Source organism: [Clostridium] aerotolerans DSM 5434 (assembly GCF_000687555.1).
Lineage (GTDB): Bacteria > Bacillota > Clostridia > Lachnospirales > Lachnospiraceae > Lacrimispora > Lacrimispora aerotolerans.
Genome location: NZ_JHWJ01000013.1, coordinates 1 through 162,494, shown reverse-complemented (window position 1 = coordinate 162,494; position 162,494 = coordinate 1). Strand labels below are relative to the sequence as shown.

Genomic DNA, 162,494 nt, shown 5'->3' with positions numbered 1-162,494 from the left:
TAAATTCCATCCGAAAACTTCCTTTAAAATGCTTCGCTCGACTTGCATGTGTTAAGCACGCCGCCAGCGTTCATCCTGAGCCAGGATCGAACTCTCAAATTAAATGTTCAATCCACGGTCAAAATCAACTACTAGCTAATTTATTTCCCGTTTTACTTGTTGTTTGGTTCGTATACAATTTCTTGTATTCGTTCTGAATTTCTCATTCAAAGCTGCTCAAACGCAGCTTATTATTAGAATTTTCAGGGTTTTACATACTGTTCAATCTTCTGTTTTCAAAGTGCTTTTTGTTGTTATCTCTCGATTAGCAACTCATGTAGTATATCATGTGGCGTCTCGTTTGTCAACAACTTTTTTCATTTCTTTCAACCGGCTTTTTCGGTTGCCAATGTGGTTTGTTCCGCATCGGAACTATAATATATCATGTCCCAATCTTATTGTCAAGGGAATTTGTTCCATTTGTTCGAACAATTTTTCAGAACTTGCTTTTCCTCCTATAATACAGGGATGAATCCCTGTATTTTCCTGGGATGCGGGAAAAGAAAAAATCTACAAACCAGGCTATTGGCGCCTGTGCTTGTAGATTTGTTTTAATTGAATATTGGATAAATACAATTACTTTCCTATTTAAACCCCTGGAGGACCCCTAGAACCATGAGATTTAAGAAGTTATGATTGTATAGGTAGGAAAGCCATTTGCTGGCTTCTATTTGTCTGGAAAGCATGAGTCCCCATTCGGTTCCTGAGAACGCCGTGATGAGGATACAGGCAAGCCAGAGAAATACAAGACCCTGGATTCCGCCTAATAAAGCTCCTGCGATCTTGTTGATTCCGGATATGATGGGGAGCCTTGCAATGATATTGAGCCAGCTGGCAATCATCTTCATCGCCACATAGACGACGGCAAACAAAATGACGAATCCGACGGAATTTAATATCTTATTTGCAAGATAGTTTCCGACGTAATCGGTAAATGCCTGCACTCCGAGGAGCTGATACATCTCACTGTTGTTATTTTCAATCAGTGCATTCTTCATGTTCTGAGGCAGATCAAGCTTTTCGATGATCGTCCGCTGGACAGAAGGTGCGTCTGAGGAGATATCACCTGGGGCTTCTTCTCCCTGAATGCCAACTGACTTTTTCATGCTCTCGGAAATCGTCTGCTGGATTTTTGTATTCTCTTTTAGAAATTCCGTAACCGTTGGCAGTGCCACCCGGACAATGGTCAGTGAAAGGATCACTGCCAGCATGGATACGACCAGCCGGATAAATCCTTTGTAGTGGCCGTATAGAACCATTCCGAGCAGATAGATTCCTGCGATTACAGATAACCAGTTTTCCATATATAGCCTCGTCATAATTGTTTCCCAAATACCAGGCGGTAAATAGCTGCTGCTACTCCGTCATCATCATTGGTTTCTGTAACATAGTTTGCTTCTGCCTGGAGTTCCTTGCTTGCATTTTTCATTGCAACCCCCACTCCTGCCATGCGAATCATGGTGAAGTCATTTTCACCGTCACCGATTGCCATGGTCTGAGCCCTGTCGATTCCTAAAAGGTCTGCAAGGCGGTGAATGGCTTCCCCTTTTGATGCGCCAAGGGCATTGATCTCCAGATTGTTTGAAATGGAGGAAGTGACCAAAATATCAGCCTGCTTATTTAATTCAGCTCTTAATCTGGCCCGGCCTTCCATGTCGGGGAAGAACAGATTGATTTTTTCCACTGGCTTACGAGTGTTTCTTACATAGTCTATGATACTTGGATGGAGGTCCCTGGTTTTTTTAACCAGATCCTGCAATGCATCTGTCAGGCAATAGTCAGATAGATTCTCAAAGAATTTAGGTTCCGTGATACCTCTTCCTTCTATATAAGGATCATACATGACGGGATAGTTGTCTACGAACTCTAAAAGCTCCATCGCTTTTTCCCATGTCAGCATTCTGGTATCCAGCACAGCTTTTTCCTTTAAGTCATGTATGACTGCACCATTGGTTGCTATGGCATACCGGATACCGTCTATATCTTTTATCTCAGATGGTATGCCGTCTGCAGTCCGCCCGGTGCAGGGGACTATTAATATTCCATTTTGAATACATTCAGTAAGTGCCTTACGATTTGCTTCTGAAAGCTGTTTTTTACTGTCCAGTAATGTTCCGTCCAAATCTAGTGCAATAAGCTTAATGTCCAATTTTATACTCCATTAATATATGAAATGTTCTTCTTTTAAAACCAGAAGTCCGTCTTTATCGTACTTGGAAGAAAATAGGTTTTTGATCCGTTTTCCAAAGGTTGGTTTTTCTGCCCGGTCTGCGGCTTCTTCTATGAGACTCTCTGCAGATGTTTTACTTAATGAGATACCGTCTTCTTCCATGATTTCTATTCGCTCATATAGGGCAAGCATGCTCTTGCCTGTAATGCTGCAATCGATCTCATTGGCATAACGACAGGCATATTGGGCAAATTCATCAATGTCCATTTCCTCATTCGAAACGTAGGAAGCTGCTTCCTCCCGCACGGTCTGGGTTACTTCCTGGCTGTACGACTCATTGTGAGAGTCCTTTTTATTTCTGGAGAAAAGTTTTTTACGGGGAGCTGGCTCTTCTTCTACGGGCTCCTGGGGTTCATACGCTTCGTCGGGAAGATAATTGCTTTCTTCTTCATAGCTGTAATCTTCCTGATATTCTTCCTCATAATCTCCCTGAGGCTGGTAGGAAGCCTGGTCCTGGTAATCGGACTCCTGATAATCGGTCTCCTGATAATGAGTTTCCTTATTAGAGGTATTGCCGAAGGGATTCTTTTCTTCATAAGGCATCTCCGTCTCAGGATATGGGGCAGCCTGGTAGTCTGTATGCGGTTCCCTTAAAATCTCCGGCTGGGAGGCAGGGCGTTTTGACGGGGATGGTGGAGCCATCTCTCCGCTTCCAATGCATTCGAACTTACTGGCAAGAGCGGGATGTTCCCTATGTAAGGTTTCCATCTGCTTTGGATTGTCAATAAGAACTACGATCATTCCGCTCGTATCCTGGCTCATGATATGGTTCAGCTCATTTAAAGCTTCCGGAGTAAGGTCTCCGGCTTCCTCAATGACAAGGTCTTTTCCAGCAAGCTTTTCTGCGCAGGCCAATACTCCACGCTTGGATAATTTGGAACCGGTGATTTTTGCTACCGGATTGTTGACACCATTTTCCTTATGAATCTGCTTTAAGGCTTCCACTGCCATGGAAAGTCCCTTTTCAGGGGTTCTTGCTTCTATCATAAGATGATTCCGTACTGGAGTATCATCTGATTCATTATCTTCTTCCTCTTCATAGAGGTCCTCAAACTGAAGGTGGTCCGCGGAAGCGGAGCGGAGCTCCTCCTGAACTGGTTCATAGAAGCTTTGTTGTAAGTTTTCTATTTCTGAAGAGTATGAATCATAGGCTGGCTCAGTCTGAGGGAAATATTCTTCCTCTTCTGCGGTTACGGCAGACTGCTCACCTTCGAACTCCCCATTTTCGTAAACGTCAATATTTTCCTGATAATTGTCGTCCTCTTGATTATAGTCGGTTTCTTCCATGGCGTATTGGGACATGTCAGGCTCTTCCATCTCATACTGAAGATTGTTATATTCCTCTGCAGCGTACTGGGAGTTCCCGGGGTCTTCTTCGCCATACTGGTAGATGCCAGGTTCCTCGGAGAGGTATTGAGCATTCTCTGATTCCTCTGGATTATACTGGGACATCTGAGAATCTTCCTCAGCATCGTAGCGGGAAATCGTTGGTTCTTCCATACTGTACGGGTAAATCTCGGACACATTGAGGGTTGAGTCTGTAAAATCTTCTTCGATGACAGGTTCCGAATGGGTTTCCATGCCTTTCGGTCTTTTTACAGAGGTCATGGGGCGGCCGACTCTTCGGATGTCTTCTAAGACTCTTGTATGCTCCAATTTTGTCTCGGGCTGAAGTACCGGCTCATCATAGGAGATCTTTGATAATTCTCTTGCAAGACTCTCCTGAACAGCGGCTTCCTCTATGGACGCTTCCAGATTAGAGACCATTGGGGTTTCCTGGTAGAGAAATTCAGGCTCCTCTATCTGAGCTGGTTCTTCGTCGTAATATTCTTCCTCTGGCTCTGCCTCTTCTGTGGGCATGCCATTTCCATATCTTTGTTCTACGGCACGAAGTCTTGCTTCATACTTGTCCCTGTTTTCTACAAGGTCCATCTGATAATGGGTGAGAGGGGCATATTTTATCTTAAGGTCCATGGCCTTATCTACATATTTGCCAAGGCCGAACATGAGCATGATACGGTCACAGGTTTCCACGCAGCGATCGGGCATGCCAGCCAGGCTGTATAATTCTGCAAGCTCATAAAGCCATTTCTCGTCAAGCTCCACACTTGTGTAGGACTCCAGGGAATGGATGAGCTGCTGAGCCGGTGCACCTTTTGATTTTAAGATCATATAGCGCAAAAGCTGCTGTCTTGGGTCCTCGGAGGCAAGATCGCCGAACTCTTTGTAATAAGCTTCGGCTTCTTCGATGTTGCCTTCCTTGATGGCCAGTTCAGCCAGTTTATATAACAGGCGCTTTCCAATGGGAGCGCGTTCGTAAGCCTGCAGAAGAATGTCCTTGGCTTCCTGATATTCTTTATTTTTCTCATAGACCATGGCTACCATGGACAGTAGATTGGTGTTGCGCACTCTTCTCCAGTCGATCGTATCAGCTATCTTCATAGCCGTCTCATAGTCGTTTTTGCCGACCAGTTTTTTAATCTGTTCAACCTTTATATTAAACTCGTACTTATCCATTCTTTGCATCTCCTAACAAGGCAAATGAGTTACAGTTCGACCCTGCCTTCCAGGGCCCGTAACAATGTTACCTCATCTATGTACTCTAAGTCTCCTCCAACGGGTACTCCGCTGGCTATACGGGTAACTCTGATTCCTGTCGGTTTGATCAGCTTGCTGATATACATGGCTGTTGTCTCGCCTTCAAGACTGGAATTGGTGGCAATGATCACCTCTTCCACGTCTCCCTGCAGTCTCTGCATCAATTCCTTCAGCTTTATGTCTCCAGGTCCGATTCCAAGCATTGGGGAAATGGCACCGTGAAGGACATGGTAAACGCCTTCAAACTTTCCGGTTTTTTCATAGGCAGCTAAATCTCTTGTATCTTCCACCACCATGATCACCTTATGACTGCGTTTTTCGCTCATACAGATGGGACATCGTTCCTTGTCCGTCAGGGTAAAGCATTCCTTGCAGTAATGTACATTGCGTTTTGCTTCTGTAATGGATGAAGCAAGGCCTGCCACTTGTTCCTCCGGCATATTGATGATGTGAAATGCCAGACGCTGTGCGGATTTACTGCCAATGCCCGGAAGCTTTGACAGCTCTTCGATTAACTTCGTTATCTGACTGCTATAGTAATCCATAATTAGAACGGAAAGCCTCCGCCTAAACCGCCAAGCCCTCCGGTAAGCTTAGCCATGGCAGAACTATTCTCTTCCTCCATCTCACGGAAGGCTTCGTTGGTAGCTGCCATAATCAGGTCCTCTAACATCTCTATATCATCAGGATCAACAACTTCCTGAGACAGCTTTACAGATGTTACTTCTTTTTTTCCGGAAACAGTAACGCTTACGGCTCCGCCGCCTGCTTTCGCGGTGTATTCCTTTTCCTCAAGGGCCTTTGTCGTCTCTTCCATCTGACGCTGCATCTTCTGTGCCTGCTTCATTAAATTGTTCATATTGCCAGGCATTGCGCCTGAAAAACCGCCACGTTTTGCCATGGGATCTGTCCTCCTGATTTTCCTGTTCTATTATTCTTCTATTGTAATATCCATTAAAATGTTTGTCTTTAGTTCTTCGTCGCTGACGTAAATGGTATCCAGGCGTTCGCCTCCGCCACGAATTCTTGTCTTAAAGTCGATGGACTTTTTGTAATGATCTTCTACATACCCTTTTAACTCTGAGATTACAGCTTCTCTGCTTCCGATCATGTAACTGTTCTGATCATCGAAAACGATGCAAAGACAGCTTTCTCCGGCTGGTTCCACCACCGTTTCCCGGAAGCTGGCCCTGTTGGGGCCTCCTAATTCACGGGTGATCTTTCCCCATTCGCTTCGGATCAGATTTAAGTCTTCCAGCTGTCCTTTCGGTAGTGAGATACGCTCTGCTGGAGTCATCTCCTCTTTCGGAGGTGCTTCTTTTTGCACAGCGGCTACCGTTACGCCTTGCTCCAGCTGCTTTTCTATGGACTTGATTCTCTCAATGAGGGAGTCTAAGTTTTCTTCCATCTGGGGACGGGTCAGCTTTATTAAGGCGACCTCGATGAGCACCCGTTTCTGGGAGGCATAGCGAAGCTGGTTGGATAGATCTGAAAATACACGGATATACCGAAGCAAGGTTTCCTGATCGATCCTGTTACTGTCCTCTTTCAGGAGGTTCTGGTTCTCTGTTGACATATCAAGCAGGTTATCTGCATCGTCAACAGATTTTAAAATGAGAAGATTTCTCAGGTACCAGATAAAGTCTACCACAAACTGACTAAGCTCTCTACCTTGTATTACCATTTCCTCTAAAGTGGAGATGCAGTCCTTTGTCCGGTTCTCTGTGATGGCACGGAACAAGGTTCCGAAAACAGTGATATCCACCGCACCGAGGACATCCAGGACATTGTCGTAGGTAAGTACCTCTCCATAGTGAAAGGCAATGCACTGGTCTAACAGGCTTAAGGCATCTCTTAAGGCACCGTCCGCCGCTTTTGCGATATAAGTAATGGCTTTGTCTTCCACCTGTATTTGTTCGGCGGCAGTAAGGGCCTTTAAATGGTCTGAAATCGTCTCCACCGTAATGCGCTTAAAATCATATCTTTGACAGCGGGACATTACGGTTACGGGAATCTTATGCACCTCAGTGGTAGCTAAGATGAATATCACGTAGGAGGGCGGCTCTTCCAGAGTCTTTAACAGTGCGTTAAAGGCTCCTGTAGAAAGCATATGAACCTCATCGATGATATAAACCCGGTATTTGCCTTCTGTGGGAGGATATTGGACCTGGTCCCTGATCTCCCTGATGTTCTCGACGCCATTGTTGGAAGCGGCATCGATCTCTACTACGTTAAGGGAAGCACCGGCTGCAATGTTTTTGCAGGTTGGGCATTCTCCGCAGGGACTTCCATCCTCCGGGTGCTCACAATTGACTGCTTTTGCAAAAATCTTTGCAATACTTGTTTTACCGGTTCCTCTGGTTCCGCAAAACAGATATGCATGCCCGATACGCCCGGAAACTATCTGGTTTTTTAATGTTTGTACGATATGGTCCTGTCCTTTTACATCTGTAAAGGACGGCGGGCGCCATTTCCGATACAATGCCGTATATGACATGCTGATTGACTCCTTATTCGTCCCCAAAGCTAATGCCTATCATCTTGGCTTCCTTGACGATAGAGCATTGAGGGTCGACTGTTTTTAATTTTCCGGCAACTTCAGAAAGGGGCATCTTAACAATATCATTGTTCTGTACCGCTACCATATTGCCGTATTCCTTGTTCTTAATAAGCAGGGCCGCTTCTGCTCCAAGCCGGGTGGAAAGCACACGGTCAAAGGGACATGGATCTCCTCCTCTTTGCATGTGGCCTGGCACAGTGACCCGTACCTCCTGGCCTGTCCGCTCCGTGATCATGGCTCCGATCTCGTAAGCAACAGATGGATAAACGACTCCGCTCTTCTTTTTCTCTTTCAGCTCTTTTTTACTGAGAGCTGCATTCTCTTTTGAAATGGCACCCTCGGCTACGGCAATGATGGAAAACTTTTTGCCGTTCTTGGTGCGGGTCTTTAAGGCTTCAATTACGATATCAAGATCATAAGGTATCTCCGGAAGAAGTATAATATCAGCTCCTCCTGCGATGCCGGCATAAAGAGTCAGCCAGCCTACCTTATGGCCCATGACCTCCACAATAAAGACTCTTCCGTGGGATGCGGCTGTAGTATGAATGCAGTCAATGGCATTGGTTGCCACGTTCATCGCACTCTCGAAGCCAAAGGTCATATCCGTTCCCCATAAATCATTATCAATGGTTTTTGGGAGGGAAACTACGTTAAGCCCCTCTTCCCTGAGAAGATTGGCTGTCTTTTGGCTTCCGTTGCCTCCTAATACCACGAGGCATTCTAATTTCAGTTTTTTATAGGTGTGCTTCATGGCCTCCACCTTATCAAGGCCATTGGCATCAGGGGTACGCATCAGTTTAAATGGCTGTCTTGAAGTGCCTAGAATGGTTCCGCCTTTTGTTAATATCCCGGAAAATTCCTCAGGTCTCATAATACGGTAATCTGTATAAATAAGGCCTTTGTAGCCATCTTCAAAGCCTATGATCTCTATATTGTCGAACATCCGGTAAAGTGCTTTTGCCACGCCGCGCATGGTTGCGTTTAAGCTCTGGCAGTCTCCTCCGCTCGTCAGCATTCCAATTCTCATCATGAAAGCACACCCCTTCTTTGATTAGATTTGTTTAGGGAAATAGGTACTATTATACCCATTTTATTCTCAATTATAATACAAAGGGGAATGGCGGGCAAGGGAAAACTTCATTATATAAGAAAAATAAGAAATTTGTAAAAATGAACTCCGGGAATTGTAAAAGACACCGCAAAACATAATATGTTTCCGGCGTCTGATGAATTTTATATTTAAATCCGTGCGTCTCACTTTGAACCGCTATCACAGGCGTTACCCTGATAGTTAACTCAGTCCAGGCACCCTCACGGCACACAATAACATTCATTTAGTGCTGCTGCATTCCTGCCCTGACACGGTTCACGAAGTACTGTTGCGTAAGACCCAAACGTCATCGCCACTTTTCAGGGGCAGCCCTGCAACAGGACGGCCCGGGGTGAGACATCACCCCTGCTAGAGCGGATTGCAGGTACAGGGCACCGCTATCTCCCCGGCTGCACGGAAGCTTTATGACATTTTAGTATATAACCGGAGTTAAGTATACATGGAAACATGGGGATTGTCAAGGTTTTACAGGGGATTTGCCTCTTCCAGTTTCTGTTTTTTCTTTTCCCTGAGTTCCCGGAAAAAGTTTTTCATCATTTGGGAGCAATCCTCTAAAAGAACTCCGATTTCTGTCTCCACCTGATGGTTGAACCGTTCCTCATGAAGCATGTCCAAAACGGAGCCTGCGCAGCCTGCCTTGGGGTTCATACATCCGATGACGACTCTTGGAATTCTGGCCTGGACAATGGCTCCGGCACACATGGGGCATGGCTCTAAGGTCACGTACATGGTGCAGCCTTCTAATCTCCAGTCTCCCATGTATTTACATGCTTTTTTGATGGCATTGATCTCCGCATGAGACAGAACATTCTGATCTATGGTACGACGGTTATAACCACGGGCTATGATTTTATCTTCATAGACAATGACACAGCCAATGGGTACCTCGCCGATGTCACGTGCTTTTTTCGCCTGTAAGAGAGCAGCTCTCATATATTTTTCATCACTGGTCATGGTAATTCCTCTTTGCATTTTATTATGGTATAATGAAAGTATAACATGAAACAAAGGAATGGTGAAGCTATGAAACTTTGCGGACTTCAAAAAACTACGCTTCTTGACTATCCTGGCCATGTAGCTGCTACCATATTCCTTGGCGGCTGCAATTTCTTATGTCCTTTCTGCCATAACAGCCAGTTAATTGGAGGGGATGTGACGCCATCATTTTCAGAGGATGAGATTATGGATTTTCTTGAAAAACGGAAGGGGATATTGGAAGGTATCTGCATTACAGGCGGTGAGCCTACCTTGAATGGAGATTTAGAAGCTTTTATTGAAAAAATAAAGAATTTAGGTTATCTTGTGAAGCTGGATACCAACGGGTATCGGCCTGAGGTGTTAAAAAGGCTGGTCTCTCTGGGGCTGCTTGATTACGTTGCCATGGATATTAAGGCGGGGAAGGATAATTATCCAAAGGCCTCCGGGATTGCCGGAATCCATATGGAACAGGTGGAAGAAAGTGCTGCTTTTTTAATGGAGAAGCATGTCCCTTTTGAATTTCGTACTACGGTGGTGAAAGGTATCCACTCTCAAAAGGACTTTGATGATATTGGAACGTGGCTTATGGGGCCCTCTCTTTATTATCTTCAGAATTATGTGGAGTCTGAGGAGGTTTTATGCCCCGGATATGAGTCATTTACCAGAGAGGAATTGGAAGCTTTTCTCGGGAGCTTAAAACCATTTCTGCCAAATTCATCACTTCGGGGCGTTGAACTATAAGAACTGCAAACAAGGGGGCTGATCAGCCCCCTATTTTTACATCTGTGTACCAGAAACCAAACCTTCCGTCTTCCACCGGCTGTTCTTTTGACAGAACAAAGTTAGGGAAGCCAAACATAGAAGCCATATACCGTTCATTGCTGTAATAATGGCCCGGAACGCCTAAAAGGTAACGGGGCATTCCATTTTCATTGAAAAGCTTTGCCAGAATTAAGTAACGGTAATTGTAATAGCCGTGGAGCAGGAAGCTGTTGTTTCCATACACCCAGGCGTCTCTTGGCAACAGGCCGATGTCCTGGGGCTTGATGGTTAAGATCTCACAGCCTTCTTCATAGTCAAAGGCGAGAATTCTGGTATGTTCCCGTCTCATTTTATCCCATACAATATCATGAGGACTTTCTTCCTGGCCTTCATTCCTTAGAAGCCGTTCTAAATCAGCCGGATTGCCAAGCTTTGGAGTATCCGGATGCTGTACTGGTTCCTCCTTTAGCGGCGCATCGACCCGGTAAAGCAGGGTTCTGCCAGGGGAAGGGGAATCTTCGTAGGATATGGCCTCAGCAGGTACTGCTTCTGCTTCCATCTGACCAGCTTTATTTTCATAAGCCAAGGTATCTAATGTATCCTGGCTTTCCTCACCTTGGTCGCTCCATTCCTGGGAAACGGGGCCGGTAGCTCCGGTACGGTTTGCCCGAGGCACACCAGCGGTGGGACCTGTGGAAGATGGCGGCTGCTGCCACCAGCCTGGAACCGGTCCTGTTGTTACGGGACGGGAGCCCGGAACCGGACCTGTACTAAAGGGAGAGGAATCTCCATCCCAGCCAACGGTGGGACCTGTTATTGTGGGGCCTGGAGGTGTAGGACCTGTTGTCCGCGGTCCGATCCCTGGAATCGGGCCTATGAATACCGGGTTCGTAACCGGTGTTGGTCCTGTAGGGATGGGACGGGTTATGGACATTGGACCTGTTAAAGTTGGAATTGGCTCATTTACAGGCATTGGAGAAGGTCCTGTCGCACCTGCGGTTGGGCCAGTCATTCCTCGATTCGGGCCAGTCATTCCCTGGGTGGGGCCGGTCATTCCTCGATTCGGGCCAGTCATTCCCTGAGCGGGGCCGGTCATTCCACCCTGCTGTTGGGCATCCAACAGGGACTCTGATTCCTCAACTATGTAGCCTACGTTATTTTGCATTTCCACAGAGTCAGCTCCGGTGTCATTCTCCAGAGCATCCTTTATTGCATCACTTTCCAGAGAGGCAACCAGGTTCTCCTCCCCTACTGCGTCCTCAGCCTGCTGCTGGGATGTGTCTTTATTTTCTGATGTTTCACTGGACTGCAGCGGAAACTCTTCTTCTATTTCCCGGACAGCCTTTTTTATCTGCTCTTCTGAAATTGCGGGCCGGTCGTCACTTTGATTGGCCGGAGATGCTTTTTTTAATTCCACTTCTGCCGCATGGGATACTGCATCCTCCCATATGGTCGTATAGGAACGCCATGTATTTTTTACGTCGTGGATGGTCAGTCCGAAGCACTGATCCACGGCAATACCGGAATGCTCAATATCACTTGCTGATACTGCGGCTCTGAATTCACCAGAACCACCTCGAATGAAAATATTACCGAGGTAGATTTCCTGCTCTCCGGCTAATAAGTACACCCCTATATCATTGCCACCCACATATACCCGTTTCACACTTACCGTAATCTTGCATTGGATTCCTCTCGTCTCTATCTTGGCAAATCCGATGTTTTTTCCTTTGACTCCGCCTTCATAGGCGTAAATATATGAGATTAGTCTTCGATAGTTAGACATGCCACCACTCCTTTATAATTATTTTATGCAAAATGCCATTGCATGTATGACATAAAAATGTTATCCTGTTGAAAGAATAAAATAAAAATTTTTTCCAATCTTACGGAGGAATAAAAAAATGAAGCTTTATCGCGCCAAAGATTATTACGATATGAGCCGCAAAGCTGCCAATATTATCTCAGCTCAGGTAATCATGAAACCAAACTGTGTGCTGGGGTTGGCAACGGGTTCCACACCGGTTGGTATCTACAAACAGCTGATTGAATGGTACAATAAGGGGGTTCTGGACTTTTCCAGAGTCAAGACCGCTAATCTTGATGAATACAAAGGACTTACCAAAGACAATGACCAGAGTTATTATTACTTTATGCGTGAAAACCTTTTTCGCCACGTAAATATTAACGAAGCGAATACGAATATTCCGGATGGCACAGAAACAGACGCAATCAAGGAAGCAGCCCGTTACGAGGAAGCCATCAAAGAGCTGGGCGGCATTGACTTGCAGCTCTTAGGACTGGGACACAATGGTCATATCGGTTTTAATGAGCCATCTGATATATTCCCAAAGGAAACTCATATTGTTGATCTTCAGGAGAGCACCATCGAGGCCAACAAACGCTTTTTCGCCTCGATTGACCAGGTTCCAAGACAGGCTTATACCATGGGAATCGGCACCATCATGAGTGCTAAAAAGATACTTCTTGTGGTGAGTGGGGAGGATAAAGCACAGATCCTTCACGATGTTATTAAAGGGCCGGTAAGCCCAAGTGTTCCTGCTTCCATTCTGCAGCTTCATCCAGATGTGATCATTGTAGCCGATGAGGAAGCGTTATCTGAATTTTAATCCTGTCTTTCTTGACTTATAGACAGCCGAATGATATGATATTTTAAATTCTATTAAAAGGAGGTGAGACAAAATGAACCATATTTCCATTAAATTCACTACATTATGGCAAAATATTTATTTCATTACTGTGATTTTCTGTAATTTCGCACTGTCCGTGTATAAGTGCGCCCATTTTCACGAAAATCCCAGCGTCTCACCTCAGATTTTGTCTAACATCCGGTAATTAATTTTGCTGATGAATGACTGATTTTCTGCCCGGACGCCATAGGTGCCGGGTTTTTTTGTGGATTTTTCGGGAAATAAGAGTACATAACGGACTTCAACTTGTTTAAATACTGCTTATTTAACTGCAAAATGGAGGAATCTCATTCATGAATCAGAAAAAAAATATTCTTTCCGGCTATGGCTCCCTTCTAAAGGCCATACGCTCTACCATGTTCATTTGTACCAAACAAATTTTTGACGGCGGTTTTCTGTTCGTGGCAGGAGGCTATATGATTCAGGCCGTCCAGTTCGTCATGCTGATTTTTATCTGGAAGTCCTTAAATCAGGGTCAGGAGCTACTTACCTATACCTTGATGGCTACCATACTGCACCAGGAGCTAAATATCATTTCCCCCGCCACCTCCTCCCTTTGGGAGGGCTCGGTCATCGGACGTTTTTTAAGACCCATGCCGGTGGAAGCAAGCTTTATAGCGGAGACGATCGGAAAATGGTGGATTCCCAATTTTCTGTTTTTCGGACTGCCTCTATGGCTTTTGGCGCCATTCATTGGCATCAGTCCTTGGCCTGCTTCCCTACAGCATGGGATACTGGCTTTTATAAGCCTCATACTGGCTGCTTCTCTCGGCTTTGCCATTGACCTTATTTTTGCTTCTTTTGCCATGCATTTGAAAAACGGCTGTTTTGCCGCTTTGGCTATAAGAGAAGCTATATTTGCTCTGCTCTCCGGGGAGATGATTCCCTTTACCCTGTTTCCTAAGGCAGTGGGGACCGTCTTTTCCCTCATGCCTCTTGGTTCCATCGGCCACGGGCCGCTTACCATATATACAGGACTTGCAGATAATCCAGGTTTCGTTTTGGGGCTTCAGGTCTTTTGGAACTTAACTATCTGGACTGTGGCAATTTTATTTTTCAGAAAAAGCAAAGAAAGGATGATTTCTTTTGGTGGATAATTTAAAAACTGTTTTACGGCTGTATCGACGATACGCTGTCATGGATCTTCTATGGCTCCTTCGGGATACCAGATATTTTATCATACAGATTTTATCGGATGGGATCAGCGCTGGCTGCACCGTTGCCGGCGTTTATCTCCTGTCCCTGAATTTTGACCATTTCGCAGGAATGGGGCGAAATGAGATTTTATTTATGATGGGGTACGCCCTGTTTGTGGAAGGTATCTTTAACTTCTTTTTTATCGGCAATAATGCCGGATTTATCAGTCGGGTGGTAGGCAGAGGACAGCTTGACCACATTATGATTCAACCAGTGCCTCTTTGGGCTGAGCTTTTGACCCAGGGCTTTTGCCCATTTTCCGGCTCTCCCCTCTTACTGATGGGGGCAGGGCTTGCCTTATACGGCGCTTTTAAGGTTGGAATCGTGATGCATGGAACGTGGCTTTTATTATGCATGTTTTATGGTATCTGTTCCTGCCTGCTTATTATGGCATTTCTCTATATCATCTCTTCCATGGCCTTTTACGCCCCCGCCGCTGCGGAGGAAATTTCCATGGTGGGAAAGGATATGTTTTCTTCTCTTAAAACGTATCCACTGGGAAATATGAACCCGGTGGTAAAGAGGGTGTTTATCACCATTCTACCCATCGGACTCTCGGCCTGGTTTCCTTCTCTCCGACTTTTAGAGGCTGGAGTAAACAGCATGGCTTCCCTTAAACTTTTGCCGGCACTCTATCTTCCGGCGGCAACGGCAGTTTTTTCACTGCTTGCTTTATTTTTATTCAGGAAAGGAATGAAACATTATGAACGATATGGTTCTCCAAGGTACTCCGGCTTTGGTTTTAGATAACGTAACAAAAACATATTCCCAATGGCAAAGAAACGGGAAAGCAAAGGATATTATTAAAAATCTGTTAAAGCCTGAAAAAAGGGTGGTTACTGCCTTAGATAAAGTCTCCCTGACCATCGGACAAGGGGAATTTGTGGCTTATGCCGGGGCAAACGGGGCTGGTAAAAGTACCACGATAAAAATATTATCCGGCATACTTACACCTACAAGCGGTCAGGTGACTGTGCTGGGCTTAAGCCCTTTAAAGGACCGGATTGCCCTTATGGGCCGGGTAGGAGTTCTTTTTGGACAGCGGACAGAATTATGGTGGGACCACCCGGTCATCACAAGCTTCCAGTGGAAAAAGGATGTCTGGAATATCCCCGAGGAGGTTTACGAGAGAAATCTTCAAATGGCCACAGAGCTTTTGGATCTGTCTGATATCCTGAAAACGTTTGCAAGGGAGCTGAGTCTGGGCCAGCGGATGAGGGCTGACATTGCCATGCTTCTTTTACACGGGCCTGACCTGATTTTTCTCGATGAACCTACGTTGGGGCTTGATGTTCTAGCCAAGCAGCAGATGATTGGCTTCTTAAAGAGGCTGAACAAGGAGCAGGGGACTACGGTAGTCGTTACCAGCCACGACATGGATGACTTAGAGGAAATGGCCCAGCGGGTGGTTCTGTTAAACAAGGGTAACATTGCCTTTGATGGGGATTTTAACGCACTCAGGGATGTCATGGGCGGCTTCTACCGGATCTTAATTACCACTCAGCCAGAAATGCCTCCCCTCTCTCTTTTGGATATGAAGCTGTTAAAGTCTGAAAACGATGTTCATGAGTATGAATTCGACCGGACGAAGCTTCCTATTCATGAGGTCTTGGGAAATCTGTCTAAATTCAGTCAGATTCGTGATGTGGAGATTAAAAAGGCTCCCATTGAAGATGTGGTAGCCAATCTCTATTTAAGCTGGAAGGAAAAATAGTAGTTGGATTTTCCTGGGAAATAGTGTAGAATATCAATAAAAAATGGGAAACGGAGACGAATTATGGCATATACATTTACAAAAGATTTAGAGACTGGAAACCAGTTAATCGACAACGAGCACCGTCAGCTGATCGATGCAATCAATAACCTTTTAACCGCATGTTCCACCGGAAAGGGACGTACGGAGCTCGCTAACACTACAAAATTCTTACAGGACTATACAGCCAAGCATTTCAGCGATGAGGAAAAGCTGCAGCTTCAGAGCCAATATCCTGACTATGCAAACCACAAGCGCTATCACGAGGATTTTAAGAAAGTGGTTGCTGGCATCTGCCAGAAGCTTGATAAGGATGGTCCTACCATCTCACTGGTTGGAGAAGTTAACAGCGCCATCGCTGGCTGGCTGATCAATCACATTAAAAAAGAAGATGTTAAGGTTGCTAACCACTTAAAGAGCAAAGCTTAATACATACTTTTTGAAAAACAGCAGATTCCATTTGGGCTACCCGTTGGAATCTGCTGTTTTTTTGTAATTTAAATAATTTTTTTCCTCTTCTCTTTTAATCCTCATTGCTTTTTGATAGAATAGAATTTATGCATAAACTATTACACACTCTCAGAAAGAAGGTACATGATTATGAAGGATCCAAACTGCGCATACTGCATGAAGGGCGATCTGGTTGCGAAATTCGGTTACCCCATTTGTGAAATGGAAACAGGTTTTTTATATTTATTTAAGGAGCAGAGCAAAAAGGGCAGAGTCATTCTGGCCTATAAGGATCATGTCAGTGAAATGATCGATATCAGCGACGATGAAAGAAATGCATTCTTTGGAGAGGTCTCCAAGGTCGCAAAAGCCATTCATAAGGTATTTCACCCGGATAAAGTCAACTACGGGGCTTATGGAGACACCGGCTGCCACCTTCATATGCACATCGTTCCCAAATATAACGGGGGAGATGAATGGGGCGGTACCTTTACCATGAACCCGGACAAGGTTTACCTTACCGATAAGGAATATGAGGAAATGGCTGCGGCTATCCGGGAAGCATTATAGGCGGAGGTCATACCATGTTAGAAGAAATCAGAAACCAGGCTCTAAAGGCTGCAAAGGAGCTTTTGGAAGTCTCACATTTAAAAAAGGGTGACTTAGTAGTGATCGGATGCTCATCCAGTGAAATCGCCAATCATCAGATCGGCTCTCATTCCAGTGAAGAGATTGGAAAAGAAGTCTTTACAGCAATCCATCAGGTGTTCTATGAACAGGGGATTTATGTGGCTGCCCAGTGCTGCGAACATTTGAACCGGGCCTTAATTCTGGAGGAAGAGGCAGCTGAACGTTATGGCTACGAACCGGTAAATGTACTTCCTCAGCTCAAAGCGGGAGGTTCTCTTGCAACTGCAGCCTATCATACGTTTTCTCACCCTGTTGCCGTTGAATTGATCAGGGCTCATGCAGGCCTTGACATTGGAGATACTCTGATTGGCATGCATCTGCGTGCCGTTGCAGTTCCAGTACGGATCGACACCAAATATATCGGCTCTGCACGTGTGATTGCCGCACGTACCAGAGCAAAGTATATCGGTGGTGTGCGTGCCTGTTATGATGATACCATTGGATAAGGTTACGATTTAAAAACATTTGGATTAATAGAAAAAATACGCCTTGATACGGAAGCTTTTTAAGTTCCGATCAAAGCGTATTTTTTTCTGCTCTTTAGTTAAGAATCATTGATTGGTTTTATTATTTGGTCGCGTACATAAAGAACCAATATCCATATGGAGAATGCCAGGTTCCCTTAATGTCTGTATTCTGCATATAAAAATCATTTGCATATACAAGTGGGGAAACAGCTGCATCTTCCATAATTATCTTCTCTGCCAAATGAAGTTTCTCATAATGCTCTGTCTTATCCGCAGTATCTCTGGCCTGATTTAAAGCAGCATCATATTCCGGGTTGCTATACTTACCATCATTGTTTCCGCTTTCAGAAGAAAGAACGTTCAGCATATTAGATGGGTCATCGTAATCGTATACCCAGCCGCCACGACAGATCTGGAAGTCACCGGCACGACGGGTTGGGGTGAAGGTGGACCATTCTACGATCTTAATATCCATCTTTACGCCAAGCTCGCTCCAAGCGTTCTGTAAATACTCTGCTACTGCCTTGTTGTAACCTGCATCGTTTGTCATGTATTCAATCACTGGGAAGCCATCACCGTTCGGATATCCTGCTTCTGCTAAAAGCGCTTTTGCTTTCTTTACATCTTCCTCATGATTTTCGATATCAAAGAAATCTCCGCCGTTGATGTTACGGGTCTCTTCTTCAAATGAGGATCCTTCTTCCTTGTCAGAAACTCCAGGTCCTACGAAGTTAGCTGCCGGAGAAGCTGTTTCCATCATCAGAGTATTTGCAATGTAAGCACGGTCTACGGCAAGGCTTAATGCACGGCGTACTTTCACATTGTCAAAAGGTGCCTTCTGAGTGTTGAAAATAGTATAAGAAGTAGCCATACGAGGCTCAATGTGGAACTCAGGGTTGCCCTTCAGACTTGGAATCTCTTCTGTAGGTACATCGCGGATCATCTGGATTTCTCCGGTACGATATGCGCTGTAAGCTGCGTTAGAGTCTTCCATCAGTACAAATTTGATGGTGTTAACGGTAATTTTATCTGCATTCCAGTAGTTTTCATTTTTTGCAAATGTAATGTGTGAACCTGGAACCCATTCGATCATCTTTAAAGGTCCGTTGGAAATATAGGAATCAGGGCTTAAAGACCACTGGTCGCCCTTAGATTCTACTACATCTTTTTTTACTGGTACCATACTTGCATGGGTAATAATTTTATCAAAATAAACGCAGGGAGCGGAAAGCTCTACGACAAAGGTCTTAGGATCTGGTGCGGATACACCAAGGGAATCAAGATTTCCTTTCGCGGCATCTTCGTATCCTTTTACCATGGAAAGCATGTCTGCTGCATATGGTGCTGCAGTCATAGGATCTGCTAAGTGCTTAAAGGAATATACAAAATCGTCAGCCGTAAGGTCAGAACCGTCGCTCCACTTTAAACCTTCTCTTAAATGAAAGGTATAAGTGAGACCATCATCACTTACGTCAAATTTTTCTGCCTGTCCAGGAATAATGTTATTCTTCTCATCAACCGTTAACAGGGTCTCGAATGCGTGCAGAATCATGTTTGCACCATCCATGGATGAGTTTAATGCCGGATCAATTGTTTCCGGATCTGGTCCGATCTGTACTGCCAGATCGAGGCCGCCAGCTGTGGTTCCTGCTGCTTCTGTGCCTTGGGTATTGTTGTTCTGAGCGCCGGATTTACCGGAACCGCCACATGCTGTTAAAACAACACTGGAAGCAAGAACAGCCGCTAATACGAGTGCCGTTTTCTTCATATTTCTTTCCTCCAAATTCTTTATCTTACGTCCGTCAATCGCAGACAACGCAGTTATTAGCATATCATAGAAAATGGCTCTTTGCAACGAGGTAATTATGCCATTTCCCCTTTGTGCAGTAGAGTATTACCGTGATAACGCGCAAAAGGACCAGCCATCTTCCGAAGAAAAATGTCTGGCCCACAAGGACACATTGACTGATAATTAACGATATGATGTCTTTAACGCTTTTAAAAGGACCTTAGGGTCATTGAAATAAGGCGTAACAGGACATACTTTTTTCTTTACACCCATAAGGGTATAGACTGCCATTCTGGCGGCTCGAACCGAGTATTCTTCGGTAAATACCATATCATCAGGAATCTCTACGAACTGACTAACCATGGCAAAGTTTGTGGAGCCTTTAGGGACTACTTCAGGACGGTCCGCCATCTTTCTTGGCTGGAACTGAGCATCCACATAAGGCATCATACATGGAATTACATTAACTACGTCATGAAGCAGCTCGTCTTTTTTATCTTCCATATGAAGGTGATGAAGCAGCTCGATCAACATCTCTTCTCCGGTACAGTCCTTCATTGGTTTTTTCACGAAATTGCCTTCCTCACTGGTATAAAGACCGTAACCCCAGAAAATAGTCTGATCCATGGGCTGATTTGTAAAATGGGGCTGAGCTGCCACTACAATGCTTAAGAGCCAGTTGGAATCCTTAAAGGTCATTAAAGCTCCGCTTCCCGGAACATTGCCGGAATACCGCTCTATCATTTTAAGAAGCTTATTTCCTTTGCTTGTCACGGTAAAGCTTTCCCAGTTCGTCTCATGTACATCTCCAAAGAAGGGATATGGATTTCCAAGTCCCTGCTTCTTAACCGCTACCTTGCTCCAAAGCTCTCCTGAAATCGGGCGAAGCACGGGGTCAGGGGCTGGTGTGTGAAGGTCTCCCAGAGTGGCACTGTCGGTCATGCAGGCATTTGTCATAATGCAGATATCCTCATCGGATAGCTCGACGGTTCGTTCTATGCCATAATCCTTTAGGTGAAGGGCTTTTACCGTAATTCCTTCTCCTTCTGCGAACTCAATATCCTTAACAACACAATTTTCTGCAAATGCCACGCCCTGCTTTCTTAAATATAATTCTAAGGGGCGGATTACGCTGTCATATTGGTTGTATGGAGTCCTTGTTACGCCTTCTAAGGTATCAATTCTTGAAAATTCCAGGATCATACGTCTCATATAGCGGCGGAACTCAAAAAGGCTGCTCCATTTCTGGAATGCAAAGGTAGTCTGCCACATATACCAGAAATTCGTAGTGAAGAAATGAGGCATATCGGCAAACCATTCTTCTATGGTCATGTCATCAAGCTTTTCTTCTGGCGTGTTCATGAGGCGAAACAATGCCAATCGTTCTTTTTGGGTAAAGCCCATGGATTTCACATCCAGGATGTTACCTTCTTTATCAATGAGTCTGGCTTTTGCACTGGTGGGATGAGCGTGGTCGAAATTTAAGATATCATCTGTCACGCTGCGACCGGGGTTTTCAAGGGAGGGAATCGTACGAAACAGCTCCCAGAAGTTTTCATAGGTTTCTTCATTGAGCATACGGCCGCCCCGGCAGACAAAGCCCTTTTCCGGCGTTCCGATTCCGTCATTGCTTCCACCCAATATGTGCATGCCTTCAAAGATGGTAATCTGGTTTCCCGGCATGCTGCAGTCCCTGATGAGATAGGCAGCACCAGCAAGGCTCCCCAGGCCACCTCCTATAAAATAGGCTTTTTTATTTTCCGCCTGGGGGGCTTCTTTCTGTTCTTTTAATGGCTTTTTATTCTGGCCATTTTTGCTTTTGTAATAATCGTATGTCTTTTTGGCGGCTATGCCGGTGGCGGCTGCGGCTGCACCTAAGACAAGCATTTTCCCGATTTTCTTTTTTTGTTTCATATGCATCACTCCATTCTATAGCTTATTCACTTCATTGCGTTTCTATTATCATACTTCATTTTCACTCCATCATACATAGGTTTTTTTCATTTCCTGTTCCATGAAAAACGGCACCATAGGAACGGTGCCGAAGGTCAGGCTTTTTACGCCTTTTTATATCTGTTTCATTTGAGTAAAGCAGTTACTTAAACCTGCAAATTCTTTTAATGTTAAGGTTTCTCCACGAACGGATGGGGAAAGTCCCATTTGTTCTATGGCCTCTATGATCTGTTCCTTGGTAAAGGAGACTTCAGGGGAATTATTTAACCCATTTTGAAGGGTCTTTCTTCTCTGGTTAAAGGAAGCGCGGATGAGACGGAACATGAGGTCCGGTTCCATTACCTCTACAGGAGAAGTTTTATGTCTTGTAAGACGAATCACCGCAGAACCCACTCCCGGCCGGGGCATAAAGCAGTTTGGCGGAACATTGGCAACGATATATGGCTCTGCATAATACTGGACTGCAAGGGATAGGGCGCCGTAATCCTTAGAGCCTGGGCCTACCTGCATCCGGTCTGCTACTTCCTTTTGAACCATTACGGTTATATTGTCAATGGGGACGCCACCTTCAAAAAGTCCCATAATAATGGGGGTGGTAATATAGTAAGGAAGATTTGCCACTACCTTAATGGGGCGTCCTCCGTTAAAGTCCTGAGCAATTTTATTTATGTCAACCTTAAGGATGTCATCGTGTATGACTGTCACATTATCATAATCTGCAAGAGTCTCTTTGAGAATGGGAATTAAATTGGAATCGATTTCTACGGCTACCACATGGCCCGCATTCTCTGCCAGATACTGTGTCATGGTTCCGATCCCAGGACCGATTTCTAACACGCAGTCTTCCTTTGTTACTCCCGCCGCAAGTATGATCTTATCCAGTACATGGGTGTCAATTAAAAAATTCTGTCCAAACTTTTTCTGGAACATGAATTCATATTTTTGAATGATCTCGATCGTTTTTTGGGGATTTCCCAGTGTTGCCATTCTTGTCCTCCGCTTTCTTTTCTGTTATCTGATTCGGTACATGGTTTTTGCATTTTGATTGGTAATCTTTATGACTTCTTCTTCGGATATGCCTTTGATCTCGCTGATTTCCTTTACCACGTAGGTAAGATTTAAGGAAGAGTTTCGCTTTCCTCTGTTTGGAACAGGTGCCAGGTACGGGCAGTCTGTTTCCAGAACCAGCTGTTCCATCGGCATATACTCTACCACTTCTTTCAGCTTCTTTGCATTCTTAAAGGTAAGAACGCCTCCGATTCCCAGATAAAATCCCATGTTAAGGTATTCTCTCGCCATCTCTTTTCCATAGGAAAAGCAGTGGATGACGCCTCCCAGCTCCTGGGATTTTTCTGCCTTCATGATGTCCAGAGTATCTTTGGCAGCATCTCTGCTGTGAATGATGATGGGAAGGTTCACTTCTCTTGCCAGGTCAAGCTGGCGGATGAACCATTTTTTCTGTGTATCACGGTCTGGTTCGTCCCAGTAATAGTCAAGACCGATTTCTCCGATGGCTACAATCTTTGGGTGGGAGGATTGTTCCTTTAACCATGTCATTCCCTCTTCGTCAAGTTCTCCGGTCTCGTTTGGGTGCACGCCGATGGCACCGTAAACATTGGGATACTTGTCTACCATATTCATGGTATTCTGTGAAGTTTTTATGCTGGCTCCCACATTGGTCACCGCTTCTATGCCGTGGAGGGCAAGGCTGTTTAACAGCTCTTCCCGATCCTCCTCAAATGCCTCATCGTCGTAATGGGCGTGTGTATCAAAAATCATGGTATCTCCTTATTTATAATTTAACTATTAAAAGGTAAATAAGATAGAGTAAAAGAAGGTGGACTGGATAGAACCAGTAGAAAAACTTATCCAAACTCCTTTTCCCTCTTTCTCCGTTGTAATTACGGATCGGGAACAGGGCCAACGCCCCGGCGCCTAAGCAGTAAAGGCTTTGCAGTGCCGCCACAAAACCAGATAAAAGACTTTGTAATTTGGGCTTATCCCGATATACGTAAAAGATCAGTATTAAAACAATACCAATAATATTATAGTCACATTTTATTAATACAGACGCGCCGCAGCCAACGACTATGGCCAGGGTCTGCTTTAATGGATCTCCGAATGCCTTCTGGTACGCGGTCAGGACCCAAAGTCCGATGAGCAGAGTAAATAACACATTCTGATATTCCGGGTGGAACCATTCTCCTGAAATTGCCAGGTCAAAGGGTACTTCAGAAACCAGAGCAAATATTAGGAGCCGGAAGCTATAGCGTTTTACATTTCTGGTATGAATAAAGCCTTGTACCAGAAGAAAACAAAAGATGGGAAATGAAATTCTTCCTATGACACGAAGGGCAAAGTCAAGATATCCCCATAGCTTTACCTGGGTAATTCCCATAAAGGTCTGAGTTAAGTCCATATTGGGGTTCTTAAATATTCCATTTTCAATTAATACTGCACCGATGTGGTCAATGAACATGGTGACCACAGCAATAAGCTTAAGGGTATATCCGGTGAATCCTTCTCTTGTGGGGCTTGTTGTCTCCTGCATGGAATTCTCCTTTTTAATACAACAGACCGGATTTTAGAAACCCGGCCTGCCTTGTTTACTATTTTCTATCGTCTGATGTTCCCTTATATCAGCAGATTTCTGCTCCTGCCGGCATGGTCTTCTCCGGAACCATAAGGGATAGATTGCCTTCTGCATCTTCGGCACATAAAAGCATGCCTTCGGATACAACACCAGCCAATTTGGCCGGCTTTAAGTTTACCACAACCATTACCTTTTTGCCAACCATTTCTTCTGGAGAATAGTGGGCTTTAATGCCGCTTACGATCTGCTTTACCTGGCTTCCGATACGTACCTGGGAGCAGAGAAGCTTTTTGGATTTCGGCACTGCTTCACAGGCAATGATCTCTCCTACCTGGAACTGAAGCTTTGCAAAATCATCGTATTCAATTTCTGCCTTAGGCTCAATGTCTATCACATCTCCGGACTCTTCGGCTGACTCTTTGGCCTCTTCTACTGGAGCGAACAGGGCATCTACCTTATCCATTACTTCCTTGATGTCCATACGGGCAAAAAGGATCTCAGGCTGTTCTGTTACCTTTCCTCCTGACGGATAAAGTCCGAACTCGTTCATCTGGGACAGCTCTCTCTTTTCTGTGTTGAGCTGGGTTAAAATCTTCTTTGAGGTTTCCGGCATAAAGGAATCAAGAAGAGAAGCACCAATGGTAATTGCTTCTGTTAAATGGTATAACACAGTTTCCAGACGGGCTTTCTTTTCCTCATCCTTTGCAAGTGTCCAGGGTGCGGTCTCGTCAATATATTTGTTGCTTCTTCTGAAAATGTTAAAGATATGAGTGATGGCATCCGCCACACGAAGCTTCTCCATCTTCTCCTGAACCTTTTTCACCTCATCAAGTACCACTGCCTTTAAGTCTTCATCAAAGGCATCGGTATCATTTCCGTTTGTTACCACGCCGCCAAAGTATTTATTGGACATGGAAATGGTACGGTTTACAAGGTTTCCAAGAATATTGGCAAGGTCGGAATTCATGCGCTCTACCATAAGCTCCCAGGAGATCACGCCATCATTTTCAAAGGGCATCTCATGAAGCACAAAGTAGCGGACGGCATCCACACCAAAGAAATCCACTAAGGTATCGGGGTAAAGAACATTTCCCTTTGACTTGCTCATCTTTCCGTCGCCCTGTAACAGCCATGGATGGCCGAATACCTGCTTTGGAAGAGGAACATTGAGTGCCATAAGGAAAATAGGCCAGTAAATGGTGTGGAAGCGGATGATGTCCTTACCAATAAGGTGTAAGTCTGCCGGCCAAAGCTTCTGATACTGCTCGGTGCTGTTTCCATCACAGTCATAGCCAATTCCTGTAATATAGTTTGTCAAAGCATCCAGCCATACATACGTTACATGCTTTGGATCAAAGCTGACTGGAATTCCCCAGGTAAATGTAGTTCTGGATACGCAAAGGTCCTGAAGTCCTGGAAGCAGGAAGTTGTTCATCATCTCATTTTTTCTTGAAACCGGCTGGATAAATTCCGGGTTTTCATTAATATGAGCGATGAGACGGTCTGCATATTTGCTCATACGGAAAAAGTATGCCTCTTCCTTGGCAGGCTTTACTTCGCCGCCGCAGTCCGGGCATTTTCCATCCACCAGCTGAGACTCGGTAAAGAAGGATTCACAGGGAGTACAGTAAAGGCCTTCATAATGTCCTTTATAAATATCGCCCTGATCATAAAGCTTTTTAAAGATCTTCTGAACCTGCTTTTCATGGTATTCATCGGTGGTACGGATGAATTTATCATAGGAAGTATTCATTAAATCCCAGATGCTTCTGATTCCATCGGCTGCCTGATCCACGAATTCCTTTGGAGTCACTCCGGCTGCTTTTGCCTTTTCTTCGATCTTTTGTCCATGCTCGTCGGTTCCTGTCTGGAAAAATACATCGTAGCCCTCGGCTCTTTTATAGCGGGCAATGGCATCTGCCAGTACGGCTTCATAGGTATTTCCAATATGAGGCTTACCGGATGCATAGGCAATGGCAGTTGTAATATAATAAGGTTTTTTGTTTGATTCTTTACACATGTTCTTCCCTCCTGGTTCTATCATGAGTTGCTACGGAAATTAGGCTGCTTTCTCCAAAGAAAAACCCGTCTAAAAATATCCTCTCGGAAATTTAAAGACGGGCGATTATCCCGTGATACCACTTTAATTTATCCATGCCTTACAGCATGGACCTTACCGGCTGCATCCGCCCTCAGAATTTTTTAGTTCCTAAGCTGCTTATACAGTCTGACACGATAACGGGTGTAACCGTCGGAATCTAAAAGCATGTAATATGCCAGTTCGGTTCCGCTGCTCCAAGGCCATATTGGGAAATAAGTCCAAGCTTCCTTTTCAGCGTACGGAAGTCTCTGCACATGAACCTTATCTCTTACTCTTCTTTTCTCAGCATTCTCATATAGATCAATTGTTAGTAATCCTAGTGTAATGGCTTCGAAGAGGTTTGTCAAGCGGGGAACCTTCTTAATTCCCTGTTTAGTCATGACTTTTTCATTTCCCACATATAAATATTAATAGTGAATTACGGAGGAATCATATATGACAAACAAATTTTTTAAAAGAGGCCGATGGCTGATTTCCATGTTCCTGGTGGTCTCCCTGCTTTGTTCGTGCACGCCGCCGCCAAAGTCAGCCGCTAATCCCTCTGGTACGGGATATGAGCATTACAATGCTGCTGATGTATCCATGCAGAAAAATTTTGATCTGTTTACGGACGATTTATTCCGAAATGAAATAAGCAACTCCGGGATCAGCTTTCATTTTACCATGGCGGATCCAGCTTCCCGGGGGCTTAAAACGGTTCCTCTGACGCTGGGGGACTTTTCCCTGGATAAGATGAAGCAAAACTCAAAGGATCTGGCTGAGCTCAAGAAAAAACTGAATCAGTTCAATCCCAGAAAACTGACAAAGGATCAGCGCCTGACTTATCAGATTCTTTATTCCTACATAGATACAGAGATGACTTCGGATGGCCTGGAGCTTTATACTCAGCCGCTTACTACAACCATTGGCATTCAGGCACAGCTTCCTGTCCTGTTTGCAGAATACGCCTTCTACAGTAAGGACGATGTGGACCATTATCTGTCTCTGCTTTCTACCATTGATGATTATTATTCACAGATTCTGGAGTTTGAAAAGAAAAAATCAGAGGCCGGTCTCTTTATGTCCGATTCTGCTGCGGATCATGTTTTAAAATCATGTGAAGCTTATTTGATTCAGCCGGACCACAGCTTTCTCTCAGAGACCTTTAACACCAGGATCGATGCTTTAAATGATCTGACAGCAGAAGAAAAAGCTGCTTACAAAGAAAAGAATTTAAAGGTCCTTGAGGATCATTTTGTTCCGGCCTATAAAAACCTGATTAATGGCATTACTGCCCTTATGGGTACCGGAGCCAATGACAAGGGTCTTTCCTGGTATCCGGAAGGGAAGAAATATTTTGAATACCTGGTCAATTCAAATACCGGAACCTCTTATGATTCCGTAGACAGCTTAAAAAAGGCCATTGAGAAACAGATCACCACTGACATTAAGGCTCTCGGACAGATTACGAAGGATAATCCAAAGGTCCTTGATCAGCTTGATACTTATTCCTTTAATGTGACGAAACCGGAAGATATTTTAGAGTCCTTAAAATCTCAGATCACCAAGGACTTTCCTGAGCTGCCGAAGAACCAGTACACGGTCAAATATGTACCGAAAGCCCTGGAATCTTCCTTAAGCCCTGCCTTTTATCTGGTACCGCCTATCGACCGGTACGAAGATAATATTATCTATATTAATGGGAATCCAAGATTTCAAAATGATGACCTTTATACCACCCTGGCCCATGAAGGATATCCGGGCCACTTGTATCAGAATGTTTACTTCTTAAGCAAAAGCCCCAGCGACCTAAGAAGTATTTTATCCTTCTCAAGCTACTCCGAAGGGTGGGCCACCTATGTAGAGAATTACTCTTATACCCTTGACAACGGACTGGACCCGGATCTTGGAAAGCTCCTGGCACACAACTCTGCGGTTACTTTGGGAATATATGCGTATCTTGATATCTGCATTAATTATGAAGGTTGGGATAAGGAGCAGACAGCAAAGTACCTTGGTACCTTTTACAATGTGGAGAAAACGGATATCGTGGATTCCATTTATAACAGCCTGGTAGAGAATCCGACCAACTACATGGAGTACTATGTGGGATATTTAGAAATTATGGAAATGAGAAATGCCGCTGAGAAAATCTTAAAAGACAAATTCAATTTAAAAGAGTTTCATACCTTTTTACTGGATATTGGTCCAGCACCATTTTCCGTCATACTGCCGGAGTTTCGTAACTGGCTTGGAAAAGAACTTAGATCCAGCTAATCGCATGAGGCAGGAGCAATTACCCCTTGCTCCTGCCTCATTTATGTTCTCCGGTCTGATTAACCGATCTTTTTATAGTCTTTTACATATTCCAGTAAATCATTATCTCCCTGCTTCACCTTTTCACCGGAATAATTCTTTCCATTTACCAGAACTTTTAATTTATCCAATGAAAAATTCTCGATAAAGGTATTGCCCACTGCGGTAAGGGTAACTAAATCATTCCCTCCTTTTGCAGGCATCTTGGATAAATCCAGAGTACCTTTGCCATCTTTTGATTCGTATTTAACAACGGTTGTTCCTTCTTCCAGAACGCCGTATTCAATCAGCTTATCAACCAAAGCCTCCGCCGTGAGCTTGTCCACTGCATCCATAGCCTGGTTAAGGCCAGTACCATCGTTATTCTTGCTATATACAGAGATGATTTCCATTGGTTCCACGTTAGGATCCGGAACCTTGTCACTTGCGCCACCGGTAGAAGCCTCTGCCTGGGGAATTGGTGCCGTTGTCTCCATCTTAGGCTGTGTTGGTGTACACGCTGACAGGGACATCATCATTATAACGCTCATTAACATCACGATGAATTTTCTCATAATTGCGTATTGCCTCCTTAAACTCTCTTAAAGGCTCCGAAACCAGTGGTTAAGATTGGTCAGAGCTTTGATCAAAACTTCTATCTCATCGTCGCCTAATGAATCAATGATGCCTTGAATCATCTCCTGATGAAATTTGGCATGTTGCTCATAGGCTTGTTTCCCTTTTTCTGAAAGTGAAATGTAAACCACTCGCCGGTCCTCTTTCCCTCTTTGGCGGGTCACATACCCTTTCTTTACAAGGCTGTTCATGGCTATGGTAAGCGTCCCAACCGTAACAGACAACTCTCTGGCAATGGTCGACATATTTTTAGGTTCTCCGACGCCGATCGCTTCTATTACATGCATATCATTATTCGTAATATTATTAAATTCCTGGGTAATGATAGCCTGTTGTTCAATATCCATAATATCCCGAAACAGTCTTACCAATACTTCGTTAAGAGTTCCGTAAGTATCCACGTTAATCCCTTTCATATTGTTATGACAATAAAAGCTTCCTCGTAATTATACATGATTATGTATTTATAGACAACCACTTGAATTCTTATGAAATTCTTAAAATGGAGATGAAATAATCCCTTTTATACCAAAATACGGCTTAAAATGACACTGGCTGCAATTCCTGCTATGGTTGCTGTCAAAGCACCGGTAAGAGCATACCTGGTTTTACGTATTTTTACGGTTCCGAAATAAACGCTTAAGCAGTAAAATAAGGTCTCTGTACAGCTCATAATAATGGAGGTAACTATCCCGATATAGGAGTCTGTGCCATATTTTTTAAAGATATCTAACACCAGGCCAATGGCTGCTGAGTTGGATACCATACGGATTAAAATTACAGGGACAACTGGTGCCGGTAAGAACAAAAGGGACGCCGGCTTTGTCAGCAGCCCGGATAGAAAATCCAAAAATCCAGAAGCTCGAAGGATTCCAACCGCTGTCATAAGACCAATTAAGGTGGGAAGGATACCTGCTACCGTCTTCATTCCATCTTTTGCACCATTTATGAAATCATCAAAAACAGGACGTTTTGATAAAATACCAAATCCAACAATATAAAAGATGATAAGAGGCACCATTGCCTCCGACAAAAACATTAAAAATCTCATTATTTCTCCCGGTTTTACTTGATTATTACATTGTATTCCAAATCTTTCCTTTTCATTCAATGGGTTTCAAGGTAAAATATATATGGAAGCAAAAGAAAATGGAAAGGAGCCAACCTATGAGTTTACTATTTTTACAGTATCCGCCCTGCAGCACCTGCAAAAATGCAAAAAAGTGGCTGGATGCTCACAATATATCTTATGAAGCAAGGAATATAAAAGAAGAAAACCCAAAGGAACATGAGCTTTTAGAATGGATCAAAAAAAGCGGTCTTCCCATAAAGAAGTTCTTTAACACCAGTGGCAACATTTATAAGGAACAGAATCTAAAAGAAGCCCTTCCGGGAATGAGTGATGAAGAACAGATCAGGCTTCTTGCAACCAATGGAATGCTGGTGAAGCGGCCGCTGATCATTGGGGAAGATTTTGTTTTAACAGGTTTTAAAGAGGAAGAGTGGTCAAAAACCTTGATTTCCTGAGATTAAAATAAAAATTCCTGATAAAACGGGAGTTATGATACAGCTTCTGTTTTGTCAGGAATTTTTTCTTATTCATCGGGCTTTTCATGTGTTTCCTATTATAAATTCCACCCTGATTTAGAATACCTTCTGTCATTTGATCAGCATGTTATTGGAAGAATGAAGCGTGATTTTCCGGTTGATTTCCGGAATATCATTGATTTCATGATCCTTTTGATTCCTTTTTATCTTTCTTTCATCCTGATGCAAATCAGTGGCTCCTACCGTTGGAGGCATAAATGGAAGAAAGCAAAGAACATCATCTTCATGCCAGATTTTTGTCTCTGTTATCTTAGCTTTACTTATACGGTATTTTCCAGCCTTACCGGCACAAACTCCAATGGATGTCACGGAAAAAATGACACAAATCACCATGGATACCATAAATGGCTTATGCAGATAATATACTAATCTTCGATACTTGCTACGAAGTTTAAGTTGTCTGTTTAAAACAGTGGTCGCTCCCCGGCGTTTCATCTCTTCCATGATCGTCTGGAATTCACCAGGCGGAGGAGGAGGGGGATCCGGTGTTATTTCCGGGTGCTGCTGCATATAATCAAGCAGATATGCTTCCATTTTCTCCTGGGAAGCCTTGCTCTTTTTGTTACATTTTAAGATGGAACATTTATTATGATCGTCTCTTCCCTGCTCCATGTCTGCACCTCTTAAATACAAGTTATCCTTAAGTCTTCATACTCTTTGGGGTTGACTTTTTACCGTCAGCGTTTACTATTAATAGTATATCGAATCTGGGAGGCAACGCTTTATGAAAAAAATCGTGTTAACCGGCGGAGGCACTGCTGGTCATGTTACCCCGAACCTGGCTCTGATTCCCTCTTTAAAAGAGAGAAATTATGACATTCACTATATAGGTTCCTATCAGGGAATCGAACGGAAACTCATAGAAGGAGCTAGTATTGCCTACATCGGCATCTCCTCCGGTAAATTCCGACGGTACTTTGACCCCAAAAATTTTACTGACCCATTCCGTGTCATAAAAGGATATGGGGAAGCATTAAAATTTCTTAAAAATTACAGACCGGATGTCGTATTCTCTAAAGGTGGTTTTGTAGCAGTTCCTGTTGTACTAGCTGCCAAACTTTTAAAGATACCCGTTATCATTCACGAATCCGATATGACACCAGGTCTTGCAAATAAGCTGTGTATTCCTGCTGCGACAAATGTTTGCTGCAATTTCCCGGAAACACTGGCCTATCTTCCTAAAGAAAAAGCCGTTTTAACAGGCTCCCCCATTCGCAAAGAATTATTACAGGGGGATCGTCTTAAGGGGCTAAGTTTTGCCAAGCTCTCTGAAACCCGTCCTGTGATATTAATCATAGGAGGCAGTCTTGGCTCCGTAACAGTCAACAATGCAGTAAGAGAAATACTTCCCAAGCTTTTAAAGGATTTCCAGATCATACATATCTGTGGAAAAGGCAATCTGGATGAGAGCCTTATAAGTACCCCTGGATATGTACAATACGAGTATGTAGATGCTCCTTTAAAGCATTTATTTGCTGCTGCTGATCTGATGATATCAAGAGCCGGTGCAAACGCTATTTGTGAAATACTCGCCCTTAGAAAGCCGAACATTCTGATTCCTCTTTCTGCCGCTGCCAGCAGAGGAGATCAGATTTTAAACGCAAGATCCTTTCATAAGCAGGGATTCAGCTTTCTCCTGGAAGAGGAAAACCTATCAGGAGACTCCCTTCTTAAGGCCGTATCCGAAACGTATCAGAACAGGAAATCTTACATTTCAAATATGGAACAGAGTGAACAGCATAACGCCATTGATGCCATAATAGAAATGGTTGAAACCCTGACCGGAAAATAATTTATGTATCAAAGCTGGGTCCAAGAATCCTTTTTAGACAGACTCTTGTCCGGTATATCCGGGAGCGGCATACCGTTCCCGGAATCCCTAACAATTCACAAATCTCTGGAATCGTAAGCTGTTTTAAGAAATAAAGGACAGCCATCTCTTTCCACTCTTCCCTCATATTAGATATTTCACTTGTGATCATTAAAACAGCTTCCTCCTCAAGAATCATATCAAGGGGATCTGTAATCACATAGCTTGCAAGCAACGCCACCTCATTGGCTGCATCCTCTTGGTTCAAGCTTACTTTTTCATAGTGTCCATTCTTTCGGAGGCAGTCGATTGATTTACTCTTTAGTATCTTAATCAGCATACTTTTCTTTCGCGTTTCAGTCCAGGTCAGCGAATAGTTTTCAAAGTATGCAATAAATGTTTCCTGTACGACATCATCCAGTTCCATATCCGGAACGTGGAGTGTCTTTGCAATCCGTCGAAGCAAGCCCTGGTACTCCCCATAAATGGATTGCAATAACATATTTTCATCTTTATGTATGCTCATTGATAATGCCCCTCTGATTACAGGGCGCTCCTAATAGCGGCTCCTGTCTGTGCTAAGTCTTCCGGACTTGCTTTGCCCGATACCCATGAAACCATAACAGGGCCTTCCTCATAACGAGGAATTAAATGTACGTGAAAATGAAAAACAGTCTGTCCTGCTTCTTTTCCGTTATTCTGCACAACATTGAATCCGGCACAGCCTAATGTGGTTTTCATGGCGTTCCCAATTTTTGCTGCCAAAGGAAGGACCTTGGCTGCTGTCGCTCCGTCAAGCTCACAAAGATCTTTACTATGATGTTTTGGAAGAATCAGGGCATGCCCTTTTGTAGCCGGTCCTAAATCCATAATAACGCGAAATGTATCATCCTCATACAGTGTTTCTGAAGGTATGTCCCCATTTGCAATTTTGCAGAAAATGCAATCATCTTCTCTCACACTCTCACCTCCTTCCCAATAGTATTATTCCCAATTTTCCATGCGTCCAGGCCTTTTCGGCTTACGATACAGAACGATCCCCATAAAAATACCCACGAAAAGTCCTGCAATGTGAGCTGCATTATCTACACCTGTGCTGGAAAAGCCAAAATACAGGGAACACACAATGACCACAACAAGCTGCCGGGTGCTTAGATCTTCAAGCCTTCCCCGGTTTACCAATACTGCATACAAAAGACCACCGATGACACCAAAAATCGCTCCGGAAGCTCCCGCAGAAACGATCAGCCGATAATCTCCAAGATTAACAATCATGGAGATTATATTCGCGCCTACTCCGCAGATCAGATAAAAAAAGAAATACTTCACATGTCCCAGGGCTCTTTCCAGGTTATCACCCAAAATAAACAAAATGAGCATATTGTTCATAATATGATTGATTCCAAAATGCATAAAAATAGAAGTAAGGAGACGGTAATACTCACCGCCCTCTACGACTAGAGGCGCATACATGGCTCCATGGGAAACCATGAACTGCGTATTCTCTGTGGAGCCTGTCATTTCCAGATACAGAAAATAAATGACATTTAAAATGATAAATCCCATATTGACAAATGCCTTTTTTCGCCTGTATAAGTCTTCCATCACAGTTCTCCTCCTAAAATAATATAATTATTTTAGCACAAATTAACATATTATGTAAATATAAACGCGAAATTTGCGATAAAAATTTCATCTCCCTTATTTAAAGTTACGCTTTCATTGGTTTCCAGCATCCTGCCGTTTACTGATGTTCCGTTGGTGGAGTTTAAATCACATAACTGATATTCTTCCCCTTCCCGGTCAATTTTAGCATGAATTCTGCTTATGGTTTCGCTTTCCAGGACATAGTCCACCAGTCCCTCCTGTTTGCCAATAAGGTATGGAACATAGGATATGGTGATATCCGGGACTTCAGATCCCACCGCTCTTAGATACCGGGTATTATTATCTGCTGTAGTGTCTGTGAGCAGAACCGTTTGTAAAATTATCTCCTCATCCTTTTCTTCCGGCTGGTTAACTGGCTCTCTATCTTCCTCTATAAATGCCATCTGCCAATCGTATTCCTCTCCCTGAGCGTAATCCATCTTATCTTTTATATAGCTGTCACTTTTTTTATTGTCCTTTTTATAATAGTCCCTATGGCTGTTATTCTTTTTGTAATTGTCCTTATTGTTATTATCCTTATTGTTACCATCTTTTTTATTACCATCTTTTTTGTTACTACCTTTTTTGTTACTATCCTTTTTGTTATTATCCTTTATGCTATTGACCTGCTTAATATTGTCCTTTTTACTATTATCTCTTTTTAAGCTGTCTTTTTTTATACCATTCGTCTTATCACTGTAAAGATTTTTATTATCCCATTTAATTATATCTGACTTTGCTCCCTCATTATTTATATCTTGTTTTTTCTTTATCTCTATTTCACCAGATTCCCACTCTTGCTCCCTCTCTTTAACCGGATCATTCTTTCCGCCGAAAAAAAGAAGTACTGCCAAAGAAAGGCAGCCTGCGCCAAAAGGAACGTACCAAAACTGGAACACTCCTTGAATTCCTGATACCAGCCACAAGATAAGAACAGGAACTGCTATGGCAACAGCAATCAGTAAAAGAACTTTTGCCAGGCTATATCCTGAATTTATATCAGACTGATTCTCAGGAATTATTGTTTCGTACGCCTCTTCGTCCTGGACTGCGAGCTGTGATGATATTACACCATGGTATTCTTCTTCATCTGATATATGGGTTTTATCCATTGAAGCACCATATTTTAAGTCATTTGATTTATTTTCCGTGATTTCAAGGAGGTCATCTATTCCATAATTATCTTTCAGACTTTCCTGATAAAGTCCATAAGCCATGACCACACATTCCTTGTCCTGATGATTGACCTTTCCAAGAAGATACCTAAGAAGTTCGGTCATCTCCTGAGAAAAGGTTCCCTTCCTTCCAGGTATGAGGCAAAGAAATACCTTAAAACGCTCCGGGTCCACGTAAATATATTCCGGGTCCAGTAAAATCTGATCTTCCTTTAAGAGATATGCTTCCAATCTTGAAAGGGTGCGGGCAATTCCGCCAATTAACGTTCTAAGCTCTTCTTCGCCCAAGCTCTTGTACTCCAAAATACGGCTTAAGGACTGCTTCGAGGTAATCTCGTAATAACATGATCGTTGTCCGTCCAGGCTTTTTATATTAAATTCTAAAAGTCCCTCAATGGAGTTTTTTTCAAGCATCTGCGTTTCGAATCCTTTATATTCTGGTACGTCGGGGTTTATAATCAAATAATTATGCTTCATTTCCCGCCTGTATGTAGTTTTCATCTTATTCCTCCTGCTCCAAAAGAGTGGCCATTCTTATAAAATTTTCAGGGTCATATACGTTTTTCTCCAGGGAAAACTTCCATGTTCCTCCTGCCCCAGAAGCCTTTACCTTTTTTCCGGTTATGGGATTTCCAGAAAGCTTTAAGTCAAACTCATATCTGTCCCAGTAAAACGGTTTTCCCGCCCTTTTTTCTGCCCATGAAATTGCCTCAGCTTCAGGCTCGGACTCATTATGCCTAAGCCTTTGGACTGCCTCTGATATGGCCATGGCCCCAACGGTCCTGTCTCTGACATAGTATGCGGTCTGAATAGAAGCCAGCAAAGCCCACAAAACAACCGCCATGACAATGGCAGCTTCCACGGTGAAACTTCCTGATACCTGACGTTTCATAACATCACCAATCCTATCCAGGCCGGAAGAAGAAACGGAAGAAAGGGAATGGTGACCTTCTTCACATCGTTTCCCTTTAAGCGAAAAAAGATGTAAATTCCCATGCAGACAAATCCACTTAAGAATACACCGTAAACCAACAGCTTTAGATTTATTAATAAATTTAGAAACAGACCGCTGACCGTAAAAAACCATCCATCTCCCTCACCAATGGCTCCATCTGAAAGCCGGCTGATTCCCACCATGAGAAGCCCTATAAGGCAGCTTAGAGGTCTGTCACCTATCCCTTGTCCAGAAATTATGATAAATAGAATGCCTGCTGTTCCAGCGGCGAACAAAAGCCAGACACTTATGGTTTTACTTCTTCCATCCTGAAATGCAGAATAGACTAAAAATATGGTAAATACAATTTTACTTATGCCTTCAGGCATGTTTAGACCTCCTATTGCGAACAATATGAGCACGCTCCCAAATGGCGCACAGATTCAATGGGAACGGCAGAAACATAGGATATAATAGAAGAACAGTTCTTATCCCCATGATACTTTTCTCCTGACGGCATGACATAGACAGGGCTGTTCCCCTCCTTAGAGGGCTGGCATCGGCTACAGGGTTTGTAGGTACTGCCGGATAAGTTTCTCATTTGCCCCAGCTCACTTCGTGCTACCTGTTCTAAGTTGTTATATAAGTAGTGGCATGTTCTTGACTTGTGGTACCTTGTACTTCCCTTTCCCGTATAGACAATTTCTTCAGATTCCAATGCCTCAGCCTCCTCCATACCCTTTTTTCCGATCCAGGCCCTGCGCGTGGACCTGGCTGTCATAGGCACGCTTTTTAGACCAAACACCGAAAAAGGAAGCTTGACCCGATAATCCATAATAAGGTCAATGGTTTCCTCGTCCCTAAGAACTGAGGATCTGGAAAATGATATTGCTTCCAGGCGACTTACATCTGCTTTGTCTTCTACCCTCTTCCTCACATAGAAAAGCACGCCTTCTCCTGCAAGACTCTCAAGAATCTCTTTTTGAATCCCTTTTGTATTTGAGGTGGTCTCCTGCTCGTTCTGTTTTCCACTTTCAAGGAGATAAGCATACTGGCTTAAGTCTTCCCCAGCCTCTTCAAGGGCTGTTTGGACCTGCCGGTTTATATTCATAATGACCATAGGCATCATCATAATAATCATGAAAAAAACAAATAAAGGAAGTGCCATCGCGGCCTCAATCGTCAGACTGCCGTCCCGCTTAGAGCGAAAGGCAGATGATAATACCCTTTTTGCAGAAGGCCGTCCTTTACAGACGGGGATTTGTACCTGGAGAGTAACAATTTTTTTATTCTTTTTTCCTGCTGACCGCCTGAAAAAGGGCATGATCATCTGCCTCCTTCCTTTAATATGCTTTCTCTGTTCTGACATCCACTGGATAAAAGGGGCTGCTGCCTCCAAAAAACAGGTGTTTTGCTTTTACATTTCCTTTTATCTCTGCCTGATAGACGCAGTTCTCCATACGGAAGTCTCCTTGCTTTTTACATAGGTTCCACTGTATCATGTCCATAAGACGATAATTTTGCACCTTCTGATCGGAAAGAAACATCAAAAGCTTTAAGTATCCTGTGTAGTCGATTCCCTTATCTCCTGCCTTACCACCAGAAGATTTTCCCGTTTTACCTAACTCCAATAAATTGGATAACGTTAAATTCCAGGTTTCCCTTGATTTTATAAAAGCGGTCTTTTTTCCTTCCAGCAGCATCTGAACATCTACGATTGCCTCACCCAATGCCCATACTGTCATGATAAAAAATGCGATTACTCCAGTAAGAGGAGCGAGGCCAGTGACGCCGGTGATCACACTGGCTAATGCATTGGCTTCCTGCCTTTTCTCGCTGTCTGAAAGGATATGGATTAAGTTCATGCCTTCCCGAATAGCTACCAGTTCTGTGACTACCCTTTTTAAGTTATCTTCATCATGTGTTTTTCCGGATATGAGATATTCCATCTCATACTTAAACTCTTTTTCTTCTTCCGAACAGAAATTTGTCAGAAACCTGCTGCAATACTCTTCAAAAACAAGACGTTCCAGAAGATTTATGGAAGCGCCATCCCCGTCACTCATAGAAGCAGAAGGAAAGGAGCTATTGTTTACCATCCCCTTGGATACCTGACTGCCTTCTGGAAGCACAAGGTTTAATAATCCCTGTTCCGCAAATCCTTCTATTTGCTCTAATATTTTCTGTTTTTCCGGGTCCTTTACGCCAGTGGAGTAGGATAGCACCGATATTTGAATCCGATTCCAGATATCCTCTACAGATCCCCACAGTTCACTTAAATCCGGTCCGGAATCTTCCTCATCGTCATACACCCAATTATCAATAATATCTTCTACTTCTTCGGCTCTTTCCATAGCCTGCTGGATTATGGTCTTTTGAATATCTATATGTTCCGGAAGTGCTTCCACCTGTTTTCTTCTAGGTCCGTCCTGGTTTACATAAGTATCATAGCTATTTGCTTCCTCTGCCATGGCTTTTTGCATCTCTGGACTGATATTCTTTGATAGGGATTCATTTTTGCGTTTTGTTTCATCCAGATTCTTTTTTAATTGGTCTGCCCGCTTTCCATAAGTGGTGACCAGGGCTGGAATCCGATCCATCTCCCTTTTTAGTTTCCGGGCAGTCTCTTGAAAACCACTGCCATTATAATTTCCTAACTGCCTTTGGGCTGTCTCCCAGTAATCCTTCTGTGCCCTTAAACAGTCATTGATGTCTTCTAACGCCCGTTCCAGACGCACAGCCTCCTTTGTGTGCCCGGCATAAGACTGAGACAGGTTTTCAACGGAAGATGCCTCTTTTAAACTTTTCAGCAAATCCGCTGCACCGTCTCCATCAGGCATATCCTTTATGATTCCATACTTCATGTAATCAAGTATCTCCTGGTCCAGATGGGAGCCGCCATCGTCCGTAATCAACACTCGGTCAGAGACCTCCGCTGATTCCATGGCCATACCATACCAGCCAGAGCTTTCCATGTACGGTTCCATAAATTGATTCCAGGAATCTTTTATCTCCTTTTCATCCTTTGCTTCAAGTAGAAACAGACGGTATTGATCCCATGCCTCCCTGTGATATTCACTGAATACGGAATCCATGGCAGAATCTGCTGCAAGCTTTAAATAGCATCTTGCCCCAGCCATACGTGCGGACTCGATTAGTCCGCACATAAGGCTGAAGATGCACAATAGAGCCAGGCTTAAGAACACTGTGATTTGTCCTCTTTTCTTCATTAGTATACATTTCCTGACTGAGCCTTGATTTGATTTAATGTATCTTCAAGAACCTCATTAATAGCGTCTTTAAAAATAATTACAAGACCAATTAATACTACAAGAATCAGTACGATTTCAATAACGCCAACACCGTCTTCTTCTTTCATAAACTCCATGACCTGGGATTTCATAAATGCTATCATCTTCTCACCTCCTTTCAAAAGAATGACAGAAACGCCGGAACAACAATGACAGCCATTACTACCGCCAGCATGAGAAATAGGGGAATTAAAAGCTTCGTTCCAGCTTCCTCTCCCAACCGTTTCGCCAGATTTTTTCTTTGCTCGAATGCAGAAATCATCTCCAGCTCCAGTGACTGGCGCAGCTGTTTACTGCCGTTTTTTTGACTTTGTTCCAAGAGTGCAGAAAGCTTTAAGTATGACTGAAGTCCGCAGCGCCTGCCAAATTCTCCAAACGCTTTGCTCTCCGAAACTCCGCTGCCAAGCTGGGAAGCTGTTTTCATCATCTCCTCATAAACAGGTCTGACGCTTCTTTTCCCTTCCCTGACACCAGCATCATAGCCTGCTACAATGCGTTCCCAGGAACCTCTAACTGTAATACCAGCACCAATGTATACCACCAGCTTTGAAACTACCTCTGAATAGTCAAGAAGCAGCTGTTGCTCCCTCTTTTTTGCCAGTTGCTGCTTATCTGTATTCACCTTCAAATAAAGGAGCAGGGCCATAAATAATCCCAGAAACGGAAAGAGACGATGGCTGTTGTCCTTTTGAAAGGTATAAGTAAGAAGCTGGCCCTCATACTCATCGGGCAGTTGAAGGTAATCCTTGGTCTGCTGCTTTTGGTCTTCCTCTAAAGCCCAGGTTAAGAATTCATCCCCGGTCTTCTCCTTTAAGGAGCTGGCAGGGGGATATACCATTATAGGAAAGGAATATGTATGTTCATGGCTTCCATCGGTCAAGCGTGCCTTCAGAATGACAGCTTCACCTGACGCAGCCGCCTTTTGGTTATCTACTTTTCCAAGAGAACTTACTAAATCCGGATTGTCTGTTTCCCAGCGAATCTTAAAACCAAAATCATCTAAGCTGCTTTTCAAATTCAGATTCTTTCTTATTTCTAAAAGAGATTCATTCTCTCCTAAGATTTGCTTTTCCAATTGGGGCTTTAAGGTTTCAAACAGTTTATTCGCCTCATCATCAGAATAGAGTCTCTCCCCAACCGGAATTTTAACTGGTATTTTCTTATCCGTATTTTCCTTATAAAGACCTGACACTTCTATTTCGTATGTAGTTTCTCCCCGTCCTGGTCCCGCTCGTTTTAACCCTTTGCCATCTGACCCGCCTCCCATAACTGACGTAATCTCTACGAGGGCATAAAGGAAAACACCTGCTGCCACACATGCTATTTGCGGCTTCGTAAGGGAAAGATTCCATTTCCTGAAATAATTCTTAAACATGGCTTCTCCTTATATTTCAATGCTCATGATCTTCTTTGAAATAAAAAATGCAACCACATACAGCACCATGCAAACAGTCATTACAGCTCTCCCCATAAAGGTGGTATACATCACATGAAAGAATCCAGGTGACGTGATATCAATATAGATCACAATAAAGAAAGGAATCATGTTCATGACCTTCTGCTCAAACTGTTTCGACGCTGACATGGTAAGTATCTCCTGACGGACAGATACCTTGTCCCGGATAACGTTAGCGGTATGGCTGATAATGGAAACCAGCTCTCCTCCACTTCGCTTTGCCGCTCCAAAGACTTCAGCAAAATTCTTCACATCATCAAGACCACTGCGGGCTGCAAACTCTGCCAGTGCCTGTTCCACGGAGCGGTTGATCTTTATCTGATTCTCAATATGCTTAAACTCCCTGGTAATCAGACCGTTCTCACCAAAAAGCAGAGTCAGCTCTCTCACAGAAGAGGCAAAGGCATTCTCCACAGAGTAGCCTGCACTTAAAAAGGAGGCTAATAGTAAAATCCCTTCCTTAAATTCAACATTAAGCTGCTGCAGTCTTTTTTCTTTTTCTTCCTTACGTTTTAAGAGAGGATAAAGAATTCCAAATGGAATCAGAATGAGAAAGACCAGTACATTTCGGTAAAAGACATATGCAAAAACACCAGCTAGAGCCAGCCCCTGTGAGCCATACATGCACCACTGGGCAAATGTTAAGACGTAATGGTCATAGTTCAACGCCTGCTGCTTTAAGTTTTTCGGTGTTTTGAAGGTCACCCACTTTGTTAAGCCTTCCCTGGACCCTTTTTTTGTTGTCCTCTTTTTTACCGTCCATGTTTTCATAATCCTCTTCAAACCGGTACAGTGGGTTAAGCCTGATTTCTCCATTTTCATAACCTGCTACCTCCATAATGGACAGGACCCGCCTGCTTTTATCTCGTAATCTCCCCAAATGTATTAATATATCGATGGCTGCTGCTATCTGGCTTCTCACTGCGGGAAGAGGGATATCCGCGCCCATTAGCACCATGGTTTCCAGCCTTGATAACATATCTTTGGGACTGTTTCCATGTCCCGTACTTAAGCTGCCGTCATGCCCGGTATTCATAGCTGATATCATATCCAGGGCCTCTTTTCCCCTGACCTCCCCAATAATAATCCGGTCGGGATTCATACGAAGGGAAGCTTTAATTAAATCTCCTATGGTAATTTCCCCTTCTCCCTCTCCGTTTGCCCCTCTCGTCTCAAGCCTGACCAGATTCTTGATCTGGGTAATCTTAAGCTCAGCCGAATCCTCAATGGTCACAATTCTTTCATCCCTTGGAATATAAGACGAGAGGGCATTTAGAAATGTACTTTTCCCTGAGTTGGTCCCACCGCAGACAAAGATGTTATACCCGGCTTCCACGATTGCCTTTAAAAATTCTGCCGCCTCTTTCGTAAGTGAACCATAAGATAGGAGCTTTTCCATGGTGATCGGCTCAGGGAATTTTCGAATGGTGACCGCAGGTCCGTCAAGGGCTACGGGCGGAAGCACAACATGAACCCTGGAGCCGTCAGAAAGTCTGGCATCGGCTATGGGCCTTGATACATTCACCGTACGGTTTACCCGGCTCACAATCTGCTGAATGGTATCCTCAAGCTGTTCCTGACTGTCAAAGGTCCTTCCCCACAGCTCCATGGAGCCATTCCTCTCTACAAAGACCCGGTCGGCTCCATTGACCATAATCTCTGTGATATGATGGTCATCAACAAGCTCCTGAAGAGCTCCTAAGCGGCGGAAGGAATCAAAAAGCCTGCACCGAAGCTCCACCTTCTCCTTTAATGGCAGAAAATGCTCCTGTCCATATTCAAGAATCTTTCGGTCTATGATGGCATACAGCTCTTCATCCATAATCTGCTGCTGTTCATTCAGCTCTCTTACAATCTCCTCCCGCATCCTCTTTCGCATCTCTTCTTCCATGTTTCCCTCCCTTACGGCTGCTTCCTTAACAGCTGCCTTGTATAATCTCCCAGCTCACTCCAAAGAAGCTGTTCTAAGTAAGAATCCCTTCGTCCAAAGCTGCAGTGATAGGGAAGCTTGATTTTCTCAATTCTTTTTGTAACGGCATCGTGGCCGGAGACAGAAAGATAATCCTCAAACTCTTCTATCTTAGCGGCTGAAACGCAGTCATCCTTAACCGGCATATAAATGACATCGCAGGCCTCCAGTATCTCAGCCGCTTTTTTACCAAACTGGCCCAGATCCAGGATTATGGTCTCATAGGGACTTTCTCTTGCAATTCTCCTGACCAGGTCCGCTGCTTCCCCTGCCCCTATCTGGTTTAAATCCTCCGGATACCGGACAGGTGCCACATAATCCAGTTCTCCCCAGGTATAAACAAGAGAGCCCAGTCTGACCCAGCTGTATTTTTCCTGGCTGTAATAGTAAAATAAATCGGATAAGCCTCCCTTAAACTCCTCACCAATCAGCGTTCCAAGGCCGGAGCAGTCCTCAAAGTTTAAATAAAGGACCTTTAAATCTCTGGATAAAAGCTGGCCCATGGTCAGGGAAAAGGAAGTTTTTAAGCACCGGTTAATGGGAGAATAGATTCCTATTACCCTTCCGGTCCTTGATATGACTCTGCCTCCGGCCTCTTCATCACTGGTTAAATAGGCTTCCATCACATCCCGCATAATGCTGTCTGCCGCCTGATATTTATAAATCCCCTTTGATGATTCATCAATAGGCCCATTCTCTCCGCCACACAGGTAAAATACCTGCCCTGCCGAAAGGCCTTTAATTTCCTCCTTGGGAATGTCTGACTGTATTAACAACAGATCAATCTCATGGTCCTTTCCATAGCTCATAAGCCTTTCTAACGCGGTAAAGGCAAGGGCTTTAAAGGGAGCCTGTTTCCTCTCGTTGATAAAATCTGCAAGCCGCTCCGCATAAAAAAAATCCTCATCATATACTGCTAAAATACGCTCTGCCAAATAAACTCCTCCTTTGTGACTGCTACCACACCAGGGTGAGAAGGGTCCCCAGAAAAAGACACAGGCCAAAAGGAATGACCATATCATACCCATCCCGTTCCGGGTGGTAGTAAGCAGTTATTTTACCTGTTTGGATTACATACCTGATATAGGTTAGAAGATAGGAAAAACGGGATATAAAGCCGCCGCTTCCCATTAATTTGATCAGGGACCAGAATGCCCCAATAAGAAAACCATAAAAAATTGCCGATGCACCAGCCGAAAGGCCAAGATATCCGCAGATGAGAGCTGCCATCTTAATATCTCCTGCACCAATCATACGGAAAAGAAATAATACAAAGAACACCGCTGTTACTAAAAGCATCCGGAAAAGAAAAAATGCAGGCTCCTTTAAAAAGCTGCCGGGACTGGATAACTGCCCAGCTTCAAGCCCGGTAAGAATCAGCCCGTTTCCTATACCGAGTATCACCCACCAATTAGGAATCCTGTGTTCCCGGACATCAAAATAAGCCCCTGCCCCTAAATGAAGCAGCAATATAAAATGCCCAATAATACACTACCCCCTTACCTGCTTAAAATCTTAACGTTGGAAAATATGCTGGATAATCAGCTTTTGATGATGAAATAAACTACACCATTCATTAAAATTGAAATGAAGTATACAGAACGTATACTGGAATATAATTCCATTATGCACAAGGTGAGATTAAATGTCAACTCTTTTTTTCAGAAAACCATAAGACACTCCTTATGGCTCAGTGTCCGAGGTATTTTAAGTGTATTATTATATATTTATCAATTTTATCAATCTTTTCCCGTATTTCAAGGCAAATTAACCAATTTTTCAGCCTCAAAGCATTGACGTTTCACTCCCTGAATGGTAAGATATTATTAGTTTATTTTTTTAAACCAAAGGAGGAAACCCTCATGGAAGGGCAGGACTTTCATTTGCTTTTTAAGGACTGTATGCCCATTTTCATCGCCCTTGGAGATGAAGTAAGACTGACCATTGTAGAGGCACTTGCCCGTAATGGTCTTTATGACAGCATGGGAAATGATGTCTCAGCTTCCGATGGCCCCCTCCCCGGAACGGTGGGCATGAATGTAAAGGATATCACAGAGAAAACAAACCTTTCCCGTCCGGCAGTCTCCCATCATTTAAAAATCTTAAAAGAGGCCGGTCTTATCGATATCAGACAGGAAGGAACTGCAAACTTTTATTACTTGACCATTGGAGACACCACGAAAAAACTTTGTTCCCTGGGACAGCATATGCAGATGATGTTAGACAGAATCCCTTAATTTTACGGGCAATACAGGTAAAATATGAATAAAAACCCATTTTCCAGTTATAATGAAACTAACAGATATTATGTAAATTTCAAGAAATGGAGATGGTTAAATGAAGCATGCGACTTTAAAAAAACGCCTGACTGAATCAGAAGAGGAACGTAGATTAAGATACGAAATCGAATGTTCCAAAACAGCAATTGAAGCTGCCAGGAACCACTTTGAGCACGTAGTGGATCCGACCCTTATTGATTGCTATATCTATGAGCTGAATGCAGCACAGCTGCGTTATCAGTTTCTCCTGCGCCGTTTTAAAAGCTGGGAGGTTTAGTGTGCTATTTTAAAGATCACGGAGGAGTGAGCAAATGGCTGAAGAAAAAAAGGAAATCGGGACAGGTTTTATAACGGAGGTAGACCGCTATCTCTTCAACAACGGGAAACATTATGAAATCTACGAGAAGCTGGGTGCTCACCCAAGGACTTACAACAAAGAGGAAGGGATGCATTTTGCAGTATGGGCGCCCCACGCAAAGCAAATCGGAGTGGTTGGTGATTTCAACGGCTGGAATCCGGATGAAAATCCAATGACCTGTCTGGCTGACTCAGGTATCTGGGAGGCCTTTGTTCCGGGGCTTTCTACAGGGGCGCTTTATAAGTATGCAATTACCACGGAAAGCGGCAAGCTTCTTTTTAAAGCAGACCCTTATGCCTTTGAGGCAGAGTACCGTCCTCAGACAGCTTCTGTGACTGCCGATTTATCCGGCTATGAGTGGAACGATACCTCGTGGATGGCGAAACGAAAGAAGGCCGATCCCATGGATGGTCCGGTCAGCATCTATGAGGTTCACCTAGGCTCTTGGCGTAAGAAGAACCGGGATGAAAAGGATGGCTATTATACATATGTGGAGGCTGCCCACGAGCTTTCAGACTACGTGGAACAGATGGGCTATACTCATGTGGAGCTTCTTGGAATTGCAGAACATCCTTATGACGGCTCCTGGGGTTATCAGGTGACCGGGTATTTTGCTCCCACCTCACGGTATGGCACGGCAAAGGAATTCATGTACTTCGTTGATTACATGCATCAAAAAGGAATCGGCGTGATCTTAGACTGGGTTCCGGCTCATTTTCCAAAGGATGCCCACGGACTTTCCGAGTTTGACGGAAAGCCATGCTACGAATATTCTGACCCTAGAAAGGGAGAGCATCCGGATTGGGGAACAAAGGTCTTTGATTACAGCAAGTATGAGGTGGATAATTTCCTCATTGCCAATGCCCTTTACTGGGTGGAAAAATTCCATGTTGACGGACTTCGGGTGGATGCGGTGGCTTCTATGCTCTATCTTGACTATGGCCGGTCTGACGGAGAATGGGTCCCCAATAAACACGGCGGCAATGAAAATCTGGAAGCCATTGAATTTTTCAAGCATTTAAACAGCATTATCAAAGACAGAGGCAACGGCGCCATGGTGATCGCGGAGGAATCCACCGCCTGGCCTAAGGTCACAGATGACCCCAAAAACGACGGCCTTGGCTTTACCTTCAAATGGAATATGGGCTGGATGCATGATTTTTTAGAATACATGAAGCTGGACCCTTATTTCAGAAAATACAATCACCATAAGATGACCTTTGGTCTTACATATTTTACCAGTGAAAAATATATACTTGTATTATCCCATGATGAAGTGGTGCATTTAAAATGCTCTATGATCGAGAAAATGCCAGGACTTCTAGAGGATAAATTTTCCAACTTAAAGGTAGGCTATACCTTTATGCTTGGCCATCCAGGCAAGAAGCTTTTGTTTATGGGACAGGATTTCGGACAGTTCCATGAATGGGACGAAAAGGCAGCTTTGGACTGGTATCTGGCAGATGAGCCTCTTGGAAAAGACTTAAAGGACTATGTCAGGGATCTTCTGCATCTGTATAAGGAATATCCTGCACTGTATGAAAGGGATTATGACTGGGACGGCTTCTCCTGGATCAATGCCAATGACAGCGAGCAGAGTATCTTTAGCTTTGTCCGCTATAGTAAAGACAAGAAAGACAGCCTTTTGTTTGTTCTTAACTTTACACCTGTAGAGCGAAAGGACTACCGGGCAGGCGTTCCAAGAAAGGGAAGCTATCGCCTGGTCCTTAATGAAAGCCACGGTCTTTACCAGCCGGGAGAAAAAGCACCTGCCGTTCTTTCCGAGGAAAAGGAGTGGGATGGAAGAAAATATTCCATCGCCTGTCCGCTGATGCCTTACGGCGTGGCTGTTTACCGTTTCAAAGGATAAATTTTAGATATTTTATATAATATACCACTGTTTTTTTCTATACTTTTTATCTATATTGTAGTAAAATAATACTATATAGTTCCGACATATTTGGGGTTGCAAAGATGGAAGGAGAGGTATTTTATGGGAGCAGAACTAATTGCTACGACCGCAACAAAGAAGGTCTACCGGGATGGGGATAAGGCGATCAAGGTCTTTAATGCAGATTTCCCTAAGGCAGAGGTACTAAGTGAAGCATTGATTACCGCCAGAGTTGAGGAAACCGGTGGAATCCATGTTCCTAAAGTGCTGGAAGTCAGTGTTTTTGAAGGCAAGTGGTCCATTACGTATGAATTTATTGAAGGGAAGACATTAAAGCAGCTCATGGATGAGAATCCGGAAAAGCTGCCGGAATATATGGATCTGATGGTGGATCTCCACCTGAATATCATGTCAAAGCAGTGTCCTCTTCTCAATAAATTAAAGGATAAGATGGCAAGACAGATCGGAGATATTGATGAACTGACTGATTCTATCCGATATGATATGCATACACGGCTTGATGGAATGCCAAAGCATACCAAGCTGTGCCACGGTGATTTCAATCCAAGCAATATCATCGTGAAAGACGACCGGACCATGTATGTACTGGACTGGGTACACGCCACCCAAGGAAACGCCAGTGCAGATGTGGCAAGGACTTATCTCCTCTTCTGTCTCCAGGATCAGAAAAGAGCTGATATGTACATAGATGCCTTTTGCAGAAAAACAGGAACTGCTAAAAAGTACGTCCAGTCCTGGCTCCCAATTGTAGCAACCGCCCAGCTTTCAAAGAAACGTCCGGAAGAAGCAGAGCTTTTGCAACGGTGGGCCAACGTATTTGAATATCAATAAAATAAAGAATCAAAAAACCGGGCCATCCTATGAAAGGATGGTCCGGCCTTTTATTATGATTGAGGATCCTTAGACATTGCTTCGTTTTCCTGCTTCAGTTCCTCATACAGATCGTAAAATCTCCATTTGCAATTGGTATCTGTAATCACCGCTTTTAGCTGGATTTTAGGTACGCCTGCCCGTCTTAAATTCATCAAGAACTCGTCCACCCTGCGGTTTGAGAAGTTTTTCATTACTAAAATCTCATCATTTACCGGAGGACACGCATCAAAAGCAGTCTCTTCAAACCCTTCGATTCCAGCAAGATACCCTACCGTCTGGTTCATCTGCTCACTGGAAATATTGCGGATTCGAATGCCCATGCGTATGAGCACTCCTTTCAGCTTCGCTGCTTTCGTATCATTTCCACCCTGCTTTTCCTGTTCCGGCTGATAGTACAGGACCATTTCCTTTGACACTGCCATAATTATCCCTCCTGCTGCTTTCTTATAACAGGTGTTTTCTTAATTCTTCCCCGCTGAAAGAACTTAAATACGCAGGTGCAATATCAAATACTGTTTTGCAGCCCTTCTGTCCTTCCTGGTTTAAGTGGTAAGCGGCACGTGCATAGGTGGCCAGTACAGAAGAAGTAAATTCTGGGTTGGAATCCAGCTTTAAGCTATATTCAATGACATGGCTGTTCTCATCTTCCCAGCCAGTGGTTCCGGTTCTGATTACAAATCCGCCATGAGGAATTCCCTTATGATCCTTTAAAAGCTCTTCTTCGCTGATAAAATGAACGGTGGTGTCGTAGTCAGAAAAATAGTTTGGCATGGTCACGATTTCTTCCCGGATCCGGTCTAAATCAGCTCCGTCCTCTGCCACTACAAAGCATTCTCTTGTATGCTTTTCTCTTACCGTCAGCTCCGGATTTTTCCCTTCCCGAACATTTTGTAACGCTTCCTCCACTGGAATGGTATACTGTCTGGCATCCTTTACACCATCGATTCTGCGAATGGCATCGGAATGGCCCTGGCTCACGCCTCTTCCCCAGAACGTATAATCATGTCCTCCCGGAAGTACGGCTCCTGCATACAAACGGTTCAGGGAAAACATACCCGGATCCCAGCCAACAGAGATAATTCCTACCTTACCACCCTCTAAAGCAGCTTCATCCACTGCCTTAAAGTGGTCCGGAATCTTGGCGTGTGTGTCAAAGCTGTCAACCACATTAAAATACTTTGCAAGCTCTGGAGTCTGCACCGGAAGATCGGTTGCACTTCCGCCGCATAAAATTAAAACATCGATGGAATCCTTTTTTGACATGATCTCATCATAAGAAAATACCTTAACACCTTCGGTCAGAAGCTTTAATGATTCCGGTGCTCTTCTGGTAAATACAGCTTTTAGCTCCATATCAGGATTATGCTTAATGGCACATTCCACTCCCTTACCAAGATTTCCATATCCTACGATTCCTATTTTTATTGTCATACGTTCCACAGCCTTTCTAAAAATTTGATTCCTATTATAACCTTAAAACACTAAAGTGTAAATAATCGTTTGATTTCCGGGCAAAAAAAACGCAGACAGTACGAAAAGCCTGCCTGCGGATCCTTTTATTTGATTAAGCAAATACTGCCTCAGGTACATCCATAGCAGTGGTCTCATATTTATCCAAAATCACCTTTTGAATGGTGTCTCTGGTGCCGGAATTAATCGGATGAGCGATATCCCGATATTCACCATCTGCCGCCTTACGGCTGGGCATTGCTATAAATAGTCCTTTTTCTCCTTCAATAACTTTGATGTCATGAATAACAAATTCGTTATCCAATGTGATTGATACTATGGCCTTCATCTTTCCCTCTTTTTCAATACGTCGTACTCTTACATCTGTAATCTGCATGTTCTTCCCCTTCCCGTCACATTTACTATAATGTGTATCGTTCGTTTTTCTCCAAGACAATCTTTACATTGTCCGTTGTTCCTATATAGGTGGTATTGGCACGGATGGTATCCCGGCTTTCTACGATACAGTTTTCAATCACCGTATTGTCGCCTATATAGACGTCATTTAAAATAATGGAGTTTTTAATGACGCAGTTGTTGCCGACATAGGCCTTTTTATAAAGGACTGAATTCTCGACAACGCCGTTGACAATGCTACCGCTGGACACCAGGCTGTTTTTTACAGATGCACCTGGGTTGTATTTTGCAGGCGGCAGATCATCGATCTTTGAGTAAACATCCGGATACTGACGGAAGAAATAATTTCTTACTTCCGGTTTTAAGAAATCCATATTGGTCTTGTAGTAGGATTCCACGGATGCGATATTTCTCCAGTAATCGTTCATCTTATAAGCATATATTCTTTTCAAATTCCGATATCGTACCAGAATGTCACTCACAAAATCATAGCGGTCCTCCATGGCGCACTGCTCAATCAGTTCAATAAGCTGACGCCTGCGGATGACATAAATGCCGCAGGAAACCGTATTAGAGGAAGCCACCATAGGCTTCTCTTCAAAATCTGTAATCCTGCCATCCTGATTGGTCTTTACCAGGCCGAAACGTGTGATATCTTCTCCCGCAGGCAGCTCTGTGCATACTACGGTAATATCTGATTTCTTCTCTATATGATATTCAAGTACCTTGCCGTAATCCAGTTTGTAGATGCCGTCTCCTGCGGCTATGACTACGTAAGGTTCATGACTGTTCTTTAAAAATGTAAGGTTTTGAAACAGCGCATCCGCAGTACCCCTGTACCAGTCACTGCTATCTGCGGTAATGGTTGGAGTAAATACGAATAATCCGCCCTGCTTTCTTCCGAAATCCCACCATTTGGATGAACTCAAATGAAGATGCAGGGATCTGGAATTATACTGAGTTAATACTGCTACATTCTGAATGTGGGAATTGGTCATATTGCTGAGAGCAAAATCAATGCTCCTGTAATTCCCTGCAATAGGCATGGCTGCAATGGCCCTTCTGTTGGACAGTTCCCGCATCCGTTTACTGTTCCCGCCTGCTAATACAATTCCGATTGCTCTCATCGCATGCCACCTGCCTTTATGATATAATCTCCGCTGGCCAGTTCTCCGTCTTTATAATCTTCAGGGACGGTGATACCCACGATTGCTGTATTCTTGCCTATGGTCACCTGATCCGGGATGATAGAATTCTCTCCTATCGTTACCAGATCGAACTGATAGACCTTTGGATCATACTTGCTCTTTTCATAGTCTCCGGTACCAATTTTTACACCGGTTCCCACTGTCACATTCTCAGCAATAATAGCCTTTGTGATCTTAGCGTCTTCCCCGATCACGCACTCTCTCATAATGATAGAATCCTTTATGACCGCGCCCTTTTTAATGATGACGCCGGCACCGATGACGGAATTTCTTACCTCTCCGTAAATTTCGGTTCCTTCTCCCACAATGCTTCTGTCTATAACAGCTTCCTCGGAGACGTACTGAGGCGGAATAATGTCGCTTTTTGTATAAATCTTCCAGTACTCTTCATAAAGATTAAATTCAGGAATGATATCAATCAACTCCATATTGGCCTCCCAATAAGAGCCCAAGGTACCTACATCCTTCCAATATCCGTTGTATTCGTAGGCAAAGACCCGCTTTCCCTCTTCAAAACAATGGGGTATGATATGTTTTCCAAAATCACACCCAGGTACGTCAGACATACGAATCAGTGCTTCCTTTAATGCTTTCCAGCTAAATATGTATATTCCCATGGAAGCCAGATTACTTCTTGGACTCGCAGGCTTTTCCTCAAATTCCGTAATCCGGTTACTTTCATCTGTAATCAGTATCCCAAACCGGCTTGCCTCTTCAATAGGCACCGGCATCGCAGCAATGGTGATATCTGCATTATTCGCTTTGTGATATTCCAGCATGACCTCATAATCCATCTTATAGATGTGGTCTCCAGATAAAATGAGGACGTAATCGGGATTGTAGGTCTCCATATATTCCAGGTTCTGATATATGGCATTTGCTGTACCGGTATACCAGTCACTTCCCTTGCTCCGTTCATAAGGAGGTAAAATAGTGACTCCGCCCACATTCCTGTCGAGATCCCAGGGAATGCCGATGCCGATATGAGTATTCAGGCGCAATGGCTGATACTGGGTAAGAACTCCTACCGTATCAACTCCTGAATTGATGCAGTTGCTAAGCGGGAAATCAATGATTCGGTATTTACCGCCAAAGGACACTGCTGGTTTGGCCACTTTTTGCGTAAGCACACCTAAGCGGCTGCCTTGTCCGCCTGCCAAAAGCATGGCTATCATCTCTTTTTTAATCACGTTATCACCTCTTGCTGTAATTATTGTGACTACATTATACCATACTTCGCTTTAATAGTGAACAAATATTTCATTTTATCTTATAGTTTTTTGTGCATTTTCCGACATTTTTCGTGCTTTTTACAAATTTTTTACGTTTTTAGGCGTATCTGTTGTTTTTACCCCACGCCCCCCTTGAATAGAATCTTAAAATACAGTATAATCTTAATAAGTATGCGAACATGTAAAAGGAGAATCTATTATGGATTTAATCACGGTAAGAGAGATATATAAAAAGCAGGAAACATTTCTTAATTCCCAGGTTACGGTCGGAGGCTGGGTAAGAAGTCTGCGGGATTCCAAATCCTTTGGATTCATCGTATTAAACGACGGATCTTATTTTGAAACCCTTCAGGTGGTTTATCACGATACCATGGAGAATTTTTCAGAAATCAGCAAGTTAAACGTCGGCGCTGCCGTTATCGTAACCGGAACATTAGTTCCTACCCCCGATGCCAAGCAGCCCTTTGAGATACAGGCTACAGAGGTTACCGTAGAAGGCACCTCTTCCCCGGATTATCCTCTTCAGAAGAAACGCCACAGCTTTGAGTATTTAAGAACCATCTCCCATTTACGTCCAAGGACCAACACCTTCCAGGCCGTATTCCGGGTTCGTTCCTTAATTGCTTATGCCATTCACCAGTTTTTCCAGGAGAGAGATTTCGTTTACGTTCATACTCCCCTGATTACAGGAAGTGACTGCGAAGGCGCGGGCGAGATGTTCCAGGTTACCACTATGGATTTAAATAACATTCCTAAGACAGAGGAAGGGACCATTGATTTCACTCAGGATTTCTTTGGTAAGCCTACCAACTTAACCGTAAGCGGTCAGTTAAATGGTGAGACCTATGCCATGGCATTCCGTAACATCTATACCTTTGGCCCTACCTTCCGCGCGGAAAATTCCAACACCACCCGCCATGCCGCTGAATTCTGGATGATTGAGCCGGAGATGGCATTTGCAGATTTAAATGACAACATGGCTCTTGCTGAGTCCATGTTAAAATACGTGATTCGTTATGTACTTGAACACGCTCCGGAAGAGATGAACTTTTTTAACCAGTTCGTGGACAAGGACCTTTTAAACCGGTTGAACCACGTGTTAAATTCTGAATTCGCCCGTGTTACTTATACAGAAGCGGTAGAACTCCTTACCCAGCATAATGATGAGTTCGATTATAAAGTGTTCTGGGGCTGCGATCTACAGACCGAGCATGAGCGCTATTTAACAGAGCAGCTTTACAAAAAGCCAGTATTTGTTACGGATTATCCAAAGGAAATCAAGGCATTCTACATGAAGCTTAATGAGGATAATAAGACCGTGGCAGCCGTAGACTGCCTCGTTCCTGGCATCGGCGAGATCATCGGCGGCAGCCAGAGAGAGGATAACTACGACAAACTGGTGGCTCGTATGGACGAGCTGGAACTTAACAAGGAAGATTATGACTTCTACCTTGACTTAAGAAAATACGGCTCCACACGCCATGCAGGCTTTGGTTTAGGCTTTGAGCGCTGTGTGATGTATCTGACCGGAATGGCCAATATCCGTGACGTAGTTCCATTCCCAAGAACCGTTAACAACTGCGAACTTTAAGCCTGTACCACAAATTCCCTACCCGTCCGGCAGGGAATTTGTGGTATCTTTTCACATAGGACCAGCGAGGTAACGAGAATGAAATTTATACATATTGCAGATGTTCACTGGGGCATGAGTCCTGACAGCGACAAGCCCTGGAGCAAGGAACGGTGCCAGGATATTAAGGACACCTTTGCAAAGGCAGTCCATCAGGCAAAGGTCCTGGAAGCCGATTGCCTTTTCATTTCCGGAGACTTATTCCACCGGCAGCCACTTGCCAGGGATTTAAAGGAGGTCAACTACCTCTTTTCCACCATCCCCTCCGTGCATGTGGTCATTATCGCAGGAAATCATGACCGAATCCGCAAAAATTCAGCTATCTTAAGCTTTACCTGGGCACCTAATGTAACTTATTTCATGGGGGAAGAGCTGGAAAGCGTTTATTTCAAGGAGATCAATACAGAGGTCTACGGGTTCAGCTATTACTCGGCTGAGATTCCGGAAAACCGTCTGGATCATTTAAAAGTACCAAACAACGGCAGAATTCATGTGCTTTTAGGCCATGGCGGTGATGCCAACCACATCCCATTTGATAAGGGAGCCATGTCAAACCTGGACTTCTCCTACATTGCCATGGGCCACATTCACAGACCTGAGATCCTCATTGAGAACCGTATGGCATTTTCCGGTTCCCTAGAGCCTCTTGATAAGACTGAGTCCGGGCCTCACGGCATGATTATGGGGGAAATCAACGAAGTGACACGTATGGTTTCCTATTTAAAGTTCATCCCAATAGCCAAGCTTCAGTATGTTTCCCTGGCGGTCAATGTGACCACAGCCACCACCAATACAGAGCTTGCGATGAAGATCACCCAGGAGATTCAAAACCGGGGCACTGAGAATATCTTCCGTTTCCGCATACGTGGTATGAGGGATCCTGATATTTCCTTTGACTTAGATATGCTCTCCACCCGGTTTAAGATCATGGAGATCATAGACGAATCCGAACCCCAATATGACTTTTCCGCTCTCTTTGCCGAGCATTCCAGTGATATGATCGGATTTTATATTCAGGCCCTTCAAAAGCCTGAGATGAGCCCCATGGAAAAGAAAGCCCTCTATTACGGCATCAATGCACTGCTTCGCACCACGGACGAAAGGAGCTGATCCCATGAAAATACTGGACATATATATCAATGGCTTTGGAAAATTCCACGGCAGGAATCTGACCTTCCAGAATGGGCTTAACATCGTCTACGGAAAGAACGAAGCAGGAAAATCCACCATACATACCTTTATCCGGGGCATGCTTTTCGGCATTGAGCGACAGAGGGGAAGAGCATCTAAAAATGATCTCTACACCAAGTTCGAGCCATGGGAAAACAGCGGCACTTATGAAGGGCAGATCCGGTTAGAGCATAAGGAGCACATTTACCGGATTGAAAGGACCTTTCAGAAGAATAAAAAGGAATTTAAGATTGTAGATGAAACCGCAGGCCGGGAAATCGAGCCTACCAAAGCTTTCTTAGATGACCTTTTATGCGGACTGAGTGAAACTACCTATATTAATACCGTGAGCATCAGCCAGTTAAAGAGTGCGACGGATGAAGGAATGGTTTCTGAGCTTAAAAATTATATCGCCAATTTAAACAATACAGGAAGCCTTGCCTTAAACATTACAAAGGCTGCTTCATTTTTAAAGTCCCAGAAAAAAGAGCTGGAATCCCAGATGGTGCCTGAGGCTGCCCGGACCTATACCTCTTTACTCAGCGAGATTCGCAATACGGAACGGGAGATATCCTCTCCGGAGTTTGAAAACCAGATCAACCAATTTCAAAGGCTGAGGGAAGATGTTAAGACTTCCCTGGAAGAGCTCCAGAAGGAAAAGGAAGAGCTGATTAAAAAGGTAGCAAGAGGAAAACAGGTCTTAAGCAGCAACCAATTTACAGATCAGGACTCCATAAATGCATATTCTTTAAAAGCTCAGGAAAACTTCGATGAATATATGAGAGCCAAGGAAGCGTCAGGCAAAAAGCCCAGAAAGGTATTTTCTGTCCTTTCCCTTATCCTTGCAACGGCACTATTATGCGGAGTGGGAGGCCTTTATTACCTGGGTGAGTCCAATTACTTAACTGCTAATTACGGTCTTGATCTCCTGCTTCTTATGAGCGTGTTCATGGGTACTGCCATTATCTTTTACCTCGTCGGGCTGATTCTCTTTTTAAAGCTGAAGCAAAGTCAGAAGGACATGGAAATGAGCGCCAAGATTTTGCAGGAAATTCTATCCAGACATCTAGGGAGTACAGATATTTCAACGGAAGCTATGCGGGCATTCCAGTCCAGAATGGCGGAGTTTACCCGTTTGTCATCTGCTGTCATCAAATCTGAGGCCGCCATTACCCAGAAGCAGGCTGAGATAGAAGAGCTTCAAAAGAAGCAGGAAACCTGCGGGGAAACCATTGAGAAGCAGCAAAAAAGCCAATGGGAGCTGGAGAGGAAGCTTGAGCACTTATCAAGCTGTAAAACTCAGGCAGAGGGGCTGAAGCATATTATAGAGGAAAATGATCGGATACGGGAAGAGGTCTCTGCCATTGATTTAGCCCTTGAGACCATGACCGGCTTATCTTCCACCATCCGGGATTCCTTCGGGCTTTATTTGAACCGAGCTGCCTCTGATCTCATTAAGGGCATTACGGGTGGTATCTATACCAGCATGAGCGTGGATGAGAATCTAAATGTATTTCTTAATACCAAAACAAAGCTGGTGCCACTGGAGCAGGTCAGCAGCGGAACTATGGACCAGGTTTATTTAGCCCTTCGACTTGCTGCAGCCACTCTGATTCAGGAAGGTACGGAGCGTATGCCAATGATCTTTGACGACAGCTTTGTACTTTATGATGATGACAGACTTCGGACCGCCCTAAAGTGGCTGGTGACTGCGTATTCTGACCAGATTATTATATTTACCTGTCATCAAAGAGAGGCTCAGATGCTGACGGCTAACTTGATTCCTTATCATCTGATTGAGATATAAAAAGATACGATAGTATGAAGAGAAGTACTTTATAAGAAGATAGATACTATATTAATAAAACGGGAGTGTTGCAAGTTGATATGAGATATTTATGATTTCATATCAGGAGCAATGCTCCTGTTCTTTTTTACAAAAGGGGCTGGTACAAAATTAACTTACGCTAATTTTGTACCAGCCCCTAGTTTGATTTTTTATATTCCGGACTTATTTGACCAATATTTTTTTGATTCAGGCTTTACTGCTCTCTCTTTTATTAAGCACAGCTAAAACAACCCCAATCACCACACCAACAAGGGCAGGAACGATCCAGCCAAGCCCAGTGGAATAAAGAGGCAGCTTGGACATTATCTGATGCAGTACGGTCACTCCAGCCTGTTCTAATGACAACATTACGCTTATGACACCGGTCAAGCTGATGGCGCAAACGTAAACTGACCGCCACCGTTTTCCATCCCGGAATCCGAAGGAGAGTAAGATCAGCACAATGGCTACCGGATAGATCGCGCTTAATACGGGAACTGATATCTGCAAAATCTTAGTGAGACCTACATTGGAAATCACGAAGCTTGACAGTGCAAATATAACGGCCCAGGTCCGGTAGCCGATTCCCGGAACTATGGTACAGAAATATTTGCTGCAACAGCTGATTAGACCAATACAGGTATTTAAGCAGGCAATAAAAAATACCACTGCCAGCATCACAAGACCAGTTCTTCCATATAAGAAACTGACTGCCTGATTCAGGGTCTGGGCACCGTTTTCATCCGGACCAAAGGCACCGCCTGTCACAGCCCCTACATGAGCCAGGGCGCCGTAAACAAGAAGAAGAATTCCTCCTGCCACGAAGCCTGCGTTGATGGTCTCTCCCACCACAACAGAATCCTTTTTCACTCCCATTCCCTTAATATTAAGAGAAATGACGATTCCGAAATTAAGAGCTGCAATGGTATCCATGGTGAGATAGCCATCTAAAAAGCCCTTGACCAAGGGTCCTGACGCATATTCCTTTATAGGTGTTCCATAAAGCCCCGGCGGCTTTATGAGACTGCCTGCAAAAATCACTACGATGAGCACCAGAAGTACTGGAGTGAGAACCTTTCCAAGACGTTCCGTCAGCTTATCGGGATTAAGAGCTACCACAAAGGCAATTACAAAGAATGCGGCAGAATAAAAGATCTGTGCGACCTGCAGATTGCCGCTTCCTAAAAACGGAACCACAGCCATCTCAAAAGAAGTACTGGCTGTTCTTGGAATGGCAAGGCAGGGTCCGATGGATAAGTAATTTAACAAGGTGAAAACAAATGCAAACCTGGGGTGAACCCGTTCCGCCAGGTAAAAAAATCCCCCTGCTTTTGCTACGGCAACCACTCCCAGCACGGGAAAGCCGATGGCAGTGATTGCAAAGCCGATCATAGCCGTCCAGGTACTGGTTCCAGCCAGGGAACCTAAAAAGGGCGGAAATATAAGATTTCCCGCCCCGAAAAACATGGAGAAGAGTGTAAGACCAATTAAGATCCGCTTCTGAACCGATAATTTATCCATCTGTCCCCCATTTACCGATCGCCTGCGCGGTAGCGCTCCACCACACGGTTAATTCTGGTTGTTGGATTTAAAAGATCACTTAAGGATGCATCATGGTTTAAATTATCTATGATCAGGGCAATGTATTTGCTCATGTCTACATCAATGTAATACGGTCTGGAAAGAAGATCCGGTGTCTGGTATACCAGATTGGTGGTAAGAATCCGGTCAATAAAGCCATTTTCATGATATTCATCAAACTTCGCAAGTCCATTGGTGAAGAGGCCAAAGGTCGCACAAACGAATACCTTTCTTGCTTTTCTTCTTTTTAATTCTTTTGCTACGTCAAGCATGCTTTCACCAGAGGAAATCATATCATCAACAATGATTACATCCTTGCCCTCTACACTGCTTCCCAGGAATTCATGGGCAACAATGGGGTTACGTCCGTTGACGATCTGAGTATAATCACGGCGTTTGTAGAACATACCCATATCAAGACCTAATACGTTGGCAAAGTAAACAGCACGTCCCATACCGCCTTCATCCGGGCTGATGACCATCATGTGATCGCTGTCGATTTCCAGCTCCTTCTCGTTCTTAAGCAGATGCTTAATGAACTGATAAATAGGCTGAACCGTTTCAAAGCCCTTTAATGGAATGGCATTCTGGACTCTTGGGTCATGGGCATCAAAGGTTATGATATTCTCCACTCCCATATTTACAAGCTCCTGAAGAGCCAGGGCGCAGTCTAAGGATTCTCTGCTGGATCTTTTATGCTGTCTGCTTTCATATAAGAACGGCATAATTACATTAATTCTGCGGGCTTTTCCTGCGGATGCAGCAATGACACGCTTTAAGTCCTGGAAATGGTCATCCGGGGACATGTGATTGGTCATACCGCATAAGGAATAAGTAAGGCTGTAATTGCAGACGTCAACCATGAAATAAAGGTCATCTCCACGAACGGATTCCTGGAGTGTTCCTTTCGCTTCTCCTGTACCAAATCTGGGAGTACTGGCTCCGATCAGATAGGTATCTCTCTGATATCCAGAAAAAGCAATGGTAGATTTGTGCTCGCTCTCACGTTCCTTTCTCCAGCCCACCAGGTAATCATTTACCTTGTTGCCTAAATCCGTACAGCTCTTTAACGGAATCAGGCCAAGAGGACCAACCGGAATGGTCTCTATAATTTTCTCTTCGTAAAGCATTTTTTTCTCCTCCAACGTATCTAAATACAATGCAACGGTTCTTTTATAACATTATGTGCCGCTTTAGTCAAGACAATCAAAAGGATTCCATATATTTTCTCAAAGAACAAGCTTATTTTATTCTATTTATTTCCATAAAATTACTATTATGGAAATAAAACAGCTTCCGCCATTCAATGGAGAAGCTGTCAATATCTTAATTCACTTATGTTTTTTGTCTAGCCTTTTACCAGGCCTCCAAGGAAATCGTCACCAAATAGCCTCAGCTTACCCTTTTTAGGCAGAGCTTCAAATAATTCCGGATACTGCTCCCCGAGTTTGATGGCATTATCGTCAATATCAAGCAGATGCTGGCTTGCAATCTGAATCAGGGATTCCTTATCCCTCTTTATGATTGCCCCAAGTATCTGCCGATGTTCGGACAGCACGCTCTGCTCATGAGTGGTATCAACACAGATGAGTTGTCGAAGGCGTTGATAATTGCCCGCATCTCCCCATATAAGCTCCGCACAATACTGCTTATCCGTTGCAGCAAAAAAGTATTTATGAAATTCATCATCCAGTGACAAAAAAGCCCTGATGTCTTTTTCCTTAATCGCTTTTTCCTGCTGATCAATTATACTGTTTAAATCCGAGATATGTTTCCTCGTAAAATTCTCAACAAACTCTTTTAGAACATTTATCTCAACGCTGTACCTTATATATTGTTCTTTTTGTGCCTTTTCCAGATTGATTTTTGAAATCATAATGCCTTTTTGGGGAAGAGTTTTTATTAGCCCTTCTCTTTCCAAACGAATCAAGGCATCACGTACTGGCGATCGGCTTACATTCATTTCCTGTGCAAGATCATTGATTGTAAGAATGACTCCCGGCCGAATCCGCATTTCAATAATGCTATTGCCAAGTTCACTATATATATTATCTGCAGTGGTTTTTTTTTCGGGTTTATTCAGCAACAGTTGTCCCCCTTTTCTATCATTTTTTGTATTTATATTAATATATTAATATACCACATTTGCAGAGGAACGTCAAATTAATTAAGAACATCGGCACTTAAAGCCATATTAAACAATCGTTCGTATACACAAGGATGGCAGCCAGACTGGCTCATAAGCCTGGAAAATTCCACTGCCGCCACCTCACTGGCTGCACTGCAGCATGTATGATAGGAAAACGTCAAAAAAAACCGCTTTTTTATCATGTTAGAAGCGGTAAATATTCCAGGTGTTATGGTCTCAATATGATGAAATATTTCATGATATATAGCAATGCATCTTATCTCTTCCATAGAAAACATACTACATAGATCATTTTGCATTATAAATTCATGAACCTTATTAAGAGCTTTATGCTGAAGTACAATGGTTCTCTCAGAAGGGACATAAAGGGCAATATACTTTTGAATCTCATATTGCTCATAGAAATATCGGTGCTCCACCTGTAAGGAAAGCTGCGCCAGCCATTCCTCAAGGGAACAGCCAGCGTAATCTTTCACATATTTCTTATAAATATCTAAAGCAGTTTGAATGCTTTTTTCTATTAATTCCTCTTTGCTTTCCTGCGAAAGAGCGGAAGCTTTTGCATCTTTATAAAAGGTATATTCCCTCCAGAACTTATCCGGCCGATTTATATCTTCAAACAACTGCTCTTTTATGTCACTACAGGTCATTTTTAGCTACCACCAGAATGCATTCTTCATCGGGATCCCGGTCAGAAAGCTCTGCTTCTATGAGGCCTGCCACCTGAACAAGCTCAGGCACTCCGGAATAATCAAGCATTTTGCTTCCTGCCACCACATAAACATCTGGATTGATCCGTACCTCTCCTGCAAAGCTGCTTGTTTGATCCCAGATCCCTTTTAGGGCCTCTGGAGCTGATTTTACTGTTGTTTTCATTATATTTCCGTTTTTTCTCTGCACTTTAATGAAGCCTTTTTTATCAATCACCCGAAGTGCCTGATCATCATGATTTATAATGGTCATAATAAAGAAGCCGCTGGTAACTGCCTGCATGGTCACACTGCTCTTTTCTACTCCTACGGATTGAGCGCCTATTTCCACAGCCTCATCTTCTTTGCAGTTTTTCATCAGGTCCGTTGTTTTTACCTCAGTGGAGCCCATTGCAATTGCGGTGACCTTTTGAGCCTGTTCGTCAATCTCAAGATAGACTTCAATGGTGTCTTCCACTGCACCACTGCTCATAGCAAGCTCTTTTGCTTCCTTTTTTAATTCCGCAATGTCCCTGGCTGTGGGATTTGGTATGGTTCTTTCAACCATTTCCCGAACCATAGCAAGCGCAACTCCAATGGAGGAAATCACATCCGCGTGCTCTGGAATCTGGTATTTAAATCCCATACTTTGAGCCGTAAACGTAAGGAGTGTACCTGCACCGCCTCCAGCTCCTACCAGTACCACTTGATCCCGCTCCAGTTTATATTTTGCAATGAGCTCTTCAATAACGGGCTGAATCTTTTCACATGCCTTTGTTAGTATGGCCCTGGCGGCTTCCTCTACCGTCATGTTCACTTCCTCTGCCAAAAGCTTCATCGCTTTCAAACTGGATTCATAATTTCCCTGAGCATAGTCACCCTCCTTCAAGATGCCAAGAACATTTGCCGCGCATGTATTTGTAATAGTAACGCTTTCCCCGTTATTCAATCGAATGGCAACATAGTCCTTAGGATCGTTACTGCGAGGCTGCATATAATATAACTTTGCTCCATCAAACAGCTCCGGCGGAGTGAATGCTGCATATCCCATATTGGCAATATGAGCACTTCTCGGTCCCACATCAACAATCTTTCCTTTACTTGCACGGACCATGCTGCCTCCCGCTACGCCTAAGACCCGTACATCCAGAGAGTTTACATAAGTCCTATGTCCTCCAATAATGGAATAATCTACCGAAGGACGACCATTTTTAATGACACCAATATTCGTGGAGGTACCACCCACCTCAAAGTAAATGCCATTGGAAGCCCTTAAATACATAAGAGCACCAATCACGCTGGCAGCCGGCCCGGAAAGCATGGTTAAGATGGGACGCTTTTTCATTTCTTCAATTTCCATGACGCCCCCATCTCCTCTCATAATCATAAGAGGTACTGTCACACCAGTGCTTCTTACACTCGATTCCGTGCTGGTGGCTGTCTCAAGCATTTTGGGCAGGATGCTGGCATTTAAAGCAGCGGTTCTGGTTCGTGTTGTCAGACCGTACAGCTTTGTAATATCAGAAGCAAGTGTACAAGGCTTCCCCTGGCTCTCAGCTTCTTTTGCCACCTCCTTCTCTTCTGTCAGGTCATCTACACCAAAGGCCTTGCTGGCAACAATTACTCTGGCTCCATCCTTTATGAGAGATTCAATTTTATCTTTTATAGCTTCCTGGGTCATATCTTTACTTCGCATAAATTCATTGCTTATCTCTATATATTTCCCTGTCCCCAAATCAATATTTTCGATATGGGTCTGCTTTTTTGCCATCATGCTTTCTAAGAAGCCTTTTCCAATTCCAATGACGCCCACTTTAGCAACATCACCCTCTAAAAGTGCATTCGTCGCCTGTGTTGTACTATGTGCAATAAAAATCACTTCGTCCGGCTTTATATCATTTTCCATCAGACATTTTTCAAACGCTTCCACGACACCTTTTGCAACTCCGCTTTCATGGAAGTGAGTGGTCATAACGATACCTTTACCTACTATCTGGTTTGTATTATTATCAATGGCAACTGCCTTAGTATGAGTACCGCCCACATCGATTCCTATACGAATTGATCGTCTGCTCATTCGTCCTCCTAATCTAATTGCTATATTTCAAATATAAAATTATCTTGCTATAATCATATACCCCACCAACAGATTTGCTGCAAAGATCAACCAGGACCAAGGAAAGTTGGTACGAATATAGGTTTTCGGTTCCAGCTTGGCATAACTGATTCCCCACATACTCCAGGACTGTGTTGGGCAGGAATTTGCAACAATTGCAACGGGCGGCACCAAAAACAAGATAAATAAGAAGGGTTCCGGAAAAAATCCCGTAGCCTGCAAAATAGCGAGTGTAGCCGCACCAGAGCCAAACACCATAAGAGGCCCTCTAAAAAGTCCAAGAGGCGCACAAATTATAAATACGATTAAAATTATAATAGCGGACTGCGGAATGACACCACCTAAAAGCTCACTGAGAATGGGAGCTACCTGTTTTGCCGCGGTACTGAAAATATTAACTCCATACAACATACCAATCAAAAGACCCACATCAGCAATTCCATCGTATAGAGTCTTTTGTACCTTTTCAATGGCCTGCTTATAGTTGGTCATATTCCTTGTGAGAAGAAGCCCAAAGAAGATTCCAAGAAGAAAAGCAGGAACTGGTTTCCACTTAAATATTGCTACCATTAAAATAGGCAGAAACGGAACAATTACTGCAACAGCTGGAATTGGCTGGGCAGAAGCTGAAGTCGACACCGCCCAGGCACGAACCTTTCCCTGACCACCTTTTCTAAAATGAAACACAATAAATATGAGCATGGCAACTACATGAACAATCGTAGCAGTTACTGCAAATTTTAAATATGTATTGTCGTAAGACATATTGGGAAAAAGGGCAAGCAGCTGATTTACATACCCAAGATTTAAATACATTCCCCCTGCCACAGACATCATATAGGCTCCTACTGCCACCCGTTTCTCAACCCCAAGAGAAAACAGGATAGGGAGTACTATCATACCAATTGCCATAACCGAACCTACACCAAACGCACTGGTGAAAATAAGAGTACAAACAAGGGATACCAAAATGGTTGTTACAAGGGGCTTGTCACCAGCCATCTCCACTGTCTTTTTAATGATAAATCCAGCGATTCCAGTATCTACAATCACTCTGCCGAACCAGCTTCCAAAAACAATAATAGCTATGGTTGGACCGTAGCTTTCCACGGAAGACTGAAATACTGTATCTATTACAGTCTGATATGGCACCCGCCCGATCAGGCACCAGATTAGTGCCATAAAAACAAATCCAACCAGCAGGTTCCCCCCCTTCATACAGTAACCAATAAGCCCCGCAAACGATACCAGCAGCAAAATGCCCGCTACAACAACATAAAGACTCATACACTTCCTCCTTCTACAAGTTATAATTAGTAATTAGCCTGCACGGAAAAAAATTTATTCCCTCCATCTATGCGACTAATATATTACATATATTAGTATACTAGCATGTCAATACAAGTCTATTGATAGAATAACTAAAAACGAATAACTTTTTTGTCTATTTTTTCCTGTTAAGGAAGAAGCTAGTCTGCCAGATTCTATCTCTGAAATGGTGTCTCGTTAGCTTCATATCTACTAAGCGTATCATGTGGATCTCGTGCGGCAGGGTTTACTAATGTAATTACACGCAGTTCTTATAACATAAAAAATGTGCCTTGATCCAGCTCATTAAGCTTTTTCAAGACACATCCTTCTTATGTTATAAAAACTATACCTTTGATTTCTATGATTTACTTTAAATCTCAGCCATTGCCTCGATTCACCACTCCAGCCTTCTTTTTGATTCTAATATCATCCCCATATAAAGGAATGACCGTATAACGGCTGATCAGCCTTGATGTAACTCGTTCTGTATACCGGTCCCTTAATTCATTGATGGGGTGATTGGTGGATATAATGGTGGACTTAGAGGAATTGAGCCGTTCATTGATGCAGTAAAACAGCTCTGATGAAGTAAAGCTGTTGTTAAGCTCTGTCCCCAGGTCATCGATGATTAAAAGATCACAGTCTAAAATATACTGGTACATACCTCTCATGTCGTCTTCATCGTCATAGTCAAACCGGTTTTTGGAAAATACCTCAAACAGATCATTGGCAGACAAATAGATGACCGAATAATACTGATCGATCAGCTCCTTTGCGATACAGTTGGTAAGAAAGGTTTTTCCCACACCTGTTGGACCTGTAAATAATAGGTTTCCCCGTTCTTTGGAGAACGTATGGACAAAGCTTTTGCAGGTCTCTGCTACCTGGGCCATATACTGCCTTACCGTCCGGTTTAATTGGGGAATGACTCTGGTATCATCAAAATAATCCGTGGAAAAGGTTTGAAAGTTCTCGATTGCCACGATCTGTTCAATGTTTGACTGAGCATAAAGATACCTCATCTCAGACTGGCGGAAGCAGTGGCATTTTACGCCTTCGGCATATCCGGTATCCTTACAGTCTTTACAGCGGTACTGCATCTCCATATAATCAGCGGAAAACCCTGCTGATCGTAACAGCACGGTCTTTTGCTCTCTTAAATCTGCTATCTCGCTGCGAAGCTCCTTTAAGGCATCTTTATCCCCTTCCAGAAGTCTCCTGGCACAGGCCACCGCTCTCGTGCTGATGGACTGGTCAAGCTCCCTGATTACGGGTATTCTCTCATAAACGTTTGCAATCCGTTCTTCCTGCTCATGACGGTTCTTAAACTGCTGCTGCCCGTATGCCCTCATGATGGCGTCATACTGTGAATTGCTCAGCGCCATAATTACCTCCATTCTTTTGCTGCCCTATGTAAATAACTACTGCTGCTTTGTCAGCTGCTCCAGAATCAGTGCATCGTAATCAATCTCTCTTTGAGGAAAGTTCTGAAACTGATTCTGTCCGGTCCTTGGCTTTGTTGTTGTCCCTTGTGCTGTCTGCTTCTTTCCGTTCTTTATATCTCCGCTTTTCACCCGTTCTGCATACTGCTCGTCCAGCCGTTTGATTTCTTCCATGGTACGGACTCCAGCCTTTTTCCAGCCCTCTAAGATCTTATCGGCATAGGGGAAGCTGGGGGAATGGGTGGCGGATAAGGTTCGGTTGCAGGCTTCTATCACGATCTCTCTGGTAAAGCCATAGGCAGTAAACCAGCGGTCCATAAACTCCCGCTCCAAAGATCCCGGGTTTCTGTCATTTAATCCAAATGCCCTCATAACTGCATAGGAATCCTTGGAAAATGAGACCGCACTGTTCTTTGCCTCATCAACAGTTCTGATTCCCTTTTCATGCCAGCTGATGGCAACGGTCTCTATGTATCGAATGCTTGAGTGCCCTCCCTGGACGCAGTATTCCACCACGTATTCAAGAAGCTCAGATGGCATATGAAGACCATCATAAAGATAAGCAAATACCTCGCATTCTCTCTGGGTAAATACCTTGTTCATGTACTTTTGTGCAATGTAAAGAAGCTGGGAAAAATCCTCATCTCCTGCAAGCCCGCTTATCTTCTCAGGGGAATAGGGGGTTCTTTTTGCAGCTGCCTGGGGCTTTGTCTGAACTTCAGGAACAGCTCCAGAGCAGGCAGTCTCAGAGACAGCCTTAGATGGCTCTGTCTTTGGTGGTTCTGCCTTAACGGGAATCTCCTCCGCAAGTACTCCTGCCTTTTTCCAGTATGCCAGTGCCCGTGCCACGTCTGCTTCCGTGTGGTTCAATGCATCCGCGATCATGGATATGGTCACTTCTTCCCCCTGATGACGCATGAGAAACAAATATTCTTTGATGTATTCTCCATTGGCCATGGCCATATATTCATCTATGAAATCGTTGGATATCACCGTAGCGCTGATCCTTAAACTGCTCTTTACATTCACTGACATAACCTCACCTTTTTATCATGCTCTTATCATACCACAGGTCCTTAGAAAAGAAAATAGGGGCAGTTATCCACAAAATGAATTGTGGAAACTGTGGATAATGTGGAAATCTGGTATACATAATTTGGATTTTCATTTCCAATCCTGTCGATTTGCTGATAAAACCGAGATTTTGTAAATTGTAAGACTTTAAATTATGTAAATCAAAAAATCCACATAGTTTCTTAACATAAAATGTTGAAAACTATGTGGATAATGTGGATAACTATACTCCTAACAGGTTTTCTCCCACTTTTACAATGTCTCCGGCTCCCATAGTTATCAACAAATCACCGTGTATACAATTTTCTAAAATAAATGTTTCTATTTCTTCAAAAGACGGGATGTAGTGCACTTTTACTCCCATTTTCTCGATTCTATCCGCAATATCTTTGGAGCTGATGCCCAAATTGTCGGTTTCTCTGGCCGCATAAATGTCTGCCAGGATTACCTCATCCGCTAAGGATAAGGATTCTGCAAATTCGTCTAAAAACGCCCTGGTACGTGTATAAGTATGGGGCTGGAATACAACCCAGAGTTTCTTATGTGGATAATGCTTTGCTGTTTCCAGAGTCGCTCTTATTTCCTGGGGATGGTGGGCATAATCATCAATGATGGTCACACCGGATATCTCCCCCTTCTTTTCAAAACGGCGGTTCGTTCCTGTAAAACGCTTTAGTCCTTTTTTGATCATTTCCATGGAAATACCAAGTTCAGAGCAGACGGCGGCGGCGGAGAGAGAGTTATACACATTATGCTCTCCGGAAACTCCAAGCGTTACCGTATCAACCTCTTTCCCATCCACGTAAAGCTCATAGGTAGCTCTTGCCAGTTCATCAAACCGGATATTCTTGGCCTGATATCTGCTCTCTTCGTTCTTTCCAAAGGTGATTACCTTACAGGGAAGTCCCTCTATGATGTCCTCCATATGATCAATATCTTTGTTTATCACTAATAAGCCCTTCTCCGGCAGCTTCTCTGCAAAGAGGCGGAAGGAATGGCGTATATCTTTTAAATCCTTAAAAAAGTCAAGATGGTCTGCTTCTATATTTAATATGACTGCTGTGGTAGGGTAAAAGGATAAGAAGCTATTGGTATACTCACATGCTTCTGTTACAAATAAATCCGGGCCGCCTACACGGATATTTCCGCTGATGGAATTTAAAATTCCTCCAACTGAAATAGTGGGATCTGTATCCGCACACAGGAGAACCTCTGTAATCATGGAAGTTGTAGTGGTCTTACCATGGGTGCCGGAAACAGCGATGGCATTCTCATAATTTTTCATCATCTGTCCCAGAAGCTCTGCTCTGGTCAAAATGGGAATTCCTTTTTCACTTGCTCTCATAAACTCAGGGTTATCCGGGTGAACGGCTGCTGTATATACTACCACATCAATCTCATCTGTGATGTTTTCTGCTCTCTGACCGTAAGCGACTGTTGCTCCTTTTGCCTCTAAGTGACGGGTAAGATCTGACTCATGGGCATCGGAGCCGGAGACTGTAAAGCCTTCATCCATGAGTATCTCTGCAAGCCCGCTCATGCTGATGCCGCCGATACCAATAAAATGTATTGCTTCCGGTTTATTAAAATCAATCTGATACATGTTTTTTCCATCCTTAATTTTGTATTCGGTATATCGTACTATGTTCACTTACTTTTACTGCTTTTCTTCTGGAAAGTCAACTCTTTCTTCTCTATTATATAAGAAAGCACAGAGAAAATCTACATTAGAATCCAGGACGCCATTTCTATGATATGAAAAAATGCACCTTACAGATTCTATGACCTGTAAAGTGCTATTTATGACACATATTATCAGGACCTGCCTGCTGCCAGAGGCTCCCCGTCTTCCAGAGTCGTCTTAACCACAAACGATATCATATAAATCATTTCTTTAAAGCTTCGGAAGGTCTGCTGTGATTTTCCTTCCCGCCAGTAGATCATCCCCTGCCAGGTACAGTGCTCCCGAAACATGACCTTCACGGAAAATGAAGCCTTCTGCCCTGTTTTAATTAACTCCTCTGAGGCTTCTTTGGAAATCAGTCTTCCATAGTGGATGCCAGTCACCGGATCATGACCTTCTGTTATGCTGATGTCCATGTAATTTCCCCCAAGGGGCAGTGACCAGCGTTCAAAGGCAGCCTGGCTTAAAAGACTATTAATCTCTTCTTCCCCTACTCCATCGCCTTTTTTAAGCACAGCATCGGTAACCATAATAAATTGAAGCACGCTGTCAAAGGACGCAGTTCTGTTTCCATCGTCCCAGATCATGGTTCCCTGCCAACAGGCATGGTATCGGAATCGCAGATAAATGCGAATGGTTGTTAAGGCTCCCTTTCTGTCACTCCTTTTGATTCTCTCCATCTTAGAATCCCCAGGGTCGGAACCGGGGAGGCTTCGTATCTGAAAGGTCTGCTTTGGTGCTCCCACAGAATCAAATAAATGGTCCATATTTTTGATCATCTCTGAAAAACTGCGAAACAGGACTCCATGAGAGTCTTCTCTCTGAAAGATTGCTCCCTTAATTTCCCAGTCATCGTAGGAATCCACTGCTATTGTCAGATATCGGTCTGCCTCGCTAACCACGCTCATTCTACCAATTGCCATTTTAATCACCGTCGTCCTTATAGATTATATTTATTATATACAGCTGCGGTTACATACCAGTTACATTTTTAGTTGTTCAAAAATATTTTATTACAAAATGTAACTTTTTGCAATTATTTGTAGAATGAGAACGCAAAAAACTTCCGGCCATATCCATGGAGCGGAAGTTTTTATATGGATTTCACTTTATTCTGTTATAAAACGTCCAAAGATTATGTGCTTGTAGCGGGTCAATACGCCTAAAAAAAGATTCCCAAGAACTCCAATGGCAAGAATTTCTCCCATTCCAACCGTCAACATGGCATACCAGATAAAATCCTGGGACCCGTAGGCAAAGCGTAGAACCCAAGGAATGATGATAGTATTGGCTACGATTGGGGGAATACATACCAGCCACTGATTTTTACGGAGCATATAAGAGCCAATGGCTCCAATCAGTGTAGCAAGACTTCCAAAAATCACATCAAGCAAAGCCGCACCGCATAAAAAGTTTGACAGCAGACACCCGATGAATAAACCTGGAATCGCCGCCGGGGTAAAAAAGGGGAGGATGCAGAGAATCTCTGAAATCCGAAACTGAATGGGACCGAAGCTGATGGGTGCAAAAACCATGGTCAGCACGGTATAGATGGCTGCAATGGCTGCTGAAAAAACCAAGAAATAAGTTTTCCCTGAAGATTTGTAATTCATATTCTGTTCTCCTTTAGTTTTGTTTTAGGTGTGGAAGGTCTCGAACACACCGGTCTGTTTTTGTGAAATCTCTTATAAAGTCAAGAGCTTCACGGCCTTATTACGGGTCATACTATAGCATAATAGGAGGGAAAAATCAAGTGCACGTCCTGAATTACCCACAATGGTATTTTGTAAGCTCTATTTCTAACGTTCTTTTAATTGTAAAATATGTATGTTATTAAAGGGAGAACTTTAGTTTGTAGTTCGTCTACTATTGAATACTAACGCCAGATATGCTATATTAGAATTACAAAAGGAACAACCGCCCCTACAAGGGGTTGGCCATTTAGAAGATAGAAATCCACCCTCGAACCGACCAAAGTTTACAAGGGTGGTTTTTCTATGCCTGTTTCCAGGACTTTATAGAAAAACGCTACTTACAATTTACAAAAATAAAGGTAAGTAATGCGAGCATAAACATGCCAAAGGCCATAAGGTCTTTGAAATCATATCTCATGCGCATCACCTCCCATCTATGTAGGATGGAAGGCCAACGCCCTTGCTGTGACACGATTGTTCCATATCAATATGGTAACATATCCCATTCGAATGTGCAATTAATGATTCCTATTCTAACATATCTGTATTCGCCATTGTTGAACTCACTAGACCTAAGTACGAAATGTTATCTTCTGATTCGCTCTGCTTTTTATATAAATAAAAAGCACAATTAAGAATGAAACTGTTTGAGCAATTGAAATTCGGATCACCTGCATTTCGTCGGCACCAGAGCTGGTGGCTATATGTAAAAGATTAATTATGATGTTATTAAAAAAATGATCTGCCATGGCCATCCAAAGTGACCCAGTAATTTTAGTCAGCAAACAAAACTTTACACCTGTAATTCCTGTAGTTAATATAAGCATAATTGCTGACAGTATCATTCCGGTACCCCTTATTTCTCCATCCAACAGACTGCGCAAAGGAGCTGCAATATGCCAGAAACCAAAGAATATGGAGGAAATAAAGGCTGCTTTTAGAAACGTACCTCTCTTCTCTAACATTCGAATAAAGAGTCCCCTGAAGATACCTTCTTCCATAATGACATTAATTATATTTCCCACCACGCAAAAAGTCAAAAATAACAATCCAGTTTGGATTCTCGTATTGCCATGAATTCCATAGCTAGTCACGTAGATTTGTACCTCAGGATTATTACCGTTTAACTGCTGTATCAGAATTTCAGATCCATATGCAATAAAATAAACAGCAGCACCTAAAATCAAACCATAAAGTGAATATCTAATAACCAATTTACTTGTAAATCCTATACTTGACCAGCTGAGTGAAAAATAACGCAGTGTCAAAGCTAATATTATAATTCCTGTCAGCTTATGCAGGAATGCTTCTCCAAATATACTGTAATCTGTACGAACCACCATGTATTCCATTATTCTAAACAGAAAACATATTAAATAAATAACCAAGATGCATTTTACCGGATTTTTAGTTAGCCCATCTTTCATATATATTCTCCCATAACATAAATAGAGGTTTTAGTGCCGCTTAATTTCCTAACCAATATAAATATTACCTGGATATGTCTGTCCAGGTAATAGTGTGAATGTAATTCATTTATATCTTATTTCTTCTGCCACCACTCTTCAGGAATCGTATCCAATTCTATGAGACAGTTGATCTGATGGGACAGCACGTCCTTTGTCACCTCAAAAATCCCTTTCGTTTCGCACAAGATACAGGAGGCATCTCCGAATCTTGTTTTAACTGCTGCGTTTCTATCATAGAAAGCTTGTTCCAGCTTTGTGTAATTTTCTGAAATATGGTCAGTAACTGGATTGTCATGCCGGTATACGAAGGAAGGTTTCATGTGTCCGTCTGGCATCACAATCTTGAAATAAGTAGGTTCCTTTGTCAGGCGTTCTGGTACATTTAAGTGTTCTTCCACACAGTGGATAAAGGTATTTCTTTCATGTCCTACCCCTAGAAGCAGGATTTTACCGTTTCTTTCCATAAGACGGGTATAGCAGCTGCTGGTGGAACAGGGGGTGGGTTGGTTTTCTTCCCCTTCGATAAATGCTTCACTGTCCTTGCCATACACAGCTACGCTATGGGTCGGGTGAAGAGATCTTAATACACCTTCCCTCTTCCTGAAAAGATTGGGTAAAATACCGACGCAGGCTGGCTCGATTCTTGGATCATACTCATTGTGATACTCGGACATGGAATACCAGGTATGGGTTGGTAGTATAAGAAGACCATCTGATAAGTATTCCATGAAAGCATCAAGAACCGTATCCGCTCCTCCTTCCACTTCACCAATGGATTTCATAGAAGAATGTACGAGAAGTGTGTCATCAGGCATAATTCCCATATCCTTCAAATGCTGTATTAACTCATTTTTCGTAAACATAGTAACACCTTTCTTTCCCAATTGTTTTAATAGTTATGCTGTCTATAATCATAAGGGAGCCACCGGTATTTTGCAAGGGAGGTTAATCTTTCATTTGTTTTAATTCGGCCTTTGCACCTTGACTTACCTGGATAATCTATGTATAATAACTAACATACTTAGATTATCTATGTATGTGAATCAATCAAAAATTTTAAAGAAAGGAGTCAATTCTATGGATAAACGTTATATGGCCCTTGGGACCTCCATGCTGGTTCTAAAGCTTCTAAAACAGCAAAGTATGTATGGTTACCAGATCATTCGTGAGTTGGAACAACAGAGCCAGAATGTTTTTAGACTTCAGGAGGGCACTCTCTATCCTGTCCTTCACACATTAGAACAGCAAGGAGCCGTTACCAGCTTTCAACAAACTTCGGAAAATGGCCGTCTACGTAAATATTACGCTCTCACCACAGATGGTGAAAAAATGCTGGATGAAAAGTTGAAGGAGTGGGAGATTTATCAGACTGCTATTAACCAGGTAATAGGAGGTGTTTTGTTTGAATAAAACTAGTCCTGATTCCCAGGTGACGCATTTTCTTAATGAGGTGACTGACCAGATTTCATATAAACCGTTGCACCCCTCGATCCGTCAGGAATTGGAATCTCATATTCAGGATCGTATGGAAGATTATGAATCCCAGGGGCTCACGAGAGAAGACGCGGAACGCCGATCACTTAAGGATATGGGAGATGCCCTTACAATCGGCATTGAGCTAAATGAAGCACACAAGATTCAAAAATCACCGTTGCTTCTATTTATCACAGCATTCCTGCTCCTCACGGGTTTTGTTTTCTCAAGCCTTGTAATATGGACACCAGTACAGACAGTATATGCCCTTCTTTACTATATACCAGGAGTATTTCTTCTCGTATTTATAGTATTAAAGGGATATCCTCTTTTCATTCGCTATAGAAAAAAGTTGGCAATCTTTATAGGCGTTTTATACCTCATACAAATCAGTCTATTTATGTTTTCTCTCTATGGAGGAAGACGGTTTGGTATTGTTAATACTTCTTATTTTGCCACATTACTGCTGGTCCCTGTAATTACAACCTTGCTATATTTTTTCCGGCATAGCAAAAAGAAACTTCTGGCAATCTTTGTTGGTTGTACTTATGCTTGGCTGCCTTTTATGTATACCGATTCTTGGTTTATATGGGAAATTGCTATTATCATTTTTCTTCTAAGTATATTTGGAACCGTTTGTTTTATGATTCACCGGGAAATTATGAAAGGCAGAAAAAAATACCTCTATTCTGCTGCACTGGGCCTCCTGCTATTTCTTGGCAGCCCTCTTTTATTATCAGATTCTGGCAAGCGGACGGTGGAGAACTTTCTGTTTCCCCAGAATTCAGTGAACAGAACCTTAGATGATACATACAATGCAATATTGATTCAGGAGCTGCTTTCAAGAACCCCCTTTAATCAGGGCCTGACACTTGCCCCTGAAGAAATGATGGATTATGGTACTGGTGCATGGTATTTTACCCGCATTACCTCAAAGAAACGAGGATATGATCCTAAATCAGTTAATTACAAAGTAGAGGATGTAACACTTTGGGATATCCTGCCTCAGCATTATTATAATAATTACATCATTTCTGTTTTCATTCTGATGTATGGCTGGATTGCCGGGATGCTGCTCATAGGGGTAATAGTTGCCTTTTTCTTTCTACTCTTTACAATTATTGGAAGGATTCATGGACATCTGGCCTCATCTTTGGCCTTTGCCTGCGGTCAGTGCCTGCTTTGGCAGACAGTGTTTTATCTGCTTGGGAATTTCGGCTATCAGTATTCCCAATTTCCCAATCTACCTCTGATTTCAGAAGGAAAGCTTAGTATTATTTTTAATATGCTGCTTCTTGGATTGATTTTTTCTGCCTATCGGTTTGACCATGTAATCGAAGAGCCGGTTAGTTACAAACCGATTATTTCTTGATAAATAATTCTAATTGAGCCGACAAGATTTTACTATCTTGTCGGCTCAATTATTTAATCTTAAAATAAAATCAGTTTCAAACTGCATCCGGTACTACGTCCTTCGAATTCTTCAATCATCCGTTTCATGCCCTGCCTGAAAATATCTGAATACGATTGATCGGCATAGAATTTGAGCTTTAATCCAGGTGGCCTTGATGGTATGCCATTGTCATGATCTTCAAAATCCATAAGGGAGGTTTCAGGATATTAAAAGGGTGGGTGCTGATTCATGGCTCCAGAAGCTGTAATAATTTTTTAGTAGTATTGGCATTTCTTATTGTTACACTTTGATAAGCAGATTTGCCTACAATCTTTGACCATCTTGTCCTCGAAAACGTTTGAATGGGTGCTGACCAGAAAATCACCTGCCCGTAATAACCCACTTGCTCATACTCCGGTTTCGAAAGTCCCACCAGATCTATGACCTCCTCTGCTGTGGCAGGAGGTATCACAAAGATTGCATTATGTTTTGACTGTGCATCCTGATCCCACCAGATTGGTGCGTGGGACAGAGCATCGGACAAATCCTTTTCGGATATAATCGTGACAGTTATGGACAGATTAAAATAATCTTTAATGGCCAATTCACAGTTTTTTTTAATCTCTTCTTCCATATCTATATTACTTGAAAATACAATATTACCACTGTTGATATAAGTGACTACATTTTGATATCCGAGCTCTTCAAACATCTTTTTTAATTCTGGCATTGCTATTTTATTTTTACCGCCTACATTTATGCCACGCAGCAACGCGATATAATTTCCCATCAAATTATCCTCCCGAAGCTCCTTTTTTTGATTTTCTTTCTATAGAGTATCCATTCTATTCAACCAAAATTCATCTTGTACCTTTATTAATCGCTTCATTTCCTCCAGATAGCTTTCATTCCAGTTTTGAACTGCAATCAACTCTCTTCCACATCGAAAAACGCTTCTGCCATCGGGATAAAGGTAGGTATAGCCTTCTAGGTTTCCTTTGCATCTTCCACAACCATAACATCCGGTATAACGTCCTTCGAATTCTTCAATGACCCGCTTAACGCCCTGCCTGAAAATGTCTGAATATGATTGATTGGCATAGAATTTGAGCCTTAATCCCGGTGGCCTTGATGGTATGCCATTGTCATGATCTTCAAATTTCATGATGGAGGTCTTCACTTTATTTTTTGAGAAATCTATGGAAAGATGTTTTGTTTTATTTCTTTTGGGTGTGTAGCCTAACATATCTGCATATTTTGCTAAATCCTGAAACATTAGTCTGTATGGATCAGGAACTGCATCCAGAAATTCATTTAACAAAGCCTTACTTTTTTCTCTCATAGCATACCCCCAAATGTTATTTTATTAAATTTACTCTCAAGGAAAGCTTCTAAAGGTAATTAAGTTTTGATCCGGGTCCAGAAAGCTCATATTTTTAGCTCCCCATGGCCGCATGGTTGGAGGATCAACGATTTCTATCCCCATCTTTTTTAACCGTTCATATTCCACATCAACATCATTTACCGTAAATGCAATGCAAATGTTGTGTGGGTTACCATTCCGTACCGTTCCATCATTATAAATAGTGAATGATGTTTCTTCCGTTAGAATTGCCTGATGCACAGAATCACTGCTGCCATTTTCCACCCCAAGCAATGTCTTATAAAAGTCAGACAAACGTATTACATCGCTGGTCATGAAGCATACCTCACCGATCTTCATAGTATCCTCCTTAAATCACTGCAATTTTATAAAGATATTATACTATAAAAATTCCAGCGTGCTATACTATAAACAAAAAGAAAATATAAAAACTTTAGTCTTTAAATCCCTGTCAAAAAGACTACAAGCTGATGAGAAATACCGTATTTCTATAAAAATAAATCATTGATTAATATTAAAATAAATCAAAGAAAAGAGGATGTTATGGATTCTAAGGATAGAATTCAGCCTGACCGCGCTGATAACAGAAACGAGAATACCAATTCCACCGCCAATACTGACCACATAACAATAGAAATCATAGAATACAGCCCGACAAGCTATAAAAAATATCAAAAAAGCGTCCGTGATCTGGAGCATATAAAGGCTTTAAAAAATATTCCGGAGAATTATGTAAGGTGGATTAATGTGGATGGAGTGGACGATGAGACAGCCTTAAAAGAGTTAGGAGATGCTTTTCATATCCACCCCCTTATCATAAAAAGTATCTCAAATACCAATGAGCGGGCTAAAATTGAGGAGTATAAAGATTCCTTACACGTAATCGCTAAAATGTTATATTACTCTAACAATGAACTGGTTGTGGAACAGTTAAATCTGATTTTAGGCACGAACTATGTAATTACCTTTGGAGAAACCAGGGGTGATGTGTTTGACAGCATACGAGACCACATAAGGGCGGAAGGCTCTCCTGTTCGGAATTACAGCAGTGATTATCTTATGTATTTGATTTTAGATGCCCTGACAGAGAGCTATTTTGATATTTTAGAGAACTTGCAGGAACAGATTGATACTCTTGAGGACCAGGTCATGGAGAAAACCGACCAGGATAATTTACTGGAAATCAGAAGAATTAAAAAAGAGCTTATGAAAATAAGCAAATATATCTGGCCCTTACGAGATGTGGCATCTCTTTTAGGACGGGAAGCCATGAAACTCATAAGCCCCTTCACAGAGCCTTATTTAAGAGATGTTTACAACCGCATTGTACAGGCCATTGATGCAACGGAAATCTGCCGGGATCTTCTCTCTGGTCTGGCAGACCTTCATTTATCCAATACCAGCAACCGGCTCAACGAAATCATGAAGGTCCTGACGGTTATTTCTACCATATTTATACCCCTTACCTTTATTGCCGGAATCTATGGCATGAATTTTGCCTATATGCCGGAGCTAAAGCTGCCATGGGGATATGCAGCTACCTGGGGTGTGATGCTGACCATAGCCGGCTGTATGGTCTATTACTTTAAGAAAAAGAAATGGTTTTAATTGTTCGATAAATTTGATAAGAAAGGAGAATCTTATGGCTCATGAATGCAGCTGCTGCAACCGACTATGTACGTCCAGAATCTCACTTTTTGATTCACTCTCCTTTGAGGAACAAAAGGAATTGATTACAAAGGCCCAGCACCTGGATTATGGAAAGGGTGATACCATATTTATTGAAAATGATCCGGCTGATAAAATTATGATTATCCGATATGGAAAAATAAAGATTAACCGATATTCCATGGAAGGAAAGGAATTTGTTCTGGATATCCTGGATGAAGGTGATTTCTATGGGGAGCAGAATATATTCGGCGGAAACCTTTTAGAGGCCAATGCTGTGGCCTTAGGGGACAGCGGAGTCTGCATGATTTATCTTAAGGATATCCAGGACCTGATTTTACGAAAGCCGGAAATAGGAATTAAGCTTCTTCATGTCATCGGCCACAAGCTTTCCCTGGCCAATGAACTGGTTCGTTTACTTTCAGTGAACAATGCAAAAGCAAGAATCGCAGGTTTTATTCTCTTTCGAAGCAACCGGATCAACAGCGAGACCATAGAGCTGACCAGAGAAGACATTGCTGCCTATATCAATGTGAGACGAGAGACCATCAGCCGAAAGATGGGGGAACTCTCCCGGGAAGGGGCCATTGCCTTAGAGGGGAATCGTAAGGTACGAATTTTAAAAAAAGACCTTTTAAGAGAAGCCTTTGATAACGATGTTTAATAAAAATTATAAATATTTTAAATCAAGCTCAAATAATGATTTAAATCACATTTTTCTTTTCCTAGCCGGGTTATACTAGGCTTACAAAACAGAGACGCACCGGAAAGGAAGGATAAATATGATTACACTTCAAATGAAATTAAGTGACATTGTTAAGGCTTATCCAAGAGCCGTTGATATTTTTAATGACTTTCACATTGACTATTGCTGCGGCGGCAAGGACCACCTCGAGGATGCCTTAAAGGAGCTTTCCATTGATCCCAAGAGCTTTATGGATGTGATGAATAAAAAACTGGCGGACGCTAAGAATAAAACCGGTAACGGCGAGGTTTTAAACGTAGACCAGCTTATGGAAATGGAAATACCTGATTTGATTGACTATATCATTGACACCTATCATACAAAGGAAAGAGGGCTCATTGCTGAAATAGACGGCCTGATGAACAAAGTCCTTCTTGCTCATTATGAGCATCATCAGTCTCAGCTGGTTTCCCTTCACAGCCTTTTCTCTGATTTGAAAAAAGAGCTGGAAGAACATTTTGCCAAAGAAGAAAAACTGGTTTTTCCATCTATGAAAAAGAGCTTTTCCGAAAACAAAAGCGACGGTTATGTAAAGGAGCTGGAGGATGAGCATGATGCAGCCGGAGACCTCATTAAGGAGATTACAGCCTGCACCAATGATTTTAAGGCTCCGGAAGGCACATGTGCTTCCTACTACATGCTGTTTGAGAAACTAGATGAACTGATCAAGGATATTTATAACCATATATTCACTGAAAACTCACTGTTATTTCCAAAGTATGAGGGAGGACGTTAAGATGAAGAAACTTGTAAAGAACAATGTAAACTGGGTCGGTATTATTGATTGGGAGCTGGAATCCTTCCATGGAGCAGATTACTCCATCAATCATGGCTCCAGCCAGAACGCTTATTTGATTCAAGAGGAAAAAACCGTATTGATCGATACGGTGTGGAAGCCTCATTCCACAGAGTTTGTAGATAATCTGGAAAAAGAAATCGACTTAAAAGAGATTGACTTTATTGTTGCCAACCACGGAGAGGCGGATCACAGCGGTTCTTTGCCAGCATTAATGGAAAAGATTCCGGGAACCCCTATTTACTGTACTGCCAACGGCGTTAAGTCTCTCACCGGACAGTACCATCACCCGGAATGGAATTATCAGGTGGTAAAAACCGGAGATTCCGTTGACATTGGAAATGGGAAAAAGCTTGTGTTCGTGGAAATGAAGATGCTTCACTGGCCTGACAGCATGGCAACCTACTTAACCGGAGACAATATACTCTTTTCCAATGATGCCTTTGGCCAGCATTTTGCTGTGGAAGAACTGTTTAATGACAAGGCTGACAAGTGCAGGCTTTGGGAAGAGGCTCTTAAGTATTATGCCAACATTTTGACTCCATTTTCACCTCTGGTAAAAAAGAAAGTGGAAGAAATTCAGGGGCTGAACATTCCGATTGACATCATTGCCACCAGCCATGGCGCCATCTGGAGAGAGAATGCCTTACAGATCGTTGAAAAGTACTATGAGTGGTCCCAGGATTACCAGGAGGACCAGATTACAGTGGTTTACGATACCATGTGGGATGGAACCAAGCAGCTGGCCCATAAGATCAGTGCTGAAATCGCTGAAATCTCTCCTGAGACAAGAGTAAAGATCTTTAACATTTCAAAGGCAGATAAAAATGATATTATGACGGAAGTATTTAAATCAAAGGCCATTGCCTTAGGCTCTCCAACGGTAGGAAATAATATTTTATCCTCCGTAGGCGGATGGCTTGACTTTTTAAAGGAATTAAAGTTCAGAAATAAAAAAGCGGCTGTGTTCGGCTGCTACGGCTGGAGCGGGGAAGGCACAAAGGTCCTTCGTGAAAGGCTTACCGATGCAGGCTTTTCCGTTGTGGAAGCAGAAGCCAAATGTCAGTGGAACCCAAGAGATGAGGATTTTGACAGAGCTGCCGGAATTGCTAAGGCACTGTGTGAATAACGTACGGTAGGAAACAGGAAAAGCCCTCTTTATAGAACCTAAATCAATTGGTTCTATAAAGGGGGCTTTTCTATTAGGTCTGCGGTACAAGCTCCACCTTTTTTTCAGCGCCTTCACCACCGGAAGTAATGATTTTATAAATTCCTTCTCCTCCGGTAACTCCATAATGCTTTTTCAGAAGATACTTGGCCGGAGTATCACTTTCTACCATGACCAGATAATCGTAGCCGCTTAAGAGGTTTGTCATATTGTCCTCATAGAAAGCACAGATTCCGTCCACGTGAGGTGCGTAAAGCATATATTTCCCAAGGTATTGCATGTAATAATTGGTCACCTGGCTGTCTCTGTCGGTAGCATAGAATAAATATTTGCTCTGATCCACGTCTCCTTTTTTATACCACCGGTCTCCAGTCACAGCCTTGACCTCATAGGGCAGTGTGGTCTCATACCCTTTCTGTATGGTATACATACCGTTGTATTCGGACATGAGAAGCGCCATGGACACGCCGATCACGCCAATGACTCCCTTTTGATACCGGTCCTTACTTTCCACCGTTTTAAATGCCCGGTAATCCGGTACCTCATTCATTCGGTAGTAGAAGGTATTTTCTATATCAACGGTGGCACAAAGGATCAGACCGCCTGCAAAAAGCACTACAATACTGGAAGCATACCGGTCAAAGCCTGCCAGACGAATGGCTTCATCAAGAGGCATTGAGAAGATATAAAGGGCTAAAATACCCAGATAATAGCTAATGAGTACCACATCAAGAGCAATCAATGCTTTCCATAAGTTCCATTTCTTTTTTAAGACAGTAATTGTAAATATCATGGTCAATATGACAGCCACATGAAACGCCAGAACACCCAGGGCTGGCCTGGTATTTAAATCAAGGGCTGATTTCACAAAAAGAGTTACGATATTGTTTATGTCTTCCCCGCTTTTACCTGCCGAAGCATTGTTAAGGGTATCTGCGGAAACATCGAATTTATTCTTCACTCCCTGAAAGCTCACAGCCATATGAAAGCTCCAAAGCACATAAGGAAGAAAGGAGGCCGAGATAGAGGAAAGAAGCATGATGCCTGTCTTTAACAGCGGTTTTTCTCGATTCTTAAGCCACTGGTAGACCAGAAACAAAAGCCCGATGCCTGCATAGATCGTACCTGTATTTTTCACGATCATCAAAAGTCCTGCAATGGGAACGGTACAGATGCAGGCTTTTTTCATACAATCCTTATATCGGTATGCGATTACAAATAAAACCAAGGTGTAGATGGGCAGGATAAAATCCACCAGCAGGTTATTGATACGGATGGTGATATTAAAAAAGGACAGAACCGAACAGCCGGCTCCTAAAAAGCCATAGAGAAGAAATCTCTTTTTTTCTTTAATAATGCCGAAAATCCCATAGAAGCAGGCAAATATCAAGAGTCCCTGACCAATCAGCATGACAGCCTGGGAATGACCGGCAAACCGGCAGATATAATATAGAAACGAAGTCGTTCCAAGCGGATAATTTTTAAAGTCAATTAGCTCTGAGGCCGCGGTGGGAAATGCGTTAGTACTGAGTATGACCTTTAATGCAATGGCCCAGTGGGAAAAGTTATCATAATGGGTCAATTTACTGATGCTTAATAGATAGAGGAAAAACATACTGCCTATAAAAAACATTGCCTGGAAGAAAGTGATTTTGAAGTGAATACACTCTTTTTTTAAGCATGTCTTACTCAAAAAGTAAGCAAAGGAAATCAGGCCAACGAAAAAAACAAGTATGGCACCAGGAAGTAAAAGGTTAAAAATACCTCCGATATAAACAACACAGGCTATGGAAGAAAAAACAAAGACAGGAACGAATTCCGGCAATAGCTTAAGCTTTTTCCCCACTAATTTAAAATAGCCGATCATGGAACACAGGAGCAGGATTGCCATGACAGCATGAACGATAAAACTCATCATTATTCTCCATTCTCCTCTGCACTGGTAAGGTCCATAAGGACCTGGTTGATTTGATCTTTTTTCATAAGCTGATTAATATTGACTAACTCAAGCAGCTCTTCCGTTGAATGTTTCACAAGCTTACCAGTCCTCTTAAGAACCAGCATGATACCGCTTTTTGTTTTATATAGAAAGCGGTCATCCTTACTCTCTGCTACGAAATCTACCGCGGAAAAGTATTTGTAATTAAAGCTTTTTAACCTGCAGGCTCCCCCATTTTTAAATACGATCCTTAGATCCAGAGTAATGCGGGGAAGAGCTCTTTTATCTGACACGGGCCTGCTGGTACGCATTTTCATATTTCTTATGAGGTCGTCATAGGCAGTGATCCATAAATCCATTTGCTTTGGCAAGGTATGGTTTCTGTCGTATATGACCTGCATAAACTGGCGTTTGCTCTCCTCATCGACAGGCTTTACTTCTGCCGAGTACCGCCAGCCGCCTTTATACTCCTTCACGTAAACGATTTTACCTTCCAGTTTTGCCTTATAATAAGGGGTCACTATGGTAAAATGAAAGGTTTTTTCTCCCGGTAGATAAATAGGTGTCTTAGAAGAAAAAGAGACTCCGGTATCTGATACATCTATGGTCTTCGCTTCATATTGCTTATTCCCGTCCTCAATCAAAATCGTTTCTTCTGCACCGATTCGTTCACTGAACCGGTAAGCTTTTCTACCTGACATAAAGAGTATAGCATAACAAAGGGCAACCATGTTATAGGAGATCCAAAAAATAATGACACTGCTGTAAAACAGCGCTGAACCATATTTTCCATGAACAAAACGTATCATGGCTGCCAGAGAAAGGGCCAGCAATATTACGTGGGGAAGGGCAAAAAGGATTAAGTTATATCCGGTACCATCGCCTTCCTTTTTCTTGTTGGTTACTTTAAAGGTCCTCTCATGGATATGAAGGGTCTCAAGAATAACAGGACGGATAAGATATGGCATGAAAATGGTATCGATGACCTGGCTCCATCGCTGATTTCTGATGTTTCCCGACAAATATCGCATGGAAAGGCTGTAAAAAAAATAAGCCGGCAGCCAGATGACCACCACATCCCAAAAGCTTGCATTTACAATCTGAAAATCAAAGAGGGCAAACAGGACAGGTGATATAATAAAGATCAAACGGTTAAAAAAAGACCACCAATATAAAAAGCTGTTTAAATACGTGATTCTCGCTTTAAACCTAAGCTTTTTCGTACAGATGGCATGGGTGTTCTGAAGGCTCTGGATCACACCTCTGGCCCAGCGCACTCTCTGCTTTAACATACTTTTTATGGTGGTTGTGGTAAGACCTGCAGCCAGAACTTCATCCGTTGCATAGGTGACATAGCCTGCTTTCTGGAGACGTATGCTGGTCTCTAAGTCTTCTGTAATGGTCTTTAAGGGAAATCCGCCGATTTCTTCCATACCTTCTCTTAAAATCACGGTATTGCTGCCGGTATAAGCAACGGCGTTGGAGGAATTCCGCATGATATTGACTTCTTTGGAAAAAAAATCCTGCTCGTTTGGGATATTTCCCTCCGCATATAAGTTAAACTGGAATAAATCAGGGTTATAAAAGCTTTGAGGTGTCTGGACCAGCCCCAGCTTTATGGCAGATTCCATTTCCTCCTCTCGCCGTAATCTCCAGGTGCCATCCTCTTTCTTGAACTTAGACAGGAAAAAGTAGGGGACCGTTTTCATTAAGAACATGCGCTGAGGAATCATGTCCGCATCAAAGGTGGCAATAAGGGGGGAGGAAGTATTCTTAAGGGCATTGTTGTAATTACCTGATTTTGCCTCTTTATTACCAGACAGTCCCAGATACCCGATCCCAAACTGGTCCGCCAGCTCCTTAACCTCTTTTCGGTCTCCGTCGTCGCAGAGGTAAATGTGTACCTTGCTCTTATCCGGATATTCCATGAAGGTGCAGGCATTGACGGTTTTATAAAGGATGTCGACTGGTTCATTGTGAGTGGCAATAAATACATCCACATGGGGATAATGCTCCTCAGAAACGTTAGGTCGCTCCAGCTGGAACTTATTGAGCCTCATCTTTTGATAAAAGAGCTCGAAGGTGGTAAATACGGTTATCGTCTCAGCTCCCACAAGGAGGACTCCAAATATGAGGTTAAGGATTCCTTCATGAATGGGCAGCGTAAAGAAGATACGCCAGCCTAAATACAGCGTCATGAGAATCATCGTTATGATAAAAAATATATTTCTCTTTTTCTCTTCATGGCTCATGGTTTAATCCTCTGATTGCAAATACCCAGCGAGACTGCAGCTGATAATTAAATAGAAACAGGATCACATCACAAATAATCTTTGCTGCCTTTTCATCCATATGAAGAAAGGTATGAAGCAGATAGACGCTTAAGGCAGATAACACCATATTAATAACACACAAAGCCAGATACCGGAGGAGGGAATGGGTTCCGGTATGTTCATTGCAAAACACCAGATTCTTATTTAAAAAATAATTAACACCAATGGATACCACTCTTGCCAATGCTGTGGCAGTCATTATCCTTAAAAAGTCAGCCCCCGGCAGAACACGCCGTAGCAAGTCAAAGAGGATCCAGGCGAGTCCTATATCGATGGCGGCGCAGAGAATGCTGGTGGAGATGAATTTCATAAAATCTGAGGTGATTACGGATATAATCTTAAAGCTGTCCTTTATGGGGTGAAAATGAGTGCCTCTGTTCTCATTTTCATAAATGGTCTGAATCTCAACCGGTACGATGGGTACCTTTGACCTTATACAATAGATCAAGACTCTGGTTTCATACTCAAACCGTTCCCCTAAGATTCCCCACATAAGCTCTGTCAGCATTGGTCCGAAGGCCCGTAAGCCAGTCTGAGTGTCTGGAAGGTAACGGCCAAAGAACAAGGCAAATATGGTAGAGGTCAGCCGGTTTCCCATAAGAGATTTGGCTGGTATTCCTGATTGTTTAAAATTCCGCTCTCCTAAAATAAGGCTGTCCGGATTTTTTACAGCTTCATTGGCCATACGAAACACATCCTCGGCTGCATGCTGGCCATCAGCATCTGCCGTGATGATACAGGCATAATCCGGATAGGTATCATGGATATAGTGATAACCGGTTTTAAGGGCCATTCCTTTTCCCTGATTGTATTTATGGGTAAGAACGACACAGCCCATTTCCTTCAATGTGCCGAAAATATTCTTGTGGGATTCTCCTGACCCGTCATTTACGATTACGATGTCATGCAGCCCATGTCCGTTTAATTCCTTCACATAAGATATCAGCCTGGAATCCGGTTCATAAGCGGGTATGAGAATGATTCTGTTTTTTTCCAAAATCTCCATTTTGTTATCCCATCCCATCCTCTTTATTTAGTGAATTCATATTTTATCATATCCAATTAAAAGATTAAAGTCAAAGATCGTGTTCAGTAATTAGTGGATGGAAGCAATTCGCAAATTTCCATAATTTTACATGGAAGTAAATTGTATAAATAGACCTTCATTTATTAAAATACTTAACAAATATAGTACAGTATGAGCATTGACTATTAAACTTAAAAAAATTATAATGAATCAATAAACCAGGCATGCAACTTACACTGAATCAACGTGTGATATGATACATCGTTCAGAGGCTTAAGAAGAGCATGAAACCGGGGAGGAGAACGAATGATTAACAAATTAAAAGTCAAAAAAAGATTATTAATCGCGTTTCTTATCGTAGTAATGTTTTCCGGACTTGCAGGAGTCATCGGAATCCAGCTTATCCGCACTACAGATAAAGAATACACCAGAGAGCTTCGGGATTATGGTTTTTCTCAGGGAGAGATTGGAAGTCTGGGACAAGCGTTCCAGGCACACAGAGCAACCGTTCTATACATTATTCTAGCGGATAATGAAGCGGATGCAAAAAAACAGGAAGATACGTTAAATAGTCAGATTCAATTGATTAACGAAAAGATGGAAAAGGTCAAGGAATATATGAAGACCGATTCCGAGAAAAAGCTTTATGAAGAACTGACCGAGAAGATGAAGACCTATGAGGGATTTAGAGATCAGACTGTTTCTCTCAGATCAAAATCATCAACCGAAGCCATGAAATTTTTCCGCAGCAATGCAGCACCTCTTGCGGCTGAAATCGGTACTTTAATTAACACCATGCTGACGGATAAGTCGACCGTTGGAGAGTCTATGTCTGCAAAGCTTGCAGGACAGGCGGAAGTCTTTATGGTGATTATGACGGTTATTGTTATTTCTTCCATTATAGCATCTGTTATCATCGCACTTCGGATCACAAAAGGAATCACAGATCCTCTTGATGAGCTGAAAGAAGTGGCAGACCGCATGGCCCAGGGAGAGTTAAAATGCAGCCTAAAATACCAGTCAGAGGATGAGCTTGGTAATCTGGCCGACAGCATGAGAACCATGATGTCACGAATCTCCTACTATATGGATTACATATCTGAAACCACCGGACGTATGGCTCAGGGAGATTTTAATATTCCCAATGACGCAGAAGAATTCAAAGGAGAATTCCGGCCCGTTCAGATCTCCATACAAAATCTTACCGACTCCTTAAATGATGTTATGGGAAGAATCGCAGAGTCTTCTGATCAGGTGGCTAACGGCGCAGAGCAGGTCGCAAGCAGTGCACAGGCCTTAAGCCAGGGCGCTACGGAACAGGCATCTGCCATTCAGGAGCTGGCTGCTACCATCACTGATATTTCCAATAACATTTCCCTTAACGCGGAAAATGCAAAGGAAACAAATCTCCAGGTATCAACGACTGCCACCGAGCTAGAATCCGGAAAAGCAAGAATGCAGGATTTGACCGGTGCCATGGACAATATCAGCGAAGCCTCCTCAGAGATCAGTAAAGTCATTAAGACCATTGAGGACATCGCATTCCAGACCAATATCCTGGCTCTGAATGCAGCCGTAGAGGCCGCCAGAGCGGGAGACGCGGGCAAGGGTTTTGCCGTGGTCGCTGATGAAGTAAGAAACCTGGCAAACAAGAGTCAGGAAGCCTCGAAAAATACCGCCGTTCTCATTGAACGTGCCTTAAACTCCATTGAAACAGGGAATCACATTGCCAGAGAGACTGCAGAATCCATGGACCGCATTGTACATTCCTCTCAGTCTGTGGCTGAGCTTGTCTATCGCATTTCCAGTGCTTCTGAGGAACAGGCCGACGCCGTAGCTCAGGTGACCCTTGGAATCGACCAGATCTCAAGTGTGGTACAAACCAACTCCGCTACCTCAGAGGAAAGCGCAGCTGCCAGTCAGGAAATGGCAAGCCAGGCACATATGTTAAAGACTCTGATCCAGAGATTTCAGTTAAAAATGTAAAAAAGAATAAATCTATGGTCCCTCAAAGGGATACACCGTTTCTGGTGCATCCCCTTGAGGGACCTTTTTTATCTGGCTATCTATTTATTTGTGATTATAACTCAGCAGGTAAACGGTCACTGGTTTGTCCGTAGCTCCTACATGGATGATATCAAGCAGATTTTCAAAATCTGAACCAAATGCTTTCACACAGTTGTCGTAAGAATATTTCGCATAATAATGTCCATCGATACTACCGGATTCGCTCATAGGAATTTTACACCAGTTATTACCTCCAGATAAGCTCTGGAAAATCAGTTCTACCTGATCTTTGGTGCCGCTGTATTCAATATAGAAATATCCCCCTTGTTTAATGATGGAAGGATCCAGCCTTCCGCCGTATCTTGAAGTGGGAGCTGTAACAGCCTGTGCCCAATTAGTGGCAGTGGATGAACCCTTAAAGAGGGGAGGGTTCGTATCGTCGTCATCATCATCGTCAGTGTTGCTTTTGTAAACATTTATAATAGCGTCAGCAATTCCGCCGTAGACAAAGCTTAAGGATGTGCGGTCAAAAATACCGAACATCTCAGCCCCCGTACCAAAGAGGTTATTATCCCACCAGACACAAGGCATCTTATATTTCTTTGCAAACGTCGCATAAGCTTTCGCAAATTTTTCACGGTCAGCCACATTATCCTTACCGGTTGCACCAAACTCTCCGATGACAACAGGCAGGCCTTTTTTAATAAACGTTGTATTCAACCGTTGGAAGACGGCACTTAAATCGTAATAATCGGATTCCGTCCAATTGGAATGTCCCTTGCCTTCAAAAGCAAAATCATAGGGCAGATACGCATGAATGGAAACTGCGATCATATCATCAGCAGCAAGTTTTTTCCAGATGGAAATTTTAGTGCTGTCAGAAGAAGCAGCGTAAGTCGGCATCATAATCAGTCTGGAGCTATTGTTACCACCAGTTCCACGCATAGCGGCGCGGCTGGCTTCGTTATACTCGTTCACACATTCATAAAATGCTGTATTTCCATTCCAATCCTCTTGATATCTTGGCTCATTGATGGTTTCAAAAATCAGATAGTCTCCATAGTCTTTGAAACGGTTTCCTACCTGTTTCCAGATTGCTATGAGTTCATCCTTTACCCGTTGCTTTACGGAACCGTCTGTGGAGACCATGGTCTGCAGATCATTATGGTGAACATTAATGATCACGTACATTCCATTTTCAAGACCATAATTCACAACGGTTTCTACCCGATCCATAAATTCAGTTTTAATGGTATAGTTTGATGGATTGGAATAGCTGTCGTCCCATCTCACTGGTACACGTAAGGTCTTAAATCCCTTTGCTGCAATTTTATCAATCATTTCTTTTGTGGTAGCTGGATTTCCCCAATAAGTCTCGTTGTACTCCGATTCCAGAGAATTTCCAAGGTTCCATCCCGGGCCCATATCAGCAACCAGCTGGGCTGCTGTAAGACCTCTCATTTTTGTATTAACCATTTTTATTACTTCCCTTCATTTCAATCAACCTCTATGACCAGTTGATTTTTTATTCCCGGACCTCCCTTTCTATGAAATGATTTTTTTGTTCCTCTTTGTGCCCCCTCCCTTTCTCATATGCTTCATTTCATACAAAGCATTTGTTATGAGTCCGGTTATACATCAATATGTGATGGGTCGTAATTTTATTAAAATTTGATAAAATTTAAGCAATATAAACAAATAGACCTTACCCATGGGACCTAACTTTGTGCTACACTTTTCTCATAGACAACTCACCAATCCATGGTTATCACTTTATGATTTTTTGCTCCAGCTCTTAATCTCTTCCTCTGTCCCTAATACATAATGCTGTCCCTGAATGAAGTGGCTGGTTCCTGCCTGATAATCGATTCCCATTTCCCTGTAATCATAGGATAGGGCCACCCGTTTTTTCTCCCCATTGGGATCCGGCTGTGGGATGGCAGACAGGAGCGATCTCGTGTAGGGGTGTATGGGATTTTCAAAGATTTCTTCCGTGGTCCCGGTTTCCACCAAATGTCCCAGATGAAGAACTCCGATCCGGTCAGAAATATATTTTACCATGGATAGATCATGGGCAATGAAAAGGATGGCAGACCCGGTCTGAGCCTGAATCTCTTTCATTAAATTCACCACCTGTGCCTGTATGGATACGTCAAGAGCGCTGATTGCCTCGTCTGCAATAATGAGATCCGGGTCCATAATAAGAGCTCTTGCGATTCCGATTCTCTGGCGCTGGCCTCCGGAAAACTGATGGGGATAGCGGGTGGCATGTTCCTTGGAAAGACCTACCATTTTAAGGATACTGTAAACCTTTTCTTCCCGCTCCGCCCTCGAATGGCACATACCATGGAGATCCAGCCCCTGGGCCACAATATCCAATACCTTTTTTCTTGGATTTAAGCAGGCCATGGGATCCTGAAAGATCATCTGCATCTTTGTGCGAAGGTGCTTTGTCTCTTCTCTGTCAAGGTTTCCGGAAATCGTGACTCCCTTAAATTTTACCTCTCCTGATGTGGGCTTATAAAGCCGGATCAAGGAACGGCCGATGGTGGATTTTCCGCTTCCTGATTCCCCTACCAGACCATAGGTCTCGCCCGGAAAGATTTGAAAGGAAACTCCGTCCACCGCTTTTACCTGATATTTTCTGCTCACTCTGAAATACTGCTTTAAATCGTTCACTTCCAAAAGGGGCTTTTTTTCTTCTTCCATCTCTTTAAGCCTCCTTTCTCATTCTTAAAATCCTGGCTTTTAAAGCATCTGGCATGCCTACCTCCGGCGCATTCTTATGAAGGAGCCAGGTAGCCGCATAATGGGTATCCGTCACCTGAAACATCGGCGGTTCCATGCGGTAATCAATGTTTAGGGCGTATGCGTTCCGGTCTGCAAAGGCATCTCCCTTTCCTTTCCCAAGAAGATTATAGGGACTTCCTGGTATGGTGTAGAGCGACTCATCTGAGGTATTTAAATCCGGCATGGCAGATAGAAGTCCCCAGGTATAGGGATGTCTTGGGTCATAAAAAACTTCTTTGGAAAGCCCTTTTTCCACGATCTTTCCCGCATACATCACAGCCACATAATCCGCCACCTTTGCTACCACCCCAAGGTCATGGGTGATGTAGATGACCGAGATTCCGGTTCTATCCTGTATCTCCTTAATCAGCTCCAGAATCTTAGCCTGAATGGTAACATCTAAAGCTGTGGTCGGCTCGTCACAGATGAGCACCTCTGGATCGCAGGATAAGGCAATGGCAATGACCACCCTCTGGCGCATTCCTCCCGATAACTGGTGGGGGTAACATTTCATCCGTTTTTCAGGCTCTGTAATTCCAACCAGGGATAGGAGGCTCACGGCCTTTTCATAGGCCTCTTTTTTCGGTGTCTTATAATGACACCGCATTCCTTCCATAATCTGCTTTCCTATGGTCATGGTGGGATTTAAGGAGGTCATAGGGTCCTGAAACACCATGGCAATCCGCTTTCCATTGATGCGGCGCCGCATTTCCTTCTTTGTTAGCTTTAATAAATCCTGATGGATGGTCTCCCCGCTTCTTTCATAGGTAAAATCAATGGTGCCTCCGGTAACAGTACCATTTCCGCTTAAAATGCCCATGATGGCCTTAACTGTCACCGACTTTCCTGACCCGGACTCTCCTACGATTGCAAGAGTCTCTCCCTTATATAAATCAAGCTTTACTCCCCGAATGGCATTGGCCTCACCGGCCGTTGTTTGAAAGGAGATGGAGAGATCCCGAATGGACAATACTTTTTCTTTGTTCATGACACGCCTCCTATATCTCCTTCATTTTTGGATCAAATGCATCCCGGAGTCCGTCTGCCAGCATGTTAAAGCTCAGCATGATAATAGCCAGCACCAGAACGGGAGAAATAATCATATACGGATGGGTGGTAAATGACTTAAAGGAGTCGCTGATCAGGGACCCCAGGGAGGCCAGCGGAGCCGGAACTCCAAGACCGATGAAAGCTAGGAAGGCTTCCGTAAAGATAGCATTTGGTATGGAAAACATGGACATGATGATCAGCTGCCCAAATATATTTGGAAGAATTTCTTTAAATATAACGTAAAAATCTCCTGCCCCAAGTGTCTTTGAGGCAAGAACAAATTCCTGCTCTTTAAGCTTTAATACCTGAGCTCTGGCAATCCGGTTCATTCCAATCCAGCCCGTAATGGCAAGTGCCAGGGTAATGGTAAATAACCCCGGCTTTAAGACCAGCATAAGAAGGGTCACGATGACAAGGGTGGGAATTCCATTTAAAATTTCCGCAAACCGCTGCATGATATTATCCACCGCTCCCCCAAAATATCCGCTGATCAGCCCATAACTCATCCCAAAGCAAAGATCAACGATGACTGCGACCAGAGCAATGTATAAGGATATCCGGGTACCCATAAATGTCCGGGTGAAAAGATCCCTCCCAAGAACATCCGTACCAAACCAGTAGTAGGTGGATTCCAGACCTGTTGTCTTACCTGGATTTACATATTTATTTACGACATTCACGCCCGTGGAGGTGGACATGCGCTCCGTTCCGTCAAAGATTCCCCAGGTTTCAAGAACCGGTATTCTGGGTGCAAGGTTCTGGTTGGCAATAATCTGTCCATCATAGGTATAACCATTCATATAAGGACCAGCAATGGCAAAAAAGATGATGAATAAAATAGCTATGAGGCCAATGACGGCCCCTTTATTCTTTATAAATGCAGAGAAAACGTCGCTCCAATAGGAACGGGCCGGATATACCTGATCCATGCCAAGGTTCTGGTTCTCTGCCAGGAGAAAATCATCGGACAGAAATTCAAAGGACTCTGCAGCTTTCTGATCAGTGCTCATAATTCCCCTCCTTTGCCAGACGGATGCGTGGATCAATGATTCCGTATAGGATATCCACAAAAAGCATGATACCAATGTACATGGCACTGTAGATAAAGGCCAGAGTCACAATGACGTTATAATCATTGGACTGTATAGCGGTGACTAAAAGACTTCCTATTCCCGGTATGGAAAATATTTTCTCCACCACAAGAGAGCCTGTCATCAGACTGACAACGAGAGGTGCCAGAACTGTGATAATGGGAATCAGGGCATTTTTTAATCCATGAACCATAATAAGCCTCCACTCAGGAAGTCCCTTGCTTTCTGCCAGCAGCATGTAATCAGAGCCCAGAACCTCAAGCATCTCCGTTCTGGTAAAACGGGCCACCGTAGCCACCGTGAACATGGCAAGGGATATAGTGGGCAGTACAGAGGATTTGACAGCCGCTTCCTGCTGATACAACAGCGGAAACCAATGGACCCGGTATCCCAGGGAATAAGAAAGCGCCAGGGCGAACACATAGGACGGAAGACTGACTCCCAGTACGGAAATAACCGTAGTTAACGTATCAAATACGGTGTTATGCTTTAAAGCTGCCAAAAGCCCCAAAAACAGCCCTATGATGGTTCCAAGAAGCACAGCCTGACCTCCGATGCGGATAGACACCGGAAGTCTGGAGGCTAAAAGTGTGGTGATGGAGGTGTTCTTGGAAATGGTATAGGACACTCCAAAATCTCCGGTCACCATATGCTTCACATACTGGATAAAGCGGTAGTAGACAGGCTGGTCAAGCCCATACTTTTCATTTAAAAGAGCTACCTGGGACTGGGTCAGCTTTTCATCGTTAAAGGGGGACCCTGGCATCAGCTCCAGCATTAAAAACAGGATAAAAAGGATTGCCAGTAAGGTCGCCAAAGAAATACAGACCCGCTTTGCAACGTATCGTTTCAAGGGTATCTCTCCTATCTCAATCAGCCATTAATTCTTGACTGTATTTTTAAAATAACGGTTAATTGCTATGGAATGGAAGTCAATGCCTTCCACATTTGCCTTCTGCATCACTGCATTGCCCTTTTGGTATACCGGGAAGATGACTGCGTCGTCGCAAACGATTTTTTCTGCATCAATCAGGGCCTTCCATCGTTTTGCCGGATCAAGGGCAAGCTCTCCCTTTTTGCTGGATTCTATGATGGAATCGTAGTCCTTATTGGACCAGAAGCCATAGTTATTGGGGCTGTCTGTGGTCCACATATCAAGATAAGTCATAGGATCGGCATAGTCCGGTCCCCAGCGGGTAAGGCCTATCTCAAACTGTCCTTCCTGCATTCTCTCCACACGGTTTTTCTTTGGCATCTGCTCCAGAGTGATGGTGATTCCGGGAAGGGTGGTCTGAATCTCCGATTGTAAGAACTGGGCAACATTAATGGCTGACTCCGTATCCTCAACGATCATGGTATAGGTAAGGCTGTCGACTCCCAACTCTTTCTTTGCTTCCTCCCAATACTTTAAGGCTTCTGCCTTGTCAGTCTTAAAATAATTATTGCCTGCGCTCTCTCTGTAGTCCTTTCCATCGGGTCCAGCCGCCAGCAAGGTTGGAACTGCAAAGTAAGCAGGAATGGATCCATCCTTTAAGATATTGGCGCACACAGCCTCCTTATCAAAGGAAAGAGACAATGCTTTTCTCAAATTTAAGTTTTCAAGCCCCTTCACCTTGGTATTGGGGGATAGATACCATAAATAGCCTGCCATAATATTCTTAAATTCAGGGTCAGCCTGGAACTGTTCCACCTGTTCTCCTGATAAGGTCACTACGTCTAAATCCCCATTCTGATATGCCAGAATGGCCTGCTGAGAATCCTTGATGACCTGATACTTCATTCCGTCAAGCTTTACCTTATCTGCGTCCCAGTAGTCCTTGTTCTTCTCCAGGGTAATGGTAGTTGCCGCCGGTTCGTAAGAGGTAATCTTATATGGTCCGTTGGATAACAGGGTATCCGGGGTTGAGGCATACTGATCTCCTGTTTTTTCAAAGAATTCCTGATTCACCGGATAAAAGGTGGGGAATGCCATTAAGGATTCAAAATAAGGGACCGGAACGTCAAGCTCTACCTTTAACGTCTTGTCATCCACGGCTGTGACACCAAGCTCTTCCAGAGGCTTTTCACCGGCTGCCACTGCATCTGCATTTTTAATTCCTGCAATTCCCACGATAAATGCATATTCACTTGCTGTCTTCGGGTCAACGGCCCGCTTCCAGGCAAATACAAAATCTTTGGCAGTCACCGGAGTGCCGTTGGACCATTTGGCATCTCTTAAATGATAGGTGAGGGTGAGTCCATCTTCGCTTTTCTCTACGCTTTCTGCAAGTGCTGGCACCGGCTTTCCGTCGGCGTCCAGCTCATAGAGCCCATCGGTCGTATCCGCAATGACTTCAAAAGACGTCCCATCGGTGGCAATCTGTGGATCCAGGGATGCCACTTCCACATCAATATGTACATTTAAGACCTTCCCCGCTTCACTGCTTTCTTCTTTTGTCTCCGCCTTGACCGCAGAGTCCTTCGTTTCCTGAGATACTGTCTTTGAATTCCCGCATGCGGTCAAAGACCAGGCCATAATGCCTGCCATACTGATTGCTGCTAATTTTTTCAAGTTTTTTTTCATGAATGTTCCCCCTCATGTTTAATAATTATTTTAAAAAAATAGCATCTGACAGAATATCCCTCTGTTCAGACACTATTGTCCAAAAGTATTTGTAACATTATTATATTTTTCAACATATGTCAAGAACGGCCCATGCAGAAACAAAATAATTAAGGCAATTCATTGCTTTACAAACCCAAAGCGTCTTTTTCTAATGCATATGCTTTTCCTTCTTCTTTGAGAACCACTTATTTTCGTTGTAAAGATACGTACCGTTTTATAAAAATAAGGCGGAGAATATGATTTCATTCTCCGCCTTATACTAATTTTTTGTATATTCATGCATCAGCCTTACCGATTTTTATGTAGTAAGCCCAAATTTTTCTTCCATAATGCCTCTCAGCTGATCTACGATATTTCCTGCTTCAAGACCTGTCTCATCGATGGTAATATCTGCATAGGATTCGTAATATGGCACTCTCTCCTGGTATAAATCGTAAAGGGTCATGCCGTCTTTTAAAACCACGCCACGGTCCACCAGATTGCCAAGACGCTCCTTTACGCTTTCATAGCTGAGCTTTAGATAGACCACGATACTGATTTCCTTTAAATGCTCCATGGCCTCTTTTCCATAGATCACACTTCCGCCTGGGGCAATAACACTTTTGCACACATGAAGCTCCCGGTTGATCCGGTTCTCCACCTCTAAAAAGCCGTCATCGCCGCGTTCTGCAATGATTTCCTTTAAAAGCTTTCCTTCCTGCTCCTGTATCACAATATCCACGTCCACAAAGGAATATCCCAGACGCTTTGCTAAAAGGACACCGACGGTGCTTTTGCCGGAGGCCGGCATTCCAATGAGTGTTATGTTATTTCGCTTATCTGTCATTTACGCTTCCTCCTGCCGGCTGACTTTTTGTCCGTCTTTCTCACAGAATATCCAAAGCTTCCAAGCTTCTTTCCAAGCTCAAAGTATTCCCCATGAGAATAGGCTACAAGCCCGGCCTGATTTAAATGAAATTTATTTTTCTCATCCATATACCGGTTATCGACGGTCACGCCTAAGATCTCAGCGATAAACATATCATGACTTCCAAGGTGCTTTACTTCCACCACCTTACAGGCAAGACAAACAGGACTCTCTTCGATACCAGGGGCTTTGATGTGGTTTAAGGTGCAGGGCGTCAACCTCATCTGAGCGAATTTGTCAACATCTCTGCCGGATTTTACGCCGCAGTAGTCCGCAGCTCTCACTAACTCCTTAGAAACCAGGTTGACTACAAATTCACCGGTCTCTTTTATAATATCATAAGAGTATCGTTCCTTCCGTACGGATATGGAAAGCATGGCCGGAGTGGAGCAAATGGTACCAGCCCAGGCAACGGTTATGATGTTCGGCTTCTCTCCTTCTCTCTGGCAGCTTACCATAACAGCAGGAAGAGGATAAAGCATATTTCCAGGCTTCCACTCAACTTTACCTGATTTTTCCGGGTTTTTCATATAACCGGCCTCCTTATCCCTGAACGGCTAACACAATACTTGGAATCAACTGTTTCTTTCTGGATACTACGCCTGGAAGACTTACCACATGTTCCTTTTTATCGTCTTCTTTGTTATCGGCACGGAAGGCTCTTACAATCATCTGTTTCGATCCCTGGCCCTCGCATAAGAGAACGGTGGATTCTGTCAGAATATTGGTAAGCATAAAGAACATCATATCCACGCCATGTTCTTCTCTGGCCTTTACCATATATGGGATCATACGATCTTCCAGCTCTTCCAGCTCCTTCGCATTTAAAGAAGTAATCTGTCCTACACCAAAGGCGATCTTACCAACAGAGAACTTTTTAAAATCCTGATAGAAGATCTCTCCGTCTGTTTTTCCCTTTAAGTTGCTGGCAGCCTCAAACATGCAGGAAGCATACTTATCCGCATCAATGCCTGCAATATCTGCCAGGGCAAGGGCCGCTTTCTTATCTGCTTCTGTACAGGTAGGAGAACGGAATAACAAAGTATCGGAAATAATGGCGCTGCAAAGAAGCCCTGCGATCTGAGGTTCTATCTTTACATTGTTCTCCTGATACATCTGATACACGATGGTGGCTGTACAGCCTACCGGCTGGTTGCGGAAGAATACCGGCGCGATGGTCTCCACGGTACCCAGTCTGTGATGGTCGATGATCTCTAAAATCTCCGCATTCTCCATTCCCTCTACTGCCTGGGATCTCTCGTTGTGATCCACAAGAATGAGACGTTTTCCCTTGGCTCCAAGTAAGTTACGGCGGGAAATCATGCCCTTGTATTTTCCGTCCTTATCAAGAACCGGGAAATCACGGTGACGCTTGCTTGCCATCACATCCTTGATTTCATCAATATAATCTTCTTCTTCAAAAGTAATCAGCCCTTCGGTCTTCATAAAGTAGCTGATGGGAATGCTCTGGTTTACAAGACGGGCTGCGGTATACGTATCATATGGAGTTGTCATGACCGTACAGCCTCGTTCCTGAGCCAGCTTTTTGATGGTCATGGAAACAGCGGCACCTTCGCAGACGATGATACAGGCCGCTTCCATCTCAATGGCACAAAGCTGGGATTCATACCGGTTACCAAGGATAACAAGGTCCCCTTGTGATATATAATATTCCATCATATCAGGATTGGCTGCTGCAATGAGAACCTTTCCTTTATCAAAGTAAGCCGTGTCATCTCCAACGACAAGACTTCCCTCCAGCGTCTCCACAATATTGGAGTACTGGGTACATGCCTTGGATAAAATACTGCTGTCATATACGTTCATATAAGATTTGGCTATATCGCCAACTGTAATCAGCCCTTCCAAAATCCCGTCAGAGGTAACGGCAGGAATGGTGACTACATTTGCTTCCTGCATCAGGTTCCATGCCTTTTTTAAAGATAATTTCTTCTTTACGCCCTTGGTCTCCCGGATCTCTATATCCAGAACCTGGGTCTTTACGTTCTCTATAAGTTCCGGGGCTTCCATACCGAAATAATTCAGTACGAACTGGGTCTCTTCATTGACTCTCCCAGCACGTCCCGGCTGATAATCCTCACCAGTAATCATCCGCTTTAAATTCGCATAGCTGACTGCAGAGCAGATGGAATCCGTATCCGGATTTTTATGACCGATGACGATAGTTTTCCTATTTTTATGGTTGTCTCCCATGGTATCTCCTTTTTTCATAATCTGTTTACAGGCCGTTCATATCCTGTTCACATCTGTTTTTTATACTAAATGTATAGAAAAACAGCAATCTAAACAAGTTAATCAGTCAAGTTGCACATAGATTTTTCATAATTGCCCTGGTTGTCCTACAACCGGGGTCTCCTCATTTCATCCCATGTTTCGTCTTGTGAAGTATTCCCATTATATCATAATTTAGTAAATTGTAAATAAGTGAAGGGCCCAGGAAAAGACTGGACGAAAAAAAATACCAGACAAGGCTTTTTAAACACGCATCAGCCATATCTGGTATTCTGTTTATCGCCTAATCTAAAATCAGTCTTGCAGCACCGTATATTCCTGCGTCATTCCCCAATGTCGCCAGAACAATACTGCCCTTATTCTTAGAAATAGGTGTGAATTTTTCATAGTTTTTATTGACTATATCAATCAGGAACTGGCCGGCTTTTGATACGCCTCCGCCCAGTACAAAGACTTCGGGATCTACGGTCATGGCGACCTGAGAAAGGCAAAGTCCAAGATAATGTCCTACGACCTCCATCACTTCCAGAGCCAGGGGATCTCCTGCCTTTGCTGCATCAAGCACATTCTTTGCCGTGACCTGACTGCCATAGCCTCTTAAAGAGGATAAGGTATCCTTTGATTCCATCATACGTTTGGCTTCTCTGGCGATTCCAGTCGCACTTGCAACCTGCTCCACGCAGCCTACACCGCCGCAGTTGCAGGTTTCTGTTTCATCGTTGCGGACATGGATATGTCCGATTTCTCCAGCCAGACCATGTCTTCCAGACACGATTTTCTCGTCGATGATCACGCCTCCCCCTACTCCGGTTCCTAAGGTGACCATAACAATATCGTGATAGCCTTTTCCGCCGCCCTGCCACATCTCTCCCAGAGCTGCTACATTGGCATCGTTGGCGCTTTTTACCGGCAGTCCATGAAGGAGTTCACTTAACTCCCGTTCCGGGTAGCGGTCCCGCCAGCCTAAATTGACGCAGACTTCCACATAGCCATTGGGCAGAACAGGGCCCGGTATTCCAAGCCCGGCCCCCTGAATCTGATCAATGGAAATGTTAAGCTCTTCCAGTTCTTTTAAGATGGAGGCAGCCACATCATCAAGGATGTATCTTCCTTCCTCTTCCTTTCTGGTTCCTACTTCCCATTTGTGTAAAAGCTCCCCCGTAACCTCAAAAAGTCCCATCTTTACAGAGGTACCGCCTACGTCAACACCAATACATTTCATTCCCATGACCTTATGCTCCTTTTCCTTTTGTATCAAGATGCCGGATTTATGATAAGGATTTTGCCACCTCTGCAACCCGCTCAGCTGTAAATCCAAAATGATCAAACAACTGTCCTGCAGGACCGCTGGCGCCAAAACCTGTCATGGTCACGTATGCCCCGTCAAGACCAACATATTTACCCCAGCCAAAATCACTTAAAGCTTCTACTGCCACACGCTTTCTTACTGCCTTTGGAAGAACGGATTCCTTATATTCCTCGGTCTGCTCTTCAAAGAGATCCATACATGGCATGGATACGACTCTTACCTTACGGTCAGAGAGAAGCTCTTTTGCCTTAACAGAAAGCTCTACTTCAGAACCGCTGGCAATGAGAATGATATCAGGAGTTCCTTCGCAGTCATCAATCACATAGCCGCCCTTTAATGCCTCTTTGCTGCTGCCAGGCATTGGAGTTAAGTTCTGTCTTGTAAGAACAAGGCCGGTAGGAGTCTTTTTGGAGGTCAGTGCAGAATACCAGGCTGCTTCTGTCTCTGTTTCATCACAAGGACGGAATACATGGAAATTCGGCATTGCACGTAACATGGCAAGCTGCTCGATTGGCTCATGAGTCGGTCCGTCTTCTCCTACACCGATGCTGTCATGAGTGAACACAAAGGTCTGAGGAATTCCCATGAGGGAAGCCAAACGTGCCATTGGCTTTGTGTAATCACTGAATACAAAGAAGGTAGCGATATAAGTACGAAGTCCTCCGTGAAGAAGCATACCGTTTCCGATCGCAGTCATTCCAAGCTCTCTCACACCAAAGTGCATGTTGCGTCCGCTTCTGTCCTCTTTGGAGTAGTCTCCTACCTCAGACATGTTGGTCTTATTGGATGGTGCAAGGTCTGCGGAACCGCCAATTAAGTTTGGAATATAATTCTTTACACGGTTTAAGATCTGACCGGATATATTTCTGGTTGCATCTGCTTTCTCTGGCTTTTTCCAGAAATCAGCACAGGCTTCAATGGCTTTTTCTGTACCATCTGGATCATGGTAGGCATTCCATAATGTTTCCATCTCCGGATATTCTTCACAGTAAGCTGCAAACATCACGTTCCATGCAGCTTCTGTTTCAGCCTTTTCCTCAGCCAGCTTCTTATAGTGGCTGTATACCTCTTCCGGTACGAAGAATGGCTCTGTAGATGGCCAGCCTAAATTCTCCTTTAATGCAGTGATGTTATCCGCACCAAGAGGCTCTCCATGGGCACTTGCTTTTCCCTGCTTTGCCGGGCAGCCAAAGCCGATCTGGGTCTTGATGGTGATAAAGGATGGACGCTCGGTATCTGCCTTAGCCTCTTCAATGGCGCGGGCGATAGCTCCTAAATCATTGCCGTCTTCTACGGTAATGGTCTGGAAATGGAACGCCTCCATGCGTTTTTGTACATCCTCGGTAAATGCGATGTCAGTGCTTCCTTCGATGGAAATCTGGTTGGAATCGTAAAAAACGATTAACTTGGAAAGACCTAAAGTACCTGCCAGGGAAAAGGCTTCGGAAGAGATTCCTTCCATCATACAACCGTCTCCGCCAAGGACATAGGTGTAATGGTCTACCACTGGGTAATTGTCCTTATTGAATACAGATGCCAGATGGGTTTCCGCAATTGCCATACCAACTGCCATACCCATACCTGCACCGAGAGGTCCTGTGGTTGCTTCTACGCCAACCGTATGGCCATACTCCGGATGTCCCGGTGTTTTAGAACCAAGCTGGCGGAAATTCATTAAATCCTCTTTGGAGAGATTTCCGTATCCAAACAAGTGAAGCAGGGAATACAATAGCATGGAACCATGGCCTCCTGATAACACAAAACGGTCCCTGTTTTTCCAGTCAGGATCAGCCGGGTTATGGTTTAAATGGTTTGCCCATAATTCATAAGCCGCGGATGCACAACCTAAAGGGAGTCCGGGGTGTCCGGAATTGGCTTTCTGGATCGCATCTGCAGATAGGATGCGGATTGCATTAATTGACATGGTTTCGACGTTGCTCATTGGTATTGTCCTCCTATTTGTAATCTTATTTCTTTCATATTTTTGGGACCCGTAACGATTAAGGTATTGGGAAACCTTCCGTTTCGGATCTTAGTTACCGGAAAATCAAATGTGCCGGAAAATTTTAGCCTGCCGGACATATTATAGACTCTGCACGAATCCTCATTATACAGAAATACATGTTCCCCGTCAATATCAGCATCGGTATACTGATATTGGAAAGCTTTGGAAAATACCTGCTTTCCATCAGGCCTGTAAACTTCCAGGCGGTAGGGATTCTCTCCCTCAGGGTTGTCCACAATGAGGCCTACGTATTTTTGGGAATAGAAAACACTTTTAATCTCTTCTTTGATTGGAATCTGTTTGACCAGTTCCGGAGAAAGAGCATTCCTGGTGGAGTAAAACGACACGCTGTTGTCTGCAAAGGCGCAGGAATAGGTATCATCAAGGAAATGCACCTGGGCGACTAAGGCTGCGTCATAAGGCTCATCAAAGCCCCCCACCAGCCTGTCCGGTACGCTTTTTCCAATCTCCGCAAAGTTATGAAACGCTACCCTTCCGTTTAAGGTACCGTTCTTTAAATAGGCATAAGCCCCCATAAGCTGGGTTCCATCGGGAGATAAGCTGATATCTACCGGGTAACCGGAATCCCCTCCTAAAAGAGCCTTGATCTTCACATCAAGGGCTGATCCGTCCTGCTTGAAAAAATATATGTAATTGGCGGCGGAATCCTCCAAAATGGCAGCTACCACTCCATGGGAGGATACGGTTGCTTTTACAATGGGAAGGACTGTAGTAGCAACCCCGGTTTTTCCTGCCTTATCAAAGATATAGATGGAATTGCCCTGCAAATCGGCAATGGCTGCATAGTCTCCGCTTACCACTGCCCTGGGGGATTTCATCTCATAGCTTTGAATCCAGACTTCCTTTCCCTGGGCATCCAGATAGGACGCGCCATCTCTGCTATATTTCAGCACATTGGAGCCAAAATCCAAATATCCCTCATAGCTTCCCTCATTCAGTTCTTTTGACCATACAATACCGTAATTGGTATAATGGTATAAGCTGAAATACTGGAACGCACCGATTCCGCCTGCTGCCAGCAACCCAAACACCACAAGAAAAATCCTAAGCCTCTTCTTTCTTACCTTGGTACGGGCTTTTTTTATAATATCTTCACTGGATTCGTCATTACTTACGGAAGTTTGAACGATTTGACGACGAAGCTGGTTTTTTTTAATCTCTCTGTTCATTGAGTTCCATTCGCTCATGCAGTTTTCTCCTAAAAATGCCCATATATAGTTGTAGTATACATCATTTTTATGAGAAAAGCATTCTTTTTTTCTACGGAAGCAGTAATTTCTGACCCGCTACAATCTTATTTTCATCCTCCAATCCATTGAGCTCACAGATTTCCTTTAGCTTGTTTACCGTATGGTATTCTGCCAGGCTGATTCCGTAAAGCGTCTCTCCTTCCTGCACCACATGCACCTTGGCTCCTGCTGCTGACGCTTCCTTGGTCTGAGCCGTAGGCGCACTGGTCTCTTTTTGTGCGCTGCTTTCACCGGTAGGAGCCTTGGTCGTTTCCGCGGAAGCTGCACTTGTCTCTTCCGGTGCTTTTTTCGTCTCTGCACTGGCCTGGCTTTCCTTTGTCTCCTCCGGCTTTGCCTGACCTTCCACCGCCTCCTGGCTTACCGCGGCTTCTGTAGGCGCCTGGCCCTCTCCTGCCTGTGTCCCTGGCGGAGTGTTTGACATGGTCTCCTTATTCACTGCTGTGGTGGGAGAAACGCCGGCTTCCACCGTTTCTACAATGACACCTGGTTCTACTTTTCCTCCTTTTTTCTGGACACCTCCTAAAATTTGCTCGGCCTTAGCCGGAATGGCGGATACAATGACGCTTTCCATGTTCTGCATCCGTTCATAGTTGTTAAACATAACAATTCCGCCAGCTACTATGACGACTGACATGGCAGTGCACATGCCCCGGAGAAGCCCGGCGGTCTGATGCCTGTCCGTCGCTTCATCCTTATGTTCGTCCATTCGCTTGCGGAATTCTTCAATAACCTTATCATTTGTATCGGTTTCGATACGTTTTACATCCTTTCGCAGAACCATATAATCCTGCATCATCTGATTTCTCTCATAATATATACTATAGCCCTGGAGCTTGTAAAATCCGTCTTCTGATGTTATGTAAACTGTCTCATCTCCTTCAATTCCATTGCTTAAATACATCAACTTGTTGGTGCCTTCAAAATACTGGATATGTTGTTTCCAGAAATTTAAAGGAGTTAAATCGTCTCCGGGACTGCCGCATATAAACCAGCCCTGAATGGATCTCTTTGGGAAAAGCTGCTCCATGTTCTGATAGGCTTTTTTCCAGGAAATCTCGGTAAATTCTACCTTTCCTGCTTCTGTCACATCCTCCATCTCCAATGCACCATCTATGAAGATATAAGGCGTTCCATCATTAAGCTCCATACTGCCAAGCAGTAAGCCTACCCGCAGCCCTTGTCCTCCGACAGGATACAGACGTTTTAAATACGTATTGACATAATCCTCGACATATAGCTTTACGATCTGATCCCGCTCCCCGATCTGCCTGATGTTCTTCGGCAGCTTCGGGTACGGATTGTATAATTCACCCATTGGCTCACCCCGCTATTCTTTATAATCCAGTGCATCATAGCATACAATAGGCGAAAATCATGTCAAAGCATGGACGTGTTCTCCCATAACTTTTCGACAAGATAAATACTATGGCTGATGCAGTCAGCCATTCTCATAACAATGGAAAGTCTGATACTTTGGAGCATTAAAGGGTCATAATTGCTGCAGCTTCCAACAATTCCGGTAATAAAAATATCTCCCACCGATCTAAGCTCCTTGCTCACTCCAAGTCCGGGCTTTAATGCTCCTCTTCCAAGAGTCACATAGCCGATGTGCTCCATATTACCAACGGAAGCATCCACAGCCACAATCACATAGTTTGGATATCTTAAGCGAAGAATGGTCTGGTAGGTCTCAAGATTCATGGCATGTACCGGACGCTCTAAAGTCCCGATGACCTCTAAATACTCCAGTCTTTTTTCTTTTAGCTTGTAACCGATTAAGGGCCCAAGGCTGTCTCCCGTGGAACGGTCGGTGCCGATGCACAAAAAAAGGACTCCTGTTGCCTTCTTATTATCCATCTCCATACTGATCATATCGTATAGTCTGGAAGCAAAGTCCTCTGCTTCAAAGGAATGCTTTGTGTCATAATAAAAAACGTCCCGGTTGCTCCGGATCGCAATTCTTTCCCATAATTTCATAATATCCTGCCTTGCTGTCCTTATTTTCTCTGTTCTATTATAAGCCGTGATTTATGGAATTATTCACTACACCGTCATGGAAAAATCGCAAAAAAAATAGTGCAGGAAACATCCGCATCCGCGCGTTTTCCTGCACCTTCATTTTATTCCTTAAGGCTCTTATAAAGGGCCTTGGCTTCACTTATGGTGGCAGCCTTACCCATTCGAATCATATCAGCCAGTTCATCAAGGCGTTCCGGTATCATGAACTCCTTACCGATATAAGAAGTGTAATTGTCATTGATAAAGAGTGTCTGCTCCTTTACCCGGATCTCAGCCTCTTTCCCATTCGCCAGAGCCTCTTCATATTCCCTCGTAAGCTTTGATATAACATCTTTTCTTCCATCTGCGATTTCGTCAGATATAATGGTCTTTGTAACCTTATCAAAGGTGTTAAGGGCGTCCCTTTTCTTCTCCATGATGTTTGACAGTTCCTGCTCAATCCTTGCGATCTCATCATCATACTTTTCCAGATTATAAACTGCCTCATCCCTGTCCCTTTTAATGGAATGGATAATGACCTTCATCTTCCGGTCGTTGGTCTTAATAAGGTCCCTGATGGTCCTGCCTTTTCTTAAGGCAGTAAGGTGTCTCATCTTCGTCCTGTTATAGATAAGGATGTAAATGCCCCCGACGATGACTATGGTCAAAAAATAGATTCCGATCAAATAAAATAACTTTTTTTCTGGAAGCAGAAAATAAATTCCTGATGGAATGGCCAGAAAAAATATGAGAAACGTGGTAATGAGTAAGAGCCATTCCCGAAAACCACCAGGCATATAAAGGGCATAATAAAGCCGGCTGTTACAAAAGCCGGGAACTCTCTCCTGCCGGAACACATCTTTCATCTGCTGTCTCAGCTCTTTATTGTTGTCTTTAAGCTCCTCTGTCTCCTCTAAAATCCGTTCCTTGATCCCCTGATTCTTAGCCTTTTCCCGCTTGCTCCTTACTTTCTTTAGAGCATCCTGCTCCCTGGCAATCTCTTTGTCATATGTGCCCTCGATCTCTTCGATTCTCTCTTTGATCGTAAGGCTGATATCATCTGCCACTGCCTTTCGTTCTGCTTCCAGCTCCTTTTCCAGATGTCTCTTCTCCTGATGGAACTCTTCCAGCAGATTCCTGCTTGCAGACAGCTCCTGGACGGCTCTGCATGCCTCTCCAAGAAAACCAACCTGATCCGTAATGGGTTGTGCCATCTTAAGTCTCCCTCCTTGGGTTTTTCCTATCAAGATTCTATCATATATTTCACTGATTTACAATGTCCGTCATTTTCCTCCTTGCACTCTTTCCTCAGACAATGTTATAATCGTTTCATCACGAAAACAAAGAGTTCAGCCTCTGCATTTAGAAGGGATAATTTGTTATGTTTCGCATATGGGCAAAATTAATCAAAGATACAAGGGTCCTGAAGGATACTGTTATCTGCAATCCTGATTACAACCTTTCTCGGACAACTATGGTATTTAACGCTCTGGAAGAGATCTGCTACCAGTTTGATCTGGGAAAACCTATGTGGCTTGAAGCCACCATCCAGGAGTTTAAAAAACACTCCAAGGCCAGATTCACCCAGGATAATTTTATAGAGCACATAGAATTTGACTTTCTGGAAATCCAGGTCATTGAAGAATAAAAGGCTGTCGCAGCATGTGCGACAGCCTTTTTATTTATTACTGACTACCCAAAGCACTTGGATCAACCTCTGTATAGCCTTCTAAATCCGGTGCTGTAACCTCTACGGCCTGGCCTGGGTTGTTATAAACAGCGTCGGTATCCATAACCATGGAAATGGTTTCTCCCTGAGCTGTCATATCCAAAGACATGTTGATCTTTGACTTGGAAAAATAACCGTCTTTGTTAACAGTAGCCTCACCCTTTACATCCTTGATGCTATAAGTAACGCCATCTAAATCAGTTCCCATCTGGCTCATTAAATCCTTTACGTAGGTATCCATCTTCTGCGCATCCACGGTAAAGGTAATGACCTGATTGTCTCCGTCTTTTTTCGCGGTGATTTCCTTCATATAAGAAGAATCCAGGCTTGCACCTTCTGTACTCTGCTTTACCTGTTCCATCATCTTATCTAAATCCATGGCATATTTAATCTTCTGACCCATAGAAGTCATATAGTAATATCCATTTTCGTAATACATGGAAATATCAAGATCCTGGCCCATCACTGATGTGGTACCGGAAGCGAAATATCTCATGGATTCCGTATTGATATCTGCAATCTTCATATCCAGATTCATCTTCATGTCTGTTTTTTGTTCTCCCTGAGTCATCTGTGTATTGACTGTGGAAGTAACATCCATGGATGTCAGTTCTGAGGTCTTCTTAGTCGCCTCATCATAAATGGTCTTTGCGCTCTTTGCTCCCCCACAGGCAGTCAACGAGAATGCCATTGCAAAAGCAAGTAACATGGTTAATGTCTTTTTCATATCTTCCTCCATAAATATATGTTTTTTTGATACCCATCCATCATATCATAACTTACACTTATTTCCTAATTAAGTTTTGTTAAACGATTGCTTAAGAAAATAAGATAAAATGAAAAATCCGGTGCCCCGAACCGAACCTCAAAAGGCTCAGGCCGAAACACCGGTATTAAATTCATATACCTTATAATCGCTTTAACAGTTCTTCTCTTTCCTTCTCAAAACCAGGTTTTCCTAACAGTGCGAACATGTTCTTTTTATAGCTCTCTACACCCGGCTGATTAAACGGATTCACACCAAGAAGATATCCGCTGACTCCGCAGGCATACTCAAAGAAATAAAAGAGCTGTCCTAAGCTGTATGCATCCTGTTCTGGAATATCAATGACCAGATTCGGTACATGGCCATCGGTATGGGCCAAAATGGTGCCGTTCATGGCACTCTTGTTGACAAAGTCAACGCTTTTTCCAGCCAGATAGTTCATGCCATCTGTATCCACTTCTTCTTCCTTTAAAAGAATCTCTGCAGGAGATTCCTGGACATTCAGTACGGTTTCAAACATAATTCTTGCCCCATCCTGAATAAACTGTCCCATAGAGTGGAGGTCTGTGGTCAAATCCACGGCAGCCGGAAAAATACCTCTCTGGTCTTTTCCTTCACTCTCTCCAAAGAGCTGCTTCCACCACTCGGATACATAATGAAGGCTCGGTTCATAATTGGCAACGATCTCAACGGTCTTGCCCTTTCTAAGAAGGATATTGCGTACAGCTGCATACTGGAGCGCGCCATTTGACTCATAGGGAGTCTCTTTGGCAGCGATTCTCGCATCGTTTGCTCCTTCCATCAACCGGTCTATGTCAGCGCCAGATACCGCAATGGGAAGAAGTCCTACGGCAGTGAGTACAGAGAAGCGGCCTCCTACATCATCAGGCACCACAAAAGTCTCATAACCTTCCTGGTCTGCCAGATTCTTAAGGGCTCCTTTCTTCTTATCAGTGGTGGCATAAATCCTTTTATTTGCCTCCACACGGCCATACTTTTCAATCAACATATCCTTAAACACACGGAAAGCGATGGCAGGCTCCGTCGTAGTGCCGGACTTGGATATAATATTTACGGAGAAATCTTTTCCTTCCAGCACATCCTTTAAATCATGGATGTATTTGCTGCTAATGCTGTTTCCAACAAAATAGATCTCCGGAGTTTTACGTGAACCTTTTGGTAAAACATTATAAAAACTATGGGATAAAAATTCAATGGCTGCTCTAGCCCCAAGATAGGAGCCGCCAATTCCAACGACCAACAGTACGTCAGAGTCACTTTTGATCTTTTCTGCAGCTTTCTTTATTCTATGAAACTCTTCCTTATCATAATCTGCCGGAAGATCGATCCAGCCTAGAAAATCATTGCCTGCTCCGGATTTGCTCGTTAAAGTGTCTCTGGCACACATAACTGCAGATTTCATGTTTTCCATCTCTTCTGCTGAAACAAAGCCGGATGCTTTGGAATAATCAAAAACTATATTTCCCATTGCCCATATCTCCTTTTTCCTTATGTTCAGGTTGCTGACTGCCTGTTTAGGGAAATTATATCATAAAGTTCATCCATTTGCGACATGATTTTCCTGGGGCTGCCAAATGTTCACGTCAGATATTCCTGAAGAATCTCTCCGATCAGCTTTAATTCTTCGGGATTTAAATCCTTAAGCCAGTCCTCTCCTGCCCGGCTGGTTCTCTCCTTTTCCCGGCTTGCCGCAATCTGTTCCAGACTTCGTTTTAAGTAATCTACATCTCGTCTGGAACCCACTGCCTCCGAGGACTTCTTGTCCACCTTTTCCATCTGAGGACCAATTTCATCGGCATACTGCTCCATTTGGGCAACCTGACGGTTTCTTACTGGTTTTTCCGGCCTCTCCGATTTTAATCTCTGCCGTCCACTTCTTCGATCCGGCTTTGACTCGGTCTCCTGGGTTGCTTCTACAGCATTTCTCCCTCCCTGGGAGTAAATGGATCTTATATTTTCACGGGGCTCCAAATGCGGACCCGACATTGCATCTAAATCATCTCTCTCCTGGTCCAGCCTGTAAATCAGGATATTTTCCAGATAGTTGTCAAGTGCCGCAAATAGCTGCATTCGTTTTTCTGAAATTCCTGCTCCATGCTCTACCAATATAGTAAAGAGTCCTGCCATAATTCCAACGGAACCATATAATACGATATAGTACGGATCCGTACGATACCAATAGGAAGCAAAGGCTGCACCGCCGCCTACCAGAAAACACCACAGTGTCATCTGATTGGAGAATATGTTCCAGCCGTGGAGTGTGACTCCCATACATTTGAATTCATACATCTGGCGCTCCAGATAAGGCTTGATTCTTGGGATACCCTGGTTTAACTGATATGTAGATTCCGTCTTCTGCTTAAAGGCACGAAGACTCTTATTCTTCGTAAGTGTCAGGTTATCTGATTCTTTAATCAATCTTTTGTAGAGGTTACGTGTCAGCCATCTGGTGATAACACCAATACCGCAAAATGCTGCGAGCACGTATAACGCTTTGCCTGTCTGTAAAAATTCCAGCATAATAATAGCTCCCCTTTCTTGCCCGGTCTCCCCGGGTGATAGGTTTATTATAAACACCCGGAAAGGCTTTGGGAAGATGAGAGAGCCTAGAATCGTTCGTCAAATCCTGCCAGGATTCGATTCTGAACTTAATATGAATACCTTTCGGCAACGGCTAAAATAAGGTTTACGGAGTGCTTCACAGCCAGCGGTTCGAACTCGCTATAGTCCATATCTGCGCTGTCATCCGCCTTATCTGAGATCGCTCTGATGATTAAAAATGGGATATGGTTTAAGTATGCGGCCTGGGCTATGGCAGCCCCCTCCATTTCCGTACATGCACCCCCAAAAGTTTTTGAAATCCACTCTTTTTTAACCCTGTCGGAAATAAACTGATCCCCTGAAACCACTCTTCCAATGAAAACTCCAATCTCAGGATTAACTTCCTTACAACAATCATAAGCCAGTTTTCGAAGCCCCTCGTCGGCCGCAAAAGAGAATTCTTTCATCTGTGGGATCTGTCCGGCAGGATAGCCAAAGCCGGTTGCATCCATGTCATGATGTACCACATCCGTAGACAGGACTACATCCGCAATGTTGATTTCATTTTTCAGAGAACCTGCAATTCCTGTATTGATCACTGCGCTTACCTGGTAATGATCTGCAAGAATCTGGGTACAGATGGCTGCATTCACCTTTCCGATCCCACAGCGTACCACAACAGCTTCTTTTCCTTTTAAAATTCCTTTATAAAAATCCATATTTGCGATGGTCTTTACGGTTACGTTCTCCATAGATTTTTTTACTTCTGCCACTTCCACATCCATGGCTCCGATGATTCCTAACATATATTTCCTCCTTTATTTGTATTTCTTCTATTATATATATTATAACGTCTTTATTCCTGTTTGAAAAGCGCTATTGACACCACCTCTCGGTTTGACTATAATTTAGTTTGTTTACACGTGACAGGCATAAGGAGTTGGAGGTACCAATCATGAATTATAAAACACGAGGCGTTTGTTCCAAGGAAATCAGTTTTGAAGTGGAAGATAACAAGGTAGTTAAGGTTCAGTTCGTCGGCGGCTGCTCAGGAAATACTCAGGGCGTATCCAGGCTTGTGGAAGGAATGGATGTGGATGAGGCGATTAAGCGTCTGGAAGGAATTCAGTGCGGATTTCGTCCTACGTCCTGTCCGGATCAGCTTTCCCAGGCATTAAAAGAATACAAGGATCAGGTTTCTTCCTAAAGAAACAGCTCCATTCAGAGCGCGGAACGGTATTTGTTAAAAACAGATATCTTTCCCCGCTCTTTTTATTTTTTTACGTTTTTTTAACAAGTGTATTCCATTTTTGCATAATTGGCAAGATATTACATTTAATTATTGACAACTGTCGTTTGATATTTTAATATGAATTTATGTATTATGCACAAACATTTACATCTTTGTGATTTTCTTAGCTGGATCATTCGGACCAAATAACTGGTCTGGAATCTAGATATAAAGAAAGGGGTATTATATGAGAACAAGAAAAAGCATTACCAGTATCATCACAACCTGTTTTATGGTGGCAAGTCTGGCTTACTTCGGCCCGCTTACAACAAATGCAGCAACAGCTTCGTATTATGTATCCACAAGCGGCAACGATTCCAACAGCGGTCAATCCGCGGACAAGCCCTATAAGACCATTGACAAGGCCATTTCAAAAGCATCCGCAGGCACCACCATTTACTTAATGGGAGGAACCCATTCCTCTTCCACTACCTTTAAGCTGAGTGCCAAGGGAAGCTCCAGCGCCCCCATTAAGATCGTAAACTATAATGGGCAGAAGCCAGTGGTAGATTTCTCCAGCCAGCCATATGCAGACAGCTCCCGTGGCTTCCAGATCACAGGAGATTACTGGTATATTGAGGGCCTGACCATTCAGAATGCCGGAGATAACGGCATCCACATCAGCGGCAACAATAACCAGGTAAAAGACTGCTTTATTACCAAATGCGGAGATACCGGTCTTCAGATGAGCAATGGCGCATCTAATAATACGATCACTAAGGTTACCTCCACCTATAACTATGACAAGAAAACAAACGGCGAGAACGCAGACGGTTTTGCAGCCAAATTAAGCATTGGACCTGGAAACGTATTTAAGAACTGTATCGCTTTAAATAATTCCGATGACGGATTTGACTTCTACTCTGCAGGAAATGCTGTAAAAGTATACAATAGTGAAGCTTCCTATAACGGAAAATACAATGGCAATGGACAGGGCTTTAAGGTTGGCGGTAATTACACAGCTGACAACCATTATCTGGAAGGCTGCGTTGCAACCGGCAACAAAGCAAGAGGCTTTGACCAGAACAACAATACCGGAGCAGTTACCCTTAAAAACTGTACCGGAAACAACAATAACGTAAACTTTAACTTCCCCAAGGCTCCAAACTCCGGTAAGCACAACTTTAGCGGATGTATCTCAAGCGGCGGAAAGAACAAAGACGTTATCGTAGGGGCAAATGTAGTGAACTGTTCCTTTAATACTAAATAAGTAATTGAGCATTTACAAAAGGGATGCCCCACAATTTTTTAGTGCGGCATCCCTTTTTTTAAGCCTTTTTCTCATCTTCTTATCGTCTTTTTTTTCAATCTTATGACCAACCACCATTTCCTTTCACATAATTTCTCATACACTCTGGTGAAATTTTATCCCTTTACGGAACCCGCGGAAACGCCGCCTACAATATACCTCTGACCAATGATAAATACCAGCAGCACCGGAGCCAGGGTAAGTATAATATCAGCTGCCACCAGATTCCAGGAATACTCAAAGGCACCAAAGAAATTATAGACCGCCAGGGTCATGGGCCATTTTCTGGAATTATTAAGGTAATACAGAGGCATGGTAAAATCATTCCAAACAGCCATAAAGTCAAGAACAAATAAGGTCGATACAATAGGCTTCATTAAGGGTGCTATTACCTTAATAAACAACTGACCGGGCTTACAGCCATCTATCACTGCCGCTTCATCAAGCTCTCTGGGTATGGTTCCTATAAATCCATAGGTCAGAAACAGGCTTAAGGGGATGTTAATGGCTGCATAAAGCAGTATGATTCCCAGCTGTGTATTGACCAGATGAAGCACCTGAAGGACCTTCATAAGTGCTACGTTATTGATAGGCAGGGCAATTCCTGAGATGATAAAATAATAGAGAAACCGGTTGATGCCTTTTGGATTTCTTGAGATCACAAAGGCAGCCGCTGACACCAGGATCACTACAATCACAACGCTGAATACTGCATACAAAAGTCCATTTAAGAAGGAAGAAAGCAGTTTTCCCTGTTCGATAACTCTACCATAGTTCTCAAACATCCATTCTTTTGGAAGGGATAAGGTCATCTTGTTTGCCTCACCGGCTGTCTTAAAGGAATTTAAGAACAAAACAACCAAAGGTATGATGACAATCAGACTGGTCAGCACTGCCACTGCATTGCAAAGAATGCAGCTTATGACTTTTCCGGCTTTTCCCATTACCCCTCCACCTCCTTATGTTCCATGGACTTAATAATAAAATATAGCAGGCTAAGAACCACCAGAAACAGGATGCTGGATAAGGTAGTTCCCATGGCAAGGTTGCCTTTAGAAAACTCCTTGTAAACAGCCGTATTAATAACGCCGGTGGCATTACCCGGGCCGCCGTTGGTAAGGGAATAAATCATATCAAATACTCTAAGTCCATAAGTCACATTAAGGACTGTGACATTAATAAGAACAGGCTTTAACAGTGGCAGGGTAATGGATTTGAATTTCTGAAAAAAGCTGGCACCATCTATACTGGCTGCCTCATAATATTCTGGGGAAACCGATAAAAGTCCTGCAATTACCACCACCATAATGTATCCCATGCCCCTCCAGGTATCAACGGCCATTACGGTAGGAAATACCATATGTAAATCCGTCAGCCAGTTTTTCGCCAGCCAGTCAAGGGATAGGCTCCTTAAAAAGTTATTTAAAAAGCCTGTGGTGGGATGCAGCATGCTTCTAAATACGAGACCTGCAACCAGATAAGACATTACCTGAGGAGAAAAGATGACCATTCGGTGAAAATTCTTAAACCGGATAAAGTTCTGGGTCAATAAGAGTGCCAGAGCCATACCCACCACGGTTTTCATAATAGTTGTAACCACCGTAAATATAAGGGTATTGCTTATATATTTTAAGTATTCCGAATTTTCTAGAAAGACTGCTTTATAATTGGAAAGGCCCACAAAATGTATTTCACTGCTGAAATTATTCCAATCCGTAAAAGAAAAAGCAATTCCTAACATACCCGGTACAAAGCACAGCAAGAAAAAGAGTAAGGCCGCTCCTCCGGCAAAATACCAGGGATATAATTTGTTCTGGTTCATCATTTTCTCACCCAGCCCGGATCCTTTTGCAGCTTCGCCTGCTCTGTACGTCGTTCCATAATGGTCTTTAAAACCTCCTCCGGGGTCAAAGCGCCTGTATACATTCCCTCCAGGTCCTTTCCTACATCCATCCACTGGCTGTCAATATAATTAACAGAGGTCTGCACCACATTTGCCTTTGTTAAGGAATCCAGAAATGCCTGATCCTCCTTTGTGTATTTGCTTGTGATTTCCGGCCAGCATAGAGCACTTAATTCTGGCTGCCCATTCAGCCGCTTCTGCAGGTTTTCAGGTCTTGCAAGAAAATCAAAGAATTGTTTAGCTTCTTCTTTGTATTTGCTGTCTTTGTTAATGAAGTAGGCATTGCTTGCAGGGTTCACACCAATTTCCTGATTATCTCCCCAAGGCATAACAAACGCACCTAATTTCTCCGTTGCCTTGAAATCCGGATATTCCTTTTCAATCTGACCGCGAAATCCCAGCTCTGCAACGGTCATGACACAACGCTCTGTAGCCATGGCTTCCTTTGCATTCTCCCATGCATTGCTTAAGTAATCCTCCCCAAAGTAACCGGCTTTTGCACATTCATCCAGCTGCTTTATAATGGTCAAAAGTGAGGGGATTCCGTCCAGATCTATTTTATTCTCATTTAACTTTTCATACATATCAGGGTCCTGATTCAGCCACAATCCACCGGTTTCAAAGAGAGGCAGCACCTGATGCCAGCCGTTGGTGGTAGCCTCATAAATAGGGGTATAACCTGCATTCTTAAGCGTTTGGCAGACATTAAAAAATTCCTTATATGTAGTGGGAACTGAGAGCCCCAGGGTCTTAAAGATATCCTTGTTATACAGATAGAAATACATCTTTGCCCCTGGAAATGTAATTCCATAAACCTTATCCTTTACGCTAACGGCAGCAAGTGTTGTTTTTTCAATACGGCTCACCCATGGCTGATCTGTCAGTTCAACGGAGTACTGATCCATATGTAGGCTGGATGCAAGACTAATGGGAGTGTCTACACATATGATATCAGGTGCTTCACCGGAATCTATTTTCACTTTGATTAAATCCCTCCACTGAGCGTCAGGAGAAATCTGAAAATCAATCTTAATTCCTGATTCGGTTTCAAAGTCTTTTGCAAGCTCCTGTACAATTCCAGAGGTGGGAAGTCCACTTTGGTGGCTTCCAAAGGTCAGGGTCACATTCTTCTTTTCATTCGCGCTTCCACTTTCCTTCCCCGTGCTGCAGCCTGCAATCAATCCCACTGCCAGACCTGCTGCCAGTGTAAGGCTAATTACTTTTTTAACCTTCATTTTCATAGCTTCCTCTCCTTTTGGCTCACACTTTTATGATCTAACGTTATTTAAACTTAAATACCTGTTTATTTTGCCGTGATTGTACTTTTGAACTGCCCCTGCCAATTCGCCGCAAAGGAGGGTGGAAACCATTTAACCTTATCATCGGTCTAAAATCTTACATGCCGCAATTCCAACCAAAGTAGAGAATAAGGTGGCCGCCAGCGCAGGTCCTACGATGGCTGTGGGATTAATACTTCCATACTGGCTCCGGTAAGCAATCATGGTAACGGGAATCAGCTGGAGGGAGGAAATGTTAAGAATCAGAAAGTTGCACATCTCATTGTTCGCCGTTCCCTCTGCCACAGGCTTTCTCTTCCCTTTTCTTTTTCCCTGGCTCTCCTCTTTTCTTCTGTCATCCTCTAACTCCTTTAAAGCTTCCATTGCCTTTAATCCCGCCGGAGTGGCCGCCCAGCCAAGTCCTAAGATATTGGCAATGATATTGGTAGCTATGTAAGTAAGAGATTTGTGGTCCTCCGGGATTCTTGGAAACAGGAATCGGAGGATCGGTCCCATTTTTTTTGACATTTTCTCAATAAGGCCGGACTTTTGCCCGATTTCCATAATTCCAGTCCAAAAGGACATGATTCCCAGCATGGTTATGCTTAACATGACTGCTTCTTTTGCGGAATTTAAAGCACCGTCTGTTACCGCACTTAAATTCCCCTGAAATGCTCCCCATAAGACCCCGACAAGGATCATAAACGCCCAAAGATAATTTAACATCTGTCATTCCATCTACTATTTTTCCTTGTTTTATCTTATTCCTTTCCATGATTCCTTATGTATCATAATAAAATGAAACAAGGGCCCGGCTCTTAAAATGAGCCGGACCCCGTTACTGGAATCTTGATACTTTTTATTTAGAAACTATCATCCCTTTTGATCTTATGACGGATCACACGATGTCTGTATTCACGAATCTCACGGATGTTAGTCTGGTTGTCAATGAATTTTCCAATCTCAGCGACGATGGTAGGAATCAGGGAAAGTCCTGCTGCAATCAGCCAGTGATATCCGCCAATCGCTGTTAAATCAAAGATCTTTCCAACGGAAGGTACCGCCGCAAGGAAGCTGAATACGGCAATCATTGCCATGGTGCTGTAGACCACCGGTGGATTATCCCTAAGAGTTCTCTTAAAGATAGATTTTCTGCTGCGGACCGTAAATAAATGAAGAATTGAGGTCCAGCCTAAGATTAAGAACGCAACCGTCTGACCTACTGCCTGAGATGGTCCAAGGTTTCCCGGAAGCACCCAGAAGGTTCCGATATAATATCCGATCAGTACGACTGCGGAACAGGCTATGGTCTGCTGTATGATAACCGTTAAAAGACCACCGCTTAAGAAGCCTTCATCTCTGCGTATAGGTTCACGATCCATAAGACGTGGGTCTGAACGTTCCCTGGCTAAGTAAAGTCCAGGGATACCATCTCCCAGTACGTTGACCAAAAGAAGCATAATAGGGGTGACCGGGATTCCCCAGCCCCTTAGCTGGGCTACCAGCATAATAACAATCTCAGAAATATTGCAGACCAGAAGGAAGTAAATCGTCTTTCGGATATTAGAATATACATTTCGTCCTTCGGATACCGCATCAATAATGGTTGCAAAATTATCATCGGTTAATACCATGTCAGAAGCGCTCTTTGCCACTTCTGTTCCAGTACGTCCCATGGAAACTCCAACGTCAGCGGCCTTTAATGCCGGGGTATCGTTGACTCCGTCTCCGGTCATGGAAACCACTTCTCCATTTTCCTGCCATGCCTCTACGATACGGATCTTATCCTCAGGAGATACTCTGGCATAAACGGAGTAATGATGGATGTCACGGCAAAGCTCTTCGTCGGACATATCCTTTAACTGCTGTCCGGTTAATACTTTTTCATTTTCTCCAAGAATTCCGATGTTCTTAGCAATGGCACTGGCAGTCACTGCATGGTCTCCAGTAATCATAATGGTTCTGATTCCTGCCATCTTAGCCCGTTCCACAGCCTGAGCCGCTTCCGGCCTTGCCGGGTCAATTAAACCAATGAGTCCGCAAAGGGTAAGCTCCCGTTCAATTTCCTCTGGTCTGTCCATATCCGGCATCTCATCCACGTGTCTGATTCCAAGAGCAAGTACTCGTAATGCTTCCTTCGCAAACAGCTCATGAACATGAGAAACTGCTTCTTCCATTCTCTCATCGAATTTATTAAGAGGCAGACGGTCCAAAGCACCCTTGGTCAAAATGATATAACCACCGGAAGTATCCTCTAAAACAATGGTCATCATCTTACGTTCTGATGAGAATGGAATCTCACCCACCAGGCGGAACTGTTCTGAAATACTTTGCTTTGACAAGCCTTTTTCGTGAAGCAGTCTCATAATGGCTTTTTCCGTTGGATTGCCCATGATGGTCATGGTCCCGTCGTTTTCCATCTGAACCGTTGCATTGCTTGCCAGGGCGAATCTTGTAAGGAGCTCTTTTTCCTTCTGACCAAACTCTTCCTCCGCTCCAAAGGGTTCCTCCCCTGGTATCCAGAGTTTTTCAATGGTCATAAGATTCTGAGTTAAGGTTCCGGTCTTATCGGAACAGATTACGGATGTGTTTCCAAGAGTTTCTACTGCGGAAAGCTTACGAATCAGGGCATTTTTATTCACCATGTTTTTAACACCCTGAGAAAGAGATAATGTTACGATCAGATTTAATGTCTCTGGTACCGCCGCTACTGCTAACGTTGCCGCAAGGGTAACCATGGACCAGAAGGATTCTCCCTGTAACAGACCAATGACGAGAAGCAGTACCGCCGCAATTATGGCGATCATACTGATGGACTTTGCTACTTTTTCAAGACGTCTCTGGAGCGGTGTTTTAATCTTCTGGGAGTTATTTAAGTATCCCGCGATTTTACCCATCTCACTATGCATTCCAGTTCCAGTGACCACAGCCACACCATGACCGGAGGTCACGTGACAGCCGGAAAATACCATGTTAAGCTGGTCTCCCAAGGGTACCGTACCCTGAAGAAGCAGGTCTGCATTCTTTTCGGAAGGCTCACTTTCACCGGTCAGCGCTGATTCATCTACCTGTAAATTCGTTGAAGTAATAAGTCTTGCATCGGCTGGAACAATGCTTCCAAGCTGGAGGAGAATAGTATCTCCCGGAACCAGCTCCGTGGTATCCATTTCTTTTTGTACGCCATCCCTTAATACGATACAATCCGGCGAGTTTAAGCTGGTCAATGCCTCCAACGCCTTTTCGGCACTTCGTTCCTGGGTGATAGCAAGAACCAGGTTCAGTATAACAATGGATACGATTACCACCGGCTCAATAAAGCCATGGCCATCCTTAAGCGCCATGCCTAAGGACAGCAACGCGGCTAGCAACAGGATAATCGTAGAAATATCCTTTAAATGATGAAGAATATCCTTGATCAGGCTTGTTTTTTCCTGCTTATCAAATTCATTCTTTCCGTATGTTTTCTGGCGGTTAACTGCCTCATTTTCTGACAGACCTGTGTTTTCGTTTGCATTAAAATGTTCTAGTGTTTTGGACACACTGGCTTCATACCAATTTTCCACTCCATCATCCTCCTTTTAATCAAGCGCATCATTCACGGGTTTCTTAAGCTCCTCCCCAACAACCTTTTCAAGCTTTCTCTCCATAATTTCTGCACAACGATTAAGCTCCTCGTCAATTCGCTTTGTTGCATGAAACGCGGCATCGTAAACCACTCTAGGCTTATAATGCACCGCTCCCCGAATGACGTCCTCCGGCACAGAATGTTTTTTTAATTCCTTTACAGATGTTACGATATCTTCATTTAAATTCTCAAAGCCGTATAAGGTCCTTCTTACCTGTAAACAGCAATGATTCATGACACGAACGATATCATCTGCCATCTCAAGCTCCACAGACTTTTCCAAAGTCTCAATGAGCGCAGAGACCATCTCCTGAATCTCAGGCTGAGGAAGCTTTTCCATAATGCGGAACAGAGTTTCCGAACGTTTCAGAGAGATGATCTCGTCCCTTTTGTAACGGTATTCTGTTCCCCCCATAAGAAATTCTACGGTCACGCCGAAATAATCTGCCATCTGTCTGGCAAAATCAATGTCAGGTACCCGCTTCTCATTTTCATAATTATTAATCGTCATTCGGCTGACACCCAGCTCCGCTGCCAGCTTTTCCTGACTGAAATGCCTCTCCTCACGAAGAGTCTTAATACGTTTACCTATCACGAGTCTCACACCTTTCCCATGATTTATTATATAGGAAAATGATAACAATGTAAATCTTTTTTTTATTTGATATCGAACGTTATCATTATTTTATATTATTTATACTTTTTTAATAACATAGAGCCTCAAAGACTTTTATGTAGTGGAACTCAAGCTTCTAGTATACAAAAAAAGACGCCGGATATACATCCGACGCCAATTTCTTATTCACCTTCCGGGGCTCGTTTCTTACCTATGATATCGACTTCTGTAAAGCGCATGTATTTGATACATGCCCTGCCATTATAGGAAAATACCAGATGCAGGTCCCCATTTTGTCCCTGCATGAGATATGGAGTCTCATACTGCCTGTTGTTGATTTGATTTTCTGCTCCTGCATAACCTTCTCCCAGCTCCACATACCGGATTAACGGCCAGGTAATGCCGCCATCCTCTGACAGCGCCACTGCAATGGGACAACCGTTCTCTTTCTTTTCCTCCCCACCGTCTGCAGCAATATGGTTATAGGCAATGGCGATCCGCCCGCTTTTTAACCGAAGTGCGCTGATACCGGAATTGTTGTTTGGAAGTACGGTCTTAACGGGTGCCGACCAGGTGCTTCCCCAGTCAAAGGACTCGCTGCGGTAGATTGCATCTGCTGTCCGGCTTCTCATAAATGCGATAAGATGTCCTTCTTCCAGTTCAACTATGTTCGCCTGAATCCTTCCCTGGCTCTCAGGCATAAATACGGTTTTCCAGGTAGATCCCTCATCCTCTGAAATCCGAAAGACCGTTGGATCTCCGGATAACCCTGTTTTTGAATCTCTTGAGATCCAGTTGGAGAAGATCAGCCTTTTGTTCTTAAGCATGATGATAGGCTGGCTGCATAAGCTTCCCGTATCCGGAAAAAGACCTTTTGGATCTTCCCATGTCCTGCCTCCATTAAAGCTTTTCTGAAAACGAATCATGGCGGTGTGGTTCGTATCATTTTTCCCCGACACCCCCACGGCCTGAGACGTGTAAACGACCCATACCGCATTATCCGGGCCAAGGAATAAGGATGGATTCTGCTCACAGCGCTTGGAATCTCTGGATACCTTTACCGGCCGATGCCAGCGGTCGTCTCCTTTTTTCAGTTTTGCACAAACGATGCTTTCGTCTGCGCCGCCTTCTTTTGAACCGGCAGACCAGGCACACAAAAGATCTCCTCCCGGAAGTTCCAGAAGAGATGGAGCTTTTACAAACTGATAAGAGCCTGACGGGATCAGGGCTTCCAAGGTTCCCATGTTAACGTTATGATAGATGGTTCCATCCGGTGTAAGACCCGGTAAATGTTTGAATTCCATTTGTTTAATCCTCCCTGTACATTATAATCCGGACCGGATTCTCCCGGTCTACTGCCAAAGGCTTAATATTCTGTCTGAAAACGGACGATTTTTTTGAATTATTTTGAAGCAGTGTAAACCTCCTCTATCTTTTATATGAATAATTTGTTACCTTTTATTCTTATTGCTTCTATTGTAACTGATTGTTTTAGCAAATTGCAATAAAAAATACATTAAAACTTTTAATATTTTCGACATTTTTCTCGTTTAATTGATAAATCATTCACATACTCATGTGTAAGGCTCCTTAAAAATGCTTGTTTTCTAACCATAACAGCAATATCATCTGAATGGTTTGAGAAAATTAATTAATAACATCATATGGTTTCATATTTAAAGCACTGCTTTATTTTTATTTATTTTTGTATAATATTTGTTACGTGCTGCCTTTATGAATCTTATTAAGCTGAGTTCTTCAGATATTACTTATCCTTTGTTACAAATAACAAAACAGGGGCCATTGATCCTAAGTGTTAATTCACTTATCTTTCAATAGCCCCTGTTGAACTTCTAACAGATTGTTCTGGTTTATAAGTACTTAGTATATCCGTTCTTACGTCCCTTGGTTGATTATTTCATTCTCTATTTATTCATTATTCTTTAAAGCACCGTTCTCATCAACCTCATAGCCATCCACCTTGGTGTTTTGGGCAAGGGTGCCATCAGTATAAAAATAATACCAGATATCTTTGATTTGAAGCCATTTCCCCGCAGCTGCCTTTCCGTCCGTATAATAGAGATACTGTCCGGCATCATTTTTTGCCCAACCCTGTGCGGTTTTCTGGTCAATGGTCAGCTTAATATAGCGGTGAAGCATGGAAGAAACCTCCCCGCAGGTAGCATTTGCTTTGGGATTGAACTGATTATTCCTGCCTCCCATCATAATTCCTGCCTGCTGAACTGCCTTTACCGCATCCTTGCTGCTGGTTCCAATGGCAGAAGAATCTCCATAAGACGCTGCCTCACGAAGAGCTGGAAGGGTGCCACCTACTGCTTTGGCATAATTAGAGAAAATCACGGCAATTTCCTCACGGGTGACCGCTTGATCCGGAGCAAACTGCTGGCTTCCTGCTGACGGAAAAATTCCCTTACTGTAAGCCCATTCTATGTAAGGCTGTTCCTGAGACTCTTTATTTACATCTGTAAAGCTGGTTGCAGAGTAAGCTGTCATATCCACGTCTGCAAGTCTTCCAAGTGCTGCAGCCAGCATTCCACGGCTTATAGGAGTATTTGGAGATAATTTAGTTCCAGACCTATCCGCCAGCAATCCCCTGCCTATCACATATTCCATGGAATCCTTTGCCCAATGAGTAGAAATGTCCGTCAGCTGGGGTGCTGGTTCCTGATAGCTGATGCCATACACTGAAAAATGGTTGGTTGTAAAAATCAGGCTCCTGGTATTGACATCGTATGCAGAGCCAGGAACACGGCTGACTTTGCCTTCGCTGTCTACATATACAGCATACAGGCCCCCGATTTTTTCATTTTCAGCTGGAGTATAGGGAATGCTTACAAAAACGGAACCATTTCCAAAGTTGGTCACACGGCTGTTCTCTCCCTGATAATTCGCCTTGAAATCAAAGGCGGGACGGCTGCCGATGGCATTCTTTGCATCATTGCCAAGAGCTGCACTGTCTGTTCTTGTGGCAGTCAGCTGTACGTCTGCATTTGCCTGGCGATTGATTTCGGCAATTGCGGCGTTATTTATTCCCATGACTATATCCGGTTGTTCAATGGTCAGCTCGACCTTTGCAATTTGATTGGAAATGACCTGCTGCTGTATTGCTTTAGGAAGATTTACCTTTACGGTGTTTGCATTCTTCCCTGAAGTGGATACATGGATGGACACAGTAATCTGTCCGGCACTCAGCCCTTTTTTCACTGCCTCTGCTCTTGCGTTAGCAATGGCATCTGAAATATTCTTATCGGTTACGGAAGCCACCGCATTCCCCTGTTCATCCACAACAGCCTGATTTTCTGACATTCCGGTAACAGGAACTGCCGGTTTAGAAGAAGCTGTTGTTCCGTTCGAGCTATTGGAGCTTCCAGAACTGCCGGAACCACCGGAACTGCTGGAACCGCTGGCTGCACGAGTGATTGTCAGGGTATAAATCCGGGTTGTACCGTCTTCCGCTGTCACCTTTATATAAGCAGTATTTATACCTGGATTCAAAGGTACCACTTTACTTGTTATCTCATTTTGGCAAGCCAAATCACTGTAAAGTCTCCAGCTTGCACCTTCGCTCAGTTCCAGATTGATGCTCTGGCTTGTCACATCATTTGCAACAGAAGCTGTGATACTGGTACCATGAACAACTGCGCCTTTGGGGGCTGTGATTCCGGTTACAGCGTTGCCACCGCTTTGAGCCGCCCCTGTGATGGTCATTACCTCTGAGTCTCCGCTTGGGAGGTATAGATTGGATTCGGCATAGCGAACCACGTAGGAGCCTGCTGCCAGGCCGGTAATTTCTCCTGAATCATTAGCAGTTACGGGGATATAAGAACCTCCGTCTTTTTTGTATTCATATTTCTCACCAGCGGTCAGTCCTGTGATTTTGCCATCACTTCCGCTATTGGTGGTCGTGCCCACTGTTTGGAGCTCTTCAGGAGCAAATCTTTCTCCCTTGTTTACCGTAAGGGTTCCAATTACCTTAGCCCCCGCCTGATGGGTACTGCTTTCCGCTGTAACAAGACCAATATGGAAAACGCCTGCTTTTGTTATCCTTAAGATATCTCCGGAAAATGTTCCGTTGCCGGTGCTGCCTTCCTCAATGGTATACGTTCTCGCACCAGCATTTTTATCTACTGTAAATAAGAATGAATTAAGAATAACACCTCCTCCGAAGTATGTAATAGGCTCTGGATTCCGGGCACCATTGTTAACCGGTGTTTTTCCAGCCTCTACAGTAATTACCGCAATAGGAATAAAGCCAGTATTAGAACCATATGCGTATTGAATACCGCTGACACCGTCCTCTGCCTCCCAGCTTACGGTTGCTCCCTCCAGTGTATAAAGATCCGTTTTATCCCCTGGGTTGTATTTTGTATTATTGTTCTTATTCCATGCAATCAGTAAAGCTGGATTTATAATACTAGGATTGCCTCCAGTTACTATGGAACTGGTGCTAGATGTATGAGACAGAGCAACACCGCCTGTCATGGTTAAATTCGTAGAAGAAGCTGATATAGCACTAGGAGAAGCTGAATGTACGATTCCACCACTAATTGTAGTTGGCACATATGTCAGGATGGCTGATAACGATGTTGAATCTGAACGAACAATTCCTCCTGTCATATTAATTGTGGGATAAGTGAACATTACAAAATCTTCACTGGCAGAAATAGCTCCGGACGCACCGTAGGCATGGATGTCCGCCCCTTCCTCTATTTGAAAAATCCCTTCTCCCTTTATTTTAATCCAATATCTCGTCTCAATCCCCGCCCGCCAAATAAGAATTTTATCCTCTGGGATGGAAAGTTCCAGCATCTCGCTATCGAGTCTGGCACTTCCAGTTACAACAACCGTAGAATCCAGATTATAAGCATTTATTATGGCATTCTGAATTTGCTGAGCTGTCATGGCTTGGGTAAGCACTACCGTATTAGAAGCCTTAGCAACTGTCAATACAGAAGAATCTTCACTGGCTAGGTACAAATCCGTTTCTGCATAACGAACCACATAGGAGCCTGCCAGAAGGCCGGTAATTTCTCCTGAATCATTGGCAGTGACGGGTATATAAGAACCTCCGTCTTTTTTGTATTCATATTCCTCACCAGCGGTCAGTCCTTTGATTTTACCGTCACTGCCACCACTTGTGGTTACGCCCATGGTTTGGAGCTCATCAGGGGCCATTCTCACTCCCTTGTTTACCGTAAGGGTTCCAATTACCTTTGCACCCGCCTGATGAGTACTGGTTTCCGCCGTGACCAGACCAATCTGAAAAACACCTGCTCTTGTTATCCTTAAAATATCTCCGGAAAAGGTTCCTAAACCAGTGCTGCCATCCTCGATGGTATAAGTCCTGGAGCCTGCATTTTTATCCACTGTAAATAAGTATGAATTAAGAATAACACCTCCACCGAAGTAAGTAATAGGATCTGCAACGCGGACTATGTTGTTAACCGCCAGTTTTCCATCCTCTACCGAAATACCTTCAATCGGTATAAAACCGATGTTTGAGCCATTTGCATATTGTATACCACTGACACCGTCCTCTACGGCCCAACTTACGGATGCACTGTTAACCGTAGATAAATCAGTGGTTTCTCCTGATCCGTATGTTGTATTCTGGCTTTTATTCCATGCAATCACCACGGCAGGGTTATTGATTGATGGTTCTTCTCCCACTAGTCCTTTCGCTGCATTATTAATATTGGTTGAATGAACCAGCACAACTCCGCCAGAAAGTGTTACGTTGCCAGTTTCGCTGAAAAAAATGGCGTTGGAGCCAGGTGTACTTATGATACCATTAATGACAGATGTCTGTGACATCGTATCAATGGCAGGATTATTAGAGGATACTCTAATGGAACCTCCCATTATATCTAGACTGCCCATATGGTTGGAATAAAGGACAGTACCATTATTGGTTTTATAGATGTCAGCACCCTCCTCTATGATTAAGGTCCCTTCTCCATTTGTTATAATAAAACTTGTTGTTTTAATGCTTGCCCGCCATAAAACAGCTCTATCATTCAGGCTTATATTAATAACATCCGTTACATCTGCACTTCCTGTTACAATAACATTTGCATGGGTTTCCAGGGAATTTGCAATAGCAGCATTAATTTCACTAGCAGACATATCCTCATTAAGGTCTATGTAATCATAACCAGAGGATGGGCTAAGCAGCATTGCTTGTTCTGCTGCTACTGTTACCGTAATGACAGGGAGTTCCACTCCTGTATCCATGATGTAATTTCCCATCAATTCAGGGGTAAACTCATATTCTCCCTCCACGGTTCCATCAAATTCAGTATCTGCGTTCCAGGTAACTGGGATAGAAACCCTGCTCTCTTTCACTGAACTTGTGTGTTCGTCTGTACCTGACGTATCATTTGAGTTACTTATTGGAGAACCAGTTTCTGAACTCTGGGCAGAACTGCTGGTTGCCACATCCATTGGATCCTCCTGAGAAATGTCCTCTGGTTCTGTTTCCTCCTCAGATTGACTATCGCCCGGAATCACTTCCAAATCATCCTGATCATCATCAGTCGTCATGGTCTGTACCGTAGCCGTTAATGTTTTCGGCAAATCCAGCTGGGAAAGAGTCGTACCCGGTAATACGGTCTGGTATGCGGTTTCCTCTGCCAGTTGCTTAAATGCGGTAATTCGTCCTTCGCTTTCCTGTGCCAGTGTAGCTGCTGTAACCGTAACCGGCATGGTGCCCAGTACCATGACAACAGCCAATGCTGCCGCCAGAAAACGTTTAGCAGGGTTGTGTTTTTTCATATTGCTCCTCCTTTGTCTTTTTCGTGGTGCATGCTCATCTGTTTTTTAAGTAAGCTTTTATGCTATCCTTTTAAGCCTTATATAACTGCTTGAACTTAAAGGCTCCATACATACCGCTGGTCGACCATGACCTGCCGTATCATTATCCGCTTACAGTAAAAACAGATCCTTCTTATTCCTTTGCTACCAGATCATAGCTTAGTTTTTATGAATCGCTCGCACACCTTTTCTATACACGCTCTATTATAAAGAATGTGAATCAACGGAGAATAAACAAGACATCTATCCTTTATAACGATTTCACTTAAAACACCAGAAATATCAATTCATCAAACCCCAGTCTTATGATTTATGATATTCACAATGAAAAATGAGCCTCCTAAAAGAAGCTCATAAGTACCTATACATATGAATAGACCAAGAATAACACCTAATTACCACCACAAATTTTAGCAGGAATTCAATACAAAAAAAGAACGTGCTGCATTCTAACAATCAATGTTATCCTGGCAACACGCTCTTTCTTTATATACTAATATGAAATTACAATCAAATTTCTCCAACCAGATCCTTCATGACCTCATCAACACTCTCAAGCTTTTCCGCCCGGTAAGCATTGCTTCCACAGAAAAGGAGTCCTTCGTCTGTCCTGCCTTCTGCCGAATCCACAAGAGCCTTAGTAATACAGTAAGGAATGGTGGTTCTGTCGCATCTCTCCAGACACTGGTAGCAATGCTCCAAACGGAAAGGAACCTTTCCTACATCGCTTAAAAATGGATTTACAATAGCTCTTCCCGGCATTCCAACCGGACTTTTGGTAATGACGATATCCTCTTTTTTCGCATTGATATACGCCTGCTTATATTCCATAGGGGCATCGCATTCATGGGTGGTAACAAATCTGGTTGCCACCTGAACACCGTCTGCGCCCAAATCAATCTGATGCACCACATCTTCATGAGTATAGATGCCGCCTGCGGTAACTACAGGGATTACCTTATTGTATTTGTCCCCGTATTCCTTTACCAGACGAATGATTCCTTTAATTTCTTCTTCGTACTCTTCCCGCTTGTAGGTACGCTCCACATCCTCAGTATCAACTCCAAGCCTTGTTAAATCATCGTTTGAAAATCCCAGATGACCGCCGGCCAAAGGTCCTTCTATCACGACTAAGTCCGGTGCCTGATGGTATTTGCGGTCCCACATCTTACAGATGACCATGGCTGACTTTACCGTGGATACGATGGGCGCGATCTTGGTCTTAAGCTTAATTCCAGCCTCTTCCGCTGCCTCAGCCACAATCTCAGGAAGACTGACCGGAAGTCCTGCGCCGGATATAATAAGGTCTGCTCCGGCCTTTACCGCTTTTTTTACATAACTGGCATAATTCATTGTCGCAACCATGATGTTAAAACCAATGATTCCGTCTGGTGCGATTTCTCTAGCCTTAGTCATTTCTGTTCCAATCGCCCTCAAATTTGCTTCCAGGGGATTCTTTTTAAAGTCTGGTTCCCGAAAGCCGATCTGTGCCGTTGAAATAATTCCGATTCCTCCGGCCTTTGCCACTGCTCCAGCTAAGGATGAAAGGCTGATTCCAACGCCCATCCCTCCCTGGATTACCGGATTCTTTGCCACAAGATCTCCTATTACCAAAGGTTTTAATGTTCCCATTACATTCTCCTAAATCTTTCATATCTCTGATTTGCAAGCTCTTCTTTACTTTTTAACAGGTATGTGAGGAAAAATTCCTCCATGGCCTTATCCATTTCCATTGCTGCTGCGGAAATATTTTCTCCGCTCACCGGCTCTTCCTCTGGAATGACCCGCTCAATTAAGCCTAATTCCAGGAGATCCTTTGCTGTGATCTTCATGACCCTTGCCGCATCATTTGCCTTTTTGCTGTCCTTATAAAGGATAGAGGCAAAGCCTTCCGGCGAAAGTATAGAGTAAATGGCATTTTCCATCATCCAGACCTCATTGCCAACTGCCATGGCAAGGGCACCGCCGCTGCCCCCTTCTCCGATTACAATGGAGAGAACAGGAACAGTTAAAGATGCCATCTCAAATAAGTTTCTGGCGATGGCCTCTCCCTGGCCTCTTTCCTCTGCCTCCAGGCCGCAGAATGCGCCAGGAGTATCCACAAGACAGATAATAGGCCTTCCAAAGGTTTCCGCCTGCTTCATGAGGCGAAGGGCCTTTCGGTAGCCTTCGGGAGAAGGCATTCCAAAGTTACGCTTGATGTTATCCTTTGTGTTCTTTCCTTTTTCCTGGCCAATGACCGTAACCGGCATACCATGAAAGGAAGCAATTCCGCCTACAATGGCACCGTCATCCTTAAAATAACGGTCCCCTGCAAACTCCATGAAATCATCAAAAACTTCTCTGATATAATCCGATGCCACCGGACGATCGGCCCGTCTTGATAAAAGGACCGTGTCCCAGGCGCTTCGTTTGCTCTTTTTAGGGCGAAGGGCTTTCTTTTTTCCACTATCCTCTTCCGAAGAAATCTGTTTATCCACATAAAACTCCTTGACTGCGTAAGGTTTGTGGAGTTTTAAGATTTTGGCAATGGTTTCCTTCATCTCATTTCTTGGAACGATTTTATCAATAAATCCATGCTCAAGAAGAAATTCTGACCGCTGGAAGCCTTCCGGCAGCTTCTGTCCAATGGTCTGCTCAATGACCCTGGGACCAGCAAAGCCGATTAAGGCACCTGGCTCCGCTAAAATCACATCTCCAAGCATGGCAAAGCTTGCGGTTACGCCTCCTGTGGTTGGATCTGTAAGCACACTGATGTAAAGCTGACCGGCCTCGTGGTGGCGCTTTAGGGCCGCTGAGGTCTTAGCCATCTGCATCAGGGATACGATTCCCTCCTGCATTCTGGCTCCGCCGGAACAGGCAAAAAGTACCACCGGAAGCTTTAAAAGCGTAGCCTGCTCTATAGCTCTGGCAATCTTTTCTCCAACCACATGGCCCATACTGCTCATGATAAAACGGGCATCCATCACACCAAGGACGGCTCTTTGACCACCAATTTCACAGATGCCTGTGACAATGGCTTCAGAAAGGCCAGTTTTTTCCTTTGCTGCTGCCACCTTTTTGTCATAGCCAGGGAAATCAAGAGGATTGGCAAATTCCATTTCCTTATCCCACTCGGTAAAGGTACCTAAATCTGCCGTCATCTCAATTCTCTGAAAGGCATGCAGCCGGAAATAGCCGGTGCACTTGGTACAGACATAATGATTATTTTTTACATCCTCAGAATAAATGGGCTGGCCGCACTTGTTGCACTTTTTCCAAAGCCCTTCCGGGATGTTAGGTTCCTCTGACTTTTCCGGAGTCTTATACTTGCTGTCGATCAGTGTATAGGTCTTCTTAAACATGTTTCTTAACATAAGATACACTCCTTTATTTGCTTACCGGACATAATCCGGAAAATATTTCGGGATGAAGTCCGTATCTACATCTCCGTCACGGTAAGCCTCATGACTTAAGATATCGAACTGAAAATCCACATTGGTCTCGATACCTTCGATGATCAGCTCCCCAAGGGCACTTCTCATCTTTGAGATGGCTTCCCTCCGGTCCTTTCCATGAACAATCAGCTTCATCAGCATGGAGTCATAATTGGCCGGAACCTTATATTCGTTGTAAATATGAGTGTCGATTCTCACACCATTCCCGCCTGGAACGTGAATATTTTTAATCAGACCAGGACAGGGCATAAAATGCTTTGAAGGATTCTCTGCATTGATTCTGCATTCAATGGCATGGCCTGAAATGGTGATATCTTCCTGCTTCACGCTTAAAGGCTCTCCGGCTGCGATCCGGATCTGCTCCTTGATGAGATCTAAACCAGTCACCATCTCAGTGACCGGGTGCTCCACCTGAATTCTGGTGTTCATCTCCATGAAGTAAAAGTTTTTATGTTTATCCAGAAGGAATTCGATGGTTCCGGCATTTTCATAGCCTACTGCCTTTGCTGCACGGACAGCCACGTCTCCCATCTGCGTTCTTAACTCCTCTGAGATTGCGGCAGAGGGTGATTCTTCCAGTACCTTCTGATGACGTCTCTGAATGGAGCAGTCACGCTCTCCCATATGAACCACATTGCCAAACTTATCCGCCATAATCTGAAATTCAATATGACGTGGCTTCTCAATGTATTTTTCGATGTACATGGTGTCGTCAGAAAATCCCTTCACAGACTCCATCTGGGCATTATTAAAGTTAGCTTCAAAGTCCTCAAGACCTCTGGAAATTCTCATTCCCTTACCGCCGCCGCCGGAGGATGCCTTAATCATGACAGGAAAACCGATTTTTTCTGCTATCTCTTTTGCTTCCCCTACGTGGTGGACCGCCTCTTTGCCACCAGGAACAACCGGAACACCTGCTTCCATCATGGTCTTTCTGGCTTCTGATTTGTTGCCCATTTTGTTGATGATGTGATGGGAAGGACCGATAAAGGCAATGTTACATTTTTCACAAAGTTCTGCAAATCGTTCATTTTCAGAAAGAAATCCAAAGCCTGGGTGAATGGCATCTGCCTTCATGGCCACGGTAGCCGTAAGGATGCGTTCCATATTTAAATAGCTCTGGGTAGAAGGGGCTGGACCAATGCAAATAGCCTCATCTGCTAAGAGAGTATGAAGACTGTCCCGGTCTGCTTCCGAGTACACGGCTACCGTTTTAATGCCCATTTCCCGGCAGGCCCTTATAATACGAACCGCGATTTCTCCACGGTTTGCGATTAGAATCTTATCAAACATAACATCCACCTACCCAATCATAAATGTCATTTCTGCACTGGCAGCTACTTTTCCATCCACAGTTGCAACGGCTCTTCCAATACCAACAGGGCCCTTGCGCTTTATAATTTCACATTCCAGTTTCAGTTTATCCCCTGGCAAAACCTTGCGTTTGAATTTCGCTTTGTCAATGCCACCGAAAAATCCAACTTTTCCTTTATTCTCTTCCAGGCTTAACATAGCCACAGATCCAACCTGTGCCAATGCCTCAAGAATCAAAACTCCAGGCATAACAGGCATCTCTGGAAAATGTCCCTGAAAAAATGGCTCATTATAGGTAACACATTTATATCCAGTGGCTCTTACTCCTGGCACAAGCTCCTCGATGACGTCTACCAGTAAAAACGGATGTCTGTGAGGTATGATCTCCTGAATTTCCTTAATTCCTAACATATTATCTCTCCTTATGTTTGAAAAAAGAGGCCGCTGCTTAGGGCCTCTCTTATAATTCACATCAATTTACCGGATACGGAACAGAGGCTGACCGTACTCTACCACATCTTCATTTGAAACCAGTACCGTTTCCACAACACCATCGTATTCGCATTCGATCTCGTTCATCAGTTTCATAGCCTCGATGATTCCAAGGATCTGTCCCTTCTTCACCTGATCTCCTGCCTTAACAAATGGCTCTGCCTCCGGAGAGGAAGCATTGTAAAACGTACCTACAAGTGGAGATGCTACTACATTGCCAGTACAGAGTTCCACGTCATTGGTTCCTTTTGTCATCCCACCAGCAGACTCATTCCCCTTATCCGTTTGCTGACACACACCTGCCTCAGGCAGTGTCTGATAAACAGGGGCTGTGGATACGGTAAGAATCTCTTTTTCCTTTTTTATGGAGAGCTTTATATCGCCCTCCTCTAATCGAAAGCTGGTCAGGTCATGCTCTTTTACTGCCTGCATCAGCCTTATGATATCATTAATCTCCATTGACTGCCTCCTAAGCCTTATACTTTTTTACAAGAATGCTGGCATTATGTCCGCCAAATCCAAGGGAATTGCTGATGGCATAATTCACATCACAGGCAACGCCATCACCCTTTGTATAATTTAAGTCGCAGCCTTCGCCTTCTTCTACCAGTCCGGCTGTGGCATGGATAAATCCGTCTTCTATGGATTTTACACAGGCAATAAATTCTATACCGCCTGCCGCTCCTAAAAGATGGCCTACCATGGATTTTGTTGAGCTGATCTTAACGTCCTTTGCATGATCTCCAAGGGCACCTTTGATGGCCAGAGTCTCAAACAAGTCGTTATGATGGGTGCTGGTGCCATGGGCGTTGACATAATCAATATCCTTTGGTGTGATTCCAGCATCCTTAATGGCCTCGGTCATGGCTCTTGCCGCACCGCTTCCATCTTCTGCCGGAGAAGTGATATGGTATGCATCACAGGTAGAACCGTATCCGGCTACTTCGCCGTAAATAACAGCCCCACGACTTATGGCATGCTCAAGCTCTTCTAAAACCACAACACCTGCGCCCTCGCCCATGACAAAACCGCTTCTATCCTTATCGAATGGGATGGAGGCGCGGAGAGGATCATCCGAAGTAGTCAGTGCAGTAAGAGCCGTGAAACCAGCCACACCGATTGGTGAAATACTGGCCTCAGCGCCGCCTGCTACCATAACATCCGCTTCCCCATACTGGATGGACCGGAACGCTTCCCCGATGGAATGGGTTCCAGTTGCACAGGCGGTCACTACATTAATGCACTTTCCTTTTAATCCGAACTGAATGCCCACATTACCTGCCGCCATATTGGATATCATCATAGGAACCAAAAGGGGATTCACCCTTCCAGGTCCTTTTTCCAGAAGCTTTTTATGTTCCCGCTCTAAGGCCTGAAGGCTCCCGATTCCGGAACCTACGCTCACGCCCACGCGATAAGGATCTTCCTTTTCCATATCAATGCCGGACATGGAAAGCGCTTCCTTTGTAGCAGCAACCGCAAACTGTGCGAACCGCTCCATTCTCTTGGCTGCTTTCACATCCATATAGTCTTTGGCATCAAAATCCTTTACTTCTGCTGCCAGCTTTGCTTTATATTCTGTAGTATCAAACTGAGTGATTTCACCAAAGCCAAGCTTCTTTTCCTTAAGTCCGTTCCAGAAGCTATCTACATCATTACCAATGGGAGTAATCGCTCCCATGCCAGTCACAACAACTCTTCTCTTCATACCATTTCACCTTTCCTTTATCATGCAAGGGCATTTCATCTACTAAGCCAGTCTTATAAGGTACCATCGTACTCTTCCACTACATTGCCATGCCGCCGTCTACACAAAGCACCTGGCCTGTAATATATCCGGCCTCCTCTGATGCTAAAAATGCAACTGCGTGGGCAATATCATCTGCTGAACCGAACTGCTTCATAGGAATCTGTTCCATGGAAGCGTTCTTAACAGCGTCAGAGAGAACCTCTGTCATATCCGTCGTAATAAATCCAGGTGCCACTGCATTCACCGTAATTCCTCTGCTTGCTGCTTCTCTTGCAAAGGATTTTGTGATACCAATGACTCCAGCCTTAGCTGCACAGTAATTTGCCTGACCTGCATTGCCAAGAACACCGGAAACAGAAGAAATATTGATAATTCTTCCGCCTTTTTGCTTGATCATCTGGCGGGAAACGTGCTTCATACAGTTAAAAACGCCTTTTAAGTTGGTATGAATGACGGAATCAAACTCATCCTCAGACATCTTCATGAGAAGATTATCTCTTGTAATTCCTGCATTGTTTACAAGGATATCAAGTTTTCCATATTTCTTAATCACTGAGGCAAAAAATGTACCGGCACTTTCGTAATCAGATACATTGCACTGAATGGCCTCTGCCTTACCGCCCTTTGCTTCGATTTCTCTTACCACTTCCTGAGCTTTTTCCTCAGAACCATTGTAATTTACAACAACCGTTGCTCCCTGCATCGCAAGCTTACAGGCGATTGCGCGGCCAATTCCTCTGCTCGCTCCGGTTACTACTGCGATCTTACCGTCTAACATCATTTTACCTCCCTTTTTATAAATCGGATAACTTCTCTAAATCTTCCAGTTTTTCTATGTTTAAGACTGTTACATCTCTTTTGATCTTTTTTATAAATCCTGCCAGTGTCTTACCTGGTCCGATTTCAATAAATGTATCCACGCCGTCCGCCAGCATGGTTTCCACACTTTGCTGCCAGCGGACAGAAGAGGATACCTGCTTTTTCAGTAAATCCTTCACTGCTTCTTTTTCTGTTACATACTGGGCAGTTACATTCGGCACGTAAGGAATGACTGGTTCGTTAATGTCAACCTTATCCAGTACCTCGCCCAGCTTTTCTCCGGCACCTCTTAACATTTCAGAATGAAATGGGCCGCTTACATTTAACAGGATGGCGCGTTTCGCACCAGCACTTAAAAGCTTTTCATTGGCTTTCTCCACCATTTCCTTTTTGCCGGAGATTACAATCTGCCCGGGGCAGTTGTAATTTGCGATCTGGACTCCTTCCATATCGCTTAACACCTCTTCAATCTCAGCCGCGTCCATGGAAAGTATGGCAGACATGGCTCCCAACCCCAGAGGCACTGCTTCCTGCATGAGAATTCCTCTCTGCCTTACTGTTTTAATAGCATCCTCGTCACTCATGACGCCGGAGGCCGCAAGTGCACAATATTCTCCCAGGCTTAAACCGGCAGCCACAGAAGGCTTAATGCCTTTTTCTGCTTCCAGAACCCGCATCATGGCAATGCTGGTGGTAACCATAGCTGCCTGGGTATATTCAGTAATATCCAGCCGGTCATTCTTTTCAAAACACAGCTCTGGTACAGAAAATCCTAAAAGCTCTGAGGCCTTATCGAATACTTCCTTACCAATTGCTGTCTTTTCATAAAAATCCTGGCCCATGCCACAGTACTGGGCGCCCTGGCCCGGGAAAATAAATGCAATCTTGCTCATAGTTTAGACTCCTTATTAACGGCCAAGCAGCTTACTTGCCTGTTCCATCATCTCTTCGATCATTTCCTTACAGGTCTGCTCTTTGTCGATCAGTCCTGCGATCTGGCCGGCCATAACCGTACCATTTATAACGTCACCCTCCTGAACCGCTTTTCTAAGGGTACCAAGAGTTAAGTACTCAAGCTCTTCAAAGGACTTGCCTTCCTGTTCCAGCTTCGCATATTCTCTGGTCATCTGGTTTCTTAAGCTTCTTACCGGATGGCCATGGGAACGGCCCGTTACAGATGAATCAATGTCCTTTGCCTTAATAATTCTCTGCTTGTAATTATCATGTACGATGGATTCCTTGGAAACCACAAACCGGGTTCCAACCTGAACGCCTTCTGCTCCAAGCATAAATGCCGCAGCAATTCCTCTGCCATCTCCGATACCACCGGCTGCGATGACCGGTATGGATACGGCATCTGCCACCTGAGGAACCAGAGTCATCGTGGTCTGTTCTCCGATATGACCGCCGGATTCATTCCCCTCAGCCACAATCGCGTCAGCGCCATAACGCTCCATACGCTTTGCAAGAGCCACAGAAGCGACGACCGGAATTACCTTAATTCCTGCTGCCTTCCACATCTCAAAATACTTCTCCGGATTTCCAGCACCCGTAGTAACCACACGGATCCCTTCTTCCACTATAACCTTTGCTACATCATCAGCATGAGGGCTTAAAAGCATAACATTGACTCCAAGAGGCTTCTTTGTCAGCTCTTTTGCCTTACGAATCTCCTCACGCACCACCTCACCCGGGGCATTGGCTCCGCCGATCAGTCCGAGGCCGCCGGCCTCAGAAACTGCTGCTGCAAGATGATGTTCCGCTACCCAGGCCATTCCGCCCTGGATAATCGGGTATTCCACTCCCAAAAGTTCGGTAATTCTGGTTTTCATTACGCTTCCACGCCCTTTGCTTTTAAATAGTCCATAACCTGCTGTACCGTTGTCAGCTTCTCTAAGTCCTCAGAAGGGATCTCAACGGAATACTCATCTTCCAGTGCCATAACAAGCTCAAATAAATCAAGAGAGTCTGCTCCAAGATCCTCTTTAAAAGAAGATTCCGCCTTAATTACTGATGTTTCAACATTTAACTGCTCCGCAATGATTTCCTGCATTTTCTCTAACATATTATTAATCTCCTCTTTATTCAAATATTATATGCTATTACTTTGACATTCAAAGTATTAGTTAAAATCATTACCACTCTAAAAGAGTGGCTCCCCAGGTAAGTCCTGCGCCAAAGCCAGCGAGTATAATCTTATCTCCCCGCTCTATCTTTCCCTCCCGGTTCATCTCATCCAGTAGTATAGGTACTGTAGCCGCTGAGGTGTTTCCAAACCGTTCCAGATTGGTAGGAAACTTCTCCATGGGCACCTTTAACCTTTTTGCGATGGATTCAAAAATCCGGTAGTTTGCCTGATGCAGTATAAAGTATTTAATTTCATCTATGGGTGTTTCGCTCTCTGACAGCACAGTATGGATTGATTCTGGTACCGTCTTTACAGCGAACTTAAAAACTTCCTGTCCGTCCATGGTCATATATCCAAGCTCCGGCGGTGTTTTCGTAAGAAAGTTTCCAGTGGTACGTGACCGGCACTCCAAAGCGCTTGATTTTCTTCCGTCAGATCCAAGTGTCATGTAAAAGCTTCCGTTCTCTTCTGCCTTTACAACCGCAGCTCCAGCTCCGTCACCAAAAAGAACACAGGTACTTCTGTCCTTCCAGTCAATAATCTTACTTAAGGTATCAGCTCCAATGATCAGTCCTGTCTGATAAATTCCCGCTTTAAAAAAGCTGTGAACCGTATTAAGCGCGAATACAAATCCGGAACAGGCCGCACTGATATCAAATGCCACTGCCCTATGTGCACCAATGGCCGCCTGAACTTCACAGGCCCCACTTGGAAAACAGTGATCCGCAGTAGAGGTAGCAAGAATAATGATGTCTAAATCCTCCGCTGCTACGCCTGCCTGCTTTAGTGCTTCTTCCGCTGCAAGAGTCGCCAGATGGGAGGTTCCCGATTCTTCCGACGCAATCCTTCTTTCCCGGATTCCCGTCCTGGTACGGATCCATTCATCATTGGTATCCACGATCTTTGAAAGATCGTCATTGGTCACTACCTGTTCCGGTACCGCAGAGCCGGTTCCAATTATTTTAGTAGTCATATATTCCCCCATTCATGCACCGGTCTTTCTGGTGAAATCACCATCATTCGGTCCCATGCCTCGTTGGATTGTTTTATATATCAAATATTTTGAATTTCAAAATAATTTTATAAAAAGTTAGGTAAATTGTCAAGAGAATTTTTATAATTCATTTTTTATCAAGTACTGATAAACCTCCCGTTTGCTGATTCCACGGTCCTTTGCCACCATGCGCATGGCCTCTTTGCGGTCGATTCCCTTGTCCTCATAAAGGGCCATATGCTCTTCCAGGGTCATCTCTTCAAAGGACTTAATCTCGGCCTCTTTTATCTCCTGAAAGCTTTTCCCTTCTATTACAATGACACATTCCCCCTTAGGGTCCTCTGTCTCATATGTTTTAAGGGCTTCCAAAAAGGTAGTCCGAAATGCCGTTTCATACCGCTTGGTCAGCTCTCTGCATATGGTAATCCTTCGGTTTCCCAAAGCCTCCAAAAGCTCGCCTAACGTTTTAACCAGCCGATGAGGTGCCTCATAGATAATAATAGTTCTTGTTTCATTCTGAAGCTCCGTAAGAATCCACTGCTTTTCCTTCTTATCCGTTGGCAGAAATGCTTCAAAACAGAATCTTCTTGTCCCAAGACCGGAAAGAGTTAACGCTGTAATACAGGCCGCCGGTCCCGGAAGAGAGGTGACCTCGATTCCTGCCTCATAGCACTGCTTCACCAGCTCTTCTCCCGGATCTGAGATTCCAGGAGTTCCTGCATCCGTAATTAAGGCTATGGATACCCCTTCTCCCATCTTATCAACTAAGTATCTGGCCTTTTCCACCTTATTGTACTCATGGTAGCTGGTCATCGGCGTCTTAATATCAAAGTGGTTCAACAGCTTAATGCTGTGTCTGGTATCCTCCGCAGCAATTAAGTCCACTTCCTTTAATGTATTTAAAACCCTCAGGGTGATATCATCAAGATTCCCAATAGGGGTTGCACACAAATATAACTTTCCCTTATTTCCTTCCATGTCTCTCACTCCCGGTTTCTTTCTTCCACCTACGTTTTATCAATACCCATAGATGGTGTAAATCTCATCCGTATACACGCCCTGCTCCTTGTATACGATAACAGGTGCCTCAACCTTAATCATGGACTTACCGCCCCGGACAGCCTCGATTAAGACCATATTGGCTTCCCGGTCAACAAACGGGTGAACCATCTTCATCCGTTTTGGTTCCATTCCATAATTCTTTAATGATGTTATAATTTCAATTAACCGGTGGGGCCGGTGTACCATATAAAACCGTCCCCCTGGCTTTAACAATCTGGAGGCTTCTCTCGTCACATCATCTAAGGTACAGAGCACCTCATGACGGGCAATCGCCTTTGGAAGATCCGGGTTCTTAAGGCCATGAGCATCATTCATATAGGGAGGATTTGACGTCACTACGTCAAAGGAAGCCGCACCAAATAAACGGCTGGCTTCCTTAATATCTCCTGTTACAATGCTAAGTTTATCTTCCAAATGGTTTAAAGCCACACTCCGCCTGGCCATATCAGCCACTTCCTCCTGGATCTCAAGACCAGTATAATGAAGGCCATCATACTTGGCTTCCAGAAGAATGGGAATGATTCCTGTCCCTGTTCCCAAATCCACCGCTCGCTCTCCCGGCTTTACATTTGCAAAGCCGGATAAAAGTACGGCATCCATTCCAAAACAGAACCCATTTTGTTTCTGTATAATCTGATAACCATTGCGCTGCAGGTCATCAATCCGTTCGTTGTCTTTTAAATCAATTATCATCGAGCTTGGACTTTCCTTCTTTCTTTTCCAGAGCCTCAAGTGCCTTCAGCTCTGCATCCGTAACCTGGTTCTTATCTCTTCTGCGTCTTGGCTTGAACTTTAACTGCTCCACCTTATATTCCCGGATTTCTTTTTCATCCTTGATGGTAACAATAACCTTAACCAGCTGTCTTAAAACGCTGACAGAGTGAACTTCACCCTTTAAATTATCATCCGTAGTTACGAAATCACCTACATTAGGAAGCTTGCTGTTAAGCTCTTCATAGGTTTCCTCTTCGTTCTTCAAACAGCACATCAGTCTTCCGCAGACACCGGAAATCTTGGTTGGATTCAGAGAAAGATTCTGTTCCTTAGCCATCTTAATGGATACCGGAATAAATTCAGAGAGGTAAGAATGGCAGCATAAGGTTCTTCCGCAGATACCGATTCCCCCTACGATCTTAGTCTCGTCCCTTACACCGACCTGACGAAGCTCGATTCTCGTCTTAAACACAGAAGCAAGATCCTTTACAAGCTCCCTGAAATCGATTCTTCCATCGGCAGTAAAATAGAACAATACCTTATTATTATCAAAGGTGTATTCCGCATCAATCAGCTTCATCTGAAGACCATGCTTGCGGATTTTCTCCTTACAGATCTTAAATGCTTCTTTTTCCTTCTCGTGGTTTTTCTTCTCCACCTCATCGTCTGCCTTGGTGGCCATACGGATGACTGGCTTTAATGGCTGAACCACCTTTTCCTCTTCCACTTCTCTGCAGCCTAAGACAACGAAACCATACTCAACGCCTCTGGCTGTTTCCACGATCACATGATCTCCTGTCTTAACTTCCAGGCTCATGGGATCAAAATAATATATCTTCCCCGCATTCCGAAACCGAACGCCTATTACCTTTACCATTGTTTAATTCTCCTTCATAACAAGCAGCATGAGTTCCATGGCCAGTTCCATGTTCACATTTGCTTCAAGACGGATTCTGGCCTTATCAATGGCCTTTAAAATCCTCTCGATGCCGTCATAAGCGCTGGCTGCACTCATCTCCTTCATTGTATTAAATTCTTCCCTAAAAATCAGAAGATTAATATCCTGTGTCACTTTATACATTAAAACATCCCGATACCATAACTGCATAAAATCAAGACAGTCATAAATATCCAGATTTTCATCCTTCATCTTTTTGATATAAAAAAGCAGTTCAATAATATCCATCTCCTTCAAATGCTTCAGCATATGAAGAAGCTCTGAATACAAAAGCTGAAATTCTTCGGAAGAAGCCAGATGAATGGCTCGTCCTAAATTACCTCTTGCAAACGCAGCGTAAATATCAGCTCTGCTTTCCTTTATGCCCAAAGATCCCATGAGGTAGGACTTCACCACAGAATCCTTTAACGGCTTTAGCTTAAGCTGCACGCATCTGGATAAAATGGTAGGAAGAAATGCCTCCTGATTGGTGGTAAGAAGCATGATAATGGCATAAGACGGAGGCTCTTCAATGGTCTTTAAGAGAGCATTCTGGGCTTGTACCGTCATTTTTTCTGCTTCATCCACAATGTATATTTTATAATAGCTGCTGTAAGGACGTATCATAATGGTATCATGGATCTGTCCTCTGATGTCATCTACACCGATGCTTCCCGGCTTTTCATGACCCACAAAAATCAGATCCGGGTGATTGCTGCTCATCACCTGCTTGCACGCATGGCACTCCATGCAGGGCTCGCTTTTCCCCTTTTCACAAAGAAGGGTCATGGCAAAGGCATTGGCAAGAGATTTTCTTCCCATCCCGGTCTCACCTGTCAGAATATACGCATGGGAAACATGATCGGACTCAATGGCTTTCTTAAGATGCTCCTTAATTGTGTCATGTCCAATAATATCGTTAAACCCTGGCATAAAGACACCTCCTTACTGCTGTTGTCCCATCCGTTTCCCTTGCATATTTATAACAGGAAAACGAATTATGATCATTATATCATAGAACTTTTCCCATCACAAGAAAGAAGTATTGGCAAATATGACTGTTATCTCATTAAAAATTCCTCAATATGCTCCTGATGAAAGCAGTGCCCCCCATCCCACACATCATGGAAAATCCTGTCCTCCATTCCAAAGAGACCATAGGCTTCCTTCACTACCAATAGCTGCTCCATAACATTTTCCATTCCTCGTTCCCCATTTAGATGATCCTCTCTTCCCGACTGGATCATCAAAGGCCTTGGAGCGATCAGCGCCCCAATGTCTCCCATATCTACATGTTCCCACAAACCAGGAACATAATTACAGCTGCAATTGCCATTTAATTTTAATAATGAATCTTCATATCCATAAAAATATCCACTGATAATAACTTTCTTTACCCTGTCATCAAGAGCCGATAACCACAGAGCCTGCATTCCCCCACCAGAAAATCCCACGCATCCGATGGTATCAGCATCCCATTCGCCCCTTTCCTCTACATAATCAAGAAGCCTCATCAGATCCCAGGTATTCAGACCGCATAGTGTAAGCCCAAGAGGCTCTGCCATATGTGCCAGATGAAAGCAGGTGGAATTGATAAAGGAATCCTCATCCTCTCCCTGAAGAGCCTTTTCTCTCCGCTCTCCAAATCCCCTGGCGTCAGGACAAAGAGCCACATACCCAAGCTTAGCCATCTTAAGACCATAATCATAGTGGAACAGCTCTATTTTATCTGCAACAGCAGGTATCTCCCTCACACCTGCCACAGAGTACTTACCCGCTCCCGAATGACCGCAGGGAGCAAGAAAACAGCTTTGCTTTTCCTCACTCTTTTTGGGAGGAATCAGTACAAAGACCGGCATATAAACCTCCGGCTCCACCTGAATTAAAATCTTTTCCCGTATGATCCCATCCTCAATCTCCACCCGCTCCAGACACTGTGGATGTAAGGGGCAGGACTCCATACGGCTAATTCCGGTCAGATCCCTTAAAATATTTCTTACAGATTCCTTCCACTGGTCAAATTCCTCTATGGACCTGGCGCAAAACTTATCTTTTCTCCTGTGCTCCTTAAATCTTTTTTTCATCCGCTCTTCACAGGTATAAAACATTTTGATCGGTATCGTTCTTTCTTCCATTATCCCAAACTCCCTTCACCATATAGAAAAAGGCTGCTGCAAAATTAGATTTTACAACAGCCCATATTGTTATTTTTTCATTACTTAGTTGCTTTAAAGCGGTCGTACTGCTGCTGTTTTACCTTTAATAAATCCTTTACCCCCATACTGTCAAGAGTAGAAAGATAGGAATCAAAGGTATCAAGGCTGGTGGTTCCAGTGATGAAAGCCACATTGGTCTCTGCAACATAAGTGGTAAGATCTGTCTGATACTGAGCAATGATATTCTGCTCATCCTTGGTTGAATAAATAAATGGCCATGGATCTCTTATATAGCTCTGTAACTCTTTGTCAATATCTACATGCCATTTTGGTAAGAGTACATCGGTTGCTTCTACTGACTGCTGAGATGGAAGACAGCCTGCATTAATTCCAAGCTGCTGGAGCCAGTTATTATCAGCTGCCTTTTCTGTATAAGCCTTTTTGCCATCAGCACCAACCGTATAGCTCTCTCCTTCAATGCCCCATACATAATAATTCTGAGCTTCTTCACTCATCGCATAATCAAGGAATCTCATGGCAAGAATCGGATCCTTATCGCTGGTGCTCACACCGAAGATACCGGAAATTGGTGTTCTGCCGAGATAAACTCCTTTATCATCACCTGATAACGGAGGAATTCCTACCATAACTCCAGTTTCTCCATTATACTCCGGATACTGCTTGCTGTAAAGCTGAGACATCTGCCAGCTGAAATCAAAGGTTGCACCTGTACGGTTCTGAGCGCAGCGCTGTGTAATCTGATCTCTGGTTAAGGAAGTATATTCTACCTCTAAAAGACCTTCCTTGTATAATTGGTTTAAGAATGTAACATACTTTTTATATTTTTCTGGCTCTGCCGGTGCATAATGTACTTTTCCGTCGTCATCGGCATAGTAGCTGCTGACTGGATCAAGACCAACAGAAGGACCAAACATAGCAGGAAGACCAAAAGCAGGACCAAACATGGAAGAAAGTCTGTCTGCGGTCACGCTAAGAGGAATTTCATCGTTGACATCCCCATCACCATTCATATCATTGGCTTTAAATGCCCGAAGCACTTCTACGAACTCATCAAGAGTCGTTGGAACGGGAAGATTAAGCTTATTCAGCCATTCCATATTGATCATAATACAAGGCTGATAATTGTTTGTAACAGCTGTCTGAGGCAGGTAATAGATATGTCCATCCTCCGCAGTCAGACTGGCTTTGATTCCAGGATTCTCATCCAGATACTTTTTATAGTTTGGCATATAATCCAAGTACTCATCCAGAGGATAAAAAAGTCCGGCAGTGATGTAGGTCATATTGTTATCAAGATCAGGAAGCTGGACAATGTTTGGAAGGTCTGTACCAGATGCCAGCATAGGGCTTACGCTATCCTTATAATTAACTGGAGATACTAAGGTCCAGTCAATGGTTACTCCAGCGTTTTCCTGAATCTTTTTAACAATGTCCGCATTTGCATAATCCACGGTAGAATACCAGGAATTCTGTGCCAGAATGCTCACCTTAGCACCAGGTGTCTTTGTAACAGGTGCGGCACCAGTATAAGAAAAATCTGCCTCCGCACTTTTTGCTGTTGTTGCTTCCTTTGGATCCCCCTTGCTTCCGCAGGCGGACAGACCCGTCACAGCCAGAACGGCTGTTAATGCGAGCGCTGTACTACGTAATCCTTTTTTCATGTAATTACCCTCCATTATATATTATTTCATCAAGGTTAGATTAACCCTTAACTGCACCAAGCATGGTTCCTTTGACTAAATACTTCTGTATAAACGGTGTGAGGCATAGGATTGGAACCATGGATAAAACAATGCACACATACCGGATCTGAATGGTTGACTGAGCCGCAGCACTGGCGGCCGTAGCACTTCCAGAAGACTGCATGATTTCAGAAGATGCCATTAACAGGATTCTTCTTAAAAATAACTGAAGCGGCTGTAAATTCTGCTTTCCAATGTAAAGGAGTGCGCTGAAGAAGTCATTATAGCGCGCAACCGCATAATAAAGAGTTAACACGGCCAAGGTAGGCTTAATTAAGGGAATTGCGATTTTGTAAAGCACATGAAGATCATTGGCCCCTTCCAGATAAGCACTTTCAAACAGCTCCTCTGAAATGGATTCAAAGGCCGACCGGCAGATCATAACATTGTAAGCGCTGACAAGAACCGGAAGTATCATGGCAAGACGGCTGTTATAAAGTCCAAGGCCGGTAACTACCACATAGGTTGGTATCAGTCCGCCGGAAAAATACATGGTAAATGCCAAAAGAAAATTCATCTTTTTCCGAAGGAAGAACCGCTTTCTTGACAGCGGATACGCCGCCAAGCAGGTAAACACAATGTTTAAAAAGGTTCCCACAAAGGTATAGTAAAAGGTATTTCCATAAGAAACCCAAAGGTCCTTATAATTCATAACCATTTTGTAAGTACTTAAATTAAAATCTACGGGAAACAGCATTACCAGCCCTTTATTTACTGCCGCTCCTGAGCTTAAGGAAATACTGACTACATACATAAAGGGATAAAATGTCACACCGACAGCCAAAACGATCAGCAAAAAGACAAGGACATCAAAAAGCTTATCCGCAAGACATTCATTTTTAAATTCCACCCATGCACTTTTTTGTTCCATATCTCTTCTCCTTACCAAATAGATGTATCCGTCATTTTCTTACTCAAACGGTTTGCCAGGAATACAATTGCAAATCCAATGAGAGAATTAAACAGACCAACCGCAGTTGCATAGCTGTAATTTTGATTATCAATACCCTGACGGTATACATAAGTAGAAATAACATCCGCTGTCTCATAAAGTCCGGAATTGTAAAGCAGGTAAACCTTTTCAAAGCCTACATTGAGTAAATTTCCAAGTGACATAATAAGAAGCAGCACGATGGTTGGCTTAATACTTGGAAGAACAAGATAACGAATGGTCTGAACCTTCGTCGCTCCATCCACCTTCATAGCTTCATATAACTCAGGACCAATTCCCATAATAGCTGCCACAAAGATAATAGAGTTAAATCCAAAGGTCTGCCAGGAACCAGATATTACATAGATACCCCGAAACCATCTTGCTTCCCCCATAAAGTTAATGGCACTGCCTCCAGCTTTTACGATCAGCTGATTTACAATTCCACTGGATGGAGATAAGAAGTTGGTGATCATACCGCACACAACCACAGTAGAGATAAAGTATGGAAGATAGGTAATGACCTGAGCACCTCTCTGCAAGGTTTTACTTCTGATCTGAGTGATGCACACCGCAAACAAAATCGGAATCGGAAACCCAAAGATCAAAGAATAGAATGATAATAAAAACGTATTCCTTACCAGACGAAACGCATAAGGCGAATTAAAAAACTGAATGAACCATTTCAGCCCTACGAATTCCCCTGAAAAAATACCAGCCATACCTCCCCCCGGCTTGTATTGCTTAAATGCCATTACCAGACCTGTCATAGGTAAATAAGAAAATACCAGGAAATAAATCAAAACAGGTGCAAACATTAATAGCAGGTACTTATCTCTTTTTATATACGAAACCAGTGACTTGCTCTTCTTCGTATTCATTTTTCGTTCCCCTTCCCTTAGCAATATTGATAAGGAAATTGTACACATTGCACTATAATTTGTATAGTTTCACTTTATTCACGACGTTTTTGACTAAAAAAAATGAATGAATCAAAAAAAGACTGGTAAAATACCGTCTTTTTTTGATTCATCCCCCTACAATTCTAGTCCATCCTGCCCCATTCGATAATCACTTGGGTTCTGTTCCATTATCGCCTTAAAGTTTCTTCGGAACGTAAGCATGTTGGTATACCCGCATTCCTCTGCGATTCTCTCTAATGATAAATCCGTTGTCTTAAGAAGATGCACCGCATACTCCACCCGGCGCTCCTGAACATATTTTAAATAAGTTACCCCAAACCTCTTTTTTACCAGAGACGTTACATACTTGCAGCTGACCGAAAAATGATCCGCAATCTGTGCCAGAGAAAGATCTGGATTCCTGTCATTTTGGTTGATGTACTCAATCAGCTCCCCATCAAGCCCAGGAAGCTCCTCCTGAGAATCATTCTTTTCCTCCGCCTCTGAAAGCATCCCATAAATAATCCCTTTATAATACGAAATCACTTCCTCAATGGTCATATAATCCGGACACTTTTCCATCTTCCGAAACGGGATTCCGTAAAATTCTCTGGAAATCTGAAGCACCTTTCCTACCGTAACATAAAGCTCACTTAGAAGAAGCTGGTTGGCCGTCACAGAATGATCACTTTCCTGTTCATTTTTTTCCTGAATCTCCTGAAAGAAAGCTTCAATCTCTCCCCGGTCCTTTTCCTTCACCGCTTTAATGAGTGATTTCACCGGATTTTTAGGGAAATAATAAGTTAAAGAAAACTCAAGCTCTGCATCGTAGAAATAAACGCTTCCTCTGTCCTCCCATAAAATCCGGTCCAGAGTCATAATCGCCCGGTCACAGGAAGCATTCAGTTCCTCAAATTCTTCCCTTACATCATCCGCTCCCACGGTCAGCACCACAGTATCCGGCACTTCTTTTCTGATCCGTTCAAAAATATCATACAGCTTATCCTCTAAAAGCTCACCCTTATCGCTGTTAAGAATTAAGAACAGATGCCTTCGATCCTTTTCATAGCATAAGATTTTATAATCACTGTCAACTTCCTCTGCTGCCAGACGTTTAATCAACTGCTTTGCTTCCTTCACCAGATTCTTATTATGATTCTTATCCCAGATATCAATAACAGCTGCCAAAAAGAACATCTTCTTAAACTCAAAGAAATTCTTTAACCCTCCCTGGTTCATTCCTTCCTTATCAAAATCCCCTGATATCAAACTATATAAGATCCCCTGACTGGCATAGGGAGAAATGGTATGAACCTGTTCCATGTAATCATTTCGTTCCCCAAGAAGATGTTCTACATCCTCAACAATCCGTTCCCCTTCATTCTTTTCCTCTCTTTTGCCTTTCCCCATGACCTGACGAATCCGTTCAAAGGGAGACGCATACCGATAAGCAAATGAATATGCCAGAAACGCATAAAAAGCAAAGATAATAAACCCAAAAAGCAAGGCATAAAAGGAGATATCCCGGATACCAAAGGAGATCTTATCCGATGATGCATAAATTTCATAGGAAATATTACGATCCGCCCGAGAAGCCTGCCGAAATACACTCCCCTTAAGGCTCCCCTTTTCTAACACAGGCGCCCCATTATAATACATGACAAGGCCAGTATCATCCCCTGTTAAGGAATCCAACAGATTGGTGATTTTCTTGTCTTCAAACAGAACACAGATAATCCCTCTGGTGGAGCCTGACCCATATTTATATTTGCTGGTGTAGATAAAATACTTCTTATAAAAAATCAACTGGTCATTCTTCATTCCCAGCATTGAATTTAAGTCCTGCAAGCTAAGAGGCGTAACCTCAACATTAGATAAATTCAGCTTCTCCGGAAGACGAATCACTTCATTGCCAGTATAAATCTTATCATATTGATTTAACATAAGAGCAATATCATAAATATTAAAATTATCACCTGCCGTCTTTTGCAGCCGGATATCACTTAACACCTGATAAAGGAGATAAGAATCAATGGGCTGACCCATTTGTACCGTAACGTAAAGCTTATTAATCAATGATGAAGTGTTTAAATCAGATACAATTCTCTGCGCACTAAAAATCTGCTGATCCATGGCATTGGCAAAGGTCTGAATTTTTGCATTATAATAAGCAGCCGTCTGTTCCTTTTTCACCTTCATAGATTCATAGGAAATGACTGCTGAATACACGATAAAACTAAGCAGTATAATAATACAATAAGAAAAAAACATGTTTCTGAAAAATCTGCTCTTTTTGTAACCCGGTGATTTCCCCATAATCTTCATTCTGCCGCACCTCAAGATCCCAAACTAACACCTGTACACTTTACATAAATATAGTTCAAATGTCTCAGAATAATATACCAAAAGTTCCAACAACAATCAAGGATTAAAGTATTACCAATCGCAAATGTACCTCTCTTCTCATATATCATGATAGATTCTCTCACAAACTTTCACAAAGCCATCCGCCTTATGAAATTATATTCCATCTTAATATGTTTTTCTATTACACAAAAAAAGTCTGAGAGCCATAAAACCGCTCCCAGACGTAATCAAACCCTTATGATTCAGCCAGAACCTTAACCTCTTTATACTTCCTAAGATCCCCATAAAGTTCCCCTGTATATGGATTTTTCTTTGTTTTAACGATTCTGTAAATCATATAACCAAACACCCCTATATTAGCCAGAAGAGCCAACAAGCTCATTACAAACATAAAGGTAGTATTTGGTGCTGCCCCAGCCACCTGATAGATGCCAGAACCAGCTAAAACCGTATACCCATCAGATGCAAGCAACCCTTCTCTAATAGCAGCCTCTGCTATATTCTTACTGGAACCAGAATGAACTAAAAACTTACTGGCATCCTGAAATGCCGGAAATGTCTGTGCAAACATACACCAAAGTGCCAGCGTCTGAGCACGATGCTGAAGCCAGGCTCCCTTGCCTAAGGTAAATGCACAAATTGTGGGTGCAAGTAAAAGTGCAAATCCACAATACCAAGCATGGGTAGGCAGACAGTTATAGGTATAAGCAAAATTCCATAAATCATAGGCAATGATCCAGAACCACAGCATATCCGGCCAAAGCATATCCTGGCTTTTATCCTTGCTTGTAATTTTCCGAATGCAGATACCAAACCATCCCGTTATTGTAATGATATTTAAAAGCCCAGCAATTCCATTCATCACATTCCACGGTCCGCCTATGTAATACTGAACCTGGTTGTTCATGTATTCCATGACCGGCGTTACATACTGAGAAACTTCAAAATCCCTGATACAGGCTTCCATAATATTAATAGCCAGGATTAAAGGCGGAAAGCAAAGTGCGATTTTATTATGGCGCAGCTTCTTAATATGACGAATGCACCAAAAACCAATGCAGCCAGCCGTAGAAGAATAAACCTTAGCCAGATGGAACCAATCCATATAGGAAGTATCCCGTAACACCGTCAGCCAAAGAACCGTTAAAATAATTGGAAGTACAACAAAACACCCAAATCCCACCCATTTAAACCGCCGGCTCACTTCATTGGCTGCAAATAAAGAAAGAAACACACCTACCCACACCAGTAAAACCAATATTGCAGGAACACCTTCTGTAAAAACAAACATACTTAATCCTCCTTATGAACACGCTTCTATTTCTTTAATAATAAACTCATTTCCCGTTATCAGATGTGTAGCTTCACTTCCGCAATGGGGACATACCTTTTTAAACTTCAACGTAGAATACGTCTCCTTGCAGTCCTCACATACCGTCACTGCCGGAATTTCAAGAATCCTTAGCTCTGCTTCCTCTAAAAACTGAGATTTCACCCGAAAATATTTCCAGCAGTCCATGAGATAATCAGGAATCACACCGCTGACTTCCCCAAGCTCCAGCGTGACTGAGGACACCTTTTTAACCTGTTCCTCCCTGGATATCTCCTCAACCGTCTGGACGATATGAGTGACCAATCCTAATTCATGCATAACTGCACCTTCTTTTTTTCCAGTTCTTACACGGACCGGTTCTTATTGCGGATAATCCGAATCTGCCGTTTCAATGCATATGGCAGTACCATCTTCACCTTATCCTCACTCTTTACCATTCTACTAGCCTCTGGTAACTCTCTAAATAAATGGATGGCATCAAATTCACACTTTGTGGTGCAGACACCACATCCAATGCACCGGTTACGATCCACCACCGAGGCACCGCAGCCCAGACACCTGGTTGTCTCTGCCTTCACCTGTTCCTCCGTCAATGGAAGTCTGGTATCATCAAAGGTAGTCTTCGGATCAACACCAGATACATTCCCTGCTTCCTGCCTGCGAAAGCAGCTTACACGCTCCCTTGGAATCACCAGATTTTCCTTATTAAGTTCAATAAACTCCCTGCGGTTCCTTCCAATGATAAGACTCTGCCCTTCATGAACAAACCGATGAATGGAAACAGCCCCCTCTTTGCCTGCTGCAATGGCATCAATAGCAAACCTTGGCCCTGTAAATACATCACCTCCCACAAATACATCCGGCTGTGCTGTTTGATACGTCAAAGAATCCGCCGCTGCACGGCCCCCACCTGCCAGCTCAACCTTACTTCCATGTAATAAATCACCCCAAATGATACTCTGTCCAACGCTAATTAAAACATGTTTACATTCTACTGTAATGCAGTTCATCTCATCATACTGGGGATGAAATCTTCCATCACAATCGGTGACCGAAATACATTTTTGAAGCACAATTCCTTTTACACTTCCATCTTCTATTATTATTTCCTTGGGCCCCCAACTATTATGGATTTCAATCCCTTCCTCCAGAGCTTCCTCCACTTCTTCTTTTGCCGCGGGCATTGTCAGGCGGTCCTCCAGACAGTACATGGATACAGAAGAAGAGCCTGCACGAACCGAGCTGCGGGCCACGTCCACCGCCACATTGCCTCCGCCGATTACCACCGTCCGTCCCGGTAAAGTAATGTCTTTCCGGCTGTTACTCATATGTAAAAATTCCACCCCAGTAAAAACTCCCTTAGCATCTTCCCCTGGAATATTGACCTTTCTTCCCCCCTGACACCCAATGGCAAGATAAAATGCCTTATACTCCTTTTTCCGAAGTTCCTCGATAGTCACATCCTTACCAATCTCTACCCCGCACTGAAATTCCACTCCCATCTGGCGAAGCACATCAATTTCAGCCTCCAACACGTCTTTTTCCAGCCTGAATTTCGGAATTCCATAAGTAAGCATACCTCCCGGCCTTTGATTCTTTTCAAACACAGTGACCGGATATCCTTTCTGAGCCAGGAAAAATGCACAGGTCATACCCGCGGGTCCAGCTCCGATGACTGCTATCTTTTGAGGATAAGGCTTCCCAATCTGATTCACCATAGGAGGGATATAGCGTTTCTCGTTAGAAAGCTCCAGCATTGCTATAAATTTCTTTACTTCATCAATGGCAACTGCCTGATCGATGGTACCTCTTGTGCAGGCCTCTTCACACCTTCGATTACAGATACTGCCGCAGATAGCCGGAAATGGATTGTCTTTCTTAATCAGCTTTAAAGCCTCTTCATATCGCCCCTGAGAAGCCATCTTTATGTATCCCTGAACCCCAATATGTGCCGGACATTTCGTCTTACAGGGCGCTGTTCCCGTATCATAACAATTGATCTGATTGTCATCCCGGTAATTTTCATTCCATTTCTCAGGTCCCCATTTTACAGAATCCGGAAGCTCCTGTCTTGGATACTCCACCAAACCATCCTTAGTGCACAACTTCTGACCAAGCTTTACAGCCCCTGACGGACAATACTCCACGCACTGTCCGCAAGCCACACATTTATCTCCATCCACCTTGGCAATATATGCCGACCGTGACATATTAGGCGTATTAAATAGCTGAGAGGTCCGAAGAGCATAGCAGGAACAGACACAGCAATTGCAGATAGCAAATATCTTATCCTCTCCATCAATATTTGTAATCTGGTGAACCAGCCCATTGTCCTCCGCACGCTTAAGAATCTCCATCACCTTTGCTTCGTCAATATAACGTCCTTTGTTGGTTTCCACCAGATAATCCGCCATATCCCCCACACCGATGCACATCTCATCTTCCAGGTGACCGCAGCCCTCTCCTAAAATCCGTCTGGAACGGCGGCAGGAACAAGCCCCTACCGCATATTTTCCCTTATACTTCTTCACCCAGTGGGAAATATGCTCTATACTCAAAGACTTCTGCTCCGTGGAAATGGCCTTTTCCACAGGAATTACATGCATTCCGATTCCTCCTCCTCCCAGGGGAACCATAGGGGTTACCTTTTCCAGAGGAAGACGTGACATCTCATTAAATAGTTTCGCAACTTCCGGGTGAGACTCCACATGTTCCTTGTTCATATTCATAAATTCCGCACACCCTGGCACGAACATGGGAAGTATGTACTGTTTGTGATGATCCCGATTCTCCCAGTTATACTCGATGAATCCAATCACACTCATCTCCTGAAGCAACGCTTCTGTCCTGCTTAAATCTTTTTTGCATCTCTTTGCCACCTCTTTGGCTGACATCGGCTTTCTCACCTTCATAGCCAATGCCACTTCAGCCATCTCATCTGTAATAGACCCGGCAAGCCCCCAGTACTCCGCATCCTCCACTGTGACCTTATGCCCCATTCGGTCTGTAATCTTCTGCCCCAATTTTAAGATTAATGCTCTACCTTCATCCATTTTCTACTCCTTTTTATTTTTAAAAACTATAAATTCTTATAGAAAATACAAAAATTTTATTTATTGCGAAAACAATTCCCAATTACATTTCATCATTGCTGCTGCCACTTCTTCACCTCAGCTTCCAACCACTGAGTCCACTCTTCCATCCCCTCCCCGGTACGAGCAGAAATGGGAATGATCTTAGCCTTTGGATTTCTCATTAATATGCCAGATTTACACGCTTCTAAATCAAAGTCAAAAAAGGGCAGAACATCAATCTTATTAATCAGAACCACATCACATATAGAAAACATTAACGGGTACTTAAGCGGTTTATCATGTCCCTCCGGCACGCTTAATATCATGGCATTCTTTACTGCCCCAGTATCAAACTCCGCCGGGCAAACAAGATTACCCACATTTTCAAGAATCGACAGATCCAGCCCGTCTGTCTCCAGCCCCAAAAGGCCCTGAGCCGTCATTTCTGCATCCAGGTGACACATTCCCCCCGTATGAAGCTGAATCGTCTTGACCCCAAGCTTTGAAATACTCCTGGCATCTACATCTGAGTCAATGTCCGCCTCCATAACACCTATTTGAAGCTGATCTTTCAATCCACTGATCGTCCTTGTCAGTGTAGTTGTCTTTCCGGCACCAGGCGATGACATCAGATTAAGTAAAAACAGCCCTTTTGATTTTAACTCTGATCTCAATTGATCCGCTCTTCGGTCGTTATCTGCAAAAATACTCTGCTTAACTTCCAGAACTCTGAAATCCCCCATGGGTAACCCCTCCTTAGAAAATTTCTGGTTATACCAGAATATGTTATGATTTTAACATTATACCTTTTTGCACAATTCAAGTCAACTTTTCCCGTTATTTCTATACATTTCATTAACTTTCATCTTGATTTTACCACTACTATGTTGTAAAATTCCACTATGGTATCTGGTATAACCAGTGCCAAGGAGGAAATCATATGGAGTTTTCAAAAATAACTGCACCATCACTAAAGGATTTGTTTGTTCAGCAAATAGAAGAAAAGATATTATCCGGAGAACTTCCTGTTGGAAGCAAGATGCCGCCGGAGCGAGAAATGGCAGAACAGATGAAAGTCAGCCGTGCCGTTGTAAATGGGGGAATCAACGAATTAAGAAGAAAAGGATTTTTAGAAGTGCTGCCCAGACAAGGTACCTACGTAGCCGATTTCAGCCGCAATGGTAATCTGCAGACCTTAATCGCATTATTAGAATACCGTGGCAACAAACTGGATAAAGCCGGTATCCGCGCAATCCTTGAAATACGAACTGCCCTGGAACAGCTTGCTGCCGGCCTCGTCATTGATACTGCCACCCCAGAGGCCATTCACCATCTGGAATTAACCGCAAAAAAGCTGAAAAGCACAGATTCCATACAAAAAGCAGCCCAGATCGCCTTTCAATATCACCACGACCTGGCTTATTATGCCGGAAACACAGTCCTTACCCTGATTTACTCTTCCTTTAAGGAAGTATGTATTGTTTTATGGGTACGTTTCTGTAAGCTATATGGCATTCAGGCTTTATACGGCCATATCATACACCTTCAGAGATACCTAAACGATAGAGATAAACAAGGTGCCTGCCAATGGATACAGAAATACTTAAGAGACACCATAGAAGGATCTCAGCAGGTTTATGAGGAATAGATAAGTTCAGCATATAAATATAAAACACAAAAAAAGGATAAGGAGCCATTCATCCATAAGCCCTTATCCTTTTCGTATCATTATTCTTTTATTACTTCTTAGTTGCACTTGTTGATGCATCCGTTGTTTTTCCTGCCTGAGTACCTGCTGTTCCTGTTTTAGCAGATGCATTTCCAGTCTGGTTTACAGTTGTTCCTGCTTTAGCAGATGCATTACCAGTCTGATTTACAGCTGTTCCTGTTTTAGCAGATGCATTACCAGTCTGGTTTACAGCTGTTCCTGCTTTAGCAGAAGTATTGCCAGTCTGTACCGTACTATTTACGGTTTTAGCTTTTGAATTACTTATCTGCGCTGCTGCCTTTTGCTTTTTCACTGCTTTTGTATTTTTAGCAACTGCTTTTTTAGATGTTTTTGCCTTATGTGTTTTTGCTTTATGAGTTTTTGCCGTAACATTACGAACCTTACCAGCTTTTTTCTTATTTGCTTTTACTGTTTTAGCTTTATGTGTTTTTTTAACTGCTGTCTTTTTATGTTTCTTTGCGCTGGCTTTCTTATTTGCTTTTTTAACAGCTGCTTTCTTACCAGCCTTCTTTGCATCCTTTTTAACAGTCTTTGCCGCATCAGCTGCCGCTTGTGTGGTCTTTACTTCCGCTGAAGTCTTAGCCGCCTCTGTACTCTTTGCTGCCGCTCCAGTTTTAGCTGCCTCTGTACTCTTTGCTGCTGCGCCAGTCTTAGCTGTCTCTGTGCTTTTTGCCCCTGCTGCTGTCTTTGAGTTCTCTGTTGTTCCAGTACCCGTACTTCCTGCTTTAGCAGCTGTTGTATTCCCTGCAACCTGGCTGCTCACTACCTTTTTCGTGGTACTGGGGGCCTGCGCTGCCTGAGCCGGAACGGTTAAACTGCCAGTAATGAGCATGGCTGTGACTAATAAGGATGTGACCGGTTTCAATGATTTTTTCATAATAAATCTCCTTTCCATTGTTGGCATGATCCAATGAGTGAAATCATGATCGCTACGCAACTGATTTCCTTCTCTGCCTCAAAGAATACTACCAATCCCATACGCGTTTCAAAGGTGAAACTGTGGCAAAATAGTGGCAGCTATATCATTTAAAGTAAGAAAATGATAAAATACAAAAAACAGCCGAAAGGATGGGGTATCGATGGAAAAAAAGAAAATTTACCTTGCAGATGATGAACAGCCCATAAGAGATTTGATACAACTTTTTCTGGCTGCAGAGGACTACGAAGTCCAGACATTTCCTGATGGAGACAAATTATTATCGGCCTTTGATAAATCCCCCTCTGATATGGTCATACTTGATATAATGATGCCTGGCACAGACGGACTGGTTCTTTGCAGCGAGATCCGCAAACGAAGTAACACCCTAATTATCATTGTCTCTGCCAGAGACAGCGAAACAGACCGTATCGCAGGAATTACCCTTGGCTCTGATGATTATCTGACAAAACCATTTTCTCCCATGGAGCTGGTAACAAGAGTGAAAGCCCTTTTTCGCAGAATGGACTTAGACCGTGGCAGCTACAAAGGAGAAATATACACCTATGGAAATATAAAAGTTGATGTAAATAAAAGAGAATTTTCCGTTGAAGGAAAGCCACTTGATATCACCCCAACCGAATTTGCCCTCATGGTCTACTTATTAGAGCGAAAAGATCAGGCCGTATCAAGAGAGGACCTGCTAAAGTATGTATGGAAATTCGACTTCGAAGCGGATACAAGAGCCACCGATGATGTCATAAAAAGGCTTCGAAAAAAACTGGTCACTGCAGAAGCCGATGTTAAAATTCAGTCAGTCTGGGGCTATGGCTTCCGTCTGGAATTAGGAGATACCCATGAAGAGTATAAAAAATAAGATTCGAAGACCCTTTCTTATCCTGCTCATACTGATTCCACTTGCAACCCTGGTACTATTTAACATATCTCTCCGCATTTACTTAAATGCATCTGCCAAAAATGAATTAAAAGCCACGATCCACGCAGTAGAAAAAGTAATAAAAAGCGAGCTGGAGACAGACGGAGGCACCCCCACCGAAAAAAGAGCCCTGGAAATGGCCCGAAATATCCTTTCAGCTCTCAAATCCTCTCATTTTTCACAGGGAATGGATTTTTATTTGCTGGATATCAATTCAGCCCCGGTATTCCCGGCAAAAACAAAACTCACCTCATCTCAAACCGCCTTTCTAAACGTCATTTCCCCGAAAATAGACCAGATGAAAGAAAGAACGGTCTATACCATACCCGTAAATGGAAAAAAGTACTTTACCATTGCATATACCATGAACAGTGATGATCTAAGCAATATGATAGCCGTATTTGCCCTCCCAACAGAACACATTAATAAATACCTGGCTGCGGTCAACCAAATCCTGGTCGTTATCATGCTTCTAGGGATCCTGATTGCCATATATTTATCCGAAAGAATCGCCGCCCACATAACAAACCCCATAACAAAACTTAGCAGCCTCTCCTTAGAAATTGGCCAGGGAAACTTCGACGCCAGCCATTTTACCAGCCCCCAGGATACAATAGAATTCAAGCAGCTATACGAAAATATAAGCCTCATGGTAGGAAGATTAGAGGCCTACGATAGAAACCAAAAAACCTTCCTGCAAAATGCCTCACACGAGCTAAGAACACCGCTCATGTCCATCCAAGGCTATGCAGAAGGGATAGAAAGCGGAATATTCCCCGATACAAAAGAAGCAGCACAAATCATAAAGCGAGAAAGCATCCGCCTAAACGAATTAGTAAGTGAACTCCTGACCCTATCAAGATATGAAAGCGGCACCTATAAGCCTCAGTGGGAAGAAGTAAATCTCTGTCACCTATTAAAAGATTATACCCAGCGCCTTATGGGCCTGTCCGCCAAAACAAACAAGACCATAGAGCTGCACCTCCCAGAGTATGATGTAATGGTTCAGATCGACGATATGCTCCTTTCCCAGGCCGTAATGAACATTGTATCCAATTGCCTCCGTTACGCGAAAAAGAACGTAACAATATCCCTGGAGAAAACAGCAGAAACCATCAGTCTGAAAATATCCGATGACGGAGATGGAATCCCCGAAACCGACATTCCGTTTATCTTTGACCGCTTTTATAAAGGTAAAAATGGCAACTTCGGCCTTGGCCTTGCCATTGCCAAATCAGCCGCAGAATTGTTAAACGGTAAAATCACAGCTTACAATCAGGAACAAGGCGCCGTCTTTGAAATCTCATTTTGATATTATAATAATATGTTAAAATACTTTGCTTTTCTCATTCTGCTTCTGAATCTTTACAATTGATATCACTCTAATTATGTACCATTTTTGTTATCAATAATTTTAATTACGAAAAATTTTATCTTATATCAGCCCTTCTTTCACATCTCACTCTATAAATAAATTAATAAATAATAAATAGATAAACAAGTCTATAAATAAAAACAAGTCCTTGGATAAGTAAAGATCGCATCTACCCAAGGACTTTTTCTATGTTGTATTTATATAATTATTACGATACCTTTCATCTCACCGAAACATGGCTAATTAGCAATCTGTATCTATATCTGTATCTGTATTTCTATCTCTATTTCTATTTCTATTTCTATTTCTATCTTATCTCTATTTCTATCCTTATCTCTAATCCTAACTATCCAAGCCCATCCAAAGCATGAACTACCTTACCCCTTACGACCTCCAAAATATCTCTAAGACACATTTCCAAATCATCATTCAAGAATCTTCGCTTAATTCCGCATCGAATTAAATTATCTTCTTTAAAATCCTCTTCATCAGCCAAATACCGTCTGCAAAGCTCTGCATATTTAGGCTCTTTCTGTTTATCTTCCCTATCAAGGGCCCTCAACAGACGTTTCCTGTCTTCCACTTCAATATAAATAGGAACCATGATACCAGCTCCATAATAATTCCTTGTTTTCTCATAGGATTCCAAGGTACCAATCATCAGATAGCTGTCATCATTATTCACATCAATCTGTCCATCGTCAACCGTAAAATAAGTCCACGGACCCAAAACAGACTGATATGTCCTCTCTTCAATGATCTTACCTTCTTCCCGCAACTGCATCAACCTGTCCTCAGAGGTAAAATAATATTCTTTCCCGTCTTTTTCCCCCTCCCGAATCGGTCTGGTGGTATATAAAACAACCTGTTTCAGCTGGGGCTGCATTTCCAGTAACCGCTTATAAATAGTATCCTTACCAGAAGCGCTCTTCCCCATCACGTAAAATATCTTTCCCATCTTCATTTGCTCCAATTCATTGATCATATCTCATAGAAAATGTAGTACCTACATTTCTTCTAAAACAAATATTTCTTCTGCCGCCTCATCTTCCATTCCCTGAACCGGAAGCCCTAAATCCTTAAATTTCATAATCAGTTCCACTAAATCACCTGTCAGAACTTCGCCCGGTACAACAATCGGAATCCCTGGTGGATACAAATAAACGAATTCAGCCGACACTCTACCTATTGCCTCTGAAATCTTCATTTTTTGACGTCTGCCATCCATTGCTTCAAAAATGGGATATCTGCAGTCTTCCTCAATCGTAATACCAAGAAGCACACTACCAGTATCACTCTGCCCTGCCATTTTCCCATCTTCCTGCAAAGAAATGCTTCCCAAACCAGCTGTAGCTCCATATTGATCATCCAACTCAAGCAATGCACTGCAAAGCCTCTGAAGCCCTTCCTCAGTATCCTCTAAGGTTGTTATGGCCGTCACATAGTCTGCCCCGCACATTTCCATTTCCAAATGATACTCTTCCCGCAGCAAATCGCTTAATTGGTTCCCTGACCATCCAGTATTTCTTGTAGACACAATCACTTTTGACCGGTCCATATCATAAACACCATACTGCCCAATAATTTCATCCGAAAGCAGCGTTAAATGCTTCATCCCTTCTAACCGACTTCGCATTCTAATCAAAGACTCAGAAAATTCACCCAGCTTCTCTCTTCCCTCACCATCCATGTAAACAATGCAATTCTCTATACTAGCCATAAATACATAGGACGGGCTGCTAGTCTGATACATATGAATATAGCGATCAAGTCTGTCTAAATCAATATACCCTCTCCTGACATGTAAAATAGCAGTCTGCGTCAAGGAGGGAAGCGTCTTATGAAGACTCTGAATCACAACATCAGCACCTAATTCCAATGCAGACACCGGAAATTCATCCACCCTACCAAATGTAAAATGCGCCCCATGGGCTTCATCCACAATTAACGGTATACCAAACCTATGAACCACTTCAGCAATCGCCTTAATATCTGAAACAACACCGTCATAAGTTGGGGATACCACAAGCACTGCCTCGACCTCTGGACTTGTTTTCAACAATTCTTCGACATCCTCAGCCAGTATTCCACCTTGCAGCCCCAAATCCGGTACCATTTGTGGATAAATATATTTTGCTTCCAACTGTTTGAGGAAAACTCCATGAAATGCTGACTTATGGCAATTCCTGCTCATTAAAATCTTGCCTCTGTTTGATACCGCTGCACTAATCGCACTTAATATCCCACAGCTACTCCCATTCACAAGATAATAAGTTTTATCTGCACCATAAACCTCAGCCGCCCACTCCAAAGAATCCTTTAAAATGCCCTCCGGCCGATGAAGATTATCAAATCCCTCAATCTCCGTAATATCTATAGAAAATGGATTAGGGAAATTTCTTACCCCGTCACTCCTATGCTGCCTCTTATGCCCAGGCATATGAAATGGATAAAAATCAGATTTGCTATAATCTATTAATCTCTCTAATAATCTTGGTCTTTCTCTCACTATACTATCCTCTTCTGGTGCTATTAATATACACTTGTGTAAGTATATCATCCTTATCCCTTCTTTACAATTTTTTCTCCGGAAGCTATAATAGTATTTTGAGTAAAAAAGAAAGAGAGGAAGATTACTATGAGGTTAATCGAGTTTAAAATGGAGCGTCCTGGTCTGGTAAAGGCAAATGATGAAGTTCACGTCATTGAACGAGAAGGCGCCAGCAGCTACAGTTACATTATCGATCCAGCTGTGGCCATGTCTGGCTGTTACTCTGGAAGAGACCGCATAAAATCTGATAAAGGGATTGTAAAAGAAGTAAAACATAATGATCGGGGTTATTACGTAATCGTAGAATTCGATGAGTAATATGATCTTCGGACAATATAAAAAGCCCTGAAACATTTCTGTTTCAAGGCTTGTCCTGAGACACCGGGGATTCGAACCCCGGACAACTTGATTAAAAGTCAAGTGCTCTACCACCTGAGCTAGTATCCCATATGCCCAAAGCCGGAATCGAACCAGCGACACGTGGATTTTCAGTCCACTGCTCTACCAACTGAGCTATCTGGGCCTATGCACGCTTTCGTAAGATTTCACTAATAATGCGCATAAAAATTGCGGGGGCAGGATTTGAACCTACGACCTTCGGGTTATGAGCCCGACGAGCTTCCAGACTGCTCCACCCCGCGCTATTAAATTATATTGTATTATATGCAGTGATTGATATTTTAATCACCAAATGGATGGAGATGGATTCGAACCATCGAAACGTGTCGTAACAGATTTACAGTCTGCCCCCTTTGGCCACTCGGGAACCCATCCATAATTTAATTTTTATTGCAAGCCGATGATCGGACTCGAACCGATAACCTGCTGATTACAAATCAGCTGCTCTGCCAATTGAGCCACATCGGCACAACTATCCAAATGCGGTTTGCATACGGAATGGGACCTATAGGGCTCGAACCTATGACCCTCTGCTTGTAAGGCAGATGCTCTCCCAGCTGAGCTAAGATCCCATAATCAAAATTTAGTTGTAAAACGACCCGGATGGGACTCGAACCCACGACCTCCGCCGTGACAGGGCGGCGCTCTAACCAACTGAGCCACCAGGCCAAACCTTATTGAAGATATTTACACATACCCTCAAAACCACACATTGTTATATATCTTTCATCCGTTCTTCCTCTTACCTAAACCAACCTGGTTAAGCCCTCGACCTATTAGTGACAGTCAGCTGCACATGTTGCCATGCTTCCACCTCTGCCCTATCTACCTCGTCGTCTTCAAGGGGTCTTACTCTTGCGATGGGATATCTCATCTTGAGGGGGGCTTCACGCTTAGATGCCTTCAGCGTTTATCCCTTCCCGACTTGGCTACTCTGCCATGGTGTTGATCACCAACAGATACACCAGAGGTCAGTCCATCCC

General features: G+C 43.4%; 144 protein-coding genes, 7 tRNA genes, 2 rRNA genes, 1 other RNA gene and 1 pseudogene. 32 read left to right on the top strand and 123 right to left on the bottom strand.

The window, feature by feature from the left end; translation table 11 throughout:
• From T546_RS0117060 to tadA, 10 genes are all read right to left on the bottom strand, one after another.
• Positions 1–102: ribosomal RNA gene (locus T546_RS0117060) — 16S ribosomal RNA — on the bottom strand; the annotation flags it as partial.
• Between the two features lie 521 nt (positions 103–623).
• Positions 624–1,001 (bottom strand): CvpA family protein, encoded by a 378-nt coding sequence (locus T546_RS26480; RefSeq protein ID WP_408643063.1) that lies wholly within the window; start codon positions 999–1,001, stop codon positions 624–626.
• A 353-nt stretch (positions 1,002–1,354) separates the two neighbouring features.
• Positions 1,355–2,188, bottom strand: coding sequence for a Cof-type HAD-IIB family hydrolase (locus T546_RS0117050; RefSeq protein WP_026892667.1), 834 nt, complete (start codon positions 2,186–2,188; stop codon positions 1,355–1,357).
• A gap of 12 nt (positions 2,189–2,200) precedes the next feature.
• Positions 2,201–4,786 (bottom strand): tetratricopeptide repeat protein, encoded by a 2,586-nt coding sequence (locus tag T546_RS0117045; protein WP_026892666.1) that lies wholly within the window; start codon positions 4,784–4,786, stop codon positions 2,201–2,203.
• Between the two features lie 29 nt (positions 4,787–4,815).
• A complete protein-coding gene (gene recR / locus T546_RS0117040; RefSeq protein ID WP_024838038.1) occupies positions 4,816–5,412 on the bottom strand; it encodes a recombination mediator RecR in 597 nt (198 codons plus the stop codon).
• Between the two features lie 2 nt (positions 5,413–5,414).
• Positions 5,415–5,768 (bottom strand): YbaB/EbfC family nucleoid-associated protein, encoded by a 354-nt coding sequence (locus tag T546_RS0117035; protein ID WP_026892665.1) that lies wholly within the window; start codon positions 5,766–5,768, stop codon positions 5,415–5,417.
• A 30-nt stretch (positions 5,769–5,798) separates the two neighbouring features.
• On the bottom strand, positions 5,799–7,364 hold the full coding sequence (dnaX, locus tag T546_RS0117030; protein ID WP_026892664.1) for a DNA polymerase III subunit gamma/tau: 1,566 nt from the start codon (positions 7,362–7,364) through the stop codon (positions 5,799–5,801).
• A gap of 13 nt (positions 7,365–7,377) precedes the next feature.
• Entirely contained in the window at positions 7,378–8,457 is a 1,080-nt protein-coding gene (locus tag T546_RS0117025; RefSeq protein ID WP_026892663.1) for a 6-phosphofructokinase, read from the bottom strand.
• A gap of 215 nt (positions 8,458–8,672) precedes the next feature.
• An RNA gene (gene ffs, locus T546_RS25100) (signal recognition particle sRNA large type) lies at positions 8,673–8,935 on the bottom strand.
• A 68-nt stretch (positions 8,936–9,003) separates the two neighbouring features.
• Positions 9,004–9,492 carry a tRNA adenosine(34) deaminase TadA gene (gene tadA / locus T546_RS0117020; RefSeq protein WP_026892662.1) on the bottom strand — a complete coding sequence of 163 codons (489 nt, stop codon included), beginning with the start codon at positions 9,490–9,492 and terminating at the stop codon, positions 9,004–9,006.
• Between the two features lie 69 nt (positions 9,493–9,561).
• Between tadA and T546_RS0117015 the strand changes: the two genes are divergently transcribed.
• On the top strand, positions 9,562–10,257 hold the full coding sequence (locus tag T546_RS0117015; RefSeq protein WP_026892661.1) for an anaerobic ribonucleoside-triphosphate reductase activating protein: 696 nt from the start codon (positions 9,562–9,564) through the stop codon (positions 10,255–10,257).
• 22 nt (positions 10,258–10,279) lie between these two features.
• Here T546_RS0117015 and T546_RS26475 read toward each other — a convergent pair.
• A pseudogene (locus T546_RS26475) lies at positions 10,280–10,720 on the bottom strand (DUF6128 domain-containing protein); the annotation flags it as partial.
• A gap of 1,462 nt (positions 10,721–12,182) precedes the next feature.
• Between T546_RS26475 and nagB the strand changes: the two are divergent.
• The 7 genes from nagB (at position 12,183) to T546_RS0116975 (ending at position 17,525) form a co-directional block, all read left to right on the top strand.
• Positions 12,183–12,908 (top strand): glucosamine-6-phosphate deaminase, encoded by a 726-nt coding sequence (nagB, locus tag T546_RS0117005; protein ID WP_026892659.1) that lies wholly within the window; start codon positions 12,183–12,185, stop codon positions 12,906–12,908.
• A 374-nt stretch (positions 12,909–13,282) separates the two neighbouring features.
• Positions 13,283–14,086, top strand: coding sequence for a hypothetical protein (locus tag T546_RS0117000; RefSeq protein WP_026892658.1), 804 nt, complete (start codon positions 13,283–13,285; stop codon positions 14,084–14,086).
• Positions 14,079–14,936, top strand: a complete 858-nt coding sequence (locus T546_RS0116995; protein WP_242842252.1) for an ABC-2 family transporter protein — start codon at positions 14,079–14,081, stop codon at positions 14,934–14,936. Before T546_RS0117000 ends, T546_RS0116995 begins: the two co-directional genes overlap by 8 nt.
• Complete coding sequence (locus T546_RS0116990) at positions 14,890–15,900, top strand: ABC transporter ATP-binding protein (RefSeq protein WP_026892656.1); 1,011 nt, start codon at positions 14,890–14,892, stop codon at positions 15,898–15,900. The genes T546_RS0116995 and T546_RS0116990 overlap by 47 nt, the downstream gene beginning before the upstream one ends.
• A 63-nt stretch (positions 15,901–15,963) precedes the next feature.
• Positions 15,964–16,368, top strand: coding sequence for a bacteriohemerythrin (locus T546_RS0116985; protein WP_026892655.1), 405 nt, complete (start codon positions 15,964–15,966; stop codon positions 16,366–16,368).
• 171 nt (positions 16,369–16,539) lie between these two features.
• Positions 16,540–16,959, top strand: a complete 420-nt coding sequence (locus T546_RS0116980; RefSeq protein WP_026892654.1) for an HIT family protein — start codon at positions 16,540–16,542, stop codon at positions 16,957–16,959.
• 14 nt (positions 16,960–16,973) lie between these two features.
• Positions 16,974–17,525, top strand: a complete 552-nt coding sequence (locus T546_RS0116975; RefSeq protein WP_034599738.1) for a TIGR01440 family protein — start codon at positions 16,974–16,976, stop codon at positions 17,523–17,525.
• A gap of 121 nt (positions 17,526–17,646) precedes the next feature.
• On the opposite strand, the gene T546_RS0116970 is transcribed toward T546_RS0116975, so the two are convergent.
• The 7 genes from T546_RS0116970 to T546_RS26530 form a co-directional block, all read right to left on the bottom strand.
• Positions 17,647–19,314: a peptide ABC transporter substrate-binding protein gene (locus T546_RS0116970; RefSeq protein ID WP_026892652.1), complete on the bottom strand. Its 1,668-nt coding sequence runs from the start codon at positions 19,312–19,314 to the stop codon at positions 17,647–17,649.
• 204 nt (positions 19,315–19,518) lie between these two features.
• Positions 19,519–21,249, bottom strand: coding sequence for an oleate hydratase (locus tag T546_RS0116965; RefSeq protein WP_084326489.1), 1,731 nt, complete (start codon positions 21,247–21,249; stop codon positions 19,519–19,521).
• A 153-nt stretch (positions 21,250–21,402) separates the two neighbouring features.
• Positions 21,403–22,275, bottom strand: a complete 873-nt coding sequence (gene rsmA / locus T546_RS0116960; protein WP_026892650.1) for a 16S rRNA (adenine(1518)-N(6)/adenine(1519)-N(6))-dimethyltransferase RsmA — start codon at positions 22,273–22,275, stop codon at positions 21,403–21,405.
• 24 nt (positions 22,276–22,299) lie between these two features.
• Positions 22,300–23,067: a TatD family hydrolase gene (locus T546_RS0116955; protein ID WP_026892649.1), complete on the bottom strand. Its 768-nt coding sequence runs from the start codon at positions 23,065–23,067 to the stop codon at positions 22,300–22,302.
• 13 nt (positions 23,068–23,080) lie between these two features.
• Positions 23,081–23,839 carry a TraX family protein gene (locus T546_RS0116950; RefSeq protein ID WP_026892648.1) on the bottom strand — a complete coding sequence of 253 codons (759 nt, stop codon included), beginning with the start codon at positions 23,837–23,839 and terminating at the stop codon, positions 23,081–23,083.
• 88 nt (positions 23,840–23,927) lie between these two features.
• A complete protein-coding gene (metG, locus tag T546_RS0116945) occupies positions 23,928–25,901 on the bottom strand; it encodes a methionine--tRNA ligase (protein ID WP_026892647.1) in 1,974 nt (657 codons plus the stop codon).
• A 182-nt stretch (positions 25,902–26,083) separates the two neighbouring features.
• The gene (locus tag T546_RS26530) at positions 26,084–26,362 is read right to left on the bottom strand and encodes a hypothetical protein (RefSeq protein ID WP_026892646.1); all 279 of its coding nucleotides are present in this window, start codon (positions 26,360–26,362) and stop codon (positions 26,084–26,086) included.
• A gap of 55 nt (positions 26,363–26,417) precedes the next feature.
• Here T546_RS26530 and T546_RS0116935 point away from each other — a divergent pair, with 55 nt between their 5' ends.
• Positions 26,418–28,238, top strand: coding sequence for a DUF885 domain-containing protein (locus tag T546_RS0116935; RefSeq protein WP_026892645.1), 1,821 nt, complete (start codon positions 26,418–26,420; stop codon positions 28,236–28,238).
• 59 nt (positions 28,239–28,297) lie between these two features.
• Here the strand turns inward: T546_RS0116935 and T546_RS0116930 are convergent, their stop codons facing one another.
• From T546_RS0116930 to T546_RS0116920, 3 genes are all read right to left on the bottom strand, one after another.
• The gene (locus T546_RS0116930) at positions 28,298–28,831 is read right to left on the bottom strand and encodes a GerMN domain-containing protein (RefSeq protein ID WP_026892644.1); all 534 of its coding nucleotides are present in this window, start codon (positions 28,829–28,831) and stop codon (positions 28,298–28,300) included.
• Positions 28,832–28,858: 27 nt separating this feature from the next.
• Positions 28,859–29,308, bottom strand: coding sequence for a MarR family winged helix-turn-helix transcriptional regulator (locus tag T546_RS0116925; protein WP_026892643.1), 450 nt, complete (start codon positions 29,306–29,308; stop codon positions 28,859–28,861).
• A 107-nt stretch (positions 29,309–29,415) separates the two neighbouring features.
• Positions 29,416–29,943 (bottom strand): spore maturation protein, encoded by a 528-nt coding sequence (locus T546_RS0116920; protein WP_026892642.1) that lies wholly within the window; start codon positions 29,941–29,943, stop codon positions 29,416–29,418.
• 116 nt (positions 29,944–30,059) lie between these two features.
• Here T546_RS0116920 and T546_RS0116915 point away from each other — a divergent pair, with 116 nt between their 5' ends.
• Positions 30,060–30,419, top strand: a complete 360-nt coding sequence (locus T546_RS0116915) for an arsenate reductase family protein (RefSeq protein WP_026892641.1) — start codon at positions 30,060–30,062, stop codon at positions 30,417–30,419.
• Between the two features lie 132 nt (positions 30,420–30,551).
• Here the strand turns inward: T546_RS0116915 and T546_RS25720 are convergent, their stop codons facing one another.
• Positions 30,552–31,112, bottom strand: coding sequence for a hypothetical protein (locus T546_RS25720; protein ID WP_026892640.1), 561 nt, complete (start codon positions 31,110–31,112; stop codon positions 30,552–30,554).
• A 112-nt stretch (positions 31,113–31,224) separates the two neighbouring features.
• Here T546_RS25720 and T546_RS0116905 point away from each other — a divergent pair, with 112 nt between their 5' ends.
• On the top strand, positions 31,225–32,292 hold the full coding sequence (locus tag T546_RS0116905) for an undecaprenyldiphospho-muramoylpentapeptide beta-N-acetylglucosaminyltransferase (protein ID WP_026892639.1): 1,068 nt from the start codon (positions 31,225–31,227) through the stop codon (positions 32,290–32,292).
• Position 32,293: 1 nt separating this feature from the next.
• Here the strand turns inward: T546_RS0116905 and T546_RS0116900 are convergent, their stop codons facing one another.
• The 14 genes from T546_RS0116900 to T546_RS0116835 are packed head-to-tail and all read right to left on the bottom strand — an operon-like array spanning position 32,294 to position 44,272.
• Positions 32,294–32,836 (bottom strand): RNA polymerase sigma factor, encoded by a 543-nt coding sequence (locus tag T546_RS0116900; RefSeq protein WP_024838011.1) that lies wholly within the window; start codon positions 32,834–32,836, stop codon positions 32,294–32,296.
• A 17-nt stretch (positions 32,837–32,853) separates the two neighbouring features.
• Positions 32,854–33,270, bottom strand: a complete 417-nt coding sequence (locus T546_RS0116895) for an HIT family protein (RefSeq protein WP_026892638.1) — start codon at positions 33,268–33,270, stop codon at positions 32,854–32,856.
• 24 nt (positions 33,271–33,294) lie between these two features.
• Positions 33,295–33,915 carry a rhomboid family intramembrane serine protease gene (locus tag T546_RS0116890; RefSeq protein WP_026892637.1) on the bottom strand — a complete coding sequence of 207 codons (621 nt, stop codon included), beginning with the start codon at positions 33,913–33,915 and terminating at the stop codon, positions 33,295–33,297.
• A gap of 50 nt (positions 33,916–33,965) precedes the next feature.
• A complete protein-coding gene (locus T546_RS25715) occupies positions 33,966–35,633 on the bottom strand; it encodes a DUF6382 domain-containing protein (protein WP_051629925.1) in 1,668 nt (555 codons plus the stop codon).
• Between the two features lies 1 nt (position 35,634).
• Positions 35,635–36,024 (bottom strand): TadE/TadG family type IV pilus assembly protein, encoded by a 390-nt coding sequence (locus T546_RS0116880; RefSeq protein ID WP_026892636.1) that lies wholly within the window; start codon positions 36,022–36,024, stop codon positions 35,635–35,637.
• Positions 36,021–36,455: a prepilin peptidase gene (locus T546_RS0116875; RefSeq protein WP_026892635.1), complete on the bottom strand. Its 435-nt coding sequence runs from the start codon at positions 36,453–36,455 to the stop codon at positions 36,021–36,023. The genes T546_RS0116880 and T546_RS0116875 overlap by 4 nt, the downstream gene beginning before the upstream one ends.
• Positions 36,456–36,466: 11 nt before the next feature.
• Entirely contained in the window at positions 36,467–37,390 is a 924-nt protein-coding gene (locus T546_RS0116870) for a hypothetical protein (RefSeq protein ID WP_026892634.1), read from the bottom strand.
• 19 nt (positions 37,391–37,409) lie between these two features.
• Positions 37,410–39,296, bottom strand: a complete 1,887-nt coding sequence (locus tag T546_RS0116865) for a DUF5702 domain-containing protein (protein WP_026892633.1) — start codon at positions 39,294–39,296, stop codon at positions 37,410–37,412.
• Positions 39,296–39,481 (bottom strand): Flp1 family type IVb pilin, encoded by a 186-nt coding sequence (locus T546_RS23835; RefSeq protein WP_034599731.1) that lies wholly within the window; start codon positions 39,479–39,481, stop codon positions 39,296–39,298. The genes T546_RS0116865 and T546_RS23835 overlap by 1 nt, the downstream gene beginning before the upstream one ends.
• 14 nt (positions 39,482–39,495) lie before the next feature.
• On the bottom strand, positions 39,496–40,752 hold the full coding sequence (locus T546_RS0116855) for an immunoglobulin-like domain-containing protein (RefSeq protein ID WP_026892632.1): 1,257 nt from the start codon (positions 40,750–40,752) through the stop codon (positions 39,496–39,498).
• A 9-nt stretch (positions 40,753–40,761) separates the two neighbouring features.
• Positions 40,762–41,538, bottom strand: a complete 777-nt coding sequence (locus T546_RS0116850) for a type II secretion system F family protein (protein ID WP_330371944.1) — start codon at positions 41,536–41,538, stop codon at positions 40,762–40,764.
• Positions 41,489–42,712 (bottom strand): CpaF family protein, encoded by a 1,224-nt coding sequence (locus T546_RS0116845; RefSeq protein WP_408643062.1) that lies wholly within the window; start codon positions 42,710–42,712, stop codon positions 41,489–41,491. The genes T546_RS0116850 and T546_RS0116845 overlap by 50 nt, the downstream gene beginning before the upstream one ends.
• A gap of 23 nt (positions 42,713–42,735) precedes the next feature.
• Complete coding sequence (locus tag T546_RS0116840) at positions 42,736–43,737, bottom strand: P-loop NTPase family protein (protein ID WP_026892629.1); 1,002 nt, start codon at positions 43,735–43,737, stop codon at positions 42,736–42,738.
• Positions 43,738–43,759: 22 nt separating this feature from the next.
• Positions 43,760–44,272, bottom strand: a complete 513-nt coding sequence (locus tag T546_RS0116835; protein WP_242842250.1) for an A24 family peptidase — start codon at positions 44,270–44,272, stop codon at positions 43,760–43,762.
• Positions 44,273–44,664: 392 nt separating this feature from the next.
• On the opposite strand from T546_RS0116835, the gene T546_RS0116830 reads away from it, so the two are divergent.
• From T546_RS0116830 to T546_RS0116815, 4 genes are all read left to right on the top strand, one after another.
• Positions 44,665–45,039, top strand: a complete 375-nt coding sequence (locus T546_RS0116830) for an ArsR/SmtB family transcription factor (protein WP_051629922.1) — start codon at positions 44,665–44,667, stop codon at positions 45,037–45,039.
• A gap of 100 nt (positions 45,040–45,139) precedes the next feature.
• Positions 45,140–45,358, top strand: a complete 219-nt coding sequence (locus T546_RS0116825; RefSeq protein WP_026892626.1) for a YaaL family protein — start codon at positions 45,140–45,142, stop codon at positions 45,356–45,358.
• 34 nt (positions 45,359–45,392) lie between these two features.
• The gene (gene glgB / locus T546_RS0116820) at positions 45,393–47,309 is read left to right on the top strand and encodes a 1,4-alpha-glucan branching protein GlgB (protein WP_026892625.1); all 1,917 of its coding nucleotides are present in this window, start codon (positions 45,393–45,395) and stop codon (positions 47,307–47,309) included.
• 123 nt (positions 47,310–47,432) lie between these two features.
• Positions 47,433–48,182 (top strand): phosphotransferase family protein, encoded by a 750-nt coding sequence (locus tag T546_RS0116815; RefSeq protein ID WP_026892624.1) that lies wholly within the window; start codon positions 47,433–47,435, stop codon positions 48,180–48,182.
• A 53-nt stretch (positions 48,183–48,235) separates the two neighbouring features.
• Here the strand turns inward: T546_RS0116815 and T546_RS0116810 are convergent, their stop codons facing one another.
• From T546_RS0116810 to T546_RS0116790, 5 genes are all read right to left on the bottom strand, one after another.
• Positions 48,236–48,646, bottom strand: coding sequence for a DUF3783 domain-containing protein (locus T546_RS0116810; RefSeq protein WP_026892623.1), 411 nt, complete (start codon positions 48,644–48,646; stop codon positions 48,236–48,238).
• A gap of 22 nt (positions 48,647–48,668) precedes the next feature.
• Complete coding sequence (locus tag T546_RS0116805; protein WP_026892622.1) at positions 48,669–49,655, bottom strand: diaminopimelate dehydrogenase; 987 nt, start codon at positions 49,653–49,655, stop codon at positions 48,669–48,671.
• 133 nt (positions 49,656–49,788) lie between these two features.
• Positions 49,789–50,070: a septation regulator SpoVG gene (gene spoVG / locus T546_RS0116800; protein WP_024837991.1), complete on the bottom strand. Its 282-nt coding sequence runs from the start codon at positions 50,068–50,070 to the stop codon at positions 49,789–49,791.
• A 25-nt stretch (positions 50,071–50,095) separates the two neighbouring features.
• Positions 50,096–51,217: a glucose-1-phosphate adenylyltransferase subunit GlgD gene (gene glgD / locus T546_RS0116795; RefSeq protein ID WP_024837990.1), complete on the bottom strand. Its 1,122-nt coding sequence runs from the start codon at positions 51,215–51,217 to the stop codon at positions 50,096–50,098.
• Positions 51,214–52,488 carry a glucose-1-phosphate adenylyltransferase gene (locus tag T546_RS0116790; protein ID WP_026892621.1) on the bottom strand — a complete coding sequence of 425 codons (1,275 nt, stop codon included), beginning with the start codon at positions 52,486–52,488 and terminating at the stop codon, positions 51,214–51,216. The genes glgD and T546_RS0116790 overlap by 4 nt, the downstream gene beginning before the upstream one ends.
• A 241-nt stretch (positions 52,489–52,729) precedes the next feature.
• Here T546_RS0116790 and asnS point away from each other — a divergent pair, with 241 nt between their 5' ends.
• The 3 genes from asnS to T546_RS0116775 all read left to right on the top strand — a co-directional run bounded on the left by asnS (position 52,730) and on the right by T546_RS0116775 (position 57,137).
• The gene (gene asnS / locus T546_RS0116785) at positions 52,730–54,121 is read left to right on the top strand and encodes an asparagine--tRNA ligase (RefSeq protein ID WP_026892620.1); all 1,392 of its coding nucleotides are present in this window, start codon (positions 52,730–52,732) and stop codon (positions 54,119–54,121) included.
• A 78-nt stretch (positions 54,122–54,199) separates the two neighbouring features.
• Positions 54,200–55,270 carry a metallophosphoesterase family protein gene (locus T546_RS0116780; RefSeq protein ID WP_024837987.1) on the top strand — a complete coding sequence of 357 codons (1,071 nt, stop codon included), beginning with the start codon at positions 54,200–54,202 and terminating at the stop codon, positions 55,268–55,270.
• 4 nt (positions 55,271–55,274) lie between these two features.
• A complete protein-coding gene (locus T546_RS0116775) occupies positions 55,275–57,137 on the top strand; it encodes an ATP-binding protein (protein ID WP_026892619.1) in 1,863 nt (620 codons plus the stop codon).
• Positions 57,138–57,365: 228 nt separating this feature from the next.
• On the opposite strand, the gene brnQ is transcribed toward T546_RS0116775, so the two are convergent.
• The 13 genes from brnQ to T546_RS0116705 form a co-directional block, all read right to left on the bottom strand.
• On the bottom strand, positions 57,366–58,679 hold the full coding sequence (gene brnQ, locus T546_RS0116770) for a branched-chain amino acid transport system II carrier protein (protein ID WP_026892618.1): 1,314 nt from the start codon (positions 58,677–58,679) through the stop codon (positions 57,366–57,368).
• 11 nt (positions 58,680–58,690) lie between these two features.
• Complete coding sequence (locus tag T546_RS0116765) at positions 58,691–59,869, bottom strand: ribose-phosphate pyrophosphokinase (protein WP_026892617.1); 1,179 nt, start codon at positions 59,867–59,869, stop codon at positions 58,691–58,693.
• 218 nt (positions 59,870–60,087) lie between these two features.
• Positions 60,088–60,825 (bottom strand): GntR family transcriptional regulator, encoded by a 738-nt coding sequence (locus T546_RS0116760; protein WP_026892616.1) that lies wholly within the window; start codon positions 60,823–60,825, stop codon positions 60,088–60,090.
• 77 nt (positions 60,826–60,902) lie between these two features.
• Positions 60,903–61,538, bottom strand: a complete 636-nt coding sequence (locus T546_RS0116755; protein ID WP_026892615.1) for a hypothetical protein — start codon at positions 61,536–61,538, stop codon at positions 60,903–60,905.
• Entirely contained in the window at positions 61,528–63,654 is a 2,127-nt protein-coding gene (locus T546_RS0116750) for a hydantoinase/oxoprolinase family protein (protein ID WP_026892614.1), read from the bottom strand. Before T546_RS0116750 ends, T546_RS0116755 begins: the two co-directional genes overlap by 11 nt.
• Before the next feature lie 39 nt (positions 63,655–63,693).
• Positions 63,694–64,980 carry a citrate transporter gene (locus T546_RS0116745; RefSeq protein WP_026892613.1) on the bottom strand — a complete coding sequence of 429 codons (1,287 nt, stop codon included), beginning with the start codon at positions 64,978–64,980 and terminating at the stop codon, positions 63,694–63,696.
• Positions 64,981–65,381: 401 nt separating this feature from the next.
• A complete protein-coding gene (locus T546_RS0116740; protein WP_026892612.1) occupies positions 65,382–66,389 on the bottom strand; it encodes an ATP-binding protein in 1,008 nt (335 codons plus the stop codon).
• Between the two features lie 36 nt (positions 66,390–66,425).
• Positions 66,426–67,481 carry a DnaD domain protein gene (locus T546_RS0116735; protein WP_026892611.1) on the bottom strand — a complete coding sequence of 352 codons (1,056 nt, stop codon included), beginning with the start codon at positions 67,479–67,481 and terminating at the stop codon, positions 66,426–66,428.
• A 262-nt stretch (positions 67,482–67,743) separates the two neighbouring features.
• Positions 67,744–69,123 carry a UDP-N-acetylmuramate--L-alanine ligase gene (murC, locus tag T546_RS0116730; RefSeq protein ID WP_026892610.1) on the bottom strand — a complete coding sequence of 460 codons (1,380 nt, stop codon included), beginning with the start codon at positions 69,121–69,123 and terminating at the stop codon, positions 67,744–67,746.
• Between the two features lie 212 nt (positions 69,124–69,335).
• Positions 69,336–70,127, bottom strand: a complete 792-nt coding sequence (locus tag T546_RS0116725) for a hypothetical protein (RefSeq protein WP_026892609.1) — start codon at positions 70,125–70,127, stop codon at positions 69,336–69,338.
• Positions 70,128–70,313: 186 nt separating this feature from the next.
• Positions 70,314–70,817, bottom strand: a complete 504-nt coding sequence (locus T546_RS0116720) for a QueT transporter family protein (RefSeq protein ID WP_026892608.1) — start codon at positions 70,815–70,817, stop codon at positions 70,314–70,316.
• A 653-nt stretch (positions 70,818–71,470) separates the two neighbouring features.
• Positions 71,471–72,325 (bottom strand): CPBP family intramembrane glutamic endopeptidase, encoded by an 855-nt coding sequence (locus T546_RS0116710; RefSeq protein WP_026892607.1) that lies wholly within the window; start codon positions 72,323–72,325, stop codon positions 71,471–71,473.
• Positions 72,326–72,441: 116 nt separating this feature from the next.
• Complete coding sequence (locus T546_RS0116705) at positions 72,442–73,230, bottom strand: AAC(3) family N-acetyltransferase (RefSeq protein WP_026892606.1); 789 nt, start codon at positions 73,228–73,230, stop codon at positions 72,442–72,444.
• 214 nt (positions 73,231–73,444) lie between these two features.
• On the opposite strand from T546_RS0116705, the gene T546_RS0116700 reads away from it, so the two are divergent.
• Positions 73,445–73,777, top strand: a complete 333-nt coding sequence (locus tag T546_RS0116700; protein WP_026892605.1) for a PadR family transcriptional regulator — start codon at positions 73,445–73,447, stop codon at positions 73,775–73,777.
• On the top strand, positions 73,761–75,212 hold the full coding sequence (locus T546_RS0116695) for a permease prefix domain 1-containing protein (RefSeq protein ID WP_408643061.1): 1,452 nt from the start codon (positions 73,761–73,763) through the stop codon (positions 75,210–75,212). The genes T546_RS0116700 and T546_RS0116695 overlap by 17 nt, the downstream gene beginning before the upstream one ends.
• Positions 75,213–75,271: 59 nt before the next feature.
• On the opposite strand, the gene T546_RS25585 is transcribed toward T546_RS0116695, so the two are convergent.
• Genes T546_RS25585 through T546_RS0116680 form a run of 4 tightly spaced genes read right to left on the bottom strand, consistent with a single transcriptional unit; the run spans position 75,272 to position 76,956 of the window.
• A complete protein-coding gene (locus T546_RS25585) occupies positions 75,272–75,442 on the bottom strand; it encodes a hypothetical protein (RefSeq protein ID WP_166429830.1) in 171 nt (56 codons plus the stop codon).
• Between the two features lie 38 nt (positions 75,443–75,480).
• Positions 75,481–76,023 (bottom strand): DUF1697 domain-containing protein, encoded by a 543-nt coding sequence (locus T546_RS0116690; RefSeq protein WP_026892603.1) that lies wholly within the window; start codon positions 76,021–76,023, stop codon positions 75,481–75,483.
• Between the two features lie 39 nt (positions 76,024–76,062).
• Positions 76,063–76,575, bottom strand: a complete 513-nt coding sequence (locus T546_RS0116685; protein WP_034599722.1) for a hypothetical protein — start codon at positions 76,573–76,575, stop codon at positions 76,063–76,065.
• Between the two features lie 36 nt (positions 76,576–76,611).
• The gene (locus tag T546_RS0116680; protein ID WP_026892601.1) at positions 76,612–76,956 is read right to left on the bottom strand and encodes a VOC family protein; all 345 of its coding nucleotides are present in this window, start codon (positions 76,954–76,956) and stop codon (positions 76,612–76,614) included.
• 204 nt (positions 76,957–77,160) lie between these two features.
• On the opposite strand from T546_RS0116680, the gene corA reads away from it, so the two are divergent.
• From corA to T546_RS0116660, 4 genes are all read left to right on the top strand, one after another.
• Positions 77,161–78,225 carry a magnesium/cobalt transporter CorA gene (corA, locus tag T546_RS23830; RefSeq protein ID WP_051629920.1) on the top strand — a complete coding sequence of 355 codons (1,065 nt, stop codon included), beginning with the start codon at positions 77,161–77,163 and terminating at the stop codon, positions 78,223–78,225.
• A 34-nt stretch (positions 78,226–78,259) separates the two neighbouring features.
• Complete coding sequence (locus T546_RS0116670; protein ID WP_026892600.1) at positions 78,260–78,949, top strand: Crp/Fnr family transcriptional regulator; 690 nt, start codon at positions 78,260–78,262, stop codon at positions 78,947–78,949.
• 118 nt (positions 78,950–79,067) lie between these two features.
• Positions 79,068–79,766 (top strand): DUF542 domain-containing protein, encoded by a 699-nt coding sequence (locus tag T546_RS0116665; RefSeq protein ID WP_026892599.1) that lies wholly within the window; start codon positions 79,068–79,070, stop codon positions 79,764–79,766.
• Position 79,767: 1 nt separating this feature from the next.
• Complete coding sequence (locus T546_RS0116660; protein WP_026892598.1) at positions 79,768–80,955, top strand: oxygen-binding di-iron domain-containing protein; 1,188 nt, start codon at positions 79,768–79,770, stop codon at positions 80,953–80,955.
• A gap of 73 nt (positions 80,956–81,028) precedes the next feature.
• On the opposite strand, the gene T546_RS0116655 is transcribed toward T546_RS0116660, so the two are convergent.
• The 3 genes from T546_RS0116655 to T546_RS0116645 are packed head-to-tail and all read right to left on the bottom strand — an operon-like array spanning position 81,029 to position 86,263.
• Positions 81,029–82,912, bottom strand: a complete 1,884-nt coding sequence (locus T546_RS0116655; protein ID WP_026892597.1) for a hypothetical protein — start codon at positions 82,910–82,912, stop codon at positions 81,029–81,031.
• Entirely contained in the window at positions 82,912–85,185 is a 2,274-nt protein-coding gene (locus T546_RS23825) for a glycosyltransferase family 2 protein (protein WP_034599718.1), read from the bottom strand. Before T546_RS23825 ends, T546_RS0116655 begins: the two co-directional genes overlap by 1 nt.
• Positions 85,175–86,263 carry a bifunctional glycosyltransferase family 2/GtrA family protein gene (locus tag T546_RS0116645; protein WP_166429829.1) on the bottom strand — a complete coding sequence of 363 codons (1,089 nt, stop codon included), beginning with the start codon at positions 86,261–86,263 and terminating at the stop codon, positions 85,175–85,177. Before T546_RS0116645 ends, T546_RS23825 begins: the two co-directional genes overlap by 11 nt.
• A gap of 336 nt (positions 86,264–86,599) precedes the next feature.
• Here T546_RS0116645 and T546_RS0116640 point away from each other — a divergent pair, with 336 nt between their 5' ends.
• Complete coding sequence (locus T546_RS0116640; protein WP_026892595.1) at positions 86,600–88,279, top strand: methyl-accepting chemotaxis protein; 1,680 nt, start codon at positions 86,600–86,602, stop codon at positions 88,277–88,279.
• A gap of 84 nt (positions 88,280–88,363) precedes the next feature.
• Here T546_RS0116640 and T546_RS23820 read toward each other — a convergent pair whose 3' ends face one another.
• The 15 genes from T546_RS23820 to T546_RS0116565 all read right to left on the bottom strand — a co-directional run bounded on the left by T546_RS23820 (position 88,364) and on the right by T546_RS0116565 (position 106,793).
• Positions 88,364–89,776: a cellulase family glycosylhydrolase gene (locus T546_RS23820; protein ID WP_051629917.1), complete on the bottom strand. Its 1,413-nt coding sequence runs from the start codon at positions 89,774–89,776 to the stop codon at positions 88,364–88,366.
• 297 nt (positions 89,777–90,073) lie between these two features.
• Entirely contained in the window at positions 90,074–91,009 is a 936-nt protein-coding gene (locus T546_RS0116630; protein WP_026892594.1) for an ABC transporter ATP-binding protein, read from the bottom strand.
• Between the two features lie 4 nt (positions 91,010–91,013).
• The gene (locus T546_RS0116625) at positions 91,014–92,078 is read right to left on the bottom strand and encodes an ABC transporter ATP-binding protein (protein WP_026892593.1); all 1,065 of its coding nucleotides are present in this window, start codon (positions 92,076–92,078) and stop codon (positions 91,014–91,016) included.
• A 10-nt stretch (positions 92,079–92,088) separates the two neighbouring features.
• On the bottom strand, positions 92,089–93,150 hold the full coding sequence (locus T546_RS0116620; RefSeq protein WP_034599714.1) for an ABC transporter permease: 1,062 nt from the start codon (positions 93,148–93,150) through the stop codon (positions 92,089–92,091).
• Positions 93,140–94,084, bottom strand: coding sequence for an ABC transporter permease (locus T546_RS0116615; protein WP_026892591.1), 945 nt, complete (start codon positions 94,082–94,084; stop codon positions 93,140–93,142). The genes T546_RS0116620 and T546_RS0116615 overlap by 11 nt, the downstream gene beginning before the upstream one ends.
• A gap of 27 nt (positions 94,085–94,111) precedes the next feature.
• Complete coding sequence (locus tag T546_RS0116610) at positions 94,112–95,794, bottom strand: peptide ABC transporter substrate-binding protein (RefSeq protein WP_026892590.1); 1,683 nt, start codon at positions 95,792–95,794, stop codon at positions 94,112–94,114.
• A 340-nt stretch (positions 95,795–96,134) separates the two neighbouring features.
• The gene (locus tag T546_RS0116605) at positions 96,135–96,662 is read right to left on the bottom strand and encodes a shikimate kinase (protein WP_026892589.1); all 528 of its coding nucleotides are present in this window, start codon (positions 96,660–96,662) and stop codon (positions 96,135–96,137) included.
• Positions 96,659–97,273 (bottom strand): flavin reductase family protein, encoded by a 615-nt coding sequence (locus tag T546_RS0116600; protein ID WP_026892588.1) that lies wholly within the window; start codon positions 97,271–97,273, stop codon positions 96,659–96,661. Before T546_RS0116600 ends, T546_RS0116605 begins: the two co-directional genes overlap by 4 nt.
• A gap of 13 nt (positions 97,274–97,286) precedes the next feature.
• A complete protein-coding gene (locus T546_RS0116595; protein ID WP_330371943.1) occupies positions 97,287–98,975 on the bottom strand; it encodes a putative manganese-dependent inorganic diphosphatase in 1,689 nt (562 codons plus the stop codon).
• A 304-nt stretch (positions 98,976–99,279) separates the two neighbouring features.
• Positions 99,280–100,224, bottom strand: coding sequence for an ROK family glucokinase (locus T546_RS0116590; protein WP_026892586.1), 945 nt, complete (start codon positions 100,222–100,224; stop codon positions 99,280–99,282).
• Between the two features lie 40 nt (positions 100,225–100,264).
• Positions 100,265–102,247 carry a transketolase gene (gene tkt / locus T546_RS0116585; protein WP_026892585.1) on the bottom strand — a complete coding sequence of 661 codons (1,983 nt, stop codon included), beginning with the start codon at positions 102,245–102,247 and terminating at the stop codon, positions 100,265–100,267.
• Entirely contained in the window at positions 102,244–103,518 is a 1,275-nt protein-coding gene (locus T546_RS0116580) for a DUF5711 family protein (protein WP_026892584.1), read from the bottom strand. Before T546_RS0116580 ends, tkt begins: the two co-directional genes overlap by 4 nt.
• Before the next feature lie 73 nt (positions 103,519–103,591).
• Positions 103,592–104,896 (bottom strand): LysM peptidoglycan-binding domain-containing protein, encoded by a 1,305-nt coding sequence (locus tag T546_RS0116575; protein ID WP_026892583.1) that lies wholly within the window; start codon positions 104,894–104,896, stop codon positions 103,592–103,594.
• A 62-nt stretch (positions 104,897–104,958) separates the two neighbouring features.
• Positions 104,959–105,558 (bottom strand): spore protease YyaC, encoded by a 600-nt coding sequence (yyaC, locus tag T546_RS0116570; RefSeq protein WP_026892582.1) that lies wholly within the window; start codon positions 105,556–105,558, stop codon positions 104,959–104,961.
• Between the two features lie 143 nt (positions 105,559–105,701).
• Positions 105,702–106,793 carry a hypothetical protein gene (locus T546_RS0116565; protein WP_026892581.1) on the bottom strand — a complete coding sequence of 364 codons (1,092 nt, stop codon included), beginning with the start codon at positions 106,791–106,793 and terminating at the stop codon, positions 105,702–105,704.
• A 167-nt stretch (positions 106,794–106,960) separates the two neighbouring features.
• Here T546_RS0116565 and T546_RS0116560 point away from each other — a divergent pair, with 167 nt between their 5' ends.
• A complete protein-coding gene (locus T546_RS0116560; protein WP_026892580.1) occupies positions 106,961–107,227 on the top strand; it encodes a hypothetical protein in 267 nt (88 codons plus the stop codon).
• Between the two features lie 37 nt (positions 107,228–107,264).
• Here T546_RS0116560 and T546_RS0116555 read toward each other — a convergent pair whose 3' ends face one another.
• From T546_RS0116555 to T546_RS0116540, 4 genes are all read right to left on the bottom strand, one after another.
• Positions 107,265–108,035, bottom strand: coding sequence for a DUF6612 family protein (locus T546_RS0116555; protein ID WP_051629916.1), 771 nt, complete (start codon positions 108,033–108,035; stop codon positions 107,265–107,267).
• Between the two features lie 181 nt (positions 108,036–108,216).
• The gene (locus T546_RS0116550) at positions 108,217–109,563 is read right to left on the bottom strand and encodes a glucose-6-phosphate isomerase (protein WP_026892578.1); all 1,347 of its coding nucleotides are present in this window, start codon (positions 109,561–109,563) and stop codon (positions 108,217–108,219) included.
• A 110-nt stretch (positions 109,564–109,673) separates the two neighbouring features.
• A complete protein-coding gene (locus T546_RS0116545; protein WP_024837947.1) occupies positions 109,674–110,615 on the bottom strand; it encodes a hypothetical protein in 942 nt (313 codons plus the stop codon).
• Positions 110,616–110,743: 128 nt separating this feature from the next.
• A complete protein-coding gene (locus T546_RS0116540; RefSeq protein ID WP_026892577.1) occupies positions 110,744–111,442 on the bottom strand; it encodes a 5'-methylthioadenosine/adenosylhomocysteine nucleosidase in 699 nt (232 codons plus the stop codon).
• Positions 111,443–111,591: 149 nt separating this feature from the next.
• On the opposite strand from T546_RS0116540, the gene T546_RS0116535 reads away from it, so the two are divergent.
• Both T546_RS0116535 and T546_RS23815 read left to right on the top strand, forming a co-directional pair.
• On the top strand, positions 111,592–111,843 hold the full coding sequence (locus T546_RS0116535) for a TIGR03905 family TSCPD domain-containing protein (protein WP_026892576.1): 252 nt from the start codon (positions 111,592–111,594) through the stop codon (positions 111,841–111,843).
• A gap of 271 nt (positions 111,844–112,114) precedes the next feature.
• Positions 112,115–113,137, top strand: a complete 1,023-nt coding sequence (locus T546_RS23815) for a right-handed parallel beta-helix repeat-containing protein (RefSeq protein ID WP_034599709.1) — start codon at positions 112,115–112,117, stop codon at positions 113,135–113,137.
• 155 nt (positions 113,138–113,292) lie between these two features.
• Here the strand turns inward: T546_RS23815 and T546_RS0116525 are convergent, their stop codons facing one another.
• The 32 genes from T546_RS0116525 to hypB all read right to left on the bottom strand — a co-directional run bounded on the left by T546_RS0116525 (position 113,293) and on the right by hypB (position 154,347).
• Complete coding sequence (locus T546_RS0116525) at positions 113,293–114,120, bottom strand: carbohydrate ABC transporter permease (protein WP_026892575.1); 828 nt, start codon at positions 114,118–114,120, stop codon at positions 113,293–113,295.
• Entirely contained in the window at positions 114,120–115,001 is an 882-nt protein-coding gene (locus T546_RS0116520) for a carbohydrate ABC transporter permease (protein WP_330371942.1), read from the bottom strand. The genes T546_RS0116525 and T546_RS0116520 overlap by 1 nt, the downstream gene beginning before the upstream one ends.
• The gene (locus tag T546_RS0116515) at positions 114,998–116,320 is read right to left on the bottom strand and encodes an ABC transporter substrate-binding protein (RefSeq protein WP_026892573.1); all 1,323 of its coding nucleotides are present in this window, start codon (positions 116,318–116,320) and stop codon (positions 114,998–115,000) included. The genes T546_RS0116520 and T546_RS0116515 overlap by 4 nt, the downstream gene beginning before the upstream one ends.
• Positions 116,321–116,458: 138 nt before the next feature.
• Positions 116,459–117,082: a nucleoside recognition domain-containing protein gene (locus tag T546_RS0116510; RefSeq protein ID WP_026892572.1), complete on the bottom strand. Its 624-nt coding sequence runs from the start codon at positions 117,080–117,082 to the stop codon at positions 116,459–116,461.
• A gap of 137 nt (positions 117,083–117,219) precedes the next feature.
• The gene (locus T546_RS23810; protein ID WP_051629914.1) at positions 117,220–119,919 is read right to left on the bottom strand and encodes a cation-translocating P-type ATPase; all 2,700 of its coding nucleotides are present in this window, start codon (positions 119,917–119,919) and stop codon (positions 117,220–117,222) included.
• A gap of 15 nt (positions 119,920–119,934) precedes the next feature.
• Entirely contained in the window at positions 119,935–120,576 is a 642-nt protein-coding gene (locus T546_RS23805; RefSeq protein ID WP_034599707.1) for a helix-turn-helix domain-containing protein, read from the bottom strand.
• A 203-nt stretch (positions 120,577–120,779) separates the two neighbouring features.
• Positions 120,780–121,901, bottom strand: a complete 1,122-nt coding sequence (locus tag T546_RS0116495) for a sialidase family protein (RefSeq protein WP_026892571.1) — start codon at positions 121,899–121,901, stop codon at positions 120,780–120,782.
• Between the two features lie 625 nt (positions 121,902–122,526).
• Positions 122,527–127,392, bottom strand: coding sequence for an S-layer homology domain-containing protein (locus T546_RS24715; protein WP_026892570.1), 4,866 nt, complete (start codon positions 127,390–127,392; stop codon positions 122,527–122,529).
• A gap of 549 nt (positions 127,393–127,941) precedes the next feature.
• Positions 127,942–129,063: an NAD(P)H-dependent flavin oxidoreductase gene (locus T546_RS0116485; RefSeq protein WP_026892569.1), complete on the bottom strand. Its 1,122-nt coding sequence runs from the start codon at positions 129,061–129,063 to the stop codon at positions 127,942–127,944.
• Complete coding sequence (locus T546_RS0116480) at positions 129,063–130,787, bottom strand: acetyl-CoA carboxylase carboxyl transferase subunit (protein WP_026892568.1); 1,725 nt, start codon at positions 130,785–130,787, stop codon at positions 129,063–129,065. The genes T546_RS0116485 and T546_RS0116480 overlap by 1 nt, the downstream gene beginning before the upstream one ends.
• Positions 130,788–130,808: 21 nt before the next feature.
• Positions 130,809–132,161 (bottom strand): acetyl-CoA carboxylase biotin carboxylase subunit, encoded by a 1,353-nt coding sequence (locus T546_RS0116475; RefSeq protein ID WP_026892567.1) that lies wholly within the window; start codon positions 132,159–132,161, stop codon positions 130,809–130,811.
• Positions 132,162–132,170: 9 nt separating this feature from the next.
• On the bottom strand, positions 132,171–132,593 hold the full coding sequence (gene fabZ / locus T546_RS0116470) for a 3-hydroxyacyl-ACP dehydratase FabZ (RefSeq protein ID WP_026892566.1): 423 nt from the start codon (positions 132,591–132,593) through the stop codon (positions 132,171–132,173).
• Positions 132,594–132,659: 66 nt separating this feature from the next.
• Entirely contained in the window at positions 132,660–133,133 is a 474-nt protein-coding gene (gene accB, locus T546_RS0116465; RefSeq protein WP_026892565.1) for an acetyl-CoA carboxylase biotin carboxyl carrier protein, read from the bottom strand.
• Between the two features lie 10 nt (positions 133,134–133,143).
• On the bottom strand, positions 133,144–134,382 hold the full coding sequence (gene fabF / locus T546_RS0116460) for a beta-ketoacyl-ACP synthase II (RefSeq protein WP_026892564.1): 1,239 nt from the start codon (positions 134,380–134,382) through the stop codon (positions 133,144–133,146).
• Positions 134,383–134,461: 79 nt separating this feature from the next.
• Positions 134,462–135,202, bottom strand: a complete 741-nt coding sequence (fabG, locus tag T546_RS0116455) for a 3-oxoacyl-[acyl-carrier-protein] reductase (RefSeq protein ID WP_026892563.1) — start codon at positions 135,200–135,202, stop codon at positions 134,462–134,464.
• 16 nt (positions 135,203–135,218) lie between these two features.
• Positions 135,219–136,136, bottom strand: a complete 918-nt coding sequence (gene fabD, locus T546_RS0116450; protein ID WP_026892562.1) for an ACP S-malonyltransferase — start codon at positions 136,134–136,136, stop codon at positions 135,219–135,221.
• A gap of 15 nt (positions 136,137–136,151) precedes the next feature.
• Complete coding sequence (gene fabK / locus T546_RS0116445; RefSeq protein WP_024837928.1) at positions 136,152–137,075, bottom strand: enoyl-[acyl-carrier-protein] reductase FabK; 924 nt, start codon at positions 137,073–137,075, stop codon at positions 136,152–136,154.
• Entirely contained in the window at positions 137,075–137,308 is a 234-nt protein-coding gene (acpP, locus tag T546_RS0116440; RefSeq protein ID WP_024837927.1) for an acyl carrier protein, read from the bottom strand. The genes fabK and acpP overlap by 1 nt, the downstream gene beginning before the upstream one ends.
• Before the next feature lie 70 nt (positions 137,309–137,378).
• A complete protein-coding gene (locus T546_RS0116435) occupies positions 137,379–138,344 on the bottom strand; it encodes a beta-ketoacyl-ACP synthase III (RefSeq protein ID WP_026892561.1) in 966 nt (321 codons plus the stop codon).
• 141 nt (positions 138,345–138,485) lie between these two features.
• The gene (gene rsmI, locus T546_RS0116430; RefSeq protein WP_026892560.1) at positions 138,486–139,343 is read right to left on the bottom strand and encodes a 16S rRNA (cytidine(1402)-2'-O)-methyltransferase; all 858 of its coding nucleotides are present in this window, start codon (positions 139,341–139,343) and stop codon (positions 138,486–138,488) included.
• 39 nt (positions 139,344–139,382) lie between these two features.
• Positions 139,383–140,120 carry a tRNA1(Val) (adenine(37)-N6)-methyltransferase gene (locus tag T546_RS0116425; protein WP_026892559.1) on the bottom strand — a complete coding sequence of 246 codons (738 nt, stop codon included), beginning with the start codon at positions 140,118–140,120 and terminating at the stop codon, positions 139,383–139,385.
• A complete protein-coding gene (locus T546_RS0116420; protein ID WP_026892558.1) occupies positions 140,110–141,018 on the bottom strand; it encodes a PSP1 domain-containing protein in 909 nt (302 codons plus the stop codon). The genes T546_RS0116425 and T546_RS0116420 overlap by 11 nt, the downstream gene beginning before the upstream one ends.
• A gap of 3 nt (positions 141,019–141,021) precedes the next feature.
• Complete coding sequence (holB, locus tag T546_RS0116415) at positions 141,022–142,011, bottom strand: DNA polymerase III subunit delta' (protein WP_026892557.1); 990 nt, start codon at positions 142,009–142,011, stop codon at positions 141,022–141,024.
• Between the two features lie 128 nt (positions 142,012–142,139).
• Complete coding sequence (locus T546_RS0116410; RefSeq protein ID WP_242842249.1) at positions 142,140–143,213, bottom strand: alpha/beta hydrolase family protein; 1,074 nt, start codon at positions 143,211–143,213, stop codon at positions 142,140–142,142.
• An 80-nt stretch (positions 143,214–143,293) separates the two neighbouring features.
• The gene (locus T546_RS0116405; protein WP_084326485.1) at positions 143,294–144,916 is read right to left on the bottom strand and encodes an extracellular solute-binding protein; all 1,623 of its coding nucleotides are present in this window, start codon (positions 144,914–144,916) and stop codon (positions 143,294–143,296) included.
• 40 nt (positions 144,917–144,956) lie between these two features.
• Positions 144,957–145,868, bottom strand: coding sequence for a carbohydrate ABC transporter permease (locus tag T546_RS0116400; RefSeq protein WP_051629913.1), 912 nt, complete (start codon positions 145,866–145,868; stop codon positions 144,957–144,959).
• An 11-nt stretch (positions 145,869–145,879) separates the two neighbouring features.
• Entirely contained in the window at positions 145,880–146,809 is a 930-nt protein-coding gene (locus tag T546_RS0116395) for an ABC transporter permease (RefSeq protein WP_026892553.1), read from the bottom strand.
• A gap of 156 nt (positions 146,810–146,965) precedes the next feature.
• Positions 146,966–149,029: a helix-turn-helix domain-containing protein gene (locus T546_RS0116390; RefSeq protein WP_166429828.1), complete on the bottom strand. Its 2,064-nt coding sequence runs from the start codon at positions 149,027–149,029 to the stop codon at positions 146,966–146,968.
• A 403-nt stretch (positions 149,030–149,432) separates the two neighbouring features.
• Positions 149,433–150,488 carry a DUF5692 family protein gene (locus tag T546_RS0116385; protein WP_026892551.1) on the bottom strand — a complete coding sequence of 352 codons (1,056 nt, stop codon included), beginning with the start codon at positions 150,486–150,488 and terminating at the stop codon, positions 149,433–149,435.
• Positions 150,489–150,500: 12 nt separating this feature from the next.
• The gene (locus tag T546_RS0116380; RefSeq protein WP_026892550.1) at positions 150,501–150,848 is read right to left on the bottom strand and encodes a hydrogenase maturation nickel metallochaperone HypA; all 348 of its coding nucleotides are present in this window, start codon (positions 150,846–150,848) and stop codon (positions 150,501–150,503) included.
• A 26-nt stretch (positions 150,849–150,874) separates the two neighbouring features.
• A complete protein-coding gene (locus T546_RS0116375) occupies positions 150,875–153,583 on the bottom strand; it encodes an FAD-dependent oxidoreductase (RefSeq protein ID WP_026892549.1) in 2,709 nt (902 codons plus the stop codon).
• 92 nt (positions 153,584–153,675) lie between these two features.
• A complete protein-coding gene (gene hypB, locus T546_RS0116370; RefSeq protein WP_026892548.1) occupies positions 153,676–154,347 on the bottom strand; it encodes a hydrogenase nickel incorporation protein HypB in 672 nt (223 codons plus the stop codon).
• A 197-nt stretch (positions 154,348–154,544) separates the two neighbouring features.
• Here hypB and T546_RS0116365 point away from each other — a divergent pair, with 197 nt between their 5' ends.
• Positions 154,545–155,252 (top strand): FadR/GntR family transcriptional regulator, encoded by a 708-nt coding sequence (locus T546_RS0116365; RefSeq protein ID WP_026892547.1) that lies wholly within the window; start codon positions 154,545–154,547, stop codon positions 155,250–155,252.
• 91 nt (positions 155,253–155,343) lie between these two features.
• On the opposite strand, the gene T546_RS24710 is transcribed toward T546_RS0116365, so the two are convergent.
• Positions 155,344–156,210: a hypothetical protein gene (locus tag T546_RS24710; RefSeq protein WP_051629911.1), complete on the bottom strand. Its 867-nt coding sequence runs from the start codon at positions 156,208–156,210 to the stop codon at positions 155,344–155,346.
• A 202-nt stretch (positions 156,211–156,412) separates the two neighbouring features.
• On the opposite strand from T546_RS24710, the gene T546_RS0116355 reads away from it, so the two are divergent.
• Both T546_RS0116355 and T546_RS23790 read left to right on the top strand, forming a co-directional pair.
• On the top strand, positions 156,413–157,126 hold the full coding sequence (locus tag T546_RS0116355) for a response regulator transcription factor (RefSeq protein WP_026892546.1): 714 nt from the start codon (positions 156,413–156,415) through the stop codon (positions 157,124–157,126).
• A complete protein-coding gene (locus tag T546_RS23790) occupies positions 157,107–158,498 on the top strand; it encodes a HAMP domain-containing sensor histidine kinase (protein WP_051629910.1) in 1,392 nt (463 codons plus the stop codon). The genes T546_RS0116355 and T546_RS23790 overlap by 20 nt, the downstream gene beginning before the upstream one ends.
• A 409-nt stretch (positions 158,499–158,907) precedes the next feature.
• Here the strand turns inward: T546_RS23790 and T546_RS0116345 are convergent, their stop codons facing one another.
• Both T546_RS0116345 and T546_RS0116340 read right to left on the bottom strand, forming a co-directional pair.
• Positions 158,908–159,519, bottom strand: coding sequence for a guanylate kinase (locus T546_RS0116345; protein WP_026892545.1), 612 nt, complete (start codon positions 159,517–159,519; stop codon positions 158,908–158,910).
• Between the two features lie 48 nt (positions 159,520–159,567).
• The gene (locus tag T546_RS0116340) at positions 159,568–161,070 is read right to left on the bottom strand and encodes an aminotransferase class I/II-fold pyridoxal phosphate-dependent enzyme (protein WP_026892544.1); all 1,503 of its coding nucleotides are present in this window, start codon (positions 161,068–161,070) and stop codon (positions 159,568–159,570) included.
• Positions 161,071–161,199: 129 nt separating this feature from the next.
• Between T546_RS0116340 and T546_RS0116335 the strand changes: the two genes are divergently transcribed.
• Positions 161,200–161,430: a hypothetical protein gene (locus T546_RS0116335; RefSeq protein ID WP_026892543.1), complete on the top strand. Its 231-nt coding sequence runs from the start codon at positions 161,200–161,202 to the stop codon at positions 161,428–161,430.
• A gap of 56 nt (positions 161,431–161,486) precedes the next feature.
• On the opposite strand, the gene T546_RS0116330 is transcribed toward T546_RS0116335, so the two are convergent.
• The 8 genes from T546_RS0116330 to T546_RS0116295 all read right to left on the bottom strand — a co-directional run.
• Positions 161,487–161,559: transfer RNA gene (locus T546_RS0116330), tRNA-Lys, on the bottom strand.
• Positions 161,560–161,562: 3 nt separating this feature from the next.
• Positions 161,563–161,635 (bottom strand) — tRNA-Phe (locus tag T546_RS0116325).
• Positions 161,636–161,679: 44 nt separating this feature from the next.
• A tRNA-Met gene (locus tag T546_RS0116320) sits at positions 161,680–161,753 on the bottom strand.
• A 51-nt stretch (positions 161,754–161,804) separates the two neighbouring features.
• Positions 161,805–161,886: transfer RNA gene (locus T546_RS0116315), tRNA-Tyr, on the bottom strand.
• Positions 161,887–161,906: 20 nt separating this feature from the next.
• Positions 161,907–161,979: transfer RNA gene (locus T546_RS0116310), tRNA-Thr, on the bottom strand.
• 31 nt (positions 161,980–162,010) lie between these two features.
• A tRNA-Val gene (locus T546_RS0116305) sits at positions 162,011–162,083 on the bottom strand.
• 23 nt (positions 162,084–162,106) lie between these two features.
• Positions 162,107–162,180 (bottom strand) — tRNA-Asp (locus T546_RS0116300).
• A gap of 87 nt (positions 162,181–162,267) precedes the next feature.
• Positions 162,268–162,494: ribosomal RNA gene (locus T546_RS0116295) — 23S ribosomal RNA — on the bottom strand; the annotation flags it as partial.

Bases quoted from the DNA above. Each gene is read 5' to 3' on its own strand.
- T546_RS0116365 (WP_026892547.1), top strand. From the start codon at position 154,545: ATGGAGTTTTCAAAAATAACTGCACCATCACTAAAGGATTTGTTTGTT.
- T546_RS0116970 (WP_026892652.1), bottom strand. From the start codon at position 19,314: ATGAAGAAAACGGCACTCGTATTAGCGGCTGTTCTTGCTTCCAGTGTT.
- T546_RS0116815 (WP_026892624.1), top strand. From the start codon at position 47,433: ATGGGAGCAGAACTAATTGCTACGACCGCAACAAAGAAGGTCTACCGG.
- T546_RS0116590 (WP_026892586.1), bottom strand. From the start codon at position 100,224: ATGGGAATGAAATGTATTGGTGTTGACGTAGGCGGTACCTCTGTAAAG.
- T546_RS0116980 (WP_026892654.1), top strand. From the start codon at position 16,540: ATGAAGGATCCAAACTGCGCATACTGCATGAAGGGCGATCTGGTTGCG.
- T546_RS23815 (WP_034599709.1), top strand. From the start codon at position 112,115: ATGAGAACAAGAAAAAGCATTACCAGTATCATCACAACCTGTTTTATG.
- fabD (WP_026892562.1), bottom strand. From the start codon at position 136,136: ATGAGCAAGATTGCATTTATTTTCCCGGGCCAGGGCGCCCAGTACTGT.
- T546_RS0116890 (WP_026892637.1), bottom strand. From the start codon at position 33,915: ATGGAAGACTTATACAGGCGAAAAAAGGCATTTGTCAATATGGGATTT.
- asnS (WP_026892620.1), top strand. From the start codon at position 52,730: ATGGATTTAATCACGGTAAGAGAGATATATAAAAAGCAGGAAACATTT.
- T546_RS0116495 (WP_026892571.1), bottom strand. From the start codon at position 121,901: ATGGAATTCAAACATTTACCGGGTCTTACACCGGATGGAACCATCTAT.
- spoVG (WP_024837991.1), bottom strand. From the start codon at position 50,070: ATGCAGATTACAGATGTAAGAGTACGACGTATTGAAAAAGAGGGAAAG.
- T546_RS0116780 (WP_024837987.1), top strand. From the start codon at position 54,200: ATGAAATTTATACATATTGCAGATGTTCACTGGGGCATGAGTCCTGAC.
- T546_RS25585 (WP_166429830.1), bottom strand. From the start codon at position 75,442: ATGGATTTTGAAGATCATGACAATGGCATACCATCAAGGCCACCTGGA.
- T546_RS0116725 (WP_026892609.1), bottom strand. From the start codon at position 70,127: ATGGCAATTGGTAGAATGAGCGTGGTTAGCGAGGCAGACCGATATCTG.
- T546_RS0116905 (WP_026892639.1), top strand. From the start codon at position 31,225: ATGAAAAAAATCGTGTTAACCGGCGGAGGCACTGCTGGTCATGTTACC.
- T546_RS0116550 (WP_026892578.1), bottom strand. From the start codon at position 109,563: ATGGGAAATATAGTTTTTGATTATTCCAAAGCATCCGGCTTTGTTTCA.
- T546_RS26480 (WP_408643063.1), bottom strand. From the start codon at position 1,001: ATGTATCAGCTCCTCGGAGTGCAGGCATTTACCGATTACGTCGGAAAC.
- T546_RS0116575 (WP_026892583.1), bottom strand. From the start codon at position 104,896: ATGGGTGAATTATACAATCCGTACCCGAAGCTGCCGAAGAACATCAGG.
- T546_RS0116410 (WP_242842249.1), bottom strand. From the start codon at position 143,213: ATGGAAGAAAGAACGATACCGATCAAAATGTTTTATACCTGTGAAGAG.
- T546_RS0116520 (WP_330371942.1), bottom strand. From the start codon at position 115,001: ATGATGAACCAGAACAAATTATATCCCTGGTATTTTGCCGGAGGAGCG.
- T546_RS0116565 (WP_026892581.1), bottom strand. From the start codon at position 106,793: ATGGCACAACCCATTACGGATCAGGTTGGTTTTCTTGGAGAGGCATGC.
- fabF (WP_026892564.1), bottom strand. From the start codon at position 134,382: ATGAAGAGAAGAGTTGTTGTGACTGGCATGGGAGCGATTACTCCCATT.
- T546_RS0117015 (WP_026892661.1), top strand. From the start codon at position 9,562: ATGAAACTTTGCGGACTTCAAAAAACTACGCTTCTTGACTATCCTGGC.
- fabG (WP_026892563.1), bottom strand. From the start codon at position 135,202: ATGTTAGACGGTAAGATCGCAGTAGTAACCGGAGCGAGCAGAGGAATT.
- T546_RS0116435 (WP_026892561.1), bottom strand. From the start codon at position 138,344: ATGACTACTAAAATAATTGGAACCGGCTCTGCGGTACCGGAACAGGTA.
- rsmA (WP_026892650.1), bottom strand. From the start codon at position 22,275: ATGGCAACACTGGGAAATCCCCAAAAAACGATCGAGATCATTCAAAAA.
- T546_RS0116475 (WP_026892567.1), bottom strand. From the start codon at position 132,161: ATGTTTGATAAGATTCTAATCGCAAACCGTGGAGAAATCGCGGTTCGT.
- accB (WP_026892565.1), bottom strand. From the start codon at position 133,133: ATGGAGATTAATGATATCATAAGGCTGATGCAGGCAGTAAAAGAGCAT.
- T546_RS0116425 (WP_026892559.1), bottom strand. From the start codon at position 140,120: ATGATAATTGATTTAAAAGACAACGAACGGATTGATGACCTGCAGCGC.
- T546_RS0116610 (WP_026892590.1), bottom strand. From the start codon at position 95,794: ATGAAAAAAAACTTGAAAAAATTAGCAGCAATCAGTATGGCAGGCATT.
- T546_RS0116420 (WP_026892558.1), bottom strand. From the start codon at position 141,018: ATGGTAAAGGTAATAGGCGTTCGGTTTCGGAATGCGGGGAAGATATAT.
- T546_RS0116535 (WP_026892576.1), top strand. From the start codon at position 111,592: ATGAATTATAAAACACGAGGCGTTTGTTCCAAGGAAATCAGTTTTGAA.
- T546_RS0116975 (WP_034599738.1), top strand. From the start codon at position 16,974: ATGTTAGAAGAAATCAGAAACCAGGCTCTAAAGGCTGCAAAGGAGCTT.
- T546_RS0116560 (WP_026892580.1), top strand. From the start codon at position 106,961: ATGTTTCGCATATGGGCAAAATTAATCAAAGATACAAGGGTCCTGAAG.
- T546_RS0116595 (WP_330371943.1), bottom strand. From the start codon at position 98,975: ATGAAAAAAGGAGATACCATGGGAGACAACCATAAAAATAGGAAAACT.
- T546_RS0116705 (WP_026892606.1), bottom strand. From the start codon at position 73,230: ATGTTTACGAAAAATGAGTTAATACAGCATTTGAAGGATATGGGAATT.
- T546_RS0116600 (WP_026892588.1), bottom strand. From the start codon at position 97,273: ATGAAAAACCCGGAAAAATCAGGTAAAGTTGAGTGGAAGCCTGGAAAT.
- T546_RS0116665 (WP_026892599.1), top strand. From the start codon at position 79,068: ATGATTACACTTCAAATGAAATTAAGTGACATTGTTAAGGCTTATCCA.
- T546_RS0116810 (WP_026892623.1), bottom strand. From the start codon at position 48,646: ATGGCAGTGTCAAAGGAAATGGTCCTGTACTATCAGCCGGAACAGGAA.
- T546_RS0116845 (WP_408643062.1), bottom strand. From the start codon at position 42,712: ATGCGAAAGAGGATGCGGGAGGAGATTGTAAGAGAGCTGAATGAACAG.
- T546_RS0116765 (WP_026892617.1), bottom strand. From the start codon at position 59,869: ATGCTTTACGAAGAGAAAATTATAGAGACCATTCCGGTTGGTCCTCTT.
- T546_RS26530 (WP_026892646.1), bottom strand. From the start codon at position 26,362: ATGACTAAACAGGGAATTAAGAAGGTTCCCCGCTTGACAAACCTCTTC.
- T546_RS0116935 (WP_026892645.1), top strand. From the start codon at position 26,418: ATGACAAACAAATTTTTTAAAAGAGGCCGATGGCTGATTTCCATGTTC.
- T546_RS0116870 (WP_026892634.1), bottom strand. From the start codon at position 37,390: ATGCCCTTTTTCAGGCGGTCAGCAGGAAAAAAGAATAAAAAAATTGTT.
- glgD (WP_024837990.1), bottom strand. From the start codon at position 51,217: ATGAGAGCAATCGGAATTGTATTAGCAGGCGGGAACAGTAAACGGATG.
- T546_RS0116485 (WP_026892569.1), bottom strand. From the start codon at position 129,063: ATGGGAACATTAAAACCTTTGGTAATAGGAGATCTTGTGGCAAAGAAT.
- T546_RS23790 (WP_051629910.1), top strand. From the start codon at position 157,107: ATGAAGAGTATAAAAAATAAGATTCGAAGACCCTTTCTTATCCTGCTC.
- T546_RS0116875 (WP_026892635.1), bottom strand. From the start codon at position 36,455: ATGCCTGAAGGCATAAGTAAAATTGTATTTACCATATTTTTAGTCTAT.
- T546_RS24710 (WP_051629911.1), bottom strand. From the start codon at position 156,210: ATGAAAAAATCATTGAAACCGGTCACATCCTTATTAGTCACAGCCATG.
- T546_RS0116925 (WP_026892643.1), bottom strand. From the start codon at position 29,308: ATGAAAGGGATTAACGTGGATACTTACGGAACTCTTAACGAAGTATTG.
- T546_RS0117000 (WP_026892658.1), top strand. From the start codon at position 13,283: ATGAATCAGAAAAAAAATATTCTTTCCGGCTATGGCTCCCTTCTAAAG.
- T546_RS0116830 (WP_051629922.1), top strand. From the start codon at position 44,665: ATGGAAGGGCAGGACTTTCATTTGCTTTTTAAGGACTGTATGCCCATT.
- T546_RS0116385 (WP_026892551.1), bottom strand. From the start codon at position 150,488: ATGTTTGTTTTTACAGAAGGTGTTCCTGCAATATTGGTTTTACTGGTG.
- tkt (WP_026892585.1), bottom strand. From the start codon at position 102,247: ATGAGCAACGTCGAAACCATGTCAATTAATGCAATCCGCATCCTATCT.
- T546_RS0117045 (WP_026892666.1), bottom strand. From the start codon at position 4,786: ATGGATAAGTACGAGTTTAATATAAAGGTTGAACAGATTAAAAAACTG.
- T546_RS0116395 (WP_026892553.1), bottom strand. From the start codon at position 146,809: ATGAATACGAAGAAGAGCAAGTCACTGGTTTCGTATATAAAAAGAGAT.
- murC (WP_026892610.1), bottom strand. From the start codon at position 69,123: ATGTATCAGATTGATTTTAATAAACCGGAAGCAATACATTTTATTGGT.
- T546_RS0116700 (WP_026892605.1), top strand. From the start codon at position 73,445: ATGGATAAACGTTATATGGCCCTTGGGACCTCCATGCTGGTTCTAAAG.
- T546_RS0116670 (WP_026892600.1), top strand. From the start codon at position 78,260: ATGGCTCATGAATGCAGCTGCTGCAACCGACTATGTACGTCCAGAATC.
- T546_RS0116345 (WP_026892545.1), bottom strand. From the start codon at position 159,519: ATGGGAAAGATATTTTACGTGATGGGGAAGAGCGCTTCTGGTAAGGAT.
- T546_RS0116720 (WP_026892608.1), bottom strand. From the start codon at position 70,817: ATGAATTACAAATCTTCAGGGAAAACTTATTTCTTGGTTTTTTCAGCA.
- T546_RS0116920 (WP_026892642.1), bottom strand. From the start codon at position 29,943: ATGAGATTTTTAATGTTTTTGTCGGAGGCAATGGTGCCTCTTATCATC.
- T546_RS0116660 (WP_026892598.1), top strand. From the start codon at position 79,768: ATGAAGAAACTTGTAAAGAACAATGTAAACTGGGTCGGTATTATTGAT.
- dnaX (WP_026892664.1), bottom strand. From the start codon at position 7,364: ATGTCATATACGGCATTGTATCGGAAATGGCGCCCGCCGTCCTTTACA.
- T546_RS0116735 (WP_026892611.1), bottom strand. From the start codon at position 67,481: ATGTCAGTGAATGTAAAGAGCAGTTTAAGGATCAGCGCTACGGTGATA.
- T546_RS0116740 (WP_026892612.1), bottom strand. From the start codon at position 66,389: ATGGCGCTGAGCAATTCACAGTATGACGCCATCATGAGGGCATACGGG.
- T546_RS0116865 (WP_026892633.1), bottom strand. From the start codon at position 39,296: ATGAAGAAAAGAGGACAAATCACAGTGTTCTTAAGCCTGGCTCTATTG.
- T546_RS0116510 (WP_026892572.1), bottom strand. From the start codon at position 117,082: ATGTTAAATTATCTTTGGGCGTTTATGATCCTTGTCGGGGTCTTATGG.
- T546_RS0116390 (WP_166429828.1), bottom strand. From the start codon at position 149,029: ATGAAGGTGAAAAAGGAACAGACGGCTGCTTATTATAATGCAAAAATT.
- T546_RS0116775 (WP_026892619.1), top strand. From the start codon at position 55,275: ATGAAAATACTGGACATATATATCAATGGCTTTGGAAAATTCCACGGC.
- yyaC (WP_026892582.1), bottom strand. From the start codon at position 105,558: ATGAAATTATGGGAAAGAATTGCGATCCGGAGCAACCGGGACGTTTTT.
- T546_RS0116380 (WP_026892550.1), bottom strand. From the start codon at position 150,848: ATGCATGAATTAGGATTGGTCACTCATATCGTCCAGACGGTTGAGGAG.
- acpP (WP_024837927.1), bottom strand. From the start codon at position 137,308: ATGTTAGAGAAAATGCAGGAAATCATTGCGGAGCAGTTAAATGTTGAA.
- T546_RS0116375 (WP_026892549.1), bottom strand. From the start codon at position 153,583: ATGGATGAAGGTAGAGCATTAATCTTAAAATTGGGGCAGAAGATTACA.
- T546_RS0116620 (WP_034599714.1), bottom strand. From the start codon at position 93,150: ATGAGCACTGATCAGAAAGCTGCAGAGTCCTTTGAATTTCTGTCCGAT.
- T546_RS0116750 (WP_026892614.1), bottom strand. From the start codon at position 63,654: ATGAGCAGACGATCAATTCGTATAGGAATCGATGTGGGCGGTACTCAT.
- T546_RS0116640 (WP_026892595.1), top strand. From the start codon at position 86,600: ATGATTAACAAATTAAAAGTCAAAAAAAGATTATTAATCGCGTTTCTT.
- brnQ (WP_026892618.1), bottom strand. From the start codon at position 58,679: ATGGATAAATTATCGGTTCAGAAGCGGATCTTAATTGGTCTTACACTC.
- T546_RS0116355 (WP_026892546.1), top strand. From the start codon at position 156,413: ATGGAAAAAAAGAAAATTTACCTTGCAGATGATGAACAGCCCATAAGA.
- T546_RS23820 (WP_051629917.1), bottom strand. From the start codon at position 89,776: ATGGTTAATACAAAAATGAGAGGTCTTACAGCAGCCCAGCTGGTTGCT.
- T546_RS0116685 (WP_034599722.1), bottom strand. From the start codon at position 76,575: ATGAGAGAAAAAAGTAAGGCTTTGTTAAATGAATTTCTGGATGCAGTT.
- T546_RS0116745 (WP_026892613.1), bottom strand. From the start codon at position 64,980: ATGAGTCTTTATGTTGTTGTAGCGGGCATTTTGCTGCTGGTATCGTTT.
- T546_RS0116655 (WP_026892597.1), bottom strand. From the start codon at position 82,912: ATGATGAGTTTTATCGTTCATGCTGTCATGGCAATCCTGCTCCTGTGT.
- T546_RS0116335 (WP_026892543.1), top strand. From the start codon at position 161,200: ATGAGGTTAATCGAGTTTAAAATGGAGCGTCCTGGTCTGGTAAAGGCA.
- T546_RS0116880 (WP_026892636.1), bottom strand. From the start codon at position 36,024: ATGAAACGTCAGGTATCAGGAAGTTTCACCGTGGAAGCTGCCATTGTC.
- T546_RS23825 (WP_034599718.1), bottom strand. From the start codon at position 85,185: ATGAGCCATGAAGAGAAAAAGAGAAATATATTTTTTATCATAACGATG.
- T546_RS0116990 (WP_026892656.1), top strand. From the start codon at position 14,890: ATGAACGATATGGTTCTCCAAGGTACTCCGGCTTTGGTTTTAGATAAC.
- T546_RS0116480 (WP_026892568.1), bottom strand. From the start codon at position 130,787: ATGTTAAGAAACATGTTTAAGAAGACCTATACACTGATCGACAGCAAG.
- T546_RS0116680 (WP_026892601.1), bottom strand. From the start codon at position 76,956: ATGAAGATCGGTGAGGTATGCTTCATGACCAGCGATGTAATACGTTTG.
- glgB (WP_026892625.1), top strand. From the start codon at position 45,393: ATGGCTGAAGAAAAAAAGGAAATCGGGACAGGTTTTATAACGGAGGTA.
- T546_RS0116405 (WP_084326485.1), bottom strand. From the start codon at position 144,916: ATGAAAAAAGGATTACGTAGTACAGCGCTCGCATTAACAGCCGTTCTG.
- T546_RS0116555 (WP_051629916.1), bottom strand. From the start codon at position 108,035: ATGAAAAAGACATTAACCATGTTACTTGCTTTTGCAATGGCATTCTCG.
- T546_RS0116515 (WP_026892573.1), bottom strand. From the start codon at position 116,320: ATGAAAATGAAGGTTAAAAAAGTAATTAGCCTTACACTGGCAGCAGGT.
- T546_RS25715 (WP_051629925.1), bottom strand. From the start codon at position 35,633: ATGAAAACTACATACAGGCGGGAAATGAAGCATAATTATTTGATTATA.
- T546_RS25720 (WP_026892640.1), bottom strand. From the start codon at position 31,112: ATGGAGCAGGGAAGAGACGATCATAATAAATGTTCCATCTTAAAATGT.
- T546_RS0116545 (WP_024837947.1), bottom strand. From the start codon at position 110,615: ATGCTGGAATTTTTACAGACAGGCAAAGCGTTATACGTGCTCGCAGCA.
- T546_RS0116825 (WP_026892626.1), top strand. From the start codon at position 45,140: ATGAAGCATGCGACTTTAAAAAAACGCCTGACTGAATCAGAAGAGGAA.
- fabZ (WP_026892566.1), bottom strand. From the start codon at position 132,593: ATGTTAGGAATTAAGGAAATTCAGGAGATCATACCTCACAGACATCCG.
- T546_RS0116400 (WP_051629913.1), bottom strand. From the start codon at position 145,868: ATGGAACAAAAAAGTGCATGGGTGGAATTTAAAAATGAATGTCTTGCG.
- T546_RS0116855 (WP_026892632.1), bottom strand. From the start codon at position 40,752: ATGTTTAAGAATTATTTCAGGAAATGGAATCTTTCCCTTACGAAGCCG.
- T546_RS0116580 (WP_026892584.1), bottom strand. From the start codon at position 103,518: ATGAGCGAATGGAACTCAATGAACAGAGAGATTAAAAAAAACCAGCTT.
- holB (WP_026892557.1), bottom strand. From the start codon at position 142,011: ATGCCAGGGTTTAACGATATTATTGGACATGACACAATTAAGGAGCAT.
- rsmI (WP_026892560.1), bottom strand. From the start codon at position 139,343: ATGGAAGGAAATAAGGGAAAGTTATATTTGTGTGCAACCCCTATTGGG.
- fabK (WP_024837928.1), bottom strand. From the start codon at position 137,075: ATGAAAACCAGAATTACCGAACTTTTGGGAGTGGAATACCCGATTATC.
- T546_RS0116965 (WP_084326489.1), bottom strand. From the start codon at position 21,249: ATGAAACAAAAAAAGAAAATCGGGAAAATGCTTGTCTTAGGTGCAGCC.
- tadA (WP_026892662.1), bottom strand. From the start codon at position 9,492: ATGACCAGTGATGAAAAATATATGAGAGCTGCTCTCTTACAGGCGAAA.
- hypB (WP_026892548.1), bottom strand. From the start codon at position 154,347: ATGGGGGATTTCAGAGTTCTGGAAGTTAAGCAGAGTATTTTTGCAGAT.
- nagB (WP_026892659.1), top strand. From the start codon at position 12,183: ATGAAGCTTTATCGCGCCAAAGATTATTACGATATGAGCCGCAAAGCT.
- T546_RS0116900 (WP_024838011.1), bottom strand. From the start codon at position 32,836: ATGAGCATACATAAAGATGAAAATATGTTATTGCAATCCATTTATGGG.
- recR (WP_024838038.1), bottom strand. From the start codon at position 5,412: ATGGATTACTATAGCAGTCAGATAACGAAGTTAATCGAAGAGCTGTCA.
- T546_RS0116625 (WP_026892593.1), bottom strand. From the start codon at position 92,078: ATGAACAAAGAAAAAGTATTGTCCATTCGGGATCTCTCCATCTCCTTT.
- T546_RS0116955 (WP_026892649.1), bottom strand. From the start codon at position 23,067: ATGATTTTTGATACACACGCCCATTACGACGATGAGGCATTTGAGGAG.
- T546_RS0116540 (WP_026892577.1), bottom strand. From the start codon at position 111,442: ATGTTAGGAATCATCGGAGCCATGGATGTGGAAGTGGCAGAAGTAAAA.
- T546_RS24715 (WP_026892570.1), bottom strand. From the start codon at position 127,392: ATGAAAAAACACAACCCTGCTAAACGTTTTCTGGCGGCAGCATTGGCT.
- T546_RS0116690 (WP_026892603.1), bottom strand. From the start codon at position 76,023: ATGGGAAATTATATCGCGTTGCTGCGTGGCATAAATGTAGGCGGTAAA.
- T546_RS0116915 (WP_026892641.1), top strand. From the start codon at position 30,060: ATGAGTTTACTATTTTTACAGTATCCGCCCTGCAGCACCTGCAAAAAT.
- T546_RS0117025 (WP_026892663.1), bottom strand. From the start codon at position 8,457: ATGATGAGAATTGGAATGCTGACGAGCGGAGGAGACTGCCAGAGCTTA.
- T546_RS0116930 (WP_026892644.1), bottom strand. From the start codon at position 28,831: ATGAGAAAATTCATCGTGATGTTAATGAGCGTTATAATGATGATGTCC.
- corA (WP_051629920.1), top strand. From the start codon at position 77,161: ATGGATTCTAAGGATAGAATTCAGCCTGACCGCGCTGATAACAGAAAC.
- T546_RS0116950 (WP_026892648.1), bottom strand. From the start codon at position 23,839: ATGCAGGAGACAACAAGCCCCACAAGAGAAGGATTCACCGGATATACC.
- T546_RS23835 (WP_034599731.1), bottom strand. From the start codon at position 39,481: ATGATAGCATTTATGAAATCCCAGGTCATGGAGTTTATGAAAGAAGAA.
- T546_RS0116525 (WP_026892575.1), bottom strand. From the start codon at position 114,120: ATGGGAAAAGCCGGAAAAGTCATAAGCTGCATTCTTTGCAATGCAGTG.
- T546_RS0117035 (WP_026892665.1), bottom strand. From the start codon at position 5,768: ATGGCAAAACGTGGCGGTTTTTCAGGCGCAATGCCTGGCAATATGAAC.
- T546_RS0116985 (WP_026892655.1), top strand. From the start codon at position 15,964: ATGGCATATACATTTACAAAAGATTTAGAGACTGGAAACCAGTTAATC.
- T546_RS0116630 (WP_026892594.1), bottom strand. From the start codon at position 91,009: ATGGAAGAAGAAAAAAAGCCCCTTTTGGAAGTGAACGATTTAAAGCAG.
- T546_RS0116710 (WP_026892607.1), bottom strand. From the start codon at position 72,325: ATGAAAGATGGGCTAACTAAAAATCCGGTAAAATGCATCTTGGTTATT.
- T546_RS0116755 (WP_026892615.1), bottom strand. From the start codon at position 61,538: ATGACCTGTAGTGACATAAAAGAGCAGTTGTTTGAAGATATAAATCGG.
- T546_RS0116605 (WP_026892589.1), bottom strand. From the start codon at position 96,662: ATGACAGATAAGCGAAATAACATAACACTCATTGGAATGCCGGCCTCC.
- metG (WP_026892647.1), bottom strand. From the start codon at position 25,901: ATGTGTAAAGAATCAAACAAAAAACCTTATTATATTACAACTGCCATT.
- T546_RS0116805 (WP_026892622.1), bottom strand. From the start codon at position 49,655: ATGACAATAAAAATAGGAATCGTAGGATATGGAAATCTTGGTAAGGGA.